The organism is Halobacillus litoralis (assembly GCF_009856415.1).
Taxonomy (GTDB): Bacteria; Bacillota; Bacilli; order Bacillales; family Halobacillaceae; genus Halobacillus; species Halobacillus litoralis_C.
Genome location: NZ_WMEZ01000004.1, coordinates 57672 through 256232, shown reverse-complemented (window position 1 = coordinate 256232; position 198561 = coordinate 57672). Strand labels below are relative to the sequence as shown.

Genomic DNA, 198561 nt, shown 5'->3' with positions numbered 1-198561 from the left:
TGAGATTTCCCTTTGCTTTAAGCAAATAAGATCCCTCAGAGACGATGAGGTTGATAGGTCCGAGGTGGAAGCGTGGTGACACGTGGAGCTGACGGATACTAATGGATCGATGACTTATCTATCTGATTGAATCATTCGTGAATGACATTACCTTTTCATAAAAGATGTTTCCTTATTCAGTTTTGAGGGTTCACCTCAAACTTTATATTGATGTGGTGGTGAAGGCGAAGAGGTCACACCTGTTCCCATGCCGAACACAGCAGTTAAGCTCTTCAGCGCCGATGGTAGTCGGGTTTACCCCCGTGAGAGTAGGACGCCGCCATATCATATACGACAACCTTTCAGGAACATTTCTGAAAGGTTGTTTTTTTATGGATATCATTGAGATATTTGATAAGATAATAATATACATAACATTTGTAAGTTTTATTAAGCTAAGCCAACAGTTGATTACATGTAAGCAAAACTGAAATGATGAAAAAGGATTTATTTATGAGGGGAAGGGTGTAGAGAATGGCCGAATTGGTGAGGAAGAGGAATACTTTTTGGAATTGGAAGTATGCCGTCATGTTTTTATTGATCCCAATTGGATTTTATTTCGTATCGTTAAAAGAGGAAATCGGTTTTCTTCAACATATCTTCTTTGTAGGGATTATTGTTTGGCTGGCATTCGTCGGAGTATTCGGCATTACCAACCGCTATGAGAGGCTAAAAACGTATGGATTCTTATATTTATCTAGCAGTCTTCTTTTTGCCTATTTAGGTCTTGTATTTATTTGGTAAAAATTGTTGAGTTTCTTAGTATTCCTCGTTATACTGAGTAAGAGAATGTATGTTCGGAGGGACCCCTATGCAACTAGTGCGCTGGAGCTACTCGAGAAGAAAAATGGTCCGAGGGTATTTTGATAAGTTTCCGCATTCTACAGTATATTTTAGACGAATACGAAGGTTCTATATTGTGTATATGGTGGATTGGGATGAAGCTGATCCTTTTGTTTCTCAGCAGGATCGTGAAGAAATGCAACATTTAATCAATGCAGAATTAGGTAGATTGAGAGAATATGAACAAAGAAAGTCGAGAAAGGGCTAACCCTCTCTCGACTTCTTCTTTTTATTCAACCATTATTCAGCTGGTAGCTCCCTATTCTTGCAGCCTCCGTTTTGAGACTATTGCATGAGGATATGGAGGTGAGGGAAGCGACTCACTTTCCGTTGGATTGGCAAGCCTCCTCGTACTTCATCCTGCAGGATCGCTACTTCTATTCCATAACCCGCAGCCAAATCCACTCACACAAATATCTCCCAATTGATTTTTCCTCATTCTTGCCATGACATTAAACAAGGTATTGAAGCTACTGCTCTTTTAAAGTTATGCCATCGCTTCCCAGGCGGCGTGCATCCCTGCGACCCTGCCGGTGACCATGGCAGAGGTGATATTGTATCCACCTGTGTACCCGTGGATATCAAGGATTTCTCCACAGAAATAGAGGCGTTCCATGAGCTTGGATTGCATCGTGTTCGGGATGATTTCTTTTATGGACACACCACCTCCTGTGACGAAGGCTTTTTCAATCGGCTGAGAGTCATGAACATGCACATGGAAATTCTTCAACATATGTGTGAAATTCCGTAATTTTTCATTTGAGATGTTCGCTGATTTTTCATCCGGAGATATTTCAGATTTTTCAAGAACGAAATCAAGCAGTCGTTCCGGCACCATGCCTTTGATTACATTTCTGAATGTTTTCTTTGAATGTTCTTCCATCATTTTTTGAAGCTTGCCTAATAGAACATTTTCTTTTTCATCAGGGAGCGCATCAATTTCAATGGTTACAGGTCGGTGTCCTTTCATGAATTCTTTCATCACATATTGAGAGCACCTTAAAATCGCCGGACCTGATAACCCAAAATGAGTAAACAGCATGTCCATCCGGTGTGTAACGATCTTTCTTCCTTTTTCATTTAAAACAGAAACATCCACGTCCCTGAGTGAGAGACCTTGTAATGTTTTGTTTTTAATAAATGGATCTTTGGAAAGAAGGGGCACCTCTGTAGGGAAAAGTTCCGTGATGGTGTGTCCCGCTTTTTTCGCCCATGCGTATCCATCCCCAGTCGAGCCCGTATGGGGTACAGCTTTACCACCTACTGCGAGGATCAGGGATCGGGTCACAATCTTTTCCTTTGATTTTAAAATAACTTGGTGTTCGTTTTCTCCGTAATGAATGGCGTCCACAGGAGTTTCTGTACGCACTTCAATATTCAACTCTTCCATACGATTCAAAAGGGCTTGGACTACATCTTTGGCCTTGTTACTGACAGGGAACATTCGCCCGTGATCTTCTTCTTTCAATGCGACGCCCAGACCTTCGAAAAAATCGATAATGTCATAATTATTGAATACAGAAAAAGGGCTGTACAAAAATTTTCCATTCCCCGGTATGTGTTTGATCACTTCATCTTCTGGAAGGCGGTTGGTGACATTACACCTTCCTCCGCCCGATATAGCAAGCTTTGTTCCTAGTTTTCTTCCTTTATCAATCAGTAGAGTATCGACACCTTGCTCGGCAGCCGCAATCGCAGCCATGAGTCCTGATGGTCCTCCACCAATGACAGTTACTTGGTAAGTCATGGATGTCTTCCTTTCTTAGGTCATTCGTTCCTTGTTCTTCCTTTATCTATGATAAAATAGATGAGGTCGATTCTACAATAAAATTGAAGGTGAAAAGCGAATTATGTCAAAGATACTTAAAGGTACGATGTTATTAACGGCCGGAACATTTTTGTCAAAGTTTCTAGGAATGATTTATACCGTTCCGTTTGAAAATATGGTAGGTACGGAAGGCACAGATTTATTTTCCATTGCTTACGTCCCTTACAGCATATTACTCAGTCTTTCCAGTCTGGGGGTACCTGTAGCTGTCTCCAAGTTTGTGTCAAAGTATAACTCCTTAGGGGACTATGAAACAGGTCGAAAGATGTTAAAAGCTGGTTTGACTCTTATGTCCATTACTGGTGTATTGGCATTCTTAATTTTATTCTTTTCTGCAGAACAGGTGGCTGCATGGACGATTGGTGAAAACTCTGATCGACTTGGACATGCCACGATGGTCATACAAATGGTCAGTTTTGCACTGCTTGTCATTCCACCAATGAGTATTACCAGAGGATTCTTTCAAGGACATGAATCCATGGCGCCTACAGCTGTTTCACAAGTGATCGAACAAATTGTAAGAATTGTGTTCTTACTGGCGTCTGTCTTTATTATTGTTCAAGTTCTACAAGGGCCGATTCCTCAAGCCGTCGGTTTTGCAACGTTCGCTGCATTCATTGGTGGAGTTGCTTCTTGTGTCGTCCTCTATTGGTATTGGAGAAAGCGAAAACCATTCTTGGATCGTCAGTTAGAGGCTCAAGAGTATACGTACGGTTTATCCAACAAGGAGATGTTCCAAGAGTTATTCGCCTATGCAGGCCCATTCATCTTAGTGGGTATTGCTACACCACTATATCAGCTTGTCGATCAGTTCACATTAGAAAAAGCGATCAAAGCTTCTGGTTTGGAATATAACAATGCTTTTTCGATTATCAATTTTCTGAGTCATAAATTGATCATGATTCCGGTTACGCTGGGCCTTGGCTTATCATTAGCTCTTTTACCGGCCATCACTCAGGCTTTTACTAAAAATGAGATGAACCGTTTAAATCATCAGATTAACCAGGCATTACAAATTGTTGCCTTATTAATCATTCCAGCTGTCGTCGGACTTTCAGTCGTTGCGTTCGAGGCCTATGGTACATTCTATGGAGTTGAGGATCTGGAGTATCGGGGGGATCTATTACGTTGGTATGCACCTGTCGGATTGTTCTTGGCCTTATATACAGTAACTTCATCGATCCTACAAGGGATCAATAAACAGAACTTTGCTGTCATAAGTCTTGGGACAGGTATTCTCTTAAAACTTGGACTGAACTGGTGGCTCATTCAACTATTTGGAGCAAAAGGAGCAATCATTGCAACAGGCATCGGTGTGTCTGCAGCGGTTATCCTTAACTTTGGACGTATTTTCACTTCCATTGAATTTTCCTACCAACAGTTGTTTAAGAGGACGTTACTCGTTCTGATTTTAACAACAATCATGGCCCTTGTAGTGCTCTTTATCAAATGGGTGCTTGGTTTTATTTTAGATCCTATGGAAAGTAGACTGGATGCACTGATTGTTCTGTTCTTGAGTATAGGTGCTGGAGGTCTTGTTTACCTGTGGTTGACCTATCAAACAACACTGCTTGAGCGTATCTTAGGCAATCGTGTACGTGTATTGGATCGATTTTTAAAAAGAGGATAAAAGGAGGTTTGCCGAAAATGAGAATTGATAAGCTTTTAGCCAATATGGGATATGGCACGAGAAAAGAAGTGAAAGCTCTTCTGAAGGGTGGAAACGTGCGAATTAATGGAAACCCCGAAAAAAGCCCGAAAACCCATGTGAATCCTAGTGAAGATCTGGTTACGGTAATGGGAGAGGAAGTGGAGTATAGAGAATACATTTATTTAATGATGAACAAACCAGGTGATTTAATATCTGCGACGGAAGATGCGCATGATCCAACAGTCATTGATATTTTGCAGCCAGAGGACCAGGTGTTTGACCCTTTTCCTGTCGGCCGACTGGATAAAGATACAGAGGGTTTGTTGTTGATTACGAATGATGGGCAGCTTAATCATCGACTAACTTCTCCTAAAAAAGATGTCGGGAAAACTTACTTCGCTGTCATTGATGGAAAGGTAACAGAAGAGGATATAAGGAAATTCTCTGAAGGGGTCACCCTGGATGATGGATACCATACCAAACCAGGCAAGTTAGTCATTATCGAATCCGGTGATGTTTCCGAAATAGAGTTGACCATCACCGAAGGTAAATTCCACCAGGTGAAACGCATGTTTGAAGCCGTTGATAAGAAGGTGACGTATCTTAAAAGGGTGATGATCGGTGAACTTGGGCTGGATGAGAATCTTGACCTTGGAGAGTACAGAGAATTGACAGATGAAGAAATTGACTATTTGATGGGAATCACAAACTTGGAACAGTAGACAGCTTTGAATGATGAACCAAAAAAACACCCGGAATTTTTTCCGGGTGTCATCTATATCCTCATCTTTTATGATATTTTGACTTTCTTTTCAGTGATTGTCCATTTTCCACGGTGCGGACTTGATACAAGCCCGTTGTATTCCAAAATGCTTAAGTCCCTCTGCATCGTTCGGTCAGTGATACCGAACTCGTCAGCTAACTCATTAGTCGATACTGTTCCCCTGTCTCTAATATAGAGATAAACAGCTTTAATCCGATTGAGCATGCGGGATGATGGATGATTCAAAAAACCACTCCTTAATCGTCATTGTATGGAACTTGTGGTGCATGTGAATCTCTGAAGTTGGTTTCATTCTACAATAATGAGACGGAACGTGCTACTATAATCGTTTTAATTTACAGATTATTCATCTAATTTACAAAATATTAAAAGTTAGGAGGCTCGAACTATGATTTTACTTCGGAAGATCTTTTTGAAAATGGTAAAAGTAAACAATACTGTCCTTTTTACTGCGAGTGCTCTTCTTATCCTTTTCTCAAGTATTTTAATTGTGGTTGTAGAAAATGATACATTCCCAACTCTTTTTGATGGCTTCTGGTGGGTGATGACGACAGTTACGACTGTAGGATATGGTGACTATTTTCCGGTGACGGTGGCAGGACGTTCCATTGCGATACTATTATATGTCATAGGTATTGGTCTTATTGGTATTGTGATAGGAAAAATTATTGATGGCTTAGCCATTTTTCGAAAAAAACGACTGGAAGGTGATATTGTGTATAAAGAGAGCGGTCATTTCGTCATTATTGGATGGTCTCAAAAAGCCCGTTTCGCGGTAAAGGAAATGATGGAAACAAATAAGGATTGCAATATTGTCATCATTGATCAATTAAAAGAAGCTCCCATTCTTACGGAAAACATCCACTACATAAAAGGCGATGCCTCAGATGAAGATACGCTGGAAAAGGCAAATATTTCTCAAGCAAAAGCCGTACTTATCTTTGCAGATGAGCGAATGGGAAATGAACAAATGACAGATGGGAAAACACTATTAATTGCTTCTTCTATTGAAACCGTTGCTCCGAATGTTCATACCATTGCGGAAATCATGGAAGAAAAACACGTGAAAAACTTCAAGCATGCCCAAATTGATGAATTCATCGTTTCCAATGAAACGATTTCTTCCCTTGCCGTACGTTCAGCTTTCAGAAAAGGTGTGTCTGGCATTTATGGACAGTTGCTGAAGAGATCGGTAGGCGAAGACTTATATTACATTCCCAAAAAAGGCAGTTGGAGAACCTATCGGGATGCTTTTCAATCTTTACTTGATGATGGTGCGACACTAATTGCAGATCGAAATGATCTAACTATCAATCGCAAATTGGATGAACCTCTACCGGATGATGCAGAGTTATATGCTGTATGTGACAAACCGACATATGAGAAAATTCTTAGTAAAGGAGAATGAGTATGGACTTTCATGCATTGAGTGAGAAGTACGAAAAAGAATATTTAGAGAACGTGATGGAGTTGCTTAAAATTCCGAGTGTATTCGAGGAAGACCCCGTGTATCCCTATGGCAAACCTATTCATGATGCGTTGGAAAAAATGTTGAGTATCGGGAAAGAAGACGGTTTTATTACCAAGAATGTTGATGGACATGGCGGCCACATTGAATTCGGAGAAGGAGATGAAATCATTGGTGTTCTAGGGCATTTGGATGTCGTCCCAGCAGGAGCTGGTTGGACCACATCCCCTTTTGAACCGACCATAAGGGATGGGAAGTTATACGCCCGAGGTGCTCAAGATGATAAAGGGCCTGTGATGGCTGCCTACATCGCTTTGAAACTTTTAAAAGATCAAGGGTTCGAGCCGAAGAAGAGAATTCGATTGATTCTTGGTACTGACGAAGAGCGAGATTGGAAGGGGATCGATCATTATTTTAAGAAGGAATCGATGCCTTCTCTAGGGTTCACCCCCGATGCCTCCTTTCCCGTCATTCATGCCGAAAAAGGGTTGTTAGACAGCTACATTACCTATCAGGTACCTGAAACTGAGGGGGAAACAAAGGTGATCTCCGTTCATGGTGGTGACCGTTTAAATATGGTCCCTGATGAGGCAGTGGCACGGATTGAATCCCCCATGAATGTAGACAGGGTTTTCAACGATTATTTAGCCAAACACAAGCTTGAGGGAACAATAAAGGCTACAGGCGGACAGTATGAGGTGAAAGTGAATGGGAATGCCGTGCATGCAAGCAAACCAGAAGAAGGTCTGAATGCCATCACTGCCCTATTACGATTCCTCCTATCCCTTCCGGTGAATGGTGAGTATGAAACGTTTATACAAAGGATCTATAAGGCTTTTGCAACCACCGATGGGGAAGGGTTGAATGTAAAGCAAAAGGATGAAGTTTCAGGTGCTCTCACTTCAAACCTTGGATCAATCGCTATGGATGAGCATACGTGTAAGCTAGGTTTCAACCTTAGGTATCCTGTGAGTGCAGATTATCGTGCCATTGATCAGAAATTAAAAGATCTTGCTGCAAAAAATGAGGGCACGTATGAAGTTTATGACCATCTGGCATCGATCCATCTTGAGAAGGATCATCCGTTTGTAACAACATTGCTTTCTGTTTATAACGAGGTCACAGGTGAAAAAGCAAAAGCCAAGACGATGGGAGGGGCGACCTATGCGCGAGCCCTTGAAGCGGGAGTTGCTTTTGGGGCTTTGTTCGATGATAGTCCGGATACAGCTCACCAAAAGGACGAACATGTAAGGATTTCCGATATGGTCAAAGCCATTGAAATCTACGCCCGAAGTCTATATCAATTGACAGTATAAAGAGAGGGACACGTGATGCCCGAACAATCTGTAGAGAAAACATATCGCTTTATTCAGATGTTTTACTTTTTTACTTTTTTTGCCTTCGGTTCAATCTTTCCTCTGTTATCTGTCTTTTTAGAAGAGGAGAAAGGGCTTAGTCACACACAAATAGGAATCGTTATCGCAGCCCTTCCCCTGGTCACCATTTTTATACAACCGGTTTGGGGGATGCTGAGTGACTATACAAGGAATCCAAAACGGTTATTGATGATCGCTTCCATTTTTGCTTCCGGGCTGGGAATCTTTTATCCTTGGTTGCAGTTGTTCCCCATTCTCTTACTAGGCATCATTTGTATTGCGTTGTTTCAGTCAGGGATCGTTCCTTTGTCTGACAGCTTATCCTTGAATTTTGTCCAAAGGAATGGAAAGGAATATGGCAATATCAGGCTTTGGGGAGCCGTAGGTTTCGCTGTGGCTGTATTTGTTTTAGGACGGTTGACAGAAGCAACTGGTTCGATGAATTGGATTTTTTATTCTTTTTCATTAGGATTACTTTTCGCCTTACTGACGTTATACGAATTCCCAAAACGAGCGGATGAGGTGACGGTTTCCTTCAAAGAAGGATTAACGACCTTACTCAAAGAAAAACCCTTCCTGCTTTTTCTTGTATCAAACTTTCTCATCTTTGGTCCGGTCTTAGCGAATAATTATTATTTTGGTACGTTTATTTTAGCTGTAGGAGGTACACTTTCAGGTGTGGGGCTTGCTTTTTTGCTTGCCGCTGGAAGTGAAGCTCCATTCATGAAATTCGCTCAAATGGTTATCAATCGTTTTGGTGTCCTATTTATTCTCATCTTCAGTGCATCTGTCTCTTGCTTAAGATGGTTGTTTTATTATTTTGAGCCTTCCAGTACAATCGTCTACGCAACGACGGTTGCCCAGGGGATCTCTGTAGGACTCTACATACCAGCTGCTCTCATTCTAGTTCGTGAACTTGCCCCGGACGACGTAAGAGCTACGGCGGTGGGTCTATATTCAGCTGTGGGGAACGGACTTGGGAATGCTAGTTTTACATTCATTGGAGGATTGGTGATTGATTTTTGGAGTGCATCTTTCATGTATGGTGTGTTTTCTTTTATGACTTTTTTAGGGATCCTCATTCTTCTGGTCGTTAATAAAATGGTTCAATCTGAAATGAAGGGGTGTATGACATGAGTCATTATTTTATTGGTATAAAAGTCCATTCTGAGCTTAGTGAAGAATTGATGAACTGGCAATCCATTCTTAGAGAGACGATGAACTATAAAGATTGGACGGCGAAAGAGGATTTGCATATTACATTAAAGTTTCTTGGGAGTTGTTCCGATGATAGGATTGAACGATATATCCAACTTTTGAAAAATGAAAGCTGGCCTTATGAGTTTTCATTAACTGTCGGCCCGGCCGGGGGGTTCGGTGATCAAAAGCGACCGAGGGTCTTCCATGCACAAGTGCAGAGGGCATCTTCCTTGTTAGGAATGAAAGAAAAAGTAGATGGTATTGGTGAAGAGTTAGGTTTTCAAAAGGAAAAACGTAAGTTCCATCCCCATATTACATTGGCGAAGAAGCAGCCAGAAGGGGGGTCACCTTTGATAGAGGTTTCCGAGGGCTCGATCCTTCTTGAAACGTATGAAATGGTTGTGAACGAATTTTCCATTTTCCGCATCCATCCTGGAAGCCATCCAAAATATGAAACAGTTGCGACGATTAAAGGTGGTCAGAAGATTTAATATGGCACAACTGATTAAATTAAATGATTATATTTCCAGATATGAAACGAATATCTATCAATATCCAAGCCAGTATGTAAAATTAAAAAATGACCATTGGAATAAGATGAAAAAAAAGTATGAGCAAGGGTGGATCGAAAAGACAAAAAAAGAAGTGCCAGTAAAAACAGAAGATGGGGAAAAAGGGATCAAGAAGTTTTTCAAAAAGAAACTGAGAGATGAAGGCCAGGAAAACAGTGAAGATTTGGTGAGCGAAGATGATTTTCCTTCCTCAATGGAAGAATTGAAACAATACTATTTAGATGGCTTAATCCCTTTTCAGTTGAAATGGGCTACGACCACTTTAAGGGAAAAATCGTTTCTAGACTCCTCTTACAAGGAAAATTCTGATTTGAAATTTTTTTTACAACGGTTTCCGGATACCTTTCTTCTTATGTTTGAGCCTGTTGTGCAAATGAAAAACGCAGAAGTAGAGATCGACCATCTGCTTATCGGTCCATCTGGTATTGATATCATCTTCCTTCTGTCTCACCCAAACGGCGAGGCCATTCATCCAACTTCAGAAAGTAGTTGGTTTATTGAAAAGGAAGGAGTGCAAAGCAAGGTACTGAGCCCGATGCACTCCCTCAGGAGAACGGAAACATTTGTAAAAAGCGTACTGAATAAATATCAATTGGACTTTCCCTATCGTAAAGTCGTCTTATCTAAAGACATACCATTTGCTTCGGGACAAGTTCCATATAGAACCGACTGGATTGGTAAGGATCGTTATTCCTCATGGTTGCATGAAAAAAGGACGGTAAGAGCTCCTTTGAAACATAATCAATTGAAGGTAGCCGAAGCTTTATTGAAACATTGCCGGACAATTGCTGTGAAACGTCCGGAATGGGACATGGACGAAAGTTTTACGGAAGGATGAGTTCCTTTTCTGGGACAGCCTGAGGCTTTCCGATGTAATAACCTTGACCAAAATCAACACCTAGTTGTTGAAGCCATTCCCATTCTTCCTGCAATTCGATCCCTTCAGCGAGAACGTGGATGTTCAAATGTTTCGCTCGTTCCATTACATCGAATAGAAAAGCTTGATTGTTCACATCCGAATGACAATTTTGAATGTAAGAACGATCGATTTTTAAATAATCCGGTTGAAGCAGACTGAGCATTTCTAATGTGCTGTAACCGGAACCGACATCATCCAATGCCACTTTCATTCCTGAAGCTTTATACGTTTCGAGGATGGATTTTAAATGTTCTACATCATCGATTTTCTCTGTTTCCACGACTTCAAAGACCAGATCTTCTGGATCAATGTTAAATTCTTTAACGATTTGGAACGTGTGCTTCAAGCAAAATTCTGGGACATAAATCGTCGATGGAAGAAAGTTGATGAAGATCTTATCCCCGGCATTCAGGTGTTCTGATTTTGCTCTTACGGCCGTTCTTCGTGCTTTTTGATCAAGCATAGACTGGAGCCCAGAGCGGCTGGCATATGAAAACAATTCCCCAGGTGGGACAGAAAGGTCTTTCGTCCGAAGCAGCGACTCATATCCATGAACACGGTTGTGTTTCATGTCAACAATCGGCTGTAAGTGCGATTGGAAGAGCCCGGAATGAATCAAATCCGCTAATTCAGGGTATTGCAATCTTTCATATAAATGCCGAATAGATATCGGAAATGATTGAGAACTTTCGGTGTTTAGAATATGTATCCAATAATCTGGTGTAGACGCTTCAAACCAATCAACTAGAGCAAGTCTTAATTCCTCTTTACTCCTATAGATATAAACTTTTGCCTCCGGGCTCTCATGATTGAGAGGAAGTGAAGGTTCCTTTCCTGCTTGATTGATGTGTTTGGGGTTCAACACTAACGCTCCCTGTTCCGGAATAAATACAGAAGTACCACAATATTGACAATCCTTCGCCAAAGTATATTCCTCCTTTTTTACTAATAGTATACTAGAATAATAGGTACGTTGTATAACGATATGATTTCATAAGTAGGAGAAATGTCTCATGTACATAATGATTGTCAATCCAGTAGCTGGTAATGGTAGAGCAATGAGCCTGTTTCGACGCATACAAAATGAACCGCTCTATAAAAAAGAGAATTGTCGGTCATTCTTAACTGAAGAACCCGGTCATGCAGAAAGGCTGGCTCTTCAAGTGACCCAAATCCATCATGAGACTTTGAAAGGAATTATTGTCCTTGGAGGGGATGGGACACTCCATGAAGTTGTGAATGGAATAAGAAATTATTTCGAAACTCCTGTTTGTTTCATACCCGCGGGTTCTGGGAATGATTTTGCCAGGGGGATTTCCTTGAAGAAGCGAGGATTAAAGCTGTTTCGATCTTATATGAGAAGTCCAAAGAAACCAAAGGTCTTTCTAGCAAGATACAGTCTTAATAACAGGCAGAAGCATGGTAGGCGTACGTTTATAAACAGTATCGGCTTTGGACTTGATGGTGTAGTGGTAGCGACAGCCAACCAGAAAAAATACCGCTCATGGACAAGAAGGCTTCATATAACTAAACTTACCTATCCAATAGCTCTTCTTCGATCTATATCGAAGGCCAAACCCGTCCATTTTGAACTTTTTCTTGATGGAAAACAAATGAACATCCATCAAGCCATGATGGTGACCATAACCAACCATCCTTATTATGGGGGTGGAATGAAGATAGCCCCAAAAGCGAAGATAAACAGTAAAGAAATGTCCGTCCTTGTAATCAAACCGATTTCTAAAAAGAAGCTGCTGGCCATGTTTATCAGCGTATTTTTAGGTTTGCACACAAAGATGAAGGAAGTGGAAGAGTGGAATGCTTCCTCTGTACATATAAGCTCAGAACAACCGCTTCCTTTTCAAGTGGACGGTCAAAGTGGCTCTTGCTTTGATTGCAGCATCAAGAAAGCGGAAACATCGACAACATTCTTCTCGGATTGATAGATATCTCTTGAAAGTTGACAGAATGATGGGTTAATCTAAAATAAGGTAACTGTTGAATCGGTATCATGACAATTTTGGATCATTACCAAAGTACGATATACTAGAACAACAAACAAAGACGTGATTCAATCACAAGAGGATTTGAGGAATTGAAGGTGAATTGGTTGGAACATATTCTTGGTAGTAATTGGACGATAACACCAGCAGGCGGTTCGACAGGAGAAGCCTACTACGCTCAGACCGAAGGGAAACGCTTATTCTTAAAGCGGAATTCTTCCCCATTTTTAGCTGTTTTATCTGCTGAAGGTATTGTGCCAAAGCTTGTTTGGACCAAACGGCTTGAAAACGGAGATGTAATTACAGCACAGGAATGGCTGGAAGGGCGCGAACTGAAGCCTGAGGAAATGAAACATAGACGTGTGGCAAACCTTCTTAGCAAAATCCACCATTCCACAGAACTTCTTGATATGCTCATGAGGCTCGGGAAACATCCGTTAACACCGGATGAAGTACTGAAAGATATAAAAGAAAACCAAAAGGTACTGGATCAAGTAGACCCACGTATCGAAATTCATCAAGCCATTAAGTTTTTAGAAAAACACGCCAACCATGTCCACCATGATGTTCACGTCGTTTGTCATTGCGATACGAATCATAATAATTGGTTGTTGTCTTCCAAAGACCAGCTGTACCTTATTGACTGGGATAACGCAATGGTAGCTGATCCAGCTCTTGATCTTGGAATGCTTTTGTATAATTACATCCCCGAAGATCATTGGAACGTCTGGTTAAAAGAATATGGAATCTACCCTGATTCTCATATGTTTGAACGAATGAAGTGGTACTCTGTATCGCAGGCATTAGCTTTCATACAATGGCATCAAATGAGAGGCGAATACGATGAAGCTTCCATCCGGACAGAGAAGCTGAAGAAAATTATGAAAAAGCATGAAATCATATAAAAAAGCTCCATCTGAATTTATTCAGATGGAGCTTTTTAAATTTTTTACATATTCAACTAAATGGCAGGATTGTGTAAGACTTGATTTCGAGACTTTTGTTGGAGTTTAGAGGCTCCGGGAAAAGGTTCGCTTTCCGTGGGCGAGTGATGAGCCTCCTCGAGCTAACGCTCTGCGGGGTCTCATCTACCACGCACTTCCCACAGGAGTCTCACCGTTTCCCTCCGCCCCTTTACCAAATGAGGTTCTCGAAATCCCTCTTATAGTAACCTGCCTAGTTGTGTTGTAAAATCCTGCTTAATCTGCGCCGGTATAGGATTTTTAACCATAAAAGCTCTTATTACTGGAAGGTAGTTTCGAGAATTTCTTCTGGCAAGTGGGCGGAGGGGAATGGCGAGACTCCTGCGGGAAAAGAGTGCATGGTGAGACCCCACAGGACGCAGTCCGAGGAGGCTCACCGCGCTCCCGCGGAAAGCGAGCTATTCCCCGAAGCCCCCTTCCACTCAGCAAACATCTCGAAACTGAGTTTTCAAGAATAGGGAGCGTTAGTGAAAGAGGAGAGGGTTTGATGAAAAAAACCGATGCTTACGCAACGGTTTTTTCAGTAGCTGGTGTATATTTAAGTTTCTTTTCTTTAACTTCAGCGCTCATCATTTCAGATAGTTTTTCAAAAGGGTATATAAATAGTGCATAGCCTGCGAAAAGGACAGAGAAAACAGCCAATACAGTCAGTTCAATCGTTTTAGAGATCATTTTCATAATTTCGATCATCACTCCTGTTTATTTAATAAGGCACGATATTAATGCTATATCAGTAAGCGCTTACAACCCAACCCCATAAACCATGCATATTTCTAAATTTATCGTTGATAATCATATTGGTGCATCATTAGCTCATGCATGTTCTTATATAGACGGGTTAGGTCTGTTTTTCCTCATATAACAAGGAAATTGAGAAAAATTTTTAATTTTAGCGGCTTCGTGGTACCATTTTATCGATAAGAAGGAGGAATCCATTACATGCGTTTAAGAAATAAACCATGGGCCGATGACTTTTTAAAGGAAAATGATCAAGTCGTCGTCCAACAACCGTTTGAAATGAAAGGGAAATGGAAGGAGCTTTTCGATAACCAAGATCAGCCCCTACATTTAGAAATAGGTTCAGGTAAAGGTCAGTTTATTGCTGGTATGGGAAAACAGCATCAGGATATAAACTTTGTCGGAGTGGAATTCGTGAAGAGTGTGATTGTCGGAGCGGTCAAGAAAGTGCTGGCAGCTGAAACCACCAATGTCCGTATGGTCAACGAAAATGCTAAAGACCTAAGGGATTTGTTTGAAGATAACGAAGTGGATCATATTTACTTGAACTTTTCAGATCCATGGCCGAAGAATAAACATGAAAAGCGCCGATTGACTTTCCATACGTTCTTAGAACAATATAAAGCCGTGTTGAAGGAAGAAGGGCAAGTTACATTGAAGACAGATAATAAAGGGCTCTTTGAGTATTCTCTTGTTAGTTTTTCGAATTTCGGTATGATTCTGGAAGATGTCTCCGTTGACTTGCATGCAGATGAAGACCCTTTAAATGTGCAGACAGAATATGAGGAAAAGTTTTCTGCTAAAGGACAGCCCATCTATCGTTGTACAGCACGTTTCCCTCAATGATACCGTTTTCATTAGCTCTAGTTATTATGATAAACTAGAGCTATCTTTGTTATTGGGAGGAGATTGCCGGTGGAAAACCTGAAAGTGGGACGGGCTTCATTGACATGGCTTAATGGTGGGGTGACTCACATGGATGGAGGAGCGATGTTCGGAGTAGTTCCGAAACCTTTGTGGAGCAAAAAATATCCCGTCAATGAAAACAATCAAATTGAATTGCGAACAGACCCAATTTTGTTAGAGGTTGATGGCAAGAAGATGCTTGTCGATTCAGGAATAGGCAATGAAAAGATGACAGATAAGCAAAAGCGGAATTTTGGAGTTTGGGAAGAGTCATCTGTCCTTGATTGTTTAGAAACCTTAAATATCAAGCCAGAAGAGATTGACGCATTGCTTATGACTCATATGCATTTTGATCATGCTTGCGGAATGACAAAATGGGAAGGTGAAAAGCTCGTTCCTACTTTTCCTAACGCTACCATTTATACGAGTGAAGTGGAATGGAATGAAATGCGCCATCCAAATATGAGGTCGAAGAATACGTATTGGCAAGCCAATTGGGAAGCTGTTGAAGGAAAGGTACATACGTTTAAAGATTCATTGGATGTGCTACCTGGTCTGAAGATGATTCATACGAGTGGCCATAGTCATGGACATTCGATCATCACTTTTGAAGATGGCGAGGATGTATTTATTCACATGGCAGATCTGATGCCAACTCACGCTCACCAAAATCCGCTCTGGGCGCTTGCGTACGATGATTATCCTGTAACTTCTGTTCATGAGAAGAAAAGGTGGATGGAGTATGGTTACCAACGTCGTGCGTGGTATGTTTTTTACCATGATGCCATATACAGAGCCTTGAAGTTTGATGAGGAAGGGCAGATTGTGGACAAACTTAATGAAAAAGAACATCACTACCAATAAAAAATACCCTCGGTTACGAGGGTATTTTTGTATTTAAGCTGTAGTTTCAGCAACGTCAACAATGGTTCCTGTTTCCGTATCGATGTAAAATTCAAATTGAGATGTTTCGCCGTCCTGGTTTTTTGAAATCCCTCCACGGTACACATCGTAATTAATTCCGTTTTTGTTCAATTCTTCAGGCTTCATGTAAATCCATGACCCACTGATCGGTCCTTGCTTTTTAAAAGCTTCTTTAGCAATTTTCAAGGCTTTTTCAGGAGTCACTCCTTGGCCATTACTTAATTGCTCTTTTACTACGTAGCCTGCCAATGCTCCTACACCAGCTGCTAGTGCGACTTTTTTCCAGTTCATCAACCAATCACCTCACAACTTATTTCTAATCTTCAGTATACTAAATATTCCCGATAAAAGGAAATCAAAACTTATAAACGTGACTCATTTGTAGAAACGTTTTCAAAATTCCGTTAAACTATGGGAAGAAGGAAAAAAAGGAGATGTACATAATATGAATCAAGAAACGCAAAGTCTTTTTAAAACATTGACCGAACTTCCGGGCGCGCCTGGAAATGAACACCTTGTCCGTCAATTCATGAGACAAGAACTTGAAAAGTACTCGGATGAGATTGTACAAGACCGTTTGGGTGGCGTTTTTGGATTAAAGAATGGAAAAGGACCTACTGTCATGGTGGCAGGTCATATGGATGAAGTAGGTTTCATGGTTACACAAGTTACGGATAACGGTATGCTTCGCTTCCAAACCCTTGGAGGGTGGTGGAATCAGGTTATGCTTGCACAGCGTGTTCAGGTTATGACAGAGAAAGGTCCTGTAGTAGGAGTGATCGGCTCCATCCCTCCACATAACTTGACACCAGAACAACGGAAAAAGCCAATGGAAATTAAAAATATGCTCATTGACATTGGTGCAGATGACAAAGACGATGCCAAGAGTATTGGTATAAAGCCAGGGCAGCCTATTGTACCAATCTGTCCATTCACTCCGATGGCTAATGAAAAGAAAGTGCTGGCAAAAGCGTGGGACAACCGTTATGGTTGCGGCCTTTCCATTGAGCTCTTAAAAGAATTGCAAGGTGAAAAGGTTCCGAACAAACTTTATTCAGGTGCTACGGTTCAAGAGGAAGTTGGACTGCGGGGAGCACAAGTAGCCGCAAACATGATTCAGCCAGACATTTTTTATGCGTTAGATGCGTCCCCTGCCAATGATATGAGCGGGGATAAGAAGGAGTTTGGCCAGTTAGGTAAGGGGGCACTCCTAAGAATTCTAGATCGTTCAATGGTTACACATAGAGGGATCCGTGAATTTATTCTTGATACTGCTGAAACCCATGATATTCCTTATCAGTATTTTGTTTCTCAGGGGGGAACGGATGCAGGAAGAGTTCACATGGCGAACGATGGGGTTCCATCTGCGGTCGTCGGTGTATGTTCCCGTTACATCCATACATCTTCCTCCATCATTCATGTGGATGACTATGCTGCAGCGAAAGAGCTCCTGGTCAAACTGGTAAAAACAACAGATCAAAACACCGTGGACCAAATCAGAAGAAATGTATAATGAAAATGGAAGTCACGCCAGCTGATTTCAGCCGGCGTGACTTTATGCTAAAATTGGTGAACATGTCCCATTGATCTTGTATGAAGAACGTAATCAAGAGAGATAATGGCAATAAACGGCTAGAGAAGGAGAAAGGTGCTCGCTATGCTGAAAATTTATGTGGGATCCCAAAACCCTACGAAAATTGAATCCGTAAAAAGTGTATTTCCGGAGATGGAAGTCATCGGAATGGAAGTAGAATCTAAAGTTGCCGCTCAACCTTTTTCTGATGAAGAGACATTAGAGGGAGCCATCAACCGGGCGAGGGAATGTGCATCCCAAAATAAAGCTCATATAGGAATTGGGCTTGAAGGTGGAGTCATGGAGATTGAAGATGACCTTTATTTATGTAATTGGGGGGCACTCGTAGACAGTAAAGAGAACGTCTATACAGCGAGTGGTGCTCGTATCCTTCTTCCTGATGAAATTAAAGCAGGATTGGAAAAAGGCAAAGAGCTTGGAGAGGTCATGGATGAATATACGGATAAGCACGATGTAAGAAAAAACGAAGGGGCTATCGGTATTTTCACAAATGGTGTCATTCATAGGGAAGAAATGTTCACTCATGTAGTGAAATTATTAAAAGGGCAGTGGTCCTACCATCAATAAGAAAAGGATGCATCTTCATTAGATGCATCCTTTTCCTATCTCTAATCATTGGTTTATATAAGATCCCGATTGTGGAAGACTCAGTTTCAAGATAACAGGGCTTCGTTTGCCATATCGGCAGTCAGGGGCGGTTGGGAAGCTACCCGCTTTCCTGTGGGGATGACGGCAAGCCTCCTCGAGCTTCGCTCTGCGGGGTCTAGCCAGTCGGTCCATTCCCACGGGAGTCTCGCAGCTTCCCAATCACCCCATTCCATGTATATGAGAAACGAACCCCTTTACCAAGTTGGATTGTCTTCCACTATCCAGTTGTTAGAAGCATAAAGAGCTCTGTATCAAGCTTTCAGGATTCATGAATTCCTGGAATGGCTAGTTTAACTTTATACTCCCATCAAGGTGGGTAGCTACTTATCCGAGAGGTGGTTTCGAGTCACTGAATATGGGAAAGGGGCGGAGGGGAATGTGGAGACTCCTGCGGGAAGAGAGTGCTTGGTGAGACCCCACAGGACGCAGTCCGAGGAGGCTCACCGCGCTCCCGCGGAAAGCGATTCATTCCCCGCAGCCCCCTAAACTCCCACAAAAGTCTCGAAATCAAGTTTTCACAATCCTGCCAGATACTTTAATAACCTATGAGAGGCTTATTCGTATAAGTAGGTAAGGACTTCAAGGGCTTGATCAAGAGTTTCAACGGTTACATCCGCCTGGTTAGATAATTCTTTAAGTGGATGAACAAGAGATTCAGGTCTTACTAAAATCAACGGCTTTCCTGCTTGGATGGCAGCACCTGCATCCATAGCCGTATTCCACTGTTTGTAAGACTCGCCGAAATAAGCAAGGACGGCGTCAGATTTTTGGAGCAGGACACGTGTTCTGAAATTATTTACGCTGGATGCGGCATCGTCACGATAGACTTTATTTGGCTGTTCACCTAGGATCTTTTCCCCGATATCGTCAGAAAGCGCATGATTCTCTTGAGGACCTACAAAGTGGATGGATAACTTGTCTTTTTCTGCTTTTTTTCTTATTTCATTTCGCCAATCATCATGGATCTGACCTGCTAGATAAATAGTTAATTCCATTGGTTCATCCTCCTTTAATTTCCCTTTTCATTAGTATGAAAGATGTGAAAAAGGAAGTCCAGCAAAGTATCTTTTGCTGGACTTCCTGATGTTCATGAAGAAAGCCTTTCTTCTTCATGGATAGGTTCTATTTTTTTATGTGGTTCTGAGTCTGGATCTTCTTTGATTTCTGTTGTTTCCAATTGGTCTTCTGCTTCCTCAAATGCGCCATCACCGCGATCGCCAAGTTCGATTCCTTCCTGAGTCTCATCTGGATCTGCTTCTATTGTTTGATTTTCATTGATGTTGAACTGGCTGATTTCAGCAGATAGTTCCTGAGAAAGTCCTTGCAGGTCAGTAGCTGAATGGTGAACTTTTTCAATGGAGGTTAATTGATTTTCACTAGAGGCCGCAACTTCCTCTGCTGTAGCTACTGCTTCCTCAGAAATCACACTAATGCTGTGCAACCTTTCTTTTACTTCCTCATTAACACGATCCACACCATGGACGGCTTCATTCACCTCTTGAATTTGTTTATTCATAGATTGTACATAGCTGGCGATCCGGTCGAATGCATCTTTGGTTTGCGTGACAGCTTGATCTTGAGAAGTTTGGAAGTGTTTAAATTTCTCTGCCTCATCAGAAAGAGTCGTCATTTGAATGGACATGGTCGTGACCATGTCTTGAATGCTTCCAGCCTCCTGTTTCGACCTCTCCGCTAATTTTCTGACCTCATCAGCAACAACGGCAAAGCCTTTTCCTGCTTCTCCAGCTCTGGCTGATTCAATAGCTGCATTTAAGGCTAAGAGATTTGTACTGTCTGCAATCCCTTCAATCGTTGTGACCACTTTATTTACTTCTTCAGATTTTCTTGAAGCGTTCTGAACTTCCTCAGTCATGTGTGAAGCAAGTTCGATAAAGTTTCTGGAAGTCTTTTCTAACTCAGCGACTGTTTGTAACCCCGCTTGTCCTTCGGTTTCTGCTTCCACCAGTTTCGATTCGATCGTTTCCGTTGCTTTTTTAGTATCGATAATAGCTTCTGTGACTTGCTGGATGAATTGATGAGTTTCATCAATTTTTTGAGCTTGATCCTGAGATCCAGCTGCTACCTGGCTAATGGCTTCGTTCACTTCTTCTGCTTGATTTGCCGTCTGATCAGAAATTGAAGCCAGACTTTCAGAAGATGTGTTAAGGATACCTGTGGCTTGAAGGACTTTACGAACGGATTGTTCCATTCTGTCGGCCATGTGGTTGAACTGTAATCCTAGCTCAGCCATCTCGTCTTTTGAAGTTAAATCCACACGATGAGACAGGTCGCCCTCCCCAATAATCGTGGCACTTTCCTTAAGACTATTGATAGATCTTTTTATCGAACGAATTAAGAAGAATCCCGTGGTTAAGATGACTACTAAAATGATTCCACCAATAATAGCAAGTAATGTTGTTAACCATTGCTGTCGCTGTTTTTGGTCTTCAAGCATGGAGGTATTCAATTCATTTGCTGTCGACATGACCAGATCCACTTGATTGGAAACATCGTTAGCAATACCTTCAAAGGATACCCGGATGGCATTGGCTTGCGTAAATGTATTATCCATGGAGTTGATCGTCTGTTCATATTTTAAAAGGTTTCTGTTTAGAGTGGAAGACTGCTCGGCATCAAAATCCATTCGTTTAATCGTGTCTTTGAAATTTTGAGAGCTGGTTTTAAATGCTGATAAATGCTCGGAGTTTGGCTCATTGATGTAATTTCGTTCACTTACCTTCATGGCGAGTAAAGAATTTTTCAAAGGGTCATTATTCACGGACTCGATGACTCCATTGAAATTCTTATAAGACGATTGAATATGTTGATGCAGCCCTTGATCTTCCGTAAACCCTACTAATTTATACATATTGACCAAAGGACCTAATTCTTCTTCATATTGAACGGCTTTCTTAGTAATTTCATTAAATTGACTTTCGATCTCAGGATAACTCTTATACGCATCGGCAAAGTTAGTGGATGTTTCTTTTACGGATTGAATGGCTGCGGCTGTCGCCTCCCCTTGCTCAGCACTCGGGTTATGAAAGAACTTTTGTTGCTCAATCAAGGTTTTAGACATTAAGTAGTTAATTTCTTGACTATCAGCGAGTGACTGTTGTACCTCTTTCGTACGTTGTGCCATCTCTTTTTGTTCTTGAAAGAAATATGTAGAGAAACCAAAAATGGCAAAAATTCCAACAATCGCTACGATTAACAGAAAACGCATCCGGCCTTTTATCGACTTCATTCGACCCCTCCTCTTAAAATTTCACAAATTTCTTTATATACTGATTAATTATAGATCTTTTTATCTAGTAAAACAATAGAAGGGGCAACCAAAGACGTGAGCCTTTTAGATTATATTGGTCAACGTAAGTGTATTTACACCTGTTTGAATTGGGTGTATGATAGTTTTGGTCAGTTCAGGAGGTTGGGTAATGCTTACATTTTTAAAAAGAAAAGGGGTCCAATTGTCTTTTCAGGCTTATTTTGTCACAGCATTAAGCTACATGGCATTGGGGCTATTTTCTTCACTAATTATTGGATTAATTATTAAAACAATTGGCGAGCAGACAGATATAATCGTTCTTTCTGAATCATTTACTGAGATGGGTACTTTTGCAATGGACACGAAAATATGGGGCGGAGCCATCGGAGCTGCCATTGCTTATGGTCTTAAAGCTCCTCCGCTCGTAATTTTTGCAGCCTTATTCAGTGGAGCCGCCGGGGCAGAGCTGGGTGGCCCTGCAGGAAGTTATATCGCAGCTTTATTAGCGACGGAATTCGGAAAAATCGTTAGTAAAGAAACAAAGATTGATATTATATTGACGCCTTTTGTCACCATTATTGTGGGTTATAGTGTAGCAGCAGCGATCGGGGCCCCGATCGGACGTTTTATGGCAGGGGTAGGGAGCATCATTAATTGGGCAACGCAACAGCAGCCCATCATCATGGGAGCACTTGTGGCTGTTTTAATGGGGATTGCTTTGACAGCACCTATATCCAGCCTGGCCATTGCTTTGATGCTCTCTTTAGAAGGTGTGGCAGCAGGAGCGGCTACCGTTGGGTGTGCAGCACAGATGATCGGTTTTGCCACCATCAGTTACAGAGATAACGGATTTGGCGGAGCTCTGGCTCAAGGAATCGGAACATCCATGCTACAAATTGCGAACGTAGTGAAAAAACCTATTATCATTCTTCCTCCAACCATAGCAGGAGCTATTTTGGCTCCTATTGCAACCGTGTGGTTAAGTGTAGAAAACAATGCGGCCGGTTCAGGAATGGGGACAAGCGGTTTTGTCGGACAAATTATGACATTCGAATCCATGGGTTTTTCCTGGGAAATCTTCTGGATCATCATTAGTTTTCATTTTATAGGTCCAGCCCTGATCAGTTATCTTGTTGCCTTGTGGTTCCGCAAAAAAGGGTGGATTCAACCAGGTGATATGATTATTCAATACGATTGATGGTGTGCTAGAATAACGTTGGAGGTGACCTGAAAATGATTACACTAGAATCAGATCAACAAATGAAAGAACTTCAAAATAATGAATCAGTCATATTCTTATTCTCTGCAGACTGGTGTCCAGATTGCAGGGTTATTGAACCATTCCTTCCAGAGTTGGAGGAAAAGTACACAGCTTGGGAATTCGTATACGTCGATCGCGATCAATTCATCCACATTTGCGCAGAAAACGATGTGTTCGGAATCCCAAGTTTCCTCGCATTCAAAGATGGCGAAGAAGTCGGTCGCTTCGTCAGTAAGGACAGAAAAACAAAAGAACAGATCGAAGAATTCATTATTAAACTTGACCAGTGAAAAAACAGGCCGTGCAAAAGCACGGCCGTTTTTTTCTTCCCCCATTTCTCCCACTGTCGCTCCCTTATTGTTTAAGAGTCAGTTTGAATTATTTGAAGGGGATTAGAGTCTCCCCAAACGCGCAGGAGTTCAGGTCTACTCACATAAACATCTCAAAATCGATTCTTCCACAATCCTGCCATTCGTTTGAATAGCGTTGGGCTTTTGTTATGTAAGGGGAAATGTGTATAATAGAACACGATGTAGTTTGAAGAAACGAAAATAGTAAATAAATTCTTTCTTCCCATAATAAAGGAGGAAAAAAGATGAAAATGACAAGTATTAAGATGAAGAAAAAACTTGAAGAACGTCTATCGAATGACCAATGGAAAACGACATTCAATAGAGATAAAGATACATTCCGTGTCGAGTGGAGCCACTCAGGAAAAGGAATAACTATTACGTTGCCTAATGTCATTTCAAAGTATGAAGCACGCGGAGAAGAAGCCATTGATGAACTTGAAGACCATGTGAAAGAAGCGCTTCGAGTGATGAATGAAGATCATAAGCTGACAGGAAAAGAACAGCACATTTTCCCTGTCATTCGAGCCGCTTCTTTTCCGACGGAAACCGAGCAGGGGAAAAAGTTGATTTATGTCGATCATACGGCAGAAACACGTATCTATTATGCTCTCGACCTAGGCAAATCTTATCAATTAATTGATGAGAAAATGTTGGAAGACGAGGGTTGGTCTCTAGACAGGATCAAGGAAGTGGCTGGTTTTAATGTGCGCTCTCTTCCTGTTGAGATGAAAAAAGACAGCGTATATGGGAATGACTTTTATTTCCATTCAGCAAGGGATGGCTATGATGCAAGTCGTATCCTAAATGAAGCCCTTCTTGAGAAGCTCAAAGCAGAGTGTAAAGGAGAGCTTGCCATCAGCATTCCTCACCAGGATGTCATTATCTTTGCAGATGTCCAAAATTCAGAAGGGTATGATATATTAGCTCAGATGGCTATGAAATTCTTTGCAGAAGGAACGGTGCCTGTTACCTCCTTGTCGTTTTTATATGAGGATAAGCAGCTGGAACCGATTTTCATTCTTGCTCAGAAGAAACCGAATAAGGATCGAAAGGAAGAGTAGAACATGGATGTATTTTACAACAAGCAAGGAATCGGAGATGTCCTGATCATTCCAATCAAGGAAGGTAACCGTGATACTTTTAAACAGGAAGCATATGGGGATGTAGTGAAAATAACGGATAGCAAGGACGGTTCTTTGCTCGGCTACAATATCTTCAACGCTTCTAAGTATTTTAATATCGGTGGGCAAGGGAAAATGCGTTTGACCGAAGAGATGCTATCTCCAATCAAAGACCTATTTACAAAGAATCAGCTTGACGATGTTCTTGACTTCGATTTAAGTCCTAAGTTCGTCGTTGGATACGTGAAGGAAAAAGCGGGGCATGAGAACGCCGACAAATTAAGTGTCTGCCAAGTGGATGTTGGAGATGAAACGCTGCAAATTGTCTGTGGTGCTCCGAATATCGATCAGGGGCAGAAAGTCGTTGTTGCTAAAGTAGGAGCGGTTATGCCTGGTGGTATGAAAATCAAAGATGCAGAGTTGAGAGGCGTTCCTTCATCAGGCATGATTTGTTCCGCAAAAGAATTGAATCTACCAGATGCACCAAAAGAAAAAGGGATATTGGTTCTTGACGAAGATGCTGTTATTGGACAGCCTTTTGAAGTTTAATCAGGATACAGATAAGCAAAGTAGCCCAGCTGCTTTGCTTTTTTTGATTCAAAAGTCATTTTTAAAGGTATTGTAAACCAACCACTGCCTCAAACCTGTTAAAATAGGGATAATCCTATAAGTGATTTTAAAATTGAAAAGAGAGTGAACGTAATGTGGAAAGACTTAAGAAATAAGATGAAAAAATTGCTGGATACCGAAGACAAAAAAGACCAGGAGACGCTACATACTATAGAAGAAAGAAAAGACGTAAACGCTAAAACAAAAATGACTTACCGCTACCCAAAACAGGGGGAATTTCGTTTTCCTGTTATTCCCGATGGACCAGGAAATGTTCAAGATGAAAGTGGAAGTTATCAACGCCCTCGACGCAAAAAGCCTGTTGAAAAACAAGAGCCTGCGGAGGGTATGTCTCAAAGAAAGAAAAGGCCTAGAAAGGAAGGGAAGGAGCCCGAGGAGCTGCCGGAAGCTTCTTCAATTCCTTTCACACCCACCGATGTTCCTTCTCCTATTTACGGCTATCAAGCACGACAGCTTACAAAGGGCTTGGAAAGGTTGGAATATGCTGTAGAAGAACAGCAATCACAGCCGCAATTTTTTACTGATTCCAATGATGAAAAACAATGGCAGGAATTACGGAAGCGGATGAGAGCACGTGTCGATGAAGAAAACTCTAGACCAAAACCTGTTTCCGAACGACCAAAAATTCTTGAGCGTGAAGAGGCCGCCACTATGGAAACGACCTTATCTGAGGAGACGAAGCAAGAGCGCAGAAATGAGCATTCAGAGGATATTAGACCAAATATGTCTAAAGAGTATAGTGGTCTCACATTCGCTGATGATGAGATCGATCAAGCAGGAGAAGACCAGCTTGATGAAACCTTAGCGATCGATAATGAAAGTTCTTGTGAAACGTTCAGTCAGGACATGACTTTAGAAACGGAAAAAGATGAAGAACACTATGAGGGTGAAGTGGAAAAGGATAGACAGGAGAACCTTTCAGAATCTCTGCAAGAGGCAATTAAAAGGGGAGAAGAAGACTTAAATAGAACGGCAGAAATGGACGAATATGAAGAAGATACGAATTCAGAAGCTTCTGATGGTGATCAAGATACAGATGAAATACAGACAAATTCTGAGGCAGAATATGAGGAAACATACAGGGAAGACCCCAAATTTAATCAAGGTGAAGAAGAAAAATCACCATTATCCATGATCGAAGACCAAGAGGATTCCTCCATGACCATGTTAAGTATGGAAGATGGAGAGGTGAATGATTCAGAGCTTGAAGCTGTGGAGACACAGATAACGGATGAAGAAACAAATAGTGAAAATGAGCAAGTGAACGAAGATGATTCGCTAGCTCTTCATCTAGAAGAACCTCTCTCCTCTAATAGGGATGAAGAGAGGTTTACTGAAGGAAAAACGGAACAACAGGGACCTGAAGCGGTTAAAGAACAACCATCAGAGGGTGAAGAGAATCACTCAACTTCAGTTGAACCTTCCGGAGTAACAACGGAAATGTATCAACAAGAGGAAGTGGAAAAAACTAATAGGGAAAAACAACCTCATTCCGAAGACGAAGCGAAGAAAAAAACGGCTTCAAATACGCAAGAACCTTCAAAAAAGAAAGACGGTCAAAAGCGTCGTGTGCCTTTTAATGTCCTTATGACGCCACGGGACAAAAGAAATCGGGATCATGAGAAAAAAGAAAACGTACAGCAAGAGAATCCTGAACCAAAAAAAGATGAATCCGTAGCCATGGATGTGGAAGAGGAAAAAGAAAAAGGCAAGAGAATCGAGTACCATACGCCTTTACACTTACTTGAAGACCCGGTACGTCCGACCTCACTAGATGATAGTTGGATAACAGAACAGATGGAGCTTCTTGAAACAACTCTTCGACACTTCCATGTGCGTGCGAAAGTTGTGAATGCGATGAAGGGGCCGACAGTCACAAGGTTTGAAGTGCAGCCTGAACCAGGAGTCAAGGTGAGTAAAATCACAAACCTCTCAGATGACATCAAACTTAGTATGGCTGCAAGAGACATAAGAATTGAGGCGCCCATCCCTGGAAAACAAGCTGTGGGAATCGAAATTCCTAATAAACAATCCATGATGGTCGGATTGCAGGAGATTTTTGAATCCGATGCTTTCCAAAATGACGATTCTCCTTTGACTGTTGGATTAGGTCTTGATATCGGTGGAGATTCCATTGTTACGAATCTAAAGAAAATGCCTCACGGGTTGATTGCGGGCGCGACGGGTTCTGGAAAGAGTGTATGTATCAACACCATCTTGATCAGTCTTTTATATAAAGCACACCATGAAGATGTGAAGTTTTTGCTTATCGACCCAAAGATGGTTGAACTTGCACCGTATAATGACCTCCCACACCTTGTGTCCCCGGTCATTACAGACGTCAAAGCTGCCACAACAGCATTGAAGTGGGCTGTGAAAGAAATGGAAGAACGGTATGAGAAATTCGTAGAAGAAGGCGTACGCGACGTCGAGCGTTATAATGAAAAAATGAAGAAGCAGCAGAGAGACGCTGAGAAACTCCCCTATTTAGTTATTGTCATTGATGAACTCGCTGACTTGATGATGGTTTCACCGCAGGATGTCGAAGATGCCATTTGCCGGATTGCACAAAAAGCAAGAGCATGCGGGATTCACTTGCTTCTAGCAACTCAGCGTCCATCTGTGGATGTCATCACTGGATTAATCAAAGCGAATATACCGACAAGGATCGCTTTTAGTGTGTCATCACAAGTAGATTCTAGAACCATTATTGATTCAGGGGGAGCTGAAAAACTCCTTGGCAGAGGAGATATGCTCTTTGTTGAGAATGGTTCAGGACAGCCAGTTCGTATCCAGGGAGCTTTCGTTTCTGATGATGAAATTGAAAGAGTGACACATCATGTTAAAAAAATCGCTCCTCCTCAATACCTCTTCCACCAAGAAGAGTTGATGAAGCAGGTGTCAACAGAAGAAGAAACGGACGAGTTATTTGACGAAGCTGTAGATTTTGTTGTCGAGCAGAATGGAGCGAGTGCTTCACTCATTCAACGTCGGTTCAAAGTAGGGTATAATCGTGCTGCCAGATTAATCGACCAGATGGAAGCCTATGGGATTATTTCGGAACAAAAAGGAAGCAAGCCGAGAGACATTTTATTAACGAAGCAGCAAATCGAAGAAATGATGGAGTAAATCCATCATTTCGGCAAAAACCTTGTGCAAAACTTCTCAATTTTATATGATTAACAATGAATGAAAATGAGAGTGATCATGACCTCTATGTTTAAGGAGTTAAGCCATGAAGGAAATAGCACTGAAGTTGAATGGCGAAATCAGCCGATTAACAAATAAAACGTTTAAGTTTGATGAACGTGTAGCAGAAGGTTGGTTTTCTGCTGTTTACTTTTTAAAGACAAGAGATATTGTTGAAAATCATTTACCTGATAATAAAGTCACGATGCAATTCTTTCAAAAGGATCATGCCGTATTATGTGGGACCGATGAAGTCATCGCCTTGATCCATACGTTCGCAGAACACCCGGAAGACCTTGAGATCCATTCACTGAAAGACGGAGATAAAATCAGTCCTTATGAGACAGTGCTTACAGTGACTGGACCTTATCAATATTTTGGATTCTTAGAAGGGATCATTGACGGGATATTAGCGAGGAGAACCTCTGTCGCCACCAATGTGTATAATGTCGTAAAAGCAGCTCGTTCATCTGGTAAGCAGAAGCCAATTATTTTTATGGGTGATCGAGATGATCATTTCACGCAACAATCTGGAGATGGATATTCTGCTTTTATCGGTGGTTCAACGGCACAAGCTACACACGCGATGAACGAATGGTGGGGAAAAGAGGGTATGGGAACTATGCCTCATGCACTGATTCAGATGTTCAAAGGAGATGTTGTAGCCGCAACGAAAGCCTACCATCAACAATTTCCAGATGACCAGCTGATGGCCCTGGTTGATTACAACAATGATGTCATTACTGATTCTCTAAAAGTAGCTCGTGAATTTGGGGATGAATTGAAAGGTGTTCGTCTAGATACTTCACGTAACTTAGTGGACAAATACTTTTTAAGAAATCAGCATCTCATGGGTACGTTTGATCCGAGGGGAGTAAACCCTGAGTTGATTTTTGCCCTTAGGCGTGCCCTGGATCAGGAAGGCTTCAAGCATGTGAAAATTGTCGTAAGCGGCGGATTCACGAAGGAACGTATTCGGGCATTTGAAGAAAAGAAAGTGCCAGTAGATATGTATGGTGTCGGCGGGAGTTTATTGAAGATCGGAATCGGTTTTACCGGGGATAATGTATTTATTGATGGTGAACCTGAAGCGAAAGAAGGTCGAAGATACAAGCATAATCCACGTTTGGAATATGTTGAATATACTGGAGCAGAGGAATGATCGCTTGAGAAAGGCACGAACATCATTTGTTTGTGCCTTTTGATTGGGTCATATTTACTTTTTCTGCCGTCCAATCCGTGATATGATTAGGTAATGCAGATGTATGTTTTCTAAGAGTGCAACTTTAAATCGCATATCCATGAATATTACATATACTATACTTAAAGTGACCCACTTTATTTTGGAGGTTCTTGTTTATGACAACTTACCATTTCATTGGTATCAAAGGAACAGGAATGAGTTCGCTTGCCCAGATTCTTCATGATTCTGGTGAGAAAGTTCAAGGATCAGATGTTGAAAAACGTTTTTTTACTCAAGAAGTTTTAGAATCTAAGAATATAGAAATTCTGCCTTTTTCAAAGGAAAATATTCAAGAAGGATTGACCATCATTGCTGGAAATGCTTTTAGTGATGATCATGAGGAAATTCAAGAAGCGAAACGTCAGGGGTTGCCGTTTTACCGTTATCATGAATTTTTAGGGGATTGGCTGCAAAACTATACAAGTATTGCAGTGACTGGCGCCCATGGAAAGACCTCAACGACAGGTTTATTGGCACATGTTTTGTCTGAAAACTACCCGACCTCTTATCTTATTGGAGATGGTACAGGTAAGGGCCATGAAAATAGTCAATACTTTGCTTTTGAGGCGTGCGAATACCGACGTCACTTCCTCTCTTATGAGCCGGATTATGCCATCATGACGAATATCGATTTCGACCATCCTGATTATTTCAGTAGTGTTGATGATGTATTCCAGGCCTTTCAAGAAATGGCGAAACAAGTGAAAAAAGGAATTATAGCTTGTGGTGATGATGAGCATCTCCAACATATTCAAGCAAATGTACCGGTTCTGTATTATGGACTGGCAGATACAAATGATTTCCAAGCACAGAACATAACCGAAACATCAGAAGGAACTTCATTCGATGTTTTCGTCAGAAACAATTATTATGACACCTTCATGATTCCACAGTATGGCAACCACACGGTATTGAATGCGCTAAGTGTCATAGCATTATGTCACTATGAAAACATGCAGCCTGAGGAAATTAAGAAGCTTGCTACATTTAAGGGTGTCAAACGTCGCTTTACAGAAAAACAGTGGCATGACCAGATTTTAGTAGACGATTATGCCCACCATCCAATCGAAATTACAGCTACAATTGAAACAGCTCGTAAAAAATATAAGGACCGCCCCGTTGTCGCAATCTTTCAGCCTCATACGTTCACCAGGACGAAAACGTTCCTGAATGAATTTGCAGAAAGTCTGAACGAAGCGGATGAAGTTTACCTTTGTGATATTTTCGGATCCGCTCGAGAAGATGAAGGGAAGTTGACCATCAATCATTTACAAGAATTGATACCAGACTCCCGCGTTTTACAATTGGAAGAAGTCGAACAACTCTCAGCACATGAAAATGGTGTTCTATTGTTCATGGGAGCAGGAGATATTCAAAAATTCCAAAAAGCTTACGAAAATCAGAATGACTAAAGCAACATGCGGCTTTAAGAAAAGCCGCATGTTTTTTCTTTTTCCACGAGCTTTTTAATTGTAAAGGGTAGGGTTGTGAAAGACTACCTTTCGGGATAACTCGGGTTTGTTTACATAGAAGCTCAGGACGATTGGGGAAATCCTTTCCGATCTTATGTGGATGATGGCAAGCCTTCTTGATCTTCGCTCTATGAGGTTTCGCCAGTCAATCCACTCCGGTGAAATCATGCAGCTTCCTAACCACCCCCATTGGATTCGGGGGAGAAACGAACTCTATAACTAAGAGCTTCCCTCAACGACTGTCAAACGTAATAGAAACAGCTCAAAAGTTTATGAACCAAGTCTGCCAGTATGGCAAGGTTTGTAAGAATGAATTTTAGTTGTCGGATAAAAGTAAAAAGAGACTTTTTTGAACAAAATATCCGAATGGTGAAGGAATTTAGGGATAGGATAGCGAATAAGTCCATTTATAGTAGCCAGCACGTTTAAAAATGCCCATTTAGGGTATAAACTAAACTGTGTTGATTACATAAGAAGGAGTGTGCAGGGGGAATGATTATTATTCTGTACATTGCTGCACTAATTGCAGCAGTGGCTTTTGCTGTTCTTGTCATCTTTTTGGCGAGGACGTTGACGGCCGTGCGCCGTACGATGAACAATGTTGCTGACACACTTGAAGGTGTGGAAAAGCAAATGGAAGGAATCACCTTAGAGACAACTGAGCTCTTGAATAAAACCAATAAATTGGCTGAAGATGTCGGAGAAAAGTCACAGAAGTTGAATACTTTAGTTGATGGAGTCAAGGGAATTGGTGACACAGTTCAAGAGTTCAATCAGTCCATTCGATCTGTATCCAAAGGGTTAACACAGTCTGCCCATGAAAACACGGATACAGCCGCACAAGCCATGAAATGGGGGCAAGTGGCCATCAATTTGTGGAAGAAAGCAAAGAAAGAAGAGACTAAATCTTAAGGAGGAATTCGGTTATGAGTCAACAAAATCAACAAAATGGTAATGGGAGAGATTTCGTACTAGGTTCCTTAATTGGTGGACTTGTAGGAGCTGCCGTAGCCCTACTTTTCGCACCAAAGTCTGGTCGTGAACTTAGGGAAAACATCAATAGCAATTCCAGTGAATGGAAAGAGCGTGCAGGAGAGTGGAAAGACGTTGCTTATGAAAAAAGTGGCGTGTGGAAAGATAAGGCCGTAGAGTCTTCTTCTCAACTTTCTAAAAACGTAACTGAGAAGTCCCAGCAGTTCAGTGGGGCTGTGAAAGATAAAGTCAAGAACTTCCGTTCAAATGAAGAAGATGAAGCTGAAAAAGCAGCTCAAGAAGTGGCAGAAGCCATTGAAGAAGCTGCACAAGAGCTTGAAAAACAACAAGATTCCACGACATCATCTAATTTATAATGAAAAGTGAGATGGAGGTTGAACATTCAACCTCCATCTTTTCTGTTGAAGGAGGAGTAAACTTGAAACAAGAAGTGATTAAGAATAAAGAGGAATTTATTAACGTCGTAGAAGCGTATCAAGAGTTTTTCTTATTAAAGCATAGTCTAACCTGCCCGATCAGTGCAGCAGCTCACCAGCAGTTTGAGCGTTTTTCTGAAGAGACATCTGTTCCATGCTTCATCCTTTATGTACAGGAATCCAGAGAATTATCAGGACATATTGCTGAATTCACAGGAATCCGTCATGAGTCTCCTCAGGTCATTCAGTTTCAAGAAGGAGAAGCCGTTTGGCATGACAGTCATTCGGCTATCACAAAAGAAAGATTATTGGAAGTCTGATTTCGTAAAGGCCTGTAAAAAAGCAGGCCTTTTTTGGTTTAGACAGTATTGTTAATTGAGGTTAGACAAACTTTTGATAAAGAATTTCATGAAAACCTTTTATAGGGGTGACAACTGTCGAAATATTAGCTATAATTGTCCCTAATTATTTAAAATATTCATCCATTTCATAACACTAAATTCTTAGTAGGGGGACGAACATAATGAGTAATCAAAATCTTGACCAGCTGCGTAGCCAATTAGATGAGGTTAATTTACAGCTTTTGAATTTAATCAATAAACGCGGTGATCTGGTAAAGGAAATCGGTCAAATCAAGGAGCAGCAGGGGATGAACCGTTTTGATCCTGTAAGAGAAAGAGCCATGCTCAATCAATTATCTCAACATAATAAGGGTCCTTTCGAGGATTCAACAATCGTTCACTTATTCAAAGAAATTTTCAAGGCAGCCCTTGAACTGCAAGAAGATGATCACAGGAAAGCCCTGCTTGTCTCACGGAAGAAAAAACCTGAAGATACCGTTGTAGAAATTAAAGGGGAAAAGGTCGGAAATGGTGCTCCTTCCTTCATCATGGGTCCTTGTTCTGTGGAAAGTTATGAGCAAGTATCTACGGTTGCTAAAGCTGTTAAAGACCAGGGGCTTAAACTTTTACGAGGTGGTGCATTCAAGCCGAGAACATCCCCTTACGACTTCCAGGGGCTGGGTATCGAAGGTTTGAAAATGCTCAAACAAGCAGCAGACGAACAAGATTTGGCGGTTGTCAGTGAAATCGTAAACCCTGCGGATCTTGAAGAAGCTCTGGATTACTTAGATGTTATCCAAATTGGTGCACGTAACATGCAAAACTTTGAACTTCTTAAAGCAGCAGGTTCTGTAAATAAACCGGTACTATTAAAAAGAGGAATGTCTGCTACAATTTCTGAGTTCATCAATGCAGCGGAATACATCATTTCAAGAGGGAACCAGGATATCATTCTTTGTGAACGGGGCATTCGTACGTATGAAAAAGCGACGAGAAACACCCTTGATATCTCTGCTGTACCAATTTTAAAACAAGAAACGCACTTGCCTGTCATGGTGGATGTCACACACTCTACCGGGCGTCGTGATCTATTACTACCTGCTGCAAAAGCAGCTCTAGCCATTGGTGCAGATGGAGTCATGGCAGAGGTTCATCCAGACCCAGCTGTAGCCCTGTCTGATTCAGCGCAACAAATGGATATCCCAACGTTCCATGCTTTCATGGAAGAGTTGAAAAATAATTAAGGATCCATCTTTTACGGTCCACAAGAGAAAAAATGAGCAACTGAGGAAAAAAGTTAGGCTGGCCCGCTAGCCTAACTTTTTTTGTGTTTTTGGTCATTCTTATGTGACTAATCTATGCAATTCTAAATGCTGCAGGCTACCATTATCGTATTCTTTTGCAGGGAAAGGGCTATCCGTTATAATAATTAGGGTATAATAATACAGAGAAAAGCTACGAATATTGCGCGGGTAAGCGATTTATCGTATGATTATCCTATTGAACTAAAATGAACGATTGGATTTGACGAAGGAGGATGCATGATGAATGTAACAATATATGATGTAGCAAGAGAGGCAAATGTATCGATGGCGACGGTATCAAGGGTTGTGAACGGGAACCCGAATGTGAAACCGGCGACTCGGAAGAAAGTACATGACGCCATCGAAAGACTAGGGTATCGACCGAATGCTGTCGCTCGTGGATTAGCGAGCAAGAAAACGACAACTGTGGGAGTGATCATTCCTGATATCTCCAGTATTTTCTTTGCTGAACTAGCGCGCGGAATTGAAGATATCGCAACCATGTACAATTACAATATTATTCTGAGTAACTCTGATCAGAATAAAGATAAAGAACTTCATTTAATCAATGCCATGTTAGGAAAACAAGTGGATGGTCTGATCTTCATGGGCGGAGATATTACTGAAGATCATATCCGTGAATTCAAAACTTCATCTGTCCCGATTGCTCTTGCTGCAACGGTGGATGAGACAAAAGAAACCCCATCGGTAAATATTAATTATGAAGAAGCTGCTTATGATGCAACGAAGCTCTTGCTTGAGAGTAACAAGCAAATCGCTTTTGTTTCAGGACCAGAAAATACGGTCATTAATACTGAAAAAGTAGAAGGCTTTAAACGTGCCATGAAGGAAAGTGGTGAGGAACAGCCGGAAAAATGGATGGTTACAGGCGATTACTCTTATGATTCTGGGCTCGAAGCTTTAGAACAGATCGTGGAGATGGACAACCAGCCATCTGCGATTTTCGTCTCTTCGGATGAAATGGCTCTTGGTGTCATACACGGGGCACAAGACCGGGGAATTCGCGTTCCTGAGGACATAGAAGTCTTTGGTTTTGACAACACACGTTTGGCTACAATGGTACGCCCAACGCTTTCTACAGTAGTCCAACCGATGTACGACATCGGTGCGGTGGCCATGCGTCTTCTAACGAAATTCATGAATAAAGAAGAAGTGGAAGAGCAGAACGTCATTTTGCCTCATAGAATTATCGAAAGAAACTCAACTCAGCAGAAATAGTACCGATATATGTACTATAAGGTACTTGTTCGAAACTGAGGAGAGAGTGGAATGACAAAAAAAGATTTATTGACTCCCCTCGGAATCACGGTCGGTTTTGCCATGGTCATGTTTGGTATCATGGCAAACGCCGGTTTCGGGGGATTTAAGTCGTTTATTCAAGTGTCTTCGATCTTTATCGTTCTAGGAGGACTTGTAGCAGCGATTCTAGTAAACTTCAATATGAGGGAAGTGAAGCTTACGTTCCGTGTGACCAAAGAGGCTTTTAAAACAAGTGACATGAATTTAAGGGCATTGATCACCTTGTTCGTAAGCTTATCTGAAAAAGCAAGGAGAGAAGGTTTACTTGCTCTTGAAACAGAACTGGAAGATGTGGAAGATCCTTTTATTAAGAAGGGAATTCTTCTTGCTGTAGATGGTATTGAACCAGAGGTCATCAACGATATCATGAAAGCGGAAATCGTGGCCGTTGAGGAGCGTCATCAAAGAGGCAGAGCAATCATTGAGAAGGCAGGGGAATATGCACCTGCTTGGGGAATGATTGGGACACTGATCGGGCTAGTCCTCATGTTACAAAGCTTATCCAATCCGGCAACTCTTGGACCTCAGATGGCTGTAGCACTCCTGACTACTTTTTATGGTACATTGCTTGCCAATCTAGTCTTTATCCCAATGGCAGGTAAGCTTGAAAACAAAACTTATGAAGAAATGTTCATAAAACAAGTCATTATTGAAGGTGTCATTGGTGTTCAGTCTGGGCAAAACCCTAAAATCTTAGAAGAGAAACTGAGCGCTTTTTTATCCGAAAGTGATAAAAAGGTAGAAGAAGAGGAACAAAAAGAGGAAGATCCATTAGGAGCTACGGCTAATGAATCTTAGGCGAAGAAGTGCAAAAAAGAAAGGTGCACCTAAATGGATGACTACATATGCGGATATGATTACATTGGTGCTCGTATTTTTCATTCTTTTATTCTCCATGTCTCAAATTAATCTAGTGAAATTTGAAGCCATAGCAGAATCCTTTCGCAATCGGATGATTTTTGATTTTTATCCATCGGCTATTGAGAGCGACTATCCTACAGAACAGACGAAGATTCAGGAGAATGGGGAGAAAAATAATGAGTTTGAAGTCCCCACAGAAAACCCGGATCATGTTGCAGCCAAAGAGGCAGAGCAGACGCAAGATCTTGAAGAATTAAAAAAAGAAGTGGATGAATACTTAGAAGAAAACGAACTCAGTGACATTATTGCTGCCACTCAAACTGAGCGGGGTGTCGTACTGGTATTAGAAGAACAATTGTTGTTTGAAACGAGCCGTGCTGAAATCCTGGATGGGGCAAAACCTTTTTTGATGAAAGTGGGGACCCTGTTAACAAACATTCCTAATTTCGTGAAAGTAGAGGGGCACACCGATAACCGGCAGATCAACACCTATCGTTACCCATCAAACTGGGAGTTGTCAGGAGCTAGAGCAAGCAGCGTCATCCGCTATATCATAGCAAATACGGAAAAGTTAGATCCCAAACGTTTTACTGCCGTCGCTTATGGAGATACAAGACCGGTAGCACCAAATGATTCAGAAGAAAATTGGAGTAAAAACCGTAGGGTGGAAATTGTGATCCTTGATCCGGATTATGAAAGCTCCTCTTAATGAAAGCCACTACTGAACAGGTAGTGGCTTTTTCTTTGTTACATAGAATTGAATTTTTTTTGATTATGGATTAATTGTAAGGCTTTTGCTAACACTTTTTTGTTTTTTTCTGTTATTTCTTCGCGGCGCGGTATTGGTTTAAAAGCATCAGGTGGGTCATGCCATGTTTCCATCAAGTTCACAGGAGCTTCCTTTTGCCACTTTTGAACCCATTCCACAGGCAAGGAACCTTGGAAAGGGGTTTGATCGTTCATCACCTTCCAAATTTGTGCCCACGCACGTGGGACTACTCTCCAAATGTCATATCCACCCCCTCCGAGAGCAATCCATTTCCCTTCACAGTATTCGTGAGCGAGTTCATGAGCCAATTTAGGAATGGCTTCGTAAATTTTCATTGTAGAACATAAATGGGTTAAAGGATCAAAATGGTGGGCGTCCGCACCATTTTGTGTAACAATGACATCCGGTTTAAAAAAATCGACAATTTCCCTGAAAGCGGATTCATAAACACTTAGAAAAGATTCATCTTCCGTAAAGGCGTCGATCGGTATATTGAATGAATAGCCGTAGCCTTCTTTTAATCCCCGTTCATTTACGTTTCCAGTGCCAGGAAAGAGATAGCGTCCTGTTTCATGAATGGAGAATGTGCATACATTCGGATCATCATAAAATGCCCATTGAACCCCATCCCCGTGGTGGGCATCAGTATCCACATACAAGACTTTAACATTGTACTTTTCTCGTAGATATTTAATTCCCACGGCACCATCATTATAGATGCAAAATCCAGAAGCTTTACGTTCAAAACCGTGGTGTAAGCCACCGCCAAGGTTCAATGCGTGCTTTACTTTACCTTCCATGACCGCATCTATTGCGGATAATGTACTCCCAACCAGTAACTGAGAAGCTTTATGCATCCCTTTGAAGATCGGAGTATCTTCGGTACCTATGCCGTACTCCATACCCTCATCTTCTGTCAATAACCCTTGCCCTGCTTTTTTGACAGCTTCTATATACTTTTTACTATGCGCGAGCGACAATTCCTCTTCTGTTGCCAAACGTGGAGCAATCATGTCCTTTTCGGATAACGCCCCTGCTGCTTCTAACAATTCTTTTGTCATCACCACACGCAATTGATTGAAAGGATGATCGTCACGAAAACGGTATGTCGTAAATTCATCGGAGTACACGAATCCAGCATGACACGTCATGATGGAATCCCTGGCATTTGAGGCCACAGAACTTCGTAACCTTCAGATTTTAAGTCCTCAATTGTAGGCAAGGGATTCATTGTTTGGATTCTTACGACAATGATTTTATATTTAGGGTCCGGTTTATATGGATAGATGAGGACAGAGCTGATATTCACTTTTCTCTTACCGAACACTTGAGTGACCTGCGGGAGTATTCCGGGTTTGTTAATCACTTTCACTTCAATTTGTGAACTTTGAACGTGGGTACCCGTCAGTTGAATGAGCGTGTACAACATATCTTTTTCTGTTATGATTCCAACTAGTTTTTCATCGCGAGTCACGGGTACACAAGCAATTTCCTGCTCATAAAAGATCGATGCTACTTCTTCTACGAAATCCAGTGGGTGGACCGTTGTCACGGGTGAGGTCATGATGGATCGGATTGGGTTTTTCAACTCTTCATGATCCGTTTCTTTATCAAAGATTGAAGGACTTGCATCTCTGACATCGCGGTCTGAAACGATGCCAATCACTTCATTCTCTTCATTGATGATCGGGATATGGCGAATATGATGTTCGTGAAGCAGTTTCAGAGCTTTTTCAATGGTTTCTTCAGGTGAAAGTGTAATGACTTTCTCTTTCATGATTTCTTCCACTAACATATAACTACCTCCTCATCCGGTATTGATGCCTTGTTAAGAATCTCAATTTATCAAATTGTTCAACTGAAGACTCGGAAACATGGCGTCCTATTTTCACCATCAAGCAGTTTGCAGGATGGGATATAATTTCTGGATCGTCGGTGGGAGAAGGAGTGAGTCCTCCTGCTGCCATCATTTTTTCCATGACTTTTCGATAATCCCAAATGTTCAGTCCCGTTCCTTTTAGGTCCCAGTGCCAATAATATTCGGTAGAAATGATGATGTAGTTTTCCATATACTCATCCATCATAGAGACTCTCAATAGACGGGAACCGATCCGATAGCCACGGAATTTTGGAATGACTTCAATCGCTCCGAGTTCAATGAGGTCTTCCATATTTCCCTCTGACCATCGTTCTAAAGGGTCTGGATGGAGGTAGGTTACATAACCGATAATTTCTTCATTATGCCTTGCAATAATAATGCGTCCTTCTTCAAAGTCTGCAATCCCTTTAATGGCCTCAAATTGTTTTTCTGGAGGACGGAAAGCCGTTAAACCTTCGTTGAACGTGTATTTCTCAAGATCTTCAGAGGGCAATGGACCTTCTACGATGACAGGTCCATGTTCTGTGTCAAATGCCTCGTAATGATAGGTTTTTTCATGATTCATTCAGCCACCACCTGTCATAGATTGATAGATTATTTTACTAATTTCCTCCATTATACATGAAACCATACTTGTTTTTCATGGTGAATAAAAAAATCCGACCGGCAAACCGATCGGATTTTTCTTCTTTGATTAATTTTCTTGAGAGTCTGATTCAGAATCATTTCCGTCTGAACCATCGTCAGAGCCTGAACCATCATCAGAGCCTGAACCATCGTCAGAGCCTGAGCCATCATCAGAGCCCGAACCATCGTCAGAGCCTGAGCCCTCTCCAGTGCCAGAACCATCTCCAGTACCTTCTCCACCAGAGTCCTGTCCGGAGTCGTTGCCTTCAGAGCCATTGTCTCCTGAATCATTGTTTCCTGTTCCATCGTCACCATTTGATTCTCCACCATCGGAATTTCCTTCACCATCTCCAGAATCATTTCCATTTGAACCGTTGGTGTTTCCATCCCCATCATTGGAAGATCCGTTATTGGAAGAACCATTCCCTGAGTTTGAACTTCCTCCAGAATTATTGGAAGAGGTGCCTTCATCATCTGAAGGTTCTGGTGCGCCAGGATTACCTACGGTTGTTGTTCCGGATAATCCTGAAGATTGACCGAAGTAATCCACAGCTCTTACAGCATAAATCCCGCTTCCTCCTGAGAAGCCGAGGGAATTGTCTGTTGTATTTCCAATAAACGTGAAGGATCCACCTGGTGTAGAAGCACGATAGACACGGTATCCTACAACATCGCTACTGGAGGATGGTGTCCAGGATATAGCCGATCCACTGGCACTCACAGAACCTGGTGCAGCTGGTGCCTGTCCATCATTATCAATGGAAGAAGCTGTAGACCCGATACTTTCCGTGGAAGGGAGAGCCACATTGGACCATGCACCTGAATTCGGTAAGAGTTCTTTTAATACTTCAGAGCTTGTGTATCCATTTTCTTCTAAGAATTCAGGGCTTAGTGTAACTCCGCCACCATCAATAATAAATTCGCCAGGTGTATTCGGACCTGCTACGACAAGTTGATCTTTGACGCGTACAAAATCACCGCTGATCAAGCTGTCATCTACTTTCGTTGGTGCATAATCGGCATCGTATAGATCGCTCTTAGCAAGACCGACAGAAGAACATAGATCAGATGCCAGCAATCCTGATGTTGCACAATAAGAACGTGTTACCAAACCACCCGGGCTTTGGAAGTCGTTCTCTGGAACCATCAACTCTGGTCGGAGTTCGGACACGGCATTGACAACGTCCGCCCATAGGCCCTGTGTACGCGAGTTGTAGTTCAAGTGCTGCATGTTTCCTTCTGCAAAACCTGTCCACATCCCTACCGTTACATTAGGATTTGTCGCAACAAACCAAGAGTCTCGTGTTGATTGTGATGTTCCGGTTTTACCGGCCCAGTCCACGCCTCGGTTGTACAGCATACCACGTACCCTTGAACCTGTTCCGTATTCCAGTACATCACGCATGACATCGATGGTTAGGTAAGCGGCCTGTGGGCTGTAAACTTCTGTTTCTTCCATCTGATGTTCGTAGATGGTTTCACCATCTTTTGTTTCAATTTTTTCAATCATATAAGCATCCACGAATTTACCCATGTTTCCGAAGGTAGCATAAGCGTTCACGTTGTTTTCAACTGTAACTCCGTACCTAAGACCACCGAGTGCCATCGACTCGTTCGTGTAGTCATCTTTAACTAAGTTCTCTTCCATTCCCATTTTTACGAGATAGTTTTCTACAGGATCTTGAGATTGAATACTTTTGTATTGCTTTACTGCAGGCACGTTATAGGATTGGGCAAGGGCATAACGGGCGGAAACAAACCCCTTATGGTTTCTCGAGAAGTTACGAACTTCTTTTCCGCTATCATAGTAATAAGGAACGTCTGCAATCACAGAACCAGGCTGAGCTGCACCCATGTCAAAACTTGGTCCATATACTAGTAGCGGCTTCATTGTACTACCGTTTGAACGGCGGGACTGGGTTGCATGGTTGAGATTTTCTTCTTCAAAATCATATCCACCGATAAAACCGTGGATCTTACCTGTCGAGTTTTCAATAATTATACTTCCAAGCTGTAAAGGAGACCTAACCTTTTCTTCTTGGCCTTCATTGTTCAAGACCGTTTCATGACCCCATGGCCAATTTCCTTCCGTATAAGAATCTCTCACTTTCTGCATAGCGTCATAGACTTCTTTGTCTAGTGTTGTATGAATCTGGTAACCACCGGAAGAAAGTTCACGCTCTGCCATAGTGTTATATTCCTCACGTAAGGCTTCATCTTCTGCGAGGTCTTTTTCAGTATGACCATTCTGCTTCATCAAGTGATCTTTTATTAGACCTTTTGCTCTTTTATGCACTTCCTGATTAATCGCAGGGTAAGTACCTAGCACAGTCGCCTTTGGATCTGCTAATGTTTCTTCATTGATCTGGAATTTCATCGCTTCATCATACTCTGCTTGAGTGATGTATCCGGCCTCATGCATACGTTCCAGAACTTCGTGCATGCGGTCGATTCCCGCTTCTAAATTCTCAGGTTCTTTAATTGATCCATCATTATAAAAAGGAGTATATCCGAACGGGGATTGAGGTAACCCTGCAATATAAGCGGACTGTGCTAATGTTAAGTCTTTAGCATCCACACCGAAAATACCTTGAGCGGCTGTTTGTACACCTGCCACATTTTGTCCATTCGCATTTCTCCCGAAAGGTACAATGTTTAAGTAGGCTTCCAAAATTTCATCTTTATCTAAGAATCGTTCAATTCTCAAAGCCAGCAGCATTTCTTTGGCTTTACGTTCAAACGATACTTCGTTCGTCAGGATTTGGTTTTTGACCAGCTGTTGGGTCAAGGTACTTCCACCTGTTTTGACGGAGGAGTTGGTCACTTCTTGAACGACGGCTCGCATGACCGCTTTTGGAACCACACCTTTGTGTTCACCGAAATACTCATCCTCTGTCGCAATCACAGCATTTCTCAAATGTTTATTAATCTGCTCTAATTGGACTTCTTCACGATAGAGATCCGACCTGACGTCACCAATCTCTGTTTTTTCATCATTGAAAAACATGGTCGAGGTCTCTGAATAGTTATAAATTGTTTCTTTCATTTGTTCTTCGCTTCTGACCTCTTCATCTTTCACAAGAGAAGCGAAATAGCCGGCGCCTACACCACCTGCGAAAAATAACCCGATTACACCGATGATGATAAAAAATAAGATGACGTTCCATACGACATCATAGGTGATCCGGCCATTTTTCTGGATGGTGCCACTCTCCCATAAAGAGCGTATATCCAGCTTCTTTCGCCCGTTTTCCGGTTTATTAGACATGATAATACCTCCTAAAAAATCCACCAATATTATAACACACCCAGGGGAGATAGGATATAATTCTCCCCCTGGTTTATTGCTTTTTGGATTGTGTTGTGATAAATATATACGTAGATGAATATATGTGCGTTGAAGGACTGGAGTAAAAAACAATTCCCTGTTTCAGAGAACCGGCGGTGGGTGAGAGCCGGTACACAGTTGTTTTTGAATTACGACCTGGAGCATTCTTCTGGTATGAATCAGAAGACGGTGAAATGCCGTTATCGATCGGAGTGGCACATGATACGTATGTGCAACAAGGGTGGTACCGCGAGACCTCGTCCCTTTTTACAAGGGGGCGAGGTCTTTTTTGTTTTCAGAAAATTCATCTCTAAGACCTTAGCACATGTCTACTTATAACAGATTGAGGAGTGATCCAATGGATATTTTGAAAGATTTGCAACAACGTGGTTTGATCAACCAGATGACAGACGAAGAAGGATTGAAAAAGCACCTCGATTCGGAACAGGTAACGCTTTACTGTGGGTTTGATCCGACAGCGGACAGTCTTCATATTGGGCATCTGCTTCCAGTACTTATGTTGAAAAGGTTCCAACAAGCAGGACATCGTCCTATAGCACTTGTTGGAGGCGGTACAGGCATGATCGGGGACCCGAGTGGCCGCTCAAGTGAAAGACAACTGAACAGTGCAGAGGTCGTTCACGGTTATAGTGAGAGTATCAAAGAACAATTGGCCAGAATCCTCAATTTTGATGAAGGTGAAAATGCTGCGGTTGCCCGTAATAACCATGAGTGGTTATCTCAAATGACTATCATTGACTTCCTTCGAGATACGGGGAAACATTTTGGAATCAATTATATGTTGGCAAAGGATTCCGTAGAGTCCCGTATTGAGCAGGGAATCAGCTATACCGAATTCTCTTACATGATTTTGCAGTCCCTTGACTTCCAACAGTTGTATCAAAAAGAGAACTGCACGCTTCAAATCGGTGGAAGTGATCAGTGGGGGAACATTACAGCGGGTCTTGAACTGCTGAGACGATCTGCCGCAGGAGAAGAAGAAGTGGAAGCCTATGGTTTGACTGTTCCATTGATTACGAAAGCCGATGGATCAAAGTTCGGGAAGACAGCTGGTGGAGCGATCTGGCTTGATCCTGAGAAAACGTCCCCTTACGAATTCTATCAGTTCTGGATCAACGCGGATGATCGGGACGTCATCCGCTTCTTGAAGTATTTCACGTTCTTAAGCTTAGACGAAATTTCTGAACTTGAAAAAGAAGTAGAAGCCCAACCGGAAAAACGTGTGGCTCAACGTCGTCTAGCCGAAGAAATGACAAAGCTCGTTCATGATGAGGAAGCCTTGAAACAGGCGGAGCGCATTTCTGCTGCATTGTTCAGCGGGGATATTAAGGCTTTATCAGGCGCAGAAATAGAGCAGGGGTTCAAGGATGTTCCGACTTACACTTCTGAAGAAAAAGAGCCGCAGCTGCTGGATCTACTTGTGAACGCAGGCATTTCCTCTTCCAAGCGTCAGGCACGGGAGGATATCGGCAATGGTGCCGTTTATATTAACGGAGAACGTAATCAGGATCTCAAACATACGATCGGTGAGGAAGATCGGATTGAAGATCGCTTTACCATTATCCGTCGCGGAAAGAAAAAGTACTTCTTGATTAAATTCCAATAATAAAATAAAGAGGCAGTCCTGCCGTTGAGGTCTGCCTCTTTATTATGAACAATTATACAGAAAAGAAGGGAGTGTACTTCCTTCTTTGTATAATATTTAAGACATAAAAAAAGCACCTTGGAATGTACATACATTCCAAGGTGCTTTGTCGTAATTCTGCAAAAGCAGAAATTAACGAGAGTAGAATTCAACGATAAGAGCTTCGTTGATTTCAGAAGGAAGCTCAGAACGCTCAGGGAAACGAGTGTACGTTCCTTCACGCTTGTCTTCGTCGAAAGTAAGATATTCTGGTACGAAGTTATTTACTTCGATCGCTTCTTCTACGACGTTAAGCTTTTGAGATTTTTCGCGAAGGCTGATCACCTGACCAGGAGCTACGCGGTAAGATGGGATATCAACGCGACCGCCATCTACTGTAACGTGACCGTGAGTAACTAGCTGACGAGCTTGGTTGCGCGTACGAGCTAGACCTAGACGGTAAACAATATTATCCAAACGGGATTCAAGAAGGATCATGAAGTTTTCACCGTGGATCCCTTTCATGTTACCCGCTTCTTCAAACAAGCGACGGAATTGACGCTCAGTCAAACCGTACATGAAACGAAGCTTTTGCTTCTCTTGTAGTTGAAGACCGAATTCGGATAGTTTTTTACGTTGGTTTGGACCATGTTGTCCAGGAGCGTAAGGGCGCTTTTCAAGCTCCTTACCAGTTCCGCTTAAAGAAATACCATAACGACGTGATTTTTTCCAGGTTGGACCTGTATAACGTGCCATAGGAATTTCCTCCTTTTTATTTTATTTTGCATAAAATAAAAACAGTGTGTCCCTTGGGTCATTGCTCATTATGTTTTCATGCACCTTCGCCCCAGCAGCAGAGAGTTACACGATGCACCTCACAGAGAGGAACAAAATGATGACAATGGTGGTTCACATAGGCTGCCATTTATTTTACACAACGAATATTGTAATCTTAATAGAGGTGGAAGTCAAGGGGATTGAAACGAAAAAATAGTAATAAGCATGACTGAAGAGATTATTAAGAGCATTGTATACATTATCATTCGTAGATAAATGGGAGAGGGTTCCGAGAGATCCTTTGTGATATTTTCTAAAGGTAACCCATTTGTTCTCTCGGTTTCGAGTTATCGTTATATATATTTTTACATATTCATGGTCGTTTTTGTGATTAAAGTAATGGTACAATATACTCAAATCGTTTGTTAGGGAAGATAGGTGAGTCGAATGATTGTCCAGTCCCTCATTAAAAAGAGAATTGAAAAACTACAAAGTCGTCTGTTCCGATATTTCACTTCAGAATCACCCTATACGTATGAACAGTTTATTGTCAACCTAACTGAAGAAATCAAAGAATTCTTCGGAGCCTCTTTTTGTGCCATCTATTTGCTGGATGAGTGGAAAGGTCGTTTTCAATTACATTCAAAGGATGAGTTCGTGAAAGAATCACTGAGAAACCACTTTTCTCTAGATGATTTCTATACCCACACGTCAAATCAATTAGACGTGCAACACATCATCGGTCCACAAACAGTTGGTTCTTCGTTAAGAGTCACCTCCCTACACTCTGGGCAAACCGTCTTTGGTTATCTAGTTCTGAAGGGGCCGTCTTCCATACAGATGGAGGACGAGTTGCTTTGTGCGGTTAGTTCAGAGATTACGAAATGCATAAAAAAGGTCGAAGGTTTTTACACCTCCATGGAGGAAGAGAAAAAATACGAGTTGTTATACAAAATAACGTCTCACTTCCATTCCTCTATTGATACTGATGGAGTGTTAAAAGAGATTATAGAAACCCTAAGAAAAACCTATCCGGATTTTCAATACTATTTATTATTGTCGAATGATTACACGAAAGATAATGATCTTCCTGTCCGTGAGCTGACCTACGACATGGATCTTGAGTACAGTGCAAGTACACAGGCTTATTTAACAGGAGAAGTAAAAATAGAAGACCACCTAGTGGAAAAGCGCTCGATTCTATATGCTCCGCTTAAAGGGAAACAAGGCATTTATGGGGTATTGAAAGTTGTGACTCCGGGATATTTATATTTCCCTAAAAAAGATATCGAATTTTTCATTTTTATAGCACACACGGCTGGTAAAGCTCTTGAAAATGCCCAGCTATACCAGCAATCAAGAAAGTTAAACAGTGACCTGCAATTAATTAACTCCACCTCACAGAAACTCAACTCCAACATACGGTTAACTGAAAAGATTCGTTATATGGCGTATAAAATTCAGCAGTCATTTCATGCGGATGAAGTCGGTTTTGTTACATATGATGAGCGATCAACTCCTAACGTTCTTGAGGGGAGTACGGAATACTTTACTTCCTCCGACTCAAGCGCGCTTGTGGATTATGTGAAAAAATCCGTATCTCATCAAGATGGCCCACTTTTCATAAGTGATTTGAAAGCGAAGTCAATTGATCATGTCCTGCAGTATCGTTCACTGATGGCCGTACCAATGAAAGATCATGAACATATCAGCGGTCTTGCCATTGTCCTTCATAAAGACCCTTACTTTTTTACGTTTGAGTCATTCAAACTTCTTCAATCGCTTGTCGCTCATTCTACACTGGCTTTTGCAAATTCGATTCTGAGAGAAGAGTTGGAGAAGGCGGTCATCACTGATTATTTAACAAAACTTCATTCCAGGGTTCATTTAGATCAGTGTGTGGAACATCATGTCAAGCGTGATGAGAATGGTAGCCTGATTCTTTTTGATATCGATAATTTTAAAAACATCAATGACACTTATGGCCATCAAGTGGGGGATGAGGTCATTTGCCAGGTGGCTGATTTGATCAAGTCTGTCATAGGGGATCAAGGTCTTTCCGCACGATGGGGAGGAGAAGAACTCGCAGTCTACCTTCCGATGCTTTCATCAGAAAAAGCCCATGATTTAACGGAAGTGATACGTGAGAAGATTGCGGTGTCTACTTCCCCTGCTGTAACGGTTTCCTGTGGGATTGCTTCGTGGAAGGCAGAATGGCTCAGGCCGAATCGGAAGCAAATTGTCCAACAGGCGGATCAAGCTTTATATAAAGCTAAAAGTTCTGGAAGAAACCGAATTGTAACGGCCCATCCAATTAAAGACAGAAACTAAAAAGGAAGCCGCTGGAGTGTAAACCCAGCGGCTTCTTTTTTAAATATAATTTTGTAAAGTTTGTATAAATTCGACGAGTTTCTCCTCATCCACTTCATCGAATCTTCCTTTGGAAGGACTGTCGATATCAAGGACACCAAAAATCTCGCCATCTTTTAAAATGGGAACGACAATTTCAGATTGACTTGCGGCGTCACAAGCAATATGGCCTGGAAAAGCATGGACATCTTCAATGCGCTGAACTTCGTTATCGGCCACGGCTGTTCCACAAACCCCTTTGCCTGATGGAATACGAACACAAGCAGGAAGGCCCTGGAACGGCCCAAGAACAAGCTGATTTTCTTTCCACAAATAAAAGCCGACCCAATTGACATCATCTAAGAACTGGTTGAGAAGAGAAGATGCATTCGATAAGTTAGCGATTTGGTCTGGCTCGTCCTCGATAAGAGCTTTTAATTGTTTAATGACCAGATCATATCTTTCTTTTTTGGAACCTGTGTAAGAAGTCGTTTGAAACATCAATATACCTCCTGAGCATATAGTATTCGACAAAAAACAGAATTTTCTGTCGGTATTTGGTGGACGATTGTAAGCAGGAAATCCAACAAATGTAGAGAATCTTTTCCTGAGGGGGAAAAAATAATGAGCCGACCAAACGTAACGCGTGACAAAGTGTTAGATGTAGCCTGCCGCCTTTTTTACAGCCAAGGTTTCAATGGAACCTCTGTCCGGGATATCGCGAAGGCAGCGAATGTCAATGTCTCGTTGATCCATTACTACTTCAAGAGCAAGCAAGGCCTTTTTGAATCGCTCGCCGTCAGTTATTTTGAGCCTTACCTTGAAATGCTGGAAAACGAGCAACCCTCAGAAGGCGAATATCGTCTAAATGAATTAGTGAAAAAAATTCTACATTATAAACAGTCGAATTATCAACTATCTTGTTTGTTAAATAGAGAACTGACGTTGAACACAACGTTTGCAAGAGAAATGCTCGTCACTTACTTGGCAAAAGAGAACCATTTACTTACTCAAATCCTTTTCGATAAAAACTCTCATATTGATGTCACCTTCAAAGAAAAATTATGTTTACTACAATTAAAGGGACTTTTAAATGCTCCGTTCATGATGCCACATGAGTTTAAAGATCCATTTATAACGGATGCTTCTCTCAATCATTTTGTAGAAATGTATAGTGGACTAATGAACGACCATCGTTCCGTCCAGCAGCTTGCTAAAGCTTGAGAAGGCGAGAGTCAATAGAGTCGTACCCTTGTCCGAGACTTGATGCCGTATGAGCGTCAGAACCATAAATTAAAGGTATGCCCATAGAAGAGGCTTGTCTGGCCATTGGTAATGGCGGATAAGTCTCTTTGCAATGCTCTTTCACGATTCCTGCTCCGTTATAATCTAGGGTATATCCATGATCCCGAACGAGTTCGAGGAACTTATGAGCCTTCTTTTCCCAATTTTCCGGGGAGGGATAGAGGTGTTGGAACTTCTTCACAAGCGTCATATGTCCAATACGGGTCGGCTTGTATTTACCTAAATCACTGAGAACCGATTGGTTGAGTGAATGGTAGTAGGCTTGGTAGAGTCGCTCGATTCCACCGAAATCATAGATGGCTTCCTTGAACATGTCTGGGCTGTAGTCGATGCAGTACCATTGGCTTTTTCCTTTTAAGAAATGAACGGATAGGATGTTGTCATCAAGAGAGGGCCCATAGGTATTCAGAAAATCTTCCACCTCTTTTTCATACCCTTCGATATAATCAATTTCGAATCCTTTCTGAATGTGAATTTCCTTTTTATATTCTGCTTTTAACCGGTCGATGTCATTTAAATATTCTTCCACTTGCTGAAAAGACATGCCGCTATCCTTCTCTGGAACAGGATCTTCAAATGTTGAAGGAAGTGGCGCGTGTTCTGTGAATGTCATGGACTGATATTCACATTTTATGGCTTGTTCAATGTAACTTTTCAGGGTATCTGAAGAGCCGTGGGGGCAATAAGGTGTATGGATGTGACCATCAATCATAGTCGTCTCTCCTTTGTGCTTGAATTTTTTGTCAATATGATAATAAATTTGAAATATTTTAGCCAAAAGGATGTTTTACATGGTATCATTATAAACAACTAAATCACAATTCGGAACGTAATACATCCGTATGGCACGTTTATTGTAAGGAGGCTATTTATGAAGTACGTCATCGGGGCTATTTTACTACTCATCGCATTGTTCATCATAGGGCTGATTTGGCGGAAAAAGGTCTATGATGAAGTGGATCGCCTGGAAGGTTGGAAAATGGATATCATGAACCGGCGCGTCACCGAAGAGCTATCCAAAGTGAAAAGTTTAAACCTTTCTGGTGAGACTCAGGAAAAGTTCGAAGCGTGGCGGGCTCGTTGGGATCAAATTTTGACAAAAGAGCTGCCTGAGCTGGAGGAAGACCTTTTCGATGCAGAAGAAGCGGCCGATCGCTATCGTTTTAAGCGCGTAAAAGCCGTGTTGGCAAACACAGAAAAAAAGTTAGTAGCCATTGAGCAAGACATCAAAATGATGCTTCAAGAATTGGAAGACCTCCTTGATTCTGAAAAGCAAAGCCGTTTAGAAATCGAATCGATGGAGCCAGAACTGAAAGAGCTTACCAAACTACTCATCCAAAACCGCCATCAATATGGAAAAGCGGTTCGTATTTTTGAACAAAGAGTAGGCGAATTGAAAGACAAACTTAGTGAGTATGAACAGTTAACTGAGCAAGGGGATTATATTGAAGCCAATACTCTTGTACAAACGATACGTCAAGAGACCACACAATTGCAGCAGGATGTCCAACATTTCCCTGATCGACTGAAACAGGTGAAGATTGAATTACCTGAACAGTTGAAAGAGCTGAAAAGCGGTGTGGAAGAAATGAAGGCGGAGGGTTACCGCATCTCTCATTTTGATTTCCTACCAGAGTTACATAATTACGAACGGTCTCTGGAGGAGATGCTCTCGCAAATGGAGCAGGGGGATCAATCAGGACTTGAAGAAGCTTTAGTGGAAATTGAGACAAGAATCCAGGAAATGTATCAGGCACTAGAAAGAGAAGCAGTAGCTCATCATTATGTGGAAAAGCAATTTGAACCGCTTAAAGCCCAGTTGGATGAGTTGGAATATGTTTTGGCAGACACGGAACGGGAATTAGAGGAAATACAGCAAACGTATCAAGTAGAGGAGGGACATTTGGAATCCCATCGAAACTTGATAAAATGGTTAAATCAAATGCGTAAACGTGTAACGAGTCTTGATTTCAGACGAGCCGATGGAGAAACTTCCTTTGCCCTTCTCCGTGAAGAGGTCGAAGATACGGAAAAACAGTTGAAAGAACTGGAAGAAAAGCATGGGTATTTCCATGAGCGTGTACAAAACCTCAGAAAAGATGAACGAGAAGCGAAACAAAAATTGACGAAGATGGAGAGCCTTCTTTTAGATACTCATCGTCGATTGAAGAGAAGCAACATCCCCGGAATCCCGACATCCATCTATGAAGATATGAAAGCAGCGAGCCAAAAAGTGGATGAGGTATTTCAAGGTCTTGAAGCACAGCCCTTGGATATGGGTGTTGTCAATGAAAAACTGAATGAGGCAATGGAAATGACAGAGCAGTTGAGTCGAGATGCTGAAAAGATTATGGAAACAGCTCAGCTTGCCGAGCGAGTGATTCAATGCGGCAATCGTTATCGAAGTAAATATCCAATCTTAGCAGCTAAACTCCTGGAAGCAGAGGAGAAATTCAGGTCTTATCACTATGATCAAGCACTGACCCTTGCTACAGAGGCCATTAAAGAAGTGGATCCTGCCGCGCTGTCCAAAATTGACAAAGAGGAAGAAGTCCTGGTTTAGGAAGTGGTCCAGTTGAAGAAGCGAATCATCATCGGATTAATTTCGGGAACAGCTCTCATATGGGCAAGTGTTCTTACCGTTTTTTTTCTAACTTCAAATGTGAAGGAGTTAGATAGCAGGGACCAAGGATTTACCAGGTCCATCAATACGGAAGGCAAAAGCTTGAATGATCAAGTAGCCGCTGATTTTTTTGAAAGAAACATAGAAGTGGAAAATGAGGCTCGAACGATCATTGGAGAAAAAACATTGACGAAAGAATGGGTCAACGATGTTCGTGAAGATGGAAAGCTTAGTATTGATACCCTCCTTAACTCTCTTGAATTAAATGACACCGACAATAGTTAGGAATAGAGCATCTGCTTAAGCAGATGCTCTTTTGTTGTTCATAACCAAGTGTTTCATTTGACTTCATGTTATGATAAAATAATGAGCTGCAATTCGAAAATAAAAGGAGTCAGAGCCCATGATTTACCTAGATAACAGTGCTACAACTCATCCGCACTATGAAGTGTTGGAGAGTTTTCAAAAGGTCGCAGACCAATACTTTGCCAATCCTTCATCTGTTCATCGTTTTGGGAGTGAAGCGGAACGTTTATTGGGTCGATCAAGAAAACAAGCGGCCCAGCTATTAAACGTTGATCCTCAGGAAGTGGTTTTCACCTCCGGTGGTACGGAAGGAAATAATATGGCGATTAAAGGGATTGCACTTCAACATCAATCCAGAGGAAAACATTTGGTTACGACTATGATTGAACACCCTTCTGTTATGGAAGCATTCAAGGCACTGGAAACATTGGGTTTTGAAGTCACTTATATAAATGTGGATCAGAACGGGAAAGTTAATCCAGAAGATATTAACCAAGCGTTAAGAGACGATACGATTCTTGTCAGCGTAATGAGTGTGAACAATGAGCTTGGTACTATCCAGCCTGTGAAAAAAATCGGTGAATTGCTCAAGGCTCACCCTAAAGTATTCTTTCATGTCGATCATGTTCAAGGATTAGGAAAAATAGATCTTTCTGTCAAAGATTGGGGGATTGATCTATGTACCCTTTCTGGTCATAAAATTCATGGATTAAAAGGGACAGGAGCTCTACTCATGCAGAAGCATGTGAGTGTTTTTCCTCTATTGCATGGAGGAAGCCAAGAATCAGAAGTCAGAGCAGGAACAGAAAATCTACCTGGTACAGTAGCGTTTGTAAAAGCTCTAAGACTGCTTCATGAAGATCGCAAACAAAAAGTAAACCACTTAAGTAGAATGAGAGCGATGGTATGGGAAGGGCTCATGCATCGTGACTATTGTAAAATCAATTCACCGGAGGACGGGGCTCCCCATATCATTAATTTTTCCATTCCAGGATATAAACCTGAAGTCATTATTCACGCCTTAGGGGAAGAAGGGATCTTCATTTCCACCAAATCTGCCTGTTCTTCCAAACAGCCGGACGTGAGTGCTGTACTCAAGGCATGCAACTTGGATTATGAGCGGACGACTTCGGCCTTGCGTGTCAGTCTTTCTACAAAAAATGAAATCAATGAAATTGAACTGTTCCTGAAGCAATTAGATCAAACAGTTGAAAACTTACAAGCAACGATGGGGTGAACATAATGAATTTCGATCGGATTATGATTCGGTACGGTGAAATGGCGTTGAAAGGGAAAAATAAACGTGCATTTGAACAAAAACTGCAAAGTAATATTGCTATAAAGCTGAGAAAGTATCCAAATACAACGATAAAGAAAACACAAGGACGCATGTTTGTCCTACTGAATGGGGAAGACCCTCATAAAGTAATGGAAGAATGCCAGGAAGTATTCGGTATTCACAGCCTCAGTTTTGCTGTGATGGTGGAAAAAGAAGAAGAGCAGATGAAAGATGCTGTGATGCTGGCCTTTCATGATGCAAGGAATGCCCGCACCTTCAAAATATCTTCGAAACGGACGGACAAAACTTTCCCTATTCCTTCGCAGGAGCTCAACCCTTTATTAGGGGGCCATATCCTCCGTCAAACGGAAGATGTAAAAGTCGATGTGCACAATCCTGATGTTGAAATAAAAGTAGAAGTTCGTCATGAAGGATGTTATGTGACCGCACAAGATTACCCGGGAGCGGGAGGACTGCCTGTTGGTACCACAGGGAAGAGTTTGTTGATGCTTTCAGGCGGAATCGATAGTCCTGTCGCCGGTTATTTGACAATGAAACGTGGGGTTGAAATTGAAGCGATTCATTTTCATTCACCCCCCTACACAAGTGAACGAGCGAAACAAAAAGTTCTCGATCTTGCTCAAGCCTTATCCAAATTTGGATCAAAAGTAAAGGTTCATGTCATTCCATTTACAGAGATCCAGCAGAAGATTCATCGTGAAATGCCAGAAGGTTATAGTATGACGATCATGCGACGAATGATGATGCGGATCAGTGAGCAAGTGGCTGCTAAGAATGACCTTCTTTCTATCACTACAGGGGAAAGTCTTGGTCAAGTAGCCAGTCAGACGATGGAAAGCATGAATACCATTAATGAGGTCACCAATTACCCAATTATCAGACCTCTCGTTTCTATGGACAAAATCGAGATTATTGATATTTCTAGAAAAATTGAAACGTATGAGATTTCCATTCGTCCTTTCGAAGATTGTTGTACAGTATTCGTGCCAAAAGCACCTAAGACGAAACCAACACGGAAAAATGCCAATTATTATGAATCCAACTCAGATTTCACCCGTGATATTGATAAAGCTTTGGAAGAATCCTATGTCATCAAAGTCTCCCCCGATCATCAGCCGGGCCAACAAGACGATGAATTCGATGATTTACTGTAGAGCATTTTCCCTCTGGCCTCGAAGGCCAGAGTTTTTTATTTTCTAGGAAATAATCGAATCAAAACATAAGCTGTGACTCAATCGGACAGAACTTTGACATCTTGATAATGGAGCGCAGAGGCTCACATTTGATTCTTTCAATGGCTTGTACTTCATTTCTGTGCACATATAGATTATGGTATAGATAAAAGGAAGAAAGAGGGAGTGTTAAAAGTGAAGCTCTGGTACGGTGGGAAAATATATACGATGAAAAAAGAAGGAGAATGGGTGGAAGCGGTCGTGACTTCTGAGGGAAAGGTAAAAGCAGTTGGCGATACACAGCTTTTATACCAAACCTACAAAGATCAAATTACAGAAGAACACGATTTAAAAGGGTCTGTCATGTACCCGGGATTTACGGATAGCCATTTACACATCATCGGCCATGGGGAGCGATTGATGAGACTTGATCTTTCGTTTATGAAATCTGCTGAAGAAGTGAAACAGGCGTTACATCAGCATGCGGAGCAACTGCCGCCTGGAGAGTGGATTATCGGAGATGGTTGGAATGAAAATCAATGGGAGGAAAAACGCATCATACATAAGGATGAGCTTGATGAAATTTCTTCCGAACACCCCATGATGCTGACAAGGGTGTGCCGTCATGCCTTACTAGCTAATACGAAAGCGATGACCATGGCTGGAATTGAGAAAACCACTCCTGACCCACAGGGAGGGGTCATTGTAAGAGATGATCAAGGAGAGGCGACTGGGTACTTTCATGATCAGGCACAGGAACTTATTAAAGAAGCCATGCCCGAAGTTACGCCTGAGTATTTAAGGAAAGCTACGGACTTAGCAGTTAAGGACATGCATTCCTTCGGTCTTGTGGGCGGTCATAGTGAAGACTTGAATTACTACGGGGGCTTCAGAAAAACGTATGATGCCTTCCTACATGTGATCGATGGAAAGAAAACAAAATTCCGGGCTCACCTTCTTATTCACCATGGTGTGATTGAACAGGTAGATCAAGAAAATCTAGGGTTCAAGAAAGGAACCGACTTTGTCGAATTAGGGGCTTTAAAAATTTTCTCAGATGGAGCGTTAGGTGGAAGGACGGCATGGTTAAAAGATGCGTATGCAGATGATCGGGAAAACCATGGAGTGGCCATTCACACAAATGAAGAGCTTGATCAACTTGTGAAAGAAGCAAGAAAAAGGAATATGCCAGTGGCTGTACACGCCATTGGTGATGGAGCTGTCGAAGCGGTGGCCAACGCCATTGCGTCCAATCCTCTTAAGAATGGGGAACGTGATCGCATTATTCATGCGCAAATTCTAAGTCCAGGGTTAATTCATCAATTGCAGCGCTTAAATATCGTTTTGGATATTCAGCCAACATTCGTTGCTTCTGACTTTCCATGGGTCATCGAACGTCTAGGAAACTTAAGGTTGAAGAACTCCTACTCCTGGAAAACGCTTCTTGATGCAGGAATTAAGTGTGCTGGAGGCTCTGACGCCCCTATCGAAGAAATCAATCCTCTGCTTGGTATTCGAGCAGCTGTAGATCGAAGGGCCTCTTATGATCACGCCGTCTACCAAGCAGAAGAGAAGCTTACCGTTTATGAAGCGATCTCCCTTTATACAAAAGGGAGTGCTCAAGCGATTCACAAGGAGGATGTACAAGGGATGATTCAGGAAGGGTTCCTTGCTGACTTTACAGTATTGGATAGGGATCTTTTTGCCCTCAAATCTCATGAACTAGCAGACGCAACGGTTACGATGACCGTTGTAGACGAAGAAATCGTATACCAACGCTCCTAATCGCTCAGCAAAACAAGTCTATTAAACGATATGGCAGGATAGTGTAAGATTTGATTACTAGATGTTTCGGGATTCGTTGCTTGCGATGAGCGTCAGGGGTGGCTGGGAAGCGAGTTATCCCCCGCAGCCCCGAATCTTTAACACAAAAGTCTCGAAACTGAGTCTTCCACAAACAGGAGCTTATCTATAATAGGGACATTTTATACTGAAAAGGAACTTCCTATGTGTCGGAAGTTCCTTTTTTTAGGTGCTGACGATATTACAGGAACGTACGTTTAACGCGGTCCCAGTACGTATTGTTTTTTAGTTTGACCGTCTTAATGACGTTCTCACTGAGATTGATGGTAACGTCGTGAATATTACGGATGGAAAAAGCCTCGTTATCCATGCCAATAATCGGATGGTCATTCCCATCTTGGCGGACTTTGAGCTTTAATGACCGTTCTCCGCTTAAGATAAAGGAAGAGCCGAGTGTACGGTAGCGGTTATTGTTAAGTGAAGCAAGCTCACTGATCTGGAAACACGGAAGTTTCGGATCCACAACCGCACCGTTGATGGATTTATTGTAAGCGGTGCTTCCAGTAGGAGTGGCAATGATTAAGCCGTCTCCACGGAAGGTTTCAAAATGCAAGTCATCAATGTGGACATCAATGACAATTGATTTGATCAACGTCGAGCGGACACTGCATTCATTTAGACACATGAAGGTGGATTCATCATTGATCGTTGTTTCAATGACTGGGAAGCGGCGTACTTCAACTTCCGAATTCTTCATCGCATCAATCATTTCATCGTGATCATCGATGTCGAAGTCACAGTAAAGGCCTGCTTCATGACCTGTTCTAATCCCTACATACAGGCAGTCTTGACGGAACCCAGTTTTACGGACAGCTTGCAAGAAGGTGCCATCGCCGCCTACAGCGATGATGAGGTTAGCATCTGTGGAATCTTCGACGATATGAAAATCGTTGTCGCGGGCGAGTTGGAATAAGGACTCCAATTTATCATTTAATTCTTCGGTTTGTTGATAAAAAAAGTATAAATTTCTTCGTTGGTCGTTCATCTAGCATCCTCCTCTTATGTATAGCATGATGTCATTTTATCATTTCATTCTTGAAACCGCACACAATTTTCAAACAAATCGGGAAAGTTTAACATTGTTGAATTGAAAGGTGGAATTCGATATGGTGGATATAGATGAAAACGTAAACGAAGGTTGGCGCATCATGTTTGATTCAAACAGCTGCGCCAATTTCTTTTGAGATGGTTTGAAGTGTACAAAATGAGAACGCATGATTTTATTTTAAGGAGAATGATTATGAAGCAGGAACAAGTGGAAAAACTATTTCAATGGATCGATGATACTTCGACGGTCATATCTGAGGACTTGAATATCACCTATTTAGAATCGATCGCCGAAACGATGGATGTCCTGTTCAACGGACAGCCTTTTGATGACATGGGAGATTCTTTGCAGACTTTTCTTACGAATGAACTGCTGAAAGTGAAAAAAGAAGAATTCGAAAAAGAAGAAATACGAAAAGCGATTCAACTCGCTATTTTAAAAGGGATGAAAGGAGCCACTCAGCAACAACATCTGATCACACCAGATTCAGTGGCTATGTTCATGGGTTATTTAGCTTCCAAATTATTTGAAGGAGAAGAAAGCTTGAAACTATTCGATCCAGCTTCGGGAAGCGGAAATTTAATTACTTCCGTCATGAACCAGCTGGATATGTCACTCCAGGCGTATGCCAGTGAAGTAGACCCTACGCTCATCCAGCTCGCCGTTGCGAATGCAAATCTGCAAAAAAATGAAATTGAATTCTTTCATCAGGACAGTCTGGCCCCCTTCTTAATGGAGCCTGTCGATTTTGTACTAGCTGATCTTCCTGTTGGTTATTATCCGGATGACGCTCAAGCAGCAAGATATAAGCTGAAAGCGGAAGAAGGCTTGTCTTATGCCCATCATCTATTTATTGAACAGGGATTGAATTATACAAAAGAAGGCGGCTTCCTTATGTTCATTGTGCCGAACTTCCTTTTTGAGAGTGAGCAATCTAAAGCGCTGAATGCATTCCTGCGTGAACATGCGCACATCGTGGGAATGCTTCAACTTTCCGATAGCTTATTCAAAGATGAAAAGCATGGAAAGAGCATTTTGATTCTACAGAAGAAAGGTCAAGGAACGAAGGCGCCGAAGCAAGCCTTGTTAGCCAAGCTTCCTTCCTTTAAGAACCCGAATGGGATGGCGGATATCCTTACCCAGATGAATCAATGGTTTGATGAATATAAGAGAACGCAATTGTGAGAAAATAACGAATATAACAAGTAAACGTTATCATTGCTCAACGACCTTGAAATCGTTGAAAACGGGTGATTAAATGGTAGTGGTAGAAAATTACGAACCTAAATTCTAAGGGGATGAGCAACGTTGAGTAATAAAATTCTTGCTATTAATGCAGGTAGTTCATCACTGAAATTCCAACTGATTGAAATGCCTGAAGAAACTGTAATTACCAAAGGTCTAGTCGAGCGTATCGGCTTGAATGATGCTGTATTTACAATTGAAGTAAATGATGAAAAAGATGAAACCGTAACAGATATCCCTGATCATGGAGAAGCTGTAAAAATGCTTCTTGATAAATTGACAGCGAATGGAATCATCGATTCTCTGAATGAGATCAATGGTGTGGGTCACCGTGTCGTTCACGGAGGCGAGCGCTTCAGCGAATCTGTACTCATCACGGATGAAGTCATCCAAGAAATCGAGGAAGTATCCGACTTGGCTCCATTGCATAACCCTGCAAACTTGACCGGAATCAACGCTTTCCGTGAAGTGCTTCCGAACGTACCGCACGTAGCTGTATTTGATACGGCATTCCACCAGTCCATGCCGGAACAGTCTTACCTGTACAGCCTGCCATATGAGTATTATGAAGACTATGGGATCCGTAAGTACGGTTTCCATGGTACATCGCACAAGTATGTTTCTGAACGTGCAGCAGAGATGTTGGGACGTCCAGTAGAAGAGCTTCGTCTTCTATCCTGCCACCTCGGGAACGGTGCTAGTATTGCCGCCATCGAAGGCGGCAAGTCCATTGATACATCGATGGGCTTCACACCACTAGCTGGAGTTACAATGGGGACTCGCTCTGGTAACATTGACCCTGCATTGATTCCATTCATCATGGAGAAAACAGGTAAAACAGCGAACGAAGTCATGAATGTATTGAACAAAGAAAGTGGTATGCTTGCTCTTTCTGGTTTCTCTAGTGACTTGAGAGATATCGAAAAGCGTGCAGAAGAAGGGGACGAGCGTGCCGAGCTCGCTCTTGAAGTCTTTTCCGCACGTATTCACAAATATATCGGTTCTTACGCGGCGCGTATGCACGGAATCGACGGAATTATTTTCACTGCCGGTGTCGGTGAGAATAGTGTTTCCATGCGTGAACGTGTGCTGAAAGGGCTTGAGTTCATGGGCGTTTACTGGGACCCTGCTCTTAACAAGGTTCGTGGAAAAGAAGCATTTGTAAACTACCCTCACTCCCCTGTGAAGGTCATGATCATCCCTACAAACGAAGAAGTCATGATTGCTCGTGACACTGTTGAAAAAGGACTATAATAGGAAAAGCAATCGCGCTTAAGGTGCGATTGCTTTTTTTTGATCTTTCAGTCTACAATATATGGTAAGGAACAAAGACGAGGAGGGAGCGCTTTGTCACACGAACGAATTCGTACAGAATTAAAAACATGGTTAGAGCAATACCAGCAGTATCAGCCGAATGATTTTGAAATGGTTTATGATCATTGGGTTCAACAAAGTTTGATGAATGTGGATCCTCAAATGAAGAAAGCATTTTTCTCAAAATTAGATGCTTGGTTTTTTCATACCCATGCTTTTTTACAAGGAACCTCTTATCAATATGAGGCTAGAGAGCGAATTCTTACGGTGGGGAGAATTTTTTCCAACCAGATTGAAAAAATCGAAGATATGGAGAAAGAACTGACCGTAGAACAGTTAACCTACATAGCCGAGCAGCAGATGACTCGAGGACGGCTCTATTCCTTTGCCCAGGGTGGTTTGACAGGGGCTGGTGGCTGGCTCTTCTTAGGGGTGGATTATCCTTTGATGATGTTAATGAATCTAAGAGCCATACAATTGATTGGTTTGACATTTGGCCATGAAATGAACCATCCTTACGAGATGATGATCTCCCTCAAAGTTTTTCATGCCGCAACCTTACCGAAAAGGCTGAAAGCGAGTGCTTGGAATGAGTTATTGGAAGAAGTGGAAAAGAAAGAGCACCCCTATATCTTTGCAGGGGAGGATCAATTGACAGATGAAGGTTGGATGGAACAACCGATGAAACAATGCTTTAAATCCTTATTCATTCTTATGTTCAGAAAAAAGCTCATTCAAGGTTTGCCATTCATCAGTATTGCGATCGGGGCTTATTCGAATTATCATTTAACAAAACAAGTGACTGAGTTCGCCATGAAGTTCTATCAATACCGTCACCTTATGAACAAGGAAGGAGCGTCTTGATTGGCCGTAGAAGAACATAAAGCAAGAGCAAGTGATTCGATTTCTTGCCTTGTACTTACAGTGAGCGACACACGTACGAAAGAAACGGACAAAAGTGGTAGGCTGATGATCGATAAGCTTACAGCTGAAGGCCACACCGTGGGTGAATACCATATTGTGAAAGATGAGCAAAGTCAAATTCGTGATTATTTGAAACGAGGAGTGGATGATCCCAAAATCGATGCGGTTCTAATAAATGGCGGTACAGGGGTTGCCAATCGGGATGTAACGATCGAAGTGACTGAAAAAATGCTGGATAAGGAGATGCCTGGTTTCGGAGAAATTTTCAGAATGCTTAGCTACACAGAGGATATCGGATCTGCGGCTATCTTATCCCGGGCCATCGCTGGTGTATCCGGACGAACAGCTGTTTTCTCTACTCCCGGCTCTTCCGGTGCTGTCAAACTCGCGATGGATCGATTAATTCTTCCTGAACTACCACACATTGTTGGAGAACTGAATAAAGACAAATAAAAGAGCCCCGGTCCAGGGCTCTTTTATTTGTCTTGACTTTCTTTTGCGTTATCTGGTCGAACAACAAGCACATCGCAGGTAGCGTACCTAGTTATGTGTTCGGACACACTACCGATAAAGAAACGTTCCATCGCATTTAAGCCTGTTGCACCACAGATAATAAGGTCAGCATTATACTTCGGAGCGACATCTTTAGCAATCTTAACTTTTGGAGAACCGTATTCAATGTCAACCACTACATTCTTCACACCGGCTTTTTTTGCTTTTTCCTGGTAGTCATTTAATAATTCGGTCGCATATTGTTCGGCACGGATTGCGAGGGATCGATCATAGGCTTCTACGGTCGCAAAGGCTCGTGTATCCACGACGTGAGCTAAAACCAGTTTCGCCTCGTTCCGGTTCGCAATATCAATGGCTTTATTAAACGCCACTTCTGCTGTAACCGAACCGTCGACCGCCACAACAATATCTTTGTATTCAAAAGTCATGCTGGATGCCTCCTCTCTTTTCTATATATTTATTATATCATGCTCGTTTATTGGATAGACGGACGATTGGTGCATAATTATAACAATTTTTCGAAAACTAAACAGGGAGGTGGTCACATGAAGAAACCGAAGAATCCAATGGAAAGAGAAAAAGAATTGGACCAGGAACAACAACTCATGCAGTCGATGAATGAAAGTTACCAATCGGGAAGTAAGAAAAAAGATAAACGTTAATAAAAGCCCCAACAGACTTATGCTGTTGGGGTATTTCCATTATCTTTCTTTACAAAAATAGGGTATATCATGAAGATGACCAAGAATGTTAAAAACCCTGGTGACCATGCTTCAGGTAGAAGGAAATAAAGCAGGCTTCCTATTATAATCGCTCCCATAGCGAAACTGTTTACATAACGTGGTTTCGTTAAAAGAGTCAAATCTCCTTCGCTCAAATGGTTTCTTTTTACAATAAGGTAATCACTACAAATAACAGCCGAGATTGGAATGATTAATCCTCCGAGCAAAGAGATAAAGGATTCTGCTTCATTTACAAGAGTAGGAAAGCCGCTAAGGAACACTCCTACTGAGCCAAAGGCAACAGCAGCTTGAACTCTAGAGAGTTTTGGGAAGGTATTCAACAGGCTGAATCCTCCCGTATATGCGTTACTGACATTAATGCTGATCATAGAAATGATGGCTGTCCCTGTAATTATCGCTATAAGAAGCGGGGAAGTTGTTAGGTCAGTGGATGATACATATGGGTTGATGTCGTGAAACAGGTAGGCCGATGCACACCCGATGACAGCTGTAATAAAGAAGCCGATTCCATTTCCAATAAGTAATCCATAAAACCCATGGGAAGGCGATTTTGCATACCTTGTCATGTCCGCTGAGGCACTTACTCCTGATACATACTGAACAAAAGCAAGGCTTGCAAAAAAGAACATGGAGGAGACTGACCCTTCCAATCCTCCATTTTGAAGCATCATCAGTGAATCAGGTGTTTGATTTGTAGTAAAGTAAACATACAAGATCGTTGCTTCACCGATGAGCAGTAAAGGTAAAAAATAGCTCATCGCTTGCTTTACTGCATCAAATCCAATAATCGCAAGTGTAACCATGAGAATAGAAAGCGGAATGGAATAAACCCAAAATGGGAGATCTATCCCCGTTAAACGTAAGATGAGTTGCTGAATGACATACGTGCCGCCGATGGTTTGTACACTAAACCAGTAAAGGGAAGTGAGACTTCGGATCGGTGCAGATAAAAAACGGGTCCCATTGACTCCAAGGATTGTACGTAATGCATACTGAGCAGGGATGCCAAGTCTAGCACCAGGTAACGATAAAAAGGATACAAGTAAGAAGCCTATGAGCGCTCCGATACAAGTGGAGATGACTCCTGTCCAGAAGGAAAGTCCTCCTTCCAAGACAGACAATGCTGGAACGAGAAAATTCCCTGCGTTTGCAGCTATGGCAATCTGTATGAAAGCAAAGCGGTACCAGGGGGTGTTCCGTTTGTCGGCAGGGACAGCTTCTAAACCATACTGTTCAATCACGCGTTTCCTCGGGGCATAAGCTTTCAAAACGTTCACGTCCTTTCTGACCCAATCATTGTACAGAAAGGCGACACATGTGTAAACAATAATAGAGACGGAAGGAGGTATGGAAAGATGAGACATGCACTGATTACAGCTGGAACCAAGGGGCTGGGGAGGAAAGTAGCTGAGCACATGCTGAAACAAAATCATTCCATAACCGTTACATATAGAAATGATGAAACGAAAGCCCTCACATTACTTGATGATTTTCCAGGTGATCATGACAGAATTCAAATCATACAGGCTGACATGACAGTCAAAGAAGATATCCATCGCCTTACAGAAGAAGCATTCAAGCGCTTTGGTAGAGTGGACTACTTAATTAACAACGCAGGACCTTATATTTTTGAACGAAAAAAACTGATGGATTACACAGAGGAAGAATGGAACTCGATGATTCGAGGAAATCTTGATGCTGTGTTTCACCTTATGAAGGCCACTGTTCCATATATGAGAAAGCAAAATTTCGGCAGGATCATTAATTATGGGTTCCAGGGAGCACAATCGGCTTCAGGCTGGATCTATCGCTCTGCATTTGCTGCAGCAAAAGTTGGCCTTGTATCCCTGACTAAAACCATTGCTTATGAAGAAGCGGAATATGGCATCACATCAAATATGATTTGTCCGGGAAACATAACCGGAGAGTGGAAAGAATCTTCAATTGAGGTGAGTAGAAAAAGTAAAGACGAGGAAACTCCGATTGGAAGGCCTGGAACAGGAGAAGATGTAGCCCGAACCATTGATTTTTTATGTCAAGAAGACTCGGATATGATTACAGGTACAATTTATGAAGTTACTGGAGGTCTGGATGTTATTCACAGGTTCCGGTAAAGGATTGTGAGCAGTCGAATTTTAGAGTATCTTCATCACATGGAAAAGATTTGTTACAATGAAAGGGCTTTCATTAATCTTTAATTTTGTTGGAAGATCGCATTATAAGAAGTATCCATATTTCTGTGTGGAACAAGGAGGTTGGGTTGCGGTGAAAATAGGAGTACCAAAAGAAGTGAAAAATAATGAGAATCGTATAGCGATGACGCCTGCGGGGGTGGTGAGCTTAACCAATGCAGGGCATGAAGTGTTTGTAGAAACCAACGCAGGATCAGGTTCAGGATTCACCGATGATCAGTACAAAGAAGCTGGTGCTGCAATTGTTGGGTCAGCACAGGACGCATGGAGTCAGGAAATGGTCATGAAAGTGAAAGAACCTGTTCCAGAAGAGTACAAATTTTTTTATGAAGGATTAATCTTATTTACTTACTTGCACTTAGCTCCCGAATCGGAATTAACGAAAGCTCTTGTAAATAAGAAGGTTATTTCTATTGCATACGAGACCGTCCAATTGCCGAATGGGTCCTTACCGCTTTTAACACCGATGAGTGAAGTAGCAGGAAGGATGGCTTCCCAAATCGGTGCTCAATATCTTGAAAAATCAAAAGGCGGAAAAGGAATTTTATTAGGGGGGATCCCTGGTGTAAGACGCGGGAGAGTCACAGTTATCGGTGGAGGCGTTGTAGGAACGAATGCCGCTAAAATCGCCATGGGACTCGGAGCGGATGTCACCATCATTGACCTTAACCCTGAGCGTTTGCGCCAACTTGATGATATCTTTGGTTCTGATATCAACACCTTAATGTCAAACCCGCTCAATATTCAGGAGGCCTTGGAGGAGTCTGATCTTGTTATTGGAGCTGTGCTTATTCCAGGAGCAAAAGCACCTAGCCTTGTTACGGAAGATATGGTCAAATCAATGAAAGAAGGATCTGTTATTGTTGATGTAGCCATCGACCAGGGAGGCATTTTCGAAACCACTGATCGAATCACCACTCATGATGACCCCACTTATGAAAAACACGGGGTGCTTCACTATGCAGTAGCAAACATGCCGGGAGCCGTGCCGAGGACGTCCACGATCGGGTTAACAAATGTAACAATTCCTTACGCTCTTCAGTTAGCGAATAAAGGGTACGTGAGGGCTTGTCAAGAAAACGAGGCGCTCTATAAAGGCCTTAATACGCTTGATGGACATGTGACCTACAAAGCAGTAGCAGAAGCTCAAGGTCTTGAATATACAGAAGCGAATCAACTCTTAAATAAATAATGATATGAAAAAGCGCGGACACCATGTCCACGCTTTTTTCATATTCCCTAAACCATTCTTACGCAATATGGCAGTATTGGGTAAGCCTTTATATCTGGACTTTTGTGGGAGTTTAGGGGCTGATGGAAACAGTTGGCTTTCCATGGGGCGGGCGCTGAGCCTCCTCAGGTTACGCCTTTCGGGGTCTCAGCTGTCCCGTACACCCCATAGGACTCACCGTTTCTCACCGTTTCCCTCCGCCCTTTATCATATTCAGTGCTCGAAACCACTTCTCGGATCAGTAGCTATCCCCCCTTGCTGTGAGTGTGAGGTTAAACTCCCCATTCATCTCGTAACTCAGTCTTCAAGAATAGGGAGCATTTGTGGAATATTGATCGCTAATGGTTTTTTTAAGCCGATTTGCTATGGTTTTGGTTTATCTCTTTTATATCTGCATCCTTCTGTTTTCTAAAGATGGTTGCAATGATTGGACCGGAAATGTTGTGCCAAACACTGAAAATAGCACTCGGTACAGCAGCGAGCGGGTTGAAGTGCACAGCTGCGAGAGACGCACCGAGTCCGGAGTTTTGCATGCCGACCTCGATGGAAATCGCTCGTTGCTTTGGCGGCTCCATGTTGAACAATTTCCCTAAACCATAGCCAGCTAAGTAACCGAGAATGTTATGAACGACAACGATTGAGAATATGACGGCCCCTGTCTCGGCGATTTGAGACTGATTGACACTTACGACGGCAGCTACAATGGCTACAATACTAATAACCGATACAAGTGGGAGGGCCTTGACTGCCGCTTGTACTTTTTTCTTGAAAATAGCTTGAACGATAAGACCTAGAATGATCGGTATAAGGACGATCTTAACAATGGAGACAAATAGGGCTCCTGCGGAAACTGGAAGCCACTGGCTTGCAAACACCCAAACAAGTAAAGGGGTGAAGAGAGGGGCCAACAGAGTTGATACGGCTGTAATTGAAACGGAAAGAGCGGTGTCGCCTTTGGATAGATAGGTCATAACATTGGAGGAAGTCCCTCCTGGACAACATCCCACAAGAATGACACCCACCGCTACTTCGGGTGAAACGGGAAGGATCGTCACTAATAGAAAGGCGAGAAGCGGCATAAGTGTAAACTGTGCTCCCACACCGATTGCGACATCTTTCGGTCTTCTGAATACCTCCTGGAAGTCTTGTTTAGATAAAGTTAAACCCATCCCGAACATGATAATTCCTAATAAGGGAACAATATATGGGGCTATCCACGTAAATCCTTCTGGAAGGTAAAAAGATAAAGCTGCAAAAAGGAGGACCCAGACTGCGAAGGTACTCCCTGCAAATTGACTCACTTTTTCTAATGTTTTCATTTGCTTCAACTCCTTATGGAAAATATATTTTCTGATTATACGCTCTTTTCAGAAAAAACAAAGAATCAAAGAACAGAAAAAAATGAAAAAAAACAAGAAAAGGCCAAGGATTTGAGATTCTTTAGGAACCTGCGTAAAATAAAAAGAAAAAAGTGAAACCTTTTAAGAACACGACACGTACATACAGGTACACAGGGTCACAGTTGAAGGAGAGGTGAAGATTTGGGTTTCTTTTCTAGATTGTTTTCGAAAAGTGAGAAGCAGGCACCAGAAGTGAAAGAGCGAACACCGTTGAATATCCAAGTCGGTGACATTGTCACGTACGATCTTGTGGACTATGAAGTTGTTGGGAAAATAACCTATCGGGACGGTGGTTACGAGTGGTTCTCTTATCAGTTATTAGAAGGGAATCAAACGAAATGGCTGGCTGCTGAAATGGATGATGAACTGGAATTAGGGGTATATGAGACGGTTAAACTTCCTGTATCCTTGCCCTTCCCAAAAAAACTCGAATATGAGGGTCAAACCTTCTTTAAAGAAGAAGAAGGAGAAGCACGCGTGACGGGTGAAGGAAGAAGCAAAAACATCAATGGGCGTACTTCCCGATATGCGGAGTATATTTCTGAAGATGAAGAAACGTATGTAAGCCTTGAATCATGGGGCAGTGAGGTAGAAGCAAGTGTTGGATATGACATTGAGGCATATGAAATCAAAATCTTAGCAGGTTCAAAATAAGGAGGAAGAAAAATGTTTAAATTTTTTAACCGTGTAAAAACAGTCGTTGGTTCTGAGTTGAATTCCATGTTGGATAAAGCAGAAGATCCGGTGAAAATGCTTGATCAATTCATGCGCGATATGGAGAATGACATCCGTGAAGCCGAAAGTGCGGTAGCGAAGCAGATTGCGAATGAAAAAATGTTGAAACGAAAATACGATGACTCCCAGGCTCTTGTCGATAAGCGCATGCAGCAGGCGGAGAAAGCCATTGAAGCAGGAAATGAAGATTTGGCTCGCCGTGCCCTTGAAGATAAAAAGAATCATCAAGATCAAGCAGATCAATTCAAAGCTTCTTGGGAGCGTGCGCAGCAGGATGCAAATAACCTTCGTCAAAAGCTAGACGAAATGAAAAAAGAATATCAGGAAATGAAGCTGAAGAAAGATTCCTTGAAAGCACGTGCCGAGTCTGCCAAAACGCGCACGAAAATGAACCGTACCATGTCTAACATTGGTGGCGATGAATCACGACAAGGCTTTGATCGTATGGAAGAAAAAGTGATGCACTATGAAGCTGAAGCTGAAACGAGTGAGGATATGTCTTCACAGAGCCGCTCCTTAGACGATGAGTTCGAAGATTTGGATAATAAAGATAGTGTTGACAGTGAGTTAGAAGCACTGAAGAAGAAAATGAACAAAGAGTAATTCTGGTCCAACATTCGTGCCTGGCCATGTGGTCAGGCACGGCTATTTATGTTCTAGAAAAATAACAAAGTCCGAGTTGTGGATGGATTGTTTGTTTAATAGTGACAGCAGTACCCGACTCTAGCGCTCAGTGTTCCCTGAGCCTTTGTTGTATGGAAGGAGGATGTATGTTGAAAGATTATGCAGGGATCATAGTCGTAGGAATCATTGCCTTTTTCTTATTGTTCAATGCATTCGGAGGAAATGACCAAAGAGGGATGTCAGGTTCTTATACCGAAGATACATATGGTGAACTGCCTTCAGAGCCGGATCGGTCAGAGATTCTGAGTGGATTAGAAAATTCGGACGCCAACGATATCGAATCACTGATTCAGGATCATTTCCCTCTCTTGGATACGGTCAGATCCGATCAGGGCATTTCAAGAATTTATATGACAAAAGAATTGACGTTAACCGAGGTGTCAGATTCTTTGACCTCAGCTATTTCCCCAGAAGAAATAAGTGAAAGGCAGGAAAATAAGCAAGCCCTGATTTATCCTGATCATTTTGTAATTCTCCAGGAAAGTACAGAGGAACCTGGAGTGATAACAATTGAACTTGCATCCGATGATTTTGTGAGGAATCATTATTCTCCCGGTTTCTTCAGTGGTTTATTCTTAGGATCTATTCTGAACCGATCATTGGGGTCTAACGACTGGTATGAACGTCGCAGGGCGAATTGCCAACAAACGGGGAACTGTTATGGTGGATATGGGATGTACGGAAATTATAATTCAGGCGGCACCACTTCTATGAGAGGGTCTTCGAACCGTGGTGGAGGCCCTGGTACAGGAAAATAAAGGAGGTCATTATTATGGAACCATTTTTGGCTACGTTAGGATATTTTGTGATGGCGATTGTAATTGTTGTTCTTGGATTGGTTATCTTCGAATGGTTAACCAGGCAGTATAAGGATTGGGAAGAGGTAAAGCAAGGGAATCAGGCCGTTGCGATGTCCATAGCAGGAAAAATCATCGGCATCTGTATTGTCCTGTCGTTTGCAATCTATCATAGTTTTACTGTATGGGATACATTGATTTGGGGAGCGTACGGAGTTGTCCTCCAAATGATTGCCTACCTTTTATTTGAATTGTTCACACGTAAGTTTTCTGTTGAAACGAAATTGAAGGAAAATAATACAGCGGTCGGAATCATTACGATGGGGGTATCGATCGGTCTGGCCTTTGTAATCGGCGCGTCGATTACATAACGACGTTCTACCAACTGAGAGAAGCCACTATGAACTATTCTCATAGTGGCTTTTTAACATACGAGTGTAAGTGGAGTGAACATAAGTGGAAGCGAATATTAGAAAGAGTCATTTTATTTACTGGGCCTCAGGCATTGTTTCCATATGCGGCATTATATTTGAAGTGTTATTTGGAGCGCTCGGTTCGTACATACTCGGTGATGGCGTAAAACAATACACCTTGACGATCAGTTTGTTCCTTACCGGGATGGGGATCGGTGCGAGTATAAGTGAAAGAGTAATGAAACGGCTGATTGTCACGTTCATTTGGATTGAGTACATGGTCGCCCTGATCGGAGGGTTTTCAAGCTTCACAATGTTTGGTATGACGGCTTTTGCCCCTGCAGGGACGGATGCTCTGTTCCTATATCTAGTAACATTCACCATTGGGGCTCTAACCGGTCTTGAGTTGCCAATCCTTATCAGAAAGGCAAATGAAATAGGGGTCGAGCTCAACCGAAGTACGGCCAGGGTACTCTTTTCAGATTATGCCGGTGGGTTGATCGGTGGTCTCCTTTTTGCTTTCTATCTCAGACCACAAATGGGTATGGTGAAAAGCGCCTTTTTTGTTGCTTGTATTAATTTAGCTGTTGCTGTATTGGTTTTGTATTTATTCCGGTCTGAAATTAAAAAGTTTTCTATTCATCTGACAGGGGCAATCATCATTGGGGCTCTTCTCATTGGTGGGCTGTTTTTTGGTGAAGAAATGGCTTTCTCTTTCGAACAGAAGCTATATAAAGATCCTATCATTCATATGGAAGAGAGTGCTTATCAAAGGATCGTACTTACAAAGGAACAAGGAGACACCCGTCTTTTCTTAAACGGATCGCTGCAGTTCAGTTCTACGGATGAACATCGTTACCATGAAACACTTGTCCACCCTCCCGTTGCTTTTTCTGAGAAGCAAGACAATGTCCTTATTCTTGGTGGGGGAGATGGAATTGCGGCAAAAGAGTTATTGAAGTATCAGCAAATTAAAGAGATTACGCTTGTTGATCTTGATCCTGCTGTCACAGATCTTGCACGATCCAATTTTCATTTGCTTCAAGTGAATCAAGGAGCTCTTGATGATCCAAGGGTTAATGTATTGAATAAAGATGCGTTCAAGTTTTTGGAGAATGCGGATCAATTTTATGATGTGATTATTATCGACCTCCCTGATCCGAATAACGAAAGTCTGAACAAACTCTATACACGGGAGTTTTATTCTTTAGTGAGAAACCATCTATCCCCTGGAGGGGCAGTGATGATCCAGGGGACAAGTCCGCTTTTTGCGACAGAGGTGTACTGGACGATTGATAAAACGGTGGCCTCCACAGGACTGTACACGGAAAACTTTCATGTGGATGTTCCGAGCTTTGGAAATTGGGGTTTTATTATGGCGGCAAGGGAACCGGTGGCGATTGAACAGGTCCAATTTACCGTGGAAACTGATTTTCTGACAGAGGAAGTTTTTCAATCTATGACAGTGTTTGGAAAAGATGAAGATGGGGAAATCTTGAATGGAGAAGGCCAAGTGGTCAAGTTGGAACCCAATACTTTGATCAACCCACATCTTATTCAAAAGTATGAAAAGGCTTGGCGAAATTACTAAATAAGCAATGTTTAAAAGGAGTGTTATGGATGAAAGTTTCTTATCATGGTCATGCTGTTGTGAAAGTTGAAGCCAATGGAAAGACGATTCTTTTTGATCCGTTCATTTCGGACAATGGGAATACAGACCTGGATGCTGATCAAGTACAAGCAGATGTGATTTTGCTCACTCATGGTCACAACGATCACGTAGGGGATACCTTTGAGATTGCAAAGAGAAATGATGCTCAAGTCATAGCTCCGTTCGAATTAGCTACTTATCTTGGAAATAAAGGCTTGAACGCTCACCCTATGTATATTGGTGGAGGTCATGAATTCGATTTTGGACATGTGAAATTCACCCAAGCCTTTCATGGGTCTTCTTATCAGGAAGAAGATGGAACGATCGTGTACACCGGAATGCCAACAGGAATTTTACTAACAATTGATGGAAAGACCATTTACCATGCCGGCGATACCGGATTGTTCTCTGATATGAAAATGATTGGGGAACGAAATAACATTGACCTTGCATTCCTTCCAATCGGCGACAATTTCACGATGGGACCATCCGATGCGCTCGTCGCTGCTGAATGGATTCAAGCGAAACAGGTCGTGCCCGTTCACTACAACACCTTTGATTTAATTGCCCAGGACGGGGATGCATTTGCTCAAGAAGTGAAACCAGGTAAAGGAACGGCGTTAAAGCCAGGAGAATCTATCGAGCTTTAAGCCTAGAATATCGAAGCCGTTTGTCTACTCTATGACAAACGGCTTTTTCTGAAACTTCAGGAAGAAATTGCGGATCATCTGTATCAACTGTATAATAACAATTATAAGAAATTGGATTAGTACAGTTAGAAAGTTTGGTGGGCGTATGGCAACAAAACACGAACAGATCCTGGAACATATAGAATCCCTGTCGGTCGGCAGTAAAATATCTGTCAGAAGAATAGCGAAAGCATTGAATGTCAGTGAAGGTACGGCCTACAGGGCCATCAAAGAAGCGGAGAATCAGGACCTTGTCAGCACGATGGAACGTGTCGGAACCATCAGAATTGAAAAGAAGAAAAAAGAGAACATAGAAAAATTGACGTTTGCTGAAATTGTGAATGTCGTCGATGGTCAAGTGCTTGGCGGACGTGAAGGGCTGTATAAAACCCTAAGTAAATTCGTCATAGGTGCGATGAAGCTTGAAGCAATGATGCGTTATACGGAAGCAGGCTCTCTTCTTATCGTAGGAAACCGGACAAATGCTCATGAGCTTGCGGTGAAAGAAGGGGCGGCTGTTTTAATAACAGGTGGATTCGATACGAGTGAAACAGTTAAAAAGTTGGCTGATGAAAAGAAGCTTCCCGTCATCTCTACCAGTTATGATACGTTTACAGTCGCAACGATGATCAATAGAGCGATTTATGATCAATTAATTAAAAAAGAAATTGTGCTTGTTGATGATATTTATACTTCCTATGAGGAATCAAAGTTCTTGCAATCATCGGATGCCGTTGCCAGGTGGCATGAATTTAACACTGCGACAGGCCATAGCCGCTATCCAGTAGTAGATCAACAAAATCGTGTGGTCGGCATCGTCACTTCAAGAGATGTGATTGGAAAAGATAAAGAGACGCGGATTGAAAAAGTCATGACTCGAAACCCGATGACCGTACATGCGAAAACCTCCCTTGCGAACGCTGCCCATGTTATGGTTTGGGAAGGGATTGAATTGATGCCCGTTGTCGATCCTTCACATAAACTTCAAGGGATCATTTCCCGTCAGGATGTGTTGAAAGCATTGCAGCATATTCAAAGGCAGCCTCAGGTTGGCGAAACGATTGATGATCTTGCGACAAACCGCATGGAAGTCATCACAGAAGATGACTCAAACCCTGTGTGGCAAACCAAAGTAACACCGCAGATGACGAATCCCCTTGGAACGATGTCTTATGGTGTTTTCATTTCTTTAATCACAGAAGCCTCGAGTAGATTATTGAGGAAGTATAAAAAGGGCGATCTTGTGGTTGAAAACATTTCAGTCTATTTCATTAAACCGGTTCAAATCGAAAGTGATATAGAAGTGCGTCCTCAAATTTTGGAGGTCGGAAGGAAATTTGCCAAAGTAGACATCGAGGTTCACCATGAGAAATCAATCGTCGGGAAAGCCCTTCTTATGGCCCAACTTATTGACCGATAAAAAAAGTCGCTGAGCAACAGCGACTTTTTCTTAGACATTCATGATTGAGGGCTTGTGCGATGTTTTTGGAATTCTGCCTGGTAATGCTTGCTGGCTTTCCATCCCAACCGGGCTTGGAAAACACCGAAAGCAATGAATACAATGCCTACGAAAAGTGAGAGTTTCGTTTGGTAGAATACATATTGGTTAATCCCAAAAAAGAAAATGAAACTTCCAAGAAATAGCTTGGATTTACTATTTAAGTACTCTTGAGTCAAAGGATCATTGGAACGGACAATCATTACTTTGTAGTAGATGTAAAGCACAAAAGAGACTAATATAAGGATCGGGAAAATAATCATTTGATCGACTCCTGCGTTTAATTTTCCCTTTTATTGTAGCTTGTTTCTGCAGAAAAGGCTACCTGTACAGAGGATTCTATAATTAAATAACACAGAAAGTAAAAGAGGAGGCCCTATTTATGAGTAAGCAGGCCATTATGAAAGCTATCAAGGATCACGAAGTGATCATCATCCATCGTCATGTCCGTCCAGACCCGGATGCCTATGGATCACAGGCTGGTTTAGCGGCATTGATTCAAGCCACTTTTCCACAAAAGCAGGTGTTTATCACCGGCACAGCTGAACCCTCTCTGGAGTTCCTGACTACTATGGATGAAGTACCTGATGAAGCCTTTAAAGGAGCTCTTACAATCGTGTGCGATACTGCCAATCAGGCTCGTATCGATGATCAGCGTTATGATCAAGGAGACCTTTTAATAAAAATCGATCACCATCCAGAAGTCGATGCGTATGGTGATATCCAATGGGTGGATACCACCGCAAGCTCCACTTCAGAGATGATTTATCAATTGTACTCTGAGTTTGCTGAGGATGGATTGGTCCTTACTGATGAAGCAGCTCGGCTTCTCTATGCAGGAATTGTAGGGGACACGGGGCGGTTCCTTTTTCCAAGTACGACTAAACAGACGCTGTCTTATGCAGCAAACCTTGTGAATTTTGAATTTGATCGACCGTCCTTGTATAACGAAATGTATAAGACACCTGTTCATGTTGCCAAGCTGAAAGGATATGTTTTACAAAATTTCACCGTTCATGAAGCGGGGTATTCAACCATCCGTCTCGATCGTAAAACGTTGGATGATTTTAACGTTTCTCCTTCGGAAACGAGTCAGCTCGTAGGTTTGCTCGGAGATATCGAAGGGATGCTTGCATGGGCCTTTTTTGTGGAGGAAGAAGATACCATCCGTGTCCGCTTACGCTCGAAAGGACCGGTAATTAATGGGATCGCAGCCAACCATAATGGAGGAGGACACCCGATGGCCTCAGGCGCATCCGCATCTTCCTGGGATGAAACCTCTGAAATTGCAAAAGAACTTGAAGTCGAATGTTTGAAGTATAAAAAAGAGCAGGCGAATTAGGCCTGCTCAGATTCCTATCGTTTTAATTTAATTTCGAGGTGCAAGGTCATGGTTTCAGCTACAATTAATTTTGTCACTTTCAACTCATAAGTGAAATCATCGACAACGTAGTTTTTATTCTCAATCGTCGAGATGATGAGGTCCACTTGATCAGCGACGATTGAGACATCCTTACCGGATACAGTGACCAGTTGATCTTTGACCAATGCATTCAGCTGGTGCTGGGTCAGCAGGTCAACCTCCAGTTTCTTGGCATTTGTAAAAACGATACTTATTTCTTTGACACTCATGGGCTTCCCTTTTGATTCTTGATCCTGGTTGTTTAAAAGAGCTTCATATTTGGTTTCCCATTCACTTAATTGGGCAGTCATTTCTATATGTTCTTCTGTGTACTTTTGCTGCAATTGGCCATGAACGTAAATAAAAAAGGCATACCCAACAATCGCCCCTAAAACAAGACCTGCAAAAAAACGTCTCCATTCTTTGTTTTTGTGATAGGCAGGAAAGTGCATTAAGTCACCTCATCACCCAATAACCATTCAAAAAGAAGCAGTGCTGTTTTTACTCCACCCATGGCCGCAATGATGATCATTACCTGCCTGAAGATATCAAAAGTGGAACCATCGAAGATTCCTTTCTCGAAATTGCTAATGGCATCAAAGGTTCCGCCGATGGCTGCCACGATGGCCCAAATCCTCAGCCCTTTTGCGATCCGAAACATGGATGTCAAAACGGCTTCACCTGTCAACAAACTTCCTATACTTCCGATAATGGTTCCACCGACGATCACTCCGAACGCGATAAAGAAGCATTGAATCATGGATACGACTAAACGATCTTCCATCTTGTCCCTCTTTTCGCTGTCTGAAAATAGTTTCTTATCTAACCATTATTCTTTCATCCCTCTCTTTATGCAGAAGGCTTTCATCCAGTCCCCAGAGTAGCTATAATTTACATGAAAGAAGGTGTGCGAAATGACGTTTACCCATTTGAATGTGCAATCAGGATATAGCTTGATGAACAGTACGATTAAAATCAAGGACCTTGTACGGTCAGCCAAAGAATCAGGGTTTGAAGCTGTTGCCCTTACTGATCAGGATACAATGAGTGGAGCGGTCTCTTTTTATGAGGAATGTAAGAAAGAGGGATTGAAACCTATCATCGGTTTGAAGACATCTGTCATTGATCAGACACTCTCCTTTCCAATGATTCTCTTGGCGGAAACAACCAGGGGTTACCAAAACCTGCTCGAAATAAGTTCAATGGCTCAAACAGAAAAAGAAAACATAACACTTGAGCAATTGGCCATGTACAAAGAAGGTTTGATTTTCATCCAAATGACTTCGAGTTCTCCGTGGGCGGAGTCGATCTCTAATCGTATGACTGACAAAATAGAAGCGTCTAAAGAGCGATGGGTGGATCTCTTAGGACAGAATCGATTATATCTGAGTATCCAAGATCGTGATCTCCATTCGGAACGCCAATTACATACACCTTTAAGAGAATGGGTGAAGAGAAACGGAATGAATGTTGTCGCTATTGGAGATGTCCGTTATTTGGATCGAGGGGATTCGGATGCTTTCCAATGTTTACGAGCAATTGATGAAGGATCACGCTATAGCCCTGAAAACAATGATCATCACTACTATTTGAAGTCTCAAGAAGAAATGGAGCGCTTTTTTGGGGAATGGTGGCCTGAATCCCTTATAGCAACAAAGGAAATTGTGGATGCTTGCCAAGTAGATTTGGAATTGAACAGGCAATTGCTTCCTTCTTATCCTTCTCCAGAAAACAAAAGCTCGGATGCTTACTTACGACAGCTTTGTGAATCATCATTACCGGAAAAATACGATCCAAAGAATCGCGATCGAGCTTTGGAAAGGCTGAATCATGAGTTGTCTATTATAGCAACCATGGGCTTCAGTGATTATTTTTTGATCGTTTGGGATTTCATCAGTTACGCGAGGACAAACGGAATTCAAGCTGGGCCAGGGCGTGGTTCTGCAGCTGGATCCATCGTCTCCTATTTGCTTGGGATCACCCAGGTGGATCCCTTGGAGTATCATTTGTTATTCGAACGTTTTCTCAATCCCGAGAGAGTAACGATGCCGGATATTGATATTGACTTTCCGGACCATCGGAGAGACGAAGTGATCTCCTATGTAGCTGAGAAATATGGGAGTGACCATGTGGCTCAGATTTGTACATTTGGAACATTTGCTGCAAGGAGTGTTTTGAGAGAGTTGTTTAAGGTATTAAAAATAGATGAAAGTGATGCTTCCTTCATTCTTCATCAGATTCCAAAAACGACCACTTCATCACTCGTAGATCTTGTGAAGAAATCGGAGGAGCTGAAAGAGTACATCAGAAATTCCGATCGTTTAAAACTGTTGTTCCGGGTAGCTACGAAGCTTGAAGGGCTTCCGCGACATGTATCGACCCATGCGGCAGGTGTTGTATTAAGTGAAGAACCACTTGTGAAATATACAGCGCTTTTAAAAAGTCAAGGTCCTGTTTCCTTAACTCAATTTGCTATGGGAGACCTTGAGAAAGTGGGACTTCTAAAAATAGATTTTCTCGGCCTCCGGAATCTCTCTTTCCTAGAGAGAATGGAAAAGAAAGTGCAACGCTACCGTCAAAGGGACTTTTCAATCAGTCATATACCGCTCGATGATCATCAAACATTTGACCTTTTGAAAAGTGGAAGAACCAATGGGGTTTTTCAACTGGAGTCTCAAGGGATGAAGAATGTGCTGCTTCGTTTAAAACCCAATCATTTTGAAGATGTTGTCGCGGTGAACGCTCTTTACAGGCCAGGGCCGATGGAATATATCCCTTTATATATTGAAAGGAAGCATGGCCTGAGAGATGTTGAATATCCGCATCCTGACTTAAAGCCGATTCTTGCCCATACGTTTGGGGTGTTGGTTTATCAAGAACAAATCATGGAAGTCGCTCGTCGTGTGGCGGGATATTCATTAGGGGAAGCCGATCTTTTAAGGCGAGCAGTAAGTAAAAAGCAAGCCGATGTTTTAGAAGAAGAACGGATGACGTTCGTCCAAGGATGTAAGGCGAAAGGTTATGTTGAATCGATTGCTCATCAGTTGTTTGATTGGATCGTCAAGTTCTCCAATTATGGATTCAACAGGAGCCATGCGGTCGCTTATAGTTTGATTTCATATCGATTAGCCTACATGAAAGCACATTACCCTTCCTACTTTATGGCAGAGTTGATGAATGCCCATCTCGGTGATCATGAGAAGATGACGATGTATATTCGTGAAGCCAGGGATATGAACGTAAAAGTAAAAGCACCATCTGTGAATAAAAGCCAAGCGCTTAACCATGACGATTCAGGGGAAATCAGAATCGGAATGACGGCTGTGAAAGGTGTCGGCTACCAGGCCGCCCAAGCAATCCTGGAAGAGAGATCGAGAGGACCTTTTCGGAATCTCAATGATTTTTGTTTGCGTGTTGACGGAAAGGTTGTTTCAAGAAAAGTCATTGAAGCCTTGGTTCTTGCGGGTGCCTTCGATGACCTGCATCAAAATAGAGCGAGTGTCCTTGCGAGCATTGATCAAGCTTTAGAGCAGGGAGAACTTTTTAAGGAATTCCAAGACCAGCCCGGATTCTTCGGAAATGAATTGGATATGGAGATGGTGGAAGTGGAGCCATTCCCTCCTTTGAAGCGTTTATCGATGGAAAAAGAGGTGCTCGGTACCTACATGTCTCAACATCCATTGGGACATCAACGGAAAGAACTTCATGAAAAGGGCATCGTTCCTATTAGTGAAGCTCATCGTTTTACAAAAAAGCAAGTGGAGGTAGCCGTGGTTATTGATGGTCTCCGTGAAATACGTACGAAACGAGGCGATCCTATGGCGTTCCTGACCATTAGCGATGAAACCGCTGAAATGGATGCCGTCCTTTTTCCGGAAACTTATCGGAATATAAAAGTTTGGGTAAAAGAACAAATGCTCGTGGACTTGAAAGGGAAAGTGGATGAAAGAAGAGGACAGAAACAATTGATCATTAACCATGCGGAGCCTTTAGACATGGGGGCCTTCCCCAGTGAAAAAAAACAGCGGCTTTTTATCAAGGTGACGGAAGAAAATGAACACTATTCAATAGAAAAATTGAAAAAGCTTACTGAATATTTCCCGGGTAATACACCAATCTTCATTTTTCGATCTGAAGATCGAGTGACTTATAAACTGGATGAAACCTATTGTCTTGAGGTGAATGATATCTCGGTGGGTAAATTAAATGAATTTTTTGGAGAGTCATCCGTAGCTATCAGACCTGTGAAAGATGGGGAAGATCATTAAAAGCTCAGCCCGGATTTTTGTATTTCTTTACACTCCATATTCATCTGTTATAATTAAGAGGTTAATGGTGGTCAGACCACCAGGGTCGGTTCACTATAAGTTTAAAAGGAGAGTGTCGTCGTGTCGAATTTAAGAGATGAAGCTTTGCACATACACCGTGTCAATAAAGGAAAACTTGAAACCCATTCAAAGGTTCCCGTCAGGAATGCTAGAGACTTGAGCCTTGCCTATTCTCCTGGCGTGGCAGAGCCTTGTAAAGAGATCTATGACCATAAAGATACGGTCTACGATTATACAATGAAAGGGAATATGGTGGCTGTTGTCAGTGATGGATCGGCTGTTCTTGGGCTGGGGAATATTGGTCCTGAGGCTGCCCTGCCAGTCATGGAAGGTAAAGCTGCTTTATTCAAGAGTTTTGCAGGAGTAGATGCATTCCCCATTTGTTTGAACACGCGTGATATAGATCAGATTGTGCAAACAGTAAAATTGATGGAACCTACTTTTGGCGGTGTGAATCTAGAAGATATCGCCGCACCCAACTGCTTCATCATCGAAGATCGACTGAAGAAAGAGACGAATATTCCAATCTTCCATGACGACCAACATGGTACGGCAATCGTTACAGTAGCTGGATTAATGAATGCTTTAAAAATAACTGGGAAAACATTCTCGGAAATCAAAGTGGTGGCAAACGGCGCTGGAGCTGCTGGAATTGCTATTATTAAATTGCTCTATCATTTCGGTGTGCGTGACATCATCATGTGTGATTCCAAAGGTGCTATTTTTGAAGGCCGCGATTATGGAATGAACGATGTGAAAGATGAAATTGCTAAAATTACGAATAAAGACCGCACAGAAGGGAATCTTGAAGAGGTCATGGAAGGCGCGGATGTGTTTATTGGTGTATCCGTAGGTGGATTACTTTCCAAAGAGACCGTATCTAAAATGAATGATGATTCTATCATCTTTGCCATGGCAAACCCTGAACCTGAAATTATGCCGGAAGATGCAAAAGAAGCTGGAGCGCGTGTCATCGGGACAGGCCGGTCAGACTTCCCTAATCAGGTGAATAATGTGCTGGCATTTCCGGGGATCTTCCGTGGAGCGTTAGATGTAAGAGCGACAAGAATTAATGAAAAAATGAAAATTGCTGCAGCTGAAGCAATTGCCTCCTTAGTAAGTGAGGATGAATTGAGTGAAGACTACGTAATCCCTGCACCATTCGATCCACGAGTGGCACCAGCAGTTGCGGCTAGCGTGGCAAAAGCAGCGATGGAGTCCGGGGTTGCCCGTCATCATGTAGACCCTGAAGAAGTGGCAGAAAAAACTAGACAACTGACTTTAATTGATGAAGATTGATATGAGAAGGGGGAGCCTTTTCGGTTGCTCCTTCTACATAACTTGATTGTGGTTAGAGATGAAAAGAGGTGTCCGTGAACCGTGGCCCAGGAGCATCGGGGGAAAGTTTATGAAGGCGTTCTTCAACAGTTGAAGTCATACATTGAAGAACATCGGTTAAAGCCTGGAGATAAGCTCCCTTCAGAACGAGAGTTAAGTGAACAATTGAATGTAGGCAGGTCCTCAATCCGGGAAGCCTTTCGGGCGATGGAGCTTTTAGGGTTGATTGAAACAAGAAGAGGTGAGGGCACCTATATGAGAGCATACCGGCCTTATCACATGGTCGAGCTGCTTTCCAACTTCTTACTTAACGAATCGAGGACCAAGAGTGAATTGATGACCGCTAAACAAATGATAGAAAAAGAAGTACTGTTTTTGTTGAACGGACATTTAGACAGTCGGAACAGGAGCGAATTAAGAGCAATCATTATAGATCATACAAACGCTCAGAGGCATCAAAAGGTATTTGAATATTTGTTCAGCCTTTGTGATCAACCTCTCCTTTTGTCGATGTGGCAATTCATTTCAGGGTTTACCCACACCGTCCATGATGTAAGCTATTCGGATGCTTGGTATGAAGAAATGGTAACCGTCATGGAGGAAGAAGATACAATGAAAATCATACGTCTATTTCAATAATCGTATCGAATCTACTTAGAAAGAATGAGTCAGATTACGAAATGAAATTTATATATATGGATAAGAAAGGAAGCTTTGTCCCAAAGGAGGAATCACCTTGCTAAGAGACTTTTTCAGCAAGAAAAAAAGATACGCATCCATTCCCAGCCAAGAAGCAAAGCAGGATGTACCTGAAGGTTTGATGCAGAAATGCCCAAACTGCCAAAAAATCTTTTACAGAAAAGAATTGAATCGAAATATGAATGTTTGCCCTCATTGTGATCATCATCATCGTCTCAGTGCGTACGAACGCATCCAACATTTATTTGATGAAGAATCCTTTGTAGAATGGGACAAGCACATGATTTCAAATAACCCGTTGCATTTCCCTGAATATGAAGAAAAACTGGAAAAGGACCGTCAAAAGTCTGACTTGAATGAAGCGGTTGTCACCGGAAAGGCGAAAATGAATGGCATAGAAACAGCTGTCGCTGTTATGGATGCTCGTTTCCGAATGGGAAGCATGGGATCGGTGGTAGGTGAAAAAATCACGAATGCCATAGAGAACGCCAGAAAAGAGAACCTTCCATTTATCATTTTCACAGCATCAGGCGGGGCAAGGATGCAGGAGGGTGTTCTCAGCCTTATGCAAATGGGGAAAACATCTGTTGCACTCCAACGCCTTCATGCAGACGGCGGCCTTTTCATTTCGGTCATGACCCATCCTACAACAGGCGGCGTTTCAGCGAGCTTTGCCTCACTTGGAGATTATAATTTTGCCGAGCCGGGTGCATTGATTGGATTTGCAGGCAGGAGAATCATTGAACAAACGATTCGTGAAAAGCTTCCAGAGGATTTCCAGACCGCTGAATTCCTTTTGGAACACGGTCAATTGGACAAAGTCATTCACCGACATGACATGAAAAAGACACTGACAACTGTTCTCGATCTTCATACTGTGGGAGGTGGCAAAGCGTGAAGCACGTACTCGAATTCGAGAAACCTGTTATTGAATTAAGAGAAAAAATCTCTGATTTGAAACGACTCACTGAAAATAGCGAGATGGATCTAAGCGACGAAATCGTCACATTGGAGAAACGATTGGAAAGACTAGAAACAGATGTATATGACCGAATGGCTCCATGGGACCGTGTCCAGATGGCCCGTCACCCTGAAAGGCCGACGACGCTTGATTATATTGAATATCTTTTTACAGATTTCCTTGAGCTTCACGGAGACCGTAATTTTGGGGACGATGCCGCGATTGTCTCTGGAATTGCTAAGTTCAAAGGTCAACCCGTAACCGTGATTGGTCATCAGAGAGGAAAAGATACGAAAGAAAATATTCGTCGCAATTTCGGTATGCCGCATCCTGAAGGCTACAGAAAAGCTCTCCGCTTAATGAAGCAAGCAGATAAATTCAAACGTCCGATCATTACATTTATCGATACAAAAGGAGCTTATCCTGGAAAAGCAGCAGAGGAAAGAGGTCAAAGTGAAGCGATTGCCAGAAACTTGATGGAAATGGCTGGTCTCACTGTTCCTGTTATTTGTATAGTCATCGGGGAAGGTGGTAGTGGTGGTGCGCTAGGTCTCGGAATCGGAGATCGTATTTTCATGCTTGAGAATTCCACTTATTCCGTGATTTCTCCGGAGGGGGCTTCCTCTATTTTATGGAAGGATGCAGGTCTTGCCCAAGAAGCGGCAGAATCCATGAAAATCACTTCCTATGACTTGAAAAAATTGAATGTGATTGATGGTGTAATCCCAGAGGTAAGAGGGGGAGCTCACAGGGATATCCAGGCCCAGGCTCAAGAAATTGAGAAAATCATTTCTGACTCCTTAGAAACGTTGAGCGTTCTTGAAGTTGAAGATTTATTAGAAAAACGTTTCTTAAAGTACAAAAATATTGGCGATTACACGTATCTTGATTTATAATAGGATGGTTGAAATTAATAAGTCCGTAAAGAAAGGTCGCACTTGGGTGCGGCTTTTCGCATCTTAACAGGATGGTAACGCTATCATTGATGAATGGAATGTTGAAGTTTTATTAATTGTATAGACTAGAGGATAGGCTATCCTTATAAAAATAGACGGAGGTTTCGATTCATCTTTGGGTGGGGACAACATAAATAGAAAACTTTTGAGGTGATGAGAATGAAGAAAATCGGAGTACTTACTAGTGGGGGCGACGCTCCAGGGATGAATGCAGCGATTCGCTCAGTCGTTCGTAAAGCGATCTATCATGGCTTAGAAGTCTATGGAATCAAGTACGGATACCAGGGTTTGATTGATGGTGACATCGAAAAGATGGAGCTTGGTTCAGTTGGCGATATCATTCAGCGAGGGGGTACAAAGCTTTATTCTGCTCGTTGTGAAGAATTCAAAACAGAAGAAGGTCAGCTTAAAGGGATCGAACAAATGAAAAAACATGGCATCGAGGGCTTGATAGCCATCGGCGGTGATGGTACCTTTATGGGGGCAAAAAAAATCACGGAAAAAGGATACCCATGCATTGGTGTACCAGGAACAATTGATAATGATATTCCTGGAACTGATTTCACAATCGGGTTTGACACAGCCCTGAATACGATCATTGATGCTATTGATAAAATTCGTGACACAGCTACATCTCATGAACGTACGTTTATTATCGAAGTAATGGGTCGTGATGCCGGTGATCTTGCACTTTGGGCAGGACTTGCGGACGGAGCTGAGAGTATCATCATTCCAGAAGCTGACGATGATTTTGAAGATATCATCGATCGTTTGAAGCGCGGACATGATCGTGGCAAAAAGCACAGCATCATTATTGTAGCTGAAGGTGTCGGAAGTGCTGTAGACCTTGGTCGAAAGATTGATGAGGCTGCAGGTTTAGAATCACGTGTGACCGTTCTTGGTCATACGCAGCGCGGTGGTTCTCCTAGTGCTGCTGACCGTGTATTAGCAAGTCGTCTGGGCGCTTATGCGGTGGACTTATTGTTGAACGGACATGCGGGTCGTATGGTAGGTATACAGGAGAATAAATTGGTGGATCATGATATTGTAGAAATCCTGAACACCAAGCATAAGATCGACTTTGATATGTATCGTCTTTCCAAAGAACTTTCTATATAATGCAAGAGGCACTTGAGGAGGAAATAAAATGTTTAGAAAAACAAAAATCGTTAGTACAATCGGACCTGCTTCTGAGTCTGTAGAAAAATTGACCCAGCTTATTGAAGCAGGGATGAATGTCGCTCGTTTGAATTTCTCTCATGGAGATTTTGAGGAGCATGGAGCGAGAATTGATAATATCCGTGAAGCTTCTAAAGCGACAGGGAAAACTGTAGCTATTCTACTTGATACAAAAGGCCCGGAAATTCGTACCGGGACATTGAAAGATGGAGAAGCCTATTTAGAAAAAGGCTCGACGACTTATGTTTCTATGGATGAAATTGAAGGGAATGCCGAACGCTTCTCTGTCACTTATCCTGGATTAATCAATGATGTTCACCCGGGCTCTAAGATCTTGTTAGATGATGGCCTTGTTGAACTTCAAGTAGAAGAAATCGACAAAGAGAAAAATGAAATTAAGACGACTGTATTGAATAATGGCCCATTGAAGAATAAAAAAGGTGTCAATGTTCCTAACGTAAGTGTCAATTTGCCTGGAATTACAGAAAAAGATGCGAAGGATATCGAGTTCGGAATTGAACAAGGGGTAGACTTTATCGCTGCGTCTTTCGTCCGTCGTGCGTCAGATGTCCTGGAAATCAAAGAACTTCTTGAGAAGCATAACGCCAGTCACATCCAAATCATTCCAAAAATTGAAAACCAAGAAGGTGTCGATAATATCGATGATATCCTTGAAGTCAGTGATGGTTTGATGGTTGCTCGTGGTGACCTTGGTGTTGAAATTCCAGCTGAAGATGTACCGCTTGTACAAAAGCGTTTGATTCGTAAGTGTAATGAAGCAGGTAAGCCTGTCATTACAGCTACTCAAATGCTTGACTCTATGCAGCGTAACCCACGTCCAACACGTGCAGAAGCTTCTGACGTTGCGAACGCCATCTTTGACGGTACAGATGCGATTATGCTTTCCGGTGAAACAGCAGCAGGAGATTACCCTGTCGAGGCTGTTCAAACGATGCATAACATTGCAAGCAAAACAGAAACAGGCTTAAACCACATGGCTTTATTGCAAGAACGTTCCAAGCATAGCGATATGACAATCACGGATGCGATCAGTCAATCGGTTACTCATACGGCGATTAACTTGAACGCAGCAGCTATCGTTACACCTACTGAAAGTGGACATACGGCTCGCATGATTTCTAAGTATCGTCCAAAAGCTCCGATTGTTGCGATCACTTCTGATGAAGAAGTAAATCGTAAGCTATCACTCGTTTGGGGAGTTTATGCTGTGATGGGTCCACGTGCTTACTCTACGGATGATATGCTGGACGTTGCTGTTGAACGCAGCCTTGCTTCCGGTTTAGCCATTCGCGGTGACAGAGTAGTCATCACTGGTGGTGTACCTGTTGGTGAAAGTGGTACGACGAACTTGATGAAAGTCCACGTTATTGGAGATGTCCTCGTAAAAGGACAAGGCGTTGGACAGAAGAGTGCATATGGACGGGCGATCGTTACTAAAAATGCCCAAGATGCCATCAACCGCATTGAGGATGGAGATATCCTGGTCACACAAGGAACAGATCGTGACATGATGCCAGCCATTGAAAAAGCTGCAGGTATCATTACAATGGAAGGGGGACTTACATCTCACGCAGCGGTTGTGGGACTAAGCCTCGGTATTCCAGTAATTGTTGGGGTTAATGATGCTCTTGAATTGATTACAGATGGTTCTGACATTACCATTGATAGTTCACGTGGGGATATTTACGAAGGTCACGCAAGTGTATTATAAGATTGAAACGAGATGAAACAGACAGAGGAGTATTTACTTCTCTGTCTTTTCTTTTCAATGTATCCTCAAAAAAGGTATAATAGAGGAAATGGAAAGAAGGGAAGATTCTATGTTTCGTTGGTTATTGCTTTTTATTTTAGTGGTTCCCGCATTAGAAATTGGTGTACTCATTTGGACAGGAAACTTAATCGGGCCAATATGGGTCATTCTTTTAATTATATTGACGGGCGTTTTAGGTGCATGGCTGGCGAAAAAGCAGGGATTAGAAACGATCAGGAACTTCCAACAATCCGTACAATATGGGCAAATGCCTCAAGATACACTTTTGGATGGGGCTTGTATACTAGTCGGTGGAGCTGTGTTGCTGACACCCGGCTTCATCACGGATGCGATTGGTTTTATTCTGTTATTCCCGGCAACCAGGTTTCCTATTAAACGAGTCATCCGAAATGCGATTCAAAAAGCCATGCAAAAAGGTACGATCACAATATACAGAAAATAAATGCAAACTCAGAGATTCATATCTCTGAGTTTTTTCTCTTTTTAGGTTCAACGCGCTCACCCGGAAAGCGAGTTATTCCCCGGAGCCCCATCTACTCAACAAAAGTCTCGAAATCGAGTCTTACATCATCCTGCCATATACTTTAATGACAAGGGATGAACACTAACGTTAAAGGTTCTTCTCTATAAATAGAAGCAATGGTTAGGTTTTTCCAATGATATATGTCCAAATTTCTTTAGTTACTCCTGTTTTAACTAACGTCTGGATCGTCATGAGGGCAATGGGGCTGATCAGCATTCCTAATCCACCAAATAGCTGAAAACCGAGAAAAAGACTGACAAGAAGGATGATAGGAGGGACACCGAAATGATCGGCCAACAATTTTGGTTCCAGTGTTTGTCTTGTAAGCATGACGACCATATAAAGGATGGATAAGCAAATCGTCATCATAAATTCTCCTGTAAGAAACTGATAGATGATCCAAGGGATAAAGATGATGCCTGTTCCTACATAAGGGATGAAATCGACAATAGCAGCAAGAAATGTTATGGTCAATGGGTGTGGAGCGCCTATCACTAGTAAACCTGTAGCGATAATGGAAGTTGAAATCATAACGAGCATACACTGAGCACGGAGCAGTCCTTTTATGGTTTGAATAAATTCACCTTGGAAAATATGCATACGTTCAGACAGAGTTTCGGGGAAAACTTTTTTTAAAAACTTCACTATCATATTCCAGTCTTTACATATGAAAAAGGTAGCAAGCAGAGTGATGAAGATAAAAGCGAAAGAAGATGGGAGCTCTGCTAGAAAAAGGCCTGTAGCTTCAAGAGCGCTGTTTAATAAGGAGAGGCTTGTCTCACTGAATTTCTCCTGCGCCATCTTCAAGTATTCTTCCAATGTTTGTTGCTGATTTACACTTAATCTGTCGGTGAATGCTTCACCTTTTGATAATAAGGGTCTCAAGAGGTTCATAACCCCTTGAGACAAGTAATCCGTTAGTAGTGAAAAGTGAACAGGAACTCCAGATGCTAAATACTGAATACCCCGAATGATTTCTGCGACTAATAAGGCCAAAAGCCCTCCTGCAAGCCCGCCGAAAATGAACAGGATAAGCAAAATAGCTGCACCCCTTGGAATCCGCAAACGTACGTTCAATAATTTAATGAAGGGTTGCAAGAGGATGGATAACACAATAGCGAAGATAAATGGCTGCAAGTATAACCAGGAGAAATAAGTGAAAAATAGAACACTGATTGCAATCATGATGACGTAAATAAAACGGAGAAACACTTGTAATATTTGGTTATCCATATCATCCACCTCCCTTTTACGGAAATGAGTTTGAGCGGTGATCAAGTAAAGAACCAATAGATATCAACGAATGTATAATCCTAATAATTATGTAGTAAGATTCGATAAAATCCTGCAAAATTAAACGGTTTCAATTCACATTCTCTTCAGAATACTTTATAATTGTCTGTGGGGTAGTTTTCCTATAAAGGTAAATAAGCAAATAGTAAAGCGTTTTCTTATTGAGATTGTTAAGGAAAATGGAATTTTTTGAAAGGGAGAGATTGTATGTCATCATCAACTAAAGGTCTTGAAGGAATTACAGCAACTGAATCATCCATAAGTTCTATCATCGACGATAAACTGACATATGTCGGATATGATATCGATGACCTGGCCAATAACTCCAGTTTTGAAGAGGTTGTCTATCTTCTCTGGAATCAAAAGCTACCAAACAAAGAAGAGTTGGATGCTTTTAAGGAAGAACTTATTTCAAATATGGACATTCCGACTGAGGTTGTCGATCATCTAAAGTCTTATGATCTATCGACAGTACACCCTATGGCTGCTTTGCGTACAGCTGTTTCCATGTTGGGACTCTATGATCCTGAGTCTGATGTTATGGAAGAGGAAGCGAACAAACGAAAAGCGTTGCGTCTACAAGCTAAAATCCCTACGGTTGTAACAGCATTTGCTCGTATCCGTAAAGGAGAAGAGCCGGTTGCACCTAAGAAAGATTTAAGTTTTGCAGGAAATTTCCTTTATATGCTTAACGGAAAAGACCCGGAAGATTTAGAAGTAGAAGCTTTTAATAAAGCACTTGTGCTTCATGCTGATCATGAACTGAATGCGTCTACATTTACAGCACGTGTCTGTGTAGCTACACTTTCTGATGTGTATTCCGGAGTGACGGCTGCCATCGGAGCTTTGAAAGGACCATTGCATGGTGGTGCCAATGAACGCGTCATGAAGATGCTGACGGAAATCGGAAGCGTAGAGAATGCGATTCCGGCCATTGAGAAAAAACTAGAAAATAAAGAGAAAATCATGGGTATGGGACACCGTGTCTATCGTTCAGGGGATCCACGTGCAAAACACTTGAAAGAAATGTCCCGTGAATTGACAGGACTCACAGGTCACTCCAAATACTATGAAATGTCTATTAAAATTGAGGACTATATCAAAGAAAATAAAGGTCTTCCAGCGAACGTGGACTTTTATTCAGCTTCTGTTTATCATAGTCTTGGAATCGATCACGATATTTTCACACCGATCTTTGCCGTTTCCCGTGTGTCCGGCTGGCTGGCGCACATTCTGGAGCAGTACTCCAACAATCGTCTGATTCGTCCACGTGCGGAATACGTAGGACCAAAAGGCCAAAGCTATACACCAATTGAGGATCGATAAGAGTGCAGCCGGTACGCCGGCAGGCCTCCCTTTTTATTCAACCTATTTTAACGTATGATAGAAGAGGATGATCCATCCATATTTCTTACAAAATATTAGGAGGGTTTATTGTGACACAAGCACAAAAAATTACAGTAGAACAAAACGGATCACTAAATGTACCAGAGCGTCCGGTTATTCCTTACATCGAAGGTGATGGAATCGGTCCTGATATTTGGGCAGCCGCAAGCCGCGTCATCGAAGCTGCCGTGGATAAAGCATACAATAGTGAGAAATCCATCGAGTGGAAAGAAGTACTTGCAGGTCAGAAAGCCTATGATGAAACAGGTGAGTGGCTTCCAGAAGCAACCCTCGATACTATTAGAGATTACAAGATTGCAATCAAAGGACCTTTGACGACTCCTATTGGTGGGGGAATCCGTTCGTTGAACGTTGCTCTTCGTCAAGAGTTGGACTTGTTTACATGCCTGCGTCCTGTACGCTACTTTGAAGGTGTACCTTCTCCAGTTAAGCGTCCAGAAGATACGGACATGGCGATCTTCCGTGAAAACACTGAAGATATCTATGCAGGTATCGAATGGCAAAAGGGAACACCAGAAGTGAAGAAAGTGATCGACTTCCTTCAAAACGAAATGGGTGTACATAACATTCGTTTCCCTGAAACTTCCGGAATCGGAATCAAGCCGGTATCCGAAGAAGGTACGAAGCGTTTGGTTCGTGCAGCGATTGATTATGCATTGAACGAAGGACGTAAAAACGTCACGCTCGTACACAAAGGAAACATTATGAAGTTCACAGAAGGCTCCTTCAAAGCTTGGGGTTATGAAGTTGCTGAAGAGGAGTATGGTGATAGAGTATTTACATGGGCAGAATATGACCGCATTGTAGAAAAAGAAGGCAAAGACGCTGCAAACAAAGCTCAGGATGCAGCAGAAGCAGAAGGTAAGATCATCGTAAAAGATGCCATTGCAGATATCTTCCTTCAACAGATTCTTACTCGTCCGAAAGAGTTTGATGTTGTTGCAACGATGAACCTGAACGGAGACTACATTTCTGATGCACTGGCTGCACAAGTAGGTGGAATCGGAATCGCTCCAGGCGCGAACATCAACTTTGAAACAGGACATGCAATCTTCGAAGCGACACACGGTACAGCTCCGAAATATGCGGGTCTTGATAAAGTGAACCCATCTTCCGTCATCCTTTCTGGTGTGCTTATGCTTGAACATCTTGGATGGAGAGAAGCGGCTGACCTAATTACGAAATCTATGGACAAAACCATCGGAAGTAAGGTTGTCACTTATGATTTCGCTCGTATGATGGAAGGCGCTACAGAAGTGAAATGCTCTGAGTTCGGTGATGAACTGATTAAGAATATGGACTAATCAATAAGGGAGAGTGGGTCATGATGGCTATTCGTAGAAACAAAATATCAGTAATCGGTGCTGGTTTCACTGGTGCTACGACAGCGCTTATGCTCGCACAAAAAGAGCTGGGAGATGTTGTTCTCGTTGATATTCCTGATATGGAAGATCCAACGAAAGGGAAAGCTCTGGACATGTTGGAAGCAAGTCCTGTTCAGGGATTTGATGCCAAGGTTACTGGAACTTCTGACTATAAGGATACGCAGGATTCAGACCTTGTCATCATCACTGCGGGAATTGCTCGTAAGCCTGGTATGAGTCGTGATGATCTAGTCAATACAAATTCAAAAATAATGAAGAGTGTAACGAAAGAAATCGTCAAAAACTCTCTGGATTGTTTTATTGTTGTATTGACAAACCCTGTTGATGCCATGACTTATTCTGTATTCCAGGAGGCTGGTTTACCTAAGAATCGTGTCATTGGACAGTCCGGCGTCCTCGATACAGCACGCTTCCGTACGTTTGTTGCTGAAGAGCTTAATGTATCTATCAAAGACGTCACAGGCTTCGTCCTTGGTGGTCATGGCGATGATATGGTGCCACTTACTCGTTATTCTTTCGCTGGCGGAATTCCTTTGGAAAAATTAATTTCCAAAGAGCGTTTAGATGCGATTGTAGAGAGAACGCGTAAAGGTGGAGGAGAAATCGTCGGCCTTCTTGGAAATGGGAGCGCCTATTATGCACCTGCTGCTTCATTGGTTCAAATGGCAGAAGCGATTCTGAAAGATCAGCGCCGTATCCTTCCTTCTATTGCCTATTTAGAAGGGGAATATGGATATGACGGAATCTATCTAGGAGTTCCTACAATCCTAGGAGGAAATGGAATTGAGGAGGTCATCGAGCTTGAACTGACAGAAGAAGAAAAACAGCAGTTGGATCAATCGGCGGATTCTGTTAAAAATGTGCTTAATGTATTAAAATAAAGGAGAAGGGATTCGGGGAAAACCCTCGAATCCCTTTTTTGAACGATGAAGAAAACGTTTACAAGAGGTGAGGATATGTTAGGCAAAAAGAGAAAGCTTGGAAAGAAAATCAATGATTTAAAATCCGGCGAAAAATTCACAACTTCTTTTACAGTCGAAGACCGGGATTTACTTATGTATCTGGGCCTGACGGATGATGCGAACCCTTTGTATATCCAGCATGATTATGCTTCACAAACTCCGTTTAAACGCCCGGTGGTACCGACCGTAATGGTGTTTGGAATGGTATCTTCTATTGTATCCATGCATTTGCCTGGTCCAGGGAGTCATATCGTACAGCAGAATCTAGAATATCCTAAACCCGTGTATCATTATGGAGACGTTCGTTTTTACGCTGAAGTAACTGCTATTCATAAGGAAGAACATGAAGTTGAACTTCAAGTGGTAGGGTATGATGAAGAAGGTGACGAAGTAGTGAAAGGAACGCTTACCGTCCAACCACCGTATGAACCTGATTCCATGAATGCAATCTCTCTAGAAAACTTTTATTAAACGAAAGAATGTCGTTTAGCTTTCACTCATTACCTCAAGCCGCTTGGACTCAGAAGAGACGAGCGGCTTTTTCCCCTTTTTCTATATAACCACGATAGATCATCGCCATCCGCTTTCTGTACCGACCCAATTAGATCAAACATTTAAGAGTTTTTAAACGGATGAAGAAGAGCTTTATGCCAATATTAAGATTAAGTAAAAATAGTAAAGATCCGTATTCAAATTGTAAACTTCATTGTATGATGAAAGTAACTTGTAGTAGAGGTGATGGCATTGGAACAAAAAATTTTAATCGTGGACGATGAAGAATCTATTGTAACTTTATTAAAATATAATATTGATCAAGCTGGCTATGAAACAGATGTGGCCTATAATGGTACGGATGCTCTTGAAAAAGCATCGAAAGACCATTTTGATTTAATCGTTCTTGATGTCATGCTCCCAGGGATGGATGGTATGGAAGTATGTAAAAAATTAAGGCAAATGCAAGTGAATACCCCTGTCCTTATGCTGACAGCTAAAGATGATGAATTTGATAAGGTTCTTGGTCTTGAACTTGGTGCTGACGACTATTTGACCAAACCATTCAGTCCTAGAGAGGTCGTAGCTCGAATCAAAGCGATTTTAAGAAGAATGGTCCGGGAAAACGTTGTAGACGATCAGAAGATCATCCAAATTGCTGATCTATCCATTTACCCAGAACAATACGAGGCAACAATTAAGGACGAGCCTTTAACATTTACGCCGAAAGAATTTGAGCTGCTCCTATACCTTGCTCAAAACTTAGGTCGTGTTCTTTCCAGAGACCAACTTTTGAGTGCCGTATGGAATTATGATTTCGCCGGTGACACTCGTATTGTCGATGTTCATGTGAGCCATTTACGTGAGAAAATTGAGCCCGAGACGAAAAAGCCAGTGTATATAAAAACAATACGCGGGCTCGGTTATAAAATGGAGGAGCCTAAGTAAATGGCCTCCAATACTAGGCCACTGATGACCTATACGGTTTTAGTGGTCATTGTCATGCTCGGGTTGGGAATCATTCTTGCTCAACTCACCCGTGGCTATTTTATCAACATATTTGAACAGCGTGTAGAGTTGGAAAGTCAATATTTCATCACGTATTTGGATCGATTTACAGAGGATCGGGAAGTCAGTCAGGAAGAGTTGTATAACTTTAGTGAACAGTTGAATACAGGTATGATTTTTATATCAGATTCCGGAGAAAGAATGATTGATACGGTTGATGCTGTACCAGTCATAAGCAAAGACGAAAAACAGGATGTGATCACAAGGGTTGAAAGTGGAACTTCCGCAATGAACGAAGGGCAAATGCTTGATGACATCTTCTATTACCCTGTCAATAATAGTGTAGATGATATAAACGGGACACTTATTCTTCTCTCGCCTGTGGAAGCCTTGACCAATATAACAAAAAATATTTGGCTTTTAATCGGTTTTACGTTACTTCTTGGACTTTTAGTCATTTTTGTCATCGGATTTAACGTGTTCTCCAAATATATTCGCCCTATTCGATCCGCTTCTAATGTCGCTACAGAACTTGCGAAAGGAAATTATAAAGCAAGAACTTATGAAGGGCATTTTGGTGAAGCAGGACAACTAAGTCAGTCAATTAATATTCTGGCTAGGAATCTCCAGGAGATGACGAGTACAAAGGGCATGCAGGAAAATCAATTAGAAGCGGTTATAAATAATATGGGGAATGGGTTAGTGCTGATTGATGAAAAAGGGTATATTCTACTGTTGAATCGTGCTTTTTTAGAAACATTCAAAGGAGAACAAAACGATTTTATCGGGCATTTGTATCACGATGCTATTCCTTACACAACCATTCACGAAACAGTACAGAAGATTTATATGTTTGAAGAAACGGTGAGTGAAACGTTTGTGCTGCCAGTTAATATTGATCGGAAGCACTTGGAAGTAACCGGGGCTCCCATTTTCAGTGAAGACCGAAAATGGAGAGGTGTCGTTTTGGTTTTCCATGATATATCAGAACTGAAACAGTTGGAGCAAATGAGAAAAGACTTTGTAGCTAACGTATCTCATGAATTGAAAACCCCTATTACATCTATTCGCGGGTTTTCAGAAACATTGCTTGATGGGGCGATGAAGGATGAAAAGATGCTCGAGCAGTTTTTACAAATCATTTTGAAAGAAAGTGGTCGCTTGCAATCCTTGATTCAAGACCTTTTGGAATTATCCAAACTTGAAAGGGATGACTTTCTATTAAATGTTGAGCAAATTGAAGTTCAACGTTTATTAAATGATTTATTGCCGATTGTGGAGCAGCATGCTGAGCAAAGACAAGTAAAGCTCCATGCATCCGTACAAGGAAATACATGGATTCAGGGGGATTCAAGCCGCTTGAAGCAAGTGTTCATGAACCTGCTTACGAATGCCATTAATTACTCAGGTGATGAAGGGGAAGTTACATTAGAATTTCAAGAATCGGAAAATCATGTGACAATTAAAATTTCTGATAATGGTGTAGGGATCCCTGAGGAAGAAATTTCACGGATCTTTGAAAGGTTTTATCGTGTGGACAAAGCAAGAAGTAGGAATTCAGGTGGCACAGGCCTGGGGCTTGCTATTGTCAAACATATTGTAGAAGCTCATGAAGGGACCATCCATGTGGAAAGTGAAGTGGATGTAGGAACGGCGTTTTATGTTGAGCTTCCGAAGAAGTTTACGGAAAATTAATATTTCATTAAATTAAGGTTAACAATACTTCGATAGAATACCTTTGAAACCCTTTCATCCAAGGTGTTTTCTCTTTTAGGCAGAAGCTTCCCTCGCTTCTGCCTTTTTTTGTTTCGATTTAGTTATAATCCTGTAAAAATACACCTCCACCCTTTACATTCAAAATTCAATCTCTTAATCAATGTTCCACTATATGGCAGGATTGTTGAAGACTCGATTTCGAGATGTTTCGGGGTTCGTTGCTTGGGATGAGCGTCAGGGGTGGCTGGGAAGCTACTCGTCCAGCTCCATCGCCCAGACACTCGCGTCATAAGCCGAACAGCAAAGGAATGAAAAGGCCCATTCCGTTACTGTTCGGCTTATGCCAGTCGTGTCTACCAGGGCGATTCCGCATTTGAACACTTTCCTGTGGGGGAGTGGTGAGCTTCCTCGGACTACGTCCTGTGGGATCTCACCTATCTCCTTTCTCCCACGGGAGTCTCGCAGCTTCCCAACCACCCCATTCGATATTGGTAAGAAACGAATCCCATTGCCTAGAAGGACTGTCTTCCACCATCCCACACATATAAGCAAAAAGCTCTGCATATTAAGCTTTCGGAAGCCAAATACATGAGCCAGAAGTTTCATTCTCACACTTGCGTCAATCTGGAAAGCTGCTTTTTCTAGAGTGGTTTCGAGATACTCACACGGGAGAGGGGCGAACCTTTTCCCGCAGTCCCTAAACTCCCACAAACATCTCGAAACTGAGTCTTCAAGGATAGGGAGCTGTAATGGAAGAAGAGGACGGTGGTTACTTTTTTGAAACCTTTTTGTTACATAAACGTAATTATAGTATTCATAAAAGATAAAGGGGAAGTCGATATGAGTCTTAGACAATTTAACAAATGGACAGGCCTTGTCGTTGTGGGTGTGTTGTTGATCATTGCCCTTCTTACGACATGGTACACCGTGGATGAATCCGAACAGGCTGTGGTCCTAACGTTCGGGAAAGCTGAAGATGGTATAACAGAACCAGGTCTGCATTTTAAAATGCCGTGGCCGATCCAAGAAGTAGAGAAAATGTCGAAAGAAACGTTCAGCTTGGATTTCGGTTTCGATGACAGTGGTGAAGAAACGGATAAAGTAACGATGATTACAGGGGACGATATGATTTTGCAGGCAGATCTCGTCGTCCAATGGAAGATTACGGATCCTGCTGCCTACTTGTTTGCATCAGAGAAACCTGAACAGGTTTTATTTAATGCTACATCTTCTTCACTTAGAGGTGTGATTGGAAGCAGTGAAATTGATGAAGCTCTAACATCTGGGAAAGCTGAAATTGAAAATGAAGTGAGAGAAGGGTTAGTCAGCTTAATTGACAGCTATGAAATTGGTGTATCCATTATAGATGTTCGCCTTCAAGAGGTTGATCTTCCCAATAAAGAAGTACGCTCGGCGTTTACAAAGGTGACGGATGCCAGGGAACAGAAACAGAGTAAAGTGAACGAAGCAGAGAAATATGCCAATCAGAAGCGGGAAGAAGCGCTCGGGGAAAAGGATGCAATTATTCAACGTGCAGAAGGTGCCAAAGTAGAAAGAATTCAACAGGCTACCGGTGGTGTTGCCAGTTTCAATGCCTTACTTGAAGAATATCAGGGCAACGAAACCATTACGCGTGAGCGTCTTGTCATGGAGACGCTGGAAGAAGTGCTGCCAGAAGCCAATGTCTACATTATGAATGATGATGGAAACACCATGAAATACTTGCCTTTAAATCAAGGGACGGTTCAAAACGTGGTACCTCCAAATTCGACGGAGGATGAGGAGAGTGAAGAATCATGAGTGAAGAAATCTTCAATGAAAACGAAAAACAAAAGAAGGACCTCAAAAAGTATGTGAAAGCCGGGGTCACATTGCTTGTTATTATAGGAATCCTTCTTATAGGTATAAATTCAATTGTGATTGCTAAAGAGGGAGAGTATAAAGTGGTCCGTCAGTTTGGAGATGTCGTTAAGATTCATGAAGAACCGGGTCTTAAGTTCAAAATTCCATTAGTACAAGAAGTGTCCACCCTCTCTAAAAAGAAAATGGTCTACGATGTAGATGAAAAAGAGATCACTACACTGGATAAAAAGCGGATGATTATCGATAATTATGCGATATGGAGCATCACTGACCCAGAAAATATGATTGCTAACGCCCGTACTGAACTGAATGCAGAAGCGAGAATGGGAGAGTTTATCTTCTCCATTGTTCGATCTGAATTAGGGAAGATGAATTTCTCTGAGATTATTAATGAAGAAGAGAGTTCCAGAGGAGTATTGAATGAAGAAATTACGGCCAAAGTGAACGAATACTTACAAAGAGACAATTACGGTATCGTTGTAGATGACGTGCGAATTAAGCGTTCTGACCTACCGGAAGCGAATGAAGAAGCCGTATTTAATCAAATGATTACAGACCGTGAAAAAATTGCTCAACAGTATTTGTCAGAAGGGGAAGCGGATAAGAGTAGAATTCGTGCAGAAGTGGATCGAGAAGTACAGGAAATGCTGTCCACAGCTCGAGCAAATGCTGAAAAAATCCGGGCAGAAGGAGAACAGGAAGCCGCCCAGATTTACAACAGTGCCTTTTCTCAAGATCCGGAGTTCTACCAACTTTATCGTACATTAGAATCGTATAAGAAAACGATTGATGGAGAGACGACCATTATTCTCCCTCAGGATTCTCCTTATGCTGAATTGCTTTTAGGGTATTTCGAATAATCGATCAGGCGCGCCTTTTTCCTCTCTACTGTAAACATGGTAGAATGATGAAAAAGGCGTTTTTTATCGAGCGTTGAAACCTCAGATTCGATTGAACAAGCATACATTGATTCATTAAACGAACGAAGACTAAGGAAAAGAAACAGATGAAGATTCTTCTATGAGTATCTTCTATAACGAGGAGTGAGCCAATGGCTGAGAAAGTGGTATTAATTGATGGGAACAGTATTGCGTACCGGGCATTCTTTGCACTGCCCCTGTTGAATAATGACAAAGGGGTGTACACGAACGCGGTGTATGGTTTTACAACCATGTTGTTGAAAATTCTTGAAGAAGATCAACCGGATCGTCTGCTCGTTGCATTTGATGCTGGTAAAACGACGTTCCGTCATAAAACATATGAGGATTATAAGGGTGGTCGGCAGAAAACTCCGTCTGAACTATCTGAACAGTTCCCTGTGCTCAAAGAGCTCCTGGATTCTTTTGAAGTCAATTATTATCAGCTTGAAAATTACGAAGCGGACGATATCATTGGCACACTTGCTACTCAGGCGGGTGAAAAAGGCTTAGAAGTGAAAGTGATTTCAGGAGACAAGGATCTCCTTCAACTTGTGAATGAGCAAATTACTGTGAGCCTGACGAAAAAAGGGATTACCAACGTGGATACATACACCCCTTCTTTCCTCATGGAAAAGATGGAAGTCCGACCTGATCAGATCATTGACCTGAAGGCGCTCATGGGAGATAGTTCTGATAATATTCCAGGTGTGCCCGGGGTCGGCGAGAAAACGGCGGTGAAATTGTTGAAGCAATTTGATACGCTTGAAAACCTTTATGAAAATTTAAATGATGTGAGCGGTAAGAAGTTGAAAGAAAAACTGGAGACGAATAAGGAAGAGGCGTTGATGAGTCAGCAGCTTGTGACGATCGAGCGAGCGGCGCCGATTGAAATCAGTATTTCTGATATCGGTTATTCTGGTTATCAATCCCAAAAAGTGAGTGAGTTTTTTAAAGACCTAGGTTTCCAATCGCTGTTGTCCCGTGTCCAAGAAGGCGGTGCAGAATCTGAAGAGGCTCATGATCTTCCTGAGATCGATGTAGAAGTGGTGAAGGATATTCGATCAGATCTTTTCACTGGCAAAGAGTCAGTGGTAGTTGAAATGCTTTACGACAATTACCATACAGCACCAGTGGAAGGTATTGCTATTGTAAATGATCAAAGAAAGTTCGTCGTGTCCATGGAAGATGCCAAAAATTCGGATGCGTTTCAAACGTGGGCGGAAAGCTCAGAGAATGAAAAATGGGTTTTCGATGCGAAGCGTACGTGTGTCGCTCTTTTACGTCACGGTATTGAAATGAAAGGAATCACGTTTGATCTATTGCTCGCTTCTTATTTGATTAACCCTGCTGAAAATAACCATGATATTCCTGCGATAGGCCACCGTTTAGGTGAAACAGCCGTCAAATATGATGAAGAAGTGTATGGAAAAGGCGCAAAAATGAAACGTCCAGACAATGATGAAGAGTTTCATGAACATATTGGAAGGAAAGCCTCTCTCCTTTATGACATGAAAGAGGATATGGAGAAGAAATTGAAAGAAAATGAACAATATCAATTGTTCAGAGAACTTGAAATGCCGTTAGCGCTGATTCTTGGCCGGATGGAGCATCGCGGGGTTTGTGTCGACGTCGAGAGGTTAGAGAATATGGGAGAAGAACTAGAAGAACGGTTGAATAAGGTTGAACAGGAAATCTATGAACTTGCAGGAGAAAGCTTCAACCTAAATTCGCCAAAACAACTAGGGCCGATTTTATTTGAAAAGCTGGAGCTTCCTGTGATTAAAAAGACGAAGACGGGTTACTCCACTTCTGCGGATGTTTTAGAGCAATTGGAGGATCAACATGAGATCATTCCGAAAATCCTACTTAACCGTCAGCTCCGAAAGCTGAAATCGACTTACATTGAAGGTCTCCTTAAAGTCGTTCATGAAGAGACAGGGAAAATTCATACACGCTTTAACCAGGCTCTAACACAAACTGGTCGATTAAGTTCAACGGATCCTAACTTGCAAAACATCCCAATTCGCCTTGAAGAAGGGCGGAAAATAAGACAGGCCTTTATCCCTTCCCAAAAAGAATGGGTCATGTTTGCGAGTGACTATTCTCAAATTGAACTTCGTGTCCTTGCTCATATTGCTCAGGATGAAAAGCTTATGCAGGCGTTTAAAGATGGGGAAGATATCCACACCCAAACAGCAAGTGAAGTTTTCGGTGTATCGAGGGCCGACGTCACAAGTGAAATGAGAAGACAGGCGAAGGCGGTAAACTTTGGGATCGTTTACGGAATTAGTGACTATGGCCTGTCCCAAAGCCTTGGTATTACTCGGAAAGAAGCGCAAGCATTTATTGATAAATATTTTGAAAGCTACCCAGGAGTCAAGTCTTATATGGATGAGACCGTAAGGGAAGCGAAAGAAACAGGGTATGTATCAACATTCATGAACCGTAGACGATACCTTCCTGATATCAAGAGCCGGAATTTTAATAAGCGCAGCTTTGCCGAGCGGACGGCGATGAACACACCGATTCAGGGAAGTGCAGCAGATATTATTAAAAAAGCGATGATCGACCTTGAAGAAAGACTTCAAGAAGAGAAAATGCAAGCCAAAGTCTTGCTGCAAGTGCATGACGAATTGATCATCGAAGCACCAAAAGAAGAAGTAAAGCAATTAGAAGAGATTGTATCATCCGTCATGGAAAATACCGTAGATTTAGATGTTCCTCTAAAAGTCGATTCTTCGTACGGGGACACATGGTATGATGCAAAGTAAGAGGAGAATGAAACAATGCCAGAGTTACCTGAAGTAGAAACAGTCAGAAAAACATTGAAACATCTCGCTTTAGGAAAAGAGATTGAAAAGGTGTCCGTGTTTTGGGGGAATATCATTAAACAACCTCAAGATCCTAAAGAGTTTGAGCAGTTATTGGTGGGACAGACCATTCAAGACATCGATCGTAAAGGGAAATTTTTAATCTTCCATATGGATGACATTGCACTCGTCTCTCATTTGCGCATGGAAGGAAAGTTTGGTGTTTATGAGGGTGCGACTGAAAAGCCCAAGCATACCCACGTGATTTTTCATTTTACTGATGGAACAGAACTCCGATACAACGATGTACGTAAATTTGGGACGATGCATGCATTTCCAAAAGGAATGGAGTCTGAAAATAAACCACTTATCCAGTTGGGACCTGATCCGTTCAATGAAGCTTTCACTGTGGATTATTTCTATGAGAAGTTAAAGAAAACGTCTAGGAATATGAAAGCTGTCCTGCTTGATCAGTCGATCGTGGCTGGGTTAGGAAATATCTATGTAGACGAAGCCCTCTTCAGGGCAGGCATTCATCCTGAACGAATTGCGAACACATTGACAAAAGCTGAAGTTGAAAAGATCAGGGAAGCAAGTATTTCTGTTATTCTTGAGGCTATAGAACAAGGGGGGACAACGATTCGCTCTTATTTGAACAGCCAGGGAGAAATCGGTATGTTTCAGCAGAAGCTCCGAGTGTATGGAAAACAGGACTCAGCGTGCGTTGAATGTGGAACTCCGATTACGAAGATGAAAGTTAGTGGAAGAGGGACTCATATCTGTCCTAAGTGTCAGCCTTTACACACTACTAGGTAAACCTCCATATACTATCCCACAGCTTAAGATATGAAGGTGTGGGATGCATGGGGATTGGCATGTTCATTTTCTTGTTCGTTACAGCAGTCAGCATCGATAGCTTTGGAATCGGCTGCGTATTAGGTTTGAAGAAGGTCGGCCTTACTTTAAGAGGCGTCTTTTTAATTGCTGGTGTCTCTGGGTGTATGTTTCTGTTGTCTTCTTATTTTGGGCAATTATTAGCAGCGGTTGTAGCCGCAGAAGACGCCGAACGCGTCGGGGCACTTGCGTTAATCGGAATCGGTATCTATTTTTTATGGCAATTCTTTAAGAAAGAGAAGGATAGTGAAGAAAAGAAGGAGCCATGGCTTAATCCAGCAAAAGTACTGAACGATCCTCTAGCCGCTGATGTGGACCACTCCGGTGGCATACGAGGGAAAGAGGTATGGCTGCTTGGAGCCGCACTTTCCCTTGATACCATTGGAGCTGGAATCAGCGGTGCCCTTATCGGAATTCCGATCTTATTTACAGCGATTATGATTACCGTGGCCACTTTTTGCATGCTTGGGTGTGGAATTTTGAGTGGCTCAAAGCTTAGTGATAAAGCAGAAAGTTTGTCCATTTTACCTGGAGTGTTACTTATCATCATCGGGTTGATCAAGTTGTCTTAAGGAGGTGTCAGGATGACTATAGTCATCGGATTAACAGGAAGTATTGCAAGTGGAAAAAGTACCGTAGCGGATATGTTCAAGGACATGAATATTCCAGTTATCGATGCGGATCAAATTTCAAGGGATGTCGTCCAGCCCGGAGAGCCTGCGTATCAAGAAATAGTAGAAACCTTTGGAGAACAGGTGCTTGAAGAAGGTGGGGGTCTGGATCGGAAAAAGCTCGGCAAAATCGTCTTTGCTGACGAAGCCAAGCGAAAACAATTGAATAGTATTGTCCACCCTAAAGTAAGGGAAGAGATGATTCGGCGGCGCGAGCAGTATAAGCAGAAACAATATCAAGCGGTCGTCCTGGATATTCCCTTGCTGTTTGAAAGCAACTTAACCGATTACGTAGAAAAGATCCTTGTTGTGTATGTGGATGAAAAAACACAATTGGAGCGATTGATGGAAAGGGATCAGTCGGAACGAGAGGATGCTGAAGAGCGGATCCATGCGCAGATTCCGGTGAAAAAGAAAGCGGAATTAGCGGATGCGGTCATTGATAATTCCGGAACGGTTGAGGGAAGTTTACAGCAATTAAAAGACATACTTCACGGTTGGGGCATCGTATAATAACACGTCTGGGCAGGCGTGTTATTTTTTGTGGAAAGTTTTCGTTCTGTATGTAAAACCGCTTACAATATGTTATACTAATCTAGGAATTACAGAGTAAAAGTATATCATATATAGGGGGCTGGAACAGCATGGGGAAAACAAAGATTGCTATTAATGGTTTGGGAAGAATTGGTCGCATGGTATTTAGAAAGGCTGTGGCGGATGAATCTATGGATTTGGTAGCCGTTAATGCAAGTTATCCAGCTGAAACAATTGCTCACATGATCAAATACGACAGTGTGCATGGCCGCTTTCAAGGAGAGGTCAATGTCGTGGATGGGGACTTAGTCGTCAATCGGAAAAAAGTGAAGCTGTGCTCAACAAGGAACCCATTGGAACTGCCATGGGACGAACTGGATATCGATATTGTCATTGAAGCAACAGGCAAGTTTAAAACAAAAGAAGAAGCAGGTCTCCATATAGAATCTGGAGCTAAAAAGGTCATCATTACAGCACCTGGAAAACAAGTGGATGCGACGATTGTGATGGGTGTTAATGAAGAGACATATATGCCTGGGAGTCACGATGTCATCTCAAATGCTTCCTGCACAACCAACTGTCTTGCCCCTGTAGTAAAAGTGTTGGAGGATGAATTTGGCATTGAGAATGGTTTGATGACAACAGTCCATGCCTTTACCAATGATCAGAAAAATTTAGATAACCCACATAAAGACTTACGACGGGCCCGCGGGTGTACTCAATCCATCATCCCGACATCAACAGGAGCAGCAAAAGCGTTAGGGGAAGTGATCCCTACTCTTCAAGGAAAGCTGAATGGTATGGCTTTGCGCGTACCGACTCCAAATGTATCCCTTGTTGATCTTGTCGTCGATTTAAAAAGGGAAGTTACGGCAGACGAAGTGAATGAAACCTTTGAGAGAATGGCTAAAGGTGGAATGAAAGGAATATTGGAATACAGTGAAGAGCCACTCGTTTCCATTGATTATACGACGTCTTCTTCTTCAGCGATCATAGATGGGTTATCTACACAAGTCATCGATGACCGTAAAGTAAAAGTCTTGGCTTGGTATGATAATGAATGGGGATATTCCTGCCGGGTCGTAGATCTTGCCAAGTATGTCGGTAACATGATGAAACAAGAAAAAGAGGCGCGCGTGTCATAATCAACTCCAAATCCTTTAGGATCCAAGCCCCCGGGGAGCAGCAAGAAGAGTTATACAGAAGCCAGTAAAATATTTCTTGCAAATTAGGGGTAAACCATATATACTTTCTCTTGAACTTCTGAATTTCATATAAATTCATGTCTACTCAAAGGGTTAGGACCTCTCAGGACTAACTTTCCCCCGTGGTAGTTCATGGCTGTTATTTCAGAGGTATTGAAGTGAATGTACAAAGGGGGATCCTTAATATGGATACAATGGGAAGACACGTAATTGCTGAATTATGGAATTGTAATGAAGAAAAATTGAACGATATGTCGTATATAGAACAAGTATTTGTAGATGCTGCTCTTAAAGCTGGTGCGGAAGTGCGGGAAGTCGCATTTCATAAATTCGCCCCTCACGGCGTTAGTGGAGTAGTCATCATTTCTGAATCTCACTTGACGATTCATAGTTTTCCAGAGCATGGGTATGCAAGTATTGATGTTTATACATGCGGAGATCGCATTGATCCAAATGTCGCTGCTCAGTACATCGTTGATGCTCTAGAAGCGGGTAGAAATGAAACGGTTGAAGTACCAAGAGGAATGGGACCTGTAGAAGTACAGCAGTCTCGCGCTCTATAATAGAAAAAGAAGCCACGCAGGGGAATCTGCGTGGCTTCTTTTTATCATTAAGAACTATAATCTGTTTTTTTTATAAATGAGCGGTTTAATGAAGCGGTAGTAAACTTGGAGACTGTATGTTGAGAAGTATTTGGAAACCAGGGTCTTTCAATAATCATTTCTTATTTTCACAAGTCATGTTAAAATAAAGGGAGATTATGTCGAATGGAATTGAAGGGGTTAGGTAAGTGAAAGCATTTATTTCCAGGTATTTCAGCAAACATTCCGAAACGAGTGAAGAGCATAAGGATTCTGCGCTTATCACACACTATTATAAAGCAAAACATGATGATCTCTTTCGTGCTGTTGAGGGGCTGTTTCCGTCGCCTTCAGAAATTGTAGCAAGTTCTAAAGAACGTGGAGAGCTGACCGTCAAATATAAAGGGAATAGACGCGCGTTTATCGTGGTGACAATCATTATGGTTCGCCCTTTTCGAACAGCCGTTGACTTTTCTGTCACAACGGACTCAGGAGGTCCGGTTGATTTTGGGTACAGCCGGAATCTAATCGTACAGTTTTATCAAAAATTGGACAGTCAGTTCACAACGGTGGATCCTTCCTGAGTACTGCCGAAAAGAAGATGATGTGGAGTTGATCATACGTGAAGTGCCCGAATTGCCACTATAAAAGTACAAAAGTCCTTGATTCCAGGCCAATCGAAGAAGGGCAGGCGATCAGACGACGCAGAGAATGTGAACAATGCCAATTCAGGTTCACAACTTTTGAACGGATTGAAGAGGTTCCGCTAATCGTTGTGAAAAAAGAAGGAACAAGAGAAGAGTTCAGTCGTGAAAAATTGATGCGTGGATTGATTCGAGCTTGTGAAAAGAGACCGGTGGCCGTGGAGGAACTGGAACGAGTGACTATGGATATCGAAAAGGAATTAAGAAATCGTGGCGTTTCTGAAGTCATGAGTGAGGATATCGGTGAAATGGTGATGCAGCGTCTGTCTGACATTGATGAAGTTGCTTATGTTCGTTTTGCTTCCGTATATCGTCAGTTCAAGGACATCAATGTTTTCATCGACGAATTAAAAGAATTAATTAAACATGAAGACAATGAATGAGCCTGTTCCGGCTCATTTTCTTTTTCTAAGATCATCGATTTTGGATGCCATTTTGGTTTCAGGTGTGAAATGAATCTTGGCTTCCTTTTTGAAATAGAATGAATAAGCTTTAACGATTGAAGGAGGTGGAGGCGGTGAGTTACTCTATTGGCAAACTTCTCCCTGTGGACGGTTTTAAAATCATACGAAATGGAGAGCTGCCTCGAAGTTTTCATCGTTCCTTATCACATTTATACCAGCCGATTGTAGGGAGGTTGGCTGTGTCGCTTTATCATGTCCTTATATCGGAATCGGATATGATCGAAGGGGAACAGGTACAGTCTCACCATACATTGATGTCTTACCTTTCTGCTCCTTTGGACAAAATTTATGAGGCGAGGGGGAAACTGGAGGCCATTGGACTACTACGGACATACCGCTCATTTGATGAAGATCAGCAGGCGGTATATCTTTATTCTGTACGCCCCCCGTTTTCACCTGAAGAGTTCTTTCTTGATGATATGCTCTCCTTGCTGCTCCATCACGAGTTGGGAAAAGAAAAGTATGACCGCTTAAAAAGGCGTTTCTTAAACACTGGACAAACGCTTGAAGGCTTTACTGAAGTAACCGCGACTTTTGATGAAGTTTTTCATAATAAAATGATCGAAACGGTCCAAAGAGAAACGGAAACCATTGCGAAGCAGCAGCATCATCAACAAGAATCCAGAGGGCCGGTAGCATCCATGGATCGAGTAGATTTTCATTGGCTCAATCACGCATTAAAGAAGCGAATGTACCCATCAGACCAAATTTTAAATGGGCGCAACAAGAAATTGATTGTCCAATTGGCAACCTTGTATGACCTTTCAAACACTGAGCTGGAAAAAGCGGTCACCTGGGCCATTGATGAAAATCATTATTTAGTGGAAGAAGAGTTGAAAGCAGCCTGTCATGATTTTATGAAGGAACAAAAAAATGACAGACAGAAGGATTCAGCTCTAGATCGCAGAGAGAAAATGAAAGTTGAAAAAACAGAAACTAATGGAACAAAAGAGGATCAGTTCATTCAAATGCTTGAGGAAATCTCACCTAGGGAATTGCTTGAGGATGTATCCAATGGTAACCGTGCGTCTGAACAAGACTTGAAAATGATTCGTGACGTGATGACAGAACAAGGAATTGAACCAGGAGTCATGAATGTGCTCGTCCATTACGTCCTATTAAAAACCGATATGAAGTTGTCAAAGCCTTACCTTGAGAAAATCGCAAGTCACTGGGCAAGAAAAAATGTAACGAACGTGAGACAAGCGATGAACCTTGCCAAGGCTGAGCACCAGAAATACCAGCAATGGGGGAAACAGAAGTCTCAAAAGCGTAGAAACCAAAAAGAAGAAGTCATTCCGGCCTGGTTCAAACAGCAAGAGGGAACGCAGCATGAGAAGGAAGAAGCCGTACAAGTCAATACGGATGATATAGCGGCAAGGATTAAGAAGCTGACGAACAAAGGGAATTAAGAAGGGGGGATACCAATGGAACCTATTCAACAATCACTAAAAAAATGGATGCGTAACAACGAGCAGTTTCAAAAACGAATGAACCATATGAAAGCGGAAGTTATGGAATCCTCAGAAGTGAAAAAATTGATGCAGGAGCATGAGGAGTTAACGGAAGAAGCGGTTGAGAAACAGTTGATCAAACTCTATGAATACCGGACTCAGTCAAAAAACTGTGAGAAATGTCCAACACGAGAAGAGTGTATCAACATCCTTCCCGGCTACGTTCCAAGAGTTGAGATGGAAGGTTCTGATGTGAAGTTGATTTATGATAAATGTCGCCGTCAACGGAAACATGAACAGCAGGAAGAGCAAAAATCCTTAGTGAGAAGTCTCCATATGCCTCGTGAAATCCTTGAGGCTTCATTAGAACGGATGGATCTTCAAGACCCGGACCGGGGAGCTGCCGTGGAACGGACCGTCCATTATATTGAAGGTCTTAATGATGAACTGCCAAGTAAGGGGCTTTACTTTCACGGGCCGTTTGGTGTGGGAAAAACATATTTCCTTGGAGCAATCGCCAATGAACTGAGTTCAAAAAATATCCCTTCTATGGTCATCTACATGCCGGAATTCGTAAGAGAAATTAAAGCATCAATCAAAGATGACTCCATGAATGAAAAGATTGAAGCATTCAAAGAGATTCCTGTACTCATGCTTGATGATATCGGAGCGGAATCTCAATCTGCATGGTTTAGAGATGAAGTCCTCGGAAGTATTCTACACTACCGAATGATGGAAAGACTTCCGGTTTTCTTCACTTCTAACTACAATTTGAACGAGTTGGAAAAAGTGTTGATGACGAGTAACCGTGGAGATGTTGAGCAAGTAAAAGCAAAAAGAATTACAGAGCGGATCCGCCAACTGAGTGAAGGGGTCCACGTGAATGGCCGCAATAGACGAGGATAACGATTACAAAAGCTGAAGACAGTAGCATGATTCCTTCCCTTGTCACATAAATATAACAGGGAATAGCCAACTTTATGTCATAGGTACGCCATCTTTTAATGGTTGATTTTCAGGGCTAATCCCTGAGGTCTTCCATTGAACATAGAAGTTGCATGAAGTCGGGACGAGGGGGAATTTTGGTGTTTTGCATTCATTTTTCTAATCGTACGGAAGCCATCCTATTCTATAATGCGATTGTCTCAGAGCAAAAACTTTGGATTTTCAAGGAACACAATGACGGATTTGATGTGAGGTTGATGAATGCTTCATTGAGTGGAGCGGCTTATGTGGAGGCGATCCGTGCTTTTTTACAAGTCATCCGGAAAAGGAAAATGCTCGGATGGATGGAAGGCGTATTGAAACACCGATACTATTATGAGGATGCACAAGAAATTCAACGGATTCTTGAAATTGGACAAGACTTTGAAGATAAACCACCCACAGGACTTCACCTTCCACCGATTTACCACTATTTACGCGCTTTTATCCAGGATTATTTGATCGCCAGAAGCTTGGTTGAATTTGACGAACTTAGTGCTGCTTGCTTACAGTCCGTCCATGAATCGCTTATTGAATACACAGGAAAAATCATTGATGAACACAAACAAGAAGAGTCTTATCAAATGTTGGTGGATTCATGGCGTCATCGTGTCCATCATAAAGACACAGGCGTGCAGCTGCTTCATTTGCTCGATGATGGTCGATTAACTTACTACCATGATGAAGGAAACCCGATCAGTGAATCAGAAACCAAGCTGTACATGAAGCAATATCCGGATGATTGTATTGCTCATCTGCCGGTCGAATGGCCGGTCACACCAGCTCTTGCTCATGCACCTGATGAGTTGATCATTTATTCGGATGAAACGGATCATTCAAACCTAGAGTTATTGATGAATATCTTTGAAGAAAAAGCTTCTTGGAGGCCCAAATCACAATTTCCTTTCAAAATGGGTTGATTTCCTTTTCCTAAATGGATATAATTACGTACATATCTAAACAACGGCTTGGAAAAGGACACGAACATAAAGTGACTCAAGACCAGAGAGAGGAGCCATCGGCTGGAAGCTCCTTGTTGACGACTTTATTGTTTACCACCTTGGAGCTCTGTCTGTGAACATATAATTAGTAATAGACAGCGTCTGATCCGCGTTAAGGAAAATGAAGCCGCATGGTCTTACTTGCGGGAATTTGGGTGGAACCACGAGTGATAACGCTCGTCCCTTAGCTTATATGCTGAGGGACGGGCGTTTTTTATATTTCAATTAGATAAAGGAGTGTTTAACATGTCGAATGCGATTCAAATCAAATTTCCAGACGGTAACATAAAGGAGTTTGAGAGAGGTACGACAGGTGAAGAAATCGCACAATCGATCTCCCCTGGCTTAAAAAAACAAGCCCTGGCGATCAAATTAGACGGCGAACCTTATGATTTAAGAAGGCCGATTGACCAAGATGGTGCGATTGAAATCTTGACATATAAAAATCCTGAAGGTTTGGAAGTGGTGCGCCACTCTTCTGCACACTTGATGGCGCAAGCGATTAAACGTCTATATGGCAATGTGAAGCTTGGAGTCGGTCCAGTGATCGAAAATGGATTTTATTATGATATCGACATGGAAGAGTCTCTCACGCCTGAAGACCTTCCGAAAATTGAAAAAGAAATGCAGCGCATTGTCGATGAGAATTTAGAAATTGAACGCATCGAACTCTCACGTGAAGAAGCGATTGAAAAGTATAAAGAGATCGGGGATGATTTGAAACTTGAGCTAATTGAAGCGATTCCTGAAGGGGAGCAAGTGACTATCTATCAACAGGGAGAGTTTTTCGATCTTTGCCGTGGGATTCATGTTCCGCAGACAAGTAAAATCAAAGTATTCAAGCTGTTGAGCATTTCTGGTGCGTACTGGCGTGGAGATAGCGACAATCAAATGTTGCAGCGTATTTATGGTACAGCTTTTGAAAAGAAAGCGCACCTTGATGAGTACCTGCAAATGCTTGAAGAAGCAAAAGAAAGAGATCATCGTAAGTTAGGAAAAGAACTCGACATTTTCACAGTCAATCAAAAGGTTGGTCAAGGATTGCCGATGTGGCTTCCGAAAGGAGCGACAATCCGTCGTACCATTGAACGATACATTGTAGATACAGAGGAACGTCTTGGATATGACCATGTTTACACACCTGTTCTAGGGAGTGTAGATTTGTATAAAACAAGTGGACACTGGGATCATTATCAGGATGACATGTTCCCAACAATGGAAATGGACAATGAAGATCTCGTCCTTCGTCCAATGAACTGCCCACACCATATGATGATTTACAAAAATCAATTGCACAGCTACCGTAATCTTCCCGTACGTATTGCCGAGCTCGGTATGATGCACCGTTACGAAATGTCCGGCGCCCTTGCAGGATTACAGCGTGTACGTGCGATGACATTGAATGACGCACACATCTTCGCTCGTCCAGATCAATTGAAGGATGAATTCAAACGTGTGGTTCGTCTAGTTCAAGAAGTGTATCGTGACTTTGGTATCAATGATTACTACTTCCGTCTTTCCTACAGAGACCCAGAGGACAAAGAGAAGTATGTCGACAATGACGCGATGTGGGATAAAGCGCAGGCGATGTTGAAAGAAACGATGGAAGATATGGAGCTTGAGTATGTAGAAGCAGAAGGGGAAGCGGCCTTCTACGGTCCAAAACTCGATGTTCAAGTGAAGACAGCGCTTGGAAAAGATGAAACATTGTCTACTGTTCAACTTGACTTCCATCTGCCAGAGCGCTTCGACCTGACATACGTTGGAGAAGATGGAGAAGATCACCGCCCGGTTGTTATTCACCGTGGAGTCGTATCAACAATGGAACGCTTTGTTGCTTTTCTAATAGAAGAGTATAAAGGTGTATTCCCGACTTGGCTGGCTCCTGTCCAGGCAAAAATCATCCCTGTCTCCGCAGACGTGCATCTGGATTATGCGAAGAAGCTTGAAGATGAGTTGCGTGAAGCAGGCGTGCGTGTCGAAGTTGATGAGCGTAATGAGAAGATCGGTTACAAGATCCGTGAAGCTCAAATGCAAAAAATTCCGTTCCAGCTTGTGGTTGGTGATAAAGAAATCGAAAGCAATGCCGTCAACGTCCGTCGTTACGGAGAACAAGATTCCGCAACAAAACCGCTGGATACATTCAAACAGGAAATCCGCAACGAGATCGACCAAAAACTTCTACGCAAGTAAAAGAAGAAACCCGAAAGTCTTTCAAGAGACTTTCGGGTTTTTATTCTATGGCAGAATTCTTGAAAACTCAGTTTCGAGACCTTTAGTGAGTGGATCGGGGCGGAGGGGAATGACTCGCTTTCCGCGGGAGCGCGATGAGCCTCCTCGGACTGCGTCCTGTGGGGTCTCACCCTGCACTTTTTTCCCGCAGTAGTCTCCTCATTCCACTCCGCCCTTTGACCATGAAAGATGCTCGAAACTGCTTCTGAAAATTAGCTTGTATGATCGAGGGAATTGGATAATATGAAATTCTCCAGAGAACGTCAAAGAGTGATACAGAGCGTTTTGTAGCTCTATCAGTTGAATAGTGGAAAACCATCCACCTTAATTTAGGGGTTCGTTTCACCCTTACATGAAATGGGGTGGTTGGGAAGCTGCGAGACTCCCGTGGGAGAAAGGAGATCGGCGAGATCCCGCAGGGCGGAAGCCCGAGGAAGCTCGCCACTCCCCCACAGGAAAGCGAGTAGCTTCCCAGCCACCCCTGACGCTCAACTCGGGCAACGAACCCCGGGTATCTCGAAACTAAGTCTCCACTAAAGGGAGCTTTGGTGGAAGAAGGTGGATTGGGGGTACTAGCTAAAAAAGCCTTGATTTTTGTGGGTGCATGCCTTATCCTAGTTTAAGTAGTCATGTCGGCGGAGTTTAGTTGTTGACATGCATCATAAGGCATGCTATTATAATTTAGGTAACTAAATGAACGGATCTAGAGACAAGTAGGAGCACCCGCTTCTCACCTGATCGACGCATAGCGCAGTTGGCAGGTCACTTATTCCTTTGATTATTAGGAGTCGTGTGGGTGCAGTATGTGTACCGACACTTTTTTTATTTGCATCAGGAAATCTTGTCGATGACAGATCTCATATAAGTTTTCTAAAATTTGTTGGAGGTGGCTCGATATTAGCAAGGATAACATGAACGTTAATGAAAAAATCCGCGCCCGTGAAGTTCGTCTGATCGACGTGAATGGTGAGCAACTTGGAGTTAAATCACGTAATGAAGCTTTAGATATCGCAGCGAATGCGAATCTTGATCTTGTTATGGTAGCGCCAAATGCGAAGCCTCCGGTTTGCCGAGTGATGGACTACGGAAAGTATCGTTTCGAGCAGCAGAAGAAAGAAAAAGAAGCTCGTAAGAAACAAACGGTCATCAAAGTTAAAGAAGTTCGTCTCAGCCCAGGGATTGAAGACCACGACTTTAACACAAAACTTCGTAACGCACGTAAGTTCTTGGAGAAAGGTGACAAAGTGAAAGCATCTGTCCGTTTCCGCGGTCGTGCAATCACTCACAAAGAACTTGGACAAAAAGTACTTGAACGCATGGCGGATGAGTGCAAAGATATTGCCCAAGTAGAGACCAAGCCTAAAATGGAAGGTCGTAGTATGTTCTTAATGCTTGCTCCTCTTAACGAGAAGTAAGTCACTGTATCAAGTAAAAGGAGGAAATTCACATGCCAAAAATGAAAACCCATAAAGGTTCTCAAAAACGCTTCAAAAAGACTGGAACAGGTAAAGTGAAACGTTCCCACGCATTCACAAGCCACTTGTTCGCGAACAAATCTACAAAACAAAAGCGTAAGTTGCGTAAAGATGCACTAGTTTCTGCTGGAGACTACCGCCGCATTAAGCACATGCTTCCAAAAGACTAATATAGAACGACATAAATAGGAGGGATTACCATGCCACGAGTAAAAGGTGGAACAGTGACACGCCAACGTCGTAACCGTGTCCTTAAACTAGCAAAAGGTTATTATGGTTCAAAACACGCACTATTCAAAACTGCAAAACAACAAGTAATGAAATCAGGTCAGTATGCTTACCGTGACCGTCGTCAGAAAAAACGCGACTTCCGTAAGCTATGGATCGCTCGTATCAACGCTGCTGCGCGTTTGAACGACATTTCTTACAGCCGTCTAATGCACGGTTTGAAGCTTGCAGGTGTTGAAGTTAACCGTAAGATGCTAGCTGATCTTGCTGTAAACGATGAGCAAGGTTTCGCAAGCCTAGCAGAGCAAGCTAAATCTGCTCTTAAGTAATAAAATGACAATGATAAAGAGCCATTTCCGATCGGTAGGAAATGGCTCTTTTTTATACTCATAGACCCAGGGATTTACATAGTAAGTTAGGCAGTAATTTGGAAGACTCATTTCGAGGCGTTTGTGCAAGCGAATGGTCATTAGGGGGGAGAAGAATTTTATGGATGTTGTTATCCTTGTTGGAATATATGGAATTGTCATTAACCTGAGCCTTTTCATTATGATGGGCGTAGATAAACGTCGTTCTAAAAGAGGATCTTGGCGTATTGAAGAAAAGAAACTCTGGGGAATCGCTTTAGCAGGGGGAGCACTAGGGGGATGGATTGGCATGAGTGTTTTCAGGCATAAAACGAAGCATACGTCGTTCAAACTTGGGTTTCCTTTCCTTACTCTCTTGTATATTGCTGGGATGGCCTACCTGGCGAATCGGTTCTATCTCTAATCGCTCTGTCATAATATGTAGACAGGGAGGGGGATGAGATGGGCGAAACAACAAGTACCATTTTTGCATGGTTAGAACATCAAGAAGCCTGGGCACCGCTCTTATTCATTGCTATTCATTTATTACGACCTTTTTTGTTTTTACCTGTTATGCTCGTATGTATTACGGGAGGCGTTTTATTTGGACCGATTGCTGGAAGTGCGTATTCGGTGGTGGGTACAATGCTCTCGAGTTTATTATTTTATCGCACCATCAGGCTCGTTCCTTCTGGCTTAAAGAAATTGAGGTCGTTAAAAGAAAAATGGTTAAAGAAAAACTCTCATTTGACAGTAAAACAAGTCGCTATCTTAAGACTTGTACCTTTTATTCATTTTCATTTACTTTCCTATTGTCTATTGGAAATTAGCGCAGACTTTAAAGAATATGCGAAGTCATCATTATTTGCAAACTTACCCTTAGCTGTTGTTTATACCTCTGTTGGACAATGGATTTCTTTGTTTTCCATTCCCGTGATGATCCTTTTTTCCGGAGGTTTAATTGGATTATGCTTTTTGATACGTAAAAAATATGAAGTGTTTCTATGGAGAGATTTTTTCCAGACGAGTCCATAAAGGAAAGCCTCACTCAAAGGAGTGGGGCTTTTTTTCATCATGATTTCTTAAAGGTTGGATGATCAATCGGTTCATTGGGTACTTCCACTCAATGGAAGCATAAGGATAGCGAATCAAGATTTCTTTTTCCATAAAGTAAAGATCCTCTCTATCGAGGCCTTGTAACTTTTCAGGGTTGTGTACACTCACACTAATGTTGATTACCTCAAACGAATCCTCCGTGGTTCCTAAATATTTCTCTCCTTCAAAGACATGTCCTTTAAGAGTCATCAAAAAGTTTTCTTTTGTATTCTCCTTGTTATCATGAAAGTAAAATTGTTTCTTGTCTCTGGCAAGCTCTAATTTTCTCCTCGGATTGACAATGAATTTATAGGCGGTATAAATAATGAACGCTATGGCAATCAGTAAGAGCAACCGGAATAATAGGATGATCATTTCTTTCATCTCCCTGTAAACTGTTCTTTTGCTTCCATACGTATGAACGTATCCTTTTGTTTCAAAAAATGATACATTAAATGAGAAAATTTTTAAATAGGGCTCTATTAGATGCTGATGTTTATTATTAAAGTATATGGCAGGATTTTTTAAAACTCAGTTTCGAGATGTTTGTGTGTGCGTTTAGGGGCTTCGGGAAACAGTTCGCTTTCCATGGGGCGGGTGGTGAGCCTCCTCGGACTTCGTCCTGTGGGGTCTCACCTGTCCCACACGTCCCATAGGAGTCTCACCGTTTCCCTCCGCCCCTTTAACATGGAAGTGTCTCGAAACCACTTCTCGGAAACTCTGATTGTATGCTCAAGTGGATGGGATAATATAAACGATCCCCATTAGTCATTTCAAGCATGTAAGCATGATGTAGAGCGTTTTATGCTTCTAATAGTGGGATAGTGGAAAGTCATCTAACTTGGTAAAGGGGTTCGTTTCTCACCTACATCGAATGGGGTGGTTGGGAAGCTGCGAGACTCCCGTGGGAGTGGCTTGGCTGGCGAGACCCCGCAGAGCGAAGCACGAGGAGGCTTGCCGTCATCCCCGCAGGAAAGCGAGTAGCTTCCCAGCCACCCCTGGCTCCCATTATGGCAAACGAAGCCCGAAAACACCTCGAAACTGAGTCTTCCACAAACGGGAGCTTATTAAAATTATCAGCAAGAGCTGGCTAAACGTATGGTGAAGGAGTGGTAGAGAATGAATTGGGAAGGTTTGTATGATTTGCAGAGGAAATTAGATCATTATATAGAGCAGCAGCACGGAATTGAAAAAGGACAGAAGATTGAGGAAAAAGTACTTGCGCTTCTTGTTGAATTAGGGGAATTAGCTAATGAAACACGATGCTTTAAGTTTTGGAGTACAAAAGGACCGAGTGAGAAGTCTGTAATCTTGGAAGAGTATGTGGATGGGGTCCATTTTCTACTTTCTTTAGGTTTAGACCTTGATTATCGTTATACGGCCATACCTTTGGTCGAAGTGGATTCCCAAACATCAGCCTTTCTTACTGTTTATCGCTCGATTGAGAGGTTAAGGGAGAAGAAAGACGAACAATCGTATAAGAAAGCTTTTTATGATTATTTAGTTCTTGGCCTTACGTTAGGAATTACTGAGAAAGAATTGATTGAAGCGTACGAAAGAAAAAACGCCATCAACTTCGAGCGTCAAGATGAAGGGTATTGATCGTGCAGGAAACTGAATTTTTTGTGAAATCGCTTCAAAAGGTTTATAATATCCATTGGATAGGAAAAGGAGGAATGGTTACATATGGCTAAAAAAGATGAAACTTTACAAATGTTAAAAGATTTGACGGATGCTAAAGGCGTTCCTGGTAATGAGCGGGAAGCTCGTGATGTGATGAAGCAATACATCGCGCCATACGCAGATGAAGTGTTTACAGATAATTTAGGCAGCTTGATCGCGAAAAAGGTAGGAAATAAAAAAGGCCCTAGTGTTATGGTGGCTGGTCACCTGGATGAGGTAGGCTTCATGGTTACCCGCATCGATGACAACGGGTATATTTATTTCCAAACCGTCGGCGGTTGGTGGAGCCAGGTGATGCTTGCGCAGCGCGTGACGATTATGACACGGAATGGAGATTTGACAGGTGTAATTGGATCCAAACCACCACATATCCTGCCTCCGGAGCAACGTAAAAAAGCCGTGGACATTAAAGATATGTTTATTGATATCGGTGCTTCAAGCAGAGAAGAAGCGATGGAATTTGGTGTGAAACCTGGAGATTCAGTCGTTCCATATTTCGAATTCACTCAAATGAAAAATGAGAAGATGCTTCTTGCGAAAGCTTGGGACAACCGTATTGGATGTGCGATTGCTATTGAAGTTTTGAAGCAGTTGAAAGGTGAAAAACACCCGAATATCGTTTATGGTGTTGGAACCGTCCAGGAAGAAGTAGGTCTTCGTGGAGCTCGTACTTCTGCCAATGTGATTAACCCGGATATTGCTTTTGGTGTTGACGTTGGAATCGCTGGGGATACACCAGGCGTCTCCGATAAAGATGCCTCAAGCAAGATGGGGGAAGGTCCGCAGATCATTCTTTATGATGCGTCCATGATTTCACATAAAGGTCTTCGCGATTTCGTGACAGATACGGCGGATGCTAAGGAGATTCCATACCAATTTGATTCTCTTGCAGGCGGCGGCACGGACTCTGGTGCGATTCACTTAAGTCATGATGGTGTTCCTGCGTTGTCCATTACGATCGCGACACGTTATATTCACTCACATGCAGCGATGCTTCATCGTGATGACTTTGAAAATGCGGTACGTTTGATTGTGGAAGTCATCAAAGGGATTGATGCAGACAAAGTCCAGGAAATCACATTTAACTAATGATCTATAATGTAAAAAGCCAACCTGTTTTAGGTTGGCTTTTTATTATTGATTTTGCTTCAATCCTTGCTCTAATGTATCCAGGATTTCTTGTCTTTCTTGTTCGTCGGACTCTTTCCATAACATTTCAAAGAAGACTCCAAGGCCAGGGAGCATTTTTTCTTCGCCTTTTTGCAGGGCATCATCGATGGTTGCTTCCAATTGTTCCGCATTATGTCCGCTGACGTTAGAAAGAATCGCTGCTCTTAAGTTCAAGTTCATCGGTCATTTCAACCTCCTTTTCTGCATAACTTCGCGAATATTCTTCTTTAGTTTGACCAACCATGGTCCTGCTATGTATGATGAATGAGAAATAAACACGCAAATGAGGGACTATTATGTTGACTTCCTTACAAAATACAAAAGTGAAGGAATGGAAAAAATTACATAAACGTAAATATAGAAATCAAACAGGAACCTTTATTGTAGAAGGTTTTCATCTCGTAGAAGAGGTGTTGAAAAGTGATTGGGAGATCGTTGAAATGATTGTTCGTGAAGGAACGGATTTTCCGATCCCTGAAGATATTTCTACGGTAATGGTCAATGATTCTGTATTTCGGGCTATTGCAGAAACTGAAACACCTCAAGGTATTGCAGCAGTCGTCAAACAGAAGGAATCTTCTGTAAACCAAGCTGCGTTGACCCTAATGCTTGATTCCGTTCAGGATCCTGGGAATGTGGGTACATTGATTCGGACAGCGGATGCAGCAGGATTTGATCAAGTGATTTTAGGTTCAGGTACAGTGGATGCCTACAATGATAAAGTTATCCGAGCGACGCAAGGGTCTATCTTCCACATCCCCGTAGTTACGGGAGACTTGGAAGACTTTGTAGGACCACTGAAAGAAGAAGGAGTCCAGATTTGGGCTTCTGCTTTGAAGGATGCTGCCCCTTTTCAACAACTTCAAGCTCCTTCTAAAGCTGCACTCATTGTAGGGAATGAAGGTCAGGGAATCCGGGATAACCTTCTGTACGAAGCAGATCAACGTGTCTATATCCCGATCTATGGACAGGCAGAGTCCTTGAATGTAGGAATCGCAGGTGCTGTTCTTATGTATCATTTAAAGGGATGAGGTTGCATCCACAGGCTTCTTTGACTATAATATATTCAGTTGATAAAAATTAAACAAACAAATGCTTAGAAAGAGCAAAGTAGATGAATGTAAATCGTTATAGGGAGGAAGCACCTTGGACTGGAAGTGCTTCTAACGTGGCATGTATCGAAATTTCACTCTGGAGCTGGCCAATTGGCCCGGATTTATCCGTTATTTTCATCAAAGTGGGCACATGTAGATGTGTCAACAAGGGTGGTACCGCGAAACGACCATACAAGTCTCGTCCCTTTTTCAGGGATGGGGCTTTTTTTATTTTCCAGCCGTTTTTAACCTATGTTTTAAAGATGAAAGGAAAATGAATCGAAACGATTTTAAAGGAGGAAAAAGCATGAAGGAACGTTTAGAAGAGCTGAAACAGGAAGCCTTGGCTAAAGTGGAGCAGGCGGATTCTGTTCAAGGCTTGAAGGATGTAAGAGTCGAGTACTTAGGGAAAAAGGGCCCGATTACAGAAGTTCTGAGAGGAATGGGCAAATTATCCAAAGAAGAGCGTCCGGTCATCGGGCAACTGGCTAATGATGTACGAGAACATATTGCTCAAGCCATTGAGAAAAAGCAAACGGCCCTAGAGGATGCAGCATTAGAAAAGCAATTGGAAGAAGAGAGCATTGATGTCACTCTTCCTGCCCGTCCTGTAAAAATTGGAGGCCCTCATTTATTGACAAGCATCGTAGAAGAAATCGAAGACCTCTTCATCGGTATGGGCTTTGAAATTAAAGAAGGACCGGAAGTCGAAACGGATTATTACAACTTTGAAGCACTGAACTTGCCCAAAGGTCACCCGGCAAGGGATATGCAGGATTCTTTCTATGTTACGGAAGAGCTTTTGATGCGTACCCATACGTCTCCAGTTCAAGCACGGACAATGGGGGCTAAAAATGGCAGCGAACCCGTTAAAATGATTTGCCCTGGTAAGGTGTACCGTCGTGACACGGATGATGCGACTCACTCTCACCAGTTCACGCAAATTGAGGGACTATTAGTCGATAAGAACGTCCGAATGAGCGATTTGAAAGGCGTACTGAATGCATTCGCGAAGCAAATGTTCGGAGCGGATCGTGAAATACGTCTGCGTCCAAGCTTCTTCCCATTCACTGAACCATCCGTAGAAATGGACATTTCCTGTAAAGTATGTGGAGGGAGTGGCTGTTCCGTATGTAAAGGGACCGGCTGGATCGAAATCCTTGGTGGCGGAATGGTTCACCCGAACGTCCTTGAGATGGCAGGTTATGATCCGAAAGAATACTCTGGATTCGCATTCGGTATGGGACCAGAGCGGATTGCAATGTTGAAATATGGAGTGGATGATATTCGTCACTTCTACACGAACGATATTCGATTCTTAGAACAGTATCATAAGGCCTAAAGGAGGAGAGAAACCATGCTCGTATCATTAAATTGGTTGCAAGAATATATTGATGTCAGTCGTTATTCGCCGGAAGAGCTGGCAGAGATCATTACGAAGACCGGAATTGAAGTGGAAAGTGTTGAACCTGTAGCAGAGGAAGTCACAGGCGTTGTTGTCGGGTACGTCCAATCTTGTGAACAGCATCCGAACGCCGATAAGTTAAACCTTTGCCAAGTGGATGTTGGAGAAGAAACGCTTCAGATCGTTTGTGGCGCACCGAACGTGGCCAAAGGTCAAAAAGTTCCTGTAGCGACACCGGGGGCGGTTCTTCCAGGCAACTTCAAAATTAAAAAGACGAAACTACGTGGAGAAGAATCGAATGGTATGATTTGTTCCCTCCAGGAGCTTGGCGTCGATGAAAAAGATGTCCCGAAAGAATTCGCTGAAGGTATTTTTGTTTTCCCGGAAGATGTTGAAATCGGAGCCAATGCCGTTTCCTTGTTGAATCTTGATGATTTGATCATCGAGCTTGGATTGACACCAAACCGTTCGGATGCTCTAAGCATGGCAGGCGTAGCCTATGAAGTGGCAGCCGCTATCGATGGTACGTATGAATTGGCTGATGAAACTGTCCAGACTTCAGATGAGAAAGCAGCAGACCATGTCTCTGTAGTCGTGGAAGATGCGGAAGTTAACCCTTATTATGGAGCTTTCATTATTAAGGACATCCAAGTCGGACCATCTCCACTATGGATGCGCAACCGTCTCACTGCAGCTGGCATCCGTCCGATTAACAATGTTGTAGACATCACAAACTATGTACTCATGGAGTATGGCCAGCCGCTTCATGCTTTTGATTATGACCGCTTTGGTTCGAATACCATCGTTACACGTCGTGCGAAAGATGGAGAAAAGATGACGACGCTTGATGACCAGGAGCGCACGCTGAAAAGCGATCACCTCGTCATTACAAACGGGGAAAAAGCTCACGCAATCGCTGGTGTCATGGGCGGGGCGGAGTCTGAAGTTCAAGATGATACAACGACCATCATCTTAGAAGCCGCATTTTTCCACCCATCTGTCGTACGTGAAGCTTCTAAAGATCATGGACTTCGTAGTGAATCAAGTACACGATTTGAAAAAGGTGTCGACCCAAACCGGGTGGAACGTGCGGGATTGAGAGCCTGCGAACTTCTTGCAAAATATGCAGGAGGAACTGTTTTAGATGGGGTCGTGTCCCATGACGAACTGGACCGCTCTGAAAAGCAAGTCACTGTAAATACAAGCACGATCAATGATCGCCTTGGAACTGATATTTCCAATGAGGATATCGCCGATATTTTCCGTCGTCTGCAGTTCAATTATGAACAGAACGAGGAGGAGTTCCATGTATCTGTCCCGACTCGCCGTGGGGACATTACGATCTTTGAAGATATGCTGGAAGAAGTGGCACGTATTTATGGCTACGATAACCTTCCATACACACTTCCACAAGGGGCGTCTCAAGCGGGAGGCCTGACGCTTGAGCAACTATTGAAACGTAAAGTGAAAGCATACTTCGAAGGTGCAGGACTTCATGAGACGATCACTTATTCCCTTACTCATGAAAATAAAGCTCAAATGCTTGTCAGTCCCGAAGTGAAAGAAAAATCCGTAAGCCCTGTCGCTCTAGCTATGCCTATGAGTGAAGATCATGGCACGCTTCGGTTGAGCATGGTTCCTGAGTTGTTAGAATCCTTATCCTACAACGTTGCACGAAAACAGGAAAACCTTGCTTTCTATGAAGTGGGTACCGTTTTTATTAGTGAAGAGGAAAAAGTAACGAAACAACCGGAAGAAATGCTCCGCGCGTCAGGTGCACTAACGGGTGAATGGCTCTCACACCCATGGCAGCAAGAGAAAAAGTCCGTCGACTTTTTCGTAGCTAAGGGGATCTTGGAAGGACTAAGCGAACAGTTGGATCTGCCTTTCACTTATGAAAAAACGAAGCTGGATCATATGCATCCAGGACGTACGGCAACCGTGTCCGTCAATGGAAAAGTCATCGGCTTCGTTGGGCAGGTACATCCGAAGCTGCAAAAACAGCTCGGATTGAAAGAAACCTATGTCTTTGATGTGAATTTGGAAGTTCTCATTGAAGAATATAAGAAAGAAGAGAAATTCCAGACCATTCCTCGTCACCCATCTGTTTCCCGAGACATCGCTCTTGTTGTAAACGAAGATGTAACCGCAGGTTCGATTGAGGCGACAATTGGTAAAGCAGGAAGTCCATTAGTGAAGGATGTTCAAGTATTCGACCTTTATCAAGGTGAACATCTAGATGAAGGGAAGAAGTCTCTTGCTTTCCGTCTGCTATATTTAGATCCACTTCGTACCCTGAAGGATCAAGAAGTAGAAGAGACTCACAACGCTATCCTGGAAGCGGTGAAAAATCAGCATCAGGCTGAACTTCGTGGATAAACCAAATGATAAGCAAAAAAAGCCCAGAGTTTCTTTAACTCTGGGCTTTTCGTATAGGCAACGGCAAATTATTTAACAAACTTTTTCGCTTTTTCCGTGGTTGCAAAATGAACTTTAGCTAATTCGTCAAGCTTCTCTTCACCGTAAGCTTCAATAATAGCTGCTGCAGCACGATCCACTTTTCCAGAAGCTCCTTTTGGTATCGGAAGCCCTGTATCGAATTCCATTTGGTTCATGGCTTTTACAAAGGCAGATCTTGCAATGATGGAAGCTGTTGCGACAGCAATCGAATAACTTTCCGCTTTTGTCATAAAGTAAACATGTTCTTGAAGGCGTTGATTCTCGCTTCTCAGATGTTTCTCGTATACATGTGGTTCTGAAAACTGGTCGATTAATATTCCGTCTGGTTTTTCGGGTGCAATCTTCTCGAGTAGGCGGTTCAAGGCTTGATGGTGGAGCATCGTTTTCATTTTCCCTTGACTCCATCCTTTTCTCTGCCACTGGTTGTATTTTTTATTCGGCAGTCTCAGCAGACTGTAAGGGATTTTCATAGCCACAATGTCTTTCGCCAGGTTGGTTATTTGAGCATCCGAAAGGTTTTTTGAATCTTTGACACCAATCGCTTTTAATTGTGGGATTTGTTCTTTTGTTACAAAAGCGGCTGCTACAGTGATGGGGCCGAAATAGTCCCCTGTACCGGCTTCATCGGATCCTATATGAGAGCTTGCGAATAGCTGGTCATTGGGATGGAAAGCATGACGTTGGTTCTTGCTTTTCTTCTCCCCCCCTGAGGGAGTGGTAGGAACGCTTCCCCATTTTTCTGCTTCTATTTCTGGTTTTTGGCCCTGGAAGAGCACCTTGCCCGACTTGTAAGCTGTAATCGTGCAACTGGTTGTTTTGGCTGCGAACAACGCTGCTGGCGGACTGTTTTTCAAACTTGAGGTGTAATATTTCTTCATTTTCTCTAGTGTAGAGACAGGTAATTTTAATACAACTTGGGGCATAATGGATTCCTTTCTGTCTAAAATGATAGGATTAGTATAGCAAAATGGATGACAAAAGAGAACATTTGCGAAAAACATCCATATTGGTTTCCTATTTGTCAAGCTTCGTGTTAATATAAAGTTTAGGATTGAGAGAAACTAGGGGGGTATGAATGTGTCGCAGTCAGACCAAGAGAAAAAAAGAATTACAGTGGAGATCAACAAACGATCTTACACTATAGTTGGTCATGAAGAGCCCCATCATATCCGTATGGTATCCAGTCTGGTGGATCAAAAGATGCGAGAGATCCATGAAGCAAATCCTAGCCTGGATACGGCAAAGCTCGCCGTTTTGACCGCTGTGAATACGATGAATGAATATATGAAATTAAAGGAAGAATGTACAGAACTTATGAATTATATTGAAAAGAAAGAGAAAGAGGATAGAGGGTAAAATGATTGATTTATTGTTGTTGTTTATTTTGTTTATTGGTGTAATAACGGGATTGAAAAGAGGATTTATTCTTCAGCTTTTCCATCTTATCGGATTTGTTGTAGCCTTTGTACTCGCTGTTATCTACTATGATGACCTTGCGCCGAAGCTGACGTTATGGGTACCTTATCCTGAATTGCCTCAGGATTCTTCCTGGGCGATTTTCTTAGAGAATTTGCCTTTGGAACAAGCCTTTTATAACGCTGTTGCTTTTGCCATTATCTTTTTTGGAGCTAAAATCATCTTACATATTATTGCGTCCATGTTGGACTTTGTTTCGGAACTGCCGATCTTGAATTCCTTGAACACGTTGTTAGGTGGAATTTTAGGCTTTATTGAAAATTATGTCATCTTATTCGTGGTGCTGTACATAGCGGCGCTTGTACCTCTTGCCGGGGTGCAAAGTGCTTTGGACGGATCAATTCTTGCACAGCTGATCATCGAACACACACCAGTCTTTTCAGAACAATTGAAAACGCTGTGGATTGAACATGTAGCTGGCTGAGTAAGACGTTAGGATGAAAGTACAGGTAGAGCCGCTATGATTATGATCATGGCGGCTCTTTTTCAGCTTGAAAACAGGATAAAATGTGAAGGAGTCGATAAATCATGGCAATCGATAAGAAACAAGTCATTAAACTGTTGGAAAAAATCGCTGTTTACTTAGAGTTAAAAGGGGAAAACCCTTTTAAAATTTCTGCTTACCGTAAGGCTGCCCAAGCTTTAGAGCGCGATGACAGATCATTAAGTGAGATCGATGATTTCACAAAAATGAAAGGGATCGGAAAAGGTACGGCAACTGTCATTGATGAATACTTAGAAAACGAAGAATCAGATACGTTAAAGCAATTACAGGCAGAAGTTCCAGCCGGCCTTGTACCATTACTTGACCTCCCAGGACTCGGTGGCAAGAAATTAGCGAAACTTTATCAACAATTAGGTGTGACCGATGCAGAGACTTTGAAGGAAGCTCTGGAGGCTGGAAAAGTGGAAGCGCTGGATGGTTTCGGAAAAAAGTCTGCCGAAAAGATGTTAAAGGCTATTGAAGAAGCGGGAGCACGTCCAGAACGTTTGCCGATCGCTGTTATGCTTCCATTAGCAGAAAAAATCGAGCGTTTTCTAGATCAAGGGAAGACATTCACACGTTTTTCTAGAGCGGGAAGTTTAAGAAGAATGCGTGAAACGATTAAAGATTTAGATTTCATTATTGCGTCAGAAAATGCTGTTGAAACTCGAGATGAGCTATTGGCCTATCCAGATATAAAAGAAATTATTGCTTCAGGTGAGACGAAAGTTTCTATCGTGGTCAATGAGGGCTATGATATAGGCATTGATTTCCGTATTGTTTCACCAGAAGAATTTGCTACGACCTTACACCATTTCACAGGATCCAAAGACCACAATGTCGCTATGAGACAACTCGCAAAAGAGAACAATGAGAAAATCAGTGAGTATGGAATTGAAAATTCGGAAACGGGAGAAGTCCAAACGTTTGGAACAGAAGAAGAATTTTTCCAGCATTTTGGTCTTTATTTCATTCCTCCTGAAGTTAGAGAAAATTATGGAGAAGTAGAGAAATTTAAAGAATCCATTGAACTCGTGGAATTGGATGACGTTCGCGGGGATCTTCATATGCACTCGACTTGGAGTGATGGAGCTCAGTCCATCAAAGAAATGGCAGAGAAAGCAAAAGCGAAAGGGTATGACTACATCGCTATCACTGACCACTCGAAATACTTGCGTGTGGCAAATGGATTGAATGAAGAGCGTCTACGTTTGCAAAGGAAAGAGATTGAAAAGGTGAATGCAGAAATGGATGATTTCCATATCTTTGCTGGCATTGAAATGGACATTCTGCCAGATGGATCACTAGACTTTGATGATGAGTTCCTCAAAGAGATGGACTTTGTCATTGCCTCCATTCACTCAAGCTTTCAGCAATCAAGAGATCAAATTATGGAACGGTTGACCAATGCCCTCGAAAACCCTCATGTCCACATGATTGCTCATCCGACCGGACGTTTGATTGGCCGTCGCGAAGGCTATGATGTGGACCTTGAAGCATTGATTGAAGGAGCCAAGCGAACAGGGACGATTCTTGAACTTAACGCGAACCCTAACCGGTTAGATCTAAGTTGGGAATGGTTAATGAGAGCTCAGGAAGAGGGCGTGAACATTGCTGTTAATACGGATGCTCACAGTTATCCAATGTTGGAGCATATGAAAATAGGCATTGGTTCAGCGCGAAAAGGGTGGCTTAGAAAAGATACAGTCATCAATACGTGGACGAAACAACAGTTGATGGATAAGTTCAAGATCCATAAGGAGTAATAAAGGAGACGGTTACACATGAATCAACGCATCCTTCATGTACTAGAATTTAAAAAAATCATAGAACAATTGAACGAACAAGCAGCATCTTCGTTGGGGAAAGAAAAGACATCCGCTTTGAAACCATCTTCTGATTTGGAAGAGGTTCGTCACTTGCAGATGGAAACAGATGAAGCTGGACAAGTTCTGCGTTTGAAAGGGCATGTCCCACTTGGTGGTATTTTTGACATCAAACCAAGCTTGAAGCGAACCACAATCGGCGGGACTTTGAGTGCTCTCGAATGTTTGGATGTCGCCAGTACGATCTATGGCGGCAGACAACTGAAGCGTTTCATTGAAGATATGGAAGAACCAGAAATGCCCATTTTGAGAGATATGGTGTCAACAATTGCTCCATTAAGGGACCTGGAGAGTGAAATCAGAAACTGTATCGATGACCATGGAGGAGTCATGGACGGGGCCTCTGAGAAATTGAGATCCATCCGTTCGAAAATCCGGACATATGAGAGTCGGGTAAGGGACAAAATGGAGTCGTTTACAAAGTCTAAGTCAAAAATGCTTTCCGATGCGATTGTCACCATAAGAAATGAACGCTATGTTTTACCAGTTAAACAAGAATATCGTGGGTCCATAGGCGGGATCGTCCATGACCAATCCTCTTCTGGAGCGACATTGTTCATAGAACCGCAAACGGTCGTCGACTTGAATAACCAACTGCAAGAAGCTCGCGTCCAAGAAAAAAATGAGATCGAGAAAATCTTGAAAGAGCTTTCCGATGCGATTGCGGAAAATCATGAACCCTTATATGAAAATGTGAATGTGTTAGGGCATATGGACTTTATGTTTGCTAGAGCGAAGTTAGGCAAGCAGATGAGAGCAGCCATGCCTAAGATGAATGACGAAGGCCGCATCGATATGAAACAAGCGAGACATCCACTAATCCCAGAAGATGAAGTCGTTCCGAATGACATCGAAATTGGCACAGATTACACATCTATTGTTATTACTGGACCGAACACAGGTGGAAAAACGGTTACTCTCAAACTCGTAGGTTTGTGCACTTTAATGGCACAGTCCGGCTTACAGGTACCCGCTTTGGATGGATGTGAGATGGCTGTATTCAATGAAGTTTATGCAGACATCGGAGATGAACAGTCCATCGAACAAAGTTTATCTACTTTTTCTTCCCACATGACTAATATCGTAGACATTTTGGATAAAGTGGACGATCAGTCCTTAGTCTTGTTTGATGAACTTGGTGCTGGAACGGATCCGCAAGAAGGGGCCGCTCTTGCGATGTCGATTTTAGATGAAGTCGTCAACCGGAAAGCCCGTGTCATCGCGACAACCCACTATCCTGAATTGAAGGCTTATGGCTACAATCGCCCGGATGTCATCAACGCCTCTGTCGAATTTGATATTCAAACACTAAAACCGACCTACCGCTTGTTGATTGGTGTTCCAGGACGGAGTAACGCATTTGAGATTTCCAGGCGCTTAGGTTTAAGAGAATCTGTAATTGACTCTGCGAAAGGTCATATCGGTGTAGATTCTCAGAGTGTTGAGAATATGATTGCTTCATTAGAAGAATCGAAGCGGGGAGCAGAGCAGGATTATGCAGAAGCAGAACGGTTGCTTGCAGAAGCGGAAGAGCTCCGCAATGAATTAAAGCATAAATGGGACCAATTTGAAGATCAACGGGAAAAGTTATATGAAAAAGCGGAACAAAAAGCAGAAAAAGCCATTCGCCAGGCCAGAGAAGAAGCGGAAACGATCGTTGGCGAAATACGGAACATGAAATCACAGGCTCAAATGAAAGAGCATGAATGGATTGAAGCTCGGAAGATGTTTGACGAGGCGCAGCCGGAACTTGCGAAGAAGAAACCGAAAGCAACTCCAGCACCAAAGAAAGAGTCGAGAGAATTGAATCCTGGAGATGAAGTGAAGCTACTGACTCTGAACCAGCAAGGAACCATTGTGGAACAGACAGGGAAGAACGAATACCAGGTTCAGGTTGGTGTAATGAAAGTGAAAGCCAAACGCAAAGAACTTGAATTCGTAAAGGCAAAGCAACCTTATAAAGAAAAGCCAATGGCGACAGTCAAAGGAAAGAACTTCCATGTGAAAACAGAACTCGACTTACGTGGCGAGCGCTATGAAGATGCGTTGAACCGCTTAGAGAAATATATTGATGACGCTCTTTTAGCAGGCTATCCACGAGTATCCATTATCCACGGGAAGGGGACGGGCGCTCTTCGAACAGCGGTTCAAAATTTTGCAAAAAAACACCGCAGCATCTCCAGCCATCGGGCAGGGGGCATGAATGAAGGTGGAAGTGGAGTGACCGTCCTTGAGTTTCGATAATTCGTTGAAAAGGGAGCGGAGGAATGAGTAATTTTTGGGAATACACGTTAGTGGAAACCGCCGCTCGTTACAGTGTTGTTGTCCTGTGCTTAGTTCTTTTCATGGCGATTTTTGAAATCGTTACTTCCTATAATAATTGGGAAGAAATCAAAAAAGGCAACATTGCTGTAGCGATGGCGACCGGGGGAAAACTATTTGGAATTGCAAACATCTTTCGTTTTTCAATAGAACATAACGACTCACTCACCCAAACGATGGGGTGGGGCTTGTATGGATTTGCCCTTCTCCTTTGCGGTTATTTCATTTTTGAATTCTTGACCCCATCGTTTAAGATCGATGAAGAAATTGCAAATGACAACCGTGCCGTAGGATTCATTTCCTTAGTCATTTCCATCGGGCTATCGTATGTGATTGGAGCGAATATCATTTAAGGAGAGAGACAGTGGAAACCTTAGCCAAAATATTAATGGTCGTTGCCGCGGCCTTTCTCATCGTCGGCATCCTGTTTTTTATCATATAAGTTATAGATTCATCATTAAACAAGAAGCTCATCGGGCTTCTTGTTTTTTTATGTTCATGTAATAATAGTTATTAAAGTAAATGGCAGGATAGTGGAAGACTCAGTTTCGAGATTTTTCGTGGTTCGTTATCGTGTTGAGCGCCAGGGGTGGCTGGGAAGCTACTCGCTTTCCTGTGGGGGACGTGGTGAGCTTCCTCGGACTGCGTCCTGCGGGATCTCACCTAACTCCTTCTCCCACGGGAGTCTCGCAGCTTCCCAACCACCCCATTCGAGGTATGTGAAAAACGAACCTCTGTACCAAGTTGGAAGGTCTTCCACTACCACACATTTGAGGTGTAATGAGCTCTGGATCAAGCTTTTACGTACTTTGGAGGTGTTCTAATCATTCATACCCTCAACCATACATGCTCCCCTTTTAGAAGTGGTTTCGAGACACTTATAAGGTAAAGGGGCGGAGGGAAACGGTGAGACTCCTATGGGACGTGTGGGACAGGTGAGACCCCGGAAGGCGTAGCCTGAGGAGGCTCACCGCCCGCCCCATGGAAAGCGAACTGTTTCCTGTAGCCCCGAAAATCACACAAACATCTCGAAACTGAGTCTTCAAGTAAAGGGAGCGTATGTGCAGGAATGGGTTTAGTTTTAAGGGTAATATTTTCAATTTTTTAAATAATAATTCAAATATGAGCCTTTAGTCGTTATAATAGGAGAGAAGACAATTATTAGGGAGGTCTGTCAAAATGAGTGATTTTCAACGTCCATGGCACAAGTTGTATCCACCAGAAGTCCCTGTCACCATTGATTACAAAGAACAACCACTCCATGATTACCTTAAAGAAAGTGCTGAAGTTTACGGAGAAAAGAAAGCGCTTTATTTTATGGGCAAGGAGTTGGATTATAAAGAAATATATGAAGAGGCCCAAGCTTTAGCCAGCTATTTGCAGGAACTTGGGTTGGAAAAAGGCGACCGTGTTTCCATTATGTTGCCAAACTGTCCTCAATCCGTCATCTCCTATTATGGAGTGCTTATGGCTGGAGGAATCGTTGTCCAGACGAACCCTCTCTATATGGAAAGGGAATTGGAATATCAAATGAATGATTCAGGAGCTAAGATGATCATTTGTCTTGATGTTCTTTATCCAAAGGCTGCCAATATTAAACCTGATACCCCTCTTGAACACATCATCGTGACAGGTATTAAAGATTACCTTCCTTTCCCTAAAAATAAAATTTATCCTTTTATTCAAAAAAGGCAGTATCAAGTGCTCGTCAAACCGGAACAATCTACAGATACTCATCTATGGTCCCATGTTTTGAAAAATGCAAGCGGAAATGTCGAAGAGGTAGAGATCGATCCTAAAGAGGATCTTGCTTTACTACAATACACCGGAGGAACGACTGGTTTTCCAAAAGGTGTTATGCTCACTCATTATAATCTGATTGTCAACACGCAAATGTCGAAGAAATGGTTGTATAAGTGCAAAGACGGCGAAGAAACCGTGCTTGCTATTTTACCGTTCTTCCATGTATATGGAATGACTTCGGTTATGAACCTGTCTGTCATGATGGGGAACAAGATGATTCTTATGCCAAAGTTTGAACCGGAAGATGTTTTGAAAGTCATTGAAAAACAAAAACCGACGTTATTCCCTGGTGCCCCTACAATTTATATCGCCTTACTGAACCACCCGAATTTGAAAAAATATGATCTTTCATCTATTGAAGCCTGTATCAGTGGTTCAGCTCCGTTGCCGGTTGAAGTCCAAGAACGTTTTGAAGCTGTCACAGGTGGACGTCTTGTTGAAGGCTATGGGTTGACGGAAACTTCTCCAGTTACCCATTCCAACTTGGTATGGGGACAGCGTATGAGTGGAAGTATCGGTGTACCATGGCCAGACACGGACGCCAAGATCTACAAGATGGATGCGGATGAAGAGGCTGAGAATGGAGAAATCGGAGAAATCGTCGTCAAAGGTCCTCAAGTAATGAGAGGTTATTGGAACAGGCCAGAGGAAACGGCACAGGTACTCAGTGAGGATGGGTGGTTCCGTACAGGTGATATGGGGTATATGGATGATGCTGGATACTTTTATATCGTAGATCGGAAAAAAGATATGATCATCGCAGGCGGATATAACATCTATCCTCGTGAAGTGGAAGAAGTCCTTTATGAGCACTCAGAAATTCAAGAAGCTGTCGTTGTAGGAGTTCCTGACCCGTATCGTGGAGAAACCGTAAAAGCCTTCATCGTTAAAAAACAAGGAAGTGAAATTACGGAAGATGAATTGAATGAATATTGTCGTAAAAACATTGCTTCTTATAAGGTCCCGAGGTTATATGAGTTCAGAGAGGAGTTACCGAAAACAGCGGTCGGTAAGATCTTAAGGAGAACATTGATCGATGAGGAGAAGCGGAAATATGAGGAATCTGAAAGTATCCAATAAACACAAAAAAGAAAGTTGACAGAATATTTCTTTGCTTGTAGAATAATAAGTGAATGATGATTCATTCATTTTTCAGTTCGCAATAGCAAGGAGATATACCATTGAAGAAAAATAAACCGAAATTCAAACAAATTATTGATGCAGCTGTCGAAGTCATTGCTGAAAATGGCTACCACTCTTCTCAAGTTTCTAAGATAGCAAAGAAAGCAGGAGTGGCAGATGGAACCATCTACCTTTATTTTAAAAACAAGGAAGATATCCTTGTATCATTGTTTCAAGAAAAAATGGGGCAATTCATAGAAAAGATTGAGCAGGAAACAACCTCTAAGCAGTCAGCGGAACAAAAGCTTTTAACTTTAATCCAAACACATTTTGAACAGCTGGCTGCTGACCACCATCTCGCGATTGTGACACAGTTGGAATTGCGCCAATCGAATAAAGAGTTGAGGCAAAAAATCAATCATGTATTGAAGCGCTATTTGAACGTCATTGATCAAATTGTTGAAGAAGGTGTCGAAGAGGAGTTGTTCCGTAGTGGCCTGGATCGCCGTCTTGTACGTCAAATGATTTTTGGAACGATGGATGAGACGGTGACAAATTGGGTCATGAAAGAGCAGCGTTATAACATAGAAGAACAAGCAAAAGAAGTCCATAGCTTAATTGTGAATGGATTAGCCCGTCATGATAAGTGAGAAAGGTGATGATGATTTGTCGACTTTAACTTCACAAGTAAAAGGGAATGTGGCGGAAATCACGATACAGAGCCCGCCTGCAAACGCACTGTCCAGCTCCATTCTTCAGGATCTTTCCAAGGAACTGGACCAAGTGGAGAGCGATTCTTCCATAAAAGCCATCCTTCTTAAAGGGGAAGGACGTTTCTTCTCTGCAGGAGCAGATATTAAGGAATTTACATCTCTCCAAGGAGCAGATGATTATAAGGGATTGGCAGCTAAGGGGCAGCAATTGTTTAGTAGAATTGAGAATTTCCACGTGCCTGTAATTGCTGCTATCCATGGAGCAGCACTAGGTGGAGGCCTAGAGCTTGCCATGTCCTGCCATATCCGCTATGTAGCTGATGATGCAAAGTTAGGGTTGCCTGAATTGAATCTTGGAATTATCCCCGGCTTTGCAGGGACCCAAAGGTTACCAAGATATGTCGGCACAGCAAAAGCTTATGAAATGATCTTGACAGGTGTGCCGATTAGTGGTGAAGAAGCTGCCCGAGTAGGTCTAGCTAATCAAAGTTTCTCTAGTGAGGAACTTTTTGAAAAAGCAGAACAGCTGGCTCAAACCATATCCCAGAAAAGCGGGCCGACCATTCATCATGTCATGAAGTTGATTCCGTATGCCCATACCTCTCAGTTTGAAGCAGGGAACCATGCGGAAGCAGACGCCTTTGGAGAGGTGTTTGGGAATGAAGATGCTAAAGAAGGCATCCAGGCATTCATTGAAAAAAGAAAACCAGCATTCAAAAATCAATAGCCCAGGAGGTATATAGACATGAATATTTACGTTTTGCTGAAAAGAACGTTTGACACAGAAGAAAAAATCTCTGTAAGTAATGGAGTGATTGCTGATGATGGAGCAGAATACATCATCAACCCATACGATGAGTATGCGGTGGAAGAAGCGATCAATCTGCGTGACGAGCACGGCGGTGAAGTGACAGTTGTGACGATCGGAGAAGAGGAAGCAGAGAAACAGCTTCGTACAGCTCTGGCTATGGGAGCAGATAAAGCGGTTCTAATTAACACGGAAGATGATCTTGAAGAAGGTGACCAGTTTACAACGGTTAAAATTCTTGAGGCATTCTTTGAAGATAAAGAAGTCGACATTATTCTTGGCGGGAACGTAGCCATTGATGAAGCCAGTGGTCAAGTAGGTCCTCGTCTTGCGGAACGTTTGGATATGCCATGTGTGACGACAATCACGGATATCAAAATTGACGGTACGACAGTAAATATTGAGCGCGATGTTGAAGGAGATGTTGAAAAGGTCGAAACGACACTTCCTGTCCTCGTCACTTGTCAGCAAGGTTTGAATGAGCCGAGGTACCCTTCTTTGCCAGGAATTATGAAAGCGAAGAAAAAGCCACTTGATGAGCTTGAAATCGATGACCTCGATCTGGATGAAGACGATGTGGAACCAAAAACAAAAACGACTGAAATTTTCCTTCCACCTGAAAAGCAAGCAGGAAAAGTGCTTGAAGGAGAAGTCGATGACCAAGTAAAAGAACTTGTATCATTATTAAAAACAGAAGCGAAAGTACTTTAAATAGACAAGGGAAAGGAGAATCTTTATGAGTAAAAAAATGTTGGTGATCGGAGAAGCAAGAGAAGGATCTCTTCGTAATGTTACATTCGAAGCCATTGCGGCAGCAAATATCGTCAGTGATGGGGGAGAAGTCGTCGGTGTCCTTTGTGGAGATGGCGATTTGAATGAAATGGGACAGGAAATGGTTTACTATGGAGCTTCCAGAGTTATCACTGTTTCAAACTCAGATTTGAAAACGTATACATCTGATGGTTATGGTCAAGCCGTATATCAGGTCATTCAGGATGAATCACCTGAAGGAATCATCATGGGCCATACAGCGATCGGTAAAGATTTGACACCGAAACTTGCCAGTAAGCTCGAGTCCGGACTAATTTCAGATGCTACTGAGGTAGTCGCTGAAGGTGGAGACATTGTTTTCACACGTCCCATCTACTCCGGAAAAGCTTTCGAAAAGAAAATGGTTACAGAGGGACTCGTATTTGCGACCATTCGTCCAAATAACATTCCAGCCCTTACAAGAGATGATTCTTTAGCTGGAAGTGTATCCGAGAAAGAAGTAGAGATTTCAAATATCCGTACAATCATAAAAGATGTCTTGCGCAAGTCTTCGGATGGTGTCGATCTTTCAGAAGCGAAAGTCATCATCGCCGGTGGTCGTGGTGTGAAGAGTGCAGAAGGTTTTGAACCACTTGAGAAACTTGCCGAAGTTCTTGGCGGTACAGTCGGAGCATCCCGCGGAGCTTGTGATGCTGGTTATTGCGACTACTCCTTACAAATTGGTCAAACAGGGAAGGTCGTTACGCCAGACTTGTATATTGCATGTGGTATTTCTGGAGCCATTCAACACTTAGCTGGAATGTCGAATTCCAAAGTTATTGTGGCGATTAACAAAGATCCGGAAGCGAACATATTCAATGTAGCGGATTATGGAATCGTTGGCGATTTGTTCGATGTTGTACCTAAACTAATTGAAGAAATCAAAGAGATGAAAGTAAACGCCTGACCATAAAGCCGAAGCCAAATATTTGGCTTCGGCTTTATTCCATGTTTAAATAAGGTATAAACAAATTGTTAGTCACTAAAAATAGATAGTGATATACTCTTAACAGACTATTAGGTCGAGGAGGAATTATAGTATGGCAATTGTAAAAGCAACTGATCAGAACTTTACAGAAGAAACAAACCAGGGTCTTGTCCTAGCTGATTTCTGGGCACCATGGTGCGGACCTTGTAAGATGATTGCGCCCGTATTAGAAGAACTGGATGCGGAAATGAGCGATCAAGTAAAAATCGTCAAACTTGATGTTGATGAGAACCAAGAAACAGCAGGTAAATTCGGTGTCATGAGTATCCCGACACTGCTTCTATTCAAAGATGGTCAAGTGGTTGACCAGGTTATCGGCTTCCAACCAAAAGAAGCACTTGCTGAATTGATTCAAAAACATTCTTAATGAATGAATTTACTATGAAAGCCGCGTTGCCAAAGCAGCGCGGCTTTCATCATCTTTTTACAATCTAAATTTGTTCAGGTTCAAGGTCTTAAGCAGCTTTTTGCGTACACATCATGCCGCAAGACGTTGCTTAAGCTTGTCCAGGCGTATTGAACCTGCATACTTGGTCCGTCGTTGTGGTATTTTCAGTATATAATCTACAAATCATGGAGTGAACCTATATGAACTCAACCATCAAAGAGAAACTGGCTGTACTACCGGACCAGCCCGGTTGTTATCTGATGAAAGATAAAAACGATACGGTCATCTATGTTGGGAAGTCCAAAGTGTTGAAAAACCGTGTCCGCTCCTATTTTACCGGAGCGCATGACGGGAAAACACAGCGACTCGTCCGTGAAATCGTTAACTTTGAATATATCGTGACAACCTCAGAAATTGAAGCGTTGATATTGGAAATGAACTTAATAAAAAAATATGATCCGAAGTATAACGTTTTATTAAAAGATGATAAGACATATCCATACTTGAAGGTGACATCAGAAAGGCATCCCAGACTCATTGTCACAAGAAATGTGAAAAAAGATAAAGGGAAGTATTTCGGTCCCTACCCAAACGTCATTGCTGCAAGGGAAACGAAAAAGCTTCTTGATCGATTGTATCCATTAAGAAAATGTAATACCATGCCCGATCGTGTTTGTCTTTATTACCACATGCACCAGTGTCTTGGACCATGTGAATACAAAGTCTCCAAAAAAACGAATGAAGAAATCGTTCAAAATATAACGTCCTTCCTAAATGGCGGTCACACAGCAATAAAGAAAGATTTAAAAAAGCGAATGCTTGAAGCGTCAGAAGAGCTTGATTTTGAACGGGCGAAGGAATTGAGAGATCAAATTGAGCACATTGAGTCTGTCATGGAGCAACAAAAGATGACGATGAATGACCAAGTCGACCGAGATATTTTCGGCTACTCCTATGATAAAGGTTGGATGTGTGTCCAGGTGTTTTTCGTCCGCCAGGGCAAACTGATCGAACGAGATGTTACGCTATTTCCATTCTTTGATGACCCAGAAGAGACATTTATCAGCTATATCGGCCGCTTTTACCTGCATCAAAACCATCCTTATCCTAAACAGGTCCTCGTTCCGGTGGCGACGGACGTCGATGTCTTGGAAGGAGCATTAGATACGAAAGTTCACATTCCTATGCGTGGTCGGAAAAAAGAATTGGTTGAGCTTGCGATGAAGAACGCAAAAATATCCTTGGAAGAAAAATTTGCTTTGATTGAACGAGATGAAGAGCGAACCATTAAAGCTGTAGAAGCACTTGGAAACCACCTTCACATTGAAACACCTCACCGGATTGAAGCTTTTGATAACTCCAATATACAAGGCGCAGATCCTGTTTCAGCCATGGTTGTTTTCATTGATGGGAAGCCACAGAAGAAAGAGTACAGGAAGTATAAAATCAGGGATGTAGAGGGTCCTGATGATTATGAAACCATGAGAGAAGTGATTCGACGGAGGTACAAGCGGGTGTTAAAAGAAGGCCTGCCTCTCCCTGATTTAATTGTCGTCGATGGCGGCAAAGGGCAAATGACGGCCGCTCTTGATGTTCTTGAGAATGAACTTGGTGTTGATGTTCCTCTATGCGGTTTAGCAAAAGACGATAAACACAAGACCAGTGAATTATTGTACGGCGATCCCCCAAGTCCTATCGATCTTGACCGTCAGTCTCAAGAATTTTATCTGGTGCAGCGCATCCAAGATGAGGTACACAGGTTCGCTATTTCCTTTCACCGGCAGCTTCGAGGCAAGGGTGCTATTCAATCTGAACTGGATCGTATTCCTGGAGTCGGACAGAAACGAAGGCGCTTATTGTTGAGACACTTCAAGTCTGTCACGGAAATTAAAAATGCAGAAATTGAGGATATCACGAGATTAGGTGTTCCAGAACCTGTGGCTAACACAATTCTCATTCATTTGAACCAGGATAACGTAGAAGAACCAGCTGAAGAATAACAGCTGGTTCTTTGCTTTCTTTATTTATCCTTTTAGTGCTTTAATTTCAACATAGTTCTCTTTGTGGTTTTTCTCTTCAAAACATTCATATGTATGATCAGTAATTTTGCAGATGATTTCTGCCATGAACCCACATTCCATGCGGAAGTCGACTTCGAACATTTTTTGGTTCAGCCGCTTCTCTATCATATGGCCGCTCAATTTAAAAATCATTTCTTTTTTCTTTTCTTTGTCTAAAACAAGTTCACCCCAGCCCATGTACTGGAAAAACTCATAGAGTTCATCCAAGGTGCTGATCTCTGTCTGTCTGGCCATGTTTTTCCCCATATAATAAAGGAGGTAGGGGGCATCTTTCCCTAAGAAATCCGGGAGGGTGTAATAACGCATCAAATCAAAACCTGCGCCTGTCCCTACAAGCGATGAAATGTTGCCCGTTGTTAGCTTCGTAGATTCTTTCAAAACGCTCATTCCTTTCTCTCCTTATTATCACTCGAAACGAGGTTCGGTGCAATAAAAATTGTCCCTTTTCATCGAAAGGAAATAAATGTGTATTTTCGAGCAAATTATGAACGTGCTTTCTTGACGCTTATACGCGATAGAAGTACAATAAACATGTCACAAATTGTACATTGGTCAGACAAGTAAGGGAAGAGGGGCTTTTCCTATTATTTTTAGCGCTAAATTAAAGCGCTTAACTGTCTGAAAAATGTTCATATTCAAACTGTTATCATCTTGAGGGGGGTAAATATGGCGGGAACACGCGGATACGTTAATCGAAGACTGCATTCACTTTTGGGCGTCGTCCCAATCGGGATCTTTTTGATCCAACACTTGACTGTGAACTATTTTGCAACACGTGGACCAGAGGCATTTAACGCTGCAGCTCATTTTATGGAGAGCTTGCCATATCGTTATGTACTGGAGACTTTCATTATCTTTTTACCACTGTTGTTCCACTCTATTTACGGAGTGTATATTGCTTTCACAGCGAAGAGTAATTTATCTAACTTCGGTTATTTCAGGAACTGGATGTTCATCTTCCAACGGATCACTGGAATTATCACACTCATATTCATTGCATGGCATGTATGGGAAACGAGAATTGCTATTGGCTTCGGTTGGGCAGAATTGAACTATTCGTTGATGGAAGGCATCCTTACTGAACCATTCTTCTTTTGGTTCTACATAGTAGGGGTCATCTCAACGACTTTCCACTTCTCTAATGGTCTTTGGTCGTTCTTTGTCAGCTGGGGAATCACAGTATCACCTCGCTCTCAGAAGATTATGACCTATGCAAGCATCATTATTTTCCTTGCGATTTCTTATGTTGGTGTTCGTACACTGATTCAATTCGCATATGGCATATAATCAATGAAAATTTTAATTACGAAACGGTAGATTTTTAGTATTCAAGGGAGTGAGCTTCAATCATGACAAACCGTAATATTGTTGTTGTCGGTGGTGGTTTAGCCGGCCTAATGGCAACAATTAAAGCAGCAGAACAAGGGGTTCACGTGGACTTGCTTTCCATTGTTCCTGTTAAGCGTTCTCACTCTGTATGTGCCCAAGGCGGAATTAATGGGGCAGTTAATACGAAAGGGGAAGGCGACTCCCCATGGGAACACTTTGACGATACAGTTTATGGAGGCGACTTCTTAGCAAACCAACCTCCTGTAAAAGCGATGTGTGATGCCGCACCAGGAATTATTCACTTGCTGGACCGTATGGGCGTAATGTTCAACCGTACTCCGGAGGGATTGCTAGATTTCCGTCGCTTTGGTGGAACGCAGCACCACCGTACAGCATTTGCCGGAGCAACAACTGGACAGCAGCTTCTATACGCTCTGGATGAGCAAGTGCGTCGACACGAAGTAAATGGTCTCGTAACGAAATATGAAAATTGGGAATTCCTATCCGCAATCGTCGATGAAAAAGGTGTAGGACGAGGCATTATTGGTCAGAACCTTAGTGACCACGAAATCAAAGCTTTCCCAGCAGATGCTGTCATCATGGCAACAGGCGGACCTGGAATCATTTTCGGTAAGTCAACAAACTCTGTCATCAATACTGGATCTGCAGCAGGTGCCCTTTATCAACAAGGGGTGGACTATGCAAATGGTGAGTTCATTCAAATACACCCGACAGCGATTCCTGGGGATGACAAACTGCGCCTTATGAGTGAGTCGGCTCGTGGTGAAGGTGGACGCGTGTGGACATATAAAGATGGGGAGCCATGGTATTTCTTAGAGGAAAAATACCCGGCTTATGGAAACCTCGTTCCGCGTGACATTGCTACACGCGAAATCTTTGATGTTTGTGTCAATCAAAAGCTAGGTATCAATGGGGAGAACATGGTTTACCTTGATCTATCTCATAAAGACCCGAAGGAATTAGACGTCAAGCTTGGTGGAATTATTGAAATCTATGAAAAATTCGTAGGGGACGATCCGAAAAAAGTACCGATGAAGATTTTCCCTGCCGTTCACTATTCCATGGGTGGAATGTGGGTCGATTATGACCAGATGACCAATATTCCAGGAATTTTTGCTGCTGGAGAATGTGATTACACTCAACACGGCGGGAACAGACTCGGAGCAAACTCGCTTCTTTCTTCCATTTTTGGTGGAATGGTAGCTGGACCGAATGCTGTTAAATATATCGATGGATTAGAAACGCTGGCGGATGATATGACATCCAAGCTGTTTGAAGAGAAAGTGAAAGAAGAACAAGATAAATTTGAGGCAATTATGAATATGGACGGCGATGAAAATGCTTACCAAATTCATAAAGAGCTTGGGGAATGGATGACCGATAATGTTACGGTCGTCCGCGAAAACGAAAAGCTTCTGAAAACAGATGAAAAGATTGTAGAGTTGATGGATCGTTACAAACGAATCAACATCAATGATACTTCTCGCTGGAGCAACCAGGGAGCCATGTTTACACGTCAGTTATGGAACATGCTTCAATTGGCCCGTGTTATTACTCAAGGTGCATACAACCGTAATGAGAGCCGTGGCGCACACTACAAGCCTGAGTTCCCTGAACGTAATGATGAAGAATGGCTGAAGACAACGGTTGCTAGCTTTGATAAGGAAAACAACAAGCCGGTATTCCGTTATGACGAAGTCGATACATCCTTAATCGAGCCTCGTAAACGTGATTACTCGAAAAGTAAATAAAGGAGGTAACGATCATGAGCGAAAATAAAACGATCACGATGATCATTACTCGTCAGGACCACCCTGATGAATCATCTTATGAAGAGAAATTCGAGATTCCGTATCGTGAAAATATGAACGTCATCTCTGCGCTTATGGAAATTCGTCGTAACCCTGTCAATGCAGACGGTGAACCGACGACTCCTGTTTATTGGGATATGGGTTGCTTGGAAGAGGTGTGTGGCGCCTGTTCCATGGTGATCAACGGGACACCTCGTCAATCCTGTACAGCCCTCGTGGACCAACTTGAACAGCCGATTCGCTTGGCTCCAATGACGACATTCCCAGTCAACCGTGACCTGGCTGTTGACCGTAGCCGGATGTTCGATTCATTGAAGAAAGTGAAAGCTTGGATTCCGATTGACGGAACATATGATCTTGGTCCAGGGCCTAAGATGCCAGAGAGTAAACGTCAGTGGGCTTATGAGCTATCCAAATGTATGACATGTGGAGTATGCTTGGAAGCTTGCCCGAACGTCAATAGTAAGTCGGACTTCATCGGACCTGCTCCATTATCTCAAGTTCGCTTGTTCAACTCCCACCCTACAGGAGAGATGAACAAGAGTGAACGTTTGCAGACAATTATGGATGAAGAAGGACTCATGGGTTGCGGAAACGCACAAAACTGTGTTCAGTCTTGTCCTAAAGGAATTCCTTTAACGACTTCTATTGCAGCACTTAACCGTGATACAGCTATTGAATCTTTCAAAAGCTTCTTCGGAAGCGACCAACGCGTATAAAAATTACTACGAAAAGAAGTCTCCATTTTTACATGGAGGCTTCTTTTCTTTCGCCAAATATATCTATTTCTTCCACAAACGCTCCTTATTCTAGAAGACTCAGTTTCAAGACTTTTGTAGAGTGAATGGGGCTGCGGGGAATAACTCGCTTTCCGCGTGAGCTCGGTGAGCCTCCTCGAACTGCGAGTAGCTTCCCAGCCACCCCTGACGCTCATCCCAAGAAACGAACCCCCAAACATCTCGAAATTGAGTCTTCCACAATCCTGCCATTTAGCTTAATAACACGTATGAAAAAAGACTATGGGTTGTAGGCTGGAAGTTCCATAGTATAATAGACTTGGTTGAATAATGTACGAAGGTGGATTTATATATGTTTAATTTCAAATGGTCTCAGTGGCTGGTCCTATCCTTTTTCATCCTGTCTGCTTGTTACATGATCGTATTATCGGTCACTCAGCCATACCTTGGTATCGATGTGAACGAAAGACAAGGAGAATGGGTGGTGACCTCTGTCCATAGTGGAAGTTGGGGAGACCGTCATGGAGTTCCGTTGGGAGGAGAAGTCCATTCAATAAATGGCGCATCCCCAGAAGAACACCGTTCAATTTCCATGTTCGATGAATTAGAGGGAGCGAACTCCTTTTCAGTCCAACATAATGGACAAGAGATTTTCTACAACGACATTGAAAATTCAAGCCCCATTCATTGGCTATTGTACATAGTCCTGCCTGCTCTTTTCTTTTTAGTTATTTTGGGCATATCCTACTTGGTTCATAAACGGGTACCGAAAAGATATTCAGCGGAACAACTGATTTTGTTCTTCCTAGCGATTGCTACAGGATATTTAAGCAACGGTGGGGCCGTGAGGGATGATTTGTACGGTTTGTTTTTGAACACGGGTTTATTCTTGTTTTCACCTGTGATTCTAATCCATTTCTTATATAATTATTTTCAGGAATTAGACATTTATTGGTTTTCTAAAAAGATCGTTTACTTGTTATACCTCACTGTAGGACTCGTATCGTTACTTGAAGGCTACTTCCTGATCACTGAATCTTATCCTACTATTTTCGAGCCGGTTCCTGGCGGGTTGCTTTTGGTTTTATATATTATATCTTTTTATATCATTTACCGAGGACTATTTATTCACAGAGGTTACGCCGTCGGACCTATCTTCAAATATATGGCTGTAGGAATGACGATTGCGTTCTTTCCTTATATTTTTCTTTATTTAATTCCCGCTCTTGCTTTTGGAGTGAAAGTGATTTCACTTGAAGTTGGAGCAATGTTTCTTATCGCTTTACCGATCACGTTCATGTATTTGGTAACAAGAGAGAGATTGATTGATATTGACTTTGTGATGACGCGTGTCCGGTATTACATGATTCTATCTGTCATCCCAAGTTTAGCTCTGATGTTTACGATTGGCTGGCTCGTTGAAGAAGATTTATACGTGATCAGTTACATTCAAATGTTCTTGTTGTTCCAATCTTCTTTGGTCTTGTTTTTATCAGTAAAAGAAGTGTTGGATTTCAAACTGCAGCGATATTTGTTTTCGGCTCGCTATGGCTATCAGGAGAGTATGCACCGGATGGCACAGGATATGAAGGACCAATCCAATGCGGTCGATTTAATGAAGGTCATGCGTGATGAAGTGAAAAATGTACTGAATGTTCGAGATATATACATTTACTCCAAGCATAATAAACGAAATATGTATTGTGTGTACGATCAGATTCCTGAGGATATCATCGAACACTTTGATGAGTATCTGAACAATCATCATTATGATATCGGTTCGGTGATTGAAACTGAGAAAGGGTTTGGAGTCATTGTAGGCTATTCGTTGGAAAAGCTGACCATGATGTGGTGTAAAGGGAAAAAAGATTACACAAACCTGAACCGTGATGAGAAGACGTACTTGCAAACCATCTCCCATAATGCAAATATTGCGATTCAAAATATGAACACGATTGAGGATCTATTAAAAGAACTTCGTAAATTGAGAAGCGGTCAGACACAAAAATATCCAACCTGGCTTTCAAGGTTATTGTTCACGATCGCTGAAAATCAAAGAAAACAGCTCTCCATTGATTTGCATGACACAGTGCTGCAAGAGCAACTGTATCTTTATAGAAAGATGGATGATTTAATTAGACATAGAAATGATTTAACTCCAAGTTTACATGCAGAGTTGATGGTTTATAAAGAGTCTCTCCTGGATAGTATTCACTTGATTCGAGAGACGTGCAATGAGCTGCGTCCGGCATTCATTGAGGAAATGGGGCTCGTTCAATCATTAAAGAATTTAATTCATCAATACCAGCTCCGCTCTAATTTTACGGTTTATTTCACGGATGAACGATTTGATGCAGAACTGGACCAAGAGCGGATCTTAGCTATCTTCAGAGTTGTTCAGGAACTTTTGACGAATGCGATGAAACACTCGGATGCAAAAATTGTCAAACTATCGTTATCAAGTCAAGAGAACCAAGTGGTACTTTTATATTCCGATAATGGAAGAGGCATGGACTATTCTGTTCAACGTGATTTGTTCTCCCATATTGGGTTGTCTGGTATTGAACAACGGGTGAATGGTCTGAATGGACACCTGGAAATAGAAACAAAACCAGGTGAAGGGTTTAAGACGATGATTACGTTTCCGATTGAAGCGAAAAGGGAGGTCCAAGTATGATGAATGTGTTAATCGTCGATGATCATCCTGCCGTAGGGGCAGGTACGAAAGCGATGCTCGAGCAAGAAGGGGACATGCAAGTAGATGTCACATACGAAAATGAAAAAGTAGAACCCCTTTTAAAACAAAAAAATTATGATATTGTCCTGTTAGATTTATATATGCCGGGTATAAATGGAATTGAGCTGGCCAAAAAAATTCGGAAGTCTTACCCTGACCTTAAGCTCCTTATTTATACAGGATTTGATTTGAACACCCACTTCAATATGCTAGTGGAAGCGGACATTAATGGTTTTGTCAGTAAAACGGCAACTAGTGAGCAACTAATAACCGCGATTCGTTGTGCATGCAGGGATGAAGTGGTCATTCCTATTCATTTATTTAAACAGTTGAGAAGGTCTGAGGCGAGTGTAAGTACTCCTTCTGAATCAGAAGAAGGCAACGGTTTCTCGTTGAATGAAAAAGAACAGTCCATCTTACAGGAAGTGGCGTCTGGTTATACAAACAGAGAGATCGCCCAGACCCTACACATGTCGCAGCGAAGTGTGGAGTACACGTTGACCGGGATTTTTAATAAACTGAATGTCAGGTCGCGAACTGAGGCGCTCTTCAAAGCGCAAGAACTCGGGCTTGTGTCTAAATCGTGAAACCGTAGCACAGGGCGACCTTCCTGTTCATACGATACAGAGACTAAATAATTCCCCTCATATAAGCTCAGGGACAACAAGGAGGGGTACGCTTGTGAAGGAGGACGGCTATCGGCCAACACAAATTCTTACCAAGCGGGAGCGAGAAGTTTTCGAGCTTCTAGTACAGGATAAGACAACACGTGAGATCGCAAAAGAGCTCTTCATTTCAGAGAAAACTGTGCGGAACCACATCTCGAATGAAATGAAACCCATTTGCAAACCGTTAAAAACCCCGAAGGGAAAGGATTCCTCTTCGGGGTTTTAGTTATTCAATATAGCATAGTCGACTTCTCGTGCCTTAATACATTCCAATCTAGTTTCACAAAGCTCGGGTGTTATCTTAAAGTCACTCACCCAACGTTCGATAATTTGGTCATCACTGAGATCGTATTTAGAGACCATATGAAAAGGAAGTGCAGCATAAAGGGTAAAATGTCGAGCATCTCTTTCTTGAAGTTCACGAAAAGCCTCAGGCATCATGGATTGAATTCCTACATGTCGGAGGATATGTCCGAGCTCGTGATAAAATTGTTCTTTTTGTACAAGCTTGTCTTCCCTTGCATCCAAGGTAATCCCTTTGTATCGACCATGAATGAGGTAAGACGAGGATTTGGGTTTCCGATGTACATAGATATCCATCTTCTTTGCAATCTTTACTGCTTTGAGTTGTTCCGGAGAAATGAAACCACGTCTTATGTACCAATTAGAAACCCAATCTTCTAAGTGAGTAGTTGTGTAATTTGGAAAATACAAGTTGATCACCGTCCCTACATACCTATTATAGGAACGTTTGTTCGGTTAATCAACAAAAAAATAACTCCATCTGTATTTTAACAGTGGAGTTATTTCATGGACATTTCATCGGTGAAGATAATATTATTTGAATTAGGGATAATTGTATTATCATTATGAATAAGGAACTCACTTGCTTTCCTAACTTTGTTTGCTGAGTAATTAAGCGAATATTGCCTTATGGTTTGTGAGCTATATATCTCTCGGATTGCTTCGTGATCATCGTATGTGGTAATCCATTTATAGTTCCTTAAATTTAAGATTTTTCTAGATAGTGATACGTGATCGTCATGATTATAGTAATTAGTGTATAGATTTTTTCCCTGTTTATAATATGGAGGGTCAAAGAAAACAAAAGTTGAAGAGTCATCCATTTGAGAAATATCATTACATATAAAATCCTCGGCATCCTTGTTAGTTAAGTGAATTCTGTCTTTAAAAGAATGAATCCTATTTACTTTTTGAATTAGTTTTTCCTTGTTATACCGACAATCCAATTTATATTTACTTTTTTGGGCCCTTCCACCTATTGGGCCGCCATCAATAATTCCTGAAACATTAGTACGATTTAAGAAGAAAGTTGCAAAACTGGTTTTTAACAAATCTACATCTTCATTTCTAATCCTCTGTTGTTTTTCCCACTCTGTTAAGGTTATTGGGGTTTCTTCAATGAGGCTTATGAATTCGTTAGGACAGTTTAATATGGAATACCAAATACCATAAATGTTTCGATCATAGTCATTAATGTGGATTTCGGAAACATACTCAGAAAATAGAAGAGATAAGGCTAATCCTGCTCCTCCTGCAAAGGGCTCGACATAAGACTTGCTTTTATATTCGGAAATATTTGTTTGAATTAAATCTATAATAAATTTTTTCATTTGGGTTTTTCCACCAGGATACCTTAAAGGTGATTCAGTTACAGGCAATAAGAAACACCTCCTTCTAGACTAGATTATAATAAATTCTTTTTAATGGCCAATAATTCGCTCAAAGTGTATTTTCAGGTTGTTTTAATTTTATTTCCCTTACTAATATTGAGTCAAGACACTGTATAATCGGACCTGTTTTTATCCATGAATCAATCACAGTTCTTTTCTCTGGGAAACTAATGGTGGAATGAACATAAAAATTTATCAGAGATGTCATTGGGTTATTATTGTCACTCTTATTACTAATCTCGTGAATTAACATCGGAATTTCAGCGTGTACTTCATAGTGAGTTTCCAAATGTGATTTTATCTGCAACAATAATTCTCTAAGATCTTTCCTTTTATCACGTTGTTTTGCTACGCCTTTAACTTTAGGAAGTCCATCCTTTAGGTGTTCGTCAATATAAACATGTACATAACTTTCTAAGAGGGAACGGATCAAAAAAATTGAGCTGATTTGAAACTCATCCACGTCGATTTTTTTTAGCTCTCGTAGAGTCCTAACTATTTTATTTTCTTGTTTAAAATGTTGCTGAAAATCAAATACAGTCGGTATAAGTTTTTTTGATTTATAAATATCTGTTGTTCTTTTTTGGCGCTTGGTTTCATCTCCGTCCTCACCCATAATCCCTTGCGTGTTCTCTTTTTCCTCATTACCATTATCCGTGGTAATTTCGTGATTATTATCGGGATCAGGAGTGCTGTTGACATCATTTCCGGGAGAGGTTTCCTCTTCAAAGGGTTCATTTTCTTTGGCAGCATTCTCTTTGGGTGTTTCATCAGTTTTCTCGGTGTTAGTATCTTCATTTGGTGGGTTTTGAATAGGATAGCTGGAACTTGCAAAATTAATAGGGGAATCTTTCCAATCATCATTCTTTATAAGGAACTGATCAGCAAATATTTTTCTGTCTTCTTTAGTGTATATATCACCTACTTGGAATTTCTTTGTTGAAAAACCTTGTATAATGTAATAGAGTTTTTTCTTAGCATCATTGTTTACAAACCTGATTTCTTGATTTCTCCGGTCTATTGTAATCCCGATAATTGTTCTGATATCCGGATCTTGTAGTAATCTATCAAGGTTCGTAATTCCGAAATTTGAATCTAGGGACCCATAAAATTCCTCCAAAAAATTCACGAAAAAGTTTCTAAAGTCATCTGTTTTTGAAAAGCGACCTTTCATTGGGGAATCCCATCTAACTCTTCCAGCCCCGTCGCTCTCCCCATCATGTTTAATTTTGATCCATTCATATAGTAAGGGGTCGTCCTCCGAATGAAAATAAACACAGTTTAATGATTCAATTGGAGTATAGTTATTCGCTTCTCTTATCCTCTTAACTTTTTTTATTAACTTTTCTCTTTCTGGTAACTCATAAGGTATGTTTTCAGGGGCATTCAATGTTTTAATTGATGTTAATCTTCTATTTCCTTCCATAGAGATGTAATGTCCCAGTTCTTCACTATACACTACTAACAAAAGGTCACTAGGATCAGGACCATTTTCAGCTATGTGTTCTATTAGTTTAATAGTTTTTTTATTAGATAATATTTTGGCCATTTCAGCATTTTCATCCACTTGTGGTTCGAAACGTGGGTTTTTCACGTAAACCTCTATATTATTTAGGCTTATATTTTTCATTTCATGGCTCATTAAACACCCTCCAAATTATATTTATTAGGTTATGCTATTTCGGTATCTCTGTAAAAACATGTTGTGTTTTAGGTAAAATTAACTAATAGCTAATCACAAATAAAACACGTCTTTTATCGACGTGTTTTAATTTTGAATCAAATGTCATCTACCTCTTCGAATTTGTTATCTTTATGTTGTCTGTTCTTGCTCTTGTTGTATAGGTACTCAAAGTAATCCTCAAGGCTGCGGAGATCTTCCGGGGTCATTTCCTTCCATTTCTCAATATCCCAGAATCCAGCATCTTGAACGTCGTATTTCTCAAATATTTTGTTGAGCTCCTGGAGTGGATCAAAGGGAGCTGAATTTTTAGTTGAAGTTTGCTGTTCAGTTCTACCTAAAAGGTAGTCTGTTGAAACGTCATAGAAGTCAGCTATTTTTTGCAATGTGTCATAGTCTGGCTTGCGCTTTTCAATTTCATAATGTGCATATGTACCTCTTGTGATGTTCAGTTTTTCTGCAAGCTCTGATTGCGTCATTTTTTTTGATTGCCGTAAATATTTCATTCTTTGACCTATCATGGAAAGCACTTCCCATTTCGTATTATTAACTACATTATAATGTAGCTTTTAGTTACAATAAATAAATGTAGCGATTCAGTACATTTATGGTTGACAGTAGCGTTATGCTACATTATGATATAACTATAAAGTCGCAAATCGCTACAAAAGGTGGTGGTGAATTGAAACAACGAAAATGGTTAATCGAGTTAAGGAAATCCGGAAAAATGACACAATTACAAGTTGCAAATGAGTCAGGAATTGAGAGAGCATACTACACTCAAATTGAGAATGGATTAAGAAACCCAAGTGTTAATGTAGCAAAAAAGATATCCAACACTCTGGGATTTGATTGGGCAATTTTTTTTGAAGATGAATGTAGCGAAAAGCGACAAAAACCTAAACCTATCTAATAATTTTAATGGTTTGTACCAATGATTCGGCAACATACACATGAATTGAGGTGATGCTATGGCTAATCAAAAGCAAAAAAAGAAGTCTCCATTGGTAATTGTGAAAGAGCATTTCGGCACGATACCAGCAAAAGAAGCATTCGAGCGTGCCTTTGCTCCTTACTTTGATCAAAAGAAGGAACACCAGAAGACATCTTAGTACCATAAATTAACTTTACATTGATCCTGCGTATATAAGAACCGGGATTAAAATACATGACAAAGGAGGGCTTTTTGAATGAAGCCTGGACAAGCCCTAAAAGAAATGAGAAACGGGCTGGGGCTTACACAAGATGCAGTCGCCAATGATTTAAACATCAGTAAGCAATCAGTATCCCATTATGAATCCGGAAGAAGAACATTTCAGGAAGATGTAGCGAGGGAGTCGTTAAATACTTATGACGATCCTGTTTATGCATTAAGTATCATCAGTGAATTCTCTGGGGGATATACCGCACCTAAGATCAATGGAAAGGCTCTTGAATGGCACAGACTTAGCTTAGAAGAATTCGCCATAAGAGAGGTCAATGAGGCTGTTTCAATACTTAATCAGGTTAGCTTAATTAAATCTCCTAATGAAACTAATGAAGAAGAAAAAGAGCGAGTGGCAGAGGCCATTGATGAAATATTGGATGCGGAAATGGCACTCAGTAATCTAAAAGCGATTCTTGGCAAAGAATATATGATTTCCATCAAAGAAAGAGTGAAGAGAAGGAAGCCGGTTTGGAAGTCTAGAGGCTGGATTGAATAAGGAGGATCACAAATATGAATATAGACCAATTTTTAAAGAATGATTTAGGAACGGTAGCAAAGGAAGCTAAGTGCTTAAAGGATTTGCAGGAGGACTTAAAAGAAAAAGTCGCTGCTTGTGATACAGAAGGCGTTTATACGGTTTGTAAGGATATTCAAAAAAGTACTCAAGTACTCGTAGAACTCAAAGCGAAGAAGGACAGGCAGATTGAATTAACTCAAATATCCCAGAAGCTACACGATCAAGGGATTCTTTGTACAGTAGTTCGGAGGTACGAGAATGCAAAAGCTCAAACTTCTTGATATATCTTACCTGATTTTATTTGCTATCAGTCTAGTAATCTTGTACATGGCTTTTATTACTACAATTTAGGAGGTGTTCTGGTGATTAAGAATAGCGAGGTTTTTGATGAAGTCACTGATCAAGCGATGAAAAGGGAGAATCGCAATGATTTTTATGCAGGTTTCATAGGGAAACTTCAGTGGGCTATGAGGAATGCAGAAAGAAATAACAGGGAGTCGATATCACTTGATGAAATTACAGAGCTTGCAGAAGAAATGGAAGCCAAAACAAAAAAATAGCCACCTGGATGAGGGTCCAGATGACTATAAAGTTTAAGCATTTAACGAGTTACTCCTATTTTACCATGCATGTTAGTCGCAGAGCAAGGTGAAAAGGAGTGAAAAAAGATTAGCGATAGGCCCAGCCTGTCGTCGAGGATAGAGGCTAAATCAAAAACATATTGATTTCCTCCTTGCCCCTGGACGATGCGTTGAGCATTAATACATATAGAAAGGAAGGTGCACACAGTTGGTCTTTGAAGTCAATTTTTGTACTAAGAATGAAAAAGGCGACTTCAATACGATCCACAGCGAGGTCATCCTGTCGGAAGGAGTAGCCAGCTGCCAATTGATCGCAAATGAAATCGCCCAAACCTTAAAAGTAGACAACATTAAGATTTTCATTGGTGACTTTTTTGAATAAGTTTGACTCTATTTTAACACATTTACCGTTAATAGGGGATGATCACGATTGAACTAACACAAAGAACGATTTCTATACCATATCACTACATTTGGATGTCTAAGCTATGCCCTAACCCTCGAAACACATTTAAGGCGTATGTGAGGGGATACGTGCAAAGCACACATCCAGGGTGGCAGTTAAAAGATATCGATAAAATGTACGCAATTATTGAGAAAAAAGGAGGCCAATCATGAGCAAAGAGGCTTATTACTTCTCCCACGACTCAAACGCAAGAAACGATCCTAAGATAATGGCCATGATCAGTGAACATGGGATTCAAGGATACGGCATGTTTTGGGTGGTGGTAGAGATGCTCAGAGAACAAGAAGAATACAAGTTACCAGTAAAAAAATATGTATTTAATGCATTAGCAATGCAAACGCAATGCAGTGCAGATGCAACGCAAAGCTTTGTAGATGCGTGCATAAATGAGTATGAATTGTTCGAGTCAGACGGGGAGTTTTTCTGGTCAAATTCATTGAAAAAACGAATGAATAAGAAGAACAACAAGAGTGAAAAAGCGAAAAAAGCTGCTGAAGCAAGGTGGAAAAAAGCCCGTCATAATAAGGATTCAGACAAAAAAGAAGAAAATGAAAATGCTCAAGCAATGCAACCGCATAGCAAACGCAATGCTCAAGCAATGCCTAAAGTAAAGGAAAGTAAAGGAAAGGAAAGTAAAAGTATTAATACAGCAGATGAAGAACGCGCGAGTTCTGAAAATCCTTTTACAGTCTATGAAGAAAACTACGGGATTATTAAACCCATCTTAAAAGATTCAATTGATTCGTGGTGCGAGGATCTTGGGGATGACATTGTCATAGCTGCCATGAAGCTAGGTTATAAAAAAGGTGGCAGAACCTTTGGCTATGTTGAAGAGATTTTAAAAGAGTGGACGGACAAGCAACTTAAGACTTTGGACGAAGTTAGAACTTATGAAAATCATAAACGAGATAAAAAGAAGACTATCCCTTTTAAAAAAGCATCAGGAGATGGTAATGTTCAAAGTATTTTCGACAAATATCGTGGTGAGGAGGGTGAAGGATGAACCAAAGACAAGCTGTAGAAGTCTTGGAGACTATTCATGAGCTATACCCTAGAAACTTTGATGTCACAGACAAAAAGATGGCGCTCTTCATTCCCCAGTTAAAAAAGATGGATTACAAAGGAGTTATGAGAAAGCTTTCAGACTTTGCAACGAAGCATCCTTACCCACCAACATTAGCGGAAATCGCAGTTTACCCGCCTCAGAAAAACGAAGCACTTGAGAAAATGCGCCGTTGGGAAGAGGAAGCTAAACAAGTCCCAGAAGAAACGAAGCAGCACTTTCGTCAAGAAATTAAAAAGCTGATGAGGGATAAAAGCCATGATTCGTAATTACGAGGCTGAACAGGCTATCCTTGGATCTGTCCTTCTGGAAGGTTCTATCGTCCGAGATTTAATCCTGGAGGATATACACTTTGATGAGTCAGCTCACAGGAAAATCTATAAAGCTATGAGAGAGATTAGCGACCAGGACCAACCAATCAACATTGTCTCTGTTACTACACAATTAGGAGATATCATACACAATTGTGGTGGCGTTAGTTATTTGACCGACCTTGCAGGATCCGTCCCAAGCACCGCAGCCGTTAAACATTATCAACGCATGGTACTGGAAGCTTACCGCAATCGGAAAACCCAGGAACAAGCCCTCAAGTATTCAGAAAACCCAGGAGATATAAGTTTAGATGACTTGATTAAAAATCTGGAATCAATGCGGGAGTTAGGTGTCGAGTCAGAAGAAAAAAGCACCTACGATTACTTAACTGAAATTGCAAATGACATTTTATCCCCTACAAGTGATGAACAAAACGGTTTTAAGACAGGTTACAGAGATTTTGACAATATGACCGGAGGAGGGCCACAAAGAGGTGATTTAATCATCGTTGCAGCAAGACCATCGATGGGAAAAACAGCATTTGCACTTAATATGGCATCTGGTCATTGTCGTAATGGTGGATCCGTAGACATGTTTAGCTTGGAAATGGGGGCCAAACAACTTCTCCACCGAATGATATCAGCTGAAGGTAACATCGACGGTCAAAAGTGGCGGACCATGAGCTTTTCTACTGAGGATTACAACAAAGCACTGGATGCCATCGGAGTGATAACTGACTGGCAGGTTGATATCCACGAAAAAGCACGGACGGTTAGTGATATACGAGCCATCGTAAGACGATCGGTGAACGAAAAGAATCGTGATAAGCACATGGTGGTCATTGATTACTTACAGCTGATGAGCTCGGTTGGACGGTATGAACGTCGGGATTTGGAAGTAGGAGCCATGACACGAGAGCTAAAACTCCTTGCCAGAGAGTTAGATATACCTATCATTCTCTTATCCCAGCTATCCAGAGGGGTAGAGTCCAGGCAGGACAAGAGACCGATGATGTCTGACCTTAGGGAGTCTGGAAACATCGAACAAGATGCAGACGTAATTGGGTTTCTGTATAGAGATGATTACTATGATGCGGAGTCCGAGAATCAAAATATCGTAGAGATCATCCTCGGTAAACAGAGGAACGGCCCCGTAGGTAATGTGGAGTTAGCTTTCTTAAAAGAATACGGAAAATTCGTTAATCTCGATTATCGATATTCAGAAATGGAGGTACCACCGGCATGACCAATCAAGTGTTTTTGTTGATGAAAGTTCATTACGAAAAGACAGGTGAGATTCTTTCTTCTGATCGACTAATTCAGATGAACATGAATCCCCAGTACGTCGTTGATGGCATTATGCAGTTTGACCATTACCTTGATGAACGGAGGAGGGTTCTCGCTTGAAGGTCAGTGAACTAGACTTCAAAACAAAGCACGTCATCGAGCAGCTACACAATATGGGTTACACGGATACAGAAGGACTCACTTATGACGAGCTCGTTAGTAAATTGGCAATGGCTAGGGCTATGGAAGTGGATGTTGCAAGTGATGAAAATAAATGGTTTTAGGAGGTTAACCTATGAAGCTATCCAAAACGGCACCTACTCAATTATCAAGGGGAGTAGAGGAACGTAGGAATCACCTTATTCACAAACTTTGGACAATGGGTTATTCGAAAGACCGTGTAGGTAAGCGAACGGAAGAAATGACGCTCACAGAACTGGAGCAGATACACATTAATTTAAGGTGCCAAGTTGCTAGGAGGGTGGAGCCGTGAATTTAGAAAAATTGTACGAAATTCAAGGTGGGTTAGATGCTCACATCGTTAAAGAACAAGAACTACAAGAAGAATGGCTGTTTGAGGAAAAGATTTTAGCATTAAAGGTTGAAATTGGGGAGTTAGCAAACGAAACACGTTGTTTTAAATTTTGGTCTAAGAAAGCTCCTAGTCCTAGAGAGGTTCAACTCGAAGAGTATGTCGATTGTCTTCACTTCTTCCTAAGTTTAGCTATGGATTTAGAGATGGATCCAGAGGCATTACAAGTTTCGCAAGACTATACAAGAGACACCATGATTGAGACATTTAATGATTTGTATGAATATCTAGCAGAGTTAACAGCGATAAGCGATGTAGACACACCGGCAACTATAAACAGGAGTGATTTACAAGAATCATTATATGTGGCTTTTAGCTGTTTTGTAGGTCTCGGAGAAAAACATCTTGGTTTCACTTGGAAAGAAATCGAACAAGCTTATTACGCTAAGAATCTAGAAAACCATAAACGACAACTTAATGGATATTGAGGTGAGGAGATGGTTCTATACGATCATTTAGTCATATGTCCTACTTGTAAGGGGCAGGGAAACCGTCCATCTAAGGAAGTATGTGGATTATGTTTTGGAGAAGGAGTAGTTACACCTGAGCATGCATTTGAAGAGACAATTAAGGAGGCTGCTAATGACTGAGTTCATCGCTTGTATGTTTCGTTGCCCTCTCTTGGTTGCTGCTGGATCTCTTTGAAGGAGAGTGAGTGTATGAAGGAGCCGAAATGGTACTACCTTTTTAAAGTGGACGAGGATCATCGTGTTTATGTATATGAGCCATTAACAGCGATAGAAGTGCAAATGATGCAGAAACTCGGTTGGAAGGTGAGGAAGATTTGAAGAATGGAGATCAGCTGCAAGTCAAAGCTACAGTCCAGAAAGTGAAGAAGGATGTTCCGACAGTCCTTGAGATTAATGGTAAACGATATGTGCATGAACCGAAAAGCCAACGGAAGTGACGGATAAGACTCAATATGCGAAGGAGTGAAAAGGATGTACACATGTGATGAATGTGGGGGGCAAGGAGTGATTATCGTTGATATATCAAAAGGAAGTGTTAGGTCATGCCCTGTTTGTGAAGGTGCAGGAGAAACAGAAAGCTAAAGCACATTCCGAAGATTATGCGCAATAAGAAAAGAGGTGAATTCAATGCTTGATCAAAAAGTACTCAAGCAGATCAATAAGCTAGAGAAAGAAAATTGTAAAGGGTGCGAGAAAATCGTTGGACTCAGTCACAAAAACTTTGCTTCTAAGGTGTGTAAAAGCTGTCCGATTGGTAAAGAAATTAGAAATCTTGGTGCGAAAGTGGAAATCACCAAAACACAACGAGTGTTGAATAAAGGTGAGGATATGACGTACGAAGATATCCTTTTTCTACTCCGAAACGAGGTGGAAATCCAAGACATATTCAGAGCAGTCGGACTAACACACGCTTCCTTCCGGACGTACATGAAACGTCACGAACGGGACACACACGGAAGACCATTACCTAAAAAGAGGGAGAGAGTCTCATTAGAGAGGATATGGAGTGCAAGCATCGTCAGGTAGTGACTTTGCTAGAAGAAAATAAGCGATTGAAAGAGGCATTGAGGAAGATTTATGATACAGCAGATTCTTATGAGTGGCACTACTATTACGAAAACACGCCAGAAAAACATATCCGTGATACGGTTCACAATGCATTGGTGGGTGCACGATAAAAATAAAAAAGCCAGAGCATAAGCCCCAGCTTTAATGTAATCTGACAATCTCATTATAACATAGGGGGCCTAATCAATGGGAGGCATAATAAATGAAACGACCATGGTAGCTGAAATAGACCTTAATGAAAATGCAGCATACGTAGTTATTGATGGGCAGTTAACTAAAGTGTTGCCTAAGAAATTTGGAACGGACGAAATTCATTGGAAAGATGGAAAGGTTCTAGATGTTGTAAGGTCTGAAAGACATCGATTGAAAGGGCAAAGTGAAATATAAAATATAATTTGTCTGAGCGAAGAACGCAGGGCACTAATTACTATTTGTACACACCATGTGTACATAGTAGTTAGTGCTCTTTATTTTTTATTAAGGAAAATAAAAGGAGTGTTTTCATGGGGCAATTAAATTTTAACCTACCTGAGATAGATCGAGAAGAAACGAAGAAGAATGTTGAAGCAGCATTGGAAAAGTATCAAATTTATTTATTGATGGACCCTTCAGAGATTGCACCTAAGATTACATCATCCTTTAAGATAACTCCACCTTCAAATAATAATCAATTCCATTCTTCAACAGAGAGTACAGCTATTGACCGAATTGATAAAGAGGCCGAAAGAAATGAATATATTGATAAGATACGAAAAGCTGTGAACCGGCTGGCATATAAAGAACGATCAATTATTATCAAACGTTATATGGAAGATGAAGATACATTGGATTACCTAACTTACAATGAGCTAGGTTTGAGTGAGCGTCATTATTATCGTGTTAAGTCCAGGGCTTTCTACAAGTTGGCTTTCATCTTGAGAATTGAAGTTTATAAGGAAGGAGAAAGCGCATGAACTTTGTACAACCTATTCGAGATCCAGAAGTTATCCGTGCTATTAAAAAGTATCTTCGAGAGGATAATGATCGTAATTATATGATGTTTGTAGTAGGGATCAATAGTGGATTGCGAATTTCAGATATCCTTCCATTAAGAGTGAAAGATGCTAAGAGACCATATTTTAGTATTAGGGAGAAGAAGACCAGTAAACAAAAGCGTATTGATATGACACCTTCTTTAAAGAAAGAACTAAAGTGGTATGTAGAAGGAAAGGAAGACCATGAGTTTTTATTTAAAAGCAGAGAGGGCATCAATAAACCAATTGGTCGTAGCATGGCTTACAAGATACTTAGAAGTGCTGCTGAATATGTCAGCTTAGATGAAATCGGTACACATACATTAAGGAAAACCTTCGGTTATCATTTCTACAAACAGACAAAGGATGTGGCTTTGCTGCAGGAGATATTTAATCATTCAAGTCCAGCGATCACCTTAAAGTATATTGGTATCAACCAGGACGGCATCGACAAAGCAATGAAGGAATTTAAGATATGAGCTCATCTACTGGTGAGTTCTTTTTTTATGTTTTCTTATTAGTTCATCATAAAAAAATGATGTGTAATCCATTTTAAGGAATTATGATAGAATGAAGTGTATCAAGGAGTTTGAGAGATTCGAGGATTACACAAAATATAAGATATGGGTAATTATTTACTGCCAATAATTATTGGAGTTTGTTATACTTTATAAAAGGAGCCACCTAAATTAGTGTAATATAATCTAATATTGTTCGTAGAAGAGAGGGAATAACATGATAATTAATTCCATAGATTACCAACGTTTTTCTTTATCAATTCTAGACCAGGAGTTTGATGTGAGCGATGAAAAATTAATATCAAACTTAGCTGTAATCCTTAGAAATGATTATCCTAGAAGAGAGTCTAGTGATAGATTTTATGCAGGATTTAATAACGAAGAGCGTAGAATCTTTTTCCTAACAAAGGATAGCTTGATGGTAAAAGAAGATAAAGTTAAGGAATTTCAGGCGAGTTTGGACTCCATTATAAATTCTACTAATGAGCTTGAGGAGCATTTAGAGTTTAATAGACCTTTTGATTTAGCTCTTCGTTTAGTAGCAAGCGCCGAAATAGATTCTGAGATTGATATTTTGGAGACTAGTGTAAATCATTTGTCTCCTAGAGGGATATCAATTGAAGATGTTCCAGGAGATTTCTTGTATTCAAAAACAGAATTCACTTTTGCAGTTGATGGTAAAACCTATACTTTAGAGGTTGAACCTGATGTTGAAAACGAATATCAATTAAATTTAGAGTTAAATGTTTTAGGTTTAAAAATAGAAGATACATCCGAGATAAGCGACATATTTAGTGACTCTAAGTCAATCTTGGAAGGTCTTATAAAGAAAATTGTAGGAAAGTGGTAGGTGAGTTGATATGAATGCAAGTGCTAATGGATATAATGCAGAAGTGATGCACACTCAAAAAGATTCACACGTCCTACGTTTTAAGAAAAAGAAAATGCATACATTAATTGAAAGTTTTATTGTACAAGCATATTTTGAAAAAGATAAAAGTAAAGATGTTATTAGAGATCTAGATGATATTACACAATACATTGATGAAATTGTTTACAGCGATGATGATCAGTCATTCCAAAATCACGAAAAGTATTCTAATTTTGGTTTAGAAGACTCATTTTTTGGGGATGACTATACCAAAAAACTAAGAAAAATAACTAAGTCGGTTAATAAAACCGCAATGGAGGAAAAGAAAATGGGTAGTGTACAAAGTAAAGAAGCTGCACTGCTACGTTTGTCAAAATCAAAAGGTGATGTAAAGAAAAGGTTTAGCCAAAATATGGGATCTGATAAGAGATCTAAAGTATTAGAGTCGCATGAACTTAGAGATATACTTAACGAGAAACTTAATGGATATTCTTTATCTAAAAACATTGTAGAAGAAAGAGATGAAGAAAGAATATGAGTATCGAATACTTTTTCTTTGATTCCAGTGCAATTGCTAAATTATATGTTACAGAAGTAGCTAGTCATGTGGTAGATGATATATATAGCAACGAGAATAATATTATTTTATTATCCGAATTGGCGTACACAGAAACGGTTTGTGCTACTCTAAAAATGAAAAATACTGGTAAAATTACTGCGGAAGATTATCAAAGTGCAATAGATACGTTCAATAACGACTTTTTAACTACTGAAGAAGATAGAATTATGCCAATTGCAATTTCGGACATAATTTCTAATACTCAAGATGTTATGTTGCGTGCTCATAATCTTAAAGATAAAGGGCATCCTCAATTGCAATACTTGAAAAGTCTTGATTCAATACAATTAACAAGTTGGCTAGAATATGCAGCTATAAAACCTACTTTTGTTACGGGTGATAGAAAATTAGCACTAATAGCAGAAGCATATAGTAACTTTTATAATCTAGAAATGAATGTAATTGATGTTAGTAGTTGTGATTGTGCAGAATGTAGACAGATTTATTCTAATGAGAATGCGGTGTAAAGGATAGGAAATAACATGTTATTTCCTATCCTTTTGTATTATTCTCTGGAAATACTACACTAAAAATATTATGGCAGAATTTTGGCATATGATAGGCAGGATATTACAAAGAAAAACCGTTATATTTGGAGTATGGGAATTTTGGAAAAGGCGCTCAAAGGGTGAGTGTCTTTTTTTTTTAGATTTGATTGTGTGGATACTAGGATAACTAACTAACTTATACATTTAGACAAACTAGTAGAGATTTATCTTTTCAAAGTATTGGGAGATTTGGGAGGTAATACCTTACTTTCCGTCGAATGAGGATTTGATGGAAAGGAGGAATAATTGCATGAGTGCTGAATGGACCGGTGTATTGATAAACGGCTTAATTGTAATCATTTATCTTATGACTCTTCGATCTAGTCATAAAATGGTTAAGGAAACAAAGGATATGGCAAGGGAAACGAAAATAAGCAGGGAAGAGTCATATCGCCCTGAAGTTATAGCCTATTTTAGAGAAGAAAATGGATTATTGTACTTTACAATAAAAAATAACGGTACACGACCTGCTTTTAACATCCATTTGTTTATTGAAAAATTCTTTAGTAATAACCATTTAGAAGGGGATATGAAATTCTTTAAGGTTGTACGTGGTTCAATTAGAGATGTTGAAAAGGAAATTAAGCTATTAGCACCAAACCAAAGCATTGAAGCTTTTTTTGGAATTAATCGTGAATTCCAACAAAGAGACCAAAGAGGTGGTCTTATCGCAGAATGTCCTATTGAAATATCTTACTATAATTATGAAGGAGATTTTTATAAAGAAAATTATAATCTAACATTAAGGGATTTCTTTAAAGAAGGGGATGTTTACATTCCCACTGAAGGAAAGCTCCTTGTGGAAGAGGTTGCAGCAATCAGAGAAGAGTTAAGAAAGAGATGAATTTTCAGCCTTACCTTTGCGACCTATAAATATAGGGAACTTTTAGACATCTGTATGTTGCAGGTGTCTTTTTATTTGGAGTGAAATGGATGGACATCAAACAAATCAAGAAGTTGATCATAGAAGACAAACTGGTTAAATTCTATCAATGCAAATCTTGGCGGATACTCAGACTCCAAGCGCTGGAGAGAGACAATTATGAATGTCAAGAGTGTAAACGAAAAGGGAAGGTTGGACCAGGGCAGAACGTTCACCACATTATGGAAGTAAAGACTTATCCTTATCTTGCTCTTGATCTAAAAAACGTTGAGTCAGTTTGTGTTAATTGTCATAACAAAGAACACAAGAGATTAGAAAAATATATTCGAAAGAAGAAACCAAAGTTCATAAATGAAGAACGTTGGTGAAATTGTTTCGAAAGACTTTAAAAAATAACTCCCCCCCTCAAAAGCTTTTCACCATTTTGGGGAACTCGCGAAACGGGGGAGGGGAGATAGGAAAAAACATTTTTGGCCTTTTCGCACGTGAGAGGGGGGTGGGGGGTGATGGCAAAACCTAGTAAAGATAAACAGAATGAAATGATCCAGCAAGAAATAGACCGGTTGAATGCGATTGTGATTGATATGCCGGAAAATGTTCGAGAAGCTGTAAAGGAATTAATTGAACGACTGGCTTTCATGACAATTCAATTGGAAATTTTAGAAGACACCATTAAGGTAAAGGGGCCAACCTACACTTATAAGAACGGTTCTCAAAAAATGTTGATAGAAAATCCTGCTCAAAAATCGTACAACACCACAATGAATCGATACACGGCTGCTTATGACAAACTGATAAAACTCGTGGAGATTTCATTAAAAGATAACCCTGGCGATGATGAAGATGACCTCGAAGACATATAAGTATCATCCGTATATCGATGATTACATGCGAATGGTTGAGCAGGGAGAAATTGAAGCTTGCGAGGAGCAAAAGCAGCTGATGGAATTTTTGAAGTGGAAGCTGGATCAGCCTGGAGTTGTCATCGATGCAGAAGCTATTGAGAAATCAATTGAAAAACCGGCGCCTTACTTTTTCGAGTTGCTACCCTGGCAACGATTCTGCAACGCATTCATATATGGAGTTCGATACGAAGACGGTCGTTTAATGTTCAACCGTTACTTTTTAGAGCTCGGTCGAGGTGCTGGTAAGAATGGATACATTTCTTATAATAGTTTCTACATGACCAGCAATCACCATGGGATACAGAGATACGACATTGATATTGTGGCCACTTCTGAAAAGCAAGCAAAAACATCGTTCGAAGATGTGTATGATGTCTTGGATGACCCTTCTTCGCAAAAGAAGATGAAGAAAATTTTTTATTATTCCAAGATGCTTATACAGCACCGTAAGACGAAGTCGAAATTGGAATACAATACATCCAATGCCCGAACGAAGGATGGTAAACGTTCAGGAGCGGTAATCTTTGACGAAATACATGAATATGAGGATTACAGCAATGTCAAAGTTTTCACTTCTGGTTTAGGTAAGAAAAAAGACCCTCGCACCTTCTACATCACGACCGATGGGTATGTGAGGGGCGGTGTTCTAGATGACTTGAAGGAAGAAACTAAGATGGTGTTGAATAAGGAGCTTCCTGAATCCACACTCTTTCCATTCATTTGCAAACTGGATCACGAAGGTGAAGTGGATGATCCGTCGAAATGGGAGAAAGCGAATCCTTCATATCCATATCTGGAGCACCTTCAACAAGAAATGAAGCAGGAATATCATGATATGCAAATCAACGCCTCCCTCCGGCTTGAATTCATGACGAAGCGAATGAATTGTCCTCAAGCAGACGTAAGGAAAGAGGTGGCCACTTATGAAGACCGTTTAGCAACTGAACAACCATTTCCAGAAGAGATTACAGGAGCAGAAGCGATCGGTGCCATAGACTTTGCTGATATCCGAGATTTCTGCTCGGCTGGAGTCTATTTTAAACATGAGGGAAAAAGATATTGGAAACAACATACTTGGATTCATCACTTAGCTCTGAAGTTGCAGGACATCAACCCTGAAATCATCGACCTCGCTAAAGAGAAAGAATTGTGCAGTATTGAATTTGGAAAGTCTATTGACCCGGACAAGGTTGTGAACTGGTTCATTGATATGCTGGACACTTTCCATATTAAAAAAGTTGTTATGGATAAGTACAGGGCAGCCATTTTAAAACCAAAACTGGAAGAGGCGGGATTCGAAGTAGAAATCGTACGAAAAGGCCCTGCCACTCATGCAATGCTATCCCCTCTGGTGGATGATATGTTCATCAATCAGACGATTGTATTTGGTGATGATCCTTTGATGCGATGGTATGTGGGCAACGTCTACAAAGATGAAAAAGGAAACGGCAATATGGAGTATTGCAAGATTGATAAGGACAAGCGGAAGACCGACGGGTTTTTCGCTTTTTTACATGCGATTGTTTGTGATGACGAATTAGAAGAAGCGCAAGATTTAGGACCGATGGATGTAATCGTCTTTTAAGGAGGTGAGGATTTGGGATTAAAAGAGCTATTTGGATTCACGAGTACGGACGACGCAAACATAAAGGAAATTTGGGTGGATCTTGGGGTTGAATATCATTATAAAAACTTAGCTATCCAAACCTGCATCAACCTGATTGCGAATACACTGATCCGATCGAAGTTTCGAACTTATGAGAGTGGACAAGAAGTTAAAAAGCATAATCATTACCTTTTCAATGTACAACCAAACCAAAACCAGAATAGCAGCGAGTTTTTTCATGAGTTCATATCCAAGTTGGTCTTAGAGAACGAATGCCTGGTAGTCATGCAAGACCGTCAATTGTATGTTGCCGACTCTTTCAATATCACAGAGCTTGCTTTGTACGAAAACAGGTATAGCGATGTAGTTATAAAAGAGTACCAATTAGGAAGGTCTTTTAATGAAAGTGAAGTCTTCCATTTCCGTTTGAATAACGATCGAATAAAGAGCGTCATTGATAGCATGTACTCAAGCTATGGGAAGTTGTTGTCATCATCTATCAATTATTACAAGAGGTCCAACGCTTTGAGGGCGAAGCTTAAAGGTGCTGGCGCTCAGTCACAAAAGACGGAGGATCATAAGAAACGTGAAGATATGTTCTATGAACAAATGGAGCGATTCATGACAGCTGAAAATGCTGCCGTATTACCTTTACAAAATTCTTTAACCTACGAAGAAATTGAAAGCAAGGGACAAACCAGTCGGGATGTTCGAGCTATTGTAGATGACATCATCGACTTCGTAAGTATGGGATTCCATATCCCAAAAGGACTGATCAAAGGGGACCTAGCGGATGTTGAAGGACAAACGGACAATTTTTTGATGTTCTGCATCGAACCAATCGCCGAGCTTCTGGAAGATGAAATTAATCGGAAGTTTTACACCAAAGATGAATACTTGAAACGAACATACCTGCATATTGACACGTCACTAATTAAATATGTGGACCCAGTGAAATTAGCGAGTGCTCTTGAAAAGTTCTTATCATCCGGTACACATTCGGTGAATGATAACAGGCGGATGCTCGGAAAAGAGCCAATAAATGAGGGGTGGGCTGATGAATATTTCATCACTAAAAACTATGAAGAGGTCAAGAAATTCCTGAAAGGGGGTGAGGATGAATGAAGAATGTGAGTCTTAGAAGTGTTTTTGCTTCACTCACACTTGCAAATATGAGTGAAAATGAAACGTTGAAACCTTATCTTGAGAATATGAAAACAGAGTTTAGGGCTGAAGAGAAAGAAGACCAGAAAGAAGCGGATTTATACATCTATGGTCCAATTGGATCTTCTATGTTTGGTGATACCGTCTCAGCTAAAAATGTCATGGACTTCCTGAATAGTACGAATGCAGAAACCATCAACCTTTATATCAACAGTCCCGGCGGTGATGTGTTTGATGGCTTGGCTATTTATAACCAACTCAAAAGGCAGGAGGCGACCGTCAATGTTCATGTGGACGGTCTTGCGGCAAGTGCAGCTTCAATTATTGCCTTGGGTGGCGACAACTTGTATATGCCGAAGACATCCACCTTGATGGTTCACCATGCGTGGACGATTGCGCTTGGTAATGCCAAGGAGTTTCGTAAAGTTGCTGATGATTTGGACAAGATATCAGAGGCCTATATAGCTGCCTATGAAGAGAAGTTCCGAGGCACTCGTCAGGAGCTTGAAAATCTTTTGGATGATGAAACCTTCTTGTCTGCGAGTGAAGCCGTTACGTTCGGCTTTGCTGATCAAGAAATTGAAGAAGAAACACAGAATCGAGATGAACCTGTAAAAAACTCTCTTTTAGCCAAGTACACTGCTAGTGCTAAAAAAACCAAACCCAACTTATTGAACCGTTTTAAAAAAGAGGAGGAAGATGAATGAGCTACAAACAAAAAGAAGTTATGAATGATTTGAAAGCAAAAAGCAAGCATCGCCTACAATTAGGTGATTTGCAGTTTTTTAATGGTGGAGGAGCTGGGATCCAAAACTTGGACCGGGCCGATTTGTCTGGTCGAGAAAAACGAGAAAACTTAGTTTCTGCTCTTGAGTCCGGTGATTCTGAGGAATTTGCGAAAGCCATGGTGAATATGGCTGAAGGCATTCAAACGCAAATCTTGCAAGAAGCTAGCACAATGATGAGCAACCATTTGAATGATGAGCGAGTCCTATCAGATCGAGGTATTCATACGTTGACTTCTCCAGAAAAAGAATTCTACAACGAGGTCATTGACGCCGGTGGTTTCGATGGAGTAGAAAAACTTGTACCTGCGACTGTTATTGATCGTGTGTTTGAAGAGCTGATGCAAGAGCATCCAATTTTAGCTAAAATCAATTTTGTAAATACAACTGGGGTTACGAAATGGGTTCTCAAAAAAGGAGACGTGAATCCAGCTTGGTGGGGTAAACTTGCGGATGACATTAAGGAACTCCTAGATGATGGGTTCGAAACTGTAGACATGAACCTCTACAAACTTTCAGCTTTCATTCCTGTTATCAATGCGATGCTCGAACTTGGCCCGCGTTGGTTGGATCGTTATGTCCGTACTGTATTGCTGGAAGCTATGGCTATCGCCCTAGAGGAAGCCATTATTTCTGGAACAGGGAAAGACCAGCCAATCGGTATGATTAAAGACCTTAAAGGGTCTGTGGTTGACGGCGTTTATCCAAATAAAACAGCTACACCGTTAGCTGACTTTGGAGTGAAATCATTGTATAAGATTCGCGGGGATCTTTCCAAAGCAGGGAAACGTAAAGTACGAAATATTATCCTTGCAGTAAACCCGAATGACTACAACTACAAGTTGGCTGAGCATGTGGTCTATCGTAATGCAGCTGGTCAATACATGACCAACCTTCCGATTGATGCAACGATCATTGAATCTGTCTCAGTTCCAGAAGGTAAATTAATTGCAGGGATGGCAAAAGATTACTTCATGGGAGTAGGGTCAACCCGAAAAATTAAAAAATCATCAGAGTATCGATTCCTGGAAGACGAAACCGTATATCTCACTCGTATGCTAGCAAACGGTCGTCCTAAGGATAATGATTCCTTCAAAGTCTATGACATCTCTAATATTGGGGCAGAAACTCCCTAATGCGCCCGCAAATCTAACGGCGTCTAATGTGACCGACACTACTGCGGATATCACATGGGATGCTGTTGATTACGAGGCGGGCATCGAGCAGTATGAAATCTATCGTGACGGAACAATGGTCGATACACGAGTTGGGACAAGCTTTGCTGATTCCGGCCTGACAGCTGATACGACTTATGTCTATCAAGTAATTGCTGTGGGGTCCAATGGATTGAAATCGGAACTTAGCGAAGAATTGACTGTGACTACCGTTCCAGCAGTATAAGATGAAAGGAGATAAACGAATATGCCATACAAGGTGATCAACGAATTTACGGATACAGAAAACAAAGGTCATCATTATAAGATTGGTGACGATTATCCGGCTGGTGGTAAAAGGCCTACGGCGAAGCGGATCAAGGAACTGTCTGAAGAACACCCGAAGTATAAACGGGCATTTATTGAAAAAGTTGATGAAGAAAAAGAAAAGACGTCTAAGGCAAAGCCATCTTCTAAACAATAGGAGGTGGTTTCTTTATGACTGATGAAAACTTAAGATCTGAGCTTAAGGATTACTTGAAAATCACTTGGACGGAAGAAGATGCCGAACTTCTGAGAATAATCAAGCGGGGGAAAGCCTACTTAAAAGGAGCGACGGGTAGTGACCTGAATTTCGCTACCGATTATGAGGCTATACAGCTGTTATTGGATTATGCCCGTTATGTGTACAATCATTCCTTTGAGTTATTCGAAGAAAATTTCGGGGCGGAACTCTTAAAGTTATCTATCCGGGAAGGAGTTAAAGCTCATGAAGAGGCGAATACAGAAACCTCTTCATGAGGTTTTCAATGATGGTTTTCTTCATTATGGAAAAACCACCACCCAAAGGGACCAGTCACGGAGAAGAACGGGAGAGACTTTCTTATCGGAGGGAAAGCTTGCTTTTAAGTTGATGAATGCCAGAGAAGAGGATTACCAAATGGCAGGAGCTTTAGGGCATAGCTTAGACCTCAAAATGAAAACTCATTTCCCTCCTGGTCTCCGGCAAATGAAAAAGTCTGGCTTGAAAATTAAAGTGAATACCATCCTCTATGATGTGATTCAAGTAGATTGGGACGCGAGTAAGAAGTACCTCTATTTTTACCTACAGGAAGTTGGTGACATGGGTGAATGACAAAGTGAAAGCCTATATGATCAAGCAAGAAAATAAATTGGCTGCAGATCTTGAAGGATCCTTTGATTTGCCAGTCTTTGTTGATGAAGCTTCTGAAGATGAACTTCCTGCAGATAACAATTATTTTCTCATTGTTTACGGAGACCTTTTTCAAACCAATACAGAGGGTAATCTTTCTCAAGAGGTTTATGTAGTTTTTATTTCTGAAGACAACCCCCAGATTGAATCACAAAGCATTGATATTGTCACATTAGGAGTTAGGGTAAGTGGATTTGTTTTTAGTAGATCTATCAAAGAAAGAATACAAAAAGGGGAAACAGACGATTTCTTTAACAGGGTGACATTCATTTTCCGTAGGTTGTTGAAGCATGAGCGTTAGATATGAACTCGACTATAGCGAAGTTGAAAAGCTGGAAGAAAAATTTCAGGCTGTGCCGGAGAACATCGAAGCGATCATTAACGGCGTCCTTCATAAGGATGGAACTAAGGTTACGACCGCAGCTATAACAGATGAAATGCCGGTATCCAACCGGACGAAAAAACACGCCAAATATAGCAAGTGGTCCAGAGCCAGTAAGCAAAACCTAGGGTTTACAATCAAGACCAAAGGTGGAGCTTCTAAGAAAAGTGGGAGTTTTGGTTATCTCGTTTTCCCCAACGAAGGTCGGGGCCCTCACAATCCATTGGAGCAACGATTCATGGAGGAAGGATTGGAAAAGTCAACTCCTGAAGTGCTTCATTTATTGAATGAAAGAATAGATCAATATTTAGAGGAGGAATTTTAATGGCAACGATTGTCGAACGTTTTGACCCAGTCACGATTACTAATCTTGGCGTTCAAATGGTCGGAGATGATGGCACGAAAGAAGCTGGCCAGAAATTTGGTGCTGCAGGGTCTCTTGGTGGAGAAACGACCCTGCGGGAAATCATCAAAACTGAAGAAGGCATCGAGGTGGCCAAAAAGGTAAAACCTCAAAAAATGGACCTTACTGTGACGGGTCATGTTCAAGTGTCCGTGCTTAGGGATATTTTCGGATTTAAAACAGATGATCTAAAGCCGGGGGTTTATTCTTACGGTTCGGATTCCAAAGGGAAGCGGTTCACATTAACGGCAGATGCTATTGATGAGTTTGAAGATGTAACGAAGCTCATGGCCTTCCCGAATTGCACAAGTGCTACCGGGTTTGTATTCACCATTGAGAATGGAGCGGATGAAGTTGCTCTGATGGAGCTTACTCTATCCGCGTATCCGGATGACACTAAGCAAATCTATTATGAAGCGCTGATTGATGAATTGGATGACGTGACTATATCTGATACATGGCACACTCAATTCGATCGCACACTAGTGGAATCTACAGCGACGGTTTAATTCAAGGAGTGGGTACTTGCCCACTCTTTTTATTTTTTTGAAAAGGGGCTTGAACGATGGCTAAATATGAACTTATCCAAGTAGGAGAATCTACATACACAGCAGCAATCACCAACTATTCCCTAAGTTTAGGAGAAAAACTACATTTCATTAAAACCTCTCAATTATCTGAACTGGTGAAAATCCCGTATGCCAAGGTAGTTATATACTTAGCAATCCTGGGGGCTAACAAGAACCTCGACCTTCCTCTAAATAATTTCCTCGACGACTACACCCCTGATGATGAGTTAATGATGAAGCATTACAAGAATATCCTTGAAGGATGTTCCAAGACAAAAGATAACAGGTTTGCTGAAGGGTTCCGGAACAGTGTAGATAAAACCAAGGGGAAAGGCCAAAAGACAATATTGAATCCCCAATTGAATATTGAATGTGTCGAAGACCGGTACGTTTTGTACACCTTAGTGTCCGGTATCGACAGTGATATCTTTTGGTACTACCCTATTCCGGATGTGGAGCGGATCTATGAAAGCAAACAAGCATATGACTCATGGAAGAATAGCCCTAAAACACAGTGAGGAGGTGAATTGAATTGGCAAAACGTAATGAAACGCAAGTGTCTTTCAGTGTATTCAATAAAGACTTCAATGATGGTATGAAAGATATGCGGGATGAAAGTAAGCGGCTGAAAAAAGAATTCAAACTGCAATCAGAACAGATGAAAGAAACAGCTACAGCTACCGAAAAGCTTGAATCAAGGGTTAACTATTTAGGAAAAGAACAAGGGATTGTCCGGAAGCAAATTGATGCCACAAGCAATCAATTAGAAAAAGCAAAAAGGACATATGGGGAGAACTCTAACGAAGCAAACAAACTCTCCAATCAGCTGCTTGATTTACGTATATCTGAGCAAAAGCTGGAAAATGCGATAGGCCGGACCAAAACAGAAATAGCTCAACAAAGCCAAGAAATGTCGGAAGCGCGAAATGACGCGAATAAATACCAAAAGTCTTTGCAAGATGTAGGCAGGGAAGCGAATGACTTAGGCGACAAGTTAAGTGCAGGTGTTACTCTTCCTATGGCAGGGATAGGGGCGGCTGCCGGTGCAAGCGCCATGAGTTTGCATGATGCCACACAGTTAATGACAGGATCCCTCGGGGCCACTGGGGCTGAGGCTAGACAGTTGGAAGAGGACATGGAACACGTCTGGTCTGAAGGTTTTGGTGATAACCCTGAAGATGTAGCACGTTCCATGATGATGGTTAAACAAAACATCCAAGGGATCGGCAATGGCAAGGAGCTGCAGCAAGTAACAAAGGATATGCTCACACTTGCCGATGTCACAGAATCGGACATGAGCGAAGCTACCCGCGGTGTCAATCAGCTGATGCATAATTTCGGCCTGACAGCTGAAGAAGCGATGGATCTTTTCGCGAAAGGTCAACAGGAAGGATTAAACTTTTCTCAAGAAATGTTCGATAACATTTCGGAATATGCGCCACTTTTCAAACAAATGGGATTCTCAGCTGAAGAGTATTTCAACATTTTGGCTAATGGAACCAAGAATGGCGCTTACAATCTCGACTATATCAATGACCTTATGAAAGAGTTTGATGTGCGGATCCGAGATGGTTCGGATCGGACAGCGGATGCCTTCGGAAGTATGACTGAAGAGACTCAAGCTCTTTTTAAGGAATTCGAAAACGGAGAAGCTACAGCTGAAGATTTATTCAAGCGAGTGATTCCTGAGTTGGAGGATATGGGCGATCAGGTAAAAGCCAATCAAATTGGTGTAGAGTTATTCGGTACCAAGTGGGAGGATATGGGCGCGCAAACGGTCTATTCACTCGATGAAATGGATGAATCCCTCCAAGGTGTCGACGGTTCCATGAAAGAATTGTCCGAGTCCCAAGAGCAGACATTCAGCCGAGAATTCAAGAAAACACTACGAGACATTCTCAAGGCTCTCGAACCACTTGGGGAAGAATTGTTAGATATTGCCCAAGACATCACTCCAAGAATCCAGGAATTAGCTGAGAGCTTTGCTTCTCTTGATGAGGATACACAAAAGTTTTACTTAACTTTAGCTGGGGGAGCAACTGTTGCTGGACCTGCATTGAAGACTCTAGGTGGGCTGGCTAACATAGCGGGTAATTTATCAACAAACTTCGGAAGAGCTGATGCAGCAGCGGGGAAGAAGGGGCTTGGAAGGACTTTACTTAATTTAGTAGGGCGCGCGGGACCGGTTGGGCTTGCTGTAGGAGGGGTTACTGCCCTTGCTCTTACAATTGCACAATTGTCTCAAAATGAGAAGGAGCTCAATGAAGTTTCATTAGAAACCGCAAATGGTCTTATTAAGCAACACCAAGAAACCGGTAATTTAATTAAACAGTTTGATGAGTTGAGAAGTAGGTCAAAACTTACCAGTGATGAATTCGCTAGGTATGTTGACCTTCAAACTGAGTTACAAGAAGCGTCTAATCCTGAAACAATTGCGGCCATTAAAAGAGAAATGGGGATGCTTCAAGAGAAGTCAGGTTTCACCAACCAAGAATTGCAAACCATGGTTGGTCTTAACGGAAATCTTGTAGAAGCATTGCCCGGAGCTACTCAAACAATTACCGATCAAGGTAATAAAATTGCAGGAACCACAACCGAACTGAACAAGTACAACCAAGAGATTGCTAAAATGGCTACGCTGAAGTTGGAGAAACAGTTTTATAATGCTGCTGAAAATCAACGTCAGTTGTATGCCGATTTAAAGAGTGAGCAACAACAATTAAATACATTAAAATCAAGAGAATCTGAAATAAATCAATTGCTAAATACAAATAGCTCTCAAGAGTTAGTAACAATGAAAAATCAAACGTTGGAAGAGCTAAAATCATTACAAGCACAACAAGCGAGATATAAGTCGGGAACCGAAGAATGGCACTTGCTTCAGGAGAAAATATCTCCACTCCAGAGGCAATATAGCCTTATTAAAGATGGAGAACAAGGACTAAAAGAACAACTTCTCACCTTAAAACAACAAAAGGCCGAACAACAATTAAAGATAGGTGAGACGGAAACTGAAATATCTAAACTAGGTGCTGTTTACGAAAAACTACAACTGAATTACTTGAAGAACGCAGGAATCACCGAAGAAGTTGCAAGACAGGCAGTAAACCAAGGGAATGTCTCCAGTGTTATTGATGATCAAATCTCTAAATTGGAGACTGAGAAACAAAAGCTTCGAGAGCAAACACCCATAAATATGCGGAATACAGATGAATACCTTAATGGTGTCGCCGCCATTGACCGTCAAATTGGAGAGTTACAGACTGCAAGAGGACAAATTAGTGACCTTTCAAGAGACGCAAGGAATTATACAGACGAACTAGGAAAAGACGTATCCAAGAATGTTCAGACGAATTTAAGTCCAAGTGCAGCTTCCTTAAATCGCAGTTTAGGTGAAACTGTTTGGAAAACAGTCTCTTTGAGGTATTCAGGAAGAGCTGGTGGTCATCATGTTCCCAACCAGTATGCTGAAGGTACAAATTTTCACCAGGGCGGCCCTGCAATAGTAGGAGAAGAAGGGCCCGAGTTAATTAGGCAAGGAAATAAATGGTCGCTCCATGATTTTGGATATATTCCTGATTTGAAACGAGGAGCGGATGTATTCACCGCCGATGAAACGAACAAGATTCTCTCTGGTCTTCAAAGGAATTTACCAGGTTATGCGAGCGGTGTAGGAGTGAGTCCAGAACTCTCTCGAAACTTAAACCAGATGAGCACTCAATTGTCATCTACCCACAGCATCCGTAACCAAATGAATTTTGATATCGGTGTAGGTGATGTTGTGTTGGATGGGGATCAAGTGGGTCAAATCATTTGGAAGTCCGTGAAGGATCAGATCGACTTAAATCAGGATATTAAAGATACATTTAGGGGGTGAGAAGATGAAAAGCGATTTAAATTTTAGGATTCTTAAGGATGGTTCAATCACTGATATGCATGATTTAGGAATATGGGTAGAATCCTTTCATATTTTCTCTCCTAATATCACTCGTGAAAAATTGCAGGTAGCTGGACATCCTGGAGCATATCTCTTGGAATCTAATGAAGAGGAAAGACAGGTGTCTATTTCCATGCAAGTTGAAGCCGATTCATTAAAAGCGTTTGATGATTTGAAACATCGAATCTATGAATTATTTTTTAGTAGGGAAGCCTTTGTCATTACCCGAGACCTCACTCCGGATCGTAAAATAAAGGTCCTTCAAGAAGGGGATTATGACATTGATCAAATTACAACAGAAGACGGCAAATTCCAAATTAACCTTACTATGCTTGACCCATACTTATATGGGGATGAAGAGGAAGCGGTGTTCTCGGAGGACACGCTTCCTCTTTACTATGAAGGAACTGCTCCAACGTACCCGATTTTTGAAATTGAGGTTTTAGAAGACATTACTCATTTGGACATGATTAAGTCTTTGGAGGATGAGTTAGAGTTTATGCGCATTGGCCGCCCTCCTATAGCTTCTGAGGAAGAATATGAACGTGAAACTTTGGTACTTCATGATTCCTGTTCAACATTGAATGGATGGACCCAAGCTGGTGCCGTAGATAATGGTTATGTTGATGGGAATTTTATGGTAGAAGGCAATCGGTTTACACCAGAATTGTTTGGTGCAGCGCAAGAACCTTATAAATGGCAAGGCCCCTCTATTAAACGCTCGATTGGCAAAGCCTTGAGTAGCTACAAAATTGATGTTTTAGTGGAGCTCGTAAATGTAGCTAAAGGGACAGGAATGATGGAAGTCTACCTCTTGGACGCAGATAACAATGTCATAGCAAAGATAGGCGTAGAAGATATATGGCGTACCATGGATAAAATTCAAGCGAAGTTCCAGTTGGGGAATGTAGGAGAAGATAGATATCAAGATTACCGTGAACCAGCATATCCTTGGGGGTGGAATAACTTTAAAGGTCTTCTAAGACTATGGAGTCATGATCATTATGAAGGTGGGAAACGCAGGATTCGCCCTTATTTCGCCATGATAGAACCGGACGGAACCCATAACTGGGTTTCATCTAGTGACCTTTATATTGGGCCGCCTGGTAAATATGATAACCCGGTTACACAAGTGCAACTTGCTTCGCGTATTTGGGCGCCTACGAATACCAAGGCTGATATGTACTTTGATGATCTTAAAGTTTATGAAATCAACCCTGCACCTGTAGAAGGGGTTCACTGGTTAGCAAGAGCAGGAGATAAGATAGTGATCGACACGAAAGAAGAAGATATCTTATTAAATGGTGAATCAATCAAAAAGGAAAGGTCTTTAGGATCTGAGTTTTTCTCATTAGATCCAGGGCTCAACATGTTGGTTCAATACCCTCAACAATCCGTTAGGACTAAGATTTTCTATGAACCGGCTTATCGATAAGGAGGTGAGATTTTGGCCAAACGGGGAAACGCACAAATTATCGTGAGAGATATGAAGTCCACGGACATTCTTGATATAGTGTCTAATCGCAAACGTGTGAACTTCTGGAAAGCTTATCATGAAAGAGCACTTGAGAATAATGAAGAAACTTTCTCTTTTCACACTCACACCAACGGTACCAGCAGCCAACACTTTCAAAAGCGTAATCGTCTCATGATTCTTGATCAGGGGAACCGGTACCGTGAATTTATTATTCGCAATGTGAAACAAAATCGTCGAGAAAAACAAGTCTACTCCGTTGCCTCTTTCACAGAAATAAAAAGATCGAAACCTATCATGCCCGGGACCTATGTTGGAGCAACACTGAACAGCATGCTTGATGTTGCCCTCGCAGGGACAGGTTGGACTCGAGGAAGAACGGAATATGCAGGTACAAAAGAATTTGTCATTGAAGATGTTCTTACACCTTTGCAGCTCATACGGAAAATTGAGGATGAGTTCGATCGTGAGCTTGACTTCTATATTGAAACTGATGACGGTAATGCAATCACCGCCAGAAAAGTGGACGCGGTGGAAAAGGTGGAACAATGGCGAGGTCGGGAAATCTCTTCTGGAAAAGACCTCATCCATGCTGAATACGAAGAAACGAACGCTGATGTTGTTACAGCTTTAATTGGACTTGGTCCAAAAAGAGAAGATGGTTCCAGAATCATTGTGGAAGAATTGAATGAATCAGCGAGGCAGATTTGGGGCACCAATGGAGATCATGAATGGGATGTCTATGAAGTACAATCCGATGATACAGAAATAACAGAAGGAGATGTCAGGAAACTAACCAAACAAGAGTTAGAAAAACGCATTGCGGCTAAACTCCAGTATACAGTTGAGGGAGCTGACCTAGAATACATTTTGGGTCGTTCTCATGAAAAGATTCGTTTGGGAGATCAACTCTGGATTAAAGTGACGGAATTTAATCCTGTTTTGTATCTGAAAGCTAGGGTCATCAAAGAAAGGTACCCTATAGATAACCCAAGTCAAAAAACTTATGTTCTTGGTGAATATGTGAAATATAGTCGTGAGACGATTAATGACTTAAAACATTTCTTTCAAAAGCAATTAATTAATAAATCAAGAATTGTTTATTCAGAATCGGCTCCTTTAGATAAAGGAGTCATATGGATTGACACCTCTAACCCTGATCAAGACCTTTGGAAACGGTGGGATCAAGATAAAGGGAAGTGGATGACAGGGCCAGGCGGACCTCAAGGGCCTCAAGGCCCCCGAGGCTTGCAGGGCATCCAAGGTGAAAAGGGGGATATGGGAATTCAAGGCGAACCCGGTGAAGATGGAAAGAGTTCCTATACTCATATCGCCTATGCCGATAGCTCTGATGGACAAGTTAATTTTAGTGTAAGCAATTCGGCTCGGTCTTATATAGGGATGTACGTAGATACTACCCCTTTAGATTCCACAGATCCATCAGACTACGCCTGGTCGGAAATAAAAGGCGAGAAAGGTGACCAGGGAATCCCGGGACCGAAAGGTGAAGAAGGACAGACACCATATTTTCATACCGCATGGGCTGACAGTCCAGACGGATCCGTAAACTTCTCGACGACTGATGCAGCCTCTCGTGAGTATATCGGAACCTACACTGATTACACACAAGCCGATTCGACTGAATATACGGACTATACATGGACACGTATTAAGGGGGATAAAGGTGATAAGGGGGATACTGGTCCGCAGGGGCCGCAAGGTGAGCGTGGTTTACAAGGACCTGAAGGGGATCAAGGTATTCAAGGTCCGAAGGGTGACGATGGTACGAGTTCTTACACACATATTGCGTACGCTGACTCCGCCGACGGCACGGTAAACTTTTCGACTTCGAACCCTGACCGTGACTATATCGGTATGTATGTAGACAGCAGCCCAACAGATTCCACATCCCCTTCGCGTTATAACTGGACTCGTACGAAAGGATTGAAAGGCGACCAGGGTATTCCGGGAAATACAGGCGATGACGGGAAAACTTCCTATCTCCACATCGCTTACGCAATGAACGCTGATGGCTCCTCCGGATTTTCGACCTCGGATTCGACCGGAAAGACTCACATTGGACAGTACACTGACTACATTTCTGCCGATTCTTCCGATCCTTCTCGCTATACGTGGACGAAGATTAAGGGCGAAAAAGGGGACACGGGATCGCAAGGTCCTGAAGGTCCGAAAGGTAATACAGGGGACGCCGGTCCGCAGGGTCCTAAAGGGGATACAGGGTCTCAAGGTCCAAAGGGTGAGCGCGGACCCCAAGGGCCGAACGTTGTTGATGGTAATACATCATTTGGCAATGGTTTTGAGACGGTCGGTAACAACGGTTATGCTACAGTATCGATCCCCGCAAGTAGTGGTAGTCAATGGATGAGAATCGCACGGTTGGCCGGAGGAGGTCGTGCCCATGCCCGATTCATCCTAAGAGACACTACTAGTGGACATCACGGGATAGCAGTATTCGAAGCAGGCGTGCACTACAGCAAGAATCCCTATATCAACTTAACAGCATATGGGCAGTATAGTTCAACTGGATTCACTAACGCTAGGATCGTATACGGAGATACCTATGATGACGCCTATCTGGAAGTATATGTAACCAACGATTCTAGTAGGACACAGACCTTATCATTCTGGATGACCGACAATATCCAACAGCCTGGATGGACGGGACAAAATTGGATCGCGGAGGGCGTGCCTTCTGGATTTTCCACATTCAGTAGAGGCCTTACGGCAGACGACGCAACGCAAGGTACTATTGATCTATGGAGAGCACCAAACACGCTTGAGATTGATGGCGCTAACCTACGGGCAAAAACTGTAACAGCGAACTCAATACTCGTCAATGATTTGTCTTCCATTTCTGCCGATCTCGGTACTGTAACAGCCGGTAATCTCACGACGAACACGTTCATCGATGTAGGAACAAACCTATCCGTAGGTGACACAATCGTTATGGGTTCCGCAGGGGATACCGGAACAAAGGATATCTTGTTCTTCTACGATGAAGACGCTAGGCCTGAAGGTAGTATAGGTAACGTTCTCTATACGTACATCCATGCTTCACGAAGCTCGGGCGGTAGCGAATCCGTAGAGGTGGCTGCTAAGGATGGACTCGACTTGTGGGGAGGAGAGAAGGTACGAATCAATGGAGGACAGCTGGTTATCGGAGATATCGGAGGACTGAACGATTTAATCGTTACTAGCGACACCATTAACATCGATTCTCCTGTCACGGGGTTAAGCGGACGTCTAAACGTATCAGGTCCGATTGATACGCAGGGTGACGTTTACTTCACCAATAACGCCTTAGTATCCGCGGGTACGGGTAGCAACACCGACCACATATGGCACGACGATGGTGAGAACGCCTGGCATATAGTATCCGACGGAGACTATAAATCCCGAGGGAACACGAAGCTGGTTGTAGGTGAAGTTGTAACTACCGGTACTGAAACAGGTTTTTGCGGAATCGGCGCATACAGTCCGTACACTTCGGTAGGTAATATGCTTGCAGGATACGTCGTTCAATTCCGCTGTAAGAAAGACTACGTACCATCGTCCGTTTCGTTGAGTACGAGAAGCACCTACGGGACCTACGAATACACCGCGGATATCACGGAAGATGGCTTCTGGTTCTATATCAAAAACGATAACACGTCCACTAACTACAAATATTGGCGTGGTAACTATACCGTATAAGGGGGTATTTGGTGCTAAAGGAAGTTAAAGATAGTCAAGCAAAAGTCGAGTGTGTAGATTGTGGGGTTATCACGAACCACGACGTCACCGACATAGAGGTTCCGTACCTCGAAGAGTTCGACGAGTATGAAAACGTAGTGCTCGGGTGTACTTGTGGGACTTCAGAGGTGTTCAACGTTAATATACCTGTAGATGCAGAGGACGAAAAATTTGAAACAGGAGATCTTCCCTTAGAGGAAGAAGTTCAACGATATTACGTTCGAATCCTTCAACGCTTAGTTCGTCCAGACTTGAATGGGAGTGATTAGGCGTGAAGGAGGAAGAGTTGATGTGAACACACTACTTGAAATATAAACAGAAGGTCGCAGACCTACCCCATCAAAATGCTCTTCAATTATATACGTTTATTAGTAGGTTGTTTTGAAAAGGATATTAGAAAAAGAAGTGATTTAAAGTGGTTCTTAATACAATTTTAGCTTTTGTGCTTCCTTGGATTGTTGCGGTATTACATTTATATAGAAAAGATAAAGTGGTCATTCCATTGATTGGATCATTCTTTTCCGTCATGGCATTTTTTATCAATGACATTGGCTTTTACTTTGGCTTTTGGGAGGTCGCTCCTTTCCCGAAACAAAAATCGTTATCTGTCATTCCTTTTAATATAGGGCTTTACCCCATCTTAGCAAGTTACCTCATATATTTTATTAAGAGAAATGGGAGTCCCTATCTAGTAATATTACTAATGACATTGTTTACGACCATTTTGGAAGGGATATATGTTTTCTCGGAAAGGGTGGTGTATGGAAATGGTTGGAATCTCTTTTTTACCTTCTTCTCCTATCTGATTCCATACATTATTATATACCGCTATCACATATTTCTAAGTCGTTTTATAAGTACAACGAAAAATCATATATAAACAATATTTGAAAGAGGTCTTCTTAATTTAGAAGATCTCTTTCTTTTTATAGGGGGGACAATTATGCCTGAACAAAAGGAAGTGGAGGACATGGAAAAGTTCATGAACGTTCTCATGGATGTAAAAGTAGCTTTAGCAAAACAGACTGAAAAGCTAGATAATGTGCTGGATATGAAACAAAAAGTAGATGCTGCTCACGACACTGCAAAAGAAGCGAATGCAAGATCATCTAGAAATGAAAAAACAATTAAAGACTGGAATGCCAAGATGGATACGAAAGCGGATCAAGATGATGTAGAACGAATCATTAAAGAAAAAGACAACTGGCAACGAAATCTTCCTGCTTGGATTGCTGTGATCATTTCGGTAATCGTATTCTTGTCTAATTACATTTCAATAGGAGGCTAAGTATGAAAGACGAAATCAAAGAAGTAGCTACGTTATTTGGTGGTTTTCTTACAGCAATCATGGGTTTTCTAGCAACTTTAAACATTAAGTACGTCTGGCTTACAGAAGCAAGTATTAGTGCCTTGGTAACAGTTATTATTGCTGGAGGCATGTTGGCAGTGGGAATTTATGCGGCTTGGAAAAACACTTATGTCAGTAAAAAGGCCAAAAAACAAAAAGAGGAACTTCAAAGAAAGGGGCTAAAATAGATGGCTATGTTATTAAAGCCAAAAGGTTCTTGGAATGAGAAGCTTGTGGCACTGTGTGATGGTCATGGAATGCAGACCCCGGGCAAGCGCACACCATATATTCCTGAATTAGGTAGAGAAATCCGCGAGAATGAATTCAATCGAAATGTGGTTGGATTCCTCGCGGATATTTTATTGGATCATGGATTCAGGGTGCTCCTGGTTGCGCCGACGGATACAGACACTCCATTGAGCTATCGAACGGATGCTGCCAATCGACACAATGCAGATATTTATGTCTCTGTTCATTTTAATGCCATGAGCTTTGACTTTGATTATTCCAGCGCAGACGGAATTAGTGTACATGTCTACCTGAATAACATGAAGTACGATTCTGGAAAGTTGGCACGGGCAGTAGGAAAGTACTTGAGACAAGGAACCAAGCAGGATTGGCGTGGTTTTAAAGAAGACAACTTCCATGTCCTACGCGAAACAAACATGCCAGCTATCCTCACAGAGAATGGGTTTATGGATGATTGGAGAGAGGCCCTTCTTATGTTGAATGAAGACTTCCAGTTGGAAGTCGCTACCGAGCATGCCAAGGGAATTTGTGAGTATTTTGATGTTGAATATAAAGGCCATGACTTTGATCCAATGAATAAGGGGTATTTGATTGAGGGTGATCAAGGAGAGTCTGTGAAGGATCTTCAACGAAAGTTGAATCGACTAGGATATTCACTAAAAGTTGATGGGATATATGGCTCTAAGACAGCTGGAGCTGTTGCGAGCTTTCAAACAAACCACTCCTTGCAGCCTGATGAATCATATGGACCTAAGACACAAAAAGCGCTCGATAAAGCCCTTAAACGCTATACTTCTGTGGCAAATAAAGAAGAGGAGGAAGCTAAAGTGGATAGAGATATCAATCAGGTAAGCGAGTGGGCAAAAGACGATTGGGAAGAGGCTACCGAGAATGGTTATTTTGACGGTAAGCGTCCGGGGGCAGAAATTACTCGTGAAGAAACATCAATTGTGGTGAACCGTCTTCGGGAAAATTTCTTGGAGTTGATCAAGAAAAATGAAGAGGAGATTGAACGGCTCTGCAAAGCCTTGGAAGATGCAGGAGTGGAAATCCCTGAAGAATAAATGTTACTATACAATTGCTCTGATTTTAAATTAATCAAATCCACGAACAAGTTTCTTACAGAGCAGGACTCGCCTTCTAACCCCTGGCGGGTCTTTTTTATGAACAAAATACGCTGTGCTGTATCTGATATTATTACCTTCTGTTGAAGGTATCTGGATAATCATTCTTAATTTTCCCCATCCTCTTTTGAGGATGGGGCTTTTTTCAGTCATAACCTAGATAAAAATGAACTAATTAAAGAAAGAATTTGTTCTTCTACGTGAAAAAGCCCTGGTCTACGTCAGGGCCTTCCATTAATGTTAATAATCATCTTCATTCAAATAAAGCTCATCGATAATTAAATCTCCTTGCCCTAAGCCTTCCAAATAACCCTCATAAGTAAGTGCTTTAACCTTCAAGCGATTAATCTCATAATCCAGATCGCCAAAGTACATATGCATCTCTTTTAAAACCTGTTTCAATTCTTCATTTAAGTCCTGTTTAACTAAAACCTCTTGCCACTTGTCCAACTTCTTCATAGTAGTATTCATTTATTTTCGCCTCCTTACTTTATAATCGTTAGTTAGGAGGCTTTTGGTGTCATGGTTTGCATAATTTGTTTTGTAAATTTTATGTAAGCATGGTTAGTCATCATTTTTAAGCACGAAATCTTCAACATCTTCACTGAACTCCACAGGTATCCCCATAAAATTCATCGAAAGCATCAGTGGATCACCTTGATTATCCAGAACAGGTCTGTTCCTTATCTGTTCTCCCAGCCATGCCTCGTTCATCTTTATTTTTGTAGCATCATCATTGTGAAAGATGGCCATCTCCAAATCCCTGAACAACCTCATATTAATGACCTCCATTTTCCAGTTTATTTCTATATAGATTGTGATATCATATATATTAACAGAACAAACGTTCGTATTAAAGAGGGGTGGCAAAGACAATGATTAAATTATTAAACCGTGCTTCCAAGACTAAAAGGAGTCTTGGAATGATGTATATTGATGAGAATGGAAATGTGACTCAACGGAAAATTCGTGTTGTGGAGGTTCGCGTGAACCACGTTCTTGCTTATTGCTACAATCGTAAGCAAGTTCGTTCATTCAAGAAGGATGGAGTTTTATCGGTGTACCCTTATAAAGAAAGGACAGGTGTAGCTGTAAATGGATAATCGGAATCGAGATCGAGGAACTATTAAGTGGACATCGCTGATGCTTCCTGAGCATGTAGAGATGGTGAAGAAGGTGTGGGAGGAGGATAAAAGAATTCAAAGGCCTATTTTAGATGAACAACAAAAAGATGAAATAAGTTTTATCTTGCAAAGGGCGCTACATGATTCACTTCCAATAGAAATTAAAATATACAATGGCTTTGATTTCTCTACATACAAAGTTAAGACGAATGGTTTGGATTATATTAATGGGAAAGTGCAGTGTGTAAAAGTGAACTTCAATGAGAAACTGAATTTAAATATTGAAGATGTGGTTGAAGTAAGAGTAATCTAAGCGGTCATTAAGTAATATTATAATGAAATTCCGATATTATTTATTACATAAATGTATTTCATGTGTGATGTATTTATACAGAAAGCTTCATTAATCTAAATGTAAGAGGGGGAACGTCTAATGGAGCTATATGGTGAAAAAGAGGGTGAAACAATTAAGTACGAGGAATATCCCTATTTATTATATGTTCGTGTTAGTACAGATAAGGATGAGCAAAAAGATTCAGTTCCAAACCAGATTGATATCTGTAGATATTGGATTGAAAAAAACAATTTTGAGTGGAATGAAAACTCTATCTTGAAAGATGATGGGCTTAGTGGAACGTATTTTTTGGAAAGGAAAGCTATGCAGCTCATACTCAAAAAAGCCAGGAATAGAGAAATAAAGATGGTAGTGTTTAAATCGATTCACAGGCTAGCCAGGGATTTAAAAGATGCACTTGAAATTAAAGAAGTCCTCATAGGCCATGGGGTTAGAGTAGTTACAATGGAAGAAAACTATGATAGTCATCTTGAAGGGAAAAATGACATGAAGTTTGAAATGTACTCCATGTTTGCAGCGCAATACCCCAAAACATTGTCCGTTTCAATTAGTGCATCTCTAGCCGCCAAAGTAAGGCGAGGAGACCACATAGGTAAGATTCCTTTTGGATATGATCGTATAAATCATAAATTAGTCATTAAAGAAGCTGAAGCTGAAGTAATAAGAAAGATCTTTAACTGGTACACCAAAGATAAACTCGGGTTTAAATCCATCACTAATAAGCTAAATGAGGGTATAGAAAACGGCACAATACTTCCTCCCAAAGAATCATCTTATTGGGGAGTAACCTCAGTACAGAGAATTATCAAAAGCCCCATCTTTTGCGGGACGTTTATATTAAATAAATACACAAATATCAAAGTGGATGGAAGAAAAAAGCAAATCAAAAATCCAAGAGAAAAGTGGAATGTTTTTGAGGACCATCATCCAGCGATTGTTTCCAAGAAACAATGGAAAGAGGCCAATAATAAGGATATCACTAAGTTTAATACTAAGATATCTAAATGGAACGAGTTCCGTGGCCTGATGAAATGTAGTGAATGCGGTTCGAACATTGTAACAATGGTATCTTATAAAAGACGGAAGAGCGATGGCCATAAGACTACTTTTAAATATTTGAAATGTAGTGCTTATAGAAGGGGAGGGAAAGCAGCTTGTGTTAACCACACCCCCATTACTTATGAAGATTTTAGAGAGTTCATTTTAAGTTCACTCATTAAGAAGTGGAACCAAGTTGAGTTGGATCTTGAGAACAACTTAGGTAAGAATACAAAAAGCCAAATTAATAACTTGAATCAACAAAAGATTCAGTTAGAAAAAAAGAAAAACAGATTAGTGGATATGTATTTAAATGAAATGTTAGATAAGGAAGATTATTTGAAGAGGAAAAGCGGTTTTGAAATAGAAATTGAAAAGATTGAGAATGAGTTGTATTTAAACTCAAGCATTGAACACAAACAAGTACAAATTCGAAACGTCAAAGAAGCATTTAGTTCTCTGAAAAAAACGGATCAGGATTTAACGAGGGTCTTTAAAGAAATAATCGATAACATTTTCATTGCTCAGAATGGAGAAATCGAAATCACCTATCGTATAGATCCATCTTTATAATTCTGTACCAATGGTTTGCAAAAGGTACGCATTTCAAACGCAATGCAAAAGCTAGGGGTGAAAGGACGTTCCCAGGCAGTGGTAGAACTGCTGCGTATGGGAGAACTGGAATTGTGATCTCCATAGAACAGCAAACCATTGCTTTTGAGATGGAGGGGGTCCTTTCAGGTAGGGTCGCGTTTGACGCAGCCATACCTGAAAGGGTTTTTCTTATAAAGAGAAGTTAAACCTTGAATTTTTCTGCTCAAACCATGAGAATGGGATTTATAAAGTATTTTCGTTAGGAGTGCTGAATGTGACAAAATCACAACAGACGTCCATGATGGCTGATGTAGAGAAAGAGTTAAGATACATAGCCGGAATTATTAAACAAAGAGGACGAGTTATCTTAAATCATTATCCAATTACAGCTCCGCAATTCGTTGCTCTCCAGTGGCTTTTGGAAAAGGGAGACATGACGATTGGAGAGCTCTCCAATTATATCCACCTTGCTTGCAGTACGACAACAGACCTTGTAGACCGTATGGAAAAGAACGAGCTTGTAGAAAGAGTTCGTGATCCTAAAGACCGTCGTGTTGTCCGTATTCATGTCTTGGAAAAGGGAGAGAAAATCATCCATGAGGTGATTGAGAAACGTCAAAATTACCTTGAAGAAGTCTTGAAGGGCGTACCAGAAGAGGACGTAGAAACACTCAATCGCTTACTCCACGTTCTCCATGAAAACATGAAAGAGACAGACAAGGAAACAGACAACTAAGATATAAAAGAGGGATGCGAATTGAAACAACCGATAGGAGTTATAGATTCAGGCGTGGGCGGTTTGACGGTGGCAAGAGAGTTGATGCGCCAATTACCCAAAGAGACTTTTCTCTATTTAGGCGATACAAAAAGGTGTCCGTACGGTCCTCGATCAGAGGAGGAAGTTCGAGCATTCACATGGCAAATGGTTAATTTCTTATTAGAGAAAAACATTAAAATGTTGGTGATTGCCTGTAATACAGCCACGGCTTATACGCTTACAGAACTTCAGGAAACATTGAATATCCCTGTGATCGGTGTCATTGAACCTGGTGCGCGTGCAGCGATTAAGTTCAGTCGCAATAAACGAATTGGTGTCATCGGGACGGAAGGAACAATTGAAAGTAAAGCCTACCCGAATGCACTCGTAGCCATTGATCAAAATATCCGAGTCAATAGCCTTGCCTGCCCTCCTTTTGTGCCAATGGTTGAAGATGGAATTCTGTCCGGCCCAAAAGCAGAAGGAATCGTTTCCAACACCTTGCAGCCTCTGAAAGAAATGAATCACATCGACACCCTTATTTTAGGTTGTACCCACTATCCATTAATCAAGGATCTCGTTCAAAATGAAATGGGGAGTCATATCCAAGTCATCAGTTCAGGTGAAGAAACAGCAAGGGAAGCTAGTTTGATCCTTGCTTACCATAAGCTTTTAGAAAAAGGGAACGCCTCTCCTGTTCATGAGTTCTATACGACAGGAGATATCGAAAAGTTCCGCTTAGTCGCAAACAGCTGGTTTGAGGAACCTGTACGAATTCTTAAATCCGTTCAAATTGAACATGTTCCAAGCTCTGCTTACTAAAGCAGAGCTTTTTTTGTTGAGAGGGATGTGAAATAGTGAGCACAAAGCCTGGCACCTTACAGAGTGTTTTGGTGCCAGGCACTGCATTTAGAGCCAGGGTGCCAGGCACCAATATACCATTCGGAGTGCCTGGCACGGATGTGAAAAGTGAGAGATATAGTCGGAGATGTTCATTCTTTTCCATATCCGTCTTATTTTCATTCATGAAATTCTCTGGTCTAATCCTTCCAGGGGCTCGTATATATGGTAGTACAATCTATCTCAGGAGGGAAAACTATGAAGAATTACGGCTACAAACCCTTCATACTCGCAGTTTTACTGCTGTTGAGTGCAGGGTTACTTTCAGGCTGCCTTTTTGAAGGAGAGCAATCATTAGAGAAAATGGATACACCTGAAGAGGCGGTTACAACAACGCCAGATCCGAGTAGTGATGAACCTCAACCTGAAGGAGAAGGTGAAAATACAGAAGGGGAAGATGGAGAAGGAGCGGAAGGGACAGAAGGAACAGAAGGAACAGAAGGAACAGAAAGTGATGCTTCTTCAGCCACAGTCGCTCGTGAGGTGTATTTAATGGACGCGAACGGCATGGTTGCCCCGCAGACTCTTGACCTGCCAGCCTCAGAAGAGGTAGCGACACAAGCGCTTGAGTATATGGTGAAAGATGGTCCTGTGACCAACTTACTGCCAAATGGTTTTGAAGCGGTTCTTCCTGCTGGAACAGAAATACTTGGGGTGAACGCCAAAGAGGATGGAACGCTTGTTGTAGATGTATCGGAAGAATTCAAAAATTATGCGGCTGAAGATGAAGAGAAGATTTTACAAGCTATGACCTATACACTGACTCAGTTCGAAAATGTGAAACGAATTAAGCTTTGGATCAACGGTCACGAACAGCAAGTGATGCCTGTCGACGGGACCCCGATTTCTAAAGGGGTCTCCCGTGCTGACGGGATCAACCACAGTGTCGGGAACAACACCGACATTATGAACAGTGAAGCGGTCACGGTTTATTTCCCGGCGCAAAATGGAGAACAGGTCTATCAAGTTCCAGTGACCACTCGTGTAGCAAAAGGAAGTGACGAATATACCGCAATGGTCCAGGCGTTATTAGAAGGCCCTGAACTCGGAAGTGCCCTGATGAACCCATTCAATGAAGGGGCACAATTGGTCAACTCTAAGCTCGAAAATGGTGTTCTGACCGTCTCCTTCAATGAAAACATCCTGACGAGTGTGGACGAGCAACCGTCCTTATCGGATGCGGCGTTAGCGAGTCTCGTCATGAGTCTTACCGATCAAGCGGATGTTGAATCAGTCGAAGTTCATGTAGATGGAACGGAACAAGTGTTCAATGAGGCCGGAGAGCCATTGGCTGAGCCTGTGTCACGACAGGATATCAATGGAGCTGAAGCCATGTAGTTTCAAAACTGTGCAAAGAGCGCTTCAAAAGTGGAAAGCTTTTGAGGCGCTTTTCCATTTGAGCTTTAACTACCTCACGCATGTAATTTGTGTTAAGATGGGCAAGGATAATGGTGTAGGTAAAAGGAGGTCGTTACTGATGAGAAATGATCATCGGGAAGTCAACGAACTAAGAAAAGTTACAATTGAAACGGATTATGTGAAGCATCCAGAAGGGTCTGTGCTGATCAGTTTTGGAGATACAAAAGTCATTTGTAATGCCAGCGTAGAGGATCGGGTACCTCCTTTTTTACGTGGACAAGGAAAAGGCTGGATTACAGCTGAATATGCAATGCTGCCTCGTGCCACTGAACAAAGAAATATCCGTGAGTCTTCAAAAGGGAAAGTTTCTGGGCGCACGATGGAAATCCAACGTTTAATCGGACGTTCCCTCAGGGCCGTTGTAGATCTAGATAAAATTGGCGAGCGTACCATTTGGGTCGATTGTGATGTCATCCAGGCTGACGGAGGAACACGCACAGCTTCCATTACTGGAGCATTTGTTGCCGTCGTCATTGCCTTAGGCAAATTAGTGAATAAAAAAACAATTAAAGAGTTGCCGATTACAGATTTCTTGACTGCTATCTCTGTAGGTGTTTTGCCTGATGGGAATGAGGTCCTGGACCTTTGTTATGAAGAAGACAGCAAAGCACAGGTGGATATGAACGTCATCATGACCGGAAAAGGTGAATTTGTTGAATTACAGGGAACTGGTGAAGAAGCTACATTCTCCATGGAGCAGCTGCAAAAGATGTTGTCCCTAGCTGAGGAAGGCGTTTCAGATTTAATTAAACTCCAGGAAGAAGCCATCGGAGAATGGTCAGACGTCATTCGTACAAAAGCGGAGGCCGCTAAGTAAAATGAAGGAACTAATAGTGGCGACGAAGAACCCAGGTAAAGTGGATGAGTTCCGCCAGATGTTTTCCAAGTACGATATTTATGTGAAATCCTTGTTAGATATTGATCGTTCCATAGACATAGAAGAAACAGGATCGACATTTGAAGAGAATGCGGTCATTAAAGCGGAAGCTATGGCGGAGCATTTTGGAGTTCCTGTTGTGGCAGACGATTCAGGTTTGGAAGTTGACGTATTGAATGGGGAGCCGGGTGTTTATTCCGCCCGCTATGCAGGAATAGAAAAAGATGACGGGAAAAATACAGAAAAACTTTTAAAAGAACTCTATGATGTACCCGAAGAAAAACGAACAGCAAGATTTGTGTGTGCCGTAGCGGTTGCGAGGCCTGGAGAAAGTACATTTGTTAGAAGAGGAACGTGTGAAGGCACCATTGCTATCGAACCTCAAGGTACAAATGGTTTCGGTTATGATCCTGTATTCATACCGGAAGGGTCTTCCCGTACGATGGCTGAACACTCCTCTGAAGAGAAGAACGCAATCAGCCACCGGCATCACGCCATACAACAAATTGAAGAGTGGTTGAAACTCAAAGCTAATCGAGGTGAGTCGTATGCCAAAAGTTTTAATTGTGAGTGATACACACGGTTTAAAAAACGAAGTGATGGAAATCAAAGCAAGACACCAGGATGTCGATGCCATGATTCATTGCGGAGATTCTGAACTCGCTTATGATAGCGAAGAACTCGAAGGCTTCACTTATGCAAAAGGGAACTGTGATTTTGAACCAGAAATGGAAGAAGAACAAACCCTTCAAGTAGGGGACGTGACATTTTTGGTGGTTCATGGACATCTGCATCAGATCAAGTCAACGTTAATGCCCCTCTCTTATCGGGCAGAAGAAGTAGGTGCCCAAGTCGCCTGCTTCGGCCATTCTCATTTAGCAGGAGCGGAAAAAGTCGGAGACATGCTTTTCATTAATCCAGGAAGCGCAAGGCTCCCGAGAGATCGAGAAGAACCGACGTATGCGATCATGGAATGGGAAGATATCAGGGACATACACTTGCAATTTTATCAGGTGAACGGCGATCCTATGCCTGACTTGCACATGACAACAGCCCTTGCAGCGAAGAATTAATTTCTTTGCTGCAACCTGTTGACATTTCCTCGTATTCTTAATATAATAATTCTTGTCCGCTTCACAAGACATCAACAAAAACTTGTTTTCTTACAAGCTCACTTTTAACTACGCGGGTGTAGTTTAATGGTAAAACCTCAGCCTTCCAAGCTGATGACGAGGGTTCGATTCCCTTCACCCGCTCCATTACATATTTTTCACATTTCAATAAGTATGTCCCAGTAGCTCAGCTGTATAGAGCATGATCGAATATGCTTCCAAGCAATGCTACAACGTACCGATTTCAAAGCATCTTGAATATACCCAAGAAATCGGGACGACAGCCGATAAAAGTTTGCATATTCAACTACATATTTATTCCATGTCCCAGTAGCTCAGCTGGATAGAGCAACAGCCTTCTAAGCTGTGGGTCGGGAGTTCGAATCTCTCCTGGGACGCTAAATGAGAAAACTGCTTCCTTTGCTAAAGCAAAGGAAGCAGTTTTTTTTGCTTAACAAGAGTCATGCATTCAACAGGAATCGATGGTTACAAAAATCTTTCTGAAGAACAGGACATCAATTATAAGGTGGAAGGGTTAAATTGATAAATTTACCTTTGTATAAATCAGCTCAGTGAAAGTGTTTATAGTTATCGTGTTTTACGCAAAGAAAGAAGCGTCCTAAATTAGGACGCTTCTTTTTTGTGGCAAGAAATTTATAAGAAGCGTTTTTTTACCTCCGGTGAAGGCAATTGACAGGCTTCCTTTTTACCAAACCATTTGTATCGATTATTAGATAAGAGGTTGTAAGCCCAATCCCTTATCTGGCTAGGAACAATAATCATGACATAGCCGATTTTCCAAAAACCTACCAAGTTTTTACACACTCTCAACGCAGCCGACGAACGAAGATAAGACTTAGAACCTTCAATAAGGACTATACTGTCCACTTCCTGAGGAATTTTAAATTGCTTCATGATGGATTGTCCAACTTCGCTTTGTTGAGATGCGAATTTGAAACGTCCTTCAGGATCTCTTTTAATAATAAACTGCACGCTTTGATTGCAAAAATGACAAGCCCCGTCAAACAGGATGAATCGTTCCATATATCCAATCACCTCTACAAACATTTTATCATGTTTACAAACAAAAGGTGTGCTCAACATGAGGCACATATCGCGTATTTTTCATACGCTATGGTGTAGAAGGAGTGATTCGTTTGATTGCTTTCCCATATATCCTGATTGGTGTGTTTTTTTGCTTTCACCAAAAAGAACCTGTAGACCAGAGTAGAGAAGAGCAATCCATATATATGTTCGTGTTATTAGGTTGGATCATTCTTTGGCCCCTATTCTTACTCTTTTTATTCCTTAAAGGTAAATAAAGGATAGAGAAGATGGTTTTAACTCACATACGTGGTCCTTCTCAAGCACACAATAGGAATGGCTCTTAGGCCAAGTGATTTGAGGAGTGTGATCAGGATGGAGAAGAAGAATGTTCAGTGGTTGCCGGTTGTCGCTTCTATCGGAATCGGTGCTGCCACCTACAGCATGATGACTGGTCAGGCAGGTCAGTTGCAAAACGTCATCCCAAGCATTGCAAAAATGTCTGGGCAACGCCAGAGCAACTCAACCTCTAATCAATAAAAGAAAGGGTGTGCTCTCTCAGCACACCCTTTCTATATTCCTCTATAATAACGTTCCCGTTTCCGGCGAACGTCCGATGTCGATTCATGTAAGTTGGAGATTCTCTTTTGGCAATTCCATAGAACGCTTATCAATTTCTTTCGTCAGTAAGTGGACGAATTCATCATCTAATTGAAGTTTCACGGACTCTATGTACGTTTCCAGCAATGTTTGATCATCGAGCAATGACAAAACGATACATCCCCTTAAATTTTATAATTCGGTGAAATTTTATTCACATTCACTAATTTTAGCAAAAAATCCGAAATCATCATGAGTATAAAGTCCTGTTTTTTGTTAAGATGAAACAAATAAGGATATTATATTGAGATATAGTCTACGAAAAATTAAAGGAAGTGTCCATCTATGTCTGTACATAACGAATGACGACGGATCCACCTACAATAACAAATGTAAAAGTGTTTTCTTTGTGTTTGTTGTGAATATACTTTAGTATATCCTAATAAGCTGAATGAATAGAGGTTTGAAAAATATCCAACAAGGTTAAAATGAGGGAAGTATAAACTCTAGGGAAGGGTGTCTTATGGAAAATAAAAACGGGAACTTAGTGATGTTCCCAAAGTGGAAAACCACTCTGGAACGAGTAGGGCTGGAGGCATTGAAGGAAAAGAGATATAAAGATGCTTCAGAAGCTTTGGAGCCCCTTGTAGAGTATGGCGTTGCAAATGCGGATGTCATCACAGGACTTTTGATGAGTTGGATTGAACTTGGATTGTTCGACGAAGCGGAAGAATTATGTCAAAAACAAATGAAGGAAGATTTCGAACAGTACTACCACTATTTACATATCTATATCACGATTTTATTTCAGAGTAATCAATATGAAGAAATCATCAATCTTCTGGAAGAAGTGTTCGAATCAGAGGAAATTCCTCATCAAAGTCGTACTCAACTCTGGCAGATGTTTGAAGTAAGCCGCAAACTTCTGGTGGATCGTCATAAAGAGGAAGGTACAAAGTATTTTGATGAATTTAAGCATGCATTAGATTCAGATGATATACATAAGCAATGGCAAGCGGTTGACCAACTGAAAAAACAATCTCCTGACCCTTTTGCGGATGACTTTCAAGGTGTGTTAATGAACGAAAAGGTTCACCCAATCATTAAATCATCCATTTTAGAGTGGTTCCGGGATGGAGGGTGGACGGAGAAGTTGACTATCAAGAAATTTGGTCAAACATCTACCGTCGTCCCTTCGGAATTAACACAGCTTCATTCCGATTACATCATTAAACAAATTCAAATGAGACTCGGTCAAATTGAACAAAACAACCCGACGATGTATGAAATGATCAATCGTCTTTTATATCATTATTGCTATGTGCGTTATCCAATATTTCCCGATGAAAAGGAAGTCCCGATTCTTGTCGAAGCCCTTAAACAATTAGGGCATGAATATTTACAGCTTCCAATGTCGACAAATGAAGAAGTGGAAGACGTGGAGAAATACAAATCTGAAATCGAACTATGTGAACAGCATTACGTATTGATCGTAGGGGAATAAATGAAAAGGTCACGTCTTGAAAGGCTGTAGGATTATGTTATAATGTAGTGGTTGCAAACGAGATTCGTATGTAAAAAGAGTCATAGAATCATCAGTCATCGTCTTCGGACGAAAATGAATGAATAGATGTTGGAGGGAATTTTTTATGTCAGCAAAATGGGAAAAGCAAGAAGGCAATCAGGGGACTTTGACAGTAGAAGTACCTGCAAGTGAGTTCGATAAAGCACTTGACCAAGCCTTCAAAAAAGTAGTTCAACAGGTACAAGTACCTGGTTTCCGTAAAGGTAAAGTACCTCGTAAACTTTTCGAACAGCGCTTCGGAGTGGAGTCTCTTTATCAGGATGCTCTTGATATTGTACTTCCACAAGCTTACACAGAAGCTGTTGAAGAAACAGGAATCGAACCTGTCGATCGTCCAGAAGTAGACGTGAAACAAATCGAAAAAGGTCAAGACCTTGTATTCACAGCAGAAGTTACTGTGAAGCCTGAAGTTAAGCTTGGCGATTACAAAGGACTTGTCGTAGAAGAGCAAGATACTGAAGTATCAGATGAAGATGTTGAAAACGAACTGAAGCAAATGCAAGAACGTCAAGCAGAGCTAGTCGTTAAAGAAGATGCAGCTGTTGAAAATGGCGACACAGTTGTTATGGATTTCGAAGGTTTCGTTGATGGAGAAGCATTCGAAGGTGGACAGGCAGATAACTACTCCCTAGAAGTTGGTTCTGGCTCCTTCATCCCAGGTTTCGAAGAACAGCTAGTTGGTAAGAAAGCAGGAGAAGAAACGGACGTTGAAGTGACTTTCCCTGAAGAATACCACGCAGAAGATCTAGCTGGTAAATCTGCAACATTCAAAGTCAAACTTCATGAAGTAAAAGGAAAAGAACTTCCTGAGCTTGATGATGAGTTCGCGAAAGATGTCGACGAAGATGTCGAGTCTCTTGAAGAGCTGAAGACGAAAACTCGTGAGCGTTTGGAAGAGCAGAAGAAGACAGATGCTGAAAACAGCAAGCGTGACACGCTTGTAACAAAAGCTTCTGAAAATGCAGAGGTTGAAATTCCTGATGCTATGGTGGATACAGAGCTTGACCGCATGGTTCAGGAATTCGAACAACGTCTCCAAATGCAAGGCATGACAAAAGACATGTACTTCCAGTTCACTGGTCAAGACGAAGACGCCCTTCGTGAGCAGATGAAAGAAGATGCAGCGAAGCGTGTGAAAACGAACTTGACTCTTGAAGCAATCGCAGAGGCAGAAAATGTCGAAGCTTCTGAAGAAGATGTGAATGCTGAACTTGAGAACATGGCTTCCATGTATCAAACAGACGTTGCCCAATTGACGCAAATGCTTGGCGGGAATACAGACATGATCAAAGAAGATCTTAAAGTCCGCAAAGCGATTGACGTTCTAGTTGCAAATTCTAAAGCTGAATAATAAACTAAGAAGACAAGGTGCTGATCGTACCTTGTCTTCTCATATATTTCTATAGTATAGAGTATAGAGGTAGAGATTAATGGGGAAGATAGTTGATACTTCTCCAGCTGTTTACATACAATAATACTGGTGCTCCATCGTTTGACTTATCTACAGTTGAATTACATAATGAGGATGGTGCAAGAAATGTTGGGCACACCTCTGAAAAGGTATTGCTTTTTTGTTTGAAGTTAATTTGATATGATGGGCAAAAGAAGTGAAGTGGAAACGTAAACGTCGTATCATGAAACTTCAGTCGCAATGATTGCGTGATTATAATAAGGGGTGAAACGAATGTTTAAATTTAACGATGAAAAAGGACAGTTGAAATGTTCTTTCTGCGGTAAAAGTCAGGAACAAGTCCGTAAGCTCGTAGCAGGACCTGGCGTATATATATGTGATGAATGTATTGAACTTTGTACGGAAATCGTTGAAGAAGAGCTGGGTAATGAAGAAGAAGTGGAATTCAAAGAGGTACCGAAACCTCAAGAAATCCGCGAAATTCTTAGTGATTATGTCATCGGCCAGGATCAAGCCAAAAAGAACCTGTCTGTAGCAGTTTATAACCACTACAAACGTATCAATGCAGGTGTGAAAAATGATGATGTAGAACTTGCGAAAAGTAACATCCTCATGCTTGGACCTACAGGTAGCGGTAAAACATTACTCGCTCAAACATTGGCACGTATTCTAAATGTACCATTTGCCATTGCTGATGCTACTTCCTTAACAGAAGCCGGTTACGTCGGTGAAGACGTTGAGAACATTCTGTTGAAGTTGATTCAAGCAGCAGACTATGATGTTGAGAAAGCGGAAAAAGGAATCATTTATATCGATGAAATCGATAAAGTTGCTCGTAAATCAGAGAACCCGTCCATCACACGAGATGTATCCGGTGAGGGAGTGCAGCAGGCGCTTCTGAAAATCCTTGAGGGAACTCAAGCGAGTGTACCGCCACAAGGTGGACGTAAACATCCTCATCAAGAGTTCATCCAAATCGATACAACCAATGTGTTGTTCATCGTTGGAGGAGCTTTTGACGGAATTGATCAAATCATTAAACGTCGTCTAGGACGAAAAGTAATCGGCTTTGGTTCTGAACAAGCAGCGGATGAAGCAGAGAAAAAAGAATTGCTCACAAAAGTTCTTCCAGAAGATTTGTTGAGCTATGGTTTAATTCCAGAATTCATCGGTCGTCTTCCGGTCATCGGCAGCCTCGAGCAGCTTGATGAAGATGCGCTTGTAGAAATTCTTACAAAACCGAAGAATGCTCTTGTAAAGCAATATCAAAAGCTTTTCCAGATCGACCACGTCGAATTGGAAATGGAAGAAGATGCGCTTCGTGAAATTGCACGTCTAGCTATAGAACGTAAGACAGGGGCTCGTGGATTGCGCTCTATTATTGAAGGAATCATGCTTGATGTCATGTATGAACTTCCTTCACGTGATGACATTGAGAAATGTATCATTACGAAAGAGACAGTCACTGCTAAAAATGGACGTCCTAAGCTGGTCTTGACAGATGGCACTGTTGAAGATGATAATAAACAATCTCCTAAAGAGAGTGCGTAAACCTTAAGGGATAAAATCCAAGAAGCCGTGCTACGAAAATGCTGTAGCACGGCTTCTGTTTTATAAAAGTGACAGATGGCTACATAAGCATGAAAGACTGGTTTCTGTTCATAATAAAGTATTAGAGGAGTGAGCCCCTTGACAGTAGTCGGTTAGGGGATTTCGGTGTTGGAATCATTTGGTGCCGTTTCGTTTACTTTCCAAGTACATTTATATATGATAAAAATACGTAGTTGCAATAATCGGAGGTGCAAGATATGACGGACAAACAGAGAAAGAAGATACCTCTACTTCCTCTCAGAGGATTGCTTGTGTATCCTTCCATGGTCCTTCACCTAGATGTGGGCCGTGAAAAGTCGGTACAAGCGTTGGAGCAATCCATGATGGATGACAATGAAATTTTACTCGTGTCACAAAAAGAAGTGAATATTGATGAACCCTCGAAAGATGACCTATATGAGATCGGAACGATTGCCAGAGTAAAACAAATGGTTAAATTGCCTAATGGCACCAATCGAGTCCTTGTAGAAGGTTTATATAGAGCTCGTGTTGAACAATTAGTCGATGATGATGACTTTTATCACGCGAATATCTCAAAAATTGAGGATGAGCATGTAGGAGAGAATGAGGAAGAAGCTCTTATGCGAACCCTTATGGACCAATTTGAGAAATTCGTGAAAGTATCTAAAAAAGTGAGTCAGGAAACCTTTAATACCGTGTCAGACATCGATGAACCGAGTCATATGGCCGACATGATCGCTTCCCATTTACCTGTGAAACTTAAGGAAAAGCAGACCATTCTGGAAACAGAGAATGTGAAAGAGCGTCTTCAAAAGCTTGTCGACATGATTGGGAATGAACGCGAAGTTTTGCAAATCGAGCAAAAGATCGGCAAAAGGGTTAAAAAATCAATGGAAAAAACGCAAAAGGAATATTATTTGCGTGAACAGATGAAAGCGATCCAAAACGAACTTGGTGATAAAGATGGGAAATCAGGTGAGGTGGCTCAGCTTAAAGAAAAAATAGAGCAGGCCAATATGCCTGAACGTGTGGAAGAAATCGCTTATAAAGAGCTTGGTAGATATGAAAAAGTTCCACAAAGTTCAGCGGAAAGTTCAGTCATCCGTAACTACATTGAATGGCTTGTCGCCTTGCCATGGTCGAACGAGACGGAAGATAACCTGGATGTGAACCGTGCTGAGAAGATCTTGGACGAAGACCATTATGGCTTGGAAAAGGTCAAAGAGCGTGTCCTCGAATACTTAGCGGTTCAAAAGCTGACTCAAACCATCAAAGGACCGATCTTGTGTCTGGCGGGGCCACCAGGTGTGGGGAAAACTTCCCTTGCTAAGTCCATCGCTCGTTCCATTAATCGGAAATTTGTAAGAATCTCTTTAGGCGGAATTCGTGATGAAGCGGAAATCCGTGGCCACCGTAGAACTTATATTGGAGCTATGCCTGGACGTATCATTCAGGGAATGAAACGTGCAGAGACAGTGAACCCTGTATTTTTACTTGACGAAATTGATAAAATGGCAAGTGACTTCAGAGGAGACCCATCCTCAGCCATGTTGGAAGTCCTTGACCCAGAGCAAAACGGAACATTCAGCGATCACTTCATTGAAGAAAACTATGATCTATCAAAGGTCATGTTTGTGGCTACAGCTAATAATATTTCCAACATTCCTGGACCATTACGTGACCGAATGGAGATTATCACCATTGCTGGATATACGGAAGTGGAGAAGGTTCATATTGCTAAAGAGCACCTGCTTCCGAAGCAAGTCAAGGAGAATGGTTTGAAGAAAGGCCAGTTGCAATTACGTGACGATGCGCTCTTGAAATTGATCCGCCGCTACACAAGAGAAGCCGGTGTCCGTGGGTTGGAGCGTGAATTGGCGAGCCTTTGCAGAAAAGCAGCCAAGATTATCGTTGCTGGTGAAAAACAGCGTGTAGTTGTGACGGAAAAGCAACTGGAAGAGCTTCTCGGACGTCCGAAATTCCGTTATGGACGTGCTGAATTGGAAGATCAGATAGGAGCAGCTACCGGTCTTGCTTATACGACAGCAGGTGGAGACACATTATCCATTGAAGTTTCCATATACCCTGGAAAAGGAAACCTCACATTGACAGGGAAATTAGGAGATGTGATGAAAGAATCTGCACAAGCGGCTTTCAGTTATATTCGTTCAAGAGCGAACGAATTGAACATCGACCCTGAGTTTGTGGAAAAGAACGACATCCATATTCACGTACCGGAAGGCGCAACACCAAAGGATGGCCCTTCAGCCGGAATCACGATGGCTACTGCCCTCGTATCGGCATTAACAGGTCGCCCCGTCCGGAAAGAAGTGGGCATGACAGGTGAAATCACTTTAAGAGGCCGCGTGTTGCCTATTGGTGGTTTGAAGGAGAAATCATTAAGTGCCCATCGTGCAGGATTAACAAAAATCATCATCCCAGATCAGAATGAGAAAGATTTGGAAGATATCCCGGACAGCATCAAGGAAGGTTTGACTTTTGTTCCTGTAAAGCATTTGGATGAGGTATTAGAACAAGCATTAACGGAGGCAGTACATGAAAGTTAACTCGGCAGACATCGTCATCAGTGCGGCGAGCAAAAAGCAGTACCCAAAAGCACCGATTCCTGAAATTGCACTGGCAGGAAGATCGAATGTTGGTAAATCATCATTTATCAACCGTATGATTCAACGTAAAAATCTAGCGCGGACTTCATCAAAGCCTGGTAAAACTCAAACTTTGAACTTCTACATCATTAATGAAAAGTTTCACTTCGTCGATGTACCTGGATATGGGTATGCGAAAGTTTCTAAAAAGGAACGAGCGAAGTGGGGAGAAATGATGGAAGAATATTTTGCTGAGCGTGAACAGTTGAGAGCGACAGCGTTGATTATCGACATCCGTCATAAACCAACAGAAGATGATCAGTTGATGTACGACTATTTAAAACATTTTGAGCTGCCCGTCATGGTGATTGCGACAAAGCTTGATAAAATTAAAAAGGGGCAACGCACGAAACAACTGAAAATGATTCATGAGGTTTTGGGAATGGATGAGGAAGATGAATTGATTCCTTTTTCATCCGAAACGGGTGAAGGCAAGGATGTGGCATGGACGACCATGCTGTCTCACTTGAACTTAAAATGATTGAAAACCACTTCTCTGACTAGAGGAGTGGTTTTTTTGTTATTGTTTCATGTATATTCATGCAAATATCTACCATATGTGAGAAAATTCATGCATTTATAAGAAAAGTACGGCATGGAGTAGGTCAGGCTCATCATCCGTATAATTTAGTATTTTTTGGACTACGTTTAATTTTGGGAATTGTTTGATAAATGGATATAATTTAAAGTGTCGCTATTATTACAGAAAAATGACAAATTGATGAAGGGGAGAATTTTGGTTATGAGAAAATATTTACTTATGATCGCCCTAAGCATTTTCATGATCTTTGCTCTTGCTGCCTGCGGCGGAAGTGAAGATGAAGGAGAAACTTCAGGGGATTCAAATGAAACGGATTCCGGTGATTCCTCAGAAGAAACAGCCTATGATCTCGTAGAGGATGGACAGTTCACGTTTGCTGCTTCTGGTGAATTCCGACCATTCAGTATGACAGATGCAAGCGGGGAAATGACAGGTTTTGATATTGATGTTGCGAATGCCATTGCGGAGGAGTTGGGCTTGGAGCCAAATCCTCAAAAACAGAAATTCGCAAGTATCGTAGAAGGTGTGAAAACAGGCCGTTTTGACGCGGCAGTAGCAAGTCACACCATTACAGAAGAAAGACAACAGGAAGTTGATTTCTCTACTCCTTACTATTATTCAGGCGCGCAAATTTTCACGCGTCCAGATAGTGATGTTGAAACGTTAGAAGATTTGGAAGGAATGGAGATTGCCATTTCTAAAGGTTCGACATACAGCACGTATGCAGAAGAAGTGACAGAGAATATCAAGACATATGATAGTGATGTTGTTGCTTTACAATCACTGGCAAAAGGCCGTCATGACGCTGTAATCACAGATTTCTTGACTGGTAAGGAAGCTTCTGGTGAAGGGCTTGAAATTGAAGCGAAAGAAATGATTGAGCGTAGTGAACAGGCGGTTGCTGTGGCAAAAGAAAACGAAGCCCTACTTGAAGAAATCAATGCAGCTCTAGAAACACTTCGTGAAGATGGAACCCTTGCTGAAATCAGTAAAGAATACTTTGGTGAAGACATTACGACTCTGCCAGAGTAAACGCTCGTTTTTCAGTTGTAGACCGAAGTTAAGAAGAGTGCGCAATGAGCGTACTCTTTTTGACATTATAGAGGAGTTGAAGTGAATTGTATTTGTATTCCGCAAACTTTTGGACAGCACTTATAGATAGTCGGGGCATGTTTTTCGAAGCCGCTCAAATGACCCTGGCCCTTACAGCGGTCTCTATTTTAATAGCCATTGTCATCGGGTTAATGTTTGCTTTTATGAAGATATCCAAAATCAAACCATTGGAATGGCTTGCGAATATATACATTTATGTTGTGAGGGGAACCCCTTTGATTGTACAAATCT

204 protein-coding genes, 2 tRNA genes, 2 rRNA genes, 1 pseudogene and 4 other annotated features (1 of these 213 cut by a window edge) are annotated in these 198561 nt (G+C 41.7%); of the genes and pseudogenes, 175 read left to right on the top strand and 34 right to left on the bottom strand.

All coding sequences use genetic code 11. The annotated features are described in order from the left end of the window. The 4 genes from GLV98_RS13055 to GLV98_RS13040 form a co-directional block, all read left to right on the top strand. A 23S ribosomal RNA gene (locus GLV98_RS13055) occupies positions 1 to 122 on the top strand; the annotation flags it as partial. Positions 123 to 211: 89 nt separating this feature from the next. Beyond that, positions 212 to 325 (top strand): 5S ribosomal RNA (gene rrf, locus GLV98_RS13050). 188 nt (positions 326 to 513) lie between these two features. Further along, on the top strand, positions 514 to 783 hold the full coding sequence (locus GLV98_RS13045) for a hypothetical protein (protein WP_160915871.1): 270 nt from the start codon (positions 514 to 516) through the stop codon (positions 781 to 783). A 67-nt stretch (positions 784 to 850) separates the two neighbouring features. Further along, on the top strand, positions 851 to 1090 hold the full coding sequence (locus GLV98_RS13040; RefSeq protein WP_237417132.1) for a hypothetical protein: 240 nt from the start codon (positions 851 to 853) through the stop codon (positions 1088 to 1090). A 279-nt stretch (positions 1091 to 1369) separates the two neighbouring features. Here GLV98_RS13040 and GLV98_RS13035 read toward each other — a convergent pair whose 3' ends face one another. Beyond that, the gene (locus GLV98_RS13035) at positions 1370 to 2629 is read right to left on the bottom strand and encodes an NAD(P)/FAD-dependent oxidoreductase (protein WP_160915869.1); all 1260 of its coding nucleotides are present in this window, start codon (positions 2627 to 2629) and stop codon (positions 1370 to 1372) included. Between the two features lie 103 nt (positions 2630 to 2732). Here GLV98_RS13035 and GLV98_RS13030 point away from each other — a divergent pair, with 103 nt between their 5' ends. Together GLV98_RS13030 and GLV98_RS13025 are read left to right on the top strand one after the other, a co-directional pair. Beyond that, a complete protein-coding gene (locus tag GLV98_RS13030) occupies positions 2733 to 4340 on the top strand; it encodes a putative polysaccharide biosynthesis protein (protein ID WP_160915867.1) in 1608 nt (535 codons plus the stop codon). Between the two features lie 17 nt (positions 4341 to 4357). Beyond that, positions 4358 to 5083, top strand: a complete 726-nt coding sequence (locus tag GLV98_RS13025) for a pseudouridine synthase (RefSeq protein ID WP_160915865.1) — start codon at positions 4358 to 4360, stop codon at positions 5081 to 5083. A gap of 68 nt (positions 5084 to 5151) precedes the next feature. On the opposite strand, the gene GLV98_RS13020 is transcribed toward GLV98_RS13025, so the two are convergent. Continuing rightward, entirely contained in the window at positions 5152 to 5349 is a 198-nt protein-coding gene (locus GLV98_RS13020) for a DeoR family transcriptional regulator (RefSeq protein ID WP_370551134.1), read from the bottom strand. Positions 5350 to 5533: 184 nt separating this feature from the next. Here GLV98_RS13020 and GLV98_RS13015 point away from each other — a divergent pair, with 184 nt between their 5' ends. The 5 genes from GLV98_RS13015 to GLV98_RS12995 are packed head-to-tail and all read left to right on the top strand — an operon-like array spanning position 5534 to position 10599. Beyond that, on the top strand, positions 5534 to 6553 hold the full coding sequence (locus tag GLV98_RS13015) for a potassium channel family protein (RefSeq protein ID WP_160915863.1): 1020 nt from the start codon (positions 5534 to 5536) through the stop codon (positions 6551 to 6553). Positions 6554 to 6555: 2 nt separating this feature from the next. Beyond that, complete coding sequence (gene pepV / locus GLV98_RS13010; RefSeq protein ID WP_160915861.1) at positions 6556 to 7929, top strand: dipeptidase PepV; 1374 nt, start codon at positions 6556 to 6558, stop codon at positions 7927 to 7929. Positions 7930 to 7944: 15 nt separating this feature from the next. After that, positions 7945 to 9126, top strand: a complete 1182-nt coding sequence (locus GLV98_RS13005; protein ID WP_160915859.1) for an MFS transporter — start codon at positions 7945 to 7947, stop codon at positions 9124 to 9126. Further along, the gene (thpR, locus tag GLV98_RS13000) at positions 9123 to 9680 is read left to right on the top strand and encodes an RNA 2',3'-cyclic phosphodiesterase (RefSeq protein ID WP_160915857.1); all 558 of its coding nucleotides are present in this window, start codon (positions 9123 to 9125) and stop codon (positions 9678 to 9680) included. Before GLV98_RS13005 ends, thpR begins: the two co-directional genes overlap by 4 nt. Before the next feature lies 1 nt (position 9681). Beyond that, positions 9682 to 10599 (top strand): NERD domain-containing protein, encoded by a 918-nt coding sequence (locus GLV98_RS12995; RefSeq protein WP_160915855.1) that lies wholly within the window; start codon positions 9682 to 9684, stop codon positions 10597 to 10599. Here the strand turns inward: GLV98_RS12995 and GLV98_RS12990 are convergent. Then, the gene (locus tag GLV98_RS12990; protein ID WP_160915852.1) at positions 10586 to 11605 is read right to left on the bottom strand and encodes an EAL domain-containing protein; all 1020 of its coding nucleotides are present in this window, start codon (positions 11603 to 11605) and stop codon (positions 10586 to 10588) included. The genes GLV98_RS12995 and GLV98_RS12990 overlap by 14 nt on opposite strands. An 88-nt stretch (positions 11606 to 11693) precedes the next feature. Here GLV98_RS12990 and GLV98_RS12985 point away from each other — a divergent pair, with 88 nt between their 5' ends. Together GLV98_RS12985 and GLV98_RS12980 are read left to right on the top strand one after the other, a co-directional pair. Further along, on the top strand, positions 11694 to 12623 hold the full coding sequence (locus GLV98_RS12985) for a diacylglycerol/lipid kinase family protein (protein ID WP_160915850.1): 930 nt from the start codon (positions 11694 to 11696) through the stop codon (positions 12621 to 12623). 158 nt (positions 12624 to 12781) lie between these two features. Then, positions 12782 to 13588, top strand: a complete 807-nt coding sequence (locus GLV98_RS12980) for a phosphotransferase family protein (protein WP_337193752.1) — start codon at positions 12782 to 12784, stop codon at positions 13586 to 13588. A gap of 582 nt (positions 13589 to 14170) precedes the next feature. Here GLV98_RS12980 and GLV98_RS20020 read toward each other — a convergent pair. Beyond that, complete coding sequence (locus tag GLV98_RS20020) at positions 14171 to 14356, bottom strand: hypothetical protein (protein WP_202410053.1); 186 nt, start codon at positions 14354 to 14356, stop codon at positions 14171 to 14173. A 249-nt stretch (positions 14357 to 14605) separates the two neighbouring features. Here GLV98_RS20020 and trmB point away from each other — a divergent pair, with 249 nt between their 5' ends. Then, on the top strand, positions 14606 to 15250 hold the full coding sequence (trmB, locus tag GLV98_RS12975; protein ID WP_160915848.1) for a tRNA (guanosine(46)-N7)-methyltransferase TrmB: 645 nt from the start codon (positions 14606 to 14608) through the stop codon (positions 15248 to 15250). A 69-nt stretch (positions 15251 to 15319) separates the two neighbouring features. Beyond that, a complete protein-coding gene (locus GLV98_RS12970; protein WP_160915846.1) occupies positions 15320 to 16174 on the top strand; it encodes a YtnP family quorum-quenching lactonase in 855 nt (284 codons plus the stop codon). A 33-nt stretch (positions 16175 to 16207) separates the two neighbouring features. Here the strand turns inward: GLV98_RS12970 and GLV98_RS12965 are convergent, their stop codons facing one another. After that, positions 16208 to 16525, bottom strand: a complete 318-nt coding sequence (locus GLV98_RS12965) for a PepSY domain-containing protein (RefSeq protein WP_075034533.1) — start codon at positions 16523 to 16525, stop codon at positions 16208 to 16210. A gap of 154 nt (positions 16526 to 16679) precedes the next feature. Here GLV98_RS12965 and GLV98_RS12960 point away from each other — a divergent pair, with 154 nt between their 5' ends. Together GLV98_RS12960 and GLV98_RS12955 are read left to right on the top strand one after the other, a co-directional pair. Continuing rightward, complete coding sequence (locus tag GLV98_RS12960; protein ID WP_160915844.1) at positions 16680 to 17747, top strand: M42 family metallopeptidase; 1068 nt, start codon at positions 16680 to 16682, stop codon at positions 17745 to 17747. A 147-nt stretch (positions 17748 to 17894) separates the two neighbouring features. Then, positions 17895 to 18395, top strand: coding sequence for a DUF84 family protein (locus tag GLV98_RS12955; protein WP_160915903.1), 501 nt, complete (start codon positions 17895 to 17897; stop codon positions 18393 to 18395). 635 nt (positions 18396 to 19030) lie between these two features. Here GLV98_RS12955 and GLV98_RS12950 read toward each other — a convergent pair. Next, positions 19031 to 19471, bottom strand: a complete 441-nt coding sequence (locus tag GLV98_RS12950; RefSeq protein WP_160915841.1) for a YtoQ family protein — start codon at positions 19469 to 19471, stop codon at positions 19031 to 19033. Between the two features lie 92 nt (positions 19472 to 19563). Next, positions 19564 to 21723, bottom strand: a complete 2160-nt coding sequence (locus tag GLV98_RS12945) for a methyl-accepting chemotaxis protein (protein ID WP_160915839.1) — start codon at positions 21721 to 21723, stop codon at positions 19564 to 19566. 190 nt (positions 21724 to 21913) lie between these two features. Here GLV98_RS12945 and GLV98_RS12940 point away from each other — a divergent pair, with 190 nt between their 5' ends. From GLV98_RS12940 to motS, 14 genes are all read left to right on the top strand, one after another. Continuing rightward, positions 21914 to 22942: a PTS transporter subunit IIC gene (locus GLV98_RS12940; RefSeq protein ID WP_160915837.1), complete on the top strand. Its 1029-nt coding sequence runs from the start codon at positions 21914 to 21916 to the stop codon at positions 22940 to 22942. A gap of 35 nt (positions 22943 to 22977) precedes the next feature. Beyond that, entirely contained in the window at positions 22978 to 23295 is a 318-nt protein-coding gene (locus tag GLV98_RS12935; RefSeq protein WP_160915835.1) for a thioredoxin family protein, read from the top strand. Positions 23296 to 23600: 305 nt separating this feature from the next. Further along, a complete protein-coding gene (locus GLV98_RS12930) occupies positions 23601 to 24419 on the top strand; it encodes a DUF1444 domain-containing protein (protein WP_160915833.1) in 819 nt (272 codons plus the stop codon). Between the two features lie 3 nt (positions 24420 to 24422). Beyond that, a complete protein-coding gene (gene ytpR, locus GLV98_RS12925) occupies positions 24423 to 25028 on the top strand; it encodes a YtpR family tRNA-binding protein (RefSeq protein WP_160915831.1) in 606 nt (201 codons plus the stop codon). A gap of 153 nt (positions 25029 to 25181) precedes the next feature. Further along, complete coding sequence (locus tag GLV98_RS12920) at positions 25182 to 28238, top strand: DNA translocase FtsK (protein ID WP_237417131.1); 3057 nt, start codon at positions 25182 to 25184, stop codon at positions 28236 to 28238. A gap of 106 nt (positions 28239 to 28344) precedes the next feature. Continuing rightward, entirely contained in the window at positions 28345 to 29460 is a 1116-nt protein-coding gene (locus tag GLV98_RS12915; RefSeq protein ID WP_160915829.1) for a nicotinate phosphoribosyltransferase, read from the top strand. Between the two features lie 197 nt (positions 29461 to 29657). Further along, positions 29658 to 30953, top strand: coding sequence for a UDP-N-acetylmuramate--L-alanine ligase (gene murC / locus GLV98_RS12910; protein ID WP_160915827.1), 1296 nt, complete (start codon positions 29658 to 29660; stop codon positions 30951 to 30953). A 552-nt stretch (positions 30954 to 31505) separates the two neighbouring features. Continuing rightward, positions 31506 to 31925: a DUF948 domain-containing protein gene (locus GLV98_RS12905; RefSeq protein WP_089650496.1), complete on the top strand. Its 420-nt coding sequence runs from the start codon at positions 31506 to 31508 to the stop codon at positions 31923 to 31925. A gap of 14 nt (positions 31926 to 31939) precedes the next feature. Further along, positions 31940 to 32362 (top strand): YtxH domain-containing protein, encoded by a 423-nt coding sequence (locus GLV98_RS12900; RefSeq protein ID WP_089650497.1) that lies wholly within the window; start codon positions 31940 to 31942, stop codon positions 32360 to 32362. A gap of 62 nt (positions 32363 to 32424) precedes the next feature. Beyond that, on the top strand, positions 32425 to 32742 hold the full coding sequence (gene ytxJ / locus GLV98_RS12895; RefSeq protein ID WP_160915825.1) for a bacillithiol system redox-active protein YtxJ: 318 nt from the start codon (positions 32425 to 32427) through the stop codon (positions 32740 to 32742). A gap of 203 nt (positions 32743 to 32945) precedes the next feature. Further along, positions 32946 to 34007: a bifunctional 3-deoxy-7-phosphoheptulonate synthase/chorismate mutase gene (locus tag GLV98_RS12890; protein ID WP_160915823.1), complete on the top strand. Its 1062-nt coding sequence runs from the start codon at positions 32946 to 32948 to the stop codon at positions 34005 to 34007. 300 nt (positions 34008 to 34307) lie between these two features. Continuing rightward, positions 34308 to 35306, top strand: coding sequence for a catabolite control protein A (gene ccpA / locus GLV98_RS12885; RefSeq protein ID WP_160915820.1), 999 nt, complete (start codon positions 34308 to 34310; stop codon positions 35304 to 35306). Between the two features lie 51 nt (positions 35307 to 35357). After that, on the top strand, positions 35358 to 36185 hold the full coding sequence (motP, locus tag GLV98_RS12880) for a flagellar motor protein MotP (protein ID WP_160915818.1): 828 nt from the start codon (positions 35358 to 35360) through the stop codon (positions 36183 to 36185). Beyond that, a complete protein-coding gene (gene motS, locus GLV98_RS12875; protein ID WP_160915815.1) occupies positions 36175 to 36957 on the top strand; it encodes a flagellar motor protein MotS in 783 nt (260 codons plus the stop codon). The genes motP and motS overlap by 11 nt, the downstream gene beginning before the upstream one ends. A gap of 38 nt (positions 36958 to 36995) precedes the next feature. Here the strand turns inward: motS and GLV98_RS12870 are convergent, their stop codons facing one another. The 4 genes from GLV98_RS12870 to GLV98_RS12855 all read right to left on the bottom strand — a co-directional run bounded on the left by GLV98_RS12870 (position 36996) and on the right by GLV98_RS12855 (position 42791). Then, positions 36996 to 38168 (bottom strand): acetoin utilization protein AcuC, encoded by a 1173-nt coding sequence (locus GLV98_RS12870; protein ID WP_160915813.1) that lies wholly within the window; start codon positions 38166 to 38168, stop codon positions 36996 to 36998. After that, a complete protein-coding gene (locus GLV98_RS12865) occupies positions 38165 to 38812 on the bottom strand; it encodes an acetoin utilization AcuB family protein (RefSeq protein ID WP_160915811.1) in 648 nt (215 codons plus the stop codon). The genes GLV98_RS12870 and GLV98_RS12865 overlap by 4 nt, the downstream gene beginning before the upstream one ends. A gap of 4 nt (positions 38813 to 38816) precedes the next feature. Beyond that, entirely contained in the window at positions 38817 to 39461 is a 645-nt protein-coding gene (locus tag GLV98_RS12860) for a GNAT family N-acetyltransferase (RefSeq protein ID WP_160915809.1), read from the bottom strand. Positions 39462 to 39590: 129 nt separating this feature from the next. After that, positions 39591 to 42791, bottom strand: coding sequence for a transglycosylase domain-containing protein (locus GLV98_RS12855; RefSeq protein WP_160915806.1), 3201 nt, complete (start codon positions 42789 to 42791; stop codon positions 39591 to 39593). Positions 42792 to 42911: 120 nt separating this feature from the next. Next, positions 42912 to 43119 (top strand) — a binding site (T-box leader). A 90-nt stretch (positions 43120 to 43209) separates the two neighbouring features. Here GLV98_RS12855 and tyrS point away from each other — a divergent pair. After that, positions 43210 to 44478, top strand: coding sequence for a tyrosine--tRNA ligase (gene tyrS / locus GLV98_RS12850; protein WP_160915804.1), 1269 nt, complete (start codon positions 43210 to 43212; stop codon positions 44476 to 44478). Between the two features lie 171 nt (positions 44479 to 44649). On the opposite strand, the gene rpsD is transcribed toward tyrS, so the two are convergent. Next, entirely contained in the window at positions 44650 to 45252 is a 603-nt protein-coding gene (rpsD, locus tag GLV98_RS12845; protein WP_160915802.1) for a 30S ribosomal protein S4, read from the bottom strand. A 468-nt stretch (positions 45253 to 45720) separates the two neighbouring features. Between rpsD and GLV98_RS12840 the strand changes: the two genes are divergently transcribed. Further along, on the top strand, positions 45721 to 47604 hold the full coding sequence (locus tag GLV98_RS12840; protein WP_237417138.1) for a sensor domain-containing diguanylate cyclase: 1884 nt from the start codon (positions 45721 to 45723) through the stop codon (positions 47602 to 47604). 39 nt (positions 47605 to 47643) lie between these two features. On the opposite strand, the gene GLV98_RS12835 is transcribed toward GLV98_RS12840, so the two are convergent. After that, the gene (locus GLV98_RS12835; RefSeq protein ID WP_160915778.1) at positions 47644 to 48123 is read right to left on the bottom strand and encodes a GAF domain-containing protein; all 480 of its coding nucleotides are present in this window, start codon (positions 48121 to 48123) and stop codon (positions 47644 to 47646) included. Between the two features lie 123 nt (positions 48124 to 48246). Here GLV98_RS12835 and refZ point away from each other — a divergent pair, with 123 nt between their 5' ends. Beyond that, complete coding sequence (refZ, locus tag GLV98_RS12830; protein ID WP_160915776.1) at positions 48247 to 48846, top strand: forespore capture DNA-binding protein RefZ; 600 nt, start codon at positions 48247 to 48249, stop codon at positions 48844 to 48846. Here the strand turns inward: refZ and hisJ are convergent. Next, on the bottom strand, positions 48836 to 49639 hold the full coding sequence (hisJ, locus tag GLV98_RS12825; RefSeq protein WP_160915774.1) for a histidinol-phosphatase HisJ: 804 nt from the start codon (positions 49637 to 49639) through the stop codon (positions 48836 to 48838). The genes refZ and hisJ overlap by 11 nt on opposite strands. A gap of 159 nt (positions 49640 to 49798) precedes the next feature. On the opposite strand from hisJ, the gene ezrA reads away from it, so the two are divergent. The 5 genes from ezrA (at position 49799) to GLV98_RS12800 (ending at position 56113) form a co-directional block, all read left to right on the top strand. Then, complete coding sequence (ezrA, locus tag GLV98_RS12820) at positions 49799 to 51490, top strand: septation ring formation regulator EzrA (protein WP_160915772.1); 1692 nt, start codon at positions 49799 to 49801, stop codon at positions 51488 to 51490. 12 nt (positions 51491 to 51502) lie between these two features. Continuing rightward, the gene (locus tag GLV98_RS12815) at positions 51503 to 51835 is read left to right on the top strand and encodes a hypothetical protein (RefSeq protein WP_160915770.1); all 333 of its coding nucleotides are present in this window, start codon (positions 51503 to 51505) and stop codon (positions 51833 to 51835) included. A 118-nt stretch (positions 51836 to 51953) separates the two neighbouring features. Then, positions 51954 to 53093: a cysteine desulfurase family protein gene (locus tag GLV98_RS12810; RefSeq protein WP_160915768.1), complete on the top strand. Its 1140-nt coding sequence runs from the start codon at positions 51954 to 51956 to the stop codon at positions 53091 to 53093. A 5-nt stretch (positions 53094 to 53098) separates the two neighbouring features. Then, positions 53099 to 54310 (top strand): tRNA uracil 4-sulfurtransferase ThiI, encoded by a 1212-nt coding sequence (thiI, locus tag GLV98_RS12805; protein ID WP_160915766.1) that lies wholly within the window; start codon positions 53099 to 53101, stop codon positions 54308 to 54310. Positions 54311 to 54523: 213 nt separating this feature from the next. Continuing rightward, complete coding sequence (locus tag GLV98_RS12800; protein ID WP_160915898.1) at positions 54524 to 56113, top strand: amidohydrolase family protein; 1590 nt, start codon at positions 54524 to 54526, stop codon at positions 56111 to 56113. A gap of 259 nt (positions 56114 to 56372) precedes the next feature. Here the strand turns inward: GLV98_RS12800 and GLV98_RS12795 are convergent, their stop codons facing one another. After that, complete coding sequence (locus GLV98_RS12795; protein WP_160915764.1) at positions 56373 to 57176, bottom strand: NAD kinase; 804 nt, start codon at positions 57174 to 57176, stop codon at positions 56373 to 56375. A gap of 255 nt (positions 57177 to 57431) precedes the next feature. Between GLV98_RS12795 and GLV98_RS12790 the strand changes: the two genes are divergently transcribed. The 4 genes from GLV98_RS12790 (at position 57432) to GLV98_RS12775 (ending at position 61175) form a co-directional block, all read left to right on the top strand. Next, entirely contained in the window at positions 57432 to 58424 is a 993-nt protein-coding gene (locus tag GLV98_RS12790) for a class I SAM-dependent methyltransferase (protein ID WP_160915762.1), read from the top strand. Positions 58425 to 58547: 123 nt separating this feature from the next. After that, entirely contained in the window at positions 58548 to 59738 is a 1191-nt protein-coding gene (locus GLV98_RS12785; RefSeq protein ID WP_160915760.1) for an acetate kinase, read from the top strand. Between the two features lie 93 nt (positions 59739 to 59831). Continuing rightward, positions 59832 to 60662, top strand: coding sequence for an EcsC family protein (locus GLV98_RS12780; protein WP_160915758.1), 831 nt, complete (start codon positions 59832 to 59834; stop codon positions 60660 to 60662). Continuing rightward, on the top strand, positions 60663 to 61175 hold the full coding sequence (locus GLV98_RS12775; protein WP_160915756.1) for a MogA/MoaB family molybdenum cofactor biosynthesis protein: 513 nt from the start codon (positions 60663 to 60665) through the stop codon (positions 61173 to 61175). A 23-nt stretch (positions 61176 to 61198) separates the two neighbouring features. On the opposite strand, the gene GLV98_RS12770 is transcribed toward GLV98_RS12775, so the two are convergent. Next, a complete protein-coding gene (locus GLV98_RS12770; RefSeq protein ID WP_160915754.1) occupies positions 61199 to 61663 on the bottom strand; it encodes a universal stress protein in 465 nt (154 codons plus the stop codon). A 251-nt stretch (positions 61664 to 61914) separates the two neighbouring features. After that, positions 61915 to 63246, bottom strand: a complete 1332-nt coding sequence (locus GLV98_RS12765) for a purine-cytosine permease family protein (RefSeq protein ID WP_160915752.1) — start codon at positions 63244 to 63246, stop codon at positions 61915 to 61917. Positions 63247 to 63333: 87 nt separating this feature from the next. Here GLV98_RS12765 and GLV98_RS12760 point away from each other — a divergent pair, with 87 nt between their 5' ends. Both GLV98_RS12760 and ald read left to right on the top strand, forming a co-directional pair. Next, positions 63334 to 64092 carry an SDR family oxidoreductase gene (locus GLV98_RS12760; protein ID WP_160915750.1) on the top strand — a complete coding sequence of 253 codons (759 nt, stop codon included), beginning with the start codon at positions 63334 to 63336 and terminating at the stop codon, positions 64090 to 64092. A gap of 151 nt (positions 64093 to 64243) precedes the next feature. Continuing rightward, positions 64244 to 65362: an alanine dehydrogenase gene (gene ald, locus GLV98_RS12755; protein ID WP_160915748.1), complete on the top strand. Its 1119-nt coding sequence runs from the start codon at positions 64244 to 64246 to the stop codon at positions 65360 to 65362. A 389-nt stretch (positions 65363 to 65751) separates the two neighbouring features. Here ald and GLV98_RS12750 read toward each other — a convergent pair whose 3' ends face one another. Next, entirely contained in the window at positions 65752 to 66720 is a 969-nt protein-coding gene (locus GLV98_RS12750) for a bile acid:sodium symporter family protein (RefSeq protein ID WP_160915746.1), read from the bottom strand. Between the two features lie 222 nt (positions 66721 to 66942). Here GLV98_RS12750 and GLV98_RS12745 point away from each other — a divergent pair, with 222 nt between their 5' ends. The 7 genes from GLV98_RS12745 to GLV98_RS12715 all read left to right on the top strand — a co-directional run bounded on the left by GLV98_RS12745 (position 66943) and on the right by GLV98_RS12715 (position 73190). After that, on the top strand, positions 66943 to 67455 hold the full coding sequence (locus GLV98_RS12745; RefSeq protein ID WP_160915744.1) for a DUF4178 domain-containing protein: 513 nt from the start codon (positions 66943 to 66945) through the stop codon (positions 67453 to 67455). 12 nt (positions 67456 to 67467) lie between these two features. Then, positions 67468 to 68139, top strand: a complete 672-nt coding sequence (locus GLV98_RS12740; protein WP_160915742.1) for a PspA/IM30 family protein — start codon at positions 67468 to 67470, stop codon at positions 68137 to 68139. Between the two features lie 170 nt (positions 68140 to 68309). Beyond that, positions 68310 to 68978 (top strand): DUF4247 domain-containing protein, encoded by a 669-nt coding sequence (locus GLV98_RS12735; RefSeq protein ID WP_160915740.1) that lies wholly within the window; start codon positions 68310 to 68312, stop codon positions 68976 to 68978. Between the two features lie 14 nt (positions 68979 to 68992). Next, positions 68993 to 69388, top strand: coding sequence for a DUF350 domain-containing protein (locus GLV98_RS12730; RefSeq protein ID WP_115824194.1), 396 nt, complete (start codon positions 68993 to 68995; stop codon positions 69386 to 69388). A gap of 85 nt (positions 69389 to 69473) precedes the next feature. Beyond that, a complete protein-coding gene (locus GLV98_RS12725) occupies positions 69474 to 71021 on the top strand; it encodes a polyamine aminopropyltransferase (RefSeq protein ID WP_160915738.1) in 1548 nt (515 codons plus the stop codon). A 29-nt stretch (positions 71022 to 71050) separates the two neighbouring features. Next, on the top strand, positions 71051 to 71731 hold the full coding sequence (locus tag GLV98_RS12720; protein WP_160915736.1) for a metal-dependent hydrolase: 681 nt from the start codon (positions 71051 to 71053) through the stop codon (positions 71729 to 71731). Between the two features lie 145 nt (positions 71732 to 71876). After that, positions 71877 to 73190, top strand: a complete 1314-nt coding sequence (locus tag GLV98_RS12715) for a DRTGG domain-containing protein (RefSeq protein WP_160915734.1) — start codon at positions 71877 to 71879, stop codon at positions 73188 to 73190. A gap of 38 nt (positions 73191 to 73228) precedes the next feature. Here the strand turns inward: GLV98_RS12715 and GLV98_RS12710 are convergent, their stop codons facing one another. Then, the gene (locus GLV98_RS12710) at positions 73229 to 73531 is read right to left on the bottom strand and encodes a YtpI family protein (protein WP_160915721.1); all 303 of its coding nucleotides are present in this window, start codon (positions 73529 to 73531) and stop codon (positions 73229 to 73231) included. Positions 73532 to 73650: 119 nt separating this feature from the next. Here GLV98_RS12710 and GLV98_RS12705 point away from each other — a divergent pair, with 119 nt between their 5' ends. Then, a complete protein-coding gene (locus GLV98_RS12705) occupies positions 73651 to 74610 on the top strand; it encodes a DHH family phosphoesterase (RefSeq protein WP_160915719.1) in 960 nt (319 codons plus the stop codon). Positions 74611 to 74624: 14 nt separating this feature from the next. Here the strand turns inward: GLV98_RS12705 and ytrI are convergent, their stop codons facing one another. Further along, positions 74625 to 75122, bottom strand: a complete 498-nt coding sequence (gene ytrI / locus GLV98_RS12700; protein WP_160915717.1) for a sporulation membrane protein YtrI — start codon at positions 75120 to 75122, stop codon at positions 74625 to 74627. Further along, positions 75122 to 75454, bottom strand: a complete 333-nt coding sequence (locus GLV98_RS12695) for a YtrH family sporulation protein (RefSeq protein WP_160915715.1) — start codon at positions 75452 to 75454, stop codon at positions 75122 to 75124. The genes ytrI and GLV98_RS12695 overlap by 1 nt, the downstream gene beginning before the upstream one ends. Positions 75455 to 75584: 130 nt before the next feature. Here GLV98_RS12695 and dnaE point away from each other — a divergent pair, with 130 nt between their 5' ends. From dnaE to GLV98_RS12655, 8 genes are all read left to right on the top strand, one after another. Further along, entirely contained in the window at positions 75585 to 78938 is a 3354-nt protein-coding gene (gene dnaE, locus GLV98_RS12690; protein WP_160915713.1) for a DNA polymerase III subunit alpha, read from the top strand. A gap of 120 nt (positions 78939 to 79058) precedes the next feature. After that, entirely contained in the window at positions 79059 to 80297 is a 1239-nt protein-coding gene (locus tag GLV98_RS12685; protein ID WP_089650539.1) for an NAD(P)-dependent malic enzyme, read from the top strand. Between the two features lie 81 nt (positions 80298 to 80378). Continuing rightward, the gene (locus GLV98_RS12680) at positions 80379 to 80975 is read left to right on the top strand and encodes a GntR family transcriptional regulator (RefSeq protein WP_160915711.1); all 597 of its coding nucleotides are present in this window, start codon (positions 80379 to 80381) and stop codon (positions 80973 to 80975) included. Positions 80976 to 81072: 97 nt separating this feature from the next. Then, positions 81073 to 81933: an acetyl-CoA carboxylase, carboxyltransferase subunit beta gene (gene accD, locus GLV98_RS12675; protein ID WP_160915709.1), complete on the top strand. Its 861-nt coding sequence runs from the start codon at positions 81073 to 81075 to the stop codon at positions 81931 to 81933. Continuing rightward, positions 81930 to 82892 (top strand): acetyl-CoA carboxylase carboxyltransferase subunit alpha, encoded by a 963-nt coding sequence (locus tag GLV98_RS12670; protein ID WP_160915707.1) that lies wholly within the window; start codon positions 81930 to 81932, stop codon positions 82890 to 82892. The genes accD and GLV98_RS12670 overlap by 4 nt, the downstream gene beginning before the upstream one ends. Positions 82893 to 83111: 219 nt before the next feature. Further along, a complete protein-coding gene (gene pfkA, locus GLV98_RS12665) occupies positions 83112 to 84071 on the top strand; it encodes a 6-phosphofructokinase (RefSeq protein WP_160915705.1) in 960 nt (319 codons plus the stop codon). Between the two features lie 28 nt (positions 84072 to 84099). After that, positions 84100 to 85863, top strand: a complete 1764-nt coding sequence (gene pyk / locus GLV98_RS12660) for a pyruvate kinase (protein WP_160915702.1) — start codon at positions 84100 to 84102, stop codon at positions 85861 to 85863. Positions 85864 to 85972: 109 nt separating this feature from the next. After that, entirely contained in the window at positions 85973 to 86365 is a 393-nt protein-coding gene (locus GLV98_RS12655; protein ID WP_160915700.1) for an FxsA family protein, read from the top strand. A 201-nt stretch (positions 86366 to 86566) separates the two neighbouring features. Here GLV98_RS12655 and ytvI read toward each other — a convergent pair whose 3' ends face one another. Continuing rightward, positions 86567 to 87679 (bottom strand): sporulation integral membrane protein YtvI, encoded by a 1113-nt coding sequence (ytvI, locus tag GLV98_RS12650; protein WP_160915698.1) that lies wholly within the window; start codon positions 87677 to 87679, stop codon positions 86567 to 86569. 267 nt (positions 87680 to 87946) lie between these two features. Here ytvI and citZ point away from each other — a divergent pair, with 267 nt between their 5' ends. The 25 genes from citZ to GLV98_RS12525 all read left to right on the top strand — a co-directional run bounded on the left by citZ (position 87947) and on the right by GLV98_RS12525 (position 114111). Then, positions 87947 to 89065 (top strand): citrate synthase, encoded by a 1119-nt coding sequence (gene citZ / locus GLV98_RS12645; protein WP_160915696.1) that lies wholly within the window; start codon positions 87947 to 87949, stop codon positions 89063 to 89065. A 110-nt stretch (positions 89066 to 89175) separates the two neighbouring features. Beyond that, positions 89176 to 90450, top strand: coding sequence for an NADP-dependent isocitrate dehydrogenase (gene icd, locus GLV98_RS12640; protein WP_160915694.1), 1275 nt, complete (start codon positions 89176 to 89178; stop codon positions 90448 to 90450). Between the two features lie 23 nt (positions 90451 to 90473). After that, positions 90474 to 91412 carry a malate dehydrogenase gene (gene mdh, locus GLV98_RS12635; protein WP_160915896.1) on the top strand — a complete coding sequence of 313 codons (939 nt, stop codon included), beginning with the start codon at positions 90474 to 90476 and terminating at the stop codon, positions 91410 to 91412. Positions 91413 to 91487: 75 nt separating this feature from the next. After that, positions 91488 to 91964: a MaoC/PaaZ C-terminal domain-containing protein gene (locus GLV98_RS12630; RefSeq protein WP_160915691.1), complete on the top strand. Its 477-nt coding sequence runs from the start codon at positions 91488 to 91490 to the stop codon at positions 91962 to 91964. Between the two features lie 273 nt (positions 91965 to 92237). Beyond that, positions 92238 to 92933 carry a response regulator transcription factor gene (locus GLV98_RS12625; RefSeq protein ID WP_160915689.1) on the top strand — a complete coding sequence of 232 codons (696 nt, stop codon included), beginning with the start codon at positions 92238 to 92240 and terminating at the stop codon, positions 92931 to 92933. Next, positions 92934 to 94688: a two-component system histidine kinase PnpS gene (gene pnpS, locus GLV98_RS12620; RefSeq protein ID WP_160915687.1), complete on the top strand. Its 1755-nt coding sequence runs from the start codon at positions 92934 to 92936 to the stop codon at positions 94686 to 94688. Between the two features lie 861 nt (positions 94689 to 95549). After that, on the top strand, positions 95550 to 96509 hold the full coding sequence (gene hflK / locus GLV98_RS12615) for an FtsH protease activity modulator HflK (protein ID WP_160915685.1): 960 nt from the start codon (positions 95550 to 95552) through the stop codon (positions 96507 to 96509). Then, positions 96506 to 97432, top strand: coding sequence for a protease modulator HflC (gene hflC, locus GLV98_RS12610; protein ID WP_160915683.1), 927 nt, complete (start codon positions 96506 to 96508; stop codon positions 97430 to 97432). The genes hflK and hflC overlap by 4 nt, the downstream gene beginning before the upstream one ends. A gap of 191 nt (positions 97433 to 97623) precedes the next feature. Continuing rightward, complete coding sequence (gene polA / locus GLV98_RS12605; protein WP_160915681.1) at positions 97624 to 100263, top strand: DNA polymerase I; 2640 nt, start codon at positions 97624 to 97626, stop codon at positions 100261 to 100263. A 15-nt stretch (positions 100264 to 100278) separates the two neighbouring features. Continuing rightward, entirely contained in the window at positions 100279 to 101118 is an 840-nt protein-coding gene (gene mutM, locus GLV98_RS12600; RefSeq protein WP_160915679.1) for a DNA-formamidopyrimidine glycosylase, read from the top strand. Between the two features lie 47 nt (positions 101119 to 101165). Then, positions 101166 to 101768 (top strand): sporulation membrane protein YtaF, encoded by a 603-nt coding sequence (gene ytaF, locus GLV98_RS12595; RefSeq protein WP_160915677.1) that lies wholly within the window; start codon positions 101166 to 101168, stop codon positions 101766 to 101768. A 12-nt stretch (positions 101769 to 101780) separates the two neighbouring features. Continuing rightward, positions 101781 to 102380 carry a dephospho-CoA kinase gene (coaE, locus tag GLV98_RS12590; RefSeq protein WP_160915674.1) on the top strand — a complete coding sequence of 200 codons (600 nt, stop codon included), beginning with the start codon at positions 101781 to 101783 and terminating at the stop codon, positions 102378 to 102380. 131 nt (positions 102381 to 102511) lie between these two features. Continuing rightward, positions 102512 to 103546 carry a glyceraldehyde-3-phosphate dehydrogenase gene (locus GLV98_RS12585; protein ID WP_160915672.1) on the top strand — a complete coding sequence of 345 codons (1035 nt, stop codon included), beginning with the start codon at positions 102512 to 102514 and terminating at the stop codon, positions 103544 to 103546. A 245-nt stretch (positions 103547 to 103791) separates the two neighbouring features. Then, the gene (gene speD, locus GLV98_RS12580; RefSeq protein ID WP_160915670.1) at positions 103792 to 104169 is read left to right on the top strand and encodes an adenosylmethionine decarboxylase; all 378 of its coding nucleotides are present in this window, start codon (positions 103792 to 103794) and stop codon (positions 104167 to 104169) included. Positions 104170 to 104396: 227 nt separating this feature from the next. Next, positions 104397 to 104771: a cytosolic protein gene (locus GLV98_RS12575; protein WP_160915668.1), complete on the top strand. Its 375-nt coding sequence runs from the start codon at positions 104397 to 104399 to the stop codon at positions 104769 to 104771. Positions 104772 to 104809: 38 nt separating this feature from the next. Further along, on the top strand, positions 104810 to 105274 hold the full coding sequence (gene nrdR, locus GLV98_RS12570) for a transcriptional regulator NrdR (protein ID WP_160915666.1): 465 nt from the start codon (positions 104810 to 104812) through the stop codon (positions 105272 to 105274). Positions 105275 to 105408: 134 nt separating this feature from the next. Further along, on the top strand, positions 105409 to 106767 hold the full coding sequence (locus GLV98_RS12565; protein WP_160915664.1) for a DnaD domain protein: 1359 nt from the start codon (positions 105409 to 105411) through the stop codon (positions 106765 to 106767). A gap of 15 nt (positions 106768 to 106782) precedes the next feature. Beyond that, positions 106783 to 107715, top strand: a complete 933-nt coding sequence (gene dnaI / locus GLV98_RS12560) for a primosomal protein DnaI (protein ID WP_160915661.1) — start codon at positions 106783 to 106785, stop codon at positions 107713 to 107715. Between the two features lie 179 nt (positions 107716 to 107894). Next, positions 107895 to 108713 carry a sporulation protein YtxC gene (gene ytxC, locus GLV98_RS12555; protein WP_160915659.1) on the top strand — a complete coding sequence of 273 codons (819 nt, stop codon included), beginning with the start codon at positions 107895 to 107897 and terminating at the stop codon, positions 108711 to 108713. Between the two features lie 40 nt (positions 108714 to 108753). Beyond that, positions 108754 to 108982, top strand: a binding site (T-box leader). A gap of 58 nt (positions 108983 to 109040) precedes the next feature. Continuing rightward, positions 109041 to 110987, top strand: coding sequence for a threonine--tRNA ligase (gene thrS / locus GLV98_RS12550; RefSeq protein WP_160915657.1), 1947 nt, complete (start codon positions 109041 to 109043; stop codon positions 110985 to 110987). Positions 110988 to 111731: 744 nt separating this feature from the next. Then, positions 111732 to 111855: a sequence feature (ribosomal protein L20 leader region), on the top strand. A gap of 82 nt (positions 111856 to 111937) precedes the next feature. Continuing rightward, complete coding sequence (infC, locus tag GLV98_RS12545; protein WP_160915569.1) at positions 111938 to 112441, top strand: translation initiation factor IF-3; 504 nt, start codon at positions 111938 to 111940, stop codon at positions 112439 to 112441. 32 nt (positions 112442 to 112473) lie between these two features. Further along, the gene (gene rpmI / locus GLV98_RS12540) at positions 112474 to 112671 is read left to right on the top strand and encodes a 50S ribosomal protein L35 (protein ID WP_035509568.1); all 198 of its coding nucleotides are present in this window, start codon (positions 112474 to 112476) and stop codon (positions 112669 to 112671) included. Between the two features lie 30 nt (positions 112672 to 112701). Beyond that, positions 112702 to 113058, top strand: a complete 357-nt coding sequence (gene rplT / locus GLV98_RS12535) for a 50S ribosomal protein L20 (RefSeq protein ID WP_089650567.1) — start codon at positions 112702 to 112704, stop codon at positions 113056 to 113058. A 160-nt stretch (positions 113059 to 113218) separates the two neighbouring features. After that, entirely contained in the window at positions 113219 to 113500 is a 282-nt protein-coding gene (locus tag GLV98_RS12530) for a DUF1294 domain-containing protein (protein ID WP_202410041.1), read from the top strand. Positions 113501 to 113538: 38 nt separating this feature from the next. Further along, positions 113539 to 114111 (top strand): TVP38/TMEM64 family protein, encoded by a 573-nt coding sequence (locus tag GLV98_RS12525; RefSeq protein ID WP_160915654.1) that lies wholly within the window; start codon positions 113539 to 113541, stop codon positions 114109 to 114111. A gap of 9 nt (positions 114112 to 114120) precedes the next feature. Here GLV98_RS12525 and GLV98_RS12520 read toward each other — a convergent pair whose 3' ends face one another. After that, positions 114121 to 114546 (bottom strand): sigma-w pathway protein ysdB, encoded by a 426-nt coding sequence (locus GLV98_RS12520; RefSeq protein ID WP_160915652.1) that lies wholly within the window; start codon positions 114544 to 114546, stop codon positions 114121 to 114123. Between the two features lie 744 nt (positions 114547 to 115290). Here GLV98_RS12520 and GLV98_RS12515 point away from each other — a divergent pair. Both GLV98_RS12515 and GLV98_RS12510 read left to right on the top strand, forming a co-directional pair. Then, on the top strand, positions 115291 to 115773 hold the full coding sequence (locus tag GLV98_RS12515; protein ID WP_160915650.1) for a dUTP diphosphatase: 483 nt from the start codon (positions 115291 to 115293) through the stop codon (positions 115771 to 115773). An 84-nt stretch (positions 115774 to 115857) separates the two neighbouring features. After that, positions 115858 to 116943 carry a M42 family metallopeptidase gene (locus GLV98_RS12510; protein WP_160915647.1) on the top strand — a complete coding sequence of 362 codons (1086 nt, stop codon included), beginning with the start codon at positions 115858 to 115860 and terminating at the stop codon, positions 116941 to 116943. A gap of 45 nt (positions 116944 to 116988) precedes the next feature. Here the strand turns inward: GLV98_RS12510 and sspI are convergent, their stop codons facing one another. Further along, positions 116989 to 117204: a small acid-soluble spore protein SspI gene (sspI, locus tag GLV98_RS12505; protein WP_035509556.1), complete on the bottom strand. Its 216-nt coding sequence runs from the start codon at positions 117202 to 117204 to the stop codon at positions 116989 to 116991. A 116-nt stretch (positions 117205 to 117320) separates the two neighbouring features. On the opposite strand from sspI, the gene GLV98_RS12500 reads away from it, so the two are divergent. The 3 genes from GLV98_RS12500 (at position 117321) to pheT (ending at position 121902) form a co-directional block, all read left to right on the top strand. After that, positions 117321 to 118055: a TrmH family RNA methyltransferase gene (locus GLV98_RS12500; RefSeq protein WP_160915645.1), complete on the top strand. Its 735-nt coding sequence runs from the start codon at positions 117321 to 117323 to the stop codon at positions 118053 to 118055. Positions 118056 to 118112: 57 nt separating this feature from the next. Beyond that, positions 118113 to 118328, top strand: a binding site (T-box leader). A 97-nt stretch (positions 118329 to 118425) separates the two neighbouring features. After that, entirely contained in the window at positions 118426 to 119460 is a 1035-nt protein-coding gene (gene pheS, locus GLV98_RS12495) for a phenylalanine--tRNA ligase subunit alpha (protein ID WP_160915643.1), read from the top strand. Between the two features lie 15 nt (positions 119461 to 119475). Next, a complete protein-coding gene (gene pheT, locus GLV98_RS12490; protein WP_160915641.1) occupies positions 119476 to 121902 on the top strand; it encodes a phenylalanine--tRNA ligase subunit beta in 2427 nt (808 codons plus the stop codon). 68 nt (positions 121903 to 121970) lie between these two features. Here pheT and rnhC read toward each other — a convergent pair whose 3' ends face one another. Then, positions 121971 to 122906, bottom strand: coding sequence for a ribonuclease HIII (gene rnhC / locus GLV98_RS12485; RefSeq protein WP_160915639.1), 936 nt, complete (start codon positions 122904 to 122906; stop codon positions 121971 to 121973). A 148-nt stretch (positions 122907 to 123054) separates the two neighbouring features. Here rnhC and zapA point away from each other — a divergent pair, with 148 nt between their 5' ends. The 12 genes from zapA to uvrC all read left to right on the top strand — a co-directional run bounded on the left by zapA (position 123055) and on the right by uvrC (position 136783). Beyond that, positions 123055 to 123339, top strand: a complete 285-nt coding sequence (gene zapA, locus GLV98_RS12480; RefSeq protein ID WP_089650576.1) for a cell division protein ZapA — start codon at positions 123055 to 123057, stop codon at positions 123337 to 123339. Between the two features lies 1 nt (position 123340). Continuing rightward, entirely contained in the window at positions 123341 to 123883 is a 543-nt protein-coding gene (locus tag GLV98_RS12475) for a CvpA family protein (protein WP_160915637.1), read from the top strand. 104 nt (positions 123884 to 123987) lie between these two features. Beyond that, a complete protein-coding gene (gene polX / locus GLV98_RS12470; protein ID WP_160915635.1) occupies positions 123988 to 125709 on the top strand; it encodes a DNA polymerase/3'-5' exonuclease PolX in 1722 nt (573 codons plus the stop codon). A gap of 18 nt (positions 125710 to 125727) precedes the next feature. Continuing rightward, on the top strand, positions 125728 to 128073 hold the full coding sequence (locus GLV98_RS12465) for an endonuclease MutS2 (RefSeq protein WP_160915633.1): 2346 nt from the start codon (positions 125728 to 125730) through the stop codon (positions 128071 to 128073). Between the two features lie 23 nt (positions 128074 to 128096). Further along, on the top strand, positions 128097 to 128504 hold the full coding sequence (locus GLV98_RS12460; RefSeq protein WP_089650580.1) for a DUF350 domain-containing protein: 408 nt from the start codon (positions 128097 to 128099) through the stop codon (positions 128502 to 128504). 826 nt (positions 128505 to 129330) lie between these two features. Beyond that, positions 129331 to 131034 (top strand): long-chain-fatty-acid--CoA ligase, encoded by a 1704-nt coding sequence (locus GLV98_RS12455; protein WP_160915631.1) that lies wholly within the window; start codon positions 129331 to 129333, stop codon positions 131032 to 131034. 101 nt (positions 131035 to 131135) lie between these two features. Next, on the top strand, positions 131136 to 131726 hold the full coding sequence (locus GLV98_RS12450; RefSeq protein ID WP_115822610.1) for a TetR/AcrR family transcriptional regulator: 591 nt from the start codon (positions 131136 to 131138) through the stop codon (positions 131724 to 131726). 16 nt (positions 131727 to 131742) lie between these two features. Then, positions 131743 to 132516 carry an enoyl-CoA hydratase gene (locus tag GLV98_RS12445; protein ID WP_160915892.1) on the top strand — a complete coding sequence of 258 codons (774 nt, stop codon included), beginning with the start codon at positions 131743 to 131745 and terminating at the stop codon, positions 132514 to 132516. 18 nt (positions 132517 to 132534) lie between these two features. Beyond that, a complete protein-coding gene (locus tag GLV98_RS12440; protein ID WP_160915629.1) occupies positions 132535 to 133308 on the top strand; it encodes an electron transfer flavoprotein subunit beta/FixA family protein in 774 nt (257 codons plus the stop codon). 25 nt (positions 133309 to 133333) lie between these two features. Next, positions 133334 to 134314 carry an electron transfer flavoprotein subunit alpha/FixB family protein gene (locus tag GLV98_RS12435; RefSeq protein WP_160915627.1) on the top strand — a complete coding sequence of 327 codons (981 nt, stop codon included), beginning with the start codon at positions 133334 to 133336 and terminating at the stop codon, positions 134312 to 134314. 109 nt (positions 134315 to 134423) lie between these two features. Next, the gene (trxA, locus tag GLV98_RS12430) at positions 134424 to 134762 is read left to right on the top strand and encodes a thioredoxin (RefSeq protein ID WP_337193753.1); all 339 of its coding nucleotides are present in this window, start codon (positions 134424 to 134426) and stop codon (positions 134760 to 134762) included. A 221-nt stretch (positions 134763 to 134983) separates the two neighbouring features. Continuing rightward, entirely contained in the window at positions 134984 to 136783 is a 1800-nt protein-coding gene (gene uvrC, locus GLV98_RS12425; protein ID WP_160915625.1) for an excinuclease ABC subunit UvrC, read from the top strand. Between the two features lie 24 nt (positions 136784 to 136807). Here uvrC and GLV98_RS12420 read toward each other — a convergent pair whose 3' ends face one another. Continuing rightward, positions 136808 to 137251 carry a YslB family protein gene (locus tag GLV98_RS12420; RefSeq protein WP_160915623.1) on the bottom strand — a complete coding sequence of 148 codons (444 nt, stop codon included), beginning with the start codon at positions 137249 to 137251 and terminating at the stop codon, positions 136808 to 136810. Positions 137252 to 137530: 279 nt separating this feature from the next. On the opposite strand from GLV98_RS12420, the gene GLV98_RS12415 reads away from it, so the two are divergent. The 6 genes from GLV98_RS12415 (at position 137531) to GLV98_RS20170 (ending at position 144393) form a co-directional block, all read left to right on the top strand. Beyond that, complete coding sequence (locus GLV98_RS12415; protein WP_089652712.1) at positions 137531 to 138151, top strand: succinate dehydrogenase cytochrome b558 subunit; 621 nt, start codon at positions 137531 to 137533, stop codon at positions 138149 to 138151. Between the two features lie 62 nt (positions 138152 to 138213). Further along, a complete protein-coding gene (sdhA, locus tag GLV98_RS12410; RefSeq protein ID WP_160915621.1) occupies positions 138214 to 139965 on the top strand; it encodes a succinate dehydrogenase flavoprotein subunit in 1752 nt (583 codons plus the stop codon). 14 nt (positions 139966 to 139979) lie between these two features. Further along, positions 139980 to 140744: a succinate dehydrogenase iron-sulfur subunit gene (gene sdhB, locus GLV98_RS12405; RefSeq protein ID WP_160915528.1), complete on the top strand. Its 765-nt coding sequence runs from the start codon at positions 139980 to 139982 to the stop codon at positions 140742 to 140744. Positions 140745 to 141114: 370 nt separating this feature from the next. Further along, a complete protein-coding gene (locus GLV98_RS12400) occupies positions 141115 to 143439 on the top strand; it encodes a sensor histidine kinase (protein ID WP_160915618.1) in 2325 nt (774 codons plus the stop codon). Continuing rightward, a complete protein-coding gene (locus tag GLV98_RS12395) occupies positions 143436 to 144086 on the top strand; it encodes a response regulator transcription factor (protein ID WP_160915617.1) in 651 nt (216 codons plus the stop codon). The genes GLV98_RS12400 and GLV98_RS12395 overlap by 4 nt, the downstream gene beginning before the upstream one ends. Positions 144087 to 144180: 94 nt before the next feature. Then, entirely contained in the window at positions 144181 to 144393 is a 213-nt protein-coding gene (locus GLV98_RS20170) for a LuxR C-terminal-related transcriptional regulator (RefSeq protein ID WP_160915615.1), read from the top strand. On the opposite strand, the gene GLV98_RS12385 is transcribed toward GLV98_RS20170, so the two are convergent. The 4 genes from GLV98_RS12385 to GLV98_RS12370 form a co-directional block, all read right to left on the bottom strand. Then, the gene (locus tag GLV98_RS12385) at positions 144390 to 144890 is read right to left on the bottom strand and encodes an ImmA/IrrE family metallo-endopeptidase (RefSeq protein ID WP_337193751.1); all 501 of its coding nucleotides are present in this window, start codon (positions 144888 to 144890) and stop codon (positions 144390 to 144392) included. The two genes, GLV98_RS20170 and GLV98_RS12385, sit on opposite strands and share 4 nt — an antisense overlap. A gap of 80 nt (positions 144891 to 144970) precedes the next feature. Further along, positions 144971 to 145849, bottom strand: coding sequence for a DNA adenine methylase (locus GLV98_RS12380; protein ID WP_160915613.1), 879 nt, complete (start codon positions 145847 to 145849; stop codon positions 144971 to 144973). Between the two features lie 61 nt (positions 145850 to 145910). Continuing rightward, positions 145911 to 147503 (bottom strand): hypothetical protein, encoded by a 1593-nt coding sequence (locus GLV98_RS12375; RefSeq protein ID WP_160915611.1) that lies wholly within the window; start codon positions 147501 to 147503, stop codon positions 145911 to 145913. 137 nt (positions 147504 to 147640) lie between these two features. Beyond that, positions 147641 to 148063: a helix-turn-helix domain-containing protein gene (locus tag GLV98_RS12370; RefSeq protein ID WP_160915609.1), complete on the bottom strand. Its 423-nt coding sequence runs from the start codon at positions 148061 to 148063 to the stop codon at positions 147641 to 147643. A 161-nt stretch (positions 148064 to 148224) separates the two neighbouring features. Here GLV98_RS12370 and GLV98_RS20165 point away from each other — a divergent pair, with 161 nt between their 5' ends. The 46 genes from GLV98_RS20165 to GLV98_RS12160 all read left to right on the top strand — a co-directional run bounded on the left by GLV98_RS20165 (position 148225) and on the right by GLV98_RS12160 (position 179562). Next, positions 148225 to 148455 (top strand): helix-turn-helix transcriptional regulator, encoded by a 231-nt coding sequence (locus GLV98_RS20165; protein ID WP_272917300.1) that lies wholly within the window; start codon positions 148225 to 148227, stop codon positions 148453 to 148455. Positions 148456 to 148513: 58 nt separating this feature from the next. After that, on the top strand, positions 148514 to 148654 hold the full coding sequence (locus tag GLV98_RS20010) for a hypothetical protein (protein ID WP_202410039.1): 141 nt from the start codon (positions 148514 to 148516) through the stop codon (positions 148652 to 148654). A 78-nt stretch (positions 148655 to 148732) separates the two neighbouring features. Beyond that, positions 148733 to 149245: a helix-turn-helix transcriptional regulator gene (locus GLV98_RS12360; RefSeq protein WP_160915605.1), complete on the top strand. Its 513-nt coding sequence runs from the start codon at positions 148733 to 148735 to the stop codon at positions 149243 to 149245. Between the two features lie 14 nt (positions 149246 to 149259). Beyond that, positions 149260 to 149547, top strand: a complete 288-nt coding sequence (locus GLV98_RS12355) for a YqaH family protein (protein WP_160915603.1) — start codon at positions 149260 to 149262, stop codon at positions 149545 to 149547. Between the two features lie 81 nt (positions 149548 to 149628). After that, positions 149629 to 149826: a hypothetical protein gene (locus tag GLV98_RS12350; RefSeq protein WP_160915601.1), complete on the top strand. Its 198-nt coding sequence runs from the start codon at positions 149629 to 149631 to the stop codon at positions 149824 to 149826. Between the two features lie 229 nt (positions 149827 to 150055). Continuing rightward, positions 150056 to 150229: a hypothetical protein gene (locus GLV98_RS12345; RefSeq protein WP_160915599.1), complete on the top strand. Its 174-nt coding sequence runs from the start codon at positions 150056 to 150058 to the stop codon at positions 150227 to 150229. A gap of 232 nt (positions 150230 to 150461) precedes the next feature. Beyond that, the gene (locus tag GLV98_RS12340) at positions 150462 to 151316 is read left to right on the top strand and encodes a Lin1244/Lin1753 domain-containing protein (protein WP_160915597.1); all 855 of its coding nucleotides are present in this window, start codon (positions 150462 to 150464) and stop codon (positions 151314 to 151316) included. After that, positions 151313 to 151645 carry a hypothetical protein gene (locus tag GLV98_RS12335; protein ID WP_160915595.1) on the top strand — a complete coding sequence of 111 codons (333 nt, stop codon included), beginning with the start codon at positions 151313 to 151315 and terminating at the stop codon, positions 151643 to 151645. The genes GLV98_RS12340 and GLV98_RS12335 overlap by 4 nt, the downstream gene beginning before the upstream one ends. Then, the gene (dnaB, locus tag GLV98_RS12330) at positions 151635 to 152933 is read left to right on the top strand and encodes a replicative DNA helicase (RefSeq protein ID WP_160915592.1); all 1299 of its coding nucleotides are present in this window, start codon (positions 151635 to 151637) and stop codon (positions 152931 to 152933) included. The genes GLV98_RS12335 and dnaB overlap by 11 nt, the downstream gene beginning before the upstream one ends. Beyond that, the gene (locus GLV98_RS12325; RefSeq protein WP_160915590.1) at positions 152930 to 153094 is read left to right on the top strand and encodes a hypothetical protein; all 165 of its coding nucleotides are present in this window, start codon (positions 152930 to 152932) and stop codon (positions 153092 to 153094) included. Before dnaB ends, GLV98_RS12325 begins: the two co-directional genes overlap by 4 nt. Next, positions 153091 to 153258 (top strand): hypothetical protein, encoded by a 168-nt coding sequence (locus GLV98_RS12320; protein WP_160915588.1) that lies wholly within the window; start codon positions 153091 to 153093, stop codon positions 153256 to 153258. Before GLV98_RS12325 ends, GLV98_RS12320 begins: the two co-directional genes overlap by 4 nt. 11 nt (positions 153259 to 153269) lie before the next feature. Then, positions 153270 to 153467 carry a hypothetical protein gene (locus GLV98_RS12315; RefSeq protein ID WP_160915586.1) on the top strand — a complete coding sequence of 66 codons (198 nt, stop codon included), beginning with the start codon at positions 153270 to 153272 and terminating at the stop codon, positions 153465 to 153467. Beyond that, entirely contained in the window at positions 153464 to 153994 is a 531-nt protein-coding gene (locus GLV98_RS12310) for a dUTP diphosphatase (RefSeq protein WP_160915584.1), read from the top strand. The genes GLV98_RS12315 and GLV98_RS12310 overlap by 4 nt, the downstream gene beginning before the upstream one ends. A 231-nt stretch (positions 153995 to 154225) precedes the next feature. Next, positions 154226 to 154354 (top strand): hypothetical protein, encoded by a 129-nt coding sequence (locus tag GLV98_RS20285; protein WP_272917299.1) that lies wholly within the window; start codon positions 154226 to 154228, stop codon positions 154352 to 154354. Then, entirely contained in the window at positions 154351 to 154473 is a 123-nt protein-coding gene (locus GLV98_RS20280) for a hypothetical protein (RefSeq protein ID WP_272917298.1), read from the top strand. Before GLV98_RS20285 ends, GLV98_RS20280 begins: the two co-directional genes overlap by 4 nt. Before the next feature lie 190 nt (positions 154474 to 154663). Continuing rightward, positions 154664 to 155062 (top strand): zinc-finger domain-containing protein, encoded by a 399-nt coding sequence (locus GLV98_RS12305; protein WP_160915582.1) that lies wholly within the window; start codon positions 154664 to 154666, stop codon positions 155060 to 155062. 5 nt (positions 155063 to 155067) lie between these two features. Next, positions 155068 to 155214: a hypothetical protein gene (locus GLV98_RS12300; RefSeq protein ID WP_160915580.1), complete on the top strand. Its 147-nt coding sequence runs from the start codon at positions 155068 to 155070 to the stop codon at positions 155212 to 155214. A 76-nt stretch (positions 155215 to 155290) separates the two neighbouring features. Next, positions 155291 to 155491, top strand: coding sequence for a DUF3954 domain-containing protein (locus GLV98_RS12295; protein ID WP_237417130.1), 201 nt, complete (start codon positions 155291 to 155293; stop codon positions 155489 to 155491). Between the two features lie 116 nt (positions 155492 to 155607). Further along, on the top strand, positions 155608 to 156057 hold the full coding sequence (locus GLV98_RS12290) for an ArpU family phage packaging/lysis transcriptional regulator (protein ID WP_160915578.1): 450 nt from the start codon (positions 155608 to 155610) through the stop codon (positions 156055 to 156057). After that, a complete protein-coding gene (locus GLV98_RS12285) occupies positions 156054 to 156596 on the top strand; it encodes a site-specific integrase (protein WP_160915576.1) in 543 nt (180 codons plus the stop codon). The genes GLV98_RS12290 and GLV98_RS12285 overlap by 4 nt, the downstream gene beginning before the upstream one ends. A gap of 256 nt (positions 156597 to 156852) precedes the next feature. Continuing rightward, positions 156853 to 157485, top strand: coding sequence for a hypothetical protein (locus GLV98_RS12280; RefSeq protein WP_160915574.1), 633 nt, complete (start codon positions 156853 to 156855; stop codon positions 157483 to 157485). A 10-nt stretch (positions 157486 to 157495) separates the two neighbouring features. After that, positions 157496 to 158044, top strand: coding sequence for a hypothetical protein (locus GLV98_RS12275; RefSeq protein ID WP_160915572.1), 549 nt, complete (start codon positions 157496 to 157498; stop codon positions 158042 to 158044). Then, on the top strand, positions 158041 to 158592 hold the full coding sequence (locus GLV98_RS12270; RefSeq protein ID WP_160915570.1) for a type II toxin-antitoxin system VapC family toxin: 552 nt from the start codon (positions 158041 to 158043) through the stop codon (positions 158590 to 158592). Before GLV98_RS12275 ends, GLV98_RS12270 begins: the two co-directional genes overlap by 4 nt. Positions 158593 to 158923: 331 nt before the next feature. Then, complete coding sequence (locus GLV98_RS12265; RefSeq protein WP_160915568.1) at positions 158924 to 159517, top strand: hypothetical protein; 594 nt, start codon at positions 158924 to 158926, stop codon at positions 159515 to 159517. Between the two features lie 89 nt (positions 159518 to 159606). Continuing rightward, positions 159607 to 159924 carry an HNH endonuclease gene (locus tag GLV98_RS12260; protein WP_160915566.1) on the top strand — a complete coding sequence of 106 codons (318 nt, stop codon included), beginning with the start codon at positions 159607 to 159609 and terminating at the stop codon, positions 159922 to 159924. Positions 159925 to 160062: 138 nt separating this feature from the next. Next, on the top strand, positions 160063 to 160419 hold the full coding sequence (locus tag GLV98_RS12255; protein ID WP_160915564.1) for a hypothetical protein: 357 nt from the start codon (positions 160063 to 160065) through the stop codon (positions 160417 to 160419). After that, the gene (locus tag GLV98_RS12250; RefSeq protein ID WP_160915886.1) at positions 160394 to 162046 is read left to right on the top strand and encodes a terminase TerL endonuclease subunit; all 1653 of its coding nucleotides are present in this window, start codon (positions 160394 to 160396) and stop codon (positions 162044 to 162046) included. The genes GLV98_RS12255 and GLV98_RS12250 overlap by 26 nt, the downstream gene beginning before the upstream one ends. Before the next feature lie 12 nt (positions 162047 to 162058). Then, positions 162059 to 163192 carry a phage portal protein gene (locus tag GLV98_RS12245; protein WP_160915562.1) on the top strand — a complete coding sequence of 378 codons (1134 nt, stop codon included), beginning with the start codon at positions 162059 to 162061 and terminating at the stop codon, positions 163190 to 163192. Continuing rightward, the gene (locus GLV98_RS12240) at positions 163189 to 163938 is read left to right on the top strand and encodes a head maturation protease, ClpP-related (protein ID WP_160915560.1); all 750 of its coding nucleotides are present in this window, start codon (positions 163189 to 163191) and stop codon (positions 163936 to 163938) included. Before GLV98_RS12245 ends, GLV98_RS12240 begins: the two co-directional genes overlap by 4 nt. Continuing rightward, positions 163935 to 165152: a phage major capsid protein gene (locus GLV98_RS12235; RefSeq protein WP_237417129.1), complete on the top strand. Its 1218-nt coding sequence runs from the start codon at positions 163935 to 163937 to the stop codon at positions 165150 to 165152. Before GLV98_RS12240 ends, GLV98_RS12235 begins: the two co-directional genes overlap by 4 nt. After that, on the top strand, positions 165100 to 165417 hold the full coding sequence (locus GLV98_RS12230) for a fibronectin type III domain-containing protein (protein WP_337193750.1): 318 nt from the start codon (positions 165100 to 165102) through the stop codon (positions 165415 to 165417). Before GLV98_RS12235 ends, GLV98_RS12230 begins: the two co-directional genes overlap by 53 nt. Before the next feature lie 21 nt (positions 165418 to 165438). Continuing rightward, positions 165439 to 165654, top strand: a complete 216-nt coding sequence (locus GLV98_RS12225) for a hypothetical protein (protein WP_160915556.1) — start codon at positions 165439 to 165441, stop codon at positions 165652 to 165654. Positions 165655 to 165668: 14 nt separating this feature from the next. Continuing rightward, positions 165669 to 165971 (top strand): hypothetical protein, encoded by a 303-nt coding sequence (locus tag GLV98_RS12220; protein WP_160915554.1) that lies wholly within the window; start codon positions 165669 to 165671, stop codon positions 165969 to 165971. After that, positions 165940 to 166305 (top strand): head-tail adaptor protein, encoded by a 366-nt coding sequence (locus GLV98_RS12215; protein WP_160915552.1) that lies wholly within the window; start codon positions 165940 to 165942, stop codon positions 166303 to 166305. Before GLV98_RS12220 ends, GLV98_RS12215 begins: the two co-directional genes overlap by 32 nt. A gap of 16 nt (positions 166306 to 166321) precedes the next feature. Then, complete coding sequence (locus tag GLV98_RS12210; RefSeq protein WP_160915550.1) at positions 166322 to 166684, top strand: hypothetical protein; 363 nt, start codon at positions 166322 to 166324, stop codon at positions 166682 to 166684. Then, the gene (locus tag GLV98_RS12205) at positions 166674 to 167090 is read left to right on the top strand and encodes a hypothetical protein (protein ID WP_160915548.1); all 417 of its coding nucleotides are present in this window, start codon (positions 166674 to 166676) and stop codon (positions 167088 to 167090) included. The genes GLV98_RS12210 and GLV98_RS12205 overlap by 11 nt, the downstream gene beginning before the upstream one ends. Beyond that, the gene (locus tag GLV98_RS12200) at positions 167090 to 167677 is read left to right on the top strand and encodes a phage tail protein (RefSeq protein ID WP_160915546.1); all 588 of its coding nucleotides are present in this window, start codon (positions 167090 to 167092) and stop codon (positions 167675 to 167677) included. Before GLV98_RS12205 ends, GLV98_RS12200 begins: the two co-directional genes overlap by 1 nt. Before the next feature lie 56 nt (positions 167678 to 167733). Next, on the top strand, positions 167734 to 168255 hold the full coding sequence (locus tag GLV98_RS12195; RefSeq protein ID WP_160915543.1) for a hypothetical protein: 522 nt from the start codon (positions 167734 to 167736) through the stop codon (positions 168253 to 168255). Positions 168256 to 168269: 14 nt separating this feature from the next. Then, entirely contained in the window at positions 168270 to 171614 is a 3345-nt protein-coding gene (locus GLV98_RS12190) for a phage tail tape measure protein (RefSeq protein ID WP_160915541.1), read from the top strand. A gap of 4 nt (positions 171615 to 171618) precedes the next feature. Further along, entirely contained in the window at positions 171619 to 173109 is a 1491-nt protein-coding gene (locus tag GLV98_RS12185; RefSeq protein WP_160915539.1) for a phage tail domain-containing protein, read from the top strand. Between the two features lie 12 nt (positions 173110 to 173121). Further along, on the top strand, positions 173122 to 176862 hold the full coding sequence (locus tag GLV98_RS20275) for a phage tail spike protein (RefSeq protein WP_160915537.1): 3741 nt from the start codon (positions 173122 to 173124) through the stop codon (positions 176860 to 176862). Between the two features lie 11 nt (positions 176863 to 176873). Beyond that, the gene (locus GLV98_RS12175) at positions 176874 to 177170 is read left to right on the top strand and encodes a hypothetical protein (RefSeq protein ID WP_160915535.1); all 297 of its coding nucleotides are present in this window, start codon (positions 176874 to 176876) and stop codon (positions 177168 to 177170) included. Between the two features lie 146 nt (positions 177171 to 177316). Then, positions 177317 to 177781 carry a CBO0543 family protein gene (locus GLV98_RS20150; RefSeq protein WP_337193749.1) on the top strand — a complete coding sequence of 155 codons (465 nt, stop codon included), beginning with the start codon at positions 177317 to 177319 and terminating at the stop codon, positions 177779 to 177781. 63 nt (positions 177782 to 177844) lie between these two features. Further along, the gene (locus tag GLV98_RS12170; RefSeq protein ID WP_160915533.1) at positions 177845 to 178189 is read left to right on the top strand and encodes a hypothetical protein; all 345 of its coding nucleotides are present in this window, start codon (positions 177845 to 177847) and stop codon (positions 178187 to 178189) included. Positions 178190 to 178191: 2 nt separating this feature from the next. Continuing rightward, positions 178192 to 178437: a phage holin gene (locus tag GLV98_RS12165; protein WP_160915531.1), complete on the top strand. Its 246-nt coding sequence runs from the start codon at positions 178192 to 178194 to the stop codon at positions 178435 to 178437. Continuing rightward, positions 178438 to 179562: an N-acetylmuramoyl-L-alanine amidase gene (locus GLV98_RS12160; RefSeq protein WP_160915529.1), complete on the top strand. Its 1125-nt coding sequence runs from the start codon at positions 178438 to 178440 to the stop codon at positions 179560 to 179562. It abuts the gene before it with no gap. A gap of 300 nt (positions 179563 to 179862) precedes the next feature. Here the strand turns inward: GLV98_RS12160 and GLV98_RS12155 are convergent, their stop codons facing one another. Together GLV98_RS12155 and GLV98_RS12150 are read right to left on the bottom strand one after the other, a co-directional pair. Then, complete coding sequence (locus GLV98_RS12155; protein WP_160915527.1) at positions 179863 to 180093, bottom strand: hypothetical protein; 231 nt, start codon at positions 180091 to 180093, stop codon at positions 179863 to 179865. Positions 180094 to 180186: 93 nt separating this feature from the next. Then, positions 180187 to 180399, bottom strand: a complete 213-nt coding sequence (locus GLV98_RS12150; RefSeq protein ID WP_160915525.1) for a hypothetical protein — start codon at positions 180397 to 180399, stop codon at positions 180187 to 180189. 98 nt (positions 180400 to 180497) lie between these two features. Between GLV98_RS12150 and GLV98_RS12145 the strand changes: the two genes are divergently transcribed. From GLV98_RS12145 to GLV98_RS12090, 12 genes and pseudogenes are all read left to right on the top strand, one after another. After that, positions 180498 to 180725: a hypothetical protein gene (locus GLV98_RS12145; protein ID WP_160915523.1), complete on the top strand. Its 228-nt coding sequence runs from the start codon at positions 180498 to 180500 to the stop codon at positions 180723 to 180725. Then, positions 180718 to 181059 (top strand): YolD-like family protein, encoded by a 342-nt coding sequence (locus GLV98_RS12140; RefSeq protein WP_160915521.1) that lies wholly within the window; start codon positions 180718 to 180720, stop codon positions 181057 to 181059. The genes GLV98_RS12145 and GLV98_RS12140 overlap by 8 nt, the downstream gene beginning before the upstream one ends. A 120-nt stretch (positions 181060 to 181179) precedes the next feature. Continuing rightward, positions 181180 to 182712, top strand: coding sequence for a recombinase family protein (locus GLV98_RS12135; protein WP_160915519.1), 1533 nt, complete (start codon positions 181180 to 181182; stop codon positions 182710 to 182712). A 30-nt stretch (positions 182713 to 182742) separates the two neighbouring features. After that, positions 182743 to 182829: pseudogene (gene gerE, locus GLV98_RS12130) on the top strand (spore germination transcription factor GerE); the annotation flags it as partial. A gap of 202 nt (positions 182830 to 183031) precedes the next feature. Next, entirely contained in the window at positions 183032 to 183469 is a 438-nt protein-coding gene (locus GLV98_RS12125; protein WP_089652722.1) for a MarR family winged helix-turn-helix transcriptional regulator, read from the top strand. Positions 183470 to 183490: 21 nt separating this feature from the next. Then, positions 183491 to 184312 (top strand): glutamate racemase, encoded by an 822-nt coding sequence (racE, locus tag GLV98_RS12120; RefSeq protein ID WP_160915517.1) that lies wholly within the window; start codon positions 183491 to 183493, stop codon positions 184310 to 184312. Positions 184313 to 184588: 276 nt separating this feature from the next. Beyond that, complete coding sequence (locus tag GLV98_RS12115) at positions 184589 to 185728, top strand: GerMN domain-containing protein (protein WP_160915515.1); 1140 nt, start codon at positions 184589 to 184591, stop codon at positions 185726 to 185728. A gap of 139 nt (positions 185729 to 185867) precedes the next feature. Further along, positions 185868 to 186626 (top strand): ribonuclease PH, encoded by a 759-nt coding sequence (rph, locus tag GLV98_RS12110; RefSeq protein WP_160915513.1) that lies wholly within the window; start codon positions 185868 to 185870, stop codon positions 186624 to 186626. A 1-nt stretch (position 186627) separates the two neighbouring features. Further along, entirely contained in the window at positions 186628 to 187260 is a 633-nt protein-coding gene (locus tag GLV98_RS12105; RefSeq protein ID WP_160915511.1) for an XTP/dITP diphosphatase, read from the top strand. Further along, positions 187235 to 187759: a metallophosphoesterase gene (locus tag GLV98_RS12100; RefSeq protein WP_160915509.1), complete on the top strand. Its 525-nt coding sequence runs from the start codon at positions 187235 to 187237 to the stop codon at positions 187757 to 187759. The genes GLV98_RS12105 and GLV98_RS12100 overlap by 26 nt, the downstream gene beginning before the upstream one ends. 112 nt (positions 187760 to 187871) lie before the next feature. After that, positions 187872 to 187945: transfer RNA gene (locus GLV98_RS12095), tRNA-Gly, on the top strand. 177 nt (positions 187946 to 188122) lie between these two features. Next, positions 188123 to 188196: transfer RNA gene (locus tag GLV98_RS12090), tRNA-Arg, on the top strand. 256 nt (positions 188197 to 188452) lie between these two features. On the opposite strand, the gene GLV98_RS12085 is transcribed toward GLV98_RS12090, so the two are convergent. Further along, positions 188453 to 188842 carry a thiol-disulfide oxidoreductase DCC family protein gene (locus GLV98_RS12085; protein WP_160915507.1) on the bottom strand — a complete coding sequence of 130 codons (390 nt, stop codon included), beginning with the start codon at positions 188840 to 188842 and terminating at the stop codon, positions 188453 to 188455. A gap of 366 nt (positions 188843 to 189208) precedes the next feature. Between GLV98_RS12085 and GLV98_RS20005 the strand changes: the two genes are divergently transcribed. Further along, the gene (locus GLV98_RS20005; protein ID WP_202410052.1) at positions 189209 to 189382 is read left to right on the top strand and encodes a hypothetical protein; all 174 of its coding nucleotides are present in this window, start codon (positions 189209 to 189211) and stop codon (positions 189380 to 189382) included. A gap of 84 nt (positions 189383 to 189466) precedes the next feature. Here the strand turns inward: GLV98_RS20005 and sda are convergent, their stop codons facing one another. Further along, positions 189467 to 189613 (bottom strand): sporulation histidine kinase inhibitor Sda, encoded by a 147-nt coding sequence (gene sda, locus GLV98_RS12080; protein WP_202410038.1) that lies wholly within the window; start codon positions 189611 to 189613, stop codon positions 189467 to 189469. 352 nt (positions 189614 to 189965) lie between these two features. Between sda and GLV98_RS12075 the strand changes: the two genes are divergently transcribed. The 7 genes from GLV98_RS12075 to GLV98_RS12045 all read left to right on the top strand — a co-directional run. After that, on the top strand, positions 189966 to 190946 hold the full coding sequence (locus tag GLV98_RS12075) for a tetratricopeptide repeat protein (protein ID WP_160915505.1): 981 nt from the start codon (positions 189966 to 189968) through the stop codon (positions 190944 to 190946). A 145-nt stretch (positions 190947 to 191091) separates the two neighbouring features. After that, positions 191092 to 192378: a trigger factor gene (gene tig / locus GLV98_RS12070; protein ID WP_160915503.1), complete on the top strand. Its 1287-nt coding sequence runs from the start codon at positions 191092 to 191094 to the stop codon at positions 192376 to 192378. Between the two features lie 333 nt (positions 192379 to 192711). Further along, positions 192712 to 193989: an ATP-dependent protease ATP-binding subunit ClpX gene (gene clpX, locus GLV98_RS12065; protein ID WP_160915501.1), complete on the top strand. Its 1278-nt coding sequence runs from the start codon at positions 192712 to 192714 to the stop codon at positions 193987 to 193989. A 257-nt stretch (positions 193990 to 194246) separates the two neighbouring features. Continuing rightward, complete coding sequence (gene lon, locus GLV98_RS12060; RefSeq protein ID WP_160915499.1) at positions 194247 to 196577, top strand: endopeptidase La; 2331 nt, start codon at positions 194247 to 194249, stop codon at positions 196575 to 196577. Further along, positions 196567 to 197157: a ribosome biogenesis GTP-binding protein YihA/YsxC gene (gene yihA, locus GLV98_RS12055; protein ID WP_160915497.1), complete on the top strand. Its 591-nt coding sequence runs from the start codon at positions 196567 to 196569 to the stop codon at positions 197155 to 197157. The genes lon and yihA overlap by 11 nt, the downstream gene beginning before the upstream one ends. Positions 197158 to 197418: 261 nt before the next feature. Then, entirely contained in the window at positions 197419 to 198249 is an 831-nt protein-coding gene (locus GLV98_RS12050) for a transporter substrate-binding domain-containing protein (protein ID WP_160915495.1), read from the top strand. A gap of 137 nt (positions 198250 to 198386) precedes the next feature. Further along, positions 198387 to 198561, top strand: the beginning of a protein-coding gene (locus GLV98_RS12045; RefSeq protein WP_160915879.1) for an amino acid ABC transporter permease. The gene runs 440 nt beyond the window's last position; 175 of the gene's 615 nt are visible here — the first part of the coding sequence; its start codon is at positions 198387 to 198389; its stop codon lies off the right edge, out of view.

Coding starts and splice junctions, on each gene's coding strand:
- rplT (WP_089650567.1), top strand. CDS start 112,702: ATGCCACGAGTAAAAGGTGGAACAGTGACACGCCAACGTCGTAACCGT.
- sdhB (WP_160915528.1), top strand. CDS start 139,980: ATGAGCGAAAATAAAACGATCACGATGATCATTACTCGTCAGGACCAC.
- GLV98_RS12420 (WP_160915623.1), bottom strand. CDS start 137,251: ATGAGCGTTTTGAAAGAATCTACGAAGCTAACAACGGGCAACATTTCA.
- murC (WP_160915827.1), top strand. CDS start 29,658: ATGACAACTTACCATTTCATTGGTATCAAAGGAACAGGAATGAGTTCG.
- citZ (WP_160915696.1), top strand. CDS start 87,947: ATGTCATCATCAACTAAAGGTCTTGAAGGAATTACAGCAACTGAATCA.
- thiI (WP_160915766.1), top strand. CDS start 53,099: ATGAATTTCGATCGGATTATGATTCGGTACGGTGAAATGGCGTTGAAA.
- GLV98_RS20020 (WP_202410053.1), bottom strand. CDS start 14,356: ATGATCGAAATTATGAAAATGATCTCTAAAACGATTGAACTGACTGTA.
- GLV98_RS12140 (WP_160915521.1), top strand. CDS start 180,718: ATGGATAATCGGAATCGAGATCGAGGAACTATTAAGTGGACATCGCTG.
- GLV98_RS12250 (WP_160915886.1), top strand. CDS start 160,394: ATGAAGATGACCTCGAAGACATATAAGTATCATCCGTATATCGATGAT.
- sdhA (WP_160915621.1), top strand. CDS start 138,214: ATGACAAACCGTAATATTGTTGTTGTCGGTGGTGGTTTAGCCGGCCTA.
- GLV98_RS12905 (WP_089650496.1), top strand. CDS start 31,506: ATGATTATTATTCTGTACATTGCTGCACTAATTGCAGCAGTGGCTTTT.
- hisJ (WP_160915774.1), bottom strand. CDS start 49,639: ATGATTGATGGTCACATCCATACACCTTATTGCCCCCACGGCTCTTCA.
- pheT (WP_160915641.1), top strand. CDS start 119,476: ATGCTCGTATCATTAAATTGGTTGCAAGAATATATTGATGTCAGTCGT.
- pheS (WP_160915643.1), top strand. CDS start 118,426: ATGAAGGAACGTTTAGAAGAGCTGAAACAGGAAGCCTTGGCTAAAGTG.
- ezrA (WP_160915772.1), top strand. CDS start 49,799: ATGAAGTACGTCATCGGGGCTATTTTACTACTCATCGCATTGTTCATC.
- GLV98_RS12210 (WP_160915550.1), top strand. CDS start 166,322: ATGATCAAGCAAGAAAATAAATTGGCTGCAGATCTTGAAGGATCCTTT.
- GLV98_RS12630 (WP_160915691.1), top strand. CDS start 91,488: ATGTTAGGCAAAAAGAGAAAGCTTGGAAAGAAAATCAATGATTTAAAA.
- infC (WP_160915569.1), top strand. CDS start 111,938: ATGAACGTTAATGAAAAAATCCGCGCCCGTGAAGTTCGTCTGATCGAC.
- GLV98_RS12375 (WP_160915611.1), bottom strand. CDS start 147,503: ATGAGCCATGAAATGAAAAATATAAGCCTAAATAATATAGAGGTTTAC.
- GLV98_RS12730 (WP_115824194.1), top strand. CDS start 68,993: ATGGAACCATTTTTGGCTACGTTAGGATATTTTGTGATGGCGATTGTA.
- GLV98_RS12760 (WP_160915750.1), top strand. CDS start 63,334: ATGAGACATGCACTGATTACAGCTGGAACCAAGGGGCTGGGGAGGAAA.
- speD (WP_160915670.1), top strand. CDS start 103,792: ATGGATACAATGGGAAGACACGTAATTGCTGAATTATGGAATTGTAAT.
- GLV98_RS13030 (WP_160915867.1), top strand. CDS start 2,733: ATGTCAAAGATACTTAAAGGTACGATGTTATTAACGGCCGGAACATTT.
- GLV98_RS12740 (WP_160915742.1), top strand. CDS start 67,468: ATGTTTAAATTTTTTAACCGTGTAAAAACAGTCGTTGGTTCTGAGTTG.
- thrS (WP_160915657.1), top strand. CDS start 109,041: ATGTCGAATGCGATTCAAATCAAATTTCCAGACGGTAACATAAAGGAG.
- GLV98_RS12930 (WP_160915833.1), top strand. CDS start 23,601: ATGAAAATGACAAGTATTAAGATGAAGAAAAAACTTGAAGAACGTCTA.
- GLV98_RS12355 (WP_160915603.1), top strand. CDS start 149,260: ATGAATATAGACCAATTTTTAAAGAATGATTTAGGAACGGTAGCAAAG.
- GLV98_RS12810 (WP_160915768.1), top strand. CDS start 51,954: ATGATTTACCTAGATAACAGTGCTACAACTCATCCGCACTATGAAGTG.
- GLV98_RS12995 (WP_160915855.1), top strand. CDS start 9,682: ATGGCACAACTGATTAAATTAAATGATTATATTTCCAGATATGAAACG.
- GLV98_RS12520 (WP_160915652.1), bottom strand. CDS start 114,546: ATGATCATCCTATTATTCCGGTTGCTCTTACTGATTGCCATAGCGTTC.
- rpmI (WP_035509568.1), top strand. CDS start 112,474: ATGCCAAAAATGAAAACCCATAAAGGTTCTCAAAAACGCTTCAAAAAG.
- clpX (WP_160915501.1), top strand. CDS start 192,712: ATGTTTAAATTTAACGATGAAAAAGGACAGTTGAAATGTTCTTTCTGC.
- GLV98_RS12475 (WP_160915637.1), top strand. CDS start 123,341: ATGATTGATTTATTGTTGTTGTTTATTTTGTTTATTGGTGTAATAACG.
- pfkA (WP_160915705.1), top strand. CDS start 83,112: ATGAAGAAAATCGGAGTACTTACTAGTGGGGGCGACGCTCCAGGGATG.
- motP (WP_160915818.1), top strand. CDS start 35,358: ATGACAAAAAAAGATTTATTGACTCCCCTCGGAATCACGGTCGGTTTT.
- GLV98_RS12155 (WP_160915527.1), bottom strand. CDS start 180,093: ATGAATACTACTATGAAGAAGTTGGACAAGTGGCAAGAGGTTTTAGTT.
- GLV98_RS12290 (WP_160915578.1), top strand. CDS start 155,608: ATGGGGCAATTAAATTTTAACCTACCTGAGATAGATCGAGAAGAAACG.
- GLV98_RS12915 (WP_160915829.1), top strand. CDS start 28,345: ATGAAGGAAATAGCACTGAAGTTGAATGGCGAAATCAGCCGATTAACA.
- dnaB (WP_160915592.1), top strand. CDS start 151,635: ATGATTCGTAATTACGAGGCTGAACAGGCTATCCTTGGATCTGTCCTT.
- GLV98_RS12515 (WP_160915650.1), top strand. CDS start 115,291: ATGAATTGGGAAGGTTTGTATGATTTGCAGAGGAAATTAGATCATTAT.
- GLV98_RS12305 (WP_160915582.1), top strand. CDS start 154,664: ATGCTTGATCAAAAAGTACTCAAGCAGATCAATAAGCTAGAGAAAGAA.
- GLV98_RS12115 (WP_160915515.1), top strand. CDS start 184,589: ATGAAGAATTACGGCTACAAACCCTTCATACTCGCAGTTTTACTGCTG.
- polA (WP_160915681.1), top strand. CDS start 97,624: ATGGCTGAGAAAGTGGTATTAATTGATGGGAACAGTATTGCGTACCGG.
- rpsD (WP_160915802.1), bottom strand. CDS start 45,252: ATGGCACGTTATACAGGTCCAACCTGGAAAAAATCACGTCGTTATGGT.
- sspI (WP_035509556.1), bottom strand. CDS start 117,204: ATGAACTTGAACTTAAGAGCAGCGATTCTTTCTAACGTCAGCGGACAT.
- GLV98_RS13005 (WP_160915859.1), top strand. CDS start 7,945: ATGCCCGAACAATCTGTAGAGAAAACATATCGCTTTATTCAGATGTTT.
- GLV98_RS12085 (WP_160915507.1), bottom strand. CDS start 188,842: ATGGAACGATTCATCCTGTTTGACGGGGCTTGTCATTTTTGCAATCAA.
- GLV98_RS12205 (WP_160915548.1), top strand. CDS start 166,674: ATGAGCGTTAGATATGAACTCGACTATAGCGAAGTTGAAAAGCTGGAA.
- GLV98_RS13020 (WP_370551134.1), bottom strand. CDS start 5,349: ATGCTCAATCGGATTAAAGCTGTTTATCTCTATATTAGAGACAGGGGA.
- GLV98_RS12695 (WP_160915715.1), bottom strand. CDS start 75,454: ATGGAAGATCGTTTAGTCGTATCCATGATTCAATGCTTCTTTATCGCG.
- ytaF (WP_160915677.1), top strand. CDS start 101,166: ATGGGGATTGGCATGTTCATTTTCTTGTTCGTTACAGCAGTCAGCATC.
- GLV98_RS12770 (WP_160915754.1), bottom strand. CDS start 61,663: ATGACTTTTGAATACAAAGATATTGTTGTGGCGGTCGACGGTTCGGTT.
- uvrC (WP_160915625.1), top strand. CDS start 134,984: ATGAACTCAACCATCAAAGAGAAACTGGCTGTACTACCGGACCAGCCC.
- GLV98_RS12525 (WP_160915654.1), top strand. CDS start 113,539: ATGGGCGAAACAACAAGTACCATTTTTGCATGGTTAGAACATCAAGAA.
- GLV98_RS12185 (WP_160915539.1), top strand. CDS start 171,619: ATGAAAAGCGATTTAAATTTTAGGATTCTTAAGGATGGTTCAATCACT.
- rph (WP_160915513.1), top strand. CDS start 185,868: ATGAGAAATGATCATCGGGAAGTCAACGAACTAAGAAAAGTTACAATT.
- ytpR (WP_160915831.1), top strand. CDS start 24,423: ATGGATGTATTTTACAACAAGCAAGGAATCGGAGATGTCCTGATCATT.
- GLV98_RS13040 (WP_237417132.1), top strand. CDS start 851: ATGCAACTAGTGCGCTGGAGCTACTCGAGAAGAAAAATGGTCCGAGGG.
- GLV98_RS12870 (WP_160915813.1), bottom strand. CDS start 38,168: ATGACGTGTCATGCTGGATTCGTGTACTCCGATGAATTTACGACATAC.
- lon (WP_160915499.1), top strand. CDS start 194,247: ATGACGGACAAACAGAGAAAGAAGATACCTCTACTTCCTCTCAGAGGA.
- GLV98_RS12860 (WP_160915809.1), bottom strand. CDS start 39,461: ATGAATCATGAAAAAACCTATCATTACGAGGCATTTGACACAGAACAT.
- GLV98_RS12220 (WP_160915554.1), top strand. CDS start 165,669: ATGACTGATGAAAACTTAAGATCTGAGCTTAAGGATTACTTGAAAATC.
- GLV98_RS12075 (WP_160915505.1), top strand. CDS start 189,966: ATGGAAAATAAAAACGGGAACTTAGTGATGTTCCCAAAGTGGAAAACC.
- GLV98_RS12255 (WP_160915564.1), top strand. CDS start 160,063: ATGGCAAAACCTAGTAAAGATAAACAGAATGAAATGATCCAGCAAGAA.
- GLV98_RS12370 (WP_160915609.1), bottom strand. CDS start 148,063: ATGATAGGTCAAAGAATGAAATATTTACGGCAATCAAAAAAAATGACG.
- GLV98_RS20285 (WP_272917299.1), top strand. CDS start 154,226: ATGAAGGAGCCGAAATGGTACTACCTTTTTAAAGTGGACGAGGATCAT.
- GLV98_RS12940 (WP_160915837.1), top strand. CDS start 21,914: ATGCTTACATTTTTAAAAAGAAAAGGGGTCCAATTGTCTTTTCAGGCT.
- GLV98_RS13025 (WP_160915865.1), top strand. CDS start 4,358: ATGAGAATTGATAAGCTTTTAGCCAATATGGGATATGGCACGAGAAAA.
- GLV98_RS12235 (WP_237417129.1), top strand. CDS start 163,935: ATGAGCTACAAACAAAAAGAAGTTATGAATGATTTGAAAGCAAAAAGC.
- GLV98_RS12890 (WP_160915823.1), top strand. CDS start 32,946: ATGAGTAATCAAAATCTTGACCAGCTGCGTAGCCAATTAGATGAGGTT.
- GLV98_RS12105 (WP_160915511.1), top strand. CDS start 186,628: ATGAAGGAACTAATAGTGGCGACGAAGAACCCAGGTAAAGTGGATGAG.
- GLV98_RS12530 (WP_202410041.1), top strand. CDS start 113,219: ATGGATGTTGTTATCCTTGTTGGAATATATGGAATTGTCATTAACCTG.
- pepV (WP_160915861.1), top strand. CDS start 6,556: ATGGACTTTCATGCATTGAGTGAGAAGTACGAAAAAGAATATTTAGAG.
- GLV98_RS12200 (WP_160915546.1), top strand. CDS start 167,090: ATGGCAACGATTGTCGAACGTTTTGACCCAGTCACGATTACTAATCTT.
- GLV98_RS12335 (WP_160915595.1), top strand. CDS start 151,313: ATGAACCAAAGACAAGCTGTAGAAGTCTTGGAGACTATTCATGAGCTA.
- GLV98_RS12440 (WP_160915629.1), top strand. CDS start 132,535: ATGAATATTTACGTTTTGCTGAAAAGAACGTTTGACACAGAAGAAAAA.
- yihA (WP_160915497.1), top strand. CDS start 196,567: ATGAAAGTTAACTCGGCAGACATCGTCATCAGTGCGGCGAGCAAAAAG.
- mdh (WP_160915896.1), top strand. CDS start 90,474: ATGGCTATTCGTAGAAACAAAATATCAGTAATCGGTGCTGGTTTCACT.
- GLV98_RS12435 (WP_160915627.1), top strand. CDS start 133,334: ATGAGTAAAAAAATGTTGGTGATCGGAGAAGCAAGAGAAGGATCTCTT.
- GLV98_RS12275 (WP_160915572.1), top strand. CDS start 157,496: ATGAATGCAAGTGCTAATGGATATAATGCAGAAGTGATGCACACTCAA.
- GLV98_RS12295 (WP_237417130.1), top strand. CDS start 155,291: ATGGGAGGCATAATAAATGAAACGACCATGGTAGCTGAAATAGACCTT.
- GLV98_RS12285 (WP_160915576.1), top strand. CDS start 156,054: ATGAACTTTGTACAACCTATTCGAGATCCAGAAGTTATCCGTGCTATT.
- GLV98_RS13045 (WP_160915871.1), top strand. CDS start 514: ATGGCCGAATTGGTGAGGAAGAGGAATACTTTTTGGAATTGGAAGTAT.
- GLV98_RS12240 (WP_160915560.1), top strand. CDS start 163,189: ATGAAGAATGTGAGTCTTAGAAGTGTTTTTGCTTCACTCACACTTGCA.
- GLV98_RS12710 (WP_160915721.1), bottom strand. CDS start 73,531: ATGATTATTTTCCCGATCCTTATATTAGTCTCTTTTGTGCTTTACATC.
- pyk (WP_160915702.1), top strand. CDS start 84,100: ATGTTTAGAAAAACAAAAATCGTTAGTACAATCGGACCTGCTTCTGAG.
- GLV98_RS12790 (WP_160915762.1), top strand. CDS start 57,432: ATGAAGCAGGAACAAGTGGAAAAACTATTTCAATGGATCGATGATACT.
- GLV98_RS12795 (WP_160915764.1), bottom strand. CDS start 57,176: ATGAACGACCAACGAAGAAATTTATACTTTTTTTATCAACAAACCGAA.
- GLV98_RS13015 (WP_160915863.1), top strand. CDS start 5,534: ATGATTTTACTTCGGAAGATCTTTTTGAAAATGGTAAAAGTAAACAAT.
- polX (WP_160915635.1), top strand. CDS start 123,988: ATGGCAATCGATAAGAAACAAGTCATTAAACTGTTGGAAAAAATCGCT.
- GLV98_RS12945 (WP_160915839.1), bottom strand. CDS start 21,723: ATGAAGTCGATAAAAGGCCGGATGCGTTTTCTGTTAATCGTAGCGATT.
- motS (WP_160915815.1), top strand. CDS start 36,175: ATGAATCTTAGGCGAAGAAGTGCAAAAAAGAAAGGTGCACCTAAATGG.
- GLV98_RS12900 (WP_089650497.1), top strand. CDS start 31,940: ATGAGTCAACAAAATCAACAAAATGGTAATGGGAGAGATTTCGTACTA.
- GLV98_RS12150 (WP_160915525.1), bottom strand. CDS start 180,399: ATGAGGTTGTTCAGGGATTTGGAGATGGCCATCTTTCACAATGATGAT.
- GLV98_RS12225 (WP_160915556.1), top strand. CDS start 165,439: ATGCCATACAAGGTGATCAACGAATTTACGGATACAGAAAACAAAGGT.
- GLV98_RS12715 (WP_160915734.1), top strand. CDS start 71,877: ATGGCAACAAAACACGAACAGATCCTGGAACATATAGAATCCCTGTCG.
- GLV98_RS12325 (WP_160915590.1), top strand. CDS start 152,930: ATGACCAATCAAGTGTTTTTGTTGATGAAAGTTCATTACGAAAAGACA.
- tig (WP_160915503.1), top strand. CDS start 191,092: ATGTCAGCAAAATGGGAAAAGCAAGAAGGCAATCAGGGGACTTTGACA.
- mutM (WP_160915679.1), top strand. CDS start 100,279: ATGCCAGAGTTACCTGAAGTAGAAACAGTCAGAAAAACATTGAAACAT.
- GLV98_RS12340 (WP_160915597.1), top strand. CDS start 150,462: ATGAGCAAAGAGGCTTATTACTTCTCCCACGACTCAAACGCAAGAAAC.
- GLV98_RS12750 (WP_160915746.1), bottom strand. CDS start 66,720: ATGAAAACATTAGAAAAAGTGAGTCAATTTGCAGGGAGTACCTTCGCA.
- GLV98_RS12360 (WP_160915605.1), top strand. CDS start 148,733: ATGAAGCCTGGACAAGCCCTAAAAGAAATGAGAAACGGGCTGGGGCTT.
- thpR (WP_160915857.1), top strand. CDS start 9,123: ATGAGTCATTATTTTATTGGTATAAAAGTCCATTCTGAGCTTAGTGAA.
- hflC (WP_160915683.1), top strand. CDS start 96,506: ATGAGTGAAGAAATCTTCAATGAAAACGAAAAACAAAAGAAGGACCTC.
- ytrI (WP_160915717.1), bottom strand. CDS start 75,122: ATGCACTTTCCTGCCTATCACAAAAACAAAGAATGGAGACGTTTTTTT.
- GLV98_RS12950 (WP_160915841.1), bottom strand. CDS start 19,471: ATGGAATTAACTATTTATCTAGCAGGTCAGATCCATGATGATTGGCGA.
- GLV98_RS12100 (WP_160915509.1), top strand. CDS start 187,235: ATGCCAAAAGTTTTAATTGTGAGTGATACACACGGTTTAAAAAACGAA.
- GLV98_RS12415 (WP_089652712.1), top strand. CDS start 137,531: ATGGCGGGAACACGCGGATACGTTAATCGAAGACTGCATTCACTTTTG.
- GLV98_RS12125 (WP_089652722.1), top strand. CDS start 183,032: ATGATGGCTGATGTAGAGAAAGAGTTAAGATACATAGCCGGAATTATT.
- GLV98_RS12720 (WP_160915736.1), top strand. CDS start 71,051: ATGAAAGTTTCTTATCATGGTCATGCTGTTGTGAAAGTTGAAGCCAAT.
- GLV98_RS12840 (WP_237417138.1), top strand. CDS start 45,721: ATGATTGTCCAGTCCCTCATTAAAAAGAGAATTGAAAAACTACAAAGT.
- GLV98_RS12280 (WP_160915574.1), top strand. CDS start 156,853: ATGATAATTAATTCCATAGATTACCAACGTTTTTCTTTATCAATTCTA.
- GLV98_RS20010 (WP_202410039.1), top strand. CDS start 148,514: ATGGCTAATCAAAAGCAAAAAAAGAAGTCTCCATTGGTAATTGTGAAA.
- GLV98_RS12230 (WP_337193750.1), top strand. CDS start 165,100: ATGATTCCTTCAAAGTCTATGACATCTCTAATATTGGGGCAGAAACTC.
- GLV98_RS12585 (WP_160915672.1), top strand. CDS start 102,512: ATGGGGAAAACAAAGATTGCTATTAATGGTTTGGGAAGAATTGGTCGC.
- coaE (WP_160915674.1), top strand. CDS start 101,781: ATGACTATAGTCATCGGATTAACAGGAAGTATTGCAAGTGGAAAAAGT.
- tyrS (WP_160915804.1), top strand. CDS start 43,210: ATGGATATTTTGAAAGATTTGCAACAACGTGGTTTGATCAACCAGATG.
- ccpA (WP_160915820.1), top strand. CDS start 34,308: ATGAATGTAACAATATATGATGTAGCAAGAGAGGCAAATGTATCGATG.
- GLV98_RS12500 (WP_160915645.1), top strand. CDS start 117,321: ATGTTGACTTCCTTACAAAATACAAAAGTGAAGGAATGGAAAAAATTA.
- dnaE (WP_160915713.1), top strand. CDS start 75,585: ATGACGTTTACCCATTTGAATGTGCAATCAGGATATAGCTTGATGAAC.
- refZ (WP_160915776.1), top strand. CDS start 48,247: ATGAGCCGACCAAACGTAACGCGTGACAAAGTGTTAGATGTAGCCTGC.
- GLV98_RS12920 (WP_237417131.1), top strand. CDS start 25,182: ATGTGGAAAGACTTAAGAAATAAGATGAAAAAATTGCTGGATACCGAA.
- GLV98_RS12865 (WP_160915811.1), bottom strand. CDS start 38,812: ATGTTAGTGGAAGAAATCATGAAAGAGAAAGTCATTACACTTTCACCT.
- zapA (WP_089650576.1), top strand. CDS start 123,055: ATGAATGTGTCGCAGTCAGACCAAGAGAAAAAAAGAATTACAGTGGAG.
- hflK (WP_160915685.1), top strand. CDS start 95,550: ATGAGTCTTAGACAATTTAACAAATGGACAGGCCTTGTCGTTGTGGGT.
- GLV98_RS12160 (WP_160915529.1), top strand. CDS start 178,438: ATGGCTATGTTATTAAAGCCAAAAGGTTCTTGGAATGAGAAGCTTGTG.
- pnpS (WP_160915687.1), top strand. CDS start 92,934: ATGGCCTCCAATACTAGGCCACTGATGACCTATACGGTTTTAGTGGTC.
- ytvI (WP_160915698.1), bottom strand. CDS start 87,679: ATGGATAACCAAATATTACAAGTGTTTCTCCGTTTTATTTACGTCATC.
- GLV98_RS12705 (WP_160915719.1), top strand. CDS start 73,651: ATGAGTAAGCAGGCCATTATGAAAGCTATCAAGGATCACGAAGTGATC.
- GLV98_RS12265 (WP_160915568.1), top strand. CDS start 158,924: ATGAGTGCTGAATGGACCGGTGTATTGATAAACGGCTTAATTGTAATC.
- GLV98_RS12135 (WP_160915519.1), top strand. CDS start 181,180: ATGGAGCTATATGGTGAAAAAGAGGGTGAAACAATTAAGTACGAGGAA.
- GLV98_RS12165 (WP_160915531.1), top strand. CDS start 178,192: ATGAAAGACGAAATCAAAGAAGTAGCTACGTTATTTGGTGGTTTTCTT.
- GLV98_RS12215 (WP_160915552.1), top strand. CDS start 165,940: ATGAAGAGGCGAATACAGAAACCTCTTCATGAGGTTTTCAATGATGGT.
- GLV98_RS12195 (WP_160915543.1), top strand. CDS start 167,734: ATGGCTAAATATGAACTTATCCAAGTAGGAGAATCTACATACACAGCA.
- GLV98_RS12855 (WP_160915806.1), bottom strand. CDS start 42,791: ATGTCTAATAAACCGGAAAACGGGCGAAAGAAGCTGGATATACGCTCT.
- GLV98_RS12965 (WP_075034533.1), bottom strand. CDS start 16,525: ATGAACTGGAAAAAAGTCGCACTAGCAGCTGGTGTAGGAGCATTGGCA.
- GLV98_RS12260 (WP_160915566.1), top strand. CDS start 159,607: ATGGACATCAAACAAATCAAGAAGTTGATCATAGAAGACAAACTGGTT.
- GLV98_RS12455 (WP_160915631.1), top strand. CDS start 129,331: ATGAGTGATTTTCAACGTCCATGGCACAAGTTGTATCCACCAGAAGTC.
- GLV98_RS12145 (WP_160915523.1), top strand. CDS start 180,498: ATGATTAAATTATTAAACCGTGCTTCCAAGACTAAAAGGAGTCTTGGA.
- GLV98_RS12465 (WP_160915633.1), top strand. CDS start 125,728: ATGAATCAACGCATCCTTCATGTACTAGAATTTAAAAAAATCATAGAA.
- GLV98_RS12460 (WP_089650580.1), top strand. CDS start 128,097: ATGAGTAATTTTTGGGAATACACGTTAGTGGAAACCGCCGCTCGTTAC.
- GLV98_RS12050 (WP_160915495.1), top strand. CDS start 197,419: ATGAGAAAATATTTACTTATGATCGCCCTAAGCATTTTCATGATCTTT.
- GLV98_RS12655 (WP_160915700.1), top strand. CDS start 85,973: ATGTTTCGTTGGTTATTGCTTTTTATTTTAGTGGTTCCCGCATTAGAA.
- GLV98_RS12170 (WP_160915533.1), top strand. CDS start 177,845: ATGCCTGAACAAAAGGAAGTGGAGGACATGGAAAAGTTCATGAACGTT.
- GLV98_RS12960 (WP_160915844.1), top strand. CDS start 16,680: ATGAATCAAGAAACGCAAAGTCTTTTTAAAACATTGACCGAACTTCCG.
- GLV98_RS12395 (WP_160915617.1), top strand. CDS start 143,436: ATGATGAATGTGTTAATCGTCGATGATCATCCTGCCGTAGGGGCAGGT.
- GLV98_RS12935 (WP_160915835.1), top strand. CDS start 22,978: ATGATTACACTAGAATCAGATCAACAAATGAAAGAACTTCAAAATAAT.
- GLV98_RS12835 (WP_160915778.1), bottom strand. CDS start 48,123: ATGTTTCAAACGACTTCTTACACAGGTTCCAAAAAAGAAAGATATGAT.
- trmB (WP_160915848.1), top strand. CDS start 14,606: ATGCGTTTAAGAAATAAACCATGGGCCGATGACTTTTTAAAGGAAAAT.
- dnaI (WP_160915661.1), top strand. CDS start 106,783: ATGGAACCTATTCAACAATCACTAAAAAAATGGATGCGTAACAACGAG.
- rnhC (WP_160915639.1), bottom strand. CDS start 122,906: ATGCCCCAAGTTGTATTAAAATTACCTGTCTCTACACTAGAGAAAATG.
- GLV98_RS12315 (WP_160915586.1), top strand. CDS start 153,270: ATGAAGCTATCCAAAACGGCACCTACTCAATTATCAAGGGGAGTAGAG.
- GLV98_RS13035 (WP_160915869.1), bottom strand. CDS start 2,629: ATGACTTACCAAGTAACTGTCATTGGTGGAGGACCATCAGGACTCATG.
- GLV98_RS12985 (WP_160915850.1), top strand. CDS start 11,694: ATGTACATAATGATTGTCAATCCAGTAGCTGGTAATGGTAGAGCAATG.
- GLV98_RS12510 (WP_160915647.1), top strand. CDS start 115,858: ATGGCTAAAAAAGATGAAACTTTACAAATGTTAAAAGATTTGACGGAT.
- GLV98_RS12400 (WP_160915618.1), top strand. CDS start 141,115: ATGTTTAATTTCAAATGGTCTCAGTGGCTGGTCCTATCCTTTTTCATC.
- GLV98_RS12270 (WP_160915570.1), top strand. CDS start 158,041: ATGAGTATCGAATACTTTTTCTTTGATTCCAGTGCAATTGCTAAATTA.